Consider the following 226,353-nt stretch of genomic DNA (forward strand, 5'->3'; position numbering starts at 1 on the left):
CCACGATGCGCTCGCCGGTCGCCACGCGCAGATCGACGTTGGCCTGCTGCACGGCGTAAGCGGTGGCGATATCGTCGATAGCGATCTCGCCGCGCACCGGCTCGATCACGTTGCGCGAGGCTTCGGCTTCGTAGAGGCGCGCGGCCAGCGTCGCGACGAGTTTCGAATCTGACATGTTTATTCTCCGGAGTCCATACTGTTCTATCAAGCCGCGTCGGGCGTGGCGTGCATGGTGGCGAAACCCGCAATCCATTCAGGAATTTCGCGGTAGTAGTCGAGCGAAGCGCGATACGGGCCGTAAGCGGCCAGCGCGCCGAATGCCGCAACCCACGTGCGGATCTCGTGCGCCGACTTGCCGCCGTCACGCGTGATGGCCGCGTTCGTCATACCGTCCACGGAAGTCAACTCGCCCGATGCAAGGCGTGCGAGGAACGCGCGGTCCCATTCGGGATTGAGCGGATGCAGATGGCTGTCGCCCGCCGTGAACGACTTCGCCGCGGCCACGGTACGCGCCTGGCGGGCGGCGCGCGAATCCGCCGAGGGGTTGCGGCCCGCGATCAAACGTTCGGCCACTTCCGGCGTCGCGCCGAACAGTTCCGGCACCGGCGGTTCGTGCGAGATGCCGCCCGAACCCACCACGAGCACGCGCTTGTCGCTGCGCGAAAAGAAGCGGCCGATTGCATCGCCGAGCAGACGCGCGCGGCGCAGCGTCGCCATGGGCGGCGCCACGGAGTTGATGAACACCGGAATCACCGGATAACGGTCGAGACCGCCCGTGAGCACTTCCAGCGCCTGTGCACAGCCGTGATCGACCTGCATGCGGTAGGAGAGCGCCACGTCGATATCGGCGTCGAGCACGCTTTCGGCGAGCTTGTGCGCAAGCGCTTCGGGCACCGGCAGCGTACCGGCCATGCTCTTGAAGTCGCCGATCGCCTCGGCGCGCGCGCCGATGCAGAACGGCGGCATCACGTCGTAGAAGAAGCCGTTGAAGTGATCGGGGGCGAACGCGACGATCACGTCCGGCTTAAAAGCCTCCACGCGTTCGCGCGCGGCGCGGCCGACCCGTTCGACTTCCGCCACCACGTCAGGCAGCGGATCGAAATAGCCATGCAACGGCGTATGCGACAGACATTCGAGGTGAATCGGCATGCTCAAGCTCCTGCGGTGCGCGCAACGGCCACGCCGCGCACGGGACGGTTTTGCGGGGCAGCGGCGCTCGCCCCATGCAAGGCGGCTTCGGTCATGCCGAGCTTGCCCGCGAGTTCGACGATCGCGTCCGAGACCTGTTGCGGCGTGCACACGCCCGCGACGAAGCGGTCCGGGCGCAGCAGCACGACCGATTCGGGCAGACGGCTGAACCACTCTTTCAGGCGGCCCTGCACGTCGCCGAGCGCGAGCACGCCCTCGGGCACGTCGTCTGCGTATTCGAGCTGCACGTCGGGCTTCGCGAAGATGAAGCGGGCGCCCAGGCGCTCCCACAACCCGCGGGCTTGCGGCGTGAGGCCGAAGGTCGGGTCCGCGCCCCAGGCGAGCACGGCGAAGCCGTTGCCGATCGCGTCGTCGAGGCGCACCACGCGGCCGTCGGCAAGGCGTACCCGCGGCTGGATGAACATACGGCCCACAGGCGACGCCGCGAGCGGATCGCGGCCATATGCAAGGCGGCCGATCAGCGAGTCGCGCTTCTGGCTCATCAGGCCGAGCAGGCGGCCCGGCGCCGAGTTGCCCGAGCGCTCCAGCAGGCTTGCGAGCCAGCCGCCCGTCTTTTGCGGCGGCGGCAGCAGCACGACGCCCGCTTCATAGCGCGGCATCGGCTTGAAACGCATTTCCACGAAGTAGCGCTTCACCGAGGGGAACACGTTCATGTAGCGCACGAACGTGTCGCGAAAGCGCGCGCCAAAGCGCGTGGTGGGCGCGAAGATATCGCCCGCCACTTCGGAGAGGTGGATCATCGAGCGCGCGTGCGCTCGGCGCTCCACGGTATAGCTGTCGAGCAGGCGGCCATCGGCCAGGCCCTTCGCGACCATCGCGAGTTTCCAGCCCAGGTTGTTCGCGTCGCGAATGCCGCTGTTGTAGCCCTGGCCCTGCCACACGGGCATGATGTGCGCGGCGTCGCCCGCGAGCAGCACGCGGTCCACGCGAAACGTTTCGGCGAGGCGCGCGTTGTGCGTGTACACACGCTTGCGGATGTAGTCGACCTTGTCGGGGTCCGCCACCACCTTGCGGATCAGCGCGGCCATGTTCTCGGGCTTCGAGAGTTCCTCTTCCGTCTCGCCCGGCATCACCATGAATTCGAAGCGGCGAATGCCGTGCGGCAGCGCAGCCGACACGTACGGACGCTGATGATCGCAATGCATGTAGATATGCGGCGAGCCGATGGGGTCGTTGCGCACGTCCACCACGATCCATTGATTCGGCTTCGTGCGGCCTTCGAAGGGCACATTCAACGCGCGGCGCACGAAGCTGTTGCCGCCGTCCGCGCCCACCAGGTACGCCGCGCGGATCGTGCGGCGCTCGCCGTTCGCGTCGCTCACGTCGATCGTCACGCTCTGCGCGTCCTGCTCGAACGCGTTGACCGTGTGGCCGAACAGCACGTCCACATGCTCGAAGCGCGCGAGCCCTTCATAGAGCACGCGGTCGGCGAGCGGCTGAATGAACGCGTTGCGGCGCGGCCAGCCGAATTCATCGGTGCGCGGCTCGATCGAGGCAAAGCAATGGCCGTCTTTCGTGACGAAGCGCATCCAGTGGTCGGGCGTGGTGTGCGGCAGCAGCGCATCGGCCAGACCGATGGACTGGAACACGCGCAATGCTTCGTCGTCCAGACCAATGGCGCGCGGATAGTCGATGATCTGGTCGAGCTTCTCGACGAGCGTGACACGCACGCCTTGCAGGCCGAGAATATTGGCGATCATGAGGCCGACCGGACCCGCGCCGATGATGGCGACGTCGGTGGCGATCTGGCGAGGGCGGACAGTATCCGCCTCGTGGGCGAGGGGGGTGTTCATGTGTCTCCTTCTCGCGCGGCTTATGGAGCCGCTGCGGATGCTGACAGGTGGTGCCTGAAAACGGATCACCCGGTTGGACGTTTTGTCGCGGTCCGGTGAATGGAAGCGAGTCTAGGTTCCACCCGACGCGCGCTCAACATTTTTAGAGAAATGTGCATAGAATGCACACAGTTGATTTTTAAGGCATTTTCGATGACGAAGTATGCAAACGTGCGAGGGCTGGCGCGCGGCCTGCAGGTGCTCCAGGCGCTCAATGCCATGGAGAACGGGCGCGCCACGAGCCAGCAGCTGAGCGAGGCAACGGGTCTGCATCGCACGACGGTGAGGCGCCTGCTGGAAACCCTGGTGGAGGAGCAGTTCGTGCGCCGCAGCGCTTCCGACGACAGCTTTCGTCTGACGATGAACGTGCGCGGCCTGAGCGAAGGCTTCACCGACGACGAACTGATTGCGACCATCGCCCCGCCGATCATGGCGCAAATGCTCCAGCGCACCGTGTGGCCATCGGACCTCACGACGCCCGATGGCGACTCAATGGTGATCCGCGAGACCACGCACCGTTTCAGCCCGCTTTCGTTTCACCGCGCGATGGTGGGCCGCCGCCTGCCGATCCTGCTCACGGCGGCCGGCCGCGTGTACTTTGCGATGTGTCCTGAGGCGGAGCGCGAAGACATCCTGGAATTGTTACGCGCGGGTGCGGGCGGCGAGCAGCAGCAAATACTCGCCAGCGACAAGGCCTATATCCGCAATCTCGTACGCCAGACGCGCGCGGACGGTTTCGGCTCGAACCACGGCGACTGGTCGGACCAGCGCAAGATCGGTGCGCTCGCAACGGCCATCGAGGCGCATGGGCGCGTGCTCGCGAGCCTGAACGTAGTCTACCTGGAACAGGCGATCAATCCGGCGGAGGCCGTGCGCCGCTTCGTGCCCGAGTTGCAGCGCGCCGCCCAGGAAATGGTGACGGCGTTGGAGGCGCAGGAGGAAGGCGGGAAGCGTTAAGCCTGGTTCTCGCGCACGAGTTCGAACAACGCTTCCAGCTCCGCTGCATGCGGCTCTTTGCGCGACACCATCAGCAAGTCGATGGTGGGCGGCTCGCCTTCGAGCGGGCGCGTGCAGATCGCGCTGCTCGTGAGCGACGAGACATACGCGGGCAGGAGCGCATAGCCGAGCCCCATGCCCACGAGATTCAGATTGAGCAGAATATTGGTCGCGACCTGTGCCACCTTGCGCTCGATCCCGTGCGCCTCGCAATACGCCTCGACCACGCTGTGCACCTGCCCCGAGAACTGCGGATGCGTGCTGATGAACGGCTCGCCGCTCAGTTGCACCGGGGCGATGCGCTTTTGCTTCGCGAGCGGATGCGCGCTCGGCAGCACCACCACGAGCGGCTCGGTGAGCACGACTTCGCTGCGCAATTCAGGCGAAACAACGGGGCGGCGCATGAACGCCACGTCGATATCGCCGCGCAGTAGCGCGTCTTCCTGCTCGGCAGTCGGCAGGCTGCGCAACTCGACGTTCACCTCGGGAAAGCGCAATCGCAAGCGCGGCAGAATCACCGGGAAAACCCGGATCTCCGCGGCGGGCACGAAACCGATCGTCACCGTCGCGCGCCCCTGCCCCACCTGGCGCGCTCGCGCCACCGCCCGATCGGCCTGCGCCACCACGAGGCGCGCCTCGGCGAGAAACACCTTGCCCGCGTCGGTCAACTCCACCTTGCGGCGCGTGCGCTCGAAGAGCGGCGTGCCCACTTCGTCTTCGAGATTGCGGATCTGCTGGCTCAGCGAGGGCTGCGCCGTATGCAGGCGCTGCGCCGCGCGCGTAAAGCTCAGCTCGTCGGCAACGGCAATGAAGTAGCGCAGGTGTCTCAGTTCCATGCTCGATTTATCGTTTTGAAGTCTTAGTGGCAACAAACAAAATATTTCACATCGGCAAAGCGAGCAACGATCATCCGTCTGCGTTCTCCGCCAAAAGGAGAATGCTGCCACGGAGGAGACTCGCATGTCCGCAATCATCGACATCGATGCACTCGTCGACGCGCAAAATGGCCGCGTCACGTCGTCGATCTATACCGACCCCGACATTTACGCGCTCGAACTCGAGCGCATTTTCGGCCGCTGTTGGCTCTTTCTCGCCCACGTCAGTCAAATACCGAAAGTCGGCGACTTTTTCAATACCTACATGGGCGAAGACCCCATCGTCGTGGTGCGCCAGAAGGACGGCTCGATCAAGGCCTTCCTCAATCAGTGCCGCCATCGCTCGATGCGCGTGAGCCATGCCGATTGCGGCAACACGCGCGCGTTCACGTGCCCATATCACGGCTGGTCGTACGGCGTGGACGGCGCGCTCATCGACGTGCCGCTCGAATCGCGCGCCTATCCGCAGGGGCTGTGCAAGGAGAAGTGGGGCTTGCAGGAAGTCACGCGCGTGGCCGTGTACAAGGGCCTCGTGTTCGGCAACTGGGACGCGAACGCACCCGACCTCGAAACCTATATGGGCGACATCGCCTGGTATCTGGATGGCGTGCTCGACCGCCGCGAAGGCGGCACCGAGATCGTGGGCGGCGTGCACAAGTGGGTGATCGACTGCAACTGGAAATTCCCGGCGGAACAGTTCGCGAGCGATCAGTATCACGCGCTCTTCACGCACGCCTCCGCCATCGAGGTGCTCGGCGCGAAGGAAGGCGCCGCCGGCAAGGCGCTGGGCGCGGGTCAAACGGCGCGCCCCGTGTGGGAGACCGCGAAAGACGCGCTGCAGTACGGGCAGGCGGGCCACGGCAGCGGCTTCTTCTTCACCGAGCAGCCCGACGCGAACGTGTGGGTGGACGGCGAAGTCTCGCAGTACTTCCGCGACACCTATGCCGAAGCCGAAGCGCGCCTCGGCAAGGTGCGCGCGATGCGCCTCGCGGGCCACAACAACATGTTCCCCACGCTTTCCTGGCTCAACGGCACGGCCACGCTGCGCGTCTGGCACCCGCGCGGGCCGAACCAGGTGGAAGTGTGGGCGTTCTGTATCGCCGACAAGGCAGCGTCCGATGAAGTCAAAGCCGCCTTCGAGCGCAGTGCGACGCGCGCGTTCGGACCCGCAGGCTTTCTCGAACAGGACGACTCGGAAAACTGGGCCGAAGTGCAGAAGGTGCTGCGTGGCAGCCGCGCGCGCAAAACGAAGCTTTGCCTCGAAATGGGCCTGGGAAACGAGCGCGTGCGCGAAGACGGCATACCTGGCATGACGAACTACATTTTCTCGGAGACGGCTGCGCGCGGCATGTACCGGCGCTGGGCGGACCTGCTGATGGCCGAAACGTGGGACGAAGTGAACGAGCGCACCGCGCGCTACGAAGCGGAGGTGCTCAAATGAGCGAAGTCGCCGAACCGGTTTTCACGCCCACGCACGTGGGTCTCGAACTGCATCACGAAATCGAGCAGTTCCTCTTCGAAGAAGCGGCGCTGCTCGACGGTTGGCGCTTTCGTGCATGGCTCGACCTCATGTCGAAGGACATCCGCTACACCATGCGCACAACCGTCAACGCGCAAACGCGCGACCGCCGGCGCGGCGTGCAGCCGCCCACCACGTGGATCTTCAACGACACGCATTTCCAGCTCGAACGCCGCGTGGCACGCCTCGAAACCGGCATGGCGTGGGCGGAAGAACCGCCTTCGCGCACCCGCCATCTCGTGACGAACCTGCGAACGTTCACCACCGAAACGCCCGGCGAATACGAGGCGCAGGTGAACTACGCGCTCTACCGCTCGCAGAAGGAACGCGACGAGACGTTCTACGTGGGCCGCCGCGTCGACCGCGTGCGCCGCGTGGAGGGCGCGCCAGGCTGGCAGGTGTGCAACCGTGAGATCACGCTGGACCAGGCAGTGCTCACTTCCCATAACCTGAGTGTGCTTTTCTGATCATGGCCCGTATTTTTGTCTGCCAGGACGACGCGCTGTCCGATGGCGAAGCGATCAAGGTGGACGGCCCGTCCGCCGCGATCGCCGTATTCAAGGTAAACGGCGAACTGTTCGCGCTGAATGACCGCTGTTCGCACGGCAATGCTTCGATGTCCGAAGGGTATATCGAGGACGATGGCACCGTCGAATGTCCGCTGCATGCCGCGCGTTTCTGTCTGAAGACCGGCAAGGCGTTGTGCCAGCCCGCAACCGAAGCGCTCAAGACGTTCCCTGTCACGCGCGTTGACGGTGCGGTTTTCGTCGACGTTCCGGAGGCCGCGTAATGGGCTGGCTCGATAACGAAGTTGCGTTGATCACCGGCGGCGGATCGGGACTCGGTCTCGCACTCGTCGAACGCTTTCTCGACGAAGGCGCGCGCGTCGCCGTGCTCGAACGTTCCGCGGAGAAAGTCGCGGCGCTGCAGGCGCGCTTCAGCGCGCAAACCGTCGTCGCCGTGCAGGGCGACGTGACCTCGTACGCCGACAACGAGCGCGCCGTGAGTGCCGCCGTCGATGCGTTCGGCAAGCTCGACATCTTCATCGGCAACGCGGCGATCTGGGATCACGCTTCGAGCCTCGTCGATCTCTCGCCTGCGCAACTCGAAAGCGGCTACGAAGAGCTCTTCTCGATCAACGTGAAGGGCTATCTGCTCGGCGCCAAAGCGGCGGCGCGGGCGCTCGTCGCGAGCGAAGGGAGCATGATCTTCACCCTCTCGAATTCTTCGTTCTATCCGGGCGGCGGCGGTCCCCTGTACACGGCGAGCAAGCACGCGGCCGTGGGCATCATCCGCCAGCTGGCCTATGAACTCGCGCCGAAGGTGCGCGTGAACGGCGTCGGCCCTTGCGGCATGGCGAGCGATTTACGCGGCCCCGCTTCGCTCGGCCAGCAGGACCTGCGCATCATGGATTCGCGTTCGCCAGAGGCAATCGCAAGCATTCTGCCGCTGCAATTCTTCCCGCAGCCCGCGGATTTCACCGGGCCTTACGTGATGCTCGCGTCACGCGCGAACAATCGCGTGCTGAGCGGCGTGATGATCAATGCGGATGCCGGCCTCGGCATTCGCGGCATCCGTCACGCGGCGGGCGGCCTGCATCTGTAACGGGAAACGGACCATGAACGCCTCGACTATCGTCATCGTCGGTGCGGGCCAGACGGGCGCGCTCGCCGCCGCCGAATTGCGCCAGCAGGGTTATGCGGGCCGCGTCGTATTGATCGGCGAGGAAGCGCACGCGCCTTATGAACGACCGCCGCTTTCGAAGGACGTGCTGCTGCAACCGCAAACCGCGCGCTGCGCGATTCACGGCGAAGGCTACTACACGGAGCAAAACATCGAGTTGAAGCTCGGTGTGGCCGTGACCGCGCTCGACGCACAGGCGCGTGTCGTCACGCTCTCGAACGGCGAATCGATCGCCTTCGACGAACTGCTGCTCGCCACGGGCGCACGCGTGCGACGCTTGCCGATGCTCGACGCGCTGGGCGAGAACGTCTACACGCTGCGCACGCTAGAGGACGCGCAACGCCTTCTGCCTGTGCTGCAACGAGGCAAACGCGTTTTGCTGGTGGGCGCGGGCGTGATCGGTCTGGAACTCGCTTCGAGCGCGGTCGATCTCGGCGCGGCAGTCACGGTGATCGAACAGGCACCGCGTGCGATGGCACGTTGCGCTCCGCCGCTGCTCACCGGGCATCTGTGCGATGTGCATCGCGCGCGGGGCGTGACGCTGCATCTGGGCTCGCCGCTCGCGTCGGCCATTCGCGACAACGGCGAACTCGTGCTGACGCTCGAAGACGGCACGCGCCTTACCGGCGACGCGGTGATCTACGGCATCGGTGTCGAACCCGAGACCACGCTCGCTCGCGCAGCAGGCCTGCAAATCGATAACGGCATCGTGATCGACGCACGGTGCCGCACCTCGCACGCACACATCTACGCAGCCGGCGATGCCGCGAGCCAGTGGATCGAGGCGAGCGGCCGCTACGAGCGCCGCGAAACGTGGGAGAACGCGAACCGTCAGGCGCAGACCGCCGCACGCGCAATGCTCGGCCTCGAACCCGAAGCCTGGGAAGCGGCATGGTTCTGGACCGATCAATGCGGCCTCAACATCCAGTTCGCGGGCGACATGGCTGCGCCCGAATGGCTCGCACGGGGTTCGCTGGAGGCGCCGCCATGCGTTCTGTTCGGCCTCGACGACGCAGGCGCACTGGTTGGCGCGATCACCGTGAATCAGGGTCGCGACATGCGCAGCGCCAGGGCGCTGATCGGCAAACGGGCGCGTATCGCCCGCGAGATCCTCGCCGATCCCGCGCAAAACCTGCGCAATCTGGCGCGCGAGTTCGCATAGCTGCACAGCCGAAAACCCGGCGTTTCACCCGATTCGAGAAAAGCGCTTGCAAGCGCGGGCGAGTGTCTCTATAATTCGCGCCTCGACAGGCTCGTAGCTCAGTTGGTTAGAGCACCACCTTGACATGGTGGGGGTCGTTGGTTCGAATCCAATCGAGCCTACCAACGAACATGCAGTAAAGAAGCTGTACCTTGCAGCATCTTGTGAATGACGCATTCCCTCGCGGGTCTGCGTCATTTTCTTTTGGTGCGCGCTAATCACACACGCAGCTATCCATAGCGCGCTAGCGCGCGCATAGCTTCGCAGAAATCGTCAGTTCTTCTCGCAGCGCAAGCCTGCTTGAATGGGCGTTCCACGTCCAGCCGAGGAGACTTTCGATGTCCGACGTTCACACGCAGCGCCCCGCCGTTTCCGCTCCGCCTGCGCATCTGCATGCCGGCACCAGGCAACACACCGATACCGCGCTCGACCTCCATCAAGTCGCGGGCCGCATTGGGGCGCGCATCGACGGCGTGCGTCTTCACGCCGATCTCGACAGCGTCACATTCGACGCGATCAACGCCGCCCTGCTGCGTCACAAAGTGCTGTTCTTCCGTGGCCAGCAGCATCTCGACGATGCCGCGCAGGAAGTCTTCGCGCGACGCTTCGGCGAGACGGTCGCGCACCCCACGGTGCCATCGGTGGAAGGCGGCAGCCTGCTGGAACTCGACTCGCTGCATGGCGCGCGCGCCAACTCGTGGCACACCGACGTCACCTTCGTCGACGCCTATCCGAAAATCTCGATCCTGCGCGCCGTGGTGATTCCGCCATTTGGCGGCGACACGGTGTGGGCCAATACGGCCGCTGCGTACGCGCAACTGCCCGAGCCGCTGCGCGCGCTCGCCGATACGCTCTGGGCGCTCCACACCAACGCCTACGACTACGCGTCCACGCACACGAATGCGGACAGCGCGCAGCTCAAGCGTTACCGCGAAGTGTTCACGTCGAAGCTCTACGAAACCGAACATCCCGTGGTGCGCGTGCATCCGGAAACGGGCGAACGCACGCTCGTGCTCGGCCACTTCGTGCAGCGGCTCAAGGGTCTTTCATCGTTCGATTCGGCGCATCTGCTGCAGGTATTCCACGAACATGTCACGCGGCTCGAAAACACGGTGCGCTGGAACTGGCAGGAAGGCGACGTCGCGATCTGGGACAACCGCGCCACGCAGCACTACGCGATCAACGACTACGGCGACGCGCGCCGCGTCGTCCGGCGCGCGACCGTGCGCGGCGAAGTGCCGGTGAGCATCGACGGACGCACGAGCGTGGTCGTGCGCGAGGAAGGCGCGACGCTGCAGTAACGTCGCGTTGGCGAATCAGTGAGCCCGGTCAGCGGACCGGCGCGAAGGCGTCACCGTCGATCGGCAACTCGCGCTCCGCCAGCAGATCGGCGAGCAGTTGCGCGCTGCCGAGCGCGAGCGTAAAGCCGAGCGCGCCGTGCCCCGTGTTGAGCCACAGGTTGCGAAAGTGCGTGGCGCCAATAACAGGCTTGCTGTCCGGCGTGGCGGGACGCATGCCGGTCCATGTCTGCATGGCGTCGTAGTTGCCGGCGTCGGGGAAGGTTTCGCGCGCCTGGCGCGCGAGCAGCGCGATGCGGGCGCCGTCGGCGTGCGGGTTCATGCCCGTGAGATCGACCATGCCCGCAATGCGCAGGCGCTCGCCGAGCGGAGCGTAGACGACCTTGTGATGTGCATCCGTGACCGAGACGCGCGGCGCGCCCTGCGCATTCGCGTTGGGGAGCGTGAGGCTGTAGCCCTTGAGCGGATACACGGGCACGTGCACGCCGAGCGAGGCGAGCATCGGCTGGCTCTGGAAGCCGAGGCACACCACGAACGCGTCGGCTTCGATGTCGCCCTGCGAGGTCTGCGCGGCGAGCACCCGCAGCCCTTTAGTTCGCAGTCCGGAGAACTCAGTGGCCAGTTGCAGGGTCACGCCGTCGCGCTGCGCCGCGCGGGCGAGGCCGCGCGTGAACTGATCGCAGTCGGCGGCCTCTTCGCCCGGTGTGTGAATGCCGCCCACGATCCCTGCGCCGATGTGCGCAAGCGCGGGTTCGAGCGCGACACACGCCGCGCCGTCGAGCGCATGCTGTACGCAGCCCAGCGTCGACTGGTATTGCGCCTGGCGGCGCGCACCCGCAAACCCTTCCTCGTCGCGATACACCACGAGCTTGCCGTTGCGCACGTAGTCGAATGACAGCGCTTCGCGCTCGACCACCTCGTGCATGAGACGCTGGCTCAAAAAACCGAGGCCGAGCAGTTCGGCCGTGGTCGCGCGGCTGCGTGCGTGCGTGCAGGCACGCAGGAACGCGGCGCACCAGCGCCATTGATGCGGATCGAGCCGCGGCACGAAACGCAGCGCGGCGTCGCGCGAGAAGAGCCATTGCGGCAGCTTGGGCAGCACGGAGGGGTCCGCGAGCGGCGCGACGTAGCTGTAGCTGAGCTGGCCGCCATTGGCGTGGCTCGTTTCGCGCGCCACGTCGGCGTGGCGCTCGACGAGCGTGACCTCGTGTCCATCGCGAGCGAGCGCGTACACCGTGCTCACGCCAATCACCCCACCGCCCAAAACGCAAACTCGCATGATCCGTAGTTCTCTTTCGCTGACGGCCAAACCCTAAAGGCCTATGCCGCCAGTCTCGCCGGGAACGATGGGGAACTCAATTGCGAATTGCGCGCGGGGTATAACCTCAGGTTAAAACGGCCGGACGTTGTCCTTGCAACGGCAAGGACAACCCGCAACGGCTGGCTCAGGCCAGCACCGGCGCGCTCCCGCGGGCCGCACGCGGGTCCGCCGCGGCGGCATGCGCCGGGCGCGCACCGGCCTGACCCGCGCCGCCCAGATTGAACACCGCCACGGCCTCGCGCAGCAGATCGGCCTGCGATTCGAGCGACTGCGCGGCCGCCGCCGCTTCCTCCACGAGCGCCGCATTGCGCTGCGTCACCTCGTCGATCTGCGCAATCGCGCGGTTCACCTGCTCGATGCCGTCGCTCTGCTCGTGCGTCGCGGTTTCGATCTCGCTCATGATCCCGCTCACGCGCGCCACCGCACTGCGCGCCTCGTCCATGGTGCGGCGCGCGTCTTCCACGAGGCGCGCGCCCGCACCGACGGTCGCCGCCGAGGCCGCGATCAGCTCCTTGATCTCCTTGGCCGCCGTGCCCGAGCGCTGCGCGAGGCTGCGCACCTCGCTCGCCACGACCGCGAAGCCGCGGCCCTGCTCGCCCGCGCGCGCCGCCTCGACCGCCGCATTGAGCGCGAGGATGTTGGTCTGGAACGCAATGCCCTCGATGATGCCGGTGATCTCCTCCACCTTCTGCGACGAAGCCGTGATGTCGCTCATCGTCGCGTTCACGCGGGCCACCACGTCGGCGCCGCGCGTGACCGTTTCGAGCGCGGTCTGGGCTAGCCCACTTGCTTCCTTCGCGCCGTCCGTGTTCTGGCGTACCGCTGCCGAAAGCTCCTCGATGCTTGCCGCCGTTTCTTCGAGCGCCGCCGCCTGCTGCGCCGTGCGGTCCGAGAGATCGACGTTGCCCGACGCGATCTGCTTCGCGCCCTGGGTGATTTCGTGCGTGCTGCCGCGCACGCGCGAGACGGTGCCCACGAGGCCGTCGCGCATGGTCTGCAGCGCGCCCAGCAGCTGGCCCATTTCGTTCTTCGAGCGCACCCGCACGTCCACCGTGAGGTCGCCTGCGGCGATGCGCTCGAAGTGACGAATCGCATGGTTCACCGGCTTGACCACGGCGGCAGCGAGCCCCACGCGTGCGAATACGCCAATCGCCACGCCCACCACGCCGATCAGGCCGAACACGATGAGCGACAGGCGAAAGCGCTGCGCGGCGGTGTCGGCGTCCTGCTGCTGGCGCGCGGCCTGCCAGGTCTCGAGCGCGTCGATCGCCTTCGCGTAGGCGCCGTAGTAGCGGTCGGCGGTTTCGCCCTGGATCGTGCGGAAGGTGTTGAAGTCGTTGTCGACGAGCGACTTGTATTCGGGTTCGAGCGCCTGCGAGACGAGCGCCTCTCGCGCGCTGCTCACGGCCTGGGCGAGGCGCGCCTCTTCGGGGTCGTCGAACGGGCCGGCGCTGTAGTGCGCGAACTCCTTGTTCGAATTCACGAGCACCTGGTGCGCCTTGTCGAGCAGGCCGTCCGTGGCCTTGCCGACGCTGAAGAGCGTCTCGTAGCCGCCGAGCGCGAGGCGCACCTGGAGCAGGCGTTCCGAACTGGTCTTGAGGGCGTCGAGCGACTGCGCGCCGCGCTGGGCGTCGTGCAGGCTGTCGTTGGTGATCTTGAGCGCGCCATACGACACGCCGATCACCGTCAGCAGAAACGCGACGAAGATACCGATAACGAGCGTTAGCCCACGGCGAATGGTGATGTTTCCCAGCATGAGGTCTCCGTTGCGTTTTTTATCTTCCAGCCAGTGCGAATCCGCGCGGCCCGACGCGCCTTCGCACCTCGTCTCGCGTAACGGCAGACGGCGCGCGGCGCTGCATAGGGGAAATCCATGACGTTTGCAGGGCTACGCGAGGGTTGGCGCTGGCTCGTCCCAATGTTTGGGAAAACCGTGTCTGGACGGGGTTCGCGGCGTTTTTTCATGGCTCGGTGAGGGCCGCCAAAAGCCGGCCTGGGGGCTCGGTCAGACCGATTTGCGATTCGTGCTATCGTTTTGCTTTCGCCGATTGTTTTTCCTGGCGGCTTTTCCACGCAGCCTCGCTCCCATGTCCGACCTCTCCACGCCGCTCGCGCGCGCGCCGCGCCGACTCGACTCCATCAATCCCAAGCCGCTAGGCAGCGCGCTGTTGCTCGTCGCGCTCGGCGCGGCGTATCTCGCGCAGACCGTGAGCGGCCGTCAGGCGGCGCTCTATGTGGTCGGCGCGCTGCTCGGCATGACGCTCTACCACGCGGCGTTCGGCTTCACCTCCGCGTGGCGCGTATTCATCGCCGACGGGCGCGGCGCCGGCCTGCGCGCGCAGATGGTCATGCTCGCCATCGGCGTGCTGCTGTTCTTCCCCGCGCTCGCGGCAGGAACGCTCTTCGGCCATCCGGTCACGGGCCTCGTTTCGCCTGCGGGCACGTCGGTCATCGTCGGCGCGTTCCTGTTCGGCGTGGGCATGCAGCTGGGCGGCGGCTGCGCCTCGGGCACGCTCTATACCGTGGGTGGCGGCAGCACGCGCATGGTCGTGACGCTCATCGCCTTTATCGTGGGCTCCGTGGTCGCCACGGCGCACATGCCGTTCTGGACGTCGATGCCGCAATTGAAGCCGTTCTCGTTCGTGAACGCGCTCGGCGCCGCGCCCGCCATTGCGCTCAACCTCGTGGTGTTCGCGCTCATCGCCGCGCTCACCGTGGTCGTCGAGAAGCGCCGCCACGGCCGCCTCGTCAACGAGCCGCGCGCGCCGCACAGCTCGCCGTGGCTGCATGGCCCGTGGCCGCTGCTCGCTGGCGCGGTCGCGCTCGCGATCCTGAATTTCGCGACACTCGCGCTCTCGGGCCGCCCCTGGGGCGTGACCTCGGCGTTCGCGCTGTGGGGCGCGAAGGGCTTCGCCGCGCTCGGCATCGACGTGGCGAGCTGGAAGTACTGGATGGCCGGCCCGAACGCCGCCGCGCTCACCGCTCCGGCAAGCCACGACGTCACCACGGTCATGGACATCGGCATCGTGCTCGGCGCAATGGCCGCGGCCTCGCTCGCGGGCCGCTACGCGCCCGTGTGGCGTATTCCGCTGCGCTCGCTCGTGGCGGCCGTGATCGGCGGACTGCTGCTCGGCTATGGCGCGCGCCTCGCTTACGGCTGCAATATCGGCGCGTACTTCAGCGGCATCGTTTCGGGCAGCCTGCACGGCTGGCTGTGGCTCGTGTGCGCGTTCGCGGGCAATGTGCTCGGCACGAAGCTGCGCCCGTGGTTCGGCCTCGAAGTCGAGCGCGTGAAGAATACAGGCTGCTGAGGCCGTAAGCGGCACCGGCTGTGCGGGCCGCGCAGAAATGACGAAGGGCAAGGCTTGATCGCCTTGCCCTTTTTACATGATCCGGCGCTTTTTACCGGAGCGCGCCTTATCAGATGTTCAGGCGCGTGACCTTGGTGCCCGCCAGCGAGACGTCGGCCATCAGGCCCGCGTTGGTCAGCACGAAGACTTCGACCGGGTGCGTGGCCGTGTTGGTGTCGACGACGCCGTTCGCGCCCACGGTCACGAGCGCGACCGAGGCGTCGGCCCCCGCCGCCCAGCCGTCCGTCGCGCGGAACTTGTCGAGTGCGTCCTGCGTCATGAAGGCGAAGATGAGCGCCTTCGACTGAGCGCCGGCCTGCAGGCCGAACGAGCCCGACACGGTGCTGTAGTAGCCGACCGTGGCGCCGCCCACGCGCAACGCACCTTCGCCATACTGCGCGCCGACGATGAAGCCGGCCTGCAGCACTTCGGGGAACACCAGCACGCCGCGCGACTTCGCGAGGAGTTCGTGCGAGCCTTTCACGGTCGAATAGAGCCGCGAGAGGGTGCCGTCCACGGACGCGTCGATCGACTGCCGCTTGGACATGTTCTGCGACGCCGTGGAATTCGAATTCGTCGTGGTGGTGCAGCCCGCGAGCGTGAGACCGCCCGAGGCAAGGGTCACCGCCGCCGTTAGCATGAAGTTGCGTCGTTGCATTTGGTTATCTCCACACGAATGAGAGTGCGGGGAAGATTGAGCAAGCCACATGCCCAACCTCTCCGCTTTCCGTTGGCCAAAGCCCGCATCGGGCGACAGCCACGTCGCCGTGGCTTGATTGTGCCCGAATTCCGTGTGAGGCGTCCGTTAGCGAACAACGTCAGAAATCATGCCGTCCGACGGATGGCGGATCGCCGCTCAGGGTGTGGTGGCCTGCCAGGACGAGTCGGGATCGAAGGCCTTGATCGCCGCTGCCGTATGCGCGCCGTTCGGCCCGAGGTTCTTTTGATAAAGCCGGCCGTCCTGATTGATGATGAAGCTCATCACACCGGTCTTGCCGTATTGTGCCGGCCAGGCCACGAGCGCAAAGCCGCCGCTCAGATACCCGTTCTCGAGATAGCTGCGCGCACCGCCGCTGGCGTGTGGCCCCTGCGCCGTGAGAATGCGGAAGTGATAGCCGTGATACCCCTCCCCCGGCGTGATCTTCGCGTTGCCCGGCATGGCTGCCGCGAGCGGTCCGAGCGGACTTTCGGTCTCGCCCGGCTCGACCGGCCAGTACAAACCGTCGTGCGTGCCCGGCGTGCTCACGAGGCGCTGCGCATAGTGCTGCGTGAGCTTGCGATAGTCGTTCTGCGCGTCGACGTAGGCGAGCGAGGTGAGCATGGCAGCACGCTCGTTGCGGCCGAGGCGGCGCGTGAGAATTTCGCTCGAGCCTTCGCGCGGGTCGAAATGCCAGCCCTTGCCCGACTGCACGATGGGGATGGGCAGCGTCCAGCCGCTGTCGCCCACCTCGACGTGAGCGCTCGCCTTGCCGGCGACCGGCGTGGCGTCGGGGACGACGCGATGGCCCTTCGCCCAGGCGCCAAGGTAGTCGTCGATATCGTCCTGACCGATGTTTTGCGTGGGGATGAACGCGGTGAAATCGTTGCCGAGCACGTGCTTCATGGCGCCCTGGTCGTTGGTCGCGAGTGCGTCGGTGAATGCGTTCGCGGCGGCTTCGGGCGTGTCGAATACGGCTTGCGCGTAGACGGCGGCGCCGCCGAACTGGGCCGGCAGCAGCGCGGGGGCGCCGAAGAGCGCGAGTGCCGTCCCGAGCGCGAGCGCGTAGTCGTGCGGCAGGCGGCGTGCGGAAGTGCGGATCATTTTTCGACTCCTCATGAGATTCAACGTTATCGACGGCCGATGTGACGTCCGCCACCGCCGAACCCGCCACCACCACCGCCATGGAAGCCGCCTCCGCCTGCGCCACCGCCGCCGTTGAAGCCGCCGCCGCCATGGCTCTGGAACGCTGCGCGGCTTTGCTGGCCGCGTTGTTGTTCGAGGCGCGCATTGGCGCCGTCGCCCGCGCCGCGTAACGCGTTGTCGCGATTCATGCTCTGCGCCCGGTTGTTGAGATCGTTCGTGCGGTTCGCGTATTGCGCGCGGTTGTTCAACTCGTTGCCACGGTTTGCGTTTTGCGCGCCGTTCTGCGCGCGGTTGTTGAGCGCATTGCCGCCGTTGGCATTCGGCCGGCCGCCCTCCTGGATGCCCTGGAGTCTTTGCTGCGCATTGCCGCTCATGTTCTGGCCAGTGCGGTTCTGCAAGGTCTCCATGGCCTGGGTGCGCGACTGGTCGTAGCCTCGGTACTGGTTGCGCTGGCCGTTCAGGTTCGCGTTGTTGTAGTTCTGGCGGCGCTCGACGTTGGCGTTGCGATTCCAGTTCGCCGTGCCGTTGGCCGAATTGATGCGGTTGTTGACGTTGACGTTGTTGTAGCGATTGACGTTGATGTTCACGTCATGGTTGTTCCAGTTGAAGCCGCCCCACAGCGAGTTAGCGACCGCGATGCCCGCGCCGAACGCGAGCCCGCCGACAAAACCCGACGCAATCGCGTAACCCGGAGGCGGCGGCATATACACGGGCGGATAGGCCGGATACGGCCACGCGCCATACACCACCGTGGGGTTATAGGTCGGCACGTACACCACCTGCGGATTCGCCGGCTCGATCACGATGGTCTGCGTGGTCGAGGTGCTCGAGGCTGGCTGGACCACGACCTTCTGCTGCTCGTTGGACTTGAGGTTGCCCGCCTTCTGCGCCTGCACGCGCAGGCGCTGCACCGAGTCCATCACGTCGTTGGGCTGCGCGAGAAACGCGTTGCCGATCTGCTGGACCCAGTCGGGCTTCGAAGCCATGGTTTCGAGCACCTGCGGGAACGCCACGAGCGACTGCACGCTCGGGTCCCACGGCTGGGAAGCGACGGCCTTCACAGCGTCGTCGCCCTTGAGGTTCGGATTGGACTTGGCCCACGCGGCGGCGGCGGACACGTCTTGCGGGAACGTGGCGGCCATGAGCACCTGCGCGAGCAATGCGTCGGGATAGAGCGCGATCGGCGCGGTGAGCGAATCGAGCTGCTGGTTCGAGAGATGCGCCGCGTTCTGCGCAAGCGCGGCAGTGGGCCCAAGCGGCCCCACGAAGAGCGGCGCGCCCGCGAGTGTGGCACACACGAGCCAGGCGAGACGCTGGCTTGCACCGGATTTTTTCACGTTATGGTCCTCCCGGTTACGAACAATGGTTCTAATACGCGCAGGGATCGAACATTCGCAAACCTCGAGCGAGCCTCACTGTCTCGAAGCCGCGACGGCGTGGCTACAAAAAATAAAGGGACGAGACTCGCAGTGTCAACCGAAGAAGTGTTGCAACACTGCGATTAAGCGATGTGCATCAACGAGTCGAAAAACTACGTTGAGCGTAACAATATCGTGAATACGAATTAGACCGCGCTGGAGTGCGATTGCGACTCGCCGGCATTCAAGTGCATACGCACGAAACCCACGTGTTCGCGCAACACGTAAAACGCATCGGCGAACGCGAGCGGCATACGCAGCGTATTGAGCGAGCGCTCGATCTCGTCGAGTTCTTCGATCAGCGCGCGCCGCTGTTCTTCGTTCGTATGCATGCGTGCGTCGCGCTCGATGGCGATGAGCGCGCCGTAATAGCGATAAATGCGCGAACGCACGCGCCAGCGATACAGCGCCGGTATCGTGCGCAACGCGGGAATCACGAGCACGGCCAGAGGCAGCAGCAGCACGAGCAGACGGTCCGTCACGCTCGCGAGCCAGAACGGCAGCGCACGATAGAGGAAGCTCTTGCCCGACTTGTAGTAGCGCGTGGCGTCCTCGCTTATGCGAAAGTCGTGCACCGCCGGGCTCGGAAACTGGCCCTCGCGCTGCAGAAGCCCGGGCGCGCCGTTCACCTCGCCCGCCGCTTCGATGAGCAGATCGGAGAGCGCGGGATGCAGCGTATCGCGCGCGACGAGTTCGACGGTCGGGCCGATCAGATGCACCGTTTCGCGCGGCTGGCGCCGGCGCAGATCGAGCACGCCGGGCGGCAGGTCGACGTTCTCCAGATACGGAAAGAGCCGCGTATAGGCGGCCGCTTCGCCGAAGCTCATGACCGAGATGCCGGGGATGTCGAGCAAACGCAGCATCAGGGCGCGCGTGGTCGAGTCGCCGCTCAGCATCGCGGCCTCGACGCGGCCGGAGACGAGCGCCGTGGCCGCGTCCATGCCGTCGAGCGGCAGGAGCGTGGAGTCGCCGCCGGGGTCGATGCCGTTCGCGGAGAGCAGCTTGAGCGCCAGCTCGCGCGTGCCGCTGCCCACGCGGCCAATGGCGATGCGCTTGCCGTCGAGTTCGGAGAGCCGCGTGAGGCCCGAGCCGTAGTAGAAAACGACGATCGGCAAATAGGCCACGCTGCCGAGCGACATCAGCGAGCGCGTGTCCACGCCGTCGGCGACGCCGCCCTGCACGAACGCGAGGTCCACGTGCTGCTTCGGATCGAGCAGGCGCTGCAGGTTCTGCACCGAGCCGTCCGATTCGAGGATCTTGAGCGTCACGCCGTTGCGCGCGAGGATCGCGCGGTAGGCTTGCGCCATCTGCATGAAGGAGCTGTCGGCGGGGCCCGCGCTGATCGTGATCGTACGCGGCGGCGCCGGGTCGACGAGCCAGAAGACGAGACCGACGACCACCGCGCAGAACAGGGCCACGGGCAGCGTGGTCAACGCGATATCGCGCCAGGCTGGATGCGCGTGGTCACGCAGGAAATTGGGTGGCGGCGGTCGATATCGTCTCATGAGAACCCGGCGGCAAAGCGTCAGACTCCTGGAATTCTCATGATGCCATTTTCGCGCCAGATCTGATCGCCGGCGTGGCCGCCTGCCCCGGAGAGCTTACGAAACGCGAGTTTGCGTAAGTGTCGTGTCAGCCCGCTGCAGCCTTCGTCAAGGCGAACAGCTCGGTACGCAGCGCCTTCGCGCGGTCGCGCTTCATGTGCTGCTCGAACTCGGCCTGCGCGTCGAGCCATAACGCATGCGCCTTGTCATAGCGGCGCAAGCCCGCGGCCGAGAGCCGGTAGACCAGCGTGCGCGTGTCGTGTTCGGCCGCCGCCGTGAGCACGAGGCCGTCGCGCTGCAACGGCTTGAGCGCCCGCACGAGCGTCGTGCGGTCCATCACGAGGTCGTCGGAGAGTTCGGCGGCCGTGGCGTCGGGCCGACCCGCGAGGCGAGAGAGGATGGTGAACTGCGCGGCGGTCAGGTCGGCCTGCGAGAGGTGCCGCTCGTAAAGCTGCGTGACGAAGCGCGCCGCCTGCCGCAGTGCAAAACAGTTGCATTCCTCGCGTGTGATCCGCTTCGTCATCGTGTTCCCCGCCTGTATCCCAGTCCGTATCTCAGCCCCACGCGTCTCACGTGGCCCGGCCATCATACTTTCTCGAGCGCGAGCGCGATACCCTGGCCGCCGCCGATGCAAAGCGTCACGACGCCGCGGCGCAGCCCGTCGCGCTGCATCGACCATGCGAGGCGCGTGGTGAGAATCGCGCCCGTCGCGCCGATGGGGTGGCCATGGGCGATCGCGCCGCCTTCGACGTTCACGATGTCCTCGGGAATGCCCAGCTGCTTCATGACCGCGAGCGGCACCGCCGCGAATGCCTCGTTGATCTCGAAGCGCTCGACGTCGGCCAGCGACCAGCCGGCGCGCCCCAAGGCGAGTTGCACGGCGGGCACGGGACCGAGGCCGAACAGGCCCGGCTCCACCGCCGCGACGCCCCACGCCACGAGCCTGACCATCGGCGAGAGCCCCTCGGCTTCGGCGAAGCCGCGCTCCGCCACGAGCATGGCGCTCGCCGCGCTGTTCAGGCCAGGCGCATTGCCCGCCGTGATCGTGCCGTCCGGGCGAAACGCGGGACGCAGTTTCGCGAGCCCTTCGAGCGTCGTGTCGGGGCGCGGCGCTTCGTCGGTATCGATGCGCTCCATGCCCTTCTTGCCCTTCACTTCCACCGCGACGATTTCTTCCTTGAAGCGCCCCGCCGCTTGTGCGGCTGCAAAGCGCTGCTGCGAACGCGCGGCCCAGTTGTCCTGCTCCGCGCGCGTGAGCGCGGCCCGCGTCACGAGGTCCTCAGTATGCCAGCCCGAATGCTGGCCCGAAAACGCATCGACGAGGCCGTCGCGCAGCATGCTGTCGTGAATCCCGGCGTTGCCCATGCGATAGCCCCAGCGGCCGCCGTCCAGCAAATACGGCGCGCGGTCCATGTTCTCCATGCCGCCCGCCAGCGCGACGTCGGCAAGACCCAGCATCACCTCTTGCGCGGCGCTCGCAACCGCTTGCGCACCGGAGCCGCACACGCGATTCACGGTGAGCGCGGGCACCTGAACCGGCACGCCGCCGCCAAGCTCGGCCTGCCGCGCGGGATTCATCTTGTTGCCCGCCTGGATCACGTTGCCGAGCACCACGGAGCCGAGCCGCGCCGGGTCGAGCTTCGCGCGCGCGAGCGTTTCGCGCACCGCCGCCGCGCCTAGCTCCGTGGCCGGCACGCCCTTGAACGCACCGTTGAATCCGCCAATTGCCGTACGCACCGGCTGGCACAAAACGATCTCGCGTGTACTCATGGTCGACTCTCCTTTCATGTGCACTGTTCCACTTACATTCTATGTATGCATATGCACACTTTCAAACGTTTTTGTGGAACAAGCGCTCGCGTGCGCTGGCACGATTGATGTCGTGTCCAGCGCACGCGGGGTGGTAAAACCGTTGCCGCTACGTTACGGTGCGGCCGGGAAATCCAGTGTCGTATCGTTGACGCGGTTCACGAGGTTCGTGAACGTAATCGACGTCACGGCAAGCGCGATTTCCACGATCTGGCGCTCGGTATAACCGGCTTCGCGAATCGCGCTCACGTCCGCTTCGGGCACCGTACCGTGCGTCGTCACCAGCAGGCGGACGAAGTGCACCAGTGCGTCGCGCTGCGCGTCGCCGCTCGCTTCGCCGGCGCGGACCGCCTTCATCGTTTCCGGCGCGAGCCCGGCGAACTTGCCCGCCAGCGTGTGCGCCGCGAGACAGTAGTCACAACCCGCCACTTCGCTCACCGCGAGCTTGATCGCTTCGATGTCGGGCTTCGACAGCGTGCCGGCGGAAATCACGGCCTCCATGTTGAGCAGCGCGCCCAGCGCTTCGGGGCTATGCGTGCCGATGGTGGCGTAGGCGTTGGGCACCTTGCCCACGGCCTTGCGGATCTTTGCAAAGATTTCAGCGGCGGCGCCGGTGGCGGCTTCAGGCTTGATGGCGGAAAGACGGGACATGTTTTGCTCCTTTAACGTTGCGTGGTCGCGAGCGGGTGTCTGTGTCGCGCTGCCATCGTCGATGGCATGGATGCAGTCTAGTCGCGCACCGTCGCGCTTTTAATGCCAGAATGGCGCGACTTCATGCTCAATCGTCTCACTCGCCCACCATGGATCTGCTGAGCCGCCTTCTCGCGCTGATGCCCGTTGCCGGCCGCCTCGACGTGCGCTGCCATTTCGGCGCGCCCTGGCGCATCGACGATCCCGCTGCGAAGGAGCGCGAGATCCGCTATCACGTGCTGCTTGCGGGGCGCGCCATCGTCGAGGACGCGCACGGCGCGCCCGTCGCGCTCCATGCAGGCGACATCGTGCTGTTTCCCTCGGGCAGCGCGCACGTGCTGCACGACGGCAGCGGCACGGCGCCCGCCGCGGTTGCCAGGCGGATGGAAAACGGCGTAAGCATCGAAACGAATGTGGGCGATGGCGCCATCGCCGACGTCCTGTGCGGCCGCTTCCTGCTGCCTGCCGTGCCGCAGCGCCTGCTGCGCGAGAATCTGCCGGCGCGCCTCGTCGTGCATAGCGCGCGCGCCGGCACGCAGGCGCCCGAACGTCTCGTGCGCCTGATCGCGCTGTTGCGGGACGAAGCGTATGAGGCGGCGCCGGGCAGCGAGTCGCTTGTGAACCATCTGTCGGGCGCGCTGTTCGGGCTCACACTGCGCTACGCGAGCGCCGGCGACGCCCCGCCGCGCGGCCTGCTCGCGCTCGCGCAACGGCCGCGCCTGCAACCCGCCATCGACGCCATGTTCGAAGCGCCCGGTAAGTCCTGGACGCTGCCCGAGCTTGCCGAGCTTTGCCACATGTCGCGCGCGACGTTCGCGCGGCACTTCGACGAGGCCATCGGCCGCTCGGCCGCCGACGTGCTCACCGATATCCGCATGACCCTCGCGGGCCGCATGCTCGCGCAGAGCAACGACAGCGTGGCTGAAATCGGCGAATTCGTGGGCTACCAGTCGGACGCCGCGTTCCAGCGCGGCTTCAAGCGCCACGTGGGCATGACGCCCGCACAGTGGCGCTCGCTGGCTCGCGAGGCAGCATCCGGCGCTTGATTTCGAGGTCATGGCTCCGTCCGTGCTTTTTAGCCGCCGTGCGCGGGCGTTTCCTGCGCAAGCACCACGTCGCCGCTCTGGCTCCATCCGCCGCCCAGCGACCGGTAGAGCGCCACCGCGGCCTGCGCGCGCTCGCGCTGCGCGTCGTTGAGCAGGTCCTGATCGGCGAGCAGGGTTTGCTGCGCGCTCAGCACATCGAGAAAGTCCGCGGCACCGCCCTTGTAGAGCTGGTTGGCCAGCTTGAGCGATTGCGCCGACGAACCCAGCGCGTCGTTCAACTGCTGGGTCTGGCTTGCCGTGCTCACGAGATCGCTGCGGCTGTCTTCCACTTCGCGCAGAGCCTGCAGCATGGTCTCCTGCAAATTCAATTGCGATTCACGCATGCGGCTCTCGCTCTGGTCGATGTCGGCCGTGATGCGCCCCGCGTTGAAGATCGGGCTCGTCGCGCCGATCGCCGCGCTGAAGAGGTTATCCGTGAGCGTGGGCATGCCGAGATAGGACGCGGCGAGAATGCCATCCGTGAGATTGAGCGTGAACTTCGGATAACGCTCGGCGCGCGCCACGCCCACTTCCGCCGCGCGCTGCTGCACGGTCGCGTACGCGGCCTGCACGTCGGGGCGGCGCAGCAGCGCTTCGGAAGGCAGCATCTGCGGCACGCTCGCGGGCACGCCGGGAATCGGCGCCGCTTGCGCGAGCGCGAGCTGCGCCACGGACTCCGGCGTGCGCCCCGTGTACACGGCGATCAGGTTCAACTGATGATCGATGCTCGCCTGTGCACGCGGAATGCGCGCTTGCAGCTCGCTCAGCTGCGTTTGCGCGCGCGCCACGTCCAGTTGCGTGGAGAGGCCGTATTTCAGGCGGTCCTGCGTGAGCAGCAAGGTACGCTTGCGAATCTCCAGGTTGTCCTGAAGGATCTTCAACTCTGCCTGGGCATAGCGCAGATCGACATACGCCGAGGCCGTGTTCGCCGCCAGCGCGAGACGCACGGCATCGAGCGCATGCTTCTGGCCCACGAGGTTCGCTTGCGCCGCGAGCAGGTCGAGCCGCTCGCCGCCGAACACGTCGGGCGACCAGCTCAGCGCGAGGCCCGCGCCTGCCTGCTTCACATAGCCGAGCGGCGGCGGCGTGTTCTGCCGCGTATAGGCGCCATGCGCGGTGAAGTCGAGTTGCGGCAGCAGCGCCGCGTGCTTTTGCGTCGTGATCGATTGCGCCTGCTTCACGCGTTCGGCGGCGGCCTGCAAGTCGAGGTTGCCTTCGAGCACCGTCGCGAGCAGCGTATCGAGCGTCGGATCGCCGAACTGCGCCCACCAGGCGCGCGCTTCGATGGCGTCCTGCGGCGCGTCGATCCGCCATGCCGCCGGCGCCGTTTCGTGCACCGTGGCAGGCAGGTCGGGATGCTGCGCGGGCTGCACCGCGCACGCGGCGAGCACGGCGGCGGAAAGCAGCGAGAGTACGAGACGCATGGGAGTCGATGAGCGTTCAGGGGTTTTCATGGGGCACCTCAATGGGCGTCGGGCGGCGGGCCACCCAGCGAAATGGGCTTGGAGAACGCCACGCTCGCAATGGCGACCAGGAAGCAAAGCGAAAGCACGAAGAACGTATCGGAGAACGTCATCACGAGCGCTTCGCGCAGAACCAGTGCATGCAGTTGCGCGAGCCCCGCTTCGGCTGCGTCGAGTGCATTGCCCGCCACGGACGACCAATACGCGGTGCGCCCCGCCAGCAGCAACTGCACCTGCGGTGCGCCGCTGGTCACGCTCTCGTTCAGGCGCAGATAGTGGAAGTTGAGCCGGTCGTTGAGCATCGTCGCGCTCACGGCAATGCCGATCGCGCCGCCCAGATTGCGCATGAGGTTGAAGAGCCCGCTTGCCGACTTGAGCCGCGAAGGCGGCAGCGAGCCGAGCGACATCGTGACGATGGGCGGAATGGCGAACTGCTGGCCGATGCCGCGCAGCGCCTGCGGCACGAGGAACTGCTGCCAGCCCCAGTCGTGCGTGAGCGGCACATACAGATAGCAGCCAACCCCGAAGCAGATCAGCCCGAACAGCATCAGCGCACGCATGCTGAAATAGCGTGTGGCAAAGGCGTAGACGCCAAGCGCGAGCAACTGGAACACACCCACCGAAAGCAGCGACAAGCCGATCTGCAGCGAACTGTAGCCGCGCACTTCCGCGAGAAAGAGCGGCGTGAGATAAACGGCCACGAAAATGCCGATGCCCGTGACAAACGAAAGCAGACTGCCAATGCCGAAGTTGCGGACGAGCAGCGCGCGCAGATCGACGATGGGGTCCTTCGCCGTGAGCGCGTGAACGATGAAGAGAAAGCCGCAGATCGCCGAGATCCACGTACAGGCAACGATCACGTCGTCGCCGAACCAGTTCTTGCGCGGGCCTTCTTCGAGCACGTATTCGAGGCAGCCGAGAAAACCGCACATGAGCACGATGCCGACGTAGTCGCCCCGTTTGAGCAGTGAAAGATCGGGCTTGTCGATGTTCACGTACTTCGGCACCAGCGCGGCCACCGCAATACCGGGCACGAGGTTCAGATAGAACAGCCAATGCCACGACCATTGATCGGTGATCCAGCCGCCGATCACGGGCCCGAGCGTGGGCGCGAGCGAGGCGAGCGCGCCAATGGTCGTGGAGGCGACGAGGCGCTGCTTGCCGGGAAAGAGCACGAAGGCCGTGGTGAACACGGTGGGAATCATCGCCGCGCCGAGCGCGCCTTGCAGGCCGCGAAACACGATCATCGAGTTGATGTCCCAGGCGAGGCCGCACAACATGCTCGTAATGGTGAAGCCCACCGCGGAGGCCACGAAGAGCCAGCGCGTGGAGAACACCTTCGAGAGCCAGCCCGACATGGGAATCACCATGATCTCGGCAATCAGATAAGCCGTTTGCACCCATGACAGCTCGTCCTGGCTCGCGGAAAGACCGCCGCCGATGTCGCGCAGCGACGAAGCGACGATCTGGATGTCGAGCGTGGCCATGAAGAAGCCGATGCACATCAGCGCGAACGCGAAGGCGCGTTGCGCCATCGGTTGAAGATGGGGAGCGAGTGTCGGGTCGACGCTGGTCGTGGCGTTCATCGTCGTCGCCTCTTCAATGCGCTTGCGTGAGATGCACTTTCACGGTCGCCGAAAGACCGGGCCGCAGCGCGGCTTGCAGGTCCGCCGGCGCATTCGCGTCGACGCGGATGCGCACCGGCACGCGCTGCACGATCTTCGTGAAGTTGCCCGTGGCGTTCTCGGGCGGCAGCACGCTGAAGGTCGCACCGGTGGCGGGCGCGAGGCTCTCCACGGTGCCGTGCAGCGTGCCGCTGGCCGCGTCGAGTGTCACGTCGGCGCGGTCGCCCGCGTGCATCTTCTTCAACTGGTCTTCCTTGAAGTTCGCGTCCACCCACAGGCCCGTGGCGGGCACCACGGTCAGCAGCGGCGCGCCCACGTTGGCAAGCGTGCCCACCCGCGCCGTGCGATTGCCGATGTAGCCATCCACGGGCGCGGTCAAGGTCGTGTACTCGACGTTCAGTTGCGCGAGGCGCTGGTTGGCCTCGGCCGTTGCGACACGCGCCTGGGCGTCGTTGATCTGCGCGGCCAGCACGTCGAGCTGGCGTTGGGCCGCCAGCACCGCCGCGCCGCTTTGCGCGACCGACGCCTGGGCCTTCGCGTAGTCGGAATCCGCACGCTCGACCAGCTGGTTCGAGACCGCGTCGTCCTTCACCAGCTCGCGGTAGCGCGTCTGGTCCTGACCGCTGCGCGTGAGTTCCGCATTCGAGGCGCGCACTTCGGCCTGGTGCTGGTTGATCACCGCTTCCTGCAGCGTGCGCCGCGCCTGCAATTCGTCAACCGCGGCGCGCGCGCTCGCCAGCTCCGCGTTGGCCTGGGCGAGCTTCGCGTCGTAGTCGCGCGAGTCCAGACGCAGCAGCACCTGGCCCGCGTGCACGCGCTGGTTGTCCTGCACGGGAATCTCGGCGACGAAGCCGCTCACGCGCGGCGCCATCACGGTGACATTACCGCCGACGTAGGCGTCGTCGGTCGTCTCGACGAAGCGCAGCACGAAAAACCAGTAGCCGGCGGCGGCGGCCAGCACGAGAGCGACCGCGCCGAGCGCGAGACGCATGCGCGAGATGCGCGTACGCTCTCTCGCTTGCGTCGGCTCGACCACGACGGAAGTGGAAGGACTCGACATGACGTTTACCTGTGCATATACACTGCTAAAGATGAAAAAAACGCCGCGATGGGAAGAAGCGCGACGCAACCCACAAACCCGACCGAAAACACTAAACCGCCCGGGTGATGCGAAACAACTCGCGCCGCAGCCACGCGGCGCGTCGTGCGCCAAAGCGGCGCTCAAATTCGTCCTGCGCCGCGCGCCAGTGTTCGTGCGCCGCGTCGAGCCGCGTACGGCCCACTTGCGTGAGCGCGAGGCGGCGGCGGCGTCCGCCGCGGTCCGGCGCATCGGCCACGAGCGCACCGCGCAACAGCGGCCGCAAGGCCCGCACGAGCGTGGTACGCTCCATCACCATCGAGCGTCCGAGTTCCGCCATCGTGAGGCTCGACGCGCGACCCAGCGCGCCGAGAATGCTGAACTGCGTGGGCGTGAGCCCCGCCGCGCTCAGATGCCGCTCGTAAAGCTGCGACAGATGCCGCGCGGCCTGGCGTACGGCGAAGCAATCGTCGTGCTCGGGTGACTGGTAGATGTGCATATGCACAGATTAGTCGGCAGTCAGGCCGCGAACAAGGCTTATGCGCCGCATCACATTATGGACGCGGCGACAATAATCGCGGCCAAGCTTTCAATTTGCCTTCACTTCGGAGGGGGTCTCGTGCGTCACGTCGTCGAAAAACGCCGTGGCGTGGTCGATGAACGCGCGTACCTTCGCCGGCAGCAGCGTGCGCGTGGTGTAGGCAAGGCGAATCTCGATCTGCATGTCGATGAGCGGGAAGTCGTCGAGCACCGTCACGAGCTTGCCCGCCTCGAGTTCCTCCCCGACGAGCGCGGTGGGGAGAATGCCGATGCCGAAGCCTTGCAGCACCATCGCGCGGTTGAACTCGGGGTTGTTCGAGGCGATTTCGTGATGCAACGGCACTACGACTTCCTCCTCGCCCACGCGGAACGCGATCACGGGCTTGCGCATGGAAGGCGGCATCGGCACGAACACGTGGTTGGCAAGGTCGGCAGGATGCTTTGGCGTGCCATGCGCTTCGAGATATGCGGGCGTCGTGACGAGCGCGAGCGGAATGCGCTCGAGCAGGCGCGTGACGGTCGAATCGTTGTTGAGCATGAACGGCAGCACGAGGCCGAGATCGTAGCCGTCCGCGATGAGATCGACGGGGCGCTCGGTGAGGATCACGTCGAGCGTCACCTTGGGATGCGCGCGTTTGAAGCTGGCGATGAGCGGCACCAGGCGATTGACCGTGGCCGTGGTGTGTGCGACCAGGCGCAGCACGCCGCTCGCTTCACGCGTTTGCACGGTGGCGTCGGCCTCCAGCGCGTCGAGGTCGTCGAGCACGCGGCAGCAACCTTCGTAGAAGCGCTCAGCCGCCTCGGTGAGCGACACCGCGCGCGTGCTGCGATGAAAGAGCCGGCTGCCGAGGCGCTTTTCGAGGCGCGCGATGGCGCGCGAGACGACGGGCGTGGTAAGGCTGTGCATGTCCGCGGCACGCGTGAAGCTGCGCGCCTCGACGACGGAGCGGAAGATCCGCAGGCTGTCGATGTAGTCCATGGTCGTGAGGGGGATGGTGTTGGCGTAGCTTAACACCGGGCAACGCGGCCCACTCACGCACGACGACGGGGCGATTTGTCAGAACTGTGCGGTGGCCTGCACGCCGACCGTCAGGCGTGAAGTTGGGAAACCACGAGGCTTGTAAATTGGCGTACCCATGAAAAGGTCATAGCTCAAGCCTGCGTATTTCATCGGGATCCCGCCGCGAACGCCGATCACCGCGCCCGCGAGTTGCGTACCCGCGAGGAACGCCGTACCCGGCCCGAACACGTGGCCGTAGTCGATGCCTGCGTAGAGCGTCTGCCCCGTCTGGAACACAGACCATTGCAGCTCGTTGCGCCAGTAGAAGCCGCGCTCGGCGGCCAGCATCGTGTTGCCATCGAAGCCGCGCACGGTGTAACGGCTGCCGATGGTCAGGTCGTCGATATAGAACAGCGTGTCGTTGGTGAACTGGCCATGCACGGTTCCCGTATAAGCGAAGCGCTGCGAGGCGATGGCGAACGGCACCGAGAGGTTGGCGTCGAGCACCGCCATGTGGAAACGATAGGTGTGACCGTTCGTGTACGGATCCGGTGTCGCGCCAAATCCCCCGATGCCCTGGCGATACGCCAGCGTGCCGTCGAACTGTGCCGCGCCGAAGTAATGACGATCGGTCACCCCGAGTTCGAGGAACGTGTTGTTGCGCGCCTGCGTGGGGATGGGTCGTGTCATCGATAAAGCTGTCGCCAAACCGCTTCGAGAGCTGCATATAGCCACCGAGGACATCGTTCTGGCCGCGCGCGATGACACGCGCGAGACGCAGCGCGGCAATCTGCGAATTGCCGCTCGATACGAACGTCTGGTTCACGCCCGCGATGTTCTGGTAGTAGGTGTTCGTATTGCCCGAGAGCGTGGCCGTCCAGTAGCCCCACGGCACCGAATACGAGCCATTGAAGCCGTGCGAGCCCAGTGACTTGTTGCCGAACGAGAGGTCCTGGTTCGCGCCTAGTGTAAAGATGTCGTTCAGGCCGAGCGGGTTGTCGATGCCAAGACTCACGTTGCCCTGCCACTTGCCCGTGGCGTCGGTGCCCGAGTTGTCCACCGAGGCGACGAACGTCCACGGCTTGCTGCGCTTGAGCGTCACGATCACATCGCTTTCGCCGGGTGTGCCGGTTGGCTCGATCTGCATGTCGGCGTCCTGGCTCGCCACGCGCTTCATCTGCTCGAGGCCCTGCTCGAGGTCGCGCAGGTTCAGCAGCTCGCCGCTACCGGTGGGGAATGCCGTTCTCCATGTGCCCCACATCGACGGCTCGGCAAGCCGCACCTGGCGCACGACACCCGGCACGAGCGCAAACCGCATGACGCCCGAGGACAGGTCCTGCTCGGGTATCAGCGCACGCGTGGTGATGTAGCCGCGCGAGAGGATCGCCTGTTGCAGGCCCTTCACGAGCACCTCCATGCCGGCCTTGCCGACGCATTGCCCCTGGTAGTGGCCGAGCCATTCGAGCGCGAAGGCGAACGGGTCCTGCGGCAGCGCGAACGCGCCCTGCTTTCGTACCGCGTCGGACAGCGCGGGCGGCACGTCGAGCGTGAACGTCTCGATACGGAAACAAGGTGTCTCCTGCGGCAGGTCGGGGTACGCCTGCGCCTGCGGCACGGTCGAGCGCACGGCGGGTGCCTGTACGGTGGCCTCACGCTGCTGCGTGTCGAGGCGCTGTTGCTGAATTTGCTCAGTTTCCATTCCGCCCAGGTTTTGTGCCGGCACGTTGGGCGCGAGCGTGGCTAGGGCTGTGAGCGGCAGCGCTGATAACCTCTTTCGGATTTTCATGGTGATGACGGGGTGTGGAAAATCATACGTTGTTATTTTTGGATTCCTGAATTATTGAGATAGCGACTGGAGTGTGGTGGCCGGTTACTACGATTTATGGAAATTCATTAGTCTCTGGTGACTACAGGCAACACCTCGGCCGCGGTCTGGGGTGGTGTTTCAACCGAAGAGCATGCTTTTCAGCACCACGTAATAGATGAACCCCATCATCGTTGTAAAGACGATCAGGCACGCAATTCGAATGCGACGCGATCGATTAGGATACGAGAACGGGAAGCAGGCATCACGTCACCATTTCATCCGGCTTTGTCTGTGGTCAACGGAATATCCCCGCTGACGGTTCCAATATTGACGGTTTCGCCGAGTATCGACCCAGCGCCGACGCCTAGCGCAGTGGCAGCTCCGTTGTAGGCGAATAATCGAAGCGCGGGCCGCGTGGGTGGCAGCTCATACAATCCGCCAACCACCACCAACTCAACACAGGAGTTGATCATGGCTAATGGCAGTCTTAATGTATGCGCCGCTCATCCCCGGGCGGCGCGTCACTATCTAGCAGTGGTGGCGATACCGGCGCGCGAACGCGCACCGAGTCGCCGCTTTATCCGTGGCGCACGTTATCGGGGCGATGACTTGAGCTTGCGGGCTTCGAGGCCGGGCAGCAAGTGAGGATTGAAGTGCACCACGGCAGGCTCGTCATCATGCACGAGTAAGCAGCACTGCAAACAACAACCCCGGCCAGCACCGGGGTTGTTGTTTCAGCTAAAGAAGACCTTCTTGATCAGCAAACCACCAATAAACGCGCATGCAAGAGCGACCCAAATCCAGTATCTAATTTTCTGCTCACGCGTCATTTTCTCCCATTGTTCGGGAGTCGGACCTCCACCCACAGCCATACAAGTCTCCTTACTTCGGTTGCCCGGTAATCTGCGTGGTGTGTCCCCACGGCACCACGCCAAACGTAACAGGACCGAACTGACCAATGCCTACTTCAATAGGCGTTGCGCCGCCATACGAATGCGTTATTGCAGCAACAACGTTGCGGCCAAACGGTGTAGGCACAGAAATAAATGCCTGATTTGCATCGCCAGTCAAGAAGTCGCTGGTCGACTTTGCATCATGTGCACCAAATATATAACCAATCGTTCCACGGTGCAGCGCTGTTCGTCACGTCCTGAACGCTCGCGATGTTCAGATTGCCGCCCACGTCCGCGATCACCTTGCCACCGTTGACCTGAGAGCCGGTGACATTCGTGTCGCTGCCCGAGATCACCGTCACGCTGTTCGTGCCGTTCACGTGCGAAGCATTCTGGATCGCCGCGTCGCTGTTCGCGTCTCCGTGCGCATTTGCCATCGCAGCCGACACACCAAAGCCGCCGGCCAGCGTGTACTGCACGCCAATGCTCGCGCTACTGGAGCTATTCGAGCTGCGCGTCGAATCGGTGTTCGTGGTGTTGACCACGTTCACCTGGTTCTTCGCGGCCAGCAGCACATCGTTCGCGCTCACGTTCGATCCGGCAATCGTGACGTTGCCGCTGCCGGGTGTACCGTCGCCCGTTGCGACGAACGCCGCCGTACCACTAAACACGTTGACACCGGAAAAGCGACAATCCCATGATGGACGCTGCTCCGCCTTGCGTTAATAGATCGAATGGGTACGCGATCAATCGATTCATGAGTTGGATTCGACGTCGCGCTCCAACGCACGAAGTTCCTTGACCAATTGATATGTGATCGCCGCAAAGAACGTTAGATAAGCGGGCAATCCGACCAGTACAGGACGCCAACCCGCACCTTTCACCAAGGAGACTGCCAAAATGAACATTGGTAGCGCACAAGCGGCAACATAGGCAGTAAGCGCCTTTCGCCAGACGATTTTCCGCTTGCTTTTCGCGATCAATTCTTCCCCTCTGATTTCGATGCATTTGAGATTGCACTTTGCGCCGGACCCGCCAGAACCTGATTTATCTGGCTCAAAAAGTTACCGAGTGGTCCAGGCATCATGCCCGTCATCAATGCACCAAGTGCGTTCGACCCGATTCCCACGCCGGCAGCGAGATCAGGGCTTCCAGAGTCTGCGACTGCGGTTGCGCCGAAACTACCGACCCCCGCTACAGCCGCGTTATAACCGCCTACGACAACCTTACCCGCGATCCCCGCCTCTTTGCCTAGCGCTCCGAGCGGAAGAGACAACGCCGAAATGGCAGCAGTAATTCCTCCAACCATAAGTGACTTGCCGACGTTAGGATCATCATTCGAAAGGCCAAGGGCGCGACTAAGTGCGTCGCCCGAATAGTCGTACAACGCACCTAGTCCCCACGCTGTAGCTGCGATGGGAGCAACGGCTCCAAGGGTTGTTATACCAACCGCAGCGCCGACCGCCATACCAACCTGCGGATGCGCCTCGTAACCGGGCAATGCAGTTTGCTCAGGCGTCAACGGTCCACCCAGCCGCCCGGGGTTCGCCCGTTCAGCGGGAGTAGCATTGAACAAGCCACTGGCGTTTTGGCTGATAAACTGTACAGCTAGAGGATCGCCGCCCGGGCCCTTGCTTGCCATGTCATCGACGAGCCGATAGCCGTTCGCCAGCAACATCTGCTGCGCCTGATCGGTCGTGATTGTCTGTCCAGTCTGGCCTTCGTAAAACTGCGCGAACTTGCCTGCATTGTCCTTCGCCCATTGCCGCTCGTCTGGATGCAATTGCCTGTTGTACAGGTCCACGGTCGAACTGCCAAACGCGCCCGCGCCACCTACTGCCGCACCCGCGCCCGTCGCGACCACGTTCGCCACGATGTTGCCAAGCGCGGCGTTCATGTTCGCATCGCCGGTCAGGTTCGACGCCGCAATCGAATCACTGAGCTTGTTCAACTCGCCCCCAATCTTCGAGCCAATACCCGCGCCTGCTGCACCCTCGACAGCACTGCCCACGCCGCCGCCCAGGCCCGATACGACCGCAGCGCCCGCCGCCTGCATCTCCGCACGCTTATTGCCGCCTTCGGCCCATGCGGGGTCACCCGTCGCCCTGGCCTGCGCGTCTGCGTAGTCCCCGTTCACGCTCACGCTCATGATGCGCATCTGGTCCTCGATCTGCGCCTGCGTGTATTTCCCGTCGCTGCCGTCGGCAAGTTTCTTCGCAAGCTGACGTTCGTCCGTGTTAATGCTCGTGCCACTGTGCAACTGCCTGTTGTACAGATCAGCAGTTTTGTGCTGCTACAACATCGCAACAAGGTATGAACGCCCAAAAGTGAATGCGGCTGCCAAGCCGATGCTCACTAGCGCACCAACCACGCCAAAGGCACTCGGTTCGTTATAGGAAAACCATGCAAACAGCAGCGGCGCCATCGTCATCGTTGACTTCAGCCAATATGAAAACTTCGCTCTAAACGAATCCTCCAGCCTTCTACCGAAGAGAAGAAAGGTAACCAGCAGAACCGCAAGAGCAATTACGAACGCACCGATTTCCATGTTCATTTTTTCGTCTCCCCAAGCTGATCCCAAGTGTTTCTAATCCCCCACCACGGATTGGTGAATGGATCAAACATAGGGTCAACCGGTTGAGCCAACCCGGTCGAATTTCCCAGCGGAACACCTATTTGCTTTCCGGCAGCAATCGTCCCCGTTTTCGTCACGAAGAGAACGCTTGATTGCATTAGCGAACTGGTCCCGCCTGCCCATGTGCTCAAGGCTTGACCGTAGATGCCCCCCAGAGCTCCACCATAGAGTCCACCGATGGTTTCGGCCGTGGTCAAGGGCTTCCCAGACAAATAGCTCAACCCAAGCGTTGTCGCCAACCCAGAAGCCGCTGCTTTACAAGCAACCGGCCCTGCAACCAGACAGGCAACTCCCGTGGTGGCGAACTTTCCGGCGCGCTCGTACACCAAATTCTTCTGCCGGAGTTCCGCATCAGTTAGACCACTTCCAAGCTGACTTTGCCCAACGTCAAATGCACCCTGGTTCTGCGTAATGTACTGACTGTTGTAATCGTGGTTCGCGTAGTTCGGATCCTTCTTGTAGCCATCGCAGTTCAAGTTCTGGCAACCCACGATGCTGCGGATTTCCCAGTCGTGCTTGCCGCCCGAAGCTTCCGCCGTCTGCTTATCGGAATTTCGCAGGATTTCCGCTATGATTCGGCCTTCCGCTTCCTGAACACTGATCCCCAGCTTATCGGCAACGAGCTTCGCATTCTTCTTCGCTAGCGCGTATTCATCAGGGTGGAGTTGTCTGTTGTAAAGGTCAGGTGATCGGGTCCGGACTTTCATACCTTCTGATCACTCCGCGCGCGTTCCATATCGATATCGCGCCGGCGACAGAAAGGCCACAAGTCAAGACTGGATAGGGGTTGGGTTGAGCGGCAATCACTAGTGCAGCGACGCCTGTGTTGAGCAGGAATATGCCCAACGCAATACGCCACACCAGTGGTGTACAGCGGTTCAGACACCGCGCCAGCGGACATAACCCACCGCAAAGCAAAGAAGGTTGTCGGCCGTATTTGTCGTCGCCGACAGGCGCTGCATTGTCGAGGTTTGCGCAGCGATGCCGAGCGGAACCGCCCCGGTGGCAGTCATCAACGTGGGTACCACCTGCAGAATCGCAAACAGGTAGAGCGCAATCTGGGCGACGGCAAAGTTATCCTCGATCGCGACCCTGCCAAGTTCTGGTTCATTCATTCTCGCTATTCCTGTTTGTCGTCCTTGGCCTTGTAGCTGTCGCGCGCCTTTTTGTAGCTGTTGTCGAAGGGCTTAATGTGTAGCATTCGGGCCCTACTACATAGGCCACCAACCGCCATAAGAACGAATCCAAATAGCGCCAAGAAAGCGCTCCAGATTGAGGGAGGTGCGCATTTGAACGTTACGTATGAAATCCCAATGCCAACCGCGATTAGCATGGCACATGCCCAACCGGATAAATTACCGTCGTCTATAATTTTCACTTTTTCACCGGCTCAGTAACGAAGCTATTCCACGATGCATTTACGAAATCCTGAATTTTTTGGGAAAAAGTGCTGGTATTGAATGCGTTTGCGGCTTCATTGATTACGGGACTCGCGAGCGGATATCTCGAAGAGAAACGATCGGAAATCATGGCGCTGCCACTATTCGTCCAGTATTGCCCCACATCAGGACGGATGGCTTGACTAACCGCGTCTGCACCAATTCCGACAACTGTACCTACATAGGCAGCCGCCTCAAATATAGGTGAATATGGGGAGGGCACTGCGGCTGCAGCGGCGGTCGCCGCGCTAAACCGTCCCGCATTGGTTGAAACCATCGCAGAGGCATCTGCCGTCGTATTACGCATGAAGTTGACATCTGACTGATCGAACTTCGTTAGCGGCCCCGTGATATTGATCGACCCGGTGGCGGACATTTGCGGATATTGAACCACGCTCGGCACCTCGCCCGGTGAAGCTGAGTTGTAGTTAGCGCGGATATATTCCTGCAATCGCGGATCCGCCTGCGCGGTCATCTGTGTCACGATCGGCTTGCCGTCCGCTGTCGTGCCGCCAGAGATCCATTTTGCACCTGGGTCCGTTGGAATTTGTCCGATCAACGTATCGGGCGCGCCCGACTGGCACTTACCATTCGTGCACATGTCCATGATGCGCAACTGGTCTTCAATCTGCGCCTGCGTATATTCCCCGCCACTCTTGTCGGCCAGTTGCTTCGCAAGCGTGCGCTCGTCCTTGTAGGGGTCGCGGTCTACGTGCAACTGCCGGTTGTACAAGTCCACGGTCGAACTGCCAAACGCGCCCGCGCCACCTACTGCCGCACCCGCGCCCGTCGCGACCACGTTCGCCACGATGTTGCCAAGCGCGGCGTTCATGTTCGCATCGCCGGTCAGGTTCGACGCCGCAATCGAATCACTGAGCTTGTTCAGCTCGCCCCCCATCTTCGAGCCGATACCCGCGCCTGCTGCACCCGCGACAGCACTGCCCACGCCGCCGCCCAAGCCCGCTATGACCGCCGCGCCCGCCGCCTGCATCTCCGCACGCTTGCTGCCGCCTTCGGCCCATGCGGAGTCACCCGTCGCCCTGGCCTGCGCGTCCGCGTAGTCCCCGATGCGCTGCGCCACCGCCTGCCCTGCGGCCTGTGCGGCGTTCATTCTGTCGCCCTGCTCGTTCAGGAGGGCGCTCACGTCAGGCAGCTTCGACACAGTACCGTTCGTGTTCGTCGTGTCCCGGGAGAGATTTGCCACGTCCTGCCTCTGGTTTGCCCCGTCCGTCACAGTGATCGTGCCTGCAGTCACGGCGCTGCGCGTAGTCGCATCCGCCGATCCGCTGTCGCTCTGCGGCAACATCGGTGCTACGCCGCCCCTGTTTGACCCTGAGCCGGGGCCTACCGCCTTACCCGTATTTGCAATCCCCACGCCCGCGCTGATCCCGTTGCTCGTCGCGTCGTAGTGCGAGCGGTTCTGCACATCGCTGTATGTGAGCGTGCCGGTGCTCAAGCTGTTCTTCTCCACATCCGCAGCGCTGGAAATAACCGCACCCGTGAGCGCGGTGTTCCCCCTCACGTTGATATCGAAGCCACCACTATCCGCATTGATCCCCGCCTGCTCCTTCACGCCCGCATAGTTCGAATCTGCATGCCCGTTCTGCGCGCTGAAGCTCGCGCTGCCGCCGCCCTGGCTGATCGTGAAGCCCCCACCCGCGCTGCTCTGGTGCGCGGCGCTGTTCGTCACGTCCTGCACACTCACGATATTCAGGCTGCCGCCCACGTCCGCGATCACCTTCCCACCGTTGACCTGCGAGCCGGTGATGTTCGTGTCGCCGCCCGAGATCACCGTCACGCTGTTCGCGCCGTTCACGTGCGAGGCGCTCTGGATCGCCGCGTCGCTGTTCGCATCGCCGTGCGCATTCGCCATCGCGGCCGACACACCAAAGCCGCCGCCCAGCGTGTACTGCACGCCAATGCTCGCGCTACTGGAACTGTTCGAGCTGCGCGTTGAATCGGTGTTCGTGGTGTTGACCACGTTCACCTGGTTCTTCGCGGCCAGCAGCACGTCGTTCGCGCTCACGTTCGAACCGGCAATCGTGACGTTGCCGCTGCCGGGTGTACCGTCGCCCGTTGCGACGAACGCCGCCGCAGTGCCCGCCGCCACGTTCGAGCCGCGCTGTGTCGTCATGTCCTCCGACGACTGGCTTTGGCTCTTGCTCGAACCGATGCTCACCTTGATGCCGATATCGGGCTTCCCACCATCGGCAAGGGCCTTCACTCCCGCGCCTGCCATTGCCGCATCGCTCCCCGCTGCAATCGCATGCAGCGCCGCCGCACGATCATTGCCGCTGTCCGCAGAATGGCTGACGGCGCGACCTTCCGAATACGCATTGTTGATCGCATCGCCAACCGATCCGGCGAGGCCAATCGTCACGCCGCTACTGCTGGTCTTTTGCGTCTGCGCCTGGTGCGCGGTATCGGTGGCCGAATCGATGATGATGTTCGAGGCCATGCCCGTGACGTTGCCACCCGCCAGCAAGTCACTACCCGTCACATGCAGCGTATTGCCCGCCTGGATCGCCAGATTGCCGTTGATCGATCCCACCGTGCTCGTGTTGTTCGTGACGCTCGACTCCTGATCAGTCGTTGCGAGCTTGCTGGTGCCGACCGTCACCGTCAAGCCGCTCGTGCCCAGGCCCGTGCGCTTCTCCGCATAACTGCCCGAGGACTGCATGGTGTCCTGCGACGTGCCGATGTTCACGTCATGCGCGGCAGCGAGCGCCACATCGTTCGTCCCGACAACCGTGCTGCCGTTCACATTGATATCGTGGCCGCCCGAGATCGACACGCTATCCGCCGAAATCGTGCTGCCCTGCGAGCGTGTGACGGCCGTATCGCGCGAACTCGCCACCTCCTTGCCGCTGACCACGTTGCTGTGGCTGTGCTGCTCCTGCGAGCTATCGATGTGCGTTTCGGTCGCCGCGCCGATATTGACATCGCCCGTTGCTGCAAGTGCCAGCGTACCCTTGTCGAGGTTGACCGAGCTGCCGTTGATGTCGATGTTCTTGCCCGACACCACCGCGAGTGAATCCCCCGCATTGAGCGTGGTCGCCGTCAACGCATCGTGCGATCTGTGCGACGACTCCGAGTAACTGCCGTGACCGTCGCTGCCGGAACTATTGCTGTCGATGGTCGAGGTTGCCTTCGCTGCATCGAGCGTGACGTCGCCCTTCGCCGCGATGGTGCCCCCGCCGCCCAGGTTGAGGTTCGCGCCGCTCGCCGTCAGGTCGCCGCCCACGCCAATCACCGAGACGCCGCCCACGTTCACGGTGCTGCCCGTCACGCTGTTGATGTTCGTGTCCGACACGCCATTCGCGCGCTCGACCACCTTGTGCTCGCCCGTCTGCACCGTGCCGATATCGTAGTTGCCGCCCACGGCCATGCCGAGGTTGCCGCCGATATTGAGGTTGGCCCCGTGCTGCTCGAAGTTGCCTCCTGTGATGATCGCCGCGTCGCCCGCCACGTTCAGGCTCGCCATTGGCCCCATCGTCGTGCTCACGCGCGTGGCGCCTGTGGCGCTCACCTGATTGAGCGTTTTCGTGGCCGTGTCGAGGATCACGTTGCCGCCCGCGTTGAGCACAAGACTCCCGGCGTTCACCTTCGCAGAGGTCAGATCGACGTTGCCTGCTATGGCCAGCGCCATGAGGCCGCCGCTCGTGAGCGCGCCGAACGCGTTGTTGATCGACTGGCCGTCGATCTGCATCGAGTTCGCCGCCTGCACCGTGCCGCTGTTCGTGAAGGTCTGCGCGTTCTTGAGGTCGATATCGGTTGCCGCGATGAGCGGCCCGTCCATGTTCTGCTGGCTCGCCTTCACGAGATAGACCACGGGCACGAGCACCGACTGTCCGTCCACAACCTGCGTCTGCATGATGATGACGTTGCTCGTGAGTTGCGCCACCTGCTCGGGCGACAGACTCATGCCGAGCGGCAGGTCCAGCGACCTCGAAAGCGACGCGCCCGCCGCGAGCATCGCTTCATACATCGACTGGAGATCGGTATAGGGCCCAAGAACGGCCTTGCCGGTGAGCGACGTGATCTGGTTGCGCACGAGTTGCTGCTCGTAGAAGCCATCGCCCAGGCGCTTTTCGGTCGTCTGTGGATTCAGGCCGAGCTGTTGCAGGTAATAGTCGCTCGAGATGAACGCTTTCTGGTTCGTGAACGCTGGGTTCGTCTCGATCAGGTAGCTCATACCGGGCGTGCTCACCGGCCTGAAGAGACCGCCCTGGGGGATCGTGAGGTTTTGCAGCACGTTCTGTGCAGTCGCGCTCGCGATGACCGGATCGACCATGCTCCCGCCGCCCTTGACCGAGGCCGTGCCGCCCTTTGTGCCGCCGGCATTGCCGCTCACCGCGCCGACATCCACGCCGGTCAGCGACTGGCCAGCGGCAAGCCCGAGTGAAGGAATGCCCGCGTTGCCCGCCGTGTTGTCGATGCTGATGCCCGTACCGGAGAGCGTGCCGCCCGCGACGAAGCTGGATTCGTAGCTCGGCAACGCGTAGTTGCGGATATCTGCGGGGGCCTTGCACTTGCTTGCGCAGAACGAGTAGGTCCAGTCGGGGATGCTGCCGTCATAGTTGCTGTAGTGGTAGAACCCCGAGTACGTGACCTCCACGCCAGGTGCTGCCTGTCCCTTCCAGCTATCCTGGTCGAGCGTCACGGGCGCAGCAATGTCGCCAACCGCCGCGACCGCGCTCCAGTCATTCTGGAACGTGCCGACCGATGACGCGTCGAGCCTGCCGCCCGACATGATCTGCGCCTGCGGACTGATGCCCGCGATCAGGTTCGCTACCGCCACGCCCGTATAGGACGTGTACATGTAGTCACTATTCATCTGGCCGCCGTGCGGCGGATCGATGTACACGCCGCCGATGCTGTCCGGGTCCGGCGTGTTGACCTTGCCCGTGCGGCCCGAAAGGCTGATGCCACGGTGCGCCAGCATGTCAGGATCGACAGGCTGGTTAAAGCCAGTTGTGGTCACTTCGCGCCGCGTGTTCGTCACCTGATCGGCGTGCAGCTCCATGTCGCCCGCCGACTCGAGCAGCGCCGACTGGTTGCGAATCAGGGCGGCATTGATGTAGTTCCCGCTCGCATCCTTGCCGCCCGCCAGCACGACCTTGCCAAGCCCGTAGATCGCGGTCGTCGCCTGTGAATCAGTCGCCGTGGTGTCGTCGCGGTTCTCGATATCGTTCGCAAGCAGTTCCAGCGTACCGTTGCTGTCCGTCGCACCGATGAGCGCGGTCGGCCCTACGTTGGTCACGCTGCGGTTCGCATTCAGCGACACGCTGCCGCCCACCATGGCGCCCGTGTTCTGCAGTGTGCCCGAGCGCGTGGTGAGCGTGCCGCCCGCCATCATGGTGCCGCTATTGAAGATATCGCCCGCGTTGACGCCGAGGTTGTTGGCCGCCTCCACCAGCGCGGCATTGCTGAACGTCCCCGGCAGCGTGAAGGCGAGGTCGTGACCGGCGTTGAACTGCATATCGGACGTGGGCGCGAAATCGCCCTGCATGCTGATCGTCACGTCATTGGCTGCGCTGTACGCGCCGCCGCCAGTGAGCGTCGATGCACTCACAGCGAGGTCGTGGGTCGCCCCCATCTGGCCGCGGGTGTTGTTGATCGCGCCCGTGGTCGTGACCGTGACATCACCGGTCAGGCCCGCGACGTTGCCGATTGCGCCGCCGGTGTTGTCCAGGCTATCGCCCGTCACCGCGACGTTCGCGCCGCTCACCTGAGCGCCCTGGGTGTTCAGGATCGACGACGCATTTACGCCGACATGGCCGTTACCTGTGACCTGGCCGCCAGTGTTGACGAGCTGGCTTCCTCCCTGGACAGTCGTGTCGCCCCTGCCGAGGTTGCCGATGACACCGTGCGTGTTGTCAGTGGACGCAGCAGCTTGTACCGCGAGCGTGCTGGCATCGCCAGCCGCCCCGGTACCGGACTGGATCTGACCGTTCACATTCGTCAGAGTGCCGCCGCCGTCGATGGAAGCGGACGAAAGCGAGCGCACCATACCCCGAGTGTTGTTCAGGGCACCCGCGATGGTGACCGAAAGATACCCCTGCGCGGCGAATACGCCCGATGTGTTGTCGAGACTCCCGGCGGTCGCGACTAGCCGGCCCGCCGTCATCACTCGACCGCCGACGCTCGGGAGCGCGCCCGCGCCGTTGCCTGGTGCAATCGTGAACGTGCCCGTTCCGGCGTGGAGGATCGAGCCTCCGTTGTTATCGAGCGCCCAGGGCGCAAGCGAGAAGTCCGTGCTGTTGGTTTGCAGCGTACCGCCCGCCGAGTTGTCGAGTGTGCCGCTTACGTTCAGGCCCATCGAGGCCGTGCCATATTGCGTGATCGTGCCGCCGTGGTTGAGCACGACGGTTGCCGAGAGCGCAAGCTGATCCGCCTCGATATCGCCATCGCTGTTGTCCAGCGTGCTGGTGGTCGAAATCGCGAGGTTCGGCGCGACGAACTTGCCGCCTTTGTTCGTCAACGCTCCGGTGTGGATCGTCCCGTTAGCGCCCGCGCCGATCTGGCCGCCATCGTTCACCAGCGTGCCGCTGGCCACGCTCAGGTCCGTATTCGACAGCACCTTGCCATTCGTATTGTTCAGTGCACCGGCGATCGTTGCCGTAACGCCGCGCTGTCCCCTGACGGAGCCTCCCGCATTGTTGAGCGCACCGCTTTGAGCAATGACTTTCCCATTGCTGGTAATCGCGCCGCCCGCCTTCGATACCGCACCCGCGCCGTTGCCCGCGCTGACCGTCAGCGTGCCCGTACCAGCGTGCGCAATCGCGCCTGCTCCGTTATCAATCGATGCTCCCGTTACGCGCAGGTTCGTGGCGTTCGATGCGATCCGCCCGCCGTTCGAATTGTCCAGCCTGCCGCCCGCGCTCACCGTCTGCGCGCTGCTGCCCGTCTGCGTGATCACGCCGCCTTCGTTGTTGAGGTCTCCAGGCGTCGAGACCGCTACGGTATCCGCATCGATGTTGCCCTTCGCGTTGTCGATGGACGCACCCGTAGCCGTCACTGTCGTACCCGAGAGCGTGCCGCCCGCGTTGGAAAGCAACCCGGTCGCGGTAGCCGTCAACGCATCGCCCGCGCTCGCCGAGCCGCTGTTGCTCAGGTTCCATGCGTTCAGGATGGCGTTATGCAGCGCGCTGACCTGCCCCGCGTTCCTGAAGGTGTAGGCGCTGATCTGCACGTTGCCATTGCCGCCGATCACGCCACCCACGCCGTTCAGCAGCGTGCCAGTCACACCGAGGTTCAGGCCGTCGCCGTTCAGTGAGGTAATGCGGCCTGCCGTGTTGTCCAGAGACGTGCCGGACAGCGAAAAACCCATCGCGCTCTGCATCGTGCCCTGGCCGTTGGCGACGGCCCCACCGCTGCGCACCTGCATCGCGCCCTGCGAAACGAACACGCCGGCCTGGTTCGACACGTCGCCTGCCGCCGTCGCGTTGAGCGGCCCCTGCGCCGAGACATTGCCGCCCTGGTTCGAGAGCCTGCCCGCGTCGAGTGTCACGGCACCGCCCGTCATCGCGCCGTGGTCGTTGACCATCGCGCCCGATGCCTGCGCGTTCACTGCGCCTTGGGCGCTCGTCGTCGCGCCCGAGAGATTCAGGTCGCCTGCGTTCGCCGTGAGCGACAGGTTGCCGTTCGCCGCCGTTTCGCTGCCTGCGAGATTGACCGCCACGCCCGACAGCGTCGCATCGCCGCCCGCGACATTATGGCCCGTGGCTGAAAGCCCGCCCGACGAATCAACGTTCAGATTCGCCATCTGCGTCACCACACCATCGCCGTTCACACCCGCGGCGAGCGAACCGGTCGAATTCACCGACCCCGCGCCCGCATCGAGCGCGCCCTGCGCCGCGAGCGTGCCGCTGTTCGTGAGATCGCCTGCGCTATGCGCTGCAAGCGAGCCTCGCGCGTAAGCGGTGCCGGTGTTCGTAATACCTGTATTCGAGTTCAGGGCGACGTTGCCGCTTGCGGTCGTCCTGCCCGTGAGCAGGACGCGGCCATCCGAACGCAGCGTAAAGTCGCCCGCCTGGGCGGCGATTACGCCCGCGTTCGACACGCCCACGCCGTGCTCGTTGGACGCAAGATAGATCTTGCCCGCGTACATCCCGCCTAGCTGGCTGACGTCGATCGAGACGGGCGCAGGAACGCCATTGCCCGCGATCGGCGTCGCCGCGAGCGTATCGTGATTGACGTTGTTCGCGCCGGCGATGACATTCAGGCTGTTGGCATAGACCGCCGCATTGATTTGCACGGCTCTTGCCAGTAAATCGACCTGATCGACATTCGACGCGTTAAAGCCCGCGCCCTGCACGGCGATATTGCCGCCCGTGACGTTGTAGCCCGTGAGCGCACCGTTTGCGTCGAGTTGCGGGATGCCGGTCGTCAGTACGGCCCGATTCGTATTGATGAAGCTGCCACCGTTGACGGAAATCCCCGACGGGTTTGCCAGCACCACCGTGGCACGCCGACCTGCAACTTCGAGCGCGCCGTTGAACTGCGAAGGGTTGGCACTGGTGACCTGGTTGACGATGATCCGCGCCGACTGGCCCGCAGCATAGTTCGGATTGCCATTGATCTGCCCCGCCAGCTGCGTATTCGCAATCGTCGGCGAATTGTTGAGAATCGCGCCGCGCTGCTGGACGTCGAACTGCGAGTAGCTGTTCATCGACACGCCAGCGCCCGAGGGGCGGTTGACGTTCACCTGCGGCAGGCCATTGGGCGTGTTGATGACGCCGGGCGCATGAGCACCCGAAGGAACGATCTGGGCGTGCGCGAGCAGCGGTGCCCCGCCCAGCAGCAACACGGCCGCCGCCACAGCGGCCTCGCCGCGCCCCCGTTTGCCACATGCCGGCGCGCTCTCTTCGACTGCGACGAGCATGTTGCGCGCACGGCTGAACACCAGCCTGTAAATCTTGTTCATCGTCGCCCGACACTTTCAGTTTGTCAGGCGATTCTGGTCAGGCGACTATCTCAAAACACGTCAAAAATTGTCAAAGCGGCGATTGCGCAGGAATTTCCGATTTGTCCTAGATGGGTTGACCCGTTGCGCATGAACCGTGTCGCAAACCGACAACGGCAACACCGGGTTTTGAACGAGCAAAGCGTCGCGCTACGCTTCGCCCTCGCCGAACACCTCGGCACAAAACGCGCGCCCCTCGTCCGACAGACTCGCCGTGCCGGTCCCGTCTTCGGCCTGCGTCGTCACCACCAGGCCGCTGTCCACGAGCGCAGTGAGTTGTCTGCGCAGTCCGCTCATCGGCACGCCGGCCTGCTTCGAGAGTTTCGCGAGCGACCACGCCCGGCCCTGAGTCTCAGGCCGCTCGTGCTTCTCGCACTCCGCGCGCCACAACTGCTCGAGCACAGCAATCAGCACCGGGTCGACGCCCGACTCGTCTGCGTCGTCATCGTCGCGCTCTTTATCTGCGTTCATCGTCTGTCTCCTCATGCCATCTTCGCGGCCATTTCGCCTAGCGTCTTCAGCGCGGCTTCGGTCTGCGCGTTCCATGGGTAGCTGTAGTTCAGCCGGATGTAGTGGTGATACTCGTTGCGCATCGAGAACATGTAGCCGGGCCCGATGGTAATGCCCTGCGCGAGCGCCGCCTGATAAAGCCGCATCGAATCGACGCGCGGCGGCAGTTCCACCCACAGCACGTAGCCGCCTTGCGGCTCCGAGGTGCGCGTGCCCGCCGGAAAGAAGCGCTCGACCATCGCCCGCATGAGCCGCGCCTGTTGCCGGTAGAAGCGCCGCACGCGGCGCAGGTGCCGGTCGTAGCCATCGTGGCGCAAGTAGTCGGCCAGCGCCACCTGGGGAACCGAGGGTGTCGTGAGCGTATTGAGGAACTTGAGCTTCTCGACCTGCGCGCGGTAGCGCCCCGGCAGCGCCCAGCCGATGCGGTACGAGGCGGAAAGGCTCTTCGAAAACGAGGCGCAATGCAGCACGAGGCCGCGCGTGTCGAACTGCTTGAGCGTGGAAGGCCGCGTCTGTCCGAAGTACAGCTCCTGATAAACGTCGTTCTCGATCACGGGCAAGTCGTGCGCCTCGGCAAGCGCCACGAGCCGCGCCTTGTTTGCGTCGGGCATGCGAAAACCCAGCGGATTCTGGAAGTTCGGCATCACCATGCAGGCCGCGACCTTCTGGCGCGTCAGCACGCGCTCCAGCGCGTCGAGGTCGATGCCGGTATCCGCGTGCGTGCTCACTTCAATGGCGCGCATGCCCAGACGCTCGATGGCGTGCAGCATCGCGTAGTAGGTCGGCGATTCGACGGCCACCGTGTCGCCCGGCTTGGCCACGGCTTGCAGGCTCAGGTTGATCGCCTCGGTGGCGCCCACGGTGATGACGATTTCCTCGGGATCGACGTTCACGCCGTTTTCGGCGTAGCGCCGCGCGATCTGGCGGATCAGTTCGGGGTTGCCGGGCGGCAGGTCGTCGATGAGGTTCCAGCTCGCATGGCGGCGCGCAATCGCGTTGGCGTACTGGTTGATGCGCCGCCAGGGGAACAGTGCCGGGTCCGGGTACGGCGAGCCAAGCGGCACGGCGTCCTGCGCGCCAATGCTGCGCAGCGTGGAAAGCACGAGCCGGCTCACATCCACGTTGGCGGGCATGGGCTGCCGCGGCGCGCTCGCGCGGCGCGGCTTGACCGGGGAGACGGCGTCCTTGCCCTGCGCGCCCTGTACGCCCGCCGCGCCGCGCCCTTGCGGCGCACCCACGCGCGCACGCACGAAATAGCCCGATTGCGGCCGCGACTCGATCACGCTCCGGCTTTCCAGCAGCGCATAAGCGCGCAGCACCGTCTTGATGCTCACGCCGTGCTGCTGGCTCGCGCGCCGAACCGAGAGAATGCGCTCGCCGGGGCCGAACACACCGCGACGCACGGCGGCTTCGATATCGTCGGCGAGTTGCTCGTAGCGGGTCACGTTCGGGATTGCGTTCAATCAGGCTAAGGGGCGAGGCCACGCGCGCGCGGCCGATCCCGGCAAGTCTATGACAAAACGCCGCAACTGTATCCCTTGCTTTTTGGTTTTTCTGTGATCTCCGGGGGCACAGGAACACAGTAGCCTTGAGTCATCGGGCAGACCGCCCTGGAAAACGAAAAGCCAACCGCATCATGAAGAAGCCGCAAGGTCGCATCGAGCCGTATCACCACCCCGCCGCCGGCTGGGGCGCGCTCAAGCAGGTCGCCATCAACCTGATCAAGGAAAAGGTGACGGGCGGCAATTACCGCACGCTGCTCAAGCAGAACCAGCCCGACGGCTTCGACTGCCCCGGCTGCGCATGGCCCGACCGCGAGCACGCTTCCACGTTCGAATTCTGCGAGAACGGCGTGAAAGCCGTGGCGGCGGAGGCGACCAGCAAGCGCGTGACGCCGCAGTTCTTCCAGGAGCACACAGTTAGCGAGCTGATGGCCCAGTCGGACTACGAGCTGGAGCAGCACGGCCGCCTGACCGATCCGCTCGTGTACGACGCGCTGCAGGACCACTACGTGCCGATCGAGTGGAACGACGCGTTCAAGCTGATCGCGAAGCACCTCAATGCACTCGACGACCCGAACCGCGCCGCGTTCTACACCTCGGGGCGCGCGAGCAACGAGGCCGCGTTCCTCTACCAGCTCTTCGTGCGCATGTACGGCACGAACAATTTTCCCGACTGCTCGAACATGTGCCACGAGGCCACGAGCCGCGGCCTGCCGGGCACGGTGGGCATCGGCAAGGGCACGGTAACGCTCGACGACTTCGAGCACGCCGACACGCTGCTCATCTTCGGACAGAACCCGGCGACGAACCATCCGCGCATGCTCGGCGAGTTGCGCGATTGCGCGAAGCGCGGCGCGACCATCGTCTCGATCAATCCGTTGAAGGAGCGTGGGCTGGAGCGTTTCGCGAGCCCGCAGCACACGCTCGATATGCTCTCGCCCAAGGGCGTGCAGATCAGCTCCGTGTTCATCCGCCCGCGCGTAGGCGGCGACTTCGCGCTCATCAAGGGCGTAGCCAAGCGCGTGATCGAACTCGACGACGAAGCGCTCGCGCAAGGCACGGAGCGCGTGCTCGACGTCGACTTCATCGCGGAGCACACCGTGGGCTTCGACACGTTCGCCGCCGACCTGCGTGCCGAGTCGTGGGACACCATCGTCGCCGAAGCGGGCGTGCCGATCGACGAAGTGCTCAAGCTCGCCGACATCTACGTGAAGGGCCGCGCCGTCATCTCGACGTGGGGCATGGGCCTCACGCAGCACAAGAATTCGGTGGCGACGATCCAGTTGCTGTCGAACCTCATGATGATGCGCGGGAATATCGGCCGCCGTGGTGCAGGCCTGTGCCCCGTGCGCGGCCATTCGAACGTGCAGGGCGACCGCACGGTGGGCATCGAGGAAAAGCCCACGCAGGCGTTTCTCGACCGCCTCGGCAAGGCCTACGATTTCGAGCCGCCGCGTGAGCACGGCTATGACGTCGTGGAAACCATCCACGCGATGCTCGAAGGCCACGTGAAGGTGTTCATCGGTCTGGGCGGCAACTTCTCGATCGCCACGCCCGACACGCCGCGCACGTGGGAAGCCATGCGCGCGTGCGCGCTCACGGTGCACGTGACGACGAAGCTCAACCGCAGCCACCTGGTTCACGGCCACGACGCGCTCATCCTGCCCACGCTCGGCCGCACCGAGATCGATCTGCAGAACGGCGTGCCGCAAGGCGTGAGTGTCGAGGACTCGATGAGCATGGTGCACATCTCCTACGGCATGAACCGCCCCGCTTCGACCAACCTGCTTTCGGAAATCGCGATCGTCGCGCGCATGGCGCACGCCACGCTCGGCAGCGACAAGGTGGACTGGCTCGACCTCGCCGCCGACTACGCGAAGATCCGCGACGGCATCGAAAAAGTGTTCGACGGCTTCGAGAACTACAACGAACGCCTGAAGCACCCGGGCGGCTTCCACCTGGGGGTGGCCTCGCGCGACCGCGTGTGGAAGACGCCCAGCAACAAGGCACAGTTCGTGGTGCACGCCATCGCGCTCGATACGCCCATTCACCGCGCGCGCGCCGAGCACGGTCCGCGGCTCATGACGCTCATGACCACGCGCTCGCACGATCAGTACAACACGACGATCTACGGTCTCGACGACCGTTATCGCGGCGTGTACGGCCTGCGCCGCGTGCTGTTCGCGAACCGCGAAGACATGACGATGCTCGGCTTCGAGCCGGGCCAGCATGTGGACATCACGAGCGTGTGGGACGACGGCATGGAGCGCCACGTCGAAGCCTTCATGCTGGTGGAGTACGACATTCCGCGCGGCTGCCTCGGCGCGTACTATCCAGAGACCAATCCGCTCGTGCCGCTGTCGTCCATTGCAGACGGCGCGGGCACGCCGACCTCGAAGTCGATTCCGGTGCTGCTGAGCCCTGCCGCGGCTACCGATCACGCCATCGCGGCGTGATGTCTCGTCTGAAGGCCCCGGCAGTGGCGCCGGGGCCGTTTTGCTTGCGCTGCGCTTAGCTCGCGAGCTTGCGGAACGTTTCGAGCACCGCTTCGCCCTTGAACGGCTTCACGATCCAGCCACGCACGCCGGCCGCCTTGCCGCGCTCCTTCATGGCCGGGCTGCTTTCCGTGGTCAGCATCACCACGTTCACGGCCGCATTCGCGAGTTCGCTGCGGATCTTCTCGACCATCGTGAGGCCGTCCATGTTCGGCATGTTCACGTCGCTCACCACGAGCTTCACGCCAGGGTTCGAGCGCAGCTTCGCGAGGCCGTCCTTGCCGTCCACGGCGGTGTCCACGTCCAGACCGTTCTTGCGCAGAAAGCCTGCCACTTCGTCGCGCACCGTGCTCGAATCGTCCACCACCAGAATCTTTGCCATGTTGTCCCTCTCTGTTGCGCCGCGTCGGGCGCGCATTTGATCAAAATAATTCGAGTTCGCCGCTGGCCTGCTCTTCAACGGCAGCGGCTGCGGCCTGCGCGGCCGTCTCGTCAAAGCGTTCGCGCGACCAGCCGAGGCTGAACACGAAACGCTGGTCGATCACCACTTCGCGGCCCGTATCCGGGCACGTGAGCCGATACTTGATGCATAGCTGCGGGTTATCCGAGCCAAATGACAGATAGCGCCGCCGATGATTGATGAGCAGCGGCACCTGCACCTGCGCGCGGCCCCAACCCGCCTCGCCGGCAGCGTGTGCGTTACCCAGATAGCGGTTGCGGAACGCTCCCCACACGAGATTCGTGAGTTCGGCGAGCACGCCATTCACGTCGCGGAAGTCGCTCGCTTCGTCGCGGCCCGCGCGCGGCGGCAGCAGCTCGATCAGCGGCGCCTCCTCGGTCTGCATGAGAAGCCAGCCGCGGCACCATGCGGTCTCGATCGGGATCAGCGTCAACACCTCGCCGAAGATGATGCGGTCGCGCACGATGCTCGGCGTGTCCCAGTTCACTTCGAGTCCGGCAAATAGGCCGCGCAGGCGTCCGAGCGTCATGTCGGTGATGCCGTCCACGAGCGGATCCGGATAGTCGTGCGAGAACACGTGCGCTTCGAGCGCCGCGACAAGCGTGGCAGGATCGCTGTCGTGCCAGCTGGCGCACGGCAGGCGGCGCAACGGCTCGGGCAATGCATCGTCCTGCTCGTTTGCTGCGCGCCGCAGCACGACGGGCAGTTCGGGGCGCTCCGCTTCCAGCGCGACGGCCACCGCCGCCGCTGCATCGAGCGAGCCGCCAAAGTCCTCGCCGAGCAGCACGCCGCCCAGATCGTAATGCGTCTTCAGCGCCGCCGAGAGCGCGTCCCGTCGCACCGGCACGCACACGCAATCGTGGGTGGCTGCGATTTGCGCGATCGCCTCGGCGCGCGCCGTGTCGCTTTCCAGCAGCAACAGCTTGCTGACTGGCTTGTTCGTGTTCATGTTTCCGTTCTCTGCCTTCAAAACAACTCGAGTTCGCCCGCGCTGTCGTGCACTTCGACCGCTGCGGTGCTCGCCACGAAATCGAGGGGCGCTTGCGTGCAGACGCACAGCGTGGCGCCGAGCCGAACGTCGTGATCGATCGTGAGCGCATACGATTGCACGTAATCCGGCTTTAGTTCGCGCAGATACGGCAGGCACCCACTGCTGAGCGCATAGGGCGTGGACATGCCGAGGTCGGGGAAATGCTCGACCAGCTGCTGGTTCATGGCTCCGCAGCACAGGTTGCCGAACTCCATGAAGCATTCGGTGAGCGCGCGCGCGGCGTCGCCCACGTAGTAGCGCTGCGTGCGCTCGTCATCTTCGAAGTGCAGCAGCAACAGCAGGCGGAACTGCATCGACGAAATCGTCAGCACGACCAGATGCTCGCCCTGGGGCGCGTCGCCCGCACGCGGCTCGATTTCGCAGCTGTGCTGCGCGTCGGTTACGAGACGCATGCGCGCCGCCGCGAAAAAGATCCGCTCGATGCTGTCCTTCGCGTGCGTGCCGATCATGCGTGCGCCCCGGCGCGCGTCGCTTCGAGCTGGTGATGCAGCTGCTGCGTCGACGCTTCCACGCTCGCGAGCGTCGCCGCGATCATCTTGCCGCCCGCCTGAATGTCCTGGAACGTCGCGGCCGTGATGAGGTCGTTGCGGTTCAGGCTGTCTCGGTAGCTCTTCGAGAGTTCCTGCGAACGCGTGGCGAGCGAACGCACCTCTCCCGCCACGATCGAGAAGCCACGGCCGGCTGCGCCCGCGCGTGCCGCTTCGATCGAAGCGTTGAGCGAGACGATCAGCACATGGCTCACGATCGACGACAGCTCCTGGTTCTTCTTGTGCATGTCGTTGTTCTGCGCCATCAGCGAGATCATCTGCTCGTGCCAGCGCTCGAACGTCGACGACATGAGCTTCAGGCGGGAAGCCTCGCTCGCGATGCGCGCCGCGTGCTGCATGGCGTCGTCACGCTGCGCGCGCTCGCCGGCGAGCGCCGCTTCGAGTGCGTCGGCCACGGACCGGCGCTGCGCGAGTTCCGCGCGCAGCGACTCGATCTGCGCAGCCAACCCCTCGTGTTCACGCGCGGCGTCTTCCTGCTGCGCCGCGTGCTGGGCCTGAGCCTGTGCAAGCACGGCCGCATGCGCGGCGTCCTGCGTGCGCGCCGCCTCACGTGCCTGCGTCTGTGCGCGCTTGCCCCACGCGACGGCCAGGCCGGCCGCCAGGGCGACGAGCGCCGCGCCTTCGATCAAATACGGTAAGACCACTTTCACCCCCGCCATGCGCTAGCCTGCCAGCGCTTCCTCTTGCTTTGCCTGCGTTGCATCCGTCATCTTTACGGCCCACTGCTGCGGCAAACGCACGACGGTCTGGAAATGCCGGTAATCGGCGCCCGCACGGTCATCGGTGAAACGCAGTTCGATGGCGCCGCCCTCGCGTTCGAGGAAATCGCGCACCGCGTCCATGCCCACGCCGCGGCCCGAGACTTCGGTCACGCTCACCGCGGTCGAAAAACCGGGGCGGAAAATGAACGCCGCGATCACGTCGTCGCTCACCGCTTCATACGCCTGCAGCCAGCCGCGCTCCACCGCGATGCCGCGAATGCGTGCGAGCGCGAGGCCGCGGCCGTCGTCGGCGAGCGTCAGTTGCAGCGCGCCGTTGTGCACGTTCACGTCGATGTCGATGTGACCCGACTCGTCCTTGCCGATCGCGCGCCGCTGCGCCGGCATTTCAATGCCGTGATCGAGCGAGTTGCGCAGCAGGTGCATGAACACGTTCTTCACCGTGCCGGCGGCCTCGCTGCGCAGGCGATAACCGTTGTCCGCAATCCGCACCACCGGTTCCACCTTGCCGAGTTCCTGGGCGAGCGAGGGCAGCGAGCCGGTCACACCCACGAGCGTATCGGCCACGCGCTCGGTGCCGATGGCGCGCAGCGTAGCGCGCAGTTCGGCGCGCATCGCACGCAGGGCCGGCAGGTCGTTGTCGTCGGTGCGATCGACGATGCGCAGCGTCTCTTCGATCGCTTCGCGTGTGACCGTGAGGCTCGCCGCGCCGTTTTGCGCGCCGGCCGCACGCGGGCCGCGCCCGAGGCTCACTTCGTTGATGCTCGAATAGTGCTCGAGCGCCGTCTTCACGCGCTCCAGATCGTCGATCAGTGCCTGCTGGTCCCACGTGTGGCTCGTGTCTTCGCGGCGCAAGGCGTCGTAGCGCTGCTCGACTTCGTGCACCACGCCCGTGAGATGCTGCAGGCTGTACGTGCGCGCATTGCCCTTGATCGTATGCATGTTGCGGAACAGCGCGGCAATCGCGCTCGTGTCCGCGCAGTCGTGCTGGCGAATGATGTGCTCGTTCTCGTGAATGAAGCTCGTCGAGCTTTCCACGAAGTGATGGAACTTCTCTTCGCTCACCGCGAGAATTTCGCCGATCATTTCGAGGCGACGCTTCTGCTCGCCCGCTTCGGCCGCGAGTTCGCGCAGTTCCGTCACGTCGCGCACGCAAAGCATGAGGCGCACGACCACGTCGTTTTCGTCGGTGATGGCCGACCAGCTCAGGTCGAGCACCTTCGCGCGGCCATCGGGCAGCGTGCGCGTGATCTCATTCACGAGCAGATGCTGATTGAAGGCGAAGTTCACATCGTCTTCGCCAAGGCAGGCGTGCACGGCGGCGTCGATCTGCGCGCGAGTGTCGGCATCGAGATCCGTATGCGAGAACACGAGGTCCATCAGCGAGCGGCCCGCAATCTCGTTCGTTTCGAAGATTGCCTCTAGATATGCCGAATATTCGTTGTGGATCGTCGCGCCTTCCACCACCGTGAGAATGCCCTGCTGCATGTTCTGCAGCATCGCCTGAATGTCGGCGGTCTTGCGCTTGAGCTGCGCGGAGCTCTGCTGGATCTTCTCGATCATGCCGTTGAAGGCGACGATCGAATGACCGATTTCGTCCATGCGGCCCACGGGCACGCGGCGCGTGAAGTCCTGGCTCGACGCGATCTCGCTCATCATGGCCTGCATGCGCGAGAGCGGCCGCGTGATCTGGCGATAGAGCAGCGCGCCGATGAGCGTGAGCAGCAGCACCGCGCCGCCCGTCACGCCCGCGATCGCGCTCGTCGTGGTGTCGAGCGTGCCGTTGAGCGTGCGGATCGCGTCGTCCTTCTGGCGGTTCTTTTCCACGCGCATCGTCGTGACGATGCCTTCGAGTTCATCGCGGTACTGCGCGACGTTCGCGAAGAGATAGGCCTGCGCGAGTTCGTTCTTGCCGCTCGCCTTCATCTTCGCGGTGTCGTCGATCGCGGAGAAGTAGTTCGCGAGGCTTTCCTGCGCCTGCGAAACCAGGCCTTCCTGCGCGTGACTCGCGGCGGCCTTGCGCTGCACGTCGAGCGCGGCGCGCAACGCGGCTTCCTTGTCCTTGAGTTCGTTTTGCGCGAGCGATGCGACCGTGGCGTCGGGTGCGTAGACGAGCGTCATGGTGGCGAGCTGCACGTCTTTCACGAGCGACACGAGGTCGGATGACGCGAGGGCGCTCGGCACGACACCCTGGGTAACCTGGCGGACGTCGGTGGCGCTGCGGCGGGCCTGCAAGGCCGCGTAGCCGCCGATGGCGGACAGCGCGACGAACATCAGGACGATGAGTAGCGTGATGCGGTGACGAATGGTCATGTCGAAATCCCCGGGCCTTCGTCGCGCCGGCTGCGCTATGGTTGCGCAGCTCGGCACACGTTGGCCAATTTATTCGCGGTGGATTATCGACGTTCAGGTATGACGAAATGATGACTACGCATAATTCGCCCGAGTGCACTGTGCGTTACACCACACTTGACGTTCGCTCTGCGTTGCGCATTGTCCGGCCACGCCGTGGCCCTCAGTCGGGCACGGCGGGGTCGTCGAGAAAGAGCACCATGAGTTCGTCGTCGGCGTACTCGCCGTCGATGCACAGGCCGCGCGGCTCGACCCCGTAGCGCACGAAGCCGCACGCGCGGTAGAGCGCCTGGGCACGGGGGTTCAGCACGCTCACCACCAGTTGCACCTGGAGCAGGCCTAGCGCGCGGGCATGAGCGATGGCTCCTTCCAGCAATTGCCTGGCGATGCCGGCGCCTCGCCATGCGGGATCGACAAACACGCCCCAAATCAGCCCCTTGTGCGCGAGCTTGCGGCGCGGCTCGCGCATGAGGCCAGTGATGCCGACGAGCGTGTCGCCCACGAATGCGCCGAATACGACCTGGTTCTCCGTGGCACGCACCCGGGCCCGGCTCTCTTCGGGCGTGCGCTTCGATTCCTCTTCATAGGTCGGGACGATGCCGGCGGGACAATTCTCGGTCGCGTATAAACGCATGGCATGAAACGCCTCGGCGTCCTGCTCGGTCAACGGGCGAATCGTTGCATTCGTTGGCTTCATCGGATTCATTTCGTTCATGTGCAGTGCGTGGCAATGGAAGGGGAATCACCCGCGCGAATCGAACTAGCCTATCACGTCCCCCCTGCCTGCTCGCGTTGCGCTAATATGGACCACCTGCGTCGCTCGATGCACGCAGCATCACTCCGGGGTCTCCTATGCCGCAAGTCACGACGTCCGACGCACAACCCTACTTCTGGCGCGACGCAGACCTGCCGTTCATCGAAGTGCGCGCCATCGCCGACGGCCGCAAGGTCCGCTACGGCCGTCACGCACACAGCACGTTCTCGATCGGCGCGGTCACGGGCGGGCGCAGCACCTACCTGAACGGGAGCACACTCTCGCATATCAGCGCGGGCGCGGTGGTGGTCATCAACCCGGAAGTCGTGCACGCCTGCAACCCGGCCGCGGACGAGCCCTGGGCCTACCGCATGTTCTATCTCGACACCACGTGGCTCGCGAATCTGCAACACGACCTGGGCTTCGGCGCGCACGAGGGCTTTCGCCCGTTCGAACAGACCTTGAGTTGGGAGCGCGATTTGTTCGACGGGCTCAACGCGCTCTATGCGTTGCTCGTCGACACGAATGAGTCGGCATTGCGCAAGGAATGCGCCGTCGTCGCCTATTTCTCGAGGCTCCAGCAGTCCCTGAATCCTGCGCCGGTCAGCGCACGCGAACCGAACGAGCGCCTCGCGCGCGCCGCCGAATTCATCGACGGCAACTACACGCGCACGCTCAAGCTCGAAGAGATCTGCGCCGCCGCCGATCTTTCGCCCTCGTACCTCATTCGCGCGTTTCGCGAGCAATACGGCATGACGCCGCACGCGTATGTCGTGAACCGGCGGATCGAGTTCAGCCGCGCACAACTGCGTCGCGGGCATGCCATTGCCGATGTGGCGGCGCAAGCGGGTTTCGCCGATCAAGCACATCTGCAGCGCGCGTTCCGCCAGTTCGTTGCCGCGACGCCTGGCCAGTATCGCGGCTAACGGAGCTGCCGTGCGTTCAGGCAAGCACTAGCCACACCGCACTGCCCGCCAGCAACAACGCCATCGCGCGGTTCACGAAACGCACCCGCGACGGTTCGCGCAAGGCCTGGCGCAACGACGCGCCCGCCCACGCCCAGCACGCAATCGACACATAGCACACCACGAAATAAATCGCGGCGAACTGCCAGACGAGCGCATTCTCGCCGGAAGCCGCATATAGGCCCATGCCCGCCACCGAGGCGAGCCACGCCTTGGGATTGAGCCATTGCATCGTGGCGCCCACCATCAGCGAGGGGCCGCGCGCCGCGCTCGGGGAGTCGATGCGGCCATCGTCAGCGGCGAGCCGGTAGGCGACGTACAACAGGAAAGCCACGCCCGCCCATTCGAGCGCGCGCGTGAGAAACGGCAGGCGCGCCAGCAATTGCTGCATGCCGAGACCGATCAGCAGCAGCAACAATGTGAAGCCCACAGTCGCACCGGTGACGTGGCGCAGGCTCGCGCGCAGCCCGTAGCGCGCGCCCGCGCTCAGCGCGACGATATTGACGGGTCCGGGGGTGATGGAAGTGGCCAGCGCGAAGGCGGCCATCGACAAGGCAGTGCTCACGGTTTTCCTCGTTACGCCCATGGGCGATCAACAAGCGTCGAGGGTAGACGCGCGCGCCGCCGGCGTATTGAAGAAAATTGCCCTGCCCGCGAGCGCGGCACCGTGCGGAACTCGCGCTATCATTGCGCCGCACCGACGACTCCTATTCCGGAACTGCAACGTGAGAAAGATCCTCATCATCGGCATCGGCGCGGGCGATCCGAAGTACCTGACCGTGCAGGCCATCGAAGCGCTCAACGCCGCCGACGTGTTCTTCGTGATGGACAAGGGCGCGGCCAAGGACAAGCTCGTCGCGCTGCGCAAGGAAATCTGCGCCCGCTTCATCCAGGAACACGACTATCGCATCGTGGAGGCCACGAGCCCCGAGCGGCGCCGCGACGAAGACCTCGATTACAAGGCCGCGGTGGACGAGCTCAACCGCGACAAGCAGCGCGTATTCGAGCGCCTGATCGAACAGGAATTGACCGACGGCCAATGCGGCGCGTTTCTCGTCTGGGGCGACCCGTCGCTCTACGACAGCACGATCCGCATTCTCGATTCGATCCTGGCCGATGGTCGGCTCGCGTTCGACTTCGAGGTGATTCCCGGCATCAGCAGCGTGCAGGCGCTCGCGGCGAAGCATCGCGTGCCGCTCAACTTCATCGGCAAGCCGGTGAGCATCACGACGGGAAGACGGCTCGCGGAGGGCGGATTTCCGCAGGATGTGGACAGCGCGGTGGTCATGCTCGACGCGCAGAACGCGTACGCGCAGCTCGCCGGCGAAGCACTCGATATCTACTGGGGCGCCTATGTCGGCACCCCCGACGAGATCCTGATGGCGGGCCGGCTGGAAGACGTGAAAGACGAGATCGTCCGCGTTCGCGCCGAGGCACGCGAAGCGAACGGATGGATCATGGACACCTATTTGCTGCGCAAGCGCGGCGTGAAAGACTGAAATCGAACGGGCGCGAACCTCGGCGTTCGCGCCCGTTGCCGGGTTCACACGTCGAGGCTTACGCCAGCCCCACGCATACTGCGACGATAATCGAGCCGAACAGCAGCACGGCGCCCACCGTCCTGCGCTTGTTCAGCTCCGTCCACAGCAGCACGCCCGTGAGCGAAAGCAGAATCAGCGCCCCGGCGAAGCTGTCGATGAACAGCACCCAGCCGACGCTCATGCCCGTCCCCTTGTGCAGGTTCGTGATCGTCGAGACGAGCGAGTTGTCGTTGCGCTTGAGCGTGAGCTTGTCGTTGCCCACCCAGTACTCGACCATCACGCTCTCGCCGGGCGACGTGAACATCATTTGCCAATGCTCGGGCTGCACGACCTCGCGATCGCCCCAGGCCACGTTGTGCTCGGCCTCCTTCTGCACGCGGCCCATACGCGCGGGCAGTTTCAGATCCGGTTGCGAGCGCAGCCATTTCACCATCTCACGCGGCGTTTCGGGCGCGGGGTCGGGCACGGCGATCTGCACCGTCGAAACTTGCGGCGCACCCGGCGAAATGCGCAGCGGCTCTGCGCGATGGTTGAGCACGAATCCCGTCGCGCCGAACAGCAGGCCGAGCGCCGCGCCCCACAGGCCTACCCAGCCGTGCACCTTGCGCAGCCACTTGATGAAGGTCGCACGGCGCGAACGCTTCGCGCGTTCGTCGCGCTGTTCGGCGTCGAGGCACGTACGCGGCGTTGCCGGCGCGTCGATCTCGGCGGTATCGGGAAAGCTCATGTTTCACTCCAGAGTCGCAAAAGATTGTGGTAGCAGCCCACGAGGCTGCGCCGCGCCTGGGAATCGGCGTCGCTCGCATTGAGGCGCTGGATGGCGGCGTCCATGTCGAAGAGCAGCGCGCGCTTCGTGTCGTCGCGCACGAGGCTTTGCACCCAGAAAAAGCTCGCCACGCGCGCGCCGCGCGTGACCGGCGTGACCTGGTGCAGGCTCGTGGCCGGATAGACGATCATGTCGCCCGCCGGCAGCTTGATCTCCTGCACGCCGTAGGTGTCTTCGACCACGAGTTCGCCGCCGTCATATTCGTCGGGCGACGAGAGAAAGAGCGTGCAGGAAACGTCGGTGCGCAGCTTCACGCCGTTGGGCAGCACACGCACTGCGCCATCCACGTGGCTGCCGAACGTCATGCCGCCTTCATAGCGGTTGAAGAGCGGCGGATACACCTGGTTGGGCAGCGCCGCGCTGATGAAAAGCGGATTGCGCTCGATGGCCGCGAGCACCATGTCGCCGAGCTCGCGCGCGATGGGCGTGTGCTCGGCTATCTGCACATTGCGCTTCACGGGCGCACCCGACCAGCCGGCCGTTGCGCGGCCGTCCACCCAGGCGTCGCCCGCTTGGTCGAGCCGGATGCGCAGCGCGCACACCTGCTCGGGCGTCAATACGTTGGGCACATGAACCAGCATCGTCAATTCCTTCGTTGTGCCGCATAAGCGGCAAAGCGGCCGCATGCATGCGCATGCGCGCCGCTGCGCAAAAAGCCCGCATTATGCGGGCTTCGCGCGACGGCACGCAAAAGCGCTCGGCCCACGCGTAACACTCGGGTGTCAGAACCGGTAATCGGCCGTCGCGAGGAACGTGCGACCGATACCCGGCACCGACCGCCCACCGTCCGACGGGATGAGGGCGTCGTAGTAGAACTTGTTGGTCAGATTCAGCAGATTGAGCCGTACGTCCCACTTCTTTTCGTGGTACGCGGCCGTTGCATCCCAGCGGGTGTAGCCGCCGGTTTCCACATAATTCGTGTTCGCTGCGTAACGCGCCGACATGTAGGTCGGGCCGCCGCCAATTTCCCAATGCGGCGTGAACGCGTACGTGGTCCACAGCGTGAAGGTATTGCGCGGCGTATTGGCCGGCGTGTTGCCCTGGGTGCCGTCGAGCGCCTTGAGGATCACGCCGTCCATGTAGGTGTAGCCCGCGAACACTTGCCACTTGCTGGTAATGTGGCCCGTCGCGCCCGCCTGGAAGCCGCGCACGCGAATGTCGCCTTCGAGCGTGTACTCGCCCGTCGAAGTCTGCGTGCGCGCGTTGTCCATCTCCTGCTGGAAGAATGCCGACGTCACCGAAAGATTGCCGCCCAGCAGGTCCCACTTCGCGCCGACTTCATACGACTTCGTATGTTCCGGCGAGAGATTCTGCGTGTTGTTCGTGACCGTGAGCGCTTCGAGCGACGGATCGAACGACGTGCCGTACGAGAAGTAATACGACTGCCAGTCGGTCGGCTGATAGATCGCCCCCGCGCGCACGCTCGTGAACGTGTTGGTTTGATCCGCGTAGGCCGGCGCGCTGATCGTGTTGGCGACATGCGCCTGGAAGCGATCCCAACGCACGCCGCCAATGAGCTTCCAGTGCTCGCCGATCGACATGGTTTCGTTGAAGTAGGCTGCGAACGTGTTTGCGCCCGACTCCGCGTGATTGCCGACCGTCGTCGTGACGTTCGAAGGCGTCGAAATATAGACCGGGTTGAGCAGCGAGAGAATCGGCAGGTTGTTGCGCGTGTAGGCCTGATTCGTGTAGCTGTCGTGGCCCACCTCGATGCCCGCGAGCATCTCGTGCCTCAGGAAGCCCGTGGTGAACTTGTACTGCGCCATCGTATCGTTGTAGATCGAGTGGTTCTCGATCACGCGATCGTGGCTCGCGAGCTTGATGTAGAGATCTTCGAGCGGCAGGTTCGTGAAGTTGCCGTTCTTGAGCGCCGTGCTCGAAGCAAGCGGGCCCGTCAGCACCGCGCCGGGCGCGGTCTCGCGCGCGTCGGTGAGCGAGTGCGAGAACTGCGTCTGGTTGGTGAGCTTGAACTGGTCGTTGAAACGGTGCTCCACGCGCGCCTGCACCGTCTGCACGTCCTGGATCGTGCGGTCGTCGGTCAGGCCGTAGAACGTGCTCTTCGAAGGCGCGAACGGACGGCCGTTGATCGCCTGCACGCCATAGTCCGGCATGTCGTAGTTGTGCTGGATCAGCGCCGAGATCGTGACCTCGGTCGGCGTGCCGATGCCGAGGCGCAACTCGGGCGCGAATCCGTAGTCCTTGTTTTTCATCACGTCGCGCGTCGAGCCCATCGACTGGCCGAACGCATTCAGACGAAAGGCAGCGTGATCGCCGAGCGGACGGTTCACGTCGAGCGTCGCGCGATAGCGGTCGTCGGTGCCGATAGTGGTCGATACTTCGGTGAGTGGCTTGAGGTTCGCCTGCTTCCTGACCTGATTGATTACGCCGCCCGTGGAGCCGCGGCCGAACAGCATCGACGAGGGGCCGTAGAGCACCTCGATCGATTCGAGGTCGAAGGTGTCGCGGTAGTACTGGTTGCGGTCGCGAAAGCCGTCGAGGTAGATGTCGTTTTGCGCCGTGAATCCGCGCAGGTTGATGTTGTTGCCGATCTGGCCGCCTTCCGCGCCGCCGATGGTGATGCCGGGCGCGTTGCGCAGCGCGTCCTGGAACGACGTGGCGCCCTGCGACTGCATCACGGCCTTGTTGATCACCGTGACCGACTGTGGAATGTCACGCAGCGCGGTGGGCGTCTTCGCGCCGACGGTCGAGCGATCCGCCTGGAAGTCCTCGGCATCGCTTTGGGCGGATACGGCGATCGTGGGCAGCGTGCTGGTGTTCGTGGCGCTTGCCGCCGTAGCGGCGGCAGGCTCGCTTTGGGCGAGTGCAGACGAAGCGAAAGGCACAGCAAAGGTCAGCGCGAGCGCACTCGCGAGCGGCGTCCGGTTCAACATGAGGTCCCTGTACACGGCGTATGACCCGGCCGTGCGACACGCGGATAGCAGGCGTGGACGACACGGGTCGATTGGCTGGCTGGGCCGCCCCGAAAGGACCGAGGGAAACGACGCTAGGCTGGCTGGTCTTGTTGTTTGGCCGCGGAAATGTCCGCGGTAATGAGAATCGATATCATTCCATATCTTGCATATTCTTTCAAATGGAATTGGCGTTTTAGCGACACCATTGGCGACATCAAGGTAAATGTAATTTTACGAATGGCGAAAGAATTGGCACGCCGATGAATTGTCTGATTAAAACCTGTGCGCGCGGCGCATATCATCTGCATGCCGAAATAAACTCAAAACGTTGCCCCAAGCTAACTGCGCGCAGCGCGTGCTGTATTCGGTGGCGGGGGGTGTGGAAGCGACCGACGAATGGCAGGAAGGGGAAGCGAAACAAGCGTGCGTGACGCGGCGGCCGCCCGCTTGCGGCCGCCGCATTGAAAACCTGTGATCAGTCGAGCGCCCGATCATTCGGATGCGCAAACAGCGCCCGATTCTCGTTGGACAGCGGATAGTTCAGGTTCATCCCCTTGGGCGGCAGGGGCTGCGTAAACCACTTCGTGTACAGCCGCTGCGCTTCACCCGACGTCTGCATGCGAGCGATCACGCCATCGGCCAGTTTCTTGAAGACGGGATCGTCCTTGCGCACCATGCAGCCATAAACCTCCGAGAGCGGCGGCGTGCCGGTGATCACGTAGTCCTGCTGGTCCGCTTCCTTGGCCCGCGCCCCGTACAACAGCGGCTCGTCCATCACGAACGCGACCGCGCGCCCCGTCTTCACGTTGAGAAACGACTCCGCGTGGTCCTTGGCGGCGATGAGTTGCATGCCCATCTTCTTGTCGTTGTTCATCTCGCGCAGCAGCCGGTCCTCCGACGTGCCCGCCGTGGTCACCACCGTCTTGCCTGCGAGATCGGGGAAATCCTTGATACCGGAATCCTTTTTCGCAATCAGGCGCACGCCGTACTGAAAGAAGCTGTTCGTGAACGCGACCTGGTTGTCGCGCTCCTTCGTGTGCGTGGTCGAACCGCACTCGATATCGATCGTGCCGTTCTGCACCAGCGTGATGCGGTTCTGCGAAGTGATCGGAATTTCCTTGACCGTGAGCTTGTCGAGCTTCAGCTCCTTTTTCACCTCGTCGACGATCTTCAGCGCGATGTCCTGCGCATAGCCGATCGTGTGTTGCTCGCTGTCGTAGTAGGAGAACGGCACTGACGATTCCCGCACGCCCAGGGAAATCACGCCTGTATCGCGGATTTTTTTGAGGGTAGCGCTCGTGGCGTCCTGCGCCTGAGCCGGTGCGAGATACGTGCATCCCATGACGACGGCTGCGAGCGTTGTAACTTTTTTCATTGAGTCTCCTCCGGATGGTCCGTCGGCGCCTCGTGCGCCGCACCCGAGTATTCATGCCTTGCAGCGAGGCGGCAATTGAAATCGGTTACGTCGACATAACTCAAGGTTAAGTCGCCGGTGAAGGCGCGCCGTTCGAAGCGCCGCCGTCGAGGCCGGTTTCGTTGGCAACACGAACCGTTCCGCGCGCCACGACTTGTCCACATATTTTGTTGGCAGCCCTGTGCGTAACCGTTGGAAGACCGCATCAAGTCCTTGATGCGTTTCGGTTAACCCATGGCGTTCCCAATCGCGGCAACAGCGTCTCGCAGCGCCTCGAAGCGCACTGGTCTTTTCCACAGATTTTGTTGGCAGCCCTGTGCACAACTTCTGGACAGCGAAGCTAAGTCACTGATCGCAAACGTCAATGCGCCACGCGACAGAGAAGTTGCACGTTTTGGAGGCACTGGACTTGTCCACAGTTAACGGGGAAAAGTCTGTGCATACAGCCCCCAACATCCGCGCCAATCCATTGATAGCACAACGGATTTTCTCGCTGCGCACGGATCGGCCCAGACCTGCCTCGCGCGTGCATACCCCTAAAGTTTGTAAGGGAAATGCCGTTATGCCTCGCTGTGTTGTTGGGTCTCAAGCGGCCCCATCGAAGGAGTCTCATGCGCAACAATCAACCCGTCACGCAACAGGAATTCGACTATCCCGCTTCGCAGATGCTCGTCTCGGCCACGGACCTCAAGGGCCGCATTCAGTACTGCAATCCTGCGTTCGTCGCGGTGTCGGGCTTCACGAAAGAAGAGCTGATCGGCAAGGCACATAACATCATTCGTCATCCCGACATGCCGGCCGAAGCGTTCGCCGACTTGTGGGAGACCGTTCGCGATGGCCGTCCCTGGACCGCGATCGTCAAGAACCGCCGCAAGTCCGGCGACCACTACTGGGTGCGCGCGAACGTAACGCCCGTCTCCGAGCACGGCACGGTGGTCGGCTATCTGAGCGTGCGCGTGAAGCCCACGCGCGAGGAAGTCCGTACGGCCGAAGCCTTCTACGCGCAAATGCGCGAGGGCCGTCTGCAAGGCGTGCGGCTGCGCCACGGCTCGGTGGTGCGCACGGGACTCGTGGGCGCGCTGCAGTCGCTGCTGCGCGTGCCGATCGCCACGCGTATCGCGTTCGGCTATGGCGCCGTGCCCGCCGTGTTCGCCGCGGCCGGCTTCGCCGCCTGGCAGGGCCTGCCGCCGCTGCCGTTCTGGGGTGCCTTCGGCGCGGCCTGCGTGTGTGCGCTCGGCGCCTGGCGTCTGACCACGCGCCACCTCGGCGCGCCGCTCGCGCAAATGACCACGGCCTCCACGCGCATGGCCGCCGGCGACCTCACGGCCACACTCGCGGTCGCCACGAACGACGATCTCGGCGACGTGCTCCAGGCGCTCAACCAGCTGCAGGCCAATCTCACGGCGATCGTGTTCGACGTGCGCTCGCAGATCGACGGCATGCTCGACGCCGCGCACGAAATCTCGAGCGGCAATCTCGATCTCTCGCGCCGCACCGAAATGCAGGCCGCTTCGCTCGAAGAAACCGCCGCCACGATGGATCAGCTCACGACCACCGTGCAGGCCAACGCCGAAGCCAGCGCCCGCGCGCTCGATCTCGCGCGCGACGCGCAATCGGCCGCCGCGGAGGGCGGCTCGATCGCCGCGCAGATGGAACGCACGATGACGGGCATCACCGACGCGTCGCGCCGGATCAGCGACATCACCGGCGTGATCGACGGCATCGCGTTCCAGACCAACATCCTCGCGCTCAACGCCGCCGTCGAAGCCGCGCGCGCCGGCGAGGCCGGCCGCTCGTTCGCCGTGGTGGCGGGCGAGGTGCGCATGCTCGCGCAGCGCTGCGCGGCGTCGGCCAGAGAGATCAAGCAGGTGGTGGACGCCAGCGTCAACGAGATCGCCGAGGGCACGCGGCTCGTCGGCAACACGACCGCGCAGATGCGCTCGATCGACGAAGCCGTGAGCCGCGTCTCGTCGATCATCACCGAGGTCGCGAACGCGAGCGGCGAGCAGGCCGAAGGCATCCGCCAGGTCAATCAGGCTGTTGCGCATCTGGACAGCGCCACGCAGCAGAACGCCGCGCTCGTCGAGCAGGCCGCCGCCACAGCGCAGCGGCTCGCCGAGCAGGCCGACGTGCTCGACGAGGCCGTGCGCCTCTTTACTGTGGCGGGCGCCAAGGCGGCCACGCGCGAGAAGCCCGCCCGCCCCCCGGCGCGCCGCCAGAGCGTCAATCTTGCCGAAGCGGCCGAGGAGATCGCGGCCTAACGACCGGCTCGCACGCCGCGCCGCAAACGCAGCCGGGTCGCTTCGTCTATTGGTCTGAGAGATCGGCGTTAGTCCCATCTCGACAGTGCGGCGCGCGGGCGGCACCATGAAAACCGTCAGCAAGCCGTACCACGGTTTGCTGATCCGAGTAACAACGGCGTTTCAACGGCTCGCCCGGCCTGCCCGGGTGGGCCGTTTTTTCTGCTGTGCACGCGCGCTCCTGGCATCGCTTTGCTTCGCAACCATGACAGCGGTGCAACGCGCAACGCATTTCGCATGGCCCGTTGCAGGGCGCGCAAAAACGGGCGTTGCGGCGGCGAGTCGCGTTACACTGGCTGGCCAGGGTCGCGGCAAAGCGCTCTCGCTGTGTGTGTCTGCGCTCACTTGCATAAACACGCCGTGCAGCCGACCCCGTACAATGGCTCGACCACCCAACGCACGAGGACAACATCAATGCGCACGACCGGGTCTTCCGGAAACATGACCCTGCTCACCGAGCATGACGACGCGACCGGACGCGAACTGCGTTCACTGCGCCTCGAATCGGCGGCCGACGGCAAAAGCCTCTTGCTGGTCGAAGTCGACGAGCGCAAGCCGGGCATCCATCGCGAAGTGCGTTACGAAATCACGCCGGCCGAGCTGATTGCGGCCATTCGCGCACAAGGCGCCGAGCTGCCCGGGGAATCACACACGCGGTAAGCGCACGGAAACCGGCGGCACGAACGCGGCACGCGCAGTCTCGTGTGCCGCGTTCTGTCGCTTTCCACGCATCTCGCGAACCTCGCGTTTCTCTCTTTTCAATCCGGCGCTTTTTTCATCTGCCTGCCCCACTCGGCAGGCACTCTCACGCGCGTGCAGGGGGTCGCTTGCACGCCTTCGAAATGCGTCCATAATCTTTACGTTACCCTCCTATCTTTCCCGTTCCTCGCCTGACGGCGCAACGGAAGTAAACCGATGCTACATGACCTCATCGCGCAGTACGGGCCTGCGCTGGTGTTCATCAATGTGCTCGCCGGATCGCTTGGGCTGCCCGTGCCCGCGATGCCCGCGCTCGTGTTGTTCGGCGCGATGGCGGCCATGCATCCCGGTTCGATCGGCCAGCAGGTCGCGCCGGTGCTCGGGCTCGCCATCTTCGCCATGCTGATTGGCGACAGCGTGTGGTTCATGGCTGGGCGCCTCTACGGCGGCAACACGCTCAAGACGCTCTGCAAGCTCTCGCTCTCGCGCGACACCTGCGTGAAAAAAACCGAGCGCTTTTTCGGCCGCTGGGGTGTGCGCGTGCTCGCCGTCGCCAAGTTCGTGCCGGGGCTGTCGCTCGTGTCCGTGCCGATGGCCGGGGCGATGGGCGTGCCCTACCGCCAGTTCGTCGGCTTCGACGGCGTTGGCGCGGCGCTGTGGTCCGGCACTGGCCTGCTGATCGGCGTGATGTTCGCGCCGCAGATCGACATGCTGATGAGCGGCGCGAGCCGCCTTGGCCGCTTCGCGCTAGTCGTGGTGGTCGTGCTGCTCGTGCTCTATGCGACCTACCGCTGGCAGCGCCGCCGCCAGCTCATCAAAAAGCTCGCGAACGCGCGCATCACGGTGGAAGATCTTTACCGCGCGATGGGTGCCAAGCCGCCGCCGGTCGTGTTCGACATTCGTTCAGAAGAAAAGCGCAAGCTCGATCCGTACATCATCCCGGGTGCGTTGTTCGCCGACGAGCGCAAGCTCGACGAGATCGTCGGCAAGTACCCGAACGACCAGAAGCTCGTGATCTACTGCTCGTGCCCCAATGAAATTTCCGCGGCCTGGATGGCGAAGAAGCTCGCCGAGGCCGGCTTTACCGACGTGGTGCCGCTACTGGGCGGTCTCGATGCGTGGCGCGACGCCGGCCGCACGCTCGAGTCGCTCCAGCTGCACGCCCACGCCGACGTCCCGGTCAACATCACACCTAAAGCTGTCTGATCCGGGCGGCCCGCTCCCGAGCCGCCCGCACGAGGAGAACCGCCAGATGGGCACGATCACCGAAGCCGAGGTTCCGGAATCCGCGGAACTTCCTTCCGCGAGCCGCCACTCCGACACGCAGCCGCAACCCGCCGAAGCGCCGTTCTCGACGCTCTCCACGCGGCGCCACCAGATGTTCCCCGAGCTCAACGACGACGAAATCACGCGCCTCGCGCGCTTCGGCGAAGAGCGCCACTGGTCGGCAGGGGAGTTGCTCTTTCGCACGGGCGAAACCGGCCCCGGCATGTTCGTGCTGCTCTCCGGTTCGGTGAAAGTGTCCCAGCGCGACGGGCTGGGCCGCGAAAGGCTCATCGTCGAGCATGGGCGCGGCCATTTCCTCGCCGAAGTGGGCCAGCTTTCGGGCGGCCCGGCGCTCGTGGACGGCACGGCGCTCGAACCCGTCGACGCGATCCTGATTCCGCCCGAGCGGCTGCGCGCAGCCATCGTCGCCGAAGCCGAACTCGGCGAGCGCATCGTGCGCGCGCTGATCCTGCGCCGCGTCTCGCTGATCGAAAAGGGCGCGGGCGGCCCGATTCTCGTGGGCAAGCACGACGATCCCACGCTCGTTTCGCTGCAAGGCTTCCTCTCGCGCAACGGCCATCCGTATTCCGTGCTCGACGAGCGCGACGAAGGCATGCTTTGCGGCGTGATCGAGCGTTTCGCCGCGCGCTGCGAGGACCTGCCGCTCGTGATCTGCCCCGATGGATCGGTGCTGCGCCGTCCCAGCGCGCCCGAACTGGCTACGTGCCTTGGCATCCTGCCCGAGCTGGACGGCGAGCGCGTCTACGACGTCGCCGTGGTGGGCGCCGGACCGGCCGGTCTCGCCACGGCGGTCTATGCCGCTTCCGAAGGCCTTTCGGTGATCGTGCTCGACTCGCGCGCGCCCGGCGGCCAGGCGGGCGCCAGCTCGCGCATCGAAAACTATCTGGGCTTTCCCACCGGCATCTCCGGCCAGGCGCTCGCGGGCCGCGCGTTCGTGCAGGCGCAGAAGTTCGGCGCGCACGTGGCCATTCCGGTCTCGGTACGCAAGCTGATCTGCGATGAGGAACCGCGGCGGCTCGAAACCTGTAGCGGCGATGTACGCGCGCATACGGTCGTGATCGCGAGCGGCGCCGTGTACCGCAAGCCGGCGATCGAGGGCATCGATCGCTACACGGGGCGCGGCATTTACTACTGGGCCTCGCCGGTCGAGGCGAAGCTTTGCAAGCACGAGAACATCGTGCTCGTGGGCGGCGGCAATTCGGCGGGCCAGGCGATCGTCTATCTCTCCACGCATGCGCGCCAGATCGACGTGCTGATCCGCAAGGCCGGTTTCGAATCGACGATGTCGCGCTATCTGATCGACCGGATCGCCGCGCTCTCGAATGTGCGCGTGCATGGGCACAGCGAGATCGGCGGCCTCGACGAAGACACGAGCGGCCTCGCCGCGGTGCGTCTGAAGATGCCGTGCCCGGAGGGCGTCGACCATTTCGACTCGCGCCACCTGTTCCTCTTCACGGGCGCGGACCCGAACACCGGCTGGCTGCGGGAATGCGGCGTGAAGCTCGACCCGCACGGCTTCGTGCTGACCGGCGACAACGAGTCGTGCAGCCTCGCGACTTCGGTGGAGGGCGTCTACGCGATCGGCGACGCGCGCGCGGGCTCGACCAAGCGCGTGGCCGCGGCCGTGGGCGAAGGTGCGGCCGTGGTCGCGCAGATCCACCAACGGCTCGCGGCGCTGCGGCCGGTGACGGTGGTCGCGGGCGTCCATGCGTGAGCGCGCTGCGGAGGTCGCAGAAGCGCCCACGCTTGCCGAAGCCGGTTCCTCGCTAGTGCTGCCGCTCGCGGCGGCCCGCACGCTGCACCTCGCGGCGCAGGGGCTGCTTGCGCCGCCGCGCCGCAAGGCGACCCAGGACGATGTGCTCGACGCGATCCGCCGCATGGCGCAGTTGCAGATCGACACGATCCACGTGGTCGCGCGCAGTCCCTATTTCGTGCTGTTCAGCCGCATCGGTGCGTTCGAGCCGGCCTGGCTCGACGCGCACCTCGCGCAAGGGCGCCTGTTCGAATACTGGGCGCACGAGGCCTGCTTCCTGCCCATCGAGGACTACGGGCTGCTGCGCCATCGCATGCTCGATCCTTCCGGCATGGGCTGGAAATACGCGGCCGAGTGGCATGACCAATACCGTGACGAGATCGACGCCCTGCTCGAGCGCATTCGCGCCGGGGGCCCCGTGCGTTCCGCCGACTTCGCGCGCGCCGCGGGCGCCAAAGGCAGCGGCTGGTGGGACTGGAAGCCGGAGAAGCGGCATCTGGAAGTGCTGTTCGCAACCGGCGCGCTGATGGTGGCCGAGCGGCACAACTTCCAGCGTGTGTACGACGTGACCGAGCGCGTGCTGCCGCACTGGAACGACGCGCGCGACCTGCCGCCACGCGCCGACGCGGAACGCGAGCTGCTCTTGCGCTCCTGCCGCGCGCTCGGCGTGATCCGCGCGGACTGGGCCGCCGACTACTTCCGCCTGCCGCGCCGCCCGTATGCCGATGCCCTGCACGCACTCGCCGACGCGGGCGAGTTGCTGCCCGTGCGCGTGGAAGGCTGGAAGCACGACGCGTTCGTGCATCGCGAGCACGCGGCGCTCATCGACGAAGCGGCGAGCGGCAAGCTCGCCTCCACGGTCACGACCCTGCTCTCGCCCTTCGATCCGGTGGTGTGGGACCGCAAGCGCGCGCTCGCGCTATTCGATTTCGATTACGCCATGGAATGCTATGTACCGGCTGCGAAGCGCAAGTACGGTTACTTCGTACTGCCGATCTTGAATCGCGGGCGATTGATCGGGCGCATCGACGCGAAGGCACATCGGGGGCAGCAGGTGTTCGAGGTGAAGTCGCTGCATCTGGAGCCCGGCGTGCGTGCGAGCGGCCGTCTGGTGGCGGACTTGCGCCGCGCGCTGCAGCGTTGCGCGGACTGGCACGGCACGCCGGAGCTGCGCATCGGCGCCGCGCCGGACGGCCTCGCGGCCGCCCTGCTGGCTGTGTGAGCGTACGGCTGCTGACCCGGCAGCGCCGCCGCACGCATTGAGAACGATTAGTGCTCCAGCTTGGCGCGCAGCTCGCGTGCGGCTTCGAGCAACCCTTCGTAGCCCGAACGCGCGTGTTGCGGCAGGTCGGGGTCGCCCACCAGCGCGCCCAGCGTTTCGACGAGGCTGAAGACGAGGCCCTTGGCCGCGCCCGCCGCGATCTTGCCGGACTTCACGCCTTCGTCGACGTGACTGAAGGCGGCGTTCAGACTCTCCAGATCCGGTTGCGATGAACCGGCGCCAGGCTTTTGAGCGTCCTGCTTTTGCTTGTCGTCGCTCGTCATGATGAAGTCGATCTCCCTTGGTGAGCAGTAGTCAAAAGAATCCCGCACTTTTCAATGTTATATACCCATCAGGTGCGGGCGTCCATTCGAGGCCCGGCAGCGCGAGGGCCGACGGCAGGCGCACTCCCGAATCTTCTCACCTTTGCCGCGCACGCGCCGAGGCCGCGAGCGCGACGGCTTGTCGCTTCGTCACGCGTGGCGACTAAAAGACCCTTGAAATCAGGGCTAATGTGGGTTTCACACGATGGACCGGCAGGTGTTTCGCCTCGATTCAAAGCCTCGCCGACGGCTCGCTTCGGCCTCTCCCGCAAACGCTCACCTTTGTGCTTCGAAGCGTGGATTCACACCGCTTCGAGTGCGTCCGCCGATCGGTTCGCGCTCACCGCATCACGCGCTGGATTGGCGTTTCGCCCTTGTTTTCAAGATACTTTTGCTCGTGACGGCGCAACCCGCGCGCTCGCGCCGTTCCGTTCAAGGTGCGTGATCAGGTGCCAACCTGCTCACTCCCGAAAAGCCTCACCTCTGGCGCAAACGTCCATGTGGGCCCCCGATGCGAAGCCTGAACGATGCCGCGCGTTGCGGTATCGTACGTGGATGTCTGCAGATGCCAATACGAGGAATCACACGATGAGCTACGCCACGAACGCACCCGCCCGCAAGGAAATCGACTCGCTGGGCGGGGCCGCCGTCGTCGAATTCGGCACCGACTGGTGCGGCTATTGCCAGGGCGCGCAACCGCTGATCGGCGCGGCGTTCGAGCGCAATCCGCAGGTGCGTCGCCTGAAAGTGGAAGATGGACCGGGCCGCGCGCTCGGCCGCTCGTTTCGCGTGAAGCTCTGGCCCACGCTCATTTTCCTGCGCAACGGCGTGGAGGTCGCGCGTGTCGTGCGTCCACAAAGCGCCGCCGAGCTCGACGAAGCGTTCGCTTCGCTCGCGTAGTCACGCGCGGCCCTCTTACGCGGTCCGAACGATCCGCGCGGACCGCTCCCGAAAAGCCTCACCTTTGCCCGCGAGCGCGCCCGAAGGCGCGCGTCGCACTCACGCCTCCAGGCCGGCGAGCAGATCGTCGATCGCGCGATACACACGCTCGACCACCTCCGGCCCCACCTCCGCTTCCAGCGCCTTGTAGCGCGCCTCCAGTTCCTTCGAAATCGCTTTCACGAGTTGATGGCTCTTCTTCGTGAGCGAGACGAGCACGCGCCGCTGGTCGTCGGCGAAACGCTCCTTCGTCACGAGCCCGAGCGACTCCATGCGCGCAAGCACGCCCGCCATGCTCGGGCTGGATATCGTGCAGAGGTCGGAAATCTGCCGCGGCTCGAGCGGTCCGCTTTCGTTGAGCGCGCGGATCACGCGCCACTGCTGCTCGGTGAGACCGTGCGCGGTGATGAGCGGGCGAAAGCGTTCCATCATCTTTTCGCGCGCGCGCAGCAGCAGCATGGGCAGATTGCGGTGCGCAACGCGAGTGGTCGGACGCGAAGTATCGGACATGGCGGTTTCAGCTAAACGAGGAATTCGAGGACAGGCCCTGGGGGAAACCCGAAAAATTCTCATCGACGATTGACGACGGATGATAGCAAGCGCACTATCACTCACATATTAGTGTTTCCGTGAAGCCCATCCAAGCCATGTTTTCCGTTGCCGATCATCTGCTGCACGTCGAAGGCGAGGCCTTGCCGCGCGACGTCGGCGCCGCCGCCGTGCGCGAGCTGCTCGCCACGGGCACGCGTTGCCGGGCGCCGGTGAGCGGCGCTGTCTACGGCACGCTGCTCAACGACCGCCACGCGCTCGAAGCACTGGGCGACGCCGTAAACGCGCCCCCTTACAAGGCGCCGCCACGCGCGCCGGTTCTCTACCTGAAGCCGCGCAACACGCTCGCGGGCCACCGCGCGTGCGTGGCCGTGCCCGGCAGCGAGGGCGTCCAGGTGGGTGCGTCGCTCGGCGTCGTGATCGGGCACACCGCCGCGCGGGTCGCCGCACGCGAAGCGTTCGATTACATCGCGGGGTATACGCTCGTGGCCGATCTGAGCGTGCCGCACGCGAGCGTCTATCGCCCCTCGGTGCGGTTTCGCGCGCGCGACAACTTCTGCGTCATCGGCCCCGCCGTGGTCGCGCGCCGGCATGTGGCCGATCCCGATGAGCTTGCCATTGCGGTGAACGTCGAAGGCGGCGCGGCCTTCCATGCGACGACGGCCACGAACCTTCGCGGCGTCGCCCAGTTGCTCGCCGATGTCACCGACTTCATGACGCTCGCCCCCGGCGACGTCATCACGCTCGGCGTGCCGCATGGCGCACCCGTGGTTCAGGCCGGTGCGCGTGCAGCGATCTCCATTGGAGGCTGGGCGCCACTGGAAATCGAATTCGTCGCGGCAAGCGTGGCGCAGGGAGCACGAGCATGATGCGCGGACGCGTTGCCTATGCAGGCGCCATCCACGAAGCCACGCCCGAGGGAAACCGCGTGCGGCTCGCCGACGGCCGCGTGCGCGAGGAGCACGAAGTCGTCTGGCTCGCGCCGTTCGAGCCCGGCACGATCTTCGCACTCGGGCTCAATTACGCCGAGCACGCCAGAGAACTGCAGTTCTCGAAGCAGGAAGAGCCGCTCGTGTTCCTCAAGGGGCCGGGCAGCGTGATCGGCCATCGCGGCACCACGCGCCGCCCCGCCGACGTCACGTTCATGCATTACGAGTGCGAGCTTGCCGTCGTGATCGGCCGCACCGCGCAGCACGTGAAGCGCGAGGACGCCATGCAGCACGTAGCCGGCTACACGATCGCGAACGACTACGCGATCCGCGACTATCTGGAGAACTACTACCGCCCGAACCTGCGCGTGAAAAACCGCGACGGCGGCACCGTGCTGGGCCCCTGGTTCGTCGACGCCGCCGACGTCGCCGATGTCAACGCGCTCGGCCTGCGCACTTACGTAAACGGCGAACTCAGGCAGCACGGCAACACGCGCGATTTCGTCACCGGCATCGCGGAACTCATCGAGTATTTGAGCGGCTTCATGACACTCGCCCCCGGCGATGTCATTCTGACCGGCACGCCCGAAGGCGTCGTCAACGTGAATGCGGGCGACGAAGTGGTGTGCGAGATCGACGGTCTGGGCCGTCTCGTCAACACCATCGCGAGCGACGCCGACTTCGGCCGCTGATCCGCCAACGAATCGAACACGGACTACGTTAGATATGCGAATCGACCATTTGATCAACGGCCGCGCGCACAGCGGGCGCGACTACTTCGAGACCGTGAATCCGGCCAACCAGGAGGTGCTCGCGGAAGTGGCACGCGGCGGCGCGGAGGAAGTCGATCTCGCGGTGCGCGCCGCGAAAGACGCGTTTCCCGCCTGGGCGGCCATGCCCGCCGCGGAGCGCGCGAAGTCGATTCGCAAGCTCGGCGAGCTGATCGCGAAGCATGTGCCCGAGATCGCGCAGACCGAAACGAAGGACACGGGCCAGACCATTTCGCAAACCGGCAAGCAACTCGTGCCGCGCGCCGCCGACAACTTCAGCTACTTCGCCGAAATCTGCACCGCCGTGGACGGCCACACCTACCCCACGTCCACGCATCTGAACTACACGCTGTTTCATCCTGTGGGCGTGTGCGCGCTCATCTCGCCCTGGAACGTGCCGTTCATGACCGCCACGTGGAAGGTCGCACCCTGCCTCGCGTTCGGCAATACCGCCGTGCTGAAGATGAGCGAGCTGTCGCCGCTCACGGCCTCGATGCTCGGCCAGTTCGCGCTCGACGCGGGTATTCCGGCGGGCGTGCTCAATGTCGTGCACGGCTATGGCAAGGAAGCGGGCGAGCCGCTCGTCGCGCACCCCGACGTGCGCGCGGTTTCGTTCACTGGCTCGACGGCCACGGGCAACCGCATCGTGCAGGCCGCGGGCCTCAAGAAGTTCTCGATGGAGCTGGGCGGCAAATCGCCGTTCGTGATCTTCGACGACGCCGATTTCGAGCGCGCCCTCGACGCCGCCGTGTTCATGATCTTCTCGAACAACGGCGAGCGCTGCACGGCGGGCTCGCGCATTCTCGTGCAGCGTTCGATCTACGCGAAGTTCGCCGAACGCTTCATCGAGCGTGCGAAGCGCATCAGCGTGGGCGATCCGCTCGACGAAACAACCATCGTCGGCCCGATGATCAGCCAGGGCCATCTCGCGAAGGTACGCAGCTATATCGAACTCGGGCCAAAGGAAGGGGCGACGCTCGCGTGCGGCGGCCTCGACGCGCCGGCGCTGCCCGACGCGGTCAAGAAGGGCAACTTCGTGCAGCCGACCGTGTTCGTCGATGTCGATAACCGCATGCGCATTGCGCAGGAAGAAATCTTCGGCCCGGTGGCGTGCCTGATTCCCTTCGACGACGAAGCGCACGCGATCCGCCTGGCCAACGACATCGCCTATGGCCTGTCCAGCTACGTGTGGACCGAGAACACCGGCCGCGCGCTGCGCGTGGCCGCCGCCGTCGAAGCGGGCATGTGCTTCGTGAACAGCCAGAACGTGCGCGACCTGCGCCAGCCGTTCGGCGGCACAAAGGCTTCGGGCGTGGGCCGCGAAGGCGGCACGTGGAGCTACGAAGTGTTCCTCGAGCCGAAGAATGTGTGTGTTTCGCTCGGCTCGCATCACATTCCGCACTGGGGCGTGTAATGGGCAAACTCGCGCTGGCAGCCAAGATCACGCACGTGCCGTCGCTGTACCTCTCGGAACTGGACGGCCCCCACAAGGGCTGCCGCCAGGCGGCCATCGACGGCCATCACGAAATCGGCCGCCGCTGCCGCGAGCTGGGCGTCGATACGATCGTCGTGTTCGATGTGCACTGGCTCGTGAACAGCGAGTATCACATCAACTGCGCGCCGCGCTTCGAAGGCGTCTACACGAGCAACGAGCTGCCGCATTTCATCAAGAACATGCCGTATGCCTATCCGGGCAATCCGCAGCTTGGCCAGCTGATTGCCGATGTCGCGAACGAAATGGGCGTCAAGACGCGCGCCCATAGCGAAACGACGCTCGACCTCGAATACGGCACGCTCGTTCCGATGCGCTACATGAACGACGACGAACATTTCCGCACGGTTTCGGTGGCGGGCTGGTGCATGTGGCACGACCTCGCCACCAGCGCGCGCTTCGGCCTTGCCGTGCGGCGCGCGATCGAAGAGCGCTACGACGGCACGGTGGCGATACTCGCGAGCGGGTCGCTCAGCCACCACTTCGCCAACAACGGCACGGCCGAAGCCTTCATGCACAAGGTGTGGGACCCGTTTCTCGAAGCGACCGATCGCAACGTCGTAGCGATGTGGGAGCACGGCGACTGGAAAACCTTTTGCGCCATGCTGCCGATGTACAACGAAAAGTGCTGGGGTGAAGGCGGCATGCACGACACCGCCATGCTGCTCGGCGCGCTCGGGTGGGACCGCTACGAAGGCCGCGCGGAAGTCGTCACGCCGTATTTCGGCAGTTCCGGCACTGGCCAGATCAACGCCATCCTGCCGGTCACGCCGCTGCCGGTTTAAGCGGCTTGGACACGGGAGAACGCCATGCCCCATCTCACCCTCGAATACAGCGCGAATCTCGCGGACGCGAGCAGCATGGGTCAGCTATGCGAATCGCTTGCCCACGTGCTCGATGCGCAACGCGACGAGAACGGCGCACGCGTCTATCCACGCGGCGGCATTCGCACGCGCGCGCTGCGCTGCGAACAGTACTTCGTGGCCGACGGCGATCCCGGCAACGCCTTCCTGCACGGCTGCCTGAAAATCGGCGCGGGCCGCTCCCAGGCGGTGCGACGGGCGACGGGCGAGGCGCTCTTCGAGGCGATCAAGCAGCACTTCGCCCAAGCCTTCGCGTCGCACGGCCTCGCGCTCTCGCTCGAAATCGTCGAGTTCAGCGAAGAAGGCGCGTGGAAGCACAACAACCTGCACGCCCGGCTCAAAAACGTGAGTTCATGATGCTAGATCAGCAAACCATCTGCGAGCTGGCTGCACGGCTCGACGAAGCGGAACGCACGCGCACGCAGCTGCGGCATTTTTCGCGGTCGCATCCGGAGATGACGATCGACGACGGCTACGCGATCCAGCGCGAGTGGGTCAAGCTCAAGCTCGCCGCGGGCCACACGATCAAGGGCCGCAAGATTGGCCTCACGTCGCGCGCCATGCAGCGCGCGTCGCAGATCGACGAGCCCGACTATGCGCCGCTGCTCGACGGCATGTTCATCCCCGCAGGCAGCGAGATTCGCGCGGACCGCTTCATCGCGCCGCGTGTGGAAGTGGAACTGGCGTTCGTGCTGAACCGGCCGCTGCAAGGGCCCGACGTCACGCTCTTCGACGTGCTCGACGCGACGGCGTACGTTACGCCGGCCATCGAGATCATCGACGCACGCATCGAGCAGTTCGACCGCGAAACCAAAGCGCCGCGCAAGGTGTTCGACACGATTTCCGACTTCGCCGCCAACGCGGGCGTCGTGCTGGGCGGCCGCCCGGTGAAACCGCTCGACGTGGACCTGCGCTGGGTCGGCGCGCTGCTCTACAAGAATGGCGCGGTGGAGGAAAGCGGCCTGGCCGCCGCGGTGCTCAACCATCCGGCGACCGGCGTTGCGTGGCTCGCCAACAAGATCGCGCGCCACGACGAGCGTCTCGAAGCCGGCGACGTGATCCTGAGCGGCTCGTTCACGGCCCCGGTTCCGGCGCGCGCGGGCGATACGTTCCATGCCGACTACGGCCCGCTGGGCGGGATCGGCTTCCAGTTCATCTGATCAGGATGCCGAAATCATGACCGTACCCGCCAACCCGTTCAAGCGCGCGCTCGCGCAAGGCCACCCGCAAATCGGCCTGTGGGCCGCACTCGCCGACGCGTACGTGAGCGAACTGCTTGCCGACACGGGTTTCGCCTGGCTGCTGATCGACGGCGAACACGCGCCCAATGATCTGCGCAGCACGCTCGCGCAACTGCAGGCCGTCGCGCCCTACCCCGCGCACGCGATCGTGCGGCCCGTGCGCAACGACGCCGCCATCATCAAGCAACTGCTCGACATCGGCACGCAAACGCTGCTCGTGCCGATGATCGAGAACGCCGAGGAGGCGCGCGCCGCCGTCGCCGCGACGCGCTATCCGCCGCACGGCGTGCGCGGCGTGGGCAGCGCGCTTGCGCGTGCCTCGCGCTGGAACGCCTCTGCCGATTATCTGCATCACGCGGCGGAGGAACTGTGCGTACTGGTCCAGGTGGAAACGGCAAGCGCGCTCGCCCAACTCGAAGCCATCGCGCAAGTGGAGGGCGTGGACGGCGTGTTCTTCGGGCCCGCGGACCTGAGCGCTTCGATGGGCCTGCTGGGCCAACCGGGCTCGCCACCGGTGCGCGAGGCGATCTGCAACGGGATTCGCACTGTGCGCGCGCAAGGCAAGGCCGCGGGCGTGCTCGCGGCCGATCCGGTCATTGCGAATGAATATCTGGAAGCCGGCGCGACGTTCGTCGCCGTGGGCAGCGACGTGTCCCTGCTCGCACGCAGCGCAAGCGAACTGGCCGCGAAATTCCGCCAGCCTGCGGCGCGCGGCTAACGCGCGTTCATTCTGCGCTCACTCCATCACGCGCGGGCCGTGCTTCATTCGCCCTCTTCCGCGCTCTGCACGAGCTTGGCCAGCACGCTCGCCAGTACTTCGCGCTCGTGCTCGCTCAGCGTGGCGAGAATCGCCTCATTCGTCGCCTTCGAGATCGTCGCGGCGCGCCGGTAGGTGCTGCGCCCCTGCGCCGTGAGCGCCACGAGCACGCCGCGCGCGTCCGCTTCGTTCGAGGTCTTGGCGAGCAGGCCCTTGCGTTCGAGCACGTCGGTGGCGCGGCTCGCCTGGCTGCGGTCGAGATTCGACACGCGCCCGAGATCCGACACCGACAACGATCCGAACGCGCCCACGCTGAGCAGCAGCCGCGCCTCCGTGAGCGACAGAGAAAGCGCTGCCTCGAACGCGTCGCCCATCGTGCGGTCGGTCTGCTTCTTGAGCACATGGAGCCGGTAGGTGAACAGCTCCGCGATGTTGTACTTCCCCGTCATGGATCTTCCCGCCAGGTTTTCACCGGCCGCGAAATGCGGCCACGGCATCAGGATAGCATCGATGAAAGCCCTTTTCTGCAGGCATTTCATGGAAAATTTGATGCTTGCACACGCATTTATTTGCGCGTAGGATCGGCCTGATCAGAGCCCGCCACGAGGAGACTTTCATGAATGAAAACATCCAGCGCACGCGCCCCGAATGGTGCGGCCCTGCGGAATGGGCGGCGCGCGTGCAGCTTGCCGCCGTGTATCGCGTGTTTCAGCTCATGGGCTGGACCGAGCTGATCTTCAATCACATTACGCTGCGCGTGCCCGGCCCGCACAAGCATTTCCTCATCAACCCGTTCGGGCTCACGTATGACGAAATCAAGGCCTCGAATCTCGTCAAGATCGATCTCGAAGGCAATATCCTGAGCCCGAGCGAGTATCCGATCAATCCGGCCGGCTTCGTGATTCACAGCGCGATTCATGCAAACGTGGCAGACGCGCATTGCGTCATGCATACGCACACCACGGCAGGGCTCGCCGTGGCGTGCATGGAAGGCGGCCTCGCGTATACGAACTTCTATTCGGCGCAGTTGCACGACATGGTCGCGTATCACGATTTCGAAGGCATCACCGTGCACGCCGAAGAAAAATTGCGCATCCTGAAGTCGATGGGCGACAAGCGGCTGCTCATCCTGCGCAATCACGGGCTGCTCTCGCATGGTGTGACCCTCGCGCACGCGTTTGCGCTGCTGTGGACGCTCAACCGCGCGTGCGAGGTGCAGGTCGTGACCGATTCGATGCGCGGCCAGACGCTGCCGATCGCGCCCGCCATCACCGAACGCTCGACGCGCGACGCCTTGCAGTTCTCGCCCGAACACGGCGCGGGCCAGAACGTGCTCGACGCGCTGGTCCGCCGTGTCACGCGCATCGACCCGTCCTATCTGGAGTGAAAGTTTGAACACACCGAATCAGAAGATCACCGTCGTCGGCGGCGGTGCGATCGGCGGCCTGATCGCGGCGCGTCTGGCGCGCGCGGGCATCACCGTGAATCTGCTCGCGCGCGGCGCGCATCTGGAAGCGATTCGCCGCGACGGTCTCACAATCGTCGAAGGCGACACGCGCTACACGCAAGCCGTCAACGCCACGAACGACGCCGCCACGCTCGGCGCGCAAGACATCGTCTTCGTTTGCCTGAAGGGTCAGGCGCTCGCCCAGTCGGCCGCTTCGCTCGCGCCGCTGGTAGGCCCGCACACGCATATCGTCTCGGCGATGAACGGCGTGCCCTGGTGGTTCCTCCACGGCTTCGGCGGCACGCACGCGAACGGCCGGCTCGAAGCGGTCGATCCGGGCGGTGTCGTCTCGAAGGCGCTGCCGCCCGCGCAGGCTTCGGGCTGCGTCGTCCATCTGTCGTCGTCGATTGCAGGGCCGGGCGTGATCCGCAAGGGCGGCGGCAATCATCTGATCGTCGGCGAGGGCTCGGCGCAGATGGCCGAACGCGCGCAGGAAGCGCGCGATCTGCTGGCGCGGGCCGGCTTCGAGGTCACGAAGGCCGCGCCGATTCAGGCCGATATCTGGGCGAAGCTCTGGGGCAATATGACGATGAACCCCATCAGCGCGCTCACGCGCTCGACCGCCGACGTAATTCTCGACGACCCGCTCACGACTCAACTCGTGAGCGCAGTCATGGCAGAGGCGCGTGCGATCGGCGAAGCGCTCGGCATTCGCCTCGCGATGACCATCGAGGAGCGCAACGCGATTACGCGCAAGCTAGGGGCGTTCAAGACTTCGATGCTGCAAGACGTGGAGGCGCAGCGCTCGCTCGAAGTCGAGGCCCTGCTAGGCGCGCCCTATGAACTAGCGCAGCGTGTGGGCATCGCGGCGCCCTCGCTCGGCATGCTCTACGGCCTGGCGCACCAGCTCGACGCGAATCTCGAAGCGGCGCGCCAGACACGCTAGCCATCAATCCTCGAGCGGCTTGCCCGTGAGGTCGCGAATGAACGGCAGCGCGAGGCACGAGATCGCCACGCACGCCATCACGTACCACGCGGGCGCGAGCAGATTGCCCGTGCTCTTCACGAGCCAGGTGGCAACGGTCTGCGCGAAGCCGCCAAAAATCGCCACGCCGATGCCGTAGACGATCGCCATGCCCGTCGCGCGCACGGCGCGCGGGAACATCTCGGGCAGCATCGTGATGGAGGGCGCGGCCTGCAGCCCCAACAGCACGCTCAGGCAGCCTACGGTGATCAAAAGACGCGTGGCGTCCGGGCCGCTCGCCAGCCACAGGAACGCCGGGTAGATCAGCAGCAAGACGCCCACACGCGGCCAGAAGATCAGCGCGCGGCGGCTGAACCGGTCGCAGAGCAGGCCCGATACGGGCGCCACCAGGAAGGTCACGACGCCGGAAACGAGCCCCGCCAGCAAGGCCGTGGGCGCGGGCACCTTCAGTTCGTGAATCGCATACGTCGGCATATAAAACGTGACGACATAGGCCGTGACCGTGGAGCCGATCGTCAGCAGGATGCCGAGCGCCGCGCGGCGCCAGTGGTCACGCAGCACGGCGAGCACCGGCATGCGCACCACGCTCGCCCGCTGCGGCAACTGCTCGTCCAGACGCCGGCGAATCCACATGCCGAGCGGCGCGATCGCCACGCCCATGAGGAAAGGCACGCGCCAGCCCCAGGCGAGCAGCGTGTCGGCGGCGAGGAAAGTCGTCAGGAGTCCCGCCGTTAATGCGCCGAGCGAAACGCCCATCCCCTGGCTCGCGAACTGCCAGCTGCCGAGCAGGCCACGATTGACGGGCGTGCCCGCCTCGATCAGCAGCGTGGTGGAAGCGCCCACTTCGCCGCCCGCGGAAAACCCCTGCAGCAGGCGCGCGAATACGATCAACACCGGTGCGGCCACCCCGATCTGCGCGTAGGTGGGCGCGAGGCCGATCAGCATGCAGCCCAGCGCCATCATGAAGATGGTGAGCGTCATGGCGGGCTTGCGTCCGGCGCGATCGGCATACGCGCCGATCACGACGCCGCCCAGCGGTCGCATGACGAAGCCCACGCCGAAGGTCGCCACCGAGGCCAGCAACTGCCCGTAGCTCGACATGGTGGGAAAGAACAGCTTGCCGATGGTGAGCGCGAAGAAGCTGTAGACGGTGAAATCGAAGAATTCGAGCGCATTGCCGATTGTTGCGGCGACGATCAACTGCGTGCGGCTCAGTTTGCCCTTGCGCACTCCGGTCATGCTGACGCTGTTCATGGCTCTCCTCGTCGGCCTCTCGCGGGCCTGAATGTTGACCGTGCAACGGTAGCACTCGCCCGGGCGCACGCGCCACTGATCAAAACCCGCGTAGGCGGCAGACCGCGAACGGCGTTGAAGCGTCCCTTTTATCGGCGCCCCGGCGTGCGCACCTCATCCGCGTTCGTAAGGTAAAAGAGGCATACTCCCGGCATAGTCAGCACTCACGTTTCGCGCGCCGCGTCGTTTTTGGCGGTTCCGCAAACGCCATGCGGGCCACCCACGCACGAAGTGGGCACCAAAATTGCGGCAGCGCGTCGAACGTTCCGACGAATCGGGCGGCGGCAGGCTGTGCGCCGCGCCAACGCGCTTCCAGCCGCGCGTTTCGTCCCGCTGTCTTTTCCTCCGCCGCCACTGAAGGGTCGCCGCAGTCGCGACCCGTAAGCCAATGACAAGGATGTCCCTTTCTTCTGCCTTTCGGTTCCCGCGCGCGTCGCGCCTGCATGCTCTCGTTGCCGTCCTCGCCGTTTCAGCCGGCCTGACGCTCGCGCTCGACGCGTCGAGTGCAGCGGCGGCGACACCGGCCACCGTCGCCGAAGCGCTCAGGCCCGGCGCGAGCCCAGCGCATCCCGCCCAGCCAGCCACACCCGCCACTAACGCCAACGCGGCCAACCCGGCCGCCCCCGTGGCGCTCACGCCCACCCAGGCGCAAGCCGCCCTGCAGGTTCTCGACGATCCCGTGCAGCGCGGCCACATGGAAGACACGCTACGCGCCATCGCCGCCGCCGGCGCGCTGGCCGTGCCCGGCTCGGCGAGCGCGCCGGCCAGTGCGCCCGCCGCGGCCTCCGGCGCGGCGGCGGCCACACCCGCTTCGGCGCCGCTCGCGGGCGCACTGCGCTCCAACGGTCTGGTCGTGCAGATCGCCGATCACGCCGCGCACGGCGCACGCACGATCGGCCAGCATCTGAACCATACGTTCGCGACGCTGCTCGACCTCTGGTCCACGCGCAACTGGTGGCAGGACCATCTGAATACGCCGGAAGGCCACGCGCTGCTGCTCGCGCTGCTGCGCGTGCTGCTGCTCACGCTGGTGCCCGCGCTCGCGCTCGCCACGGTGCTGCGCCGCGTCGTCGCCACGCCGGAGCGCGCCATCGCCGCGCATCAGGCCGCGAAACAGCGCGAGAACGCCGGCCCCGCGCAAGGCGGCACGCCGACGCCGCAGCCACAAACGCCTGAAGCGACGGGCACGAGCCGCGCGCTCGCCGCGCAGGCGAAAGCCGCCGATGCGAAGGCCGACGCCGAACAGGATGCCCTGCGCGAAGCCGCCGGCATGGAACCGGCCGAGGGCAAGGACGGCAAGGACGACAAGGACGGCGACCCGAACGCCGGCCCCAATGCGAACGCGAGAGCCAACGAGGCGGCGCGCGCCACCGTGGTCGCGGCGCAAGCCGAGGACAACGCCGGCGCCTCGCCGAAGACCGCCGCGGACCGCGCGAAAGAGGCCTACCACGCGCTGCGCGGCGCGCATCACTGGCGCCTCTTGCAGCGTCTGCCGGGCGCGTTGCTCGTGATGCTGCTCGAAGTCGTGCCCGTGGTCGCCTTCGGCCTGTGCGCAGCGGGCGTGCTGTCGCTCTTCGGCCCCGACGACGCCGCGCCCGCCGAAGCCGTGGGCCAGATCGTCGATACGTATGTGATCTGCCGCGTCATCGTGATGTTCGGCAAGCTGCTGTTCGCGCCCGACGCCGCCGCGCTGCGCCTCGTGCCGCTGCCCGACGACTGGGCCGCTTACGCGCAGCGCTGGCTCGTGCGCATCGTCGTGATCGGCGGCGTGGGCGGAGCGATCGGCGGCGCGGTGCCGCTCGGCATGACCGAGGACGCGCATCTCGCGCTCGTGAAGGTCGTCACGCTGGTCGGCCACCTCGCGCTCGTCGTGATGATCCTGCAGCTGCGCCGCCCCGTGGCCGACGCCATGCGCGCCGCCGCGGCGCGCCATGGCTCGTATGCCTGGTTCATGCAATGGTTCGCCGACATCTGGGTTGGCGTCGCGCTCTTCGTCGTCCTCGCGCTCTGGTTCGTCTGGGCGCTCGATCTGCGCGGCGGCTACGCGGCGCTGCTGCGCGCGGGCGGACTCTCGCTCGTCGTCCTGCTCGCGGCGCGCGTGAGCGCCATCGTGCTGCTCGGCGCGTTGAGCCGCGCGTTCGGCTTGCGCGAGGATCAGGAGAAGATGAGCTTCGGCCAGCGCCGTGCGTATCGCTATTACCCGGCGCTGCGGCGCATCGTCGTTGTGGCGATCTGGATCGTCACGCTCGACCTGCTGCTGCACGTCTGGGGGCTGCGTCCCGCACGCATTCTCGCGCTCGCGCCGATGGGGCATCTGCTGGGCTCTGCACTCCTCACTATCGTGATTGCCGTCATTGCCGCCGTCGCGATCTGGGAGTTCGCGAACGGCGCGGCCGAGCGGCGCCTGAACGCCTGGACCGACGCGGGCGACTTCGTGCGCGCCGCGCGCCTGCGCACGCTCTTGCCGATGTTCCGCACCACGCTGCTCGTGTCGATCCTCGTCGTGGTCGGGCTCACCGCGCTCTCGCAGCTCGGCGTGAACACCGCGCCGCTCATTGCGGGCGCGAGCATTTTCGGCGTGGCGCTCGGCTTTGGCTCGCAAAAGCTCGTGCAGGACTTCATCACCGGTATCTTCCTGTTGACGGAAAACGCCATGCAGGTGGGCGACTGGGTGACGGTGGCGGGCGTCTCGGGCACGGTCGAGTTTCTCTCGATCCGCACTGTGCGCCTGCGCGGCGGCGACGGTTCGCTCTATACCGTGCCGTTCAGCTCGGTGACGACGGTGAACAACACGAATCGCGGCATCGGCAACGCGGCGGTGAAGGTGCAGATCGCGCATGGCGCGGATCTGCAGCGCGCCATCGATACGCTCAAGGACATCGGCGCCGAGATCCGCAAGGAAGACGCGTTCAAGAACGGCATTCTCAGCGACTTCGCATACTGGGGCGTCGATCAGGTGGATGGCGCAGCCGTCACGCTCGTCGGGCAGATTCAGTGCAAGGACTCGGCGCGCTGGGGCGTGCAGCGCGAGTTCAACAAGCGCGTGTTGCTGCGCTTCACGGAACGCGGCATCGAGCTGGCGAATCCACAGCGCAACTTCCTCATCGGCATGGCGCGCGGTGACGATGTCGAAGGGCATACGTACGGCGATGACGATCACGACGACGACGCCACCGACAACGATCGCGCGCGGGCGCAGGCGCACGGCGCTTCGAAGGCGGCTTCGCAAGGCGGCAAGCCGCGCACTGGCCGCGCCGGTGCGTCGGGCGACGGTAACGGGTCGTCGAGCGGCAAGCCGAATTGATGGGTCGGCACGCTGGCCGGTGCGCGGCTCGCGCGCGCCGGTCTCACCCTACGCTTCGCCCGGTTCATCTCCCGAAAAGTCTCACCGATACGCCGCAAGCCACCTCGCGGCGCAACGCTGGCAGCGTAAAGTTCTCCGTCTAATCAAGGGTCTGCGCGCGGTAGCATGGTGCGCCGCACGCGCCGCGCGGTGGGTCCCGAAGAAGCTCACCTTTGCCTCTGCCTTCGCAAATTGTGGAGTCGTCCATGCCGAAGATCGACATCGCGAGCGTGCCAAAGCGTCAGGGCACCGGCTATCCCGCGCCGTTCGACGCGCCATGCGCCGAGCGTATCCGGCAGCGGCTCGGCGACGCGGGCGGTCTGCGCGACTTTGGCGTCAACTTCATGCACCTGCCGCCGGGGAACTGGTCGAGCCAGCGTCACTGGCATTCGGACGAAGACGAATTCGTCTACGTCCTCGAAGGCGAGTTGACCCTGATCGAGGACGACGGCGAAACCGTGCTGCGCGCGGGGGACTGCGCGGCGTTTGCGAAACACTCCGGCAACGGGCACCACATGATCAACCGGTCGGATCGCGTCGCCGTGTATCTCGAAGTCGGCTCGCGTTCGCCGGCAGACATCATCACCTGCTCCGACGTCGACATGATCAGCCCCAGCAGCGACGGACGGTTTCTGCACAAGGACGGCACGCCGTACGCGAGCGCCTGAACCGTCGTACCGGCAACGAACCGGGACCCAGGCCGCGCGCCCGATATAATCGATTTGCCATTCAACGAGGACCTCTCATGAAATCACTGATTGCCCTGGTCGCCGCTGCCACCGTTGCAACGACCGCGTTCGCCGCCAACCCCATCGACAAGTTGCCGTCGGGCGTCGTCGTCGAACACATCAAGCAAGGCACCGGTCCGCAACCCACCGCCACCGACGTCGTGCGTGTGAACTATCGCGGCACGCTCGCGAACGGCACCGAATTCGACAGCTCCGACAAGCATGGCGGCCCGGCGACCTTCCCGCTCAATCGCGTGATTCCGTGCTGGACGCAGGGCGTGCAGAAGATGAAGGTCGGCGGCAAGGCGAAGCTGACCTGCCCGGCGGCGACCGCTTATGGCGATCGCGCAGTCGGCCCGATCCCGCCGAACAGCGACCTCACGTTCGAAATCGAGCTGATCGGAATCGGCCAGTAAGGCCAGCAGATTCAGAAGACAAAAAAACGGGCGGTTGAGGTGTCACCCTCGCCGCCCGTTCTTGTTTTTGCAAGGATGCAGGCGTTACGCCTCGACGTCCTCGAAACTGAAGATTTCCGACTGGTCGTTGTACGAGAAGACCTCGCCATAACGCGCCCACTCGATCACGGTATCGAGCGTTTCTTCGGCGTCGACATCGGAAAGCACGTCCTCCAGCTCCTGCTCGAAGCGCACGCGCGGCGCGCGATGGCCGGGCCGCTCGTCGAGCACCTTCTTGATCCGCGCCGCGAGCGGCACGTTGCGCAGCAGGTGATCGGCGAACATGAGCTTGCGCGCCTGCGTGCCCATCTCGGCGAACACGCGTGCAGGCGGCGTGAGCAGCACATCGCCTTCGCGCACGTCGGCGAAGCCGAGCTGCTGCAGCATTTCCACGATCGGGAACAGGTCGTCGACTTCCAGATGCAGCGAGCGCGCGATTTCCGGCATGTCGGCGCGGCCGTGATACGGCGCGGCCGCCAGCGTCTCGATCAGACCCGCCATGATGTTGGTCGACACGTCCGGCAGGCGGCTGCCCACTTCGAGACGGCGAGTCGTGGCCTCGGCGGCTTCGCGCGCCGTCATCTTCGCGTAGATGTCGTCGACGAGCTTGCGGAACGCCGGATCGAGACGATTGCGCGGATGCTTGAACGGCACCTTGATCTCGGCCGACACGCGCCCCGGGTTCGACGACAACACGAGAATGCGGTCGCACATGAACACCGCTTCCTCGATGTTGTGCGTGACGATCAGTACGGACTTGATCGGCAGACGCCCTTGCGTCCACAGGTCGAGCAAATCGGTACGCAGCGTTTCGGCGGTCAGCACGTCGAGCGCGGAGAACGGCTCGTCCATGAGCAGGAGCGTCGGGTCGACCACGAGCGCGCGCGCGAAGCCCACGCGCTGGCGCATGCCGCCCGAAAGCTCGCGCGGATAGGCGTTTTCGAAGCCGTCCAGACCGATCAGGTCGATGGCGGCAAGCGCCCGTTCGCGCCGCTCGCGCGCGCCCACGCCCTGCGCTTCGAGGCCCGCTTCCACGTTCTGCAGCACCGTGAGCCACGGGAACAGCGCGAAGGTCTGGAACACCATCGACACGCCTTCGGCCGGCCCTTCGAGCGGTTTGCCGAGCCAGTTCACCTCGCCTTCGGTCGGCTCGATGAGCCCGGAGATGATGCGCAGCAGCGTGGACTTGCCCGAGCCGGAACGGCCCAGCAAGCCGACGATCTCGCCTTCGCGCAGCGTGAGGTTCACGTCGTCGAGCACGAGGCGCTCGTCCTCTTTCTTCGCGAAGCCACGCGAAACATGCTTGACGGCGAGCACTTCCTGGCCGGGAGCGGGCCGCATCGGCAGCAGGTCGGAAGAGACGATTTTCGGATTCAGCATGATGTCACTCCATCTCAATCGAGGCGCAGCCGGGACTCGGCGTACGTGTACAGCGGACGCCAGAGCACGCGATTGAACAACGTAACGAACAGGGACATCATCGCGATGCCCAGAATGATCTTCGGGAAGTCGCCGGCGGCGGTCGTTTGGGCGATGTACGAGCCGAGGCCATGCGCGACGACTTTCGTGTCGCCCCACTGCACGAACTCGGAGACGATGCTCGCGTTCCATGCGCCACCGGAAGCCGTGATCGCGCCCGTGATGTAGTACGGGAAAATGCCCGGCAGCATGGCCTTCTTCCACCATTGCCAGCCGCGAATGCGGAAGTTCGTGGCCGCTTCCTTGTAGTCGTTCGGATACGCGCTGGCGCCCGCGATCACGTTGAAGAGGATGTACCACTGGGTGCCGAGCACGATGAGCGGCGAGAGCCAGATGTCCGGGTTCAGGTGAAAGCGCACGATCACGATCACGAACACCGGGAACAGCAGGTTCGCCGGGAACGCGGCGAGGAACTGCGCGAGCGGCTGGACCTTCTCGGCAATCGACGGACGCAGGCCGATCAGCACGCCGAGCGGCACCCAGATCACCGAAGCGATGGCGATCAGGAGCAGCACGCGAAAGAGCGTGATGAGGCCGAGCACGAACACGTGCCAGACTTCATCGAGCGTGACGCCCGTGCGCACATAGGCCACCACGCGCCACACCACGAACACGGTCAGCGCGATCACGAACGCGGCCCAGACGATGTCGCCGATGCGCGAGCGCTTGCTGATCGTGGTGACGACGGGCAGCGACTTCGGCAGTTGCACGCGCAACGGAATGCGTGCGAGCGTGGCGAGCAGGAAGCCCATCGGTACGAGCAGACGGTGAATGAGGCGCGTGCGCCGAATCAGGTCGAGCAGCCACGATTCGGGCGCGTCGCCCGAGCTCGTGTTCTCCATGCGGAACTTGTCGGCCCAGGCCACGAGCGGGCGGAACAGGAACTGGTCGTAGGCGAGAATCACCACGATCATGGCGAGGATCACCCAGCCCACGGCATGCAGGTTCTTTTCCGCGATCGCCTGCGCCAGATACGCACCGACACCCGGCAGCGTGATCGTGTTGTTGCCCACTGTGATCGCTTCGGAGGCCACCACGAAGAACCAGCCGCCCGACATCGACATCATCATGTTCCAGATGAGACCCGGCATCGAGAACGGCACTTCGAGCTTCCAGAAGCGTTGCCAGCCCGTGAGGTGGAAACCTCGCGAAACTTCATCCAGATCGCGCGGCACCGTGCGCAGCGACTGGTAGAAGCTGAAGGTCATGTTCCACGCCTGGCTCGTAAAGATCGCGAAGATCGCCGCGAGTTCGGCACCGAGCACGCGCGAGGGAAAGAGCGCGAGAAAGAACGTGACCGTGAACGAGATGTAGCCGAGCACCGGCACCGACTGCAGGATGTCGAGAATCGGCACGAGCACCTGGCCCGCGCGACGGCTCTTCGCCGCGAGCGTGCCGTAGACGAGCGTGAAGATGAGCGACGCCACCATCGCCGCGAGCATGCGCAGCGTGGTGCGCATGGCGTACTCGGGCAGGTTCGCGGGATCGAGCGAGATGGGCTGCGCCTTCAAGGTGGCGATGGGCGCCATCGTTTCGTGAAAGCCCACGGCCGCCATCGCAATCAGGCCGATCATCAGCGGGAACGCCACGAAGTCCCAGCGGTTCGGCAGCACGCGCCACGCCGAGGCGTTGGCCGTGCGGTTCAGGTTGAAGCTGAACTCCATTAGCGGCCTCCGTTGGCGAGTACAGGCGTGGGCACGAGCACGCCGGCGCAGGCGCGCGCTGCGCGGCGGGTCGTTCGCAATGTGTGGTTGAACTGGTTCATGTCGAAGCACCGGCGTTTGGTTATTGCGCGAATCCCTCGCGCGGCGCGTAGGGCCGGCCCGGCCGGCTGGACATACGCGCGGGGATCCGTTACTGCTTGTCTGATTCAGACCCGAAACACGCGCGCTCGCAGGTCTCGCCAGCGCGCGGCGAGTTGCGATTCCCGGCAGGGCGGCGGAGCGCTCGCACGCTCACGCGCGCCGAGCACATCGGGATGGAGGGTGTGCTGCATTTGCTGCAGTTGTGACAGATGCGGCAAAAGAAGGCCGAAGTTCATACTGGTTCTCCTGGCGTCGCGGGGGACGCGTTGGGGAGGACAGCCAGCAGACCCGGCAGAGCGCGTCGTTCAGCGCGCGGCGGCTCGCGTCTGCCCGCTTTCCTCAGTGCAATTCAAAAGGAAGCGGCATAACGGATAACTGTCACTGTCAGACATCGGAACTCCTTATCGTCACGGCGGCTGACCCCAGGGCTTGCATCGAGCCGGTGGCTCGAACGCGAAGCGGCTTCAAGGGCTGCAAAGCGCGCATGTGTCGATCCGCGCGTCGCGCGCAGGGCGCAACGAACGAACCGTGCCGCAAGCGCGCATCGATCAGGGCGGGCTTACGGCGCGATGTCGGCCATCCGCGGCGCTCGATACGGTCAAGGCGCTGCGTCGGTCGACGCTATTCAAGAGTGCACGAGGATTTACTGCTGGACGCGCACCATCTGCCTAGCTGGCAAGACGGCGGCTGAAAGAAAGGGAGCGCGGACGTCCTGCCGGTCAGGCAGCGAAACTGTTCGAAGATCGACAACTGCTACTGTCCAAGGCGTCAGCCCCTTTTGTTAAGACCGGCGAATTTTAGGCGCGCCACCTGTCCGAAGTCAACACGATTCGCGTCCCGCGTCAAATCTCGTGCCAATGTCGCCACAGCGCCCGCTGGCGGCCCGCGTCGGGCTCGTCCCTGGTTCGCTCCAGCGCATCCCAGGCTCGACCGGAGCGGTCATGCATTTTTTGGGGAGCATCGCCGGCGGCCTTCCGTCCATCGCCTCGATCCGGCTCGTCTTTCAAAGAGGGATCGTTCACTTCACCATACTGCCTGCTGCCCACTGCGTCTGTGCGGCGACGGTCATTCCGCCTTGCCGCAAGGGGCGTACCCGGCGGCCCCATCCCTCACGTCACGCGCTCTTGCGCAAGGCCTGCTGGCTGGCATCGCCCGCGCCCATGCGCTCGAGCCGCTCGCTTGCCTCGGTCAGCGCCCACAGCGGCGCGCCTTGCAGCTGCCGGTCGTACACACTCACTAGCTGCGCAACCGCCTCGAAGCCCGCTTCGTCCAGCTGCCAGCCGCCGCCCGTGTTACCGCGCTCGAAGCAGGCGATCAGCGCGGCATCGGCCGCTCGCACCTGTTCCGGCTCGAGCACGCCGTATCCGGCCTCCGCAATCGATTGCGCGAGGACGTGAGCATGAAGCAAGGCGCGTGCGTCGTCGCCGGTGCCGCCGCGGCGCAGCGCGGCAAGCGCGAGATGTACCTGCAGCGCGAGCTCGTTGGCGACCGCGCGCGGGATCGGCAGCAGCATCGACTTGCTGCGTCGGGGACGACCGGCTTGCGAGCGCTGCGGAAAAGGGATGGTCCTGGCCATGGAAGGGCAAGTAAGAGTCTGTTCCGTGCAATAACGGCACGGCGCGCCGAAGGTTAAGCGCCGACCCTCAAATCGAATGTAACGATCAGTGACAGACATGCGCCGCGCATCGCCTGATGGGCGGGCAAGCGGCTGGCGGCGGCCGGCTCAGCGCGGTTCGCGCTCGCCCCCGCCCTCGGCGCGCCGCGCGGCCATGAACGCCTCGATGTGGGCGATGGCCTGCTCGCACTGCTCGAGGCTCAGGAGGTGGATCGACGGATTGGGCAGGTCGAAGCCCAGCTCCTCCCCGAGCCAGCGGATGGCCTTGCCGCGCGCTTCGAAGGCGTTGACCTTATCGCGCCGCATTTTCGCGGCCACCAGCGGTTCGAGCGCGTCGTGCAGGCGGCTCTTGGCGTCGCGCAGGGCGGCGTTGGCAAGCCGGCCGAGCGGCACGTTGCGCGTGCTGCGCGCAGGCACGCCGATCCAGGCCTCACAGGGCGTGCAGACCCAGAGCGGGCCGTGATCGTCGCGATACGGGTAGGCCTCGTCGGCAAAGCGCGCGAGCACCGCTTTCGCGCCGCAGTAGTCGCACAGCGGCTGCGGCAGGGCCTTGACGGGGCGGCCTACGCGCATGCGGCGCTCCTCGGGGCGATGGTCGATGGATACATGACTTGATGGGTGGATGAGAAAAACGGCGGTCCGCTACTTCCGCTGTGGCGAGCGGGCCCTGGAGCAAGGATAACGGCAAACCCCGGCGCGCGGCAGCGGCGGGACGGGGCGCCGCAGGCGGCCGCGCGCGATCAGTTTGCGCTGGCGGTGGCGTGCGCCTCTTCGCGCTCGAGCGAGCGCGTGTCGCGCAGGGCCGGAAAGAACCTCATCCACAGCAGCGCGACGCAGATCGTCGCCACGCCGCCCACCAGCACGGCGCGCAGCGCGCCCCACCAGCCGGCGGTGAGCCCCGACTCGAACTCGCCAAGCTGGTTCGACGTGCCAATGAAAAGCGAATTGACCGCGCTCACGCGGCCGAGTTTTTCATCGGGCGTGCGCAGCTGCACGAGCGACGTGCGCACGACCACGCTCACCACGTCCGACGCGCCCAGCACCGCCAGCGCCATCAGCGAGACGACGATGTTGTGCGAGAGCCCGAACGCAATCGTCGCGCAGCCGAACACGACCACGCCGCCGAACATCGCAAGACCCGGCCGGCGCCGCAGCGGAAAGTGCGCGAGCCAGATCGAGCCCGCCAGCGCGCCCGCGGCCGTCGCCGAGCGCAACAGACCGAGCGCGATGGGCCCGGCGTGCAGGATGTCGCGGGCGAATACGGGCAAGAGCGCCGTCGCGCCACCGAACAGTACCGCGAACAGATCGAGCGACAGCGCGCCGAGAATGACGGGCTGCGAACGGATGAACGCGATGCCCGAGAACACCGACTCGAGCGTGACGGGCGCACGCGCGGGCGGTTTCGCGCGCAGCGGGATGGTGCCCGAGAGCGTGGCCGCCGCCGCGAACGCGAGCGAGCAGGCCGCGTAGGCCGGCGTCGCGCCGATGCCGTACAGCAGGCCGCCCAGCGCCGGGCCGACGATGTTCGCGGTCTGGTTCGCCGAGGTCGACCACGCGGTCGCGTTCGGCAGCTGCGAGCGCGGCACGACGCCCGGCAGCAAGGACGAAATGGCGGGCGACTCGAATGCGCGCGCTGCGCCCACGCACGCGGCGAGCGCGTAGATGAGCGGCGCGTTCAGCCAGCCGCCGACCGTGCCGGCCGCGAAGGTCAGCGCGGCGGCACACTCGATGAGCTGGCAGACGGACGCGATGCGTCTGCGGTCGTAGCGGTCCGCCACGTGGCCGACGACGAGCGTGAGGCAGAACATCGGCAGGAACTGCGCGAGGCCGACGAGACCGAGCGCGAACGCGCTATGCGTGAGCGCGTAGATGTGCCAGCCCATGGCGACGGCGAGCATCTGGAACGCGAGCGACGACAGCACTCGCGCGCCATAAAAGCGCTGGAAACTGCGATTGCGCGAAAGGCTGGGCGGGTCGTCGGACGCCGCCTCCGGAGAAGGTGTGGTCATCGAACAGCGGGAAAAAGCGAAAAATCGGGTGCGTGCGCAACGAGGTAGTAAGCGAGGCGCAAAGGAGGAATCTTAATTCATGCGACGATACCGAAGCGCTGCGCCGCACCGTGGCCGAACTGGAGCGGCTCGATGCGGTCGACGCGCACTGTGAAACGCTTTCACGCGAGGCGGCCGCGAGTCGCTCAGTGGCCAAAGCCGTCACCGCCACCGCCGTCGAAGCGACGCTCGTGCGCGAACCCGCCGCCTGATCCGCGTCCCTGGCCGCCATCCGGCCTTCGTTATATTCCATGGTATATTGCGATGTCGGCGCGCGCCCAGCCGGGGCGCCCAGCGCGCGAGCGATCTCGAGATCCACCACGCCGCGGTCGAGCTGGCGATAGAAGGCGGCGCAGGCGGCAATGCGCTGCAAAAGGCCCTCGACACGCGCTATGCCGGCGCGGTGCGCCGTTTCGCCAGTGCGCGCGACACGCGGGTCGCGCTGCACACGAGCCGCCGCGAAATCGCCGAGCAGCGCGCGAATGCCGATGCCGCCGCGCTCCACACGCTGCGCGCGCAGCTCGACGAAGCCCACGCACTGATCGACGCTTGCGCGCCGAAGTCCACGCCAGGGAGCAGACCACGCAAGCGCACGAAGACCCTCAGGCCCAACGCGCGCTACCCGAGGATGTGCTCAAGGGGCGCCGGATCGTCTACGTGGGTGGCAGGCCAGGTTCGAATCACGCGCTCAGGCGCTGGGTGGAGTCGGCGGGAGGCGAGCTGACCGTGCACGACGGCGGCGTGGAGGATAGCAAGGGCCTGCTCGCCGCAGCGCTCGCCAACGCGGATCTCGCGGTGTTTCCCGTCGACTGCATCGACCACGATTCGATGAGCACGCTCAAGCGCGTGTGCGAACGGCACCAGGTCACGTGGCACCCAGTGCGCACGGCGAGCCTTGCCAGCTTCGTCGAGTTGATGATGCGGCTACATGCGAACGCGACGCCCACGCTCGCAGCAGTACCCGTCTCGCGGTTCTGCCTGCGCCACGGCCAGGCGCCTGGCGCATCACATCGCGTCAGGACTTCACGAGTTTGACTAGCGCTTCGATCTCGGCCTCGCAGACCGCCGCGGCGCGCGCCTCGATGCTGCGATACAGGCGAACGATCTCTTCGCCCACGGGCGTGAGCATGCTGCCGCCGCCGCTCTGCCCGCCATGCTCCGAGACCGTAGCCGGCGACTCCAGCGCGCGGTTGAGTTCATCCATCAGCAGCCATGCGCGGCGGTACGACATGTTCATGCTGCGCGCCGCAGCCGAGATCGAGCCATGTTCGCGAACGGCTTCGAGCAGCGACACCTTGCCTGGACCGAGCGCGATCGTGCCGTCCTGAATGATGCGCATGCGAAAACGCACCTCGGGCCGGGCCGGTTGCTGCGCCTGGGCGGGCGCGGGAGCGTCTGCGCGCGGTTGATCGTTGGGGGACTTGGTCATGCGCGCAAGCATACACGATGCTTGCCGCACGCCGCTCCCCTCTGGATGGCTAATGATCAGCAGGAAAACAGAAGCCGAAGTCCTCGCAGCCGGGGCAACCGGGTGCCGGGCCCGGCGTGGCGCCCGATGCATCGGCCATCACGTGCGTGTGCGGCGCTTCACTCGTCACCGCGCACACGAAGTGCCGCGCCCCGAGCGCGTCGATCTGCGTGCGCGTTAAACCAGGCAATGGCAATTCGCCGCGTACCTCGCGCGCCGCAACGAGACGCGCGAAGAGCCAGGCATCGGGCGTGCGCAGCGCGCGGCGGCCAGCGCATCGAAATCGCGCGGCGGCGCGCCGGGGTCGTGACTGCCCTGTGTCATTGCACTCACGTGCGGTCGCAACGCATCAACCGTCTACGCCGACGATCACGCTCGATGCCTTGAAGAGCGCCGCAGCCTGCTTGCCCGCCGCGAGGCCGAGACGATCGACGCTGTCGTTCGTCACGATGGCCGCGATCTGCGCGCCACCCGGGGCCGCGAGCACGACTTCCGCGTTCACCGCGCCCTTCGTGACCGACGACACCGTGCCCGCCACGACGTTGCGCGTGGACACCTTGCTCGCGTCGCCGTCGACCATGAGGATCACCGACGATGCCTTCACGAGCGCGAAGGCCGGCTTGCCAGCGGCGAGACCCAGCGAAGCGGCGCTGCCATGCGTGATGATCGCGACGATCTCGAGGCCGCCGTCGGCGCGCAGTGTGACTTCGTCGTTGACGGCGCCGGCCTTGACCGCGCTGATCTGGCCGGAGAAATGGTTACGGGCGCTGGTACGCATACGGCCTCCACAATTGAACGGAACAATGAAGCGGGAAAAGACTGACCCCCAGTTTCGCCGTGTCAGTGTGACGCGCACGGGCACCGATTGCCGAAATAGCCATTTGAATCAGCACATGAACACAGCACTCCATCGTAATATATGGTCCTTTATAACGCACAGGGTATCGAACATGTTTATCCGCAATCTGGTGGCGTCAGTCGTCGTGATGAGCGGTGTGATGGGTGCCAGCGCCAACGCATTCGCCGACGAATCCGATGTCAACGTGCTCTATGCAGGCTCGCTCGTGAATCTCATGGAAAAGAGCGTGGGCCCCGCGTTCGAAAAGGAAACGGGCCTGCATTTCAAGGGCTACGCAGCCGGCTCGAACAAGATCGCCAATGAGATCAAGGGCAAGCTGCGCCGCGGCGATGTGTTCATCAGCGCGAGCCCGAAGGTCAACGCGAGCCTCATGGGCGAGGCCAACGCCAATCACGTTACGTGGTACGTGAATTTTGCCGAATCGCCGCTCCTGATCGGCTACAACCCGAAGAGCCGTTTCGCCGGCGACTTCAAGACGAAGAAGTGGGATCAGGTGCTGCAGGAACCGGGCATCCGCCTCGGCCGCACCGATCCGAAGCTCGACCCGAAGGGCGCCTTCACCGTCGAACTCATGACGAAGGCCGCGCAGGCGTACAACCAGCCTGACCTCGTGCAGAAAACGCTTGGCACGCCGGAGAATCCCGAGCAGGTGTTGCCGGAGGAAACGCTCGTTGGCCGTCTGCAGTCGGGTCAGCTCGACGCGGGCTTCTTCTACTCGACCGAAACGTCCGACCTGAAGATTCCGGCGATCCATCCCGCGCCCGAACTGAAGATCAAGGCGAACTACACGCTCACGATTCTCAACGACGCACCCAACAGCGCCGGCGCTGCGCGCTTCGTGAACTTCCTGCTCTCGGCGGAAGGCCGCAAGCTGCTCGCCGAGCACGGCGTGGATGTGACCAGGCCTGCCGTCAACGGCCAGACCCAGGCGATCCCGCCGTCGGTGCAAGCCGTGATCGACGCCGCACAGCAATGACACAAGCCGCGCAGCGTGCGGAGCAGGTTGCCGTGAAGCGCTCCCAGCCGCTCTGGTGGCTCGGCGCGCTGCTCGCAGTCTATCTGTGCGCGCCGTTCGTTGCGAGCATTCCGCAGATCGGCCAGGCGGACTGGGCCGGCGTCGACTGGCACGCCACCTGGTCGGCGGTAGGCGTCTCGGTCGCGAGCGCGAGCGTGGCCGCGCTCATCATCCTGCTGGGCGGCGTGCCGCTCGGCTACTGGCTCGCGCGTTCGCGCGCGCGCGGCATTGCCCTGCTCGGCTTCGTCGTGCAGTTGCCGCTCGCGCTGCCGCCGCTCACGAGCGGCGTGCTGCTGCTGTTTCTCATCGGGCCGTATAGCGGCATCGGCCAGCTCTTCGGCGGCTCGCTCACCGACTCCTTCACGGGCATCGTGCTCGCCGAGACCTTCGTGGCGGCGCCCTTCCTGATCGTCGCGGCACGCTCGGCGTTCAGCGCTGTCGATCCCGTGTACGACGACGTCGCCGCCACGCTCGGCCATCACGCCGCCAGCCGTTTCTTTCGCGTTACGCTGCCCATTGCGTGGCCCGCCATCCGCGCGGGGCTCGCGCTCGCCTGGCTGCGCGCGTTCGGCGAATTCGGCGCGACCGTGATGGTCGCGTATCACCCGTATTCGCTGCCTGTGTATACCTACGTCGTGTTCGGTGGCCAGGGCCTGCCCGCGATGATGCCGCTCCTGCTGCCGACGCTCGGCATTGCAATCATCTGCGCGGTGCTCTCCGTCTATAGCCGCAGCGCACGCTCGACGCTGGCGGTGAACGTGGACAACGGCGACGAACTCACCGCTATCACGCCGGCCGCCACTGCGGCCGAAAACGCCGGCCTGCGTCTTGCCTTCGCGGCGCGCCGGCACCTCGGCGCATTCACGCTCGATGTGGCGTGGCAGCCGCAAACGCGCCGGCTCGCGATCATAGGCCCTTCGGGCTCGGGCAAGTCGCTCGCGCTGCGCATCATCGCCGGGCTCGAGCGCAACGACGCGGGCTCCGTCACGCTTGGGGCAACCGACCTCGGCGCGCTGCCGCCGGAGCGCCGCCAGATCGGCTACATGCCGCAGGACTACGGGCTCTTCCCGCACATGACGGTGGCACAGCAGCTCGCGTTTCCCGTCGATGCCGACGCGGCCAGCGCACGCTACTGGCTCGCGCACCTCGGCCTCGACACGCTCACCGAACGCCTGCCTCGCCAGCTCTCGTTCGGCCAGCGCCAGCGCGTGGCGCTCGCGCGCGCGCTCACGCGGCACACGCAACTGCTGCTGTTCGACGAACCGTTCGCCGCGCTCGACACGCCGCGCCGCCGCCGTCTGCAGCAGTCGTTGCGGGCGCTGCAACGCGAGGTCGGCGCGGTGACGGTGATCGTCACGCACGACCCCGACGAAGCGGCACTGCTGGCCGACGAAGTGCTCGTGATCGAACAGGGAAGCGTGCTGCAGGCGGGCGCCGTGGCCGACGTGTTCCAGCGGCCCGCCACGCTGCGCGTGGCCGAACTGCTCGGCCTGCACAACGTCGGCGAGGGGATCGTGCGTGCTGGCGGCACGATCGAAACGCCGACGGGACTGCGCCTGTCCTGCGCCGTTACCTCGCTTGCGGTGGGCACGCGCGTGATGTGGCGGGTCTCGCCGCGCGCGCTCGTCGCGACGCAGGAAGGCGCGTGGCAGGGGCGTGTTGCGGGCACGTCGCTGCGTCACGGCGACCGCTACGTTACCGTCGAGATCGCCGGAGAAACCTTCGATATCGCCGCAGAAGATGTGCCGGCATCGCATACCGGCGAGCTGCGCTTCTCGATCGACGCGAACGGCGTGCTCGCCTGGCCGGCGCCGTAGGGCGCCTGATTCACGGCTCCTGAAAAAGCTCACCTTTCGCGCCGACGGACCTGCACCGGGGTCGCGCCCGTTGACGAAAAAGCCCCTGTAAACAGGGCTGTTTGCATCAATGGTTAGCAATTCGGCGCGCAATTTCTCACCGTTGTTCACGGTTCCCGAAAACGCTCACCTTTTGGCGTCTCGCGCTCACGCGCGCAAGGTTTTGATTGCCAACACCTGGTAGTGGGCAATATTCGCATCCCTTAACCTGGGACTACCAGGAAAATCTTGCGCGCTGGAACCAGGTTCTCCTGTCCATCGGGATCACGAAACTTCCGCAGCCGAACGCGCGCGACGGTGATTAAGGCACGCTTCGCCGACGAACCGTCGCAATGCCACGCACACGGCTCCCGGATCTTCTCACCTATGACTGCGGTGCCGTGCTCAGATCATGAAGCGGCTGTCTTCCACGAGCACGCGCGGCAACGGTTGCAGGTCGGCGCGCGCGAAGCGCACCAGTGAGAAGGCGCGCAAACCTTGCGGGCTCGACGGCAGCCGAGCGAGCGGGAACATGATCGAGGCGCTGTTGCCTGGGCCGCCGTTCGCGAGCAGGACATTCATCGGACTCAGGCAGATCTCGCGCATTTCGACGTTCGTGTTTTGCGCGGGATTCGCGAGCACCCTGCAAATCACCGTGAGCTGATGTTCGAGCGCTTCGCTCTTGAGGCCGAGCGCGGCGATCTCGCTCTCGTTCTGCGCAATCTGCGCCTCGACCTTCGCTACTTCGGCGACGTTTGGCACGGCGTGCTCGCCCAGCATGCGTTGCGTCCCCGCGCCGTGGCGCGTGAGCAGTTGCAGGCGCGTTCTGAGCAGCGCACGCTCCTGTTCCAGCACGTCGCGGCGCGACTCGTCGGCGCCAATCTGCTCGAGGCCTTCCAGTGCGATCTGCTCGACCACGCGCTGCACGATCTGCTCGCGAAGGTCGCTTTCGGTTTCGCCACACACGCGCACCTGATGATCGTCGAAGCTCAACGTCGTCTGCATGACATCGGTGTGCACTTCGTCGCCATGCTGCTCGGCACCGAAGGCGCGCCGCTCGTTCAGGGCCATGCCGAGCACCGCGTAAGTCTCGCGCGCAAGCGGATGACTCTCGAACCAGGCATGCAGTTCAGGCGAGCGGCTCAGCACATGGCCGACCTCGTCGGGCGCGGCGAAAAACGCGTGGATATAGGGGTCGCTCGACCACGTGGCGGCGCTCGCTTCGCGCGCGGGCGGCATGCGGTCCACCACGTCGCGCACATACGCGACCGATTGCGCAAGCGCGGGCGCAAGCCGCTCGCGCCACTCGGGCACGAGCTTGAGCGTAGGGCTGAGCACGAGCAGACGCTCGATCAGCGTCTGGATTTGCGGCGATTCCGGCACCTGCTTCGCGCGGGCGCGCGGCCAAAGCCTGTCCAGTATACCCATGGATAACTCCGTTGCAGACCGCTCGGACACGCCGGCGGTGAAGCGCATGGCGCACAACGAGGCCTCTTGTCGCGAATGACTATACCGCGAATCACGACCCGGCCGCGGCGACACTGCCGCAACGCAGCAACGGCCAGTGTTGCGTTCATGTTCCCGGAAACACTCACCTTTTAGTTGCATGACGTGCGCCACATAGACCTGAACCTGGCCGCGGATATGCGCAACGGTGCAACGAAAAACTGTGCGGCGCACACCGCAGTGAACTTACGCTCCCGCACACGCTCACCTATGGATTTCTTTGCAGAGCCCACCTTGCTACGCAGGTTTGTGCAGTGCTTCACCCCGGCCGTTCCCGTATGTACTCATCGTTGAGCATTGCGGCGCGATGACTGCTCCCGAATATCCTCACCATCAGACAGCACGTGCATATTAATCTGTAATCCGAATCAATTATGCGGCTAACGTGATTCCATCCTCGGCTTTCCCCTGCCTTTCAGCGACCGTCGCGCACGCAACGAATCGCGATGACATGTCAACGAGGCGTTTCAGGCACGCCAATTGCGCATAGGCGCACGGCGCGTGCATTGCGGCCTCGGGAAAAACCCCGGTTGTTGCGTGCGCAAACCGCGAAACAACAAGCAAGAGCGACCTCGTCACGCGTTTTAGACGGTTCGTTCAATTGACAGTGGCCAATGTCATGATCCAATCTTCTGCGCATAAATACGACACAGGGAGGCAGACAAATCATGGAGAGCATTGTCCGCAGCAGCTTGATGCTGGCCGCGGCCGCGACCCCTTTGCTGGTCGCCTGCGGCGGAGGTACCGCCAGTAATCCGGCACCCATCACCCCGGCGCAATGCTCGGGTTCGTCATGCGCGAACCAGGGTCCGCCCAGCAGCGCACCGACCGCCACGGCGTTGTGTCCCGCCGCGGCGGACATCGCGGCGAACACGTATCTGGGCGGTGCAGGCAGTGGCGAGGTCGTGAGCCTGAACATCGACCCGACGAAGATGACGTACAAGCTCACGTTCCTCGCCTCGCCCATTCCCGTGGCGGCGAGTTCGGTGCAAAACACGCGTGCGGGCCTCACCATCACGGGCGCCGTGCAGCATCCGCCCGCGGGCTCGCTGCCAACCGCCGCGCAGATCACGTGTGCGTTCCAGCTTCAGGCGGGCACGGGAACGATCAACGGCAGCACCTACACCACGGCGTACAACACCAACAATCCGCCCACGATCTATGTTGGCTTTGGCGTGGCGGGCGGCGGTATTCCGGGCGCGACCGTGAACATCGACGGCGACAGCACCGCGAATCTGCTCTTCAGCGGCGTCGCGCCGCGCACGTTCGACTTCTATCCGTTCATCGGCTTTTCGTCGGTGAGCACGAGCCTCGCCGATCTCAAGGGCTCGTATAACGCGCTGCTCTATCACATCCTGCCTTCCAGCAGTTTTGCGCCGGCGGCGAAGGTGACGCAGGAGCAGTACGACGCCAGCGGCAATTGCAGCGCGCCCGGCGGCGCGACCAACACGAACTGCGCAACCGCCGCGAATGCATGGACGGCGAGCACGAGCGGCAGCTATTTCGACAGCGCCGACGCACCGCAGATCGAGACGCCCACGCCGTTGCCGTTCCCCTTGAATCTCGGCAACAACGTCATCGTGAGCCGCCAGGGCGGCGCCGGGCACCTGATCCTCGGCAAGCTCAACGGGGCCATCGTGCCCGTGGTCGTACGCACCGGCTACGTGAACGAAACCATCAGCCTGAGCAACCAGATCGCCGTGGACGACGAGTCAGGCATCGCCCTGCTCGCGCCCGCCACGACGCTTGCGTCGGGCGCGTTCGACGGCAGCTACATCGGCGCGGACTCGAACTTCGCCTACACGGCGACGCTCATCAACGGCCAGCAGGCCGGCTTCCTCAAGCCCTCGACGATGACGACGCAGAGCCAGTTCACGCTCGACTACACGCAGACGCACCCCGGCCTGATCGGCGTGACCGATAGCCAGGGCAAGGCGGGCAATCTGATTGCGGTGGGCGGCCTTTACGGCATCTTCATCGACGGCGAGGAAAACGGCGGCGTCACGGCCAGTTCGGCGAACGGCGCCACGCCCAATCAGCCTTACTTCGGTGTCGGTGCACTGATCCAGCCAGAGTAGTCCATCAGGCGGTCGCGACAGTCCGATCTGTTACGACCGCCTTAATTTCGCACTACGAATGACAGGCAAGGCGCTCTCGCCAACAACAAGACTCTGGAGACGCGGTATGAACTGGAAATTTTTCGCGGCGCTCTCGATTGCCGCACCGATGATTGCAGCGCTGAGCGCATGCGGTGGCGGCAACGGCAGCAGCAGTAGCCCTCCGCTCGTGGAAGCAGCGCTTTGCCCCACCTCGCTCGACTACAACACGGTGTACACCGGTGGTGGCGGCGACGGCGAACTCGTCAAGCTGCAGCTCGACACGGCCAAGATGACCTGGCAGATCACTTACGTCGAATCGCCGATCCCGCAGACCACCGGCACGGTGACGCCCACGCGCAAAGGCCAGATCGCCACCGGCACGCTGACGGCGGAAACCGGCCTCCCCACGGCGAAGCTCAACCAGTGCGCGTTCCGCCTCAATGGCGCGAGTCTCGATCCCAACCGCCCGGCGCGCGTCTTCATCGGCGAAGGCGTGGCCGGCGGCACGATTCCGGGTGCCGAGATCGCGTACAAGGGCTCGGGCGGTATTGGCGTCGTGCCGGACACGACGTTCCCGTACTACCCGTTCATCGGCTTCTCCGCGATCGAAACGAATCTCGCGAACGTCGCCGGCACGTACAGCCAGCTCGGCTATCACCAGGTGCCTTCGCAGAATTTCCAGCCCGCTGCGGTTGACGCGAAGATCTCGATCAACGCCGACGGCACCTGGACCGAATGCGACAACACGGGCGTGAACGCCGGCAAATGCCAGCAGCCCGGCACCAACTTCGCGCAGTCGGCCGATGGCAGCGGCGCGTTCGAAACCGATCACTTCCAGGGGCAGGTCAAGCCGACGCTCGTCACTACGGAGCCGGCCGGCAAGGGCTTCATGATCGTCGGCAAGCTGCGCGGCCAGCTCGTGCCCGTGCTCGTGCGCACCGGCGTGGCGTATCCGCAGGTCGGCATCGATCCGCAGAGCGGCGCCACCGGCCCGGTGGCCGACGACGAATCGGGCATCTCCGTGCTCGCGCCGCAAACGGCCATTGCGCAGGGCTCGCAGAACGGCGAATACATCGGCGTGGACAGCCAGTTCGACTATCGCACGCTCGCGCTGGAAGGCACGCAGGCCACGCTGCTCGATCCGTTCAACGCCTCGCAGGCCGCGCTCGCCACCGCCCTCGATCTGAACTTCGCCCAGACCGTACCGGGCACGGTGACGACCACGCACGTGGGCGCCTCCACTGGCGCGACACCCACCGGCAAGATGATCTTCACGGGCGGCGTGTTCGGCTACCTCGACATGACGACGCCATCGGACCCGTACTTCACGGCCGGCGCGTTCGTTCAGTAAGGATCACGAAGCGATTCTTCGAACAATAGCGGCGCGGCGAACCGCGCCACTCACGAGGTGGCCACTCCCGGTCGTCGCGCAACGCGGCGGCGGCCGGACCACAAAGGCGCGCGCAGCAAAAGCGGACGACGCAGGCCGGGCATCCCGAAGCATGCGTCGCGCCGCCGCGCGCGGGTAAGGCACACCCGCACCTGGGAGGGACATCATGAAACGCATGGCAGTGGCGGCGCTGAGCGCCGGGCTGACGGCGAGTGCGTATGCACAGCACGCCGGCGACAACGTCGTCGCACTCGGCTGGTTTCACGTCACGACGCAGAATTCGAGCACGCCGCTCACCACGGACGTCGCACCCGTGCCGATCAACACGCCGCTGCGGCTGCCTAGTTCGTTCACTTCGGCGGGCACGGGGCTTTCGGCATCGAATGCGGATACGGTCGGCCTCGTCATCAGCCACTTCTTCACGGACCATATCGCGATTACCTCGGTGGCGGGCGTGCCGCCCACCTTCAAGCTCTATGGTCATGGCACGATCAAGCCGCCGGGCCCGGCAGGCGCGCTCGGCAGCCAGAATCTCAGCGACCCGGCGACGAACCCCATTGTCGGCAGCGTGCGCCAATGGAGCCCCGCGCTGATCTTCCAGTATTACTTTCGCGACGCCGATGCGAAATTCCGCCCGTTCCTCGGTATCGGCGTGTCGTACAACTGGTTCTCGGATATCCAGCTCAATCCGAACTTCGTGAAGGCCACCCAGGACGATCTCGGCTCCGTGCTCGCGGCGGGCGCGGGCAAGGCTGGGCAAACGCAGATCAGCGCGAAGGCGTCGTCGTCGTGGTCGCCGGTTTTCAATCTCGGGGCGACCTACAACGTCACGAAGCATCTGGGGATCGTTGCGTCGGTCACCTATATTCCACTGAAGACGACGTCCTCGGTGATCGTCAAGGCCGCGGACGGCAGCGAGCTCGGCGTGAGCCGGGCCGACCTCAAGGCCGATCCGATCATCTCGTTCCTTGCGCTCTCTTACCGCTTCTAGGGGCGCACCGGGCCGGCGCAATGGTGAGGCGGCGCCTGCGCGAAAGGGCGAGAAAGGCCACGGCGAGGCACGGACCTGAGCGTGGACCCAGGCGCGCTCGCGTGGGCCGGGCCGCTCGCGCTAAAATCGCTGCATGCCGAAAACGCCCAAAGCCCCCGTGACCGATACCGCGCCGGAGCGCGTCACCGACAGCGAATACACCGTCGACGAACTCGCTCGCGTGGCGGGCACGACGGTGCGCAACGTGCGCGCCTATCAGGACCGCGACCTGCTCATGCCGCCCGAGAAGCGCGGGCGCGTCGGCATTTACAACGACTCGCACGTTGCGCGGCTCAAGCTCATTCACCATCTGCTCGCGCGCGGCTACACGCTCGCCAACATTCAGGATCTCATCCTGGCGATCGACGACGGCGGCGACCTGCGCTCGATCCTCGGCCTCGAGAATGCGATTGGCGGTCCGTGGTCGCACGCGCGGCCGAAAACTTATTCGCTGCCGCAGCTCATCAAGCTGTTCGGACCGCAAGCGCCGAGCAGCCTTGCGCGCCTCGCGGACCTTGGGCTGCTCGAACGCCAGGGGCTGTCGTTCGTCTCGCGCAATCCGGGCATGCTCGACGCCGCGGCCGCAACCGTGCGCGAGGGCATTCCCGCGCGCGAGCTGCTCGACGTGCTCGAAGAAACGCGTCCGCATTTCGACGCCATCGCGCGCGTGCTGGTGGAAATGGTCGTGCGCCATCTGGACCGCTACGATCGGGGCGCGCTGCCGCCCGCCACGGACATGCCCGCGCTCGTCGACGCGATCTGGCGGCTGCGACCGCTTTCCACGGTGTTCGTCGAGCACGAGATCCTGCGCGCGCTCGAAGCGCAGTCGAGCGACTACCTGGGCGGCCGGGTCGCCACGATCCTCGACAAGACGCTCGGCCGCGAGCGCGCAAGCGAAGCCGCGCCGGCAGCTGCCTCCGTTCCTGCCGCTGCGAAGAAGCGCGCGCCCAAAGCCGCGCCTCGCAAGAGCGCTGGGCGCGCGCCGGCGGCAGCAAAACCGGCTCGCCCGGCGAAGAAAACCGCGCTCAAGAAGCGTTAACCGCGCACGCCCTCCCTGCTGGTTTCTGCTTTGCCGAACATGTGAAAGGCCCCGCCAGGTGGCCTTTCGCGCGCTCGCGCCCCGTTACGCCCCTCCGCTTGTTCATGTGCTAGAGCGCTGAGTCTAGCTCCTTGCGCATTGGCGTCGATCGCACTATGTTTACATCCATCAATGTCACAGTCATAAATGGATCGACAACAGGGAGACGCTCCGGATGAACGCACCCGCCCGTAACGGCGACGCGATCGGCATCGCCATCATCGGCACTGGCTTTGCCGGCCTTGGCATGGCGATCCGCCTGCTGCAAAGCGGCAACCAGGACTTCGCGGTGTTCGAGAAGGCCGACTCCGTGGGCGGCACCTGGCGCGACAATCATTACCCCGGTTGCGCCTGCGACGTGCAATCGCACGTGTACTCGTTTTCGTTCGCGCCCAATCCACGCTGGACGCGCATGTTCGCGCCGCAGCCCGAGATTCGCGCCTATTTGAACCGCTGCGTCGATCGCTTCCGGCTTTTTCCGTGGCTCAACTTCGGGCACGCACTCACGAACGCGACATGGGACGAGGCTGCGCACTGCTGGCGCCTCGCGTTCGCCAATGGCCGGCGCGTCACCGCGCGGGTGCTGATCTCGGGCATGGGCGGCCTTTCGCGCCCCGCGTTGCCGGCGATCGAGGGACTCGACACCTTCGAGGGCAAGACCTTCCACTCGCAACACTGGGACCACGGCTATGCGCTCGAAGGCAAGCGCGTCGCGGTCATCGGCACGGGCGCAAGCGCCATCCAGTTCGTGCCGCAGATCGCGCCGCGCGTGGCGCGGCTCTCGCTCTTCCAGCGCACGCCGCCGTGGATCATGCCGAAGCCCGACCGCGCCATTTCGGGCTTCGAACAATGGCTGTTCCGCACGCTGCCCTTCACGCAAGCACTCGCGCGCGCAGGGCTCTACTGGTTGCTCGAGACGCGCGTGCTCGGCTTCGCGGTGCATCCCGCGCTGATGAGGAACGTGCAGAAGCTCGCGTTGCGCCATATCCGCCACCAGGTGCCCGATCCTGAACTGCGCGCGGTCGTGACGCCCGACTACACGATCGGCTGCAAGCGCGTGCTCATTTCGAACGACTACTATCCGGCGCTCTCGCGCAAGAACGTGCAGGTGGTCACGAACGCGATCGAGCGGGTGGACCGCACCGGCGTCGTGACCGCCGACGGCGTGCATCACGAGGTCGATTGCCTGATCTACGGCACCGGCTTCCAGGTGGCCGACCCATTTCCACCGGGCACGATTGTGGGCCGCGGCGGCATCGATATCGTCGAGACCTGGCGCGACGGCGCTCATGCTTACCTCGGCACGAGCCTGCCTGGTTATCCGAACTTTTTCATGCTGGTCGGCCCGAACACCGGCCTCGGCCACAACTCGATGGTGTTCATGATCGAATCGCAGATCGAGTACGTGCTTGGCGCGCTCGCCGCCATGAAGGACGACGGCGCGGATTCGATCGAGGTACGGCCCTATGTGGAAGCGCGCTACAACGAGCGCATCCAGAACAAGCTTGGCCGCGCGATCTGGTCGGTGGGCGGTTGCAGGAGTTGGTATCTCGACCCGCGCAACGGCAGGAACACGACGCTGTGGCCCGGTTTCACCTGGCGCTTTCGCCGTGCCACGGCGCACTTCTCCCTCGCCGATTACCAGGTCTATCGCGCGCCGCATGCCGCGCAGCACGAAGCGCCGCTCACCGTCGCCACGCAACCCACCGAGGCCGCCTGACCAGGCGCAATCGCCCCACCCGGAGCCCGCCCATGAAACGCTTTGACAACAAGGTCGCCGCCGTCACCGGAGCCGGCTCGGGCATGGGCCGCGCGCTCGCGCTCCAGCTTGCCGGCGCCGGCTGCCATCTCGCGCTCGCCGACCGGAACGCCCCGGCGCTCGAGGAGACCGCTCGCATCGTGGGCGCGCTTGCCCCTTCGGTGCGCGTGAGCACGCACGTGCTCGACGTGAGCGAGCGCGACGCCGTATTCGTGTGGGCCGACGAGACGGCGGCCACGCACGGCGGCGTCAATCTCGTCTTCAACAACGCGGGCGTCGCGCTGTCGAGCACCGTTGAAGGTATGGCGTACAGCGACCTCGAGTGGATCTTGAACATCAACTTCTGGGGCGTCGTGCATGGTACGAAGGCATTTCTGCCGCATCTTAAGGCAAGTGGCGACGGACACATCGTCAATACGTCGAGCGTGTTCGGTCTTTTCGCACAACCAGGCATGAGCGGCTACAACGCGACGAAATACGCCGTGCGCGGCTTCACCGAAGCGCTGCGCCAGGAACTCGACATGATGCGCTGCGGCGTGTCCGCGACCTGCGTGCATCCGGGCGGCATCCGCACGAACATCGCGCAATCGAGCCGCATGGCGCCCAACATGGTGGGCTTCATGGTAGCGAGCGAGCAGCAAGGCAAGGACGACTTCGAGAAGTTTTTCATCACCACCGCCGACGACGCGGCCCGCGCCATCCTGAGCGGCGTGAGGCGCAACGCGCGGCGCGTGCTAATCGGCCGCGACGCGCGTGCGGCGGACTGGCTCGCGCGCACGCTGCCCGCCGCTTACCAGGCACTGGTCGTGATGAGCGCGCGGCGCGAAGCCGCGAAGGCACGCCGCCGCGCCGCGCGCGGGTCGGCCGCCACGCCATGAACAACAGCAGGCACACAACAGGGAGCCATAACATGATGCCGATACGTCGCGACATCCGCTTCGCATTGCCGCCCGAGAGGGCGTGTGACTGGCACGTCGAGGGCGTGCCGGTCACTCACTTCTTCAACGCGCTTTCATTGCTCTTTCCCGCAGGCGAGCGCTTCTTCATGGATTCGGTGCGGCATTATCGCGACCGCATCGAGGACCCCGAACTCAAGAAGCAGGTCATGGGTTTCATCGGTCAGGAAGCGATGCACACGCGCGAGCACGTCGAGTACAACGACTTGCTGCAGGCGGCTGGCTTGCCCGCGCACAAGCTCGACAAGCGCCTGTGGGCCATCCTCAATTTCGCGCGCAAAGTGTTGCCGCCTTCGCTGCAACTCGCGCAGACTGTGGCGCTCGAACACTACACGGCCATGCTCGCCGACCTGCTGCTCGCCGACACGGGCACGCGCATCGAAGGCTCGGTGGCGGGGTACAAGCAGATGTGGCTCTGGCACGCGCTGGAGGAAACCGAGCACAAGTCAGTCTCGTTCGATGTCTGGAATCTCGTGATCGAGCCAGGCGTCAAGCGCTATCTCATGCGAACCGGTACGATGCTCGCCACCACGGTTCTCTTCTGGCTCATCGTGTTCGACTATCATCTCGCGCTCCTGCGCGCGCACCGCCGACGCCAGGGCAAGGTGCGCGGCATGTGGAAGCTCGTGAAGTTTCTCTACGGGCCGCGTCACGGCGTGTTTCCCGGCATCGCGCTCGAATGGCTGCGCTTTTTCAAGCCCGGCTTTCATCCGTGGGATCACGACAACCGGCGGCATCTCGCGCGTATCGACGGCCTCGTTGCGCAGATCGACGAGACCAACGCGCAGTACGCCTCGCGCGCCGCCCCGCGCCGCGTGCCGCTGCATCCGGCGGCAACGCCGCGCGCGGTGTGAGGCAGGGCATGCGCGGCGCGCCCGAACCCGTGTTCGTCCAGTCCGACGACGTGCGCCTCGCGGTGTACGTCAGCGGGCCCGCCGATGCGGCGCCCGTCGTGCTCGTGCACGGCTACCCCGACTCGGCGCGCATCTGGCGCGCGTTGCGCAGCGAACTGGAGACGCGCTTTCGCGTGATCGCCTACGACGTGCGCGGCATGGGGGCTTCCGAAGCGCCGCGTGCGCAGTCTGGCTACGCGCTCGCGCAACTCGCGCGCGATCTGCTCGCGGTCGCCAATGCCATTTGCGGCACACGCGCGTTTCATCTGCTGGCGCACGACTGGGGGTCGATCCAGTGCTGGGAGGCCGTGACCGATCCGGCGAACGCCTCGCGCATCGTTTCGTATACCTCGATTTCCGGTCCTTGTCTCGACCATGTATTTCTCAAGCCGCGCGTTCCCGCGCAATTGCTGAAGTCGTGGTACATCGCATTCTTTCATCTGCCGCTCGTGCCCAAACTCGCCTGGCGGCTCGGCGGCGCGGCGTTGTGGCCGTGGTGGCTGCGCAAGACCGAGCGCGTGCGCGTCGAACCCGATCCCCAGCAGTTGCGCAACGCGCTGAACGGGCTGCAACTCTATCGCGCGAATTTTCTCGCGTGTGCGCGGCGCCCGCGCGAGCGCCGCACACGTATTCCGGTGCAGTTCATCGTGCCGCGCTTCGACCGCTACGTGACCCCGGCCGTGTCCGAAGGCGTCGAGCACTGGCTCGACGCACATCAGCGCGAAATCATCGCCGCGCCGCATTGGGCCGTGGTGAGCGAGGCAAGGCAGATCGCGGCGCGCTTCACGCGCTTTGCTACGTGCGCGTCGTCAGGCGTACAAGGCTTCGAACCCAACCTGCACTCTGAGGACCGCCAGTGAACCCACTTGCCCTGCCTGCCGCGGTCGTTGCCGCCGGCGCTGCGCTCGCCGCGCTCGCGGCATTCTCGCGACGCGCCACGCGCCGCATCGAAGCCGCCGTGCCGATGGACGGTCAACTGATCGACATCGACGGCGACCGTATTCACTACGTCGAATACGGCAGCGGGCCGCCCATGGTCTTCATTCACGGTCTGAGCGGACAAATGCGCAACTTCGCGTGGCTGCCCATGCAGGCGCTCGCGCGCGAACATCGCGTGATACTCATCGACCGCCCAGGCTCCGGCTACTCCACACGCGGGCCGCACTCGTCGGCGACCATCCGCGCGCAGGCGCGCACGGTCGCGCGCTTCATCGAAGCGCTGGGCCTCGAATCGCCGGTGCTCGTCGGGCATTCGCTCGGCGGCGCGATCGCGCTGGCCGTAGCGCTCGATCATCCGCACGCCGTTTCGCGGCTCGCGCTGATCGCCCCGCTCACGCACGTGCAGACCGCGGTGCCCAAGGCCTTTCGCGCGCTCGTGCTGCGCTCGAACACCGTGCGCCGCTTCGTGGCGTGCACGTTCGCTACGCCCATCGGCCTCGCGACCAGTTCCGCGGTCCTCAAGCAGGTGTTCGCGCCCGAGGCCGTACCGGCCGATTTCCGGACGCGCGGCGGCGGACTGCTGAGCTTGCGGCCCAGCGGCTTCTACCACGCCTCGGCCGATCTCATCGCGATTGAAGATGCCGACGATCTCGCGCAGATGGAGCAACGCTACGCACAACTGAGTGTTCCTGTCGATGTTTTGTTTGGACGCGACGACGTCGTGCTGAATTGGACCCGACACGGCGAGGCGCTCAGCCGCCTCACGAGCCAGGTGACGCTCAAGGTGGTGAGCGGCGGCCATATGCTGCCCGTCACCGCACCGTCCACGACCTACGACTGGCTGCTTTCCGCACTCTCGGGCACTGTGCACGCGGGCCACGCGCGCGCGATCGAGGCAGATCAGCCGGGCACGGACATCGATACGCCGGCACCGGGCGTGCTGGGCAATCCGTCCGCGACTTAGCCGGCCTCGCCACGCGGCGTGCGCTGCGTGGCGAGGAAATCGCGAAGCCGAAAAATGCGTCGGCCCGCGTGCGAACGCGCGGGCCGCAAGCATTCATCAAGGGAGACAGGCAATGAAAATTCAGAAAGCGCGGACGTTCATCGCGTGGGCGGCGCTTGCGCTCGCCAGCAGCACGGCATTCGCGCAAGGCAACGGCGCGCAAACAAGCGACGCATCGCAAAGCGCGACGCCTGCCGGCGAAGTCGCGAAACTGAGCGTCGATCAACAGGTGCGCTGGTTGCAGCGCGCACAGAAGACCGACGCGCTCACGAAGCTGGACGACGAGCAGCTCACCGGGCTCTTCGAGGCGTTCGATCCGCTCGTCGTGCCCACGCTCATCAAGCTCGGCCCGGCGGGCTATCCCTCATACGAATTCGTGCTGTCGCGCTGGGAGCGCTTGAACGGCAAGTGGCCCGCGAAGCCCGCGCACATGCTCGTGAAGCTGGAGCACGAGCCGCTGCGCATCTACGCGAAATGGCTGCCCGACAGCGACCATTCGGGCGAGGAAGTGATCTACGACGCGTCGAAGCGCCGCGACGAAATGTACGGGCACCTCGGCGGCCTGCTCGGCGTGATGCCGATGTGGACCGCGCTCGACGGCACGCTCGCGCGCTCGCAGTCGAATCACAAGATCACGGATCTCGGCACCGAATTCATCGTGAGCCAGTTCATGACCGACGCGGAGAAGTACGTGGAAGTGGGCGCGTCCTACAAGCCGCAAGTCGAGGTGAAAACGATAGACGGCGTGCGCGTGGTGGCGCTCACCTATGTTTCGCCGAGCGGCAAGCCGCAGTTCTACGCGAAGAAGCAGACGCTCGGGTTGGACCTGCGGCATCCGTATTTCCGCACCGTCGAAGCCTACGGCGACGACGGGCAGATGTTCGAGAAAATCGTCATCGACAGCATCACGCCGAAGTCCTTCGACGATGAAGCATTCGATCCGAAGAATCCCGATTACAGGTTCTGAAACCTGGTCCGCGAGGAAAAAGGTGAGGCTTTTCGGGAGAAGTGCACGCCGTTCGACTCCTGGAACTCCTCACCTATCGTTGTATCGGTGAACTCACGTTGCGGTGAATGACTCACCGCCGCGTGCTCAACGATACTTCTGCAACTCGGCGTCGGTGATCGGTTGCGCCGGCAGATTCAGCATGCCCGGCAAGTCGTTCAGCTTCGGCAAGCCGCTGACATTGGCCCAGCGTCCACCCGAGCCCTGATAAATAAGCGTAGGCGTACCGTCGAAACCGAGGTCCTGAAAGAGCTTGATGTTGTCGTCGAGCTTGTTCTTGTCGGCGGCGGAAATGTGCGCGAGCGGGGCAATGCCGCCCGATTCGTCTTTCTCCGAGTAGTGCGTTTCCAGTTCCTTGAGCAGCGCGGCGCCGTCTTTCGCCTCCAGCAGCGCGGCTGCCTTGCCCGCCGAATCGGGCTTCAGAAAGCCCATAGGAATCCAATGCACCTGCAGGCCGACCGCTTCATACGGTTGCAGCGCTTTCCACACGAGGTGACAGTAAATACAGTTTGGGTCCATAAAGACATAAAGCGTCGACTTCACGTTCGACCCATTCGCGCCTTCGACGATCGCACTCGCGTTCTGCAGGCTTGCAGCCGCCGTTGCAGGCAACCAGGTGGGCTCAGGCGGCGCGGCAGCGATGGCGCTGGCGCTCATGGCCAGTGCGCCTGCGGCGATCAGCATGCGTGTGAACTTCTTCATTCTTTTCCTCTGGCTTGGATAGCGCGTCACGTCGCGCGCCTGTGAAGCGAAGGCTCGTATCTTAGGGTCGGGCCGTGGCACGTCACTGACGCCAATATGGCAGAAGCGTCAGGTGAGCAGCAAGGGTGAGAGTTTGCGGGAGGACGTTGGCCCCTAAAATTTGAACCGCAACTGAAACCCGATGGTAAACGGCAGATCGTCAGACGGTATCGGCGGAATGACGATGAAATTCACGCCCACGCGCTTGTACGCGACCATCACGATCGGCGCGACCACGGGCCCGATCGTATGGTCGTGGCCAAGACCCCAGTTGCCATAGGTTGTAGCCGGAGATGATGCCGCCCATCGCCGCGAGCCGCACGAAGCCCCAGTGCAGAAACTCGGGCGCCCACACTGCGCCGCCATAATAAGAGGGCCGACGCAAGGAGTTGCGAAAGCCGCCAGCCGTGAGCGCCCACGTATCGCCGGGCCAGCATTCGATGCCGAGGCCCGGGTTGAATTGTTCGAAGTCCTTGTCGGGATGGATGTGGTACGAGCCCACCATCGCATCGACCCACAGTCCCGAACTACACCAGTTCGCCGCGTGCGCCGGCTGCGCCGTGCCGAACAGCAGCAGCGGCAGGAGCAGCAGGGCAGCCGCCGCGCCGCGTTTCGTTCTCTTCGATTGCGTGTTCGCTCGCGTTGTCGCGTTCGTTGTCGTTATGGTTGTTGCGCCACCTTGCTTCTGCCAAAACCGCATGGGCTCTCCGTCCGTTCTTGCGCCGATCCACCCGGGGATCGCCTGTTTTCTGATTGCTGGTTCGCGGTGAATGACGAACTGTACCGCAACCCGATGCGTGCGCAATGGAGTCCAGGCTCGGATCGGGCAACTCGCTCGTCGCTGGCATGGTGCCAGCGTAGCGAGTCGTCCCGATGAACGCGAAGCGTCAGAGGCCGAGCTCGGAGAGGCCCGGATGATCGTCGGGACGGCGCCCGAGCGGCCAGTGATAGAGACGATCCGCCTCGCGGATCGGCAGGTCGTTGATCGATGCGTGGCGGTGCGCCATCAGGCCGTTTGCGTCGAATTCCCAGTTTTCGTTGCCATACGAGCGAAACCAGCTGCCCGAATCGTCGTGCCACTCATAGGCGAATCGCACCGCGATGCGATTGTTGGTGTACGCCCACAGCTCCTTGATCAGGCGATAGTCGAGTTCGCGCGCCCACTTGCGCGTGAGAAGTTCGACGATGGCCTCGCGGCCCGTCACGAACTCGGCGCGATTGCGCCACACGCTTTGCGGCGTGTACGCAAGCGAAACGCGTTGCGGGTCGCGCGTGTTCCAGCCGTCTTCCGCGGCGCGCACTTTCTGCATGGCGCTCTCGCGCGTGAACGGCGGCAGCGGCGGACGCACTTCGGGCGAATCACTCATGGTCTTGCTCCTTGCGTTGGATGGCGCGCCGGGACGGTGCGCGCAATGGGGATCGGTTTTGCGATTGGCTTGGGGAATCGGAACCGCTTTTCGGTGCGAGGGTGTCGAGCAACGATCTGCCTGCCGCGCGTGCGTCGAGCGCCGCATCGGCGTCGCCGCTGACGAGCGCCACGCCGATCGCGCCGTCGATCAGGATCAGCCATTGCCGCGCGAGGCGGGAGGCGACCCGGCGATCGACGCCAACGCTCGCGGCCCACGCCTCGCTCTGTTCGCGCACGAAGTCGAGCAGACGCTCCTTGTGTTCGCGCGCGACCACGCGCACGGGGTCGTCGGGCGCCGCGATCTCGCCCGCGGCGTTGAGAAACGCGCAACCGTGAAAGCCTTCGGACGTGAACCACTCGCGCAATACGTCGAACATGCCGACAAGACGTGCCTGCGGCGTGCGTCCGCGCGCGCGCGTGCCGGCGATGAACCAGCGCATCCAGCGCTCGTCGCGCCGCGAAAGCGCAGCCGCGACGAGCGCGTCCTTCGATGCGAAATACGTGTAGAAGCTCTTGCGCGCCGCACCCGCCGCGCGAACGATCGCATCGACGCCCGTTGCGTGAATGCCGCCCGCGTAGATCAGCGCCTCGGCGGCTTCGAGCAGGCGCTCGCGCGCGTCGGCCTGCGGCGCTTCTGCGTTCGCTTCGGGGTTCGTTACAGCGGACGGGCTCATGGCTAGTCTCGTTCAGTGCGATTGCGGCTGGGTGGCGAAGATCAGCGGGAGAATGATCGTTCTCCCAGTCCGCAATGTAGAACGATCATTCTCTGAAGTCAAGACACTTTGCTGTCGCGCGCGCCGCGCTGCGCGCTTAGGCGACACCAAAGCTTGCGTCCAGAAACCGCGAACACGGCCGCCACGACCAGGGTGAGGCCCAGTACGCGCGGGAGCGCAAGCGGCTCGCCGAGCAGCACCGTGGCCAGCGCCACGCTCGAAACGGGCGCCACCGCGGTAAAGACTGCGGCGTCGCCGCCCGGAACGCGCGCCGCACCCGCATACCACAGCCAGAATCCGGCAACGGTCGGCACGAGTGCGTAATACGCCACGCCAAGCAAGGCGTTCAATGGCACGGTGTGAGCCGCACCAAACCAGCCGGGCAGCGCGCACAAGCCCGCTACGACGAAGCCGATTCCCGTCATCGCGCTCGCCTGCGCAAGGGGCGGCCACGGTTGCGAGAGCCGTTTGTTCAGCAGGACGAACAGGCTTTCGCACACGACCGCACCGAGGATCATCGCGTCGCCCGTGAGAGAGCGCGCGCCATCGCGATGCTGGCCGGGCGCGAGTGTGACCAGCGCCACGCCGAGGCTCGCGATCGTCACCGAAACGAGCGTACTTGCGCGCAGCCGCTCGCCGAGCACCAGCGCCGCGGTCAACGCGCAGACGGCCGGTAGCGTGCCGAGGATGATGCCGGCATCGCTCGCCGAAGTACACTGCGTGCCCGCGATCAGCAAGACTGTATAGCCGACGCTGCCGATCGCAGCCTGTGAGACGAGCAACAGCGCGTCGCGCAGGCCGGGACGCGGAAACGCCGTACCGGTGACACGCATGAGCAGCAGAAAGACCGGCAACGCCATCCCGAAGCGCAGCGCGGTGGCAGGCAGCGGATCGAGCCCGGCACCAATGGCCTTGCTCGCGATGACCGTGCTGCCGACGGTGAGCATGGCCGCCGTCAATTGCGCCTGCGCGACGGATCGGGGGGAGAGGGTCAAGCGCCGCGCGTTTTCGCGCGACGGCAATCGGTTCGACATGGAGCGCTCCTCGTGGTGATACGCCTGTATAGGCTCACCACGACGCGCCGTCTTGGATCGTTGTGCGTCAGCGCGTGACGCGCGTGCGACTCATGCCGCGCGCGCGAGCCGGTAACGCCCCGGCGATACGCCGAACTGCCGCGCGAACGCGCGGTTGAGGTGACTCTGGTCGCAGAAACCGGCGGCCAGCGCGGTCTGCGCCGGGGCATGGCCCGCCTTGAGCAGGCGCCGCGCGAGCGCCACGCGGCGATGCAGGATGTAGCCGTGCGGCGCGACACCGAACGCACGCAGGAAGCCGCGATGGAGCTGGAAGCGGCTCAGCCCCGCCGCCTGTGCGAGTTCGGCGAGTGAGAACGGCTGGGCCGGATCGGTGTCGATCATGTCGCGCACGCGCGCAAGCGACGTGGGTGCGCACTGCGCGAGCACTCGCCGGTGGCCGAGCGCCTCGACGAGCCGCGTCATCACCTCGAGCGCAGCGGTGTCGAAGGCCATCTGCGAGAGGTCGCTGCTCTGGTTGGTTACGTGGGTGAACGCCGCATCGAACAGCGCGCGCAAACGCGGTTCGCTGATCACCGGCGCGTGCAGCGCAAACGCTGCATCGTCACCTTGCGTGATGTCGGCTTGCAGCGCGTCGACCCAGCGCGGCTCGAAATAGAGCATGCGCCACGTGCGCCCGGCGGCGTCGAGCGGGCGGCCGTCGTGCACCTCGCCCGGGTTGACGAGGATGAGGTCGCCCGGCACGGCCTCGACCTGGCCCGCATCGCTCAGCGAAACATGGCCACCGCGATCGATCACGCCAATGCCGTACTGGTCGTGCGTGTGACGCCCGAACGCGCGCGCCGTGGCGGCCGTCATCGCGTCGACGTCGCGCACGAGCGTGGCGTGAAAACACACGGCGTGATTCGTGGCTGGCATGCTCGGCTCTCCGCTCGTTCGGGCTCCAATCGGCGTATGAGACCCGAGTTTCGCGCGGCGCGCAATGTGCGCGTGACCTGGACGATGAACTGCGCGGTTCGCCGTGATCCGGCCCCGTCGCGTTATGCTTCGCGAACTGGATGGAAGAAACGCACGTCGCCAAACGTCCTTACGGGTGTCGGCGAGTCAAAGGGAGATGAGATGAAAGACCGGCCGCTGGTAACGCTTGCGCCTCTCGTTCGCGGCTCGCGCCGCGCCTTCTGCGTGGCGCTGTGCGCAGCGAGTCTCGCCGCGTGCACGCCGCTGCGCGTCGTCACGCACAGCGTGAGCCGCACGGAAACCGACGTGCCGGCGGGACATTACGTGATGGACGCGCATCACTGGAGCGTCGTGTTCGACGTCGATCACTTCCACTACACGCGCTTCGTCATGCGCTTCGACCGCGCACAGGCGACGCTCGACTGGCAGGCCGGCGGCCTCGAAGCGGCCACGGTCGACGCGAGCATCGACGCCACGAGCCTCGACACCAACGTCGGCGCACTCGACACCATGGTGAAAGGGCCGCAGATGCTCGATGTAGAGCGCTATGCGCAGATCCGCTTCACGAGTACGCACTTCGAGCGCACGGGTGAGGGGCGCGGCACGCTCACCGGCAATCTCACGATCCGCGGCGTGACGCAACCAGTCACGCTCGACGTCACCTTGAACGGCTACGCGCCGAATCCGCTCACGAAGCAGCCCACGCTCGGCTTCACCGCGTCGGGCCACTTCAAGCGCTCGGCGTTCGGATTGACGAGTTGGTATCCGGCCGTGGGCGACGAGATCGACGTGCGCATCGAGGCCGAATTCGAGCAGCCGGCGCCGGGCGCAGCATCGTAAAAGCCACTCACCAAATCAATGCGCGATCAGGCCGTGGTCCAGTCGAGAATGACCTTGCCGCTCTCGCCCGAGAGCATCGCCGCGAAGCCCTTCTCGTAGTCGTCCACGTTGAAGCGGTGCGTGATGATGGGCGAGAGATCGAGCCCGCTCTGCAGCATTGCGACCATCTTGTACCAGGTCTCGAACATCTCGCGGCCGTAAATGCCCTTGATTTCCAGCCCCTTGAAGATGACCTGGTTCCAGTCGATGGCGGTTTGCGCGGGCGGAATGCCGAGCAGCGCCACCTTGCCGCCGTGGTTCATCGATTCGAGCAGCGCCGTGAACGCGCTCGGCACGCCCGACATTTCGAGGCCCACGTCGAAGCCTTCGGTCATGTGCAGTTCGTTCATCACATCGCGCAGCGACTCGTGCGCCACGTTCACGGCGCGCGTCGCGCCCATCTTGCGCGCAAGCTCGAGCCGGTAGTCGTTGACGTCCGTGATGACGACGTTGCGCGCGCCCACGTGCTTCGCGATCGCCACGGCCATGATGCCGATTGGCCCCGCGCCCGTGATCAGCACGTCCTCGCCCACGAGGTTGAACGACAGCGCTGTGTGCGTGGCATTGCCGAACGGATCGAAGATCGCGGCGAGCTCGTCGGAGATCTCGGGCGGAATCTTGAACGCGTTGAAGGCCGGAATCACGAGGTATTCGGCGAACGCGCCTTCTCGATTCACGCCCACGCCCGTGGTATTGCGGCACAGGTGGCGCCGCCCCGCGCGGCAGTTGCGGCAAAAGCCGCAGGTGATATGCCCTTCGCCCGACACGCGGTCGCCAATCTGGAAGCCGCGCACCTCCTGGCCCATCTCGACGATCTCGCCCACGTATTCGTGGCCCACGTGCATCGGCACCGGAATGGTCTTCTGCGCCCAGTCGTCCCATTTCCAGATGTGGATGTCCGTGCCGCAGATCGCGGTCTTGCGGATCTTGATCATCACGTCGTTGTGGCCGACTTCGGGCTTCTTCACGCGCGTGAGCGTGAGTCCGGGCGCGCGTTCGAGTTTGGCGAGTGCCTTCATTTGATTCGCAATCCTTGTTAAATCACGCCGAGCTGCCTGCCGACGCGTGCAAACGCCTCGACGGCGCGCCCGATCTGCGCGGACGTGTGGGCGGCGCTCATCTGCGTGCGAATGCGCGCGCGGCCCTTGGGCACGACGGGATACGAAAAGCCGATGACGTAGACGCCCTCGTGCAGGAGCGCGTCTGCCATTTTCGAGGCGACCTGGGCGTCGCCGAGCATCACCGGAATGATCGGGTGCTCGCCGGGCACGAGCGTGAAGCCGAGCGCGCTCATTTCGCGGCGGAACTGCGCGCCGTTCTCGCGCACCCGGCGGCGCAGTTGCGCGCCTTCGTCGCTTGCGATCAGTTCGAGCACCGCAAGCGTTGCGGCCGCGATGCTCGGCGTCAGCGTGTTCGAGAAAAGATAGGGGCGCGAGCGCTGGCGCAGCAAGTCGACGACTTCCTGCTTCGCAGCGATATAGCCGCCCGACGCGCCGCCCAGCGCCTTGCCGAGCGTGCCGGTAATGATGTCCACGCGCTGCAGGACGCCGCAGTGCTCGGGCGTGCCGAGCCCGTGCTCGCCGATGAAGCCCACCGCGTGCGAGTCATCGACCATCACGAGCGCGTCGTAGCGGTCCGCGAGATCGCAGATGCCCTTGAGGTCGGCGATGATACCGTCCATCGAGAACACGCCGTCGGTGGCGATCAGCTTGTAACGTGCGCCGGCTTCGTCCGCTTCTTTCAGCTTTGCTTCGAGATCCGAAAGATCGTTGTTCTTGTAGCGATAGCGGCGCGCCTTCGAAAGACGCACGCCGTCGATAATGCTCGCGTGATTGAGTTCGTCGCTGATGATGGCGTCTTCTTCGCCAAGCAGCGTTTCGAAGAGGCCGCCGTTCGCGTCGAAACAGCTGGAATAGAGAATGCAGTCTTCGGTTTGCAAAAACGTGGCGAGCGCGCTTTCGAGCTGCTTGTGCACGGTTTGCGTGCCGCAGATGAACCGCACGGACGCCATGCCGAAACCGTCGCGCGCGAGGCCGTCCTGCGCGGCGGCGATGAGCCGCGCGTCATTGGCGAGGCCGAGGTAGTTGTTCGCGCAGAAGTTGAGCACGTCGCTGCCGTCTGCGAGCCGGATATCGGCCGACTGCGGCGTGGCGATCACGCGCTCGTTCTTGTAGAAACCGTCGGCGCGGATCTGGTCGAGCGTCGCGCGCAAGTGGTCGAGATACGGGGTACGCATGAATCGTGCTCCTCACATCGCGGCGGCCTGCCGCAGTTCTGCTGCGGTGCTATAGTCGCCGTCAGCCGTTGGCGAAAATTTCCTTTATTTCGAACCTAAGTTCGATATGTCGAACGCACTCTAATCGATGAGGCCGTGAATGGCAAGCACCCGCAAACCGCGAACCGCCCCAGCGGGCGCTGTTCCTGACGCACCGGCGTCGGCTGCGTCGGCTCCAACCAACGTACTGCCTGCATCCGCCATACCCGCCACCACGCCGCCGCGCGTGGGCGAACAGATCCAGCGGCTGCGCACCGAGCGCAAGATGACGCTCGACGACCTGTCGCGCGCCGCGGGCGTCTCAAAATCCATGCTATCGGAAATCGAGCGCGACAAGGCGAACCCGACCATTGCCGTGGCCTGGCGGCTCACGAACGCGCTAGGCGTCAAACTCGATTCGCTGTTCGCCGCCCCGAAGGCGCCCGAAGCGATCGCCGTGGCCGGGCCGCACGACATCCCGACGCTGCACGGCCACGACGCGGGTTACCAGCTGCGCGTGTGGGGGCCCATCGAGCTGGCCGGCCACTTCGAATGGTATGAACTGACGCTCAAGCCGGGCGGGGCGCTGGTTTCGGCGGCGCACGAACCGGGCACGCGCGAGCATCTCACAGTGCTGCAGGGAAGCATCGAGGTGGAGGCGGCCGGCGCGGCACAGCGTCTGAAGGCCGCGGAAACGGCGCGCTACATCGCCGATCGGCCGCATGCGATCCGCAACATCGGCAAGGGCGAGGCGCGCGCGCTGCTGGTGGTAATCCACGGCTGAGTGTGCGCTTCACCACTCGTCCTGACCGAACGGATGAGGCTGCGCGATCGGCCTGACTACTGTATATTTATACAGTGAAAGTCCGACTGGAGCCGTCGATGTCCCTCCCAACCGAACTGCCGCGCGAGTCCGCTCTGGCGGCCTTGCGCTTTCAGGCCGCCGCGCGCGACCTCGAACACATCGTCCGCAACATCGCGCAGCGCTATATCGCGCGGCAGGTGCCGCTCACCTGGCGCCTGCTGCATGCCATCGAGGCCGAAGCCCTCGCGGATCTCGGCTTCGCCAGCCGCCACGACGCCCTCATGCTGGGCCTCTTTCAGCGGCCGGGCGACCTCGCGTGGCCGGAAACGGACGAGACCGTCGACTTCGGACAATCCAACGCGCTGCCGGCTGTATTCGCGTTCGCCGTGTCGGCCTACGAACGCGCCGCGCAAGGCGCGGAAGAATCGCGCCGGCAGGCAAGACGCCACGACGCTGTGCGGCGTGCGAGGGCCTGGGGTGGCTGATCGCAGGGCGGCGAGGCATCGCACGGAACAATAGCGGCGGCCATGATCGCTCTATCGCTATAATGGTCCTGTAACGCAACTAACGGAATGATAGAGATGGCGTCCTCCACTTCCTCACGCGACCTCTTCGACCAGCAACGCCAAGACTGGCAGCGCGACCCTGTCGCCGCGTTCGATGCCTGGCTCGCCTCACAGGACTTGCGCCGTTCCTCCGCCGAGGTCTATCGCGTGCAATGGGGACGCTTTCTCGAATGGCTCGCACTCAAGCGCAAGACGATCATGACCGTGGATACCGGCACGGTCGCCGAATTCGTCGCGAGCCTCGACGTGAAGAAGCCGCAACGGCTTCGCTACCTGCGGCTCATCGAGCGCGTGCTCGATCACGTGCGCGAAATCGAACTCGCCTCGACGAATCCGGCGCGCTTCATCGCCCAGGACGGCGAAGCCGCATGGCGCAACGCGCGCGAAAACGAACCGACCGGCTTCCTTGCGCCCGCCGAGCGCGCCGCGATCATCGGCCAGTTGTTCTCGCCGCTCGTCGAGCCATCGGCTGCGAAACGATGGCGCGAACGCCGCGACCGCGCGCTCGTTGCCATCTTTCTAGGCGGCGGATTGAAAACGGGAGACGCAATCGCGCTCACGCTCGATTGCGTGGCGATCGGCTCGGAGTGGGTCACGATCGAAGCCGCCAACCCGGCGTTCACGCGCGTCACGCGACTGACGCCGTTCGCCGTCGACGTGCTCGGCGCCTGGCTCGAAGCGCGCCGCCTGGCTGGACTGCCGGGACAGCTGGTGTTTCCGGGCTCGCCCTCGGGGCGCCCCATGCACAAGGCCACGGTACTGCGCGCCATCGACGCATTGATGGAAGCGGCGGGCGTGGCGGAAACGCGCGCCGAACGCGCGAGTCCACAAACCTTGCGCAACACGTTCGCGGCGGACCTGTTCGAGCGCGGCGTCGATACCGATCAGGTAGGGCAGTGGCTCGGCTTCCTGCAGCCGATCTCCGCAGGGCGGCTCCATCGCGCATGGAAAACGTGGGCGGAACGCGAGGCGTCCCAGCACATCTCTACGCAAGGGGACGAAGCGTGAAACGCCGCTTCGGCCGGCGATTGGGCATTTGAGAGGCGCGTGCGCGCCTCCCGTAAAAGCTCACGTCAAGCCTGTTCGTGCGAATGCTTGCCGGCCATGAAGCGCGCGTACGCCGCGAGCTTCGACGCCCCCGTTCCCGAGGTGTGCTCGCACTCCGGGCACGTGAATTCGAAACCCTCGTCCACTTCGGACAACTCCGGTTCCCCTTCGTGACAGTTAGGACAACGCGCGGGCAAGGCGACGTGACCATCGACCACGGTGCCGAGGTTCGCCAGTTCGGTCGCGCGCAGCCGGCCCGCGGCGGCGAGTGAACACAGCAAGGACGCGACCGAGGTGTCGAGTTCCTGCTGTCCGCGCAATGCCGTGACCTGGCGGGTGAGCACGTCCACTTCGTCGGAGCGTTCGCGCAGCACCGCATCGAGCCGGTCGGCGCGGGCCTTCGCCGTCGCCAGTTGCTGGATGAAATCGAATTCCTTCTTGCTGGCATCGCGCTGGGCCGCCTGCCACGTCGACGACATCGTACGCAACGAATCCAGTTCGACCAGCATCGGCTTGACGCGCCGTTCGGCCTCGGCGAGCGCGTCCTTGATCTGCTGCGCGTAGTGCTCGGTGCTCTTGCGCATTTCCTCGTGCAAGCCGTCGATGCGATCGCGCAACCCCGCATTGGTGGTCTGCTCCGCCTCAACCCGTTTGCGCAGGGCGTCGTTTTCCATCTCCAGACGCTGTACCAGCACTTCGCGGTTGCCATGTGCCGCGACGCCCTGGGCGGATGCCGCGGCGAGCTGGCTTTCGAGTTCGCGCACCCGCTCATAGGCAGCTTCCACGCGCGCTTCGCTGCGTTGCAGCATCTCATCGGCGGCTGACCGACGGGCCTCAGCCTCCCGGGTCGCCTGCTCGGCATTGAGGCGGCTGGCTTCGAATTCCGTGCGTTCCGCCTGCAGGGCTTCGCCCGCGACCGCGAGCGCTTCCTCGAAAAGCGCGCCCAGCAACTCGCCGGCGCGCTCTTCCAGCGCGGGGGGAATGGCTCCCGCGCCGACACGCACTTTGGAAGTCGCGCGAATGCGCTGCCAGAAAAGCTCGATGTCCTTGGGGATGTCGCTGGCGCTTCCGGTTTGGGTCAGCTCACGGACAGCAGCCATCGAAGGCTTGATCTCGAAATCGAAGAACAAGCGTTTGCAGGCGTGTAAGGACAGTTCCTGCCTGCGTGCTCCGTTTTTGCGCAAATGCTCGATTTCTTCGCGGATAGTCTGGCGGTCCTGGTCTCGCATATTCGTCTTCTCGGCAGGGGAGTGGACGAATAATAACAAATTACGTTCTATTTGCTACGTTTTTGAATCTCGAGATTGCCGGGGATGGCAAAATGGCGCTCATAGGGCCTTTATCTCGTCGCGAGAGGCAATCAGCGTGGGACTTCCGTGAAACAAATCGAACTTTATTTCATAAGCCCTTGTAAACGCGCGAATTTCTCGCTTGATTCTACTGCGATCCGTTGTTTCACGCGAGCGGCCTCGAGGATCTGGCGCGGTGTCTGGTTTGGGATGTGGATATCTCGGGTAGCTCGCGGGGGGATTCTTGCTTGAGAGATATAAAAGTAAACACCCTTGATACCGGTTAAAAACGTTAACGCCACGGCAAATCCTTACCTGGCGGGACTTTCCGGCCGATCAGGTGAAGCTTTACGGGACCCTGGGTGAGCGCCTGCGGGACAGATGGGTGGCGGGCTTCGGGAACGCCGGTGAGCCGCTGCAGGAGAGGACGTGAGCGGGTTCAGGAGCGGGGGGATTCTTGACTACCCGGCAAAGGTGAGGCGATACGGGAAGCGACGACCGGGCGGATCACGTATGGCCGGGCCTGGCCTGGATGTTACGGGAAATGCAACGGTGAGCGGATTCGGGAGCGGCGATTGGCGCCATTTTTCGGCTAAATCGAGGGGCTAAAACGCGTGGGGTGAGAAGGATCGGGAAAAAATGCGGATCGAAGGTGAAGTTTTTCGGGAGCCGACGCGCGAAATCGGGCGAAATGGGCGCTTTCGGGGTCCGGAGGTGAGCTTTTTCGGGGGCTTGCACGCGAGCCGCGCGGATCTGCCAGCTGCCCGCAGGACGTTCGCGAAGACTTTTCGCGACATAAGGTGAGGATTTTCGGGAGATTGTCGCAGTGCCGCGAAACCAGAGGCGTCCGTTGGCGCCAGGAGGGATAAGGTGAGGCTTTTCGGGGGCGCTTTTTGGCACATTTCCTGCCGAAGGTGAGTAGATTCGGGAGAAAGTTGGTGTTCACTGCGCTGCAGACGCCGAGATTACGGGTTCGCGGATGATCTCGCTCTCGGTTGTAATCCAGCATGGGTGAGAGTTTTCAGGAGGGTTTTCCCGGCAAATTCTCACGTGGCTGAATTTTGCGTCGCGATCTGCGGTGAGGGAATGCGGGGGCCGGTATCGCCGTCCCGCGCCTGCCACGCATGTGGATAAGTTACGGAATCCATTGATTTTTTCTTTCCGGTGCCATGAATGGTGAGGATTTCCGGGAGGCGCCACGACGGTGCAGCGAAACCGTACCTGGACGCGAAAGGTGAGGGTTTTCAGGGGCGGTTGCGGCATAGCAGCCGCGGCGACGGCCTTTGGGAGCGGATCGGTGTGGTTGGTCCGCGCGACGACAGGTGAGGCTTTTCGGGACGCTTCAGGCACTTTTGGGCGCCGCGCCGATGATTAGGTGCTTCGATCGCAATGTCGGGCCGCTTTTGTCGTCACAATTGGGGCTTTCCGATCGCTTTGTCCCGGCGACACGCCATGTTTTGTTGCAGTGCGATCGCCTCATTGCGTGTGTTTAGGTTGGCAACCGGCCGGTCGCCAGGATTTCGCGACCATCGACGGACTTTTTTCACGTCCGCGCGAAAATATTTAAGGTGAGCGAATACGGGAGCCGATGTCGACCTCTGGCATACCGGCAGAAATGCGGAATCCAGCCGGATCGTGCATGACGCAAAGCGCCCCGCCGGATGGGCGTCTGGCCAAAGGTGAGGCGATACGGGAAGGTGTCGCGGTGAGCGGCGCGCGCGAGATGCGCATCACCGGCAATGGTGAGGGAGGCCCTATAGACGCCTATCACCACAGACGGTATCCTTTCGCGAAATTCTCTCCTCGACCCGACGCATGGCCACGAAGCGCGTGAAAAAGACCGATGTGGTAAGCCCCAGCTCGGCGGAATTGCGCAAGGCCGTCGAGGCGATCGCGATCCAGCCGAAGAGCGGCAAGATCACCCTGCTGACCCGCAAGCTGTTCAACGTCCTGCTGGCCGTCGCCCAGCAGGCCGACGAGTCTGGCGATACCTACCGTGCGCTGCTGTCCGACATCGTCGCCAACTCGGCGTTCGATTCGAACGATACGGCGCTCGTGAAGGAGCACCTGCGTCGCATGGTATCGGTGCAGGTCGAATGGAGCCAGGGCACGTCGAGCCAGAAGCCCGGTCGCAAGTGGGGGATCTCCACGCTGATTGCGGACGCGGAAATTCTCGAGGATCCGCAAACCCGACGCGTCTGGGTAGAGTTCTCGTTCGCGCCGAAGATCAAGAAGAAGCTGCTGGATCCGGTCCAGTACGCCCGCCTGAGCCTGCAGTTCCAGAGTCAGTTGCGCAGCAGCGCGGGGCTGGCGCTCTACGAAATCTGCGTGCGCTATCTGACCAACCCCAGCCATCTGACGATGCGCGAGACCTGGGAGTGGTGGCGCCCGATCCTGTCCGGCACCCCGGACACCGAAGCGGGCGACGAAGCCAAACGCGAGTACAAGTATTTCAAGCGCGATTATCTGCGGCCCGCGATTGCCGAAGTCAACGCGGTGACGAATATCTTCGTCGAGTTGATCGAGCACCGTGAAGGGCGCCGGGTCGCCGAAATCCAGTTTCGCGTAACCGAGCGCAAACAGCCGATGCTTGCGCTCGACGAGCATCCGAATGTGTTCGACAGCACGCTCGTCGACCGCATGGTCAAGATCGGGATTCCGCTCAAGGAAGCGCAGTCGCTTTACGCCGACAGCGAGGAAAACCGCATTCGCGCCGCGTTGCAGCTGACCGAACAGCGCATGCGCAGTACGAGCCTGCCGCCGGTGCGCAGCGCCGCGGCGCTGTTCAAGGACGCGTTGAAGAAGGGCTATGCGCCGCCGGTCGAGACGGCGGCAGGCGCGACACCGGCCGTGGGCCGCAGCGCGGCGGCAGCGGTGACGGCCGACGATCCGAAGGCGCGGCTGCTCGATGAATACGCGGCGTATCGGCGCAAGGAAGCGCGCTCGCTCTACGAGGAGCAGGGCGACATGGAGCGCGAACTGGCGCGTCAGTCGTTTGAGACGGATGAACTGCCGGGACTGGGCTCGCATTTGCGTGACGACTGGCGTCGTCGCGGGCTCGAATCGAAACTGGCCGATACGGCGTTCTTCGACTGGCTCGCGCGCAAGACCTGGGGCGAACCGACCGACGGCGATCTGCTCGCGTTCACGTTGAGCCAGACGCGCGCTGCCTGAGCGTCAGGAGTGGCCGGCCCGTGCAAGGCGGGGCGGTGATGGTGGGGGCCGTTCGGCCGATTGGGAGGTGTGAAACGATCCTGCTTCCATCGTCGACGGTCCGCCCAAAGCATGGCAGCCGTCGACACATTTTCCAAGCTTACTTCGTTTTCAGGATCTGCTCGATCTGCTGAAGAATCGCGTCGCGTCGATCTTTGGTGAGTCCCTTCAGGCGCAACTCGAGCCGGTCGTCGCCATATGACTTCAGGTCGCCGACGGCGACACCATCCAGTTTGATCTCCAACCGTTGTGCGTAGCGTTGCCGCCCAGCCGGCTTCGGGCTTTCCTGCGCGCTCGCCCGGCCTTTCACGATATCCGCCACCTGACGCGTGCTGAGGTCGTCGGCCACGATGCGGTTGATGAGACGCAGCGTGGCGTCGGTGCCGCGCGCGCCGTGATAGCGCCCGACCTGATAGGCCATGTTCGAGCCGAAGCGGTCCGTGCGTGCCACCATTTCCTGCATGACCGGTTCCGGCAACTTGCCGATCGCGAGCGCGACCGCCACCGTCGATTCGTCGAGGCCGAGGTGATCGGCAAGTTCGCGTTGACTCTGAAAATGCTTTTCGTCGATGAATCGCTTCCAGACCACCGCGTTATCGAAAACGGTTTGCGAATCACGCTGGACGTTCAGGTCGTAACCGAGTTTGTAGCTCTGGATGCCGATCGGCAGGTCGACGACGATGGCCTTGACGACTTCCTTGTTCGCTTCTTTCAGGGCCCGCACGCGCCGGCCGCCATCGCTCACGTAGTAGCTGCCCGGCGCCGCGTAGTCGGGGATCACATGGATCGCCTGTTGCTGACCTTGTTTCGCGAGATTGACAGCGAGTTCGGCGATCGAGGCCTTCAGATAAAAGTGGCGCGGGTTGAAGGGGCTCGGCTTGATGTCCTTGAGGGGCAACTCGATGATCTGCCCCGGACGGTAGCCTTGCGCGATGCGCCAGGCGCGGTATTCGACCGACTCGTTTTCGAGGCCGGCTGCGTCCTCGAGAATCGGCTCGACGGCAGGGTCAAGGCCGGTCACAAGCGCAGGCTGACTCGAGCGCCCAGCAGCTTCGCGCGTTTTTGGCTTGTCCTGGACGAGCCCGTCGATGGCGTTGAGGCGGTCGAGCGCAGTGCGCTTCTCGCTGCTCGTCGTATCAGGACGAGCCTGAAAGCCTTTGGCGAATTGGGAGGGTTTCATTCAGGGTCCTTTATGCGCATAAAGTCAGGGGAGCATCGCCGCGATCTCGTCGGCACATGCGCGCACTTCCACTGCGGCGAGGCGAGCGCCGCGGTCGTTCATTTGCAGAACCGTCTGGCCCAAGGCCATCGCTTGCTTGTACGCCTCTCGTGTGGGAATCTGCGTTCTGAGCAGAGGGAAACCAAGCTCTTCGAGGGCGCGCTTCAGCTCGCGGGTGAGCATGCGCTTCTCTTCGGTCTTGTTCAGCAGGAATACCGCCCGCAGATCTTCATTCATGACCTGGGCCTGCTGGATGAGCTTCACGAGACCAACACTCGACCAGTAGTCAGCCGGAGAAGACGAAGTCGGGATGACGGCGACGGTCGCAGCGAGCAACACCACACCGGAGACCTTTTCCGTGATCGACGGCGGGCAGTCCACGACGATCACGTCGTAGTCGTTGACGAACTTCTTGATCTCCCGGTGGATCTGGCCACCGGCTTCCGAAAGATTGACAACCGGAAACGGGATGCCGGTATCACCATCGGCTGACGCACTGGCCCAATGGACCAGTGTGTTTTGGCCGTCGGCATCCACGACGAGAACCCGCTTCCCCTTCTCGTGAAAGGCCGCGCCGAGATGCATCGCGATCGTGCTCTTGCCGACCCCGCCCTTTTGCTGCGTGACTGCGATTATCTCTGCTGCCAATTGGTATTCTCCTTTTTGCTATTAGGTTGGGATTTTACCTGGAATGTTTTTCAGTTCAATGATTTTTGGCGTAATTCGTGGCTGAATTAGTCATTTGGACAAGGTTTATGCGCATAAAGCTCGGGCGAAGGATGGGGATGCCGTGTAGCGGTCGCCTGCAGTACTGACATACGCTTCAGCGATGCCCTCGGTGCGTGGTGTCGATCGGTGGAATAACAGGCGCGCTGGAAGATGACCATGCGCGTACCTCATCGCTTTATGCGCATAAAGTCAGCGTTACCTCGTCGTACTCCCGTCTCGCACAAGCGCGCGACCGGAGGACCTCAGCGCGAATCCCACACGCGCGACCCCTGGCAGCAAGCCTTGAGCACAAGAGTCCGACCTCGTCGACTGAAGCCCCCTACGCGTGCCAACACGCCTCCCGGTAAAATCGCAGCGACGCCCCGGTCTCACCGAGGCTCACCCACTACTCCCCTCTCGCACTTCCGACGCCATGATCACGATCTACCACAACCCCCGCTGCTCCAAGTCCCGCGCGGCTTGCGAACTGGTCTCCACCGCGAAGGCGAACGAGCCAGTCGAGGTGATTGAATACCTGAAGCAGCCGCTCACCGTCGACCAACTGAAAGCGCTGCACGCAATGCTGGGCGGCCCGTTGCTCGACATGATCCGCAGCGGCGAAACCGAGTACACGGAGCTCGGCCTCGACGCACCCGGTGTCACCGATGATCAGCTCTACGAAGCAATTGTGCGGCATCCGATTCTGCTGCAGCGACCCATCGTCGTACGCGATGGCCGCGCCGTGATCGGGCGCCCGACCGAAAACATTGCCGCCCTGTTTGGTTGACATGCATGCGTTGGGTTGCTCGCGCGCCAAACGCGAGCGAATTGCGAGCGCGTGCGCCCGCGTGCATGGACGAGGTGCCATCCCCGCCGTGCACGCATGGAAATTGCATCTTTGCTAACCTGCAGACGAATCCGACGCGAGGCCCCTGTTCATCGGGTTTCCACGCAAGTTGTCCACAAGCTTATGCCCAAAATCTGTGGATAAATTCGCGTTACCCCTGGTTATCCACAACACCGCGCCGATACTGATATCGGGCGGCTCCGGGCGAGCGCGTGCGCATCACCGGAATGCGCACGCGCCTATGATGATGTTTCCTTCCACTGCGCTTCGCGCGCGCTTCCGAGGAAACCGAAATGGCCTACAAGATCGCAGTTGTGGTCGGCAGTCTGCGCAAGGATTCATTCAACCGGCAACTCGCACACGCGGTGACTTCGCTGGCCCCCGCCGATTTTTCTTTCGAATATCTCGACATCGGCGTGCTGCCGCTCTACAGCCAGGAATACGACGCCGACTATCCCGAGGTGGCGCGCCGCTTCAAGCAGCAGATCGAAGCGGCCGACGCCCTGCTGTTCGTCACGCCCGAATACAACCGCTCGATTCCGGGCGGGTTGAAAAATGCACTCGACTGGGGTTCGCGGCCGTGGGGCACGAATTCGTGGCGCGGCAAGCCGGGCGCGGTGCTCGGCACGTCGGTGGGGGCAACGGGCACAGCGCTCTCGCAGCAGCATCTGCGCAACGTGCTCGCCTATCTCGATGTCGCGTTGCTCGGTCAGCCCGAGATGTTCATCAAGCACGACCCGAGCCGCATCAACGAGAAAGGCGAGATCGTCAGCGAGGATACGCGCAAGTTCCTGCAGGGCTTCGTCGACACCTACGTGGCCTGGGTCAAGCGCCAGCTCGGCCGCTGACGCCTGATCGCGACGCACGCCGCATGGGTGCGAGGGGCTTCAGTGCAACGTGCGGCGCTGCCCCGGCATATCCTTGTGATGCTCGGGCGTGTCTTCCTCGTACTCGAGGAATTCGTCCGGAATTTGCGGCGCGACACCTGCTGCGGGTCGCGTCGCTTCGGGCGCGCCAGGGACATCCACGTGATGCGCGCCCATCACCGCACCGGCGCCCGGTGCACTGGCGGATGTGAGCACGGTCGCTTCGGCCTCGCTCGTCGGCCGCATCGGTTCGACAGTGGGTTCGACGGTCGGGTCAACGGAGCGTTGTTCGCGCGCCGCTTCGGTCTGCGCGGCACGGCGGCGCATCGCATCGGCGAATTCGGAGAGACCCAGTTCGTCGAGCGCCGAGTGCTCGCGCGCAACCGGACGGTCCGTCGCAGGCCATGCCCACGGCGTGCCGCGTAGCGCGACTTCCGTCGCGTGCTCTTCGCGCAGCGTTTCGTACGCGAGATTGGCGTGCGCCTCGTCGCTCACGTGCACGCCGATGCGCACCGCTTCACCCGGCGGCGGCGGCATGCCGGTCTGCGCCTCGGTGGTGCGACGCATGTCGCCCGTCGACGAGAAAAAACTTCCCACGAGCCGCTCGATGCCGGCCAGCACGCCCTCGGTGCGCGCCGGCAGGTCGATGTCGCCCGCCGCGAAGCCGCGTTGCAGCAGCGCGTCCTGCGCGTGGCGTGCTTCGTCGTAGGTTTGGAAAACGCCGGTCACGGTCTGTTTCATGGCAGCCTCCTTCGCCAGATGGCGACGCCCGCTTACATCATGCGCCGATTGTGCGTGGCTCGCGCATCGGCTGGCGCATGCTGCGCGCGACGTCTAACCGCCTGTTTCTGCGGGTCGTGCTGCCCGCCGCAAGCCTCGTGCCGCGCGGCGTGTCACCCGCGTCCTGTCATGCACGCGGGCTCGGGAGCGTCGCATCGTGCTCGCGCTTCGCACGCGCCTGGCGGTCCTCGCGAATCGCCTCGAGCATCTTCTCCAGCAGCGCGATGTCGAACGGCTTCGACAGCACGCGCACATCGGCATTGCGCGTGCGCTCGAGTTCCTCCGCGTAGCCTGTCACGAGGATCACGGGCAGGTCCGGCTCGAGCCCCTGCAGGGCCTCGGCCAGATCGATGCCGTTCATCGTCCCCGGCATGTGGATGTCGGAAAGCACGAGGTCGAAGCGCGGCGTGTGCTCGCCCTCGGCAGGCGGCGCTTCGACCCGTTCGAGCGCACTCGCCGCGTCGCTCGCGCAGGTCACGCGGTGGCCCATCATCTGCAGGAGCGCCTCGGTGCCGGCCGCGACTTCGTCGTTGTCCTCCACGAGCAGCACGTTCAGCCCGTGCTGCACCTGGGCGCTCTCCTCGCGCGGCTCGCTCGGGCGCGGCGCGGGCGGCTCGGCGAGCGAGCGCGGCAGATACAGATGCACCGTCGTGCCCGCGCCGATTGCACTGTCGATCGCGGCGAGTCCGCCGGTGCGCTCGCAGAACGCGAACACCTGCGGCAACCCGAGTCCGGTGCCCGTGCCCTTCGACTTGGTCGTATAGAGCGGCTCGAACGCGCGCGCGAGCACGTCCGGCGGCATGCCCGTGCCGGTGTCTTCGAGGGTGACGTGCACGAAGTCGCCGTCGAGCGGGAAGCCTTCGTCGGGCCGGAAGCTGATGTTGCGCGCGCGCACGGTGAAGCGGCCGCCGTTGGGCATCGCGTCGCGCGCGTTCACGGCGAGATTGATGAGCGCGAGCTCGAATTCGGCCACGTCGACGAGCACGGACCACACGTCGTCGTCGACTTCGACGATGAGCGACACCTTTGCACCGAGCGACGCGCGCAGCAGTTCGCGGGCCGCCGGCAGCCAGCGCCCGACGTGGATCGTCTCGTTGCGCAGCGGCTGCTTGCGCGCCACGCCGAGCAGCTGGCGCGTGAGCGACTGGCCGCTCTTGAGCGCGCGCTCAACCGCCGAGAGTTCGCGCTCGAAGCCCGCCGCGCCGCGCCGCCGCGCGATCTGCACGTTGGCCGAGACGATCATCAGCAGGTTGTTGAAGTCGTGCGCGACGCTGCCCACGAGGTTGCCGAGCGCTTCCATCTTGCGCGACTGCCGGTAGGCGGATTCGATCGAGCGGCGCATCGAAGCCTCGGCCTGCCAGCGCTCCCACGCCTCCTCTTCGGCGGCGAGGCGCCGCAGCGACAGCCAGATCACGCACCAGAGGGCAATCGACGGCGTGAACATCGAGATGATGAGCACGCTCAGGTGACGGTACCAGGCCGCCCAGATCGCCGGCGTGCGATACGCGCAGGTCACGTAGACGGGGTACGCGCCCACGCGCCGGAATGCGAGGATCACGTTGCTGCCGAGCAGTGCGGAATGCATGCGCACGACGCCGGACTCGGCGCCGCGCTGGAGCGCGGCGCCCAGCGGCGAGTGCGGCGTGATCGCGGGGCCGTCCACGCGCGGCGGCGGATCGAAGGCGAGGATCGTGCCGTCGCTGCGCACGAGGCCGAGCGACATCGGCGAGTCGGGGCCGAGCAGGTCGCGGTAGAACGAGCTGAAATAGCCGGGGCGCAAGGCGACCGAAACGAGACCCGCGAATCCTCCGGCGTTGTCGAGGCGCGCCACGCCCATGTTGAACACGGTCTCGCCGCTCACCTGGCCCTGCATCACGCGCGAGACGTGGTCGAGCACGTGGCCGTCGCGGATGCCGGTGAAGTCGTCGCGCGCGGCGATCGACATGGGCGGCGGCGGCGAATAGCGGCTGCTCGCGAGCAGGGCGCCGTCAGTCCCGAAAATCGACACCGCCGCCACCTGCGGATAACCGCCGCCGATCGCATCGAGTTTCTCGTGGATCTGCGGCTCGCTGGCGCGGATGCCGTCGTCGTTCAGGTCGCGCACGAGGTCGACGACGCGCGCGTCGAGCGCCTCGTTCATGTCGAACACCTTGAGCGCGTGCTCTTCGGCCACGCGCACGGTGCGCAGCGTGGTGTCGGTGGCGTCGGCTTCGCGCGCGCGCAGGTCGTTGTACGCCATGGCGGCGACGTAGAGGCACGGCAGCACGATCGCCGCGACGAGCAGCGCGAGCAGCGTGCGCCGGCGTACCGTGAAGTCGTGGCCCGGCGCGGCCGGAAACGGCGCGTCGTCGGCAGGGGGCGGCTGGGGTATGCGTTCGTCTGGCCGCTCGGGCCGGTCAGCAATCATCGTACGGAAAAGCAGGGAAAAGGCGGCGGGGCAGTCGACATGATAAACGACCGCGATGACGCCCCGACGCCAGCGCATCCCCGGCGCGCCGCAAGCATCGTGCGGCAGGCAGACCGCCCAGGGGGTTTTCCTCTCGCCGGATGCCAAATTCGCGAAAATCGGCGAAGCGCAAACGTACCACAAAGGGATAATCGACGTTCTTTATTTAGGGGATGAATCATTTATTTCCATAAATTAGCCGGAATGAGTCGATTTTGTTCGTGGATTGATTAACGGCGAGTTGCATCTGATTCAATTTGATTCGAAAATCCCGGACACGATAAATAACGCATTCGCATGAACGCCATGCTCGCCATTGCGGCGCATGGCCATGCTACGGGGTGGCTGCAGGCATGCAGACGAGGGCCTTCACGACCGGCATACGGGTTGCCGGTAGCCATTGGGCAACGGCGCGGCCATGCGCCTTGCGTCGGCCGCCCGCGCGCGGGTCCGTTTATGCGTTACGAATTATTCGGCCCGGTTCGCGATTTTCTTTGAAGTCTCCCCTAAAGTAATTGCCCGCGCCGCCGTTAATCCGTCGAAACGCACTCCGTCCAACGCACACTCATTCAGCATATCCATGTCCTTGCCCATCGTGATCGCCGATGACTCGCTGTTAGCCCGCAAGGTGCTCACGAAGGCGCTGCCCGAGGACTGGGACGTGGCGATTTCGTACGCGTCGAACGGACACGAAGCGCTCGCCCATTACCGCGCCGGTCGCGCGGCTGTGATGTTCCTCGACCTCACGATGCCCGACCTGACGGGCTTCCAGGTCCTCGAAGCGTTGCAGCACGAAGACCTGAATACGTTCGTGATCGTCGTTTCCGCGGACGTCCAGCCACGTGCCCGCGAGCGCGTGCAGGCGCTCGGCGCGGCGGCGTTCGTCGCAAAGCCGGTAACCCAGGAGGCGCTGCTGCCCATCCTGAAGGAGTACGGGTTGTATGCCTGATCGAGTGTTCACGGAACTCCAGCGCGACGCGCTGCAGGAGATCGCCAATCTCGGCATGGGGCAGGCTGCGACGCGATTGTCGGGGCTGCTCAACGCCTTCATCGAGCTGTCGGTGCCGCGCGTGCGCGTGGTTGCCGTCTCCGAGGCCGCGGCGGCGCTGCGCGAGATGACCGGTATCGACGGCCCGGTTGCGGCCGTGCGCCAGGGCTTTCGCTCGGAGATCAAGGGCGAGGCGCTGGTGATCTGCCGCAGCGGCGAGATCGCCGAACTTGGCAGCCTGGTCGGCGGACCTTACGCGACGATCGGCGACGATGCCCTTACCGAGGAAGAGCTGATGTTCGACGTCGCCAACGCGCTCACGGGCGCGTGCGTGTCGTCGATGCTCGACCAGCTCGGGCGCATGCCGGTGTTTTCGCAGCCGGGCCTGCTCGGCGAGGCGATCATGCTCGACGAGGTGTTCCAGCCGGGCTTGCTCGCCTGGGACGTCGCGCTGCTCGTCGAAGTCAACTTCGCGCTGGAAGACCAGCGCTTTCGCGCCCACCTCGTCATGCTGATGGCCGAGGAGTCGATCCATGTCGTGAGCCGGGCCATCGACGCGTTGTTACATAGCCTATGAACGAGCCAGCCGGGTTGCCAACACTAGCGGACCTCGTGGTCGAACGGGTGGGCTTCGGCATATTCGTGGTCGATCGCGACATGAACGTGCTGAGCTGGAACCGCTTCATGCAGGATCACAGCGGCGTGACCGCCGAGGAGGTGATCGGCCGCTCCATTTTCGAACGCTTCCCCGACCTGCCGCGCGCGTGGCTCACGCGCAAGGTGGAAAGCGTGTTCCAGCTGGGCAGCTTTGCGTTCAGCTCGTGGGAGCAACGCCCGTATCTGTTCCAGTTCGACCATGACCGGCCGATCACGGGCGGCGTGGACTACATGCAGCAGGACTGCACCTTCATGCCGCTCATGCGCGGGCGCGACGTGATCGCCGTGTGCGTGACCATCTCGGATGTCACGCACGTGAGCGTCATGCAGCGCGAGCGCGAGGACGCCGTGGCGAGGCTGCGCGAATACGCCGACCGCGACGGCCTCACCGGCATCGCGAACCGGCGCTTTTTCGAAACGCGCCTCGCCGACGAATTCCTGCGCTGGCAGCGCTACGGCGGCGAGCTGTCGATGCTGCTGTTCGACCTCGACCACTTCAAGCGCATCAACGACGAATTCGGCCACGTGGCCGGCGACACGGTGCTGCGCTCGATGGCGCAGCGCGTCTCGGGCGTGGTGCGCAAGCAGGACGTGTTCGGCCGCTTCGGCGGCGAGGAATTCGCGCTGCTCCTGCCGTGCACGCCGCTCGACGACGCGCTCTACGTCGCCGAGAAGATCCGCCGCACGATCGGCGACGAACCGATCGAGGTGCAGGGCGTGATCGTGCCCGTGACGGCCAGCGTCGGCGCCGCCACGGCGCGCACGGGCGCACCCGACTACGAAGGCATGATCAACGAGGCGGACGCCGCCCTCTACACGGCCAAGCGCCAGGGGCGCAACCGCTCGGTCGCGCTCGCCTGATCCCCGCCGGGGCGCCGACGGGCCCCGCCTCAATCCGGCTCATCGCCCCATGCTCCGGGGCTACGCGGTCGTGTCTCCACTGCGGCCCTCATGCGCCGACCGCCCTACGCGGGTCGCCCCAAAGGTTGATATACTTTTGCCCGTTTCCGGCCTTGCGCGCCTCCTGGCGAGCAATTTAAGGGTCTGGTGCCTCGCGCGTGTCCGCGCGCGCGGGCGACCCGCGGCAATGCGGGCCCGAATAGAGTCGAACGCCCGTGAGGGCGCCCCCAGCGGAGATCGTCTTGGCTGTTTCCAATCTCGTCGTGGACGATACACAACAAACCGACGCTGCCGCCGCTTCGTCGGGCAGTTCGTTTTATCTGGCGATGCGGATCCTGCCCCCTGCGCAGCGCGACGCCATGTATCAGGTCTACGCCTTCTGCCGCGCTGTCGACGACATCGCGGACAGCGACCTGCCGCGCGCCGAGCGCGCGGCGGGGCTCGACCAATGGCGCGCCGACATCGACGCGTGCTATGCCGGCACGCCGCGCGCCTCGCTCGCGGCGCTCACGCGCCACATCCATACGTTCGGGCTGCAGCGCGAAGATTTTCACGCGATGATCGACGGCATGGCCATGGACGCCGCCGAGGACATCTGCGCCCCCGATGAGGACACGCTCGACCTGTACTGCGACCGCGTGGCGAGCGCCGCAGGCCGGCTGTCGGTGAGGATTTTCGGGATGCAGGAGGAGCCGGGCCGCTTGCTGTCGCACCATCTGGGGCGCGCGCTGCAGCTCACCAACATCCTGCGCGACATCGACGAAGACGCGGACATCAACCGCTGCTATCTGCCGCGCGAACTGCTCGCGCGCGAAGGGATCGCGGCGGGTAATCCGCACACGATCGCCGCCGACCCGTCACTGCCGCGTGTGTGCGAGACGCTCGTGCAGCGCGCCCGCGCGCACTTCGCGCAGGCCGACGCGATCATGGACGCAGCGCCCCGCGCGCAGGTGAAAGCGCCGCGCATCATGTCGGGCGTCTACCGCGTGCTGCTCGAGCGCACCGTGGATCGCGGCTTCGACCTGCCGCGCACGAAAGTCAGCAAGCCGCGCGCACGGCTCATGTGGATCGTCGCGCGTTACGCGCTGTTCTGATGCCTCGGCTAGTCCACGTCATCGGCGCTGGGCTTGCGGGCCTCGCGACGGCCGTGCGGCTTCAGCGGCGCGGCGTGCAGGTGGCGCTCTACGAGGCCGCCAGCCAGGCAGGTGGACGCTGCCGCTCGTACTACGACCGCACGCTTTCGGCGACGCTCGACACGGGCAATCATCTGGTGCTGGCGGGACATGCGCGCACGCTCGAGTATGTGCGCACGATCGGCGCCGGCGACGCGCTCTCGGGCCCCGCCGAGCCGGGCTTCGCGTTCATGGATATCGCCGCGCGCTCGCGCTGGACGGTGCGCTTCTCGCGTTCGCGCATGCCGTTCTGGATCGGCGACTCGCGCTCGCGCGTACCGGGTACGCGCGCCGCGGACTATCTGGGGCTGCTGCCGCTCCTGTTCGCCAAGCCGGGCCGCACGATGGCGCAGACCATGCGCTGCGAAGGTGTGCTGTGGGACCGGCTGCTGCACCCGTTCTTTCTCACGGCGCTCAATGTCGAGCCGCGCGTGGGCAGCGCGGAGCTGGCGGGCGCGATGCTGCGCGAGTCGCTCGCGGCGGGTGGCGAGTCGTTCCGGCCGCTGGCGGCGCGCGGGGGCCTTTCCAGCGCATTCGTCGATCCGGCTTTGCGCATGCTTCAGCACGGCGGCGCGGCGATTCGCCTCGACTCGCCGCTCAGGGAGATTGAGTACGACGACGCGGCGGGCCGCGTCTCCGCACTCGATTTTCCAGGCGGGCGCATCGCGCTCGCTCCCGACGAAGCGGTGGTGCTGGCCGTGCCCGGCGTGGCCGCCGCGGCGCTCGTGCCGTCGCTGCAGGCACCGCAGCGCCACAATGCGATCGTCACCGTGCACTACTCGGTGTCAGCGCCGCCGGGCCTCGTGACGCCGATGGCGCTCGTCAATGGCACGGCCCACTGGCTGTGCACGGCCGAAGGGCGCCTGTCGGCGACGATCCACGACGCGCACGGCGTGCTCGACCTCGATCCCGAGGAGATCGCGCGCCGCGTGTGGGCCGACGTGGCCGAGGCGGCCTCGCTGCCGCTCGAGCCGCTGCCCACCTGGCGCGTGTGCGGCGATGCGCGCGCGACCTTCGCCGCGGTGCCCGACGAGGAATGGCGCCGCCCCGCGACGCGCACGCGCTGGAACAATCTGATGCTTGCTGGCGACTGGACGGCTACCGGTCTGCCCGCGACGATCGAAGGAGCGATCCGCTCAGGCCGTAAGGCCGCCGAGCTGCTCCTGACCGAAAATTTGGAACGTAGATGAACGATTTATCCCAGGACATGCTCGGCGTCGCCACGCCAGGCGTGGCGATGCCCACCCCCACGTTTGCCGAAGAGACGGCCGCACCGCTCGCCACGCTCGACGCCGCCGTCGTGCGCGCGACCGATGCGATCCTCGCCGACCAGCGCGCCGATGGCCATTGGGTCTACGAACTCGAAGCGGACGCCACGATCCCGGCCGAATATGTGCTGCTCGTGCATTACCTGGGCGAAACCGCGAACCTCGAGCTCGAACAGAAGATCGCGCGCTACCTGCGCCGCATCCAGCTGCCCGAAGGCGGCTGGCCGCTCTTCACCGACGGCGCGATGGACGTGAGCGCAAGCGTGAAGGCTTACTTCGCACTCAAGATGATCGGCGATGCTGAAGACGCCGAGCACATGGTGCGTGCGCGCGAGGCGATTCTCGTGGCGGGCGGCGCGGAGCAGGTCAACGTGTTCACGCGTATCCTGCTCGCGCTCTTCGGCGTGATCACGTGGTACGCAGTCCCGATGATGCCCGTCGAGATCACGTTGCTGCCGCAGTGGTTCCCGTTCCATCTGTCGAAGGTGTCGTACTGGGCGCGCACCGTGATCGTGCCGCTGCTCGTGCTGGGCGCGAAGCGTCCGGTGGCGCGTAACCCGCGTGGCGTGCGCATCGACGAGCTGTTCCGCGGCGCGCCGGTGAGCGTGGGCCTGAACGCCCGCTCGCCGCATCAGAGCAAGGGCTGGTTCGGTTTCTTCCGCGCCGTGGACGGCGTGCTGCGGGTGACCGATCCGCTCTTTCCGAACTACTTGCGCCAGCGCGCGATCGACGCCGCGGTGGCGTTCGTCGACGAGCGCCTGAACGGCGAGGACGGTCTGGGCGCGATCTTCCCGGCCATGGCCAACGCCGTGATGATGTACGACGTGCTCGGCTATCCCGCCGATCATCCGCACCGCGCGATCGCGCGCCAGTCGCTCGAAAAGCTGGTGACGGTCCACACGGAGGAGGCGTACGTCCAGCCCTGCCTCTCGCCGGTGTGGGACACGTCGCTGGCGGCGCATGCCCTGCTGGAGACCGGCGACGCCCGCGCCGAGGAAGCCGCGCGCCGCGGCCTCGAATGGCTGCGTCCGCTGCAGATTCTCGACGTGCGCGGCGACTGGATCTCGCGCCGTGAGGCGGTGCGCCCGGGCGGCTGGGCGTTCCAGTACGCGAACCCGCACTACCCCGACGTCGACGACACGGCCGTGGTCGTGGCCGCGATGGACCGCGTGGACAAGCTCGACAACACGAATGCCTACGACGCCCCGATCGCCCGCGCGCGCGAATGGGTGGTCGGTATGCAAAGCAGCAACGGCGGCTGGGGCGCGTTCGAGCCGGAGAACACGCAGTACTACCTGAACAACATCCCGTTCTCGGACCACGGCGCACTGCTCGATCCGCCGACCGCCGACGTCTCGGGCCGCTGCCTGTCGATGCTCGCGCAGCTCGGCGAACTGCCGGCCGCGAGCGAGCACGCGCGCCGCGCGTACAACTATCTGCTCGAAGAGCAGGAAGCCGATGGCAGCTGGTACGGCCGTTGGGGCATGAACTACATCTACGGCACGTGGACGGCGCTGTGCGCCCTCAACGCGGCCGGCCTCGGCCACGACGACCCGCGCATGAAGCGCGCGGTGCAATGGCTCGTGCAGATCCAGAACGACGACGGCGGCTGGGGCGAAGACGGCACGAGCTACAAGCTCGAATACCGCGGCTACGAGCGCGCCTCGAGCACGGCTTCGCAAACGGCCTGGGCGCTGCTCGGCCTGATGGCCGCGGGCGCGGTCGATCATCCGGCGGTGGCACGCGGCATCGAGTATCTGCAGACAACGCAGCAGGAACACGGGCTCTGGGACGAAACGCGCTTCACGGCCACGGGCTTTCCGCGCGTGTTCTATCTGCGCTACCACGGCTATCGCAAGTTCTTCCCGCTGTGGGCGCTGGCGCGCTACCGCAACCTCAAGCGCGCGGGCGTGACGCGCGTCACGGTCGGTCTGTGAGCGTGGCGGCGGGTATCAAGGCGCGTGCCTTGCCTGTGATCGCAGTGACGGGTATGGCCTTCGAGGCGGGCATTGCCGCGGGCAAGGGCCAGGACGGCGTGCGCGCCGTCTACGCCGCGCGCGCGGATCTACTGCAGAGCGCACTTGCGGCGGCGCTCAAGGACGGCGCGGCGGGCATCGTCAGCTTCGGCACGGCGGGCGGTCTGGCGCCCGATCTCGAGCCGGGCACCCTCGTGATCGCGCAGGCGATCGAAGGGCCGTTCGGCCGCGTCGCGACCGATGCCGCCTGGAGCGCACGCATGGCCGACGCGCTGATGGCCTCGCCGCTCGCCGCGAAAACCCGGCGCGGCGTGGAGGCGGCCGTTGCCGCGCCGCTTACCGGCGCGGCGGACAAGGCCGCGCTGTTCAGCGCGTGCGGGGCGCTCGCCGTCGACATGGAATCACATCTGGCCGCCGTTGCGGCGGCCGCGCATGGCGTGCCGTTCGCGGTGTGCCGCGCGATCGTCGATCCGGCGTGGCGCAGTCTGCCGAACGCGGCCATGGCCGGCTTGCGCGACGACGGCACGACAGCGGTGCTCCCGGTCCTGCGCGAGCTGGCGCGCGACCCGGCGCAACTGGGCGGCCTGCTGCGCGTGGCCGCGGACGCGAAAGCGGCACGCCAGTCGCTGAGCGCCGCTCGGCAGGTGTTGACGGCGACCGGCGCTTTTTTCCCCAAATGATCCTGGCGGGTTATTGAAATACCTAGGGTAAACCCCTATCTCTGGTAACATCTCAGCGTTAACCCTAGGTTCGTTCCTGCGAGCTGGGGACGAATCACATTTCGGGGAGTTACCAGCTATGAATTTTCATACTCGCAAGTGGGTCAAGCCTGAAGACCTGAATCCGAACGGCACGCTGTTCGGCGGCAGCCTGCTGCGCTGGATCGACGAAGAAGCGGCGATCTACGCGATCTGCCAGCTCGACAACCAGCGCGTGGTGACCAAGTTCATGTCGGAGATCAACTTCGTGAGTTCGGCGCGTCAGGGCGACATCATCGAGCTCGGCATCACGGCCACGGAATTCGGCCGCACGTCGATCACGCTGCGCGCCGAGGTGCGCAACAAGATCACGCGCAAGAGCATCCTGACGATCGAAAAGATGGTGTTCGTCAACCTGGGCGCCGACGGCGTGCCGGCCCCGCACGGCCGCGAGCGCATCCGCTACGCCGACGAAGCCTACGAGCGCTATCGGCAGACCGTGCAGACGACCGCGGACGCCACGGCGCTGGCGGCGGCGAATGAAGCGGAGCGCCAGGCCGAGAGCGAGGACGCTTCGGTGCATTGAGCGGCGCGCACGATGCAATAAAAAACCCGGCAACCTGGAAAGGTTGCCGGGTTTTTTTGCGTTTGTACGCCGCCGGCCCGCAAACGGGCGGCCGCTATGTTGCGTTCAGGGCGCCGATGCCGGCTTCGCAGGAACTGCCGTTGCGCCCGAAGCCGCGACAGGCGCCGATGCGCCCGCCGGTGCGGAAGCGGCCGCCGCTGCCGCTACACCCGCCGTACCGGCCGCGGCAGCAGCACCTGGACCTGCACCCGCCGCGGCAGCACCCGTCGCAGCAGCGCCCGTCGCAGCAGCGCCCGTCGCAGCAGCGCCCGTCGCGCTCCCCTCGCCCGGATCGTCGTAATTCGGCAGACCATTGTTCGACGCGCCGGGGGCCGCCGCGCCACCCGCACCGCCCGACTCGCCCGGATCCTCGTAATTGGGTGCCCCGTTCTCGTTCGGGGCGGCCTCGCCGCCCGGTTCGCCGTAATTGGGCAGCGGCGCATTGTTGCCCCGCGAGCCGCGGATCAGCGATTCGCGCTGCTGGCGGTAGGCGTCGCGCACGAACGAATACGGGTCGAGCGCCGCCTGCTTGAGCAGGTCGGTTGCGCCGAGCAGGTCCGCACGCGCGCTGATGAACTGCGCGAGATACATCGGGTTGCGCACCGCCGGCTCGAAGTAGTTGATGACGTTGAACTTCACGTCCACGGCCATGCCGATGCCGTCGCGCACCGAACTGGGCCCGAACAGCGGCAGCACGAGATACGGACCGGCCGGCATGCCGTAATGGCCCATCGTGAGGCCGAAGTCCTGATGATGCTTGGGCAGCCCCGCCAACGTCGCGAAGTCGATCAGGCCGCCCAGACCAAAGGTCGTGTTCATCGCGATGCGCATCAGATCCTGGACGGCGTCGGTGATCTTCAACTGCAGTACGTTGTTTGCGAAGTTGTCGACGTCCCCGATGTTCGAGAAGAAGTTCGTGATCGCCTGACGCAGCGGCTGCGGCGTCACCTTCTGGTAGCCCTTGGCAACCGGCTGCGCGACGTAGGTATCGAGTTTGTCGTTGAACGTGAAAATTGCGCGATTCGCGGGCTCGAACGGATCGCCCGGTTTGCGGTCGGGGCCCGTGGCGCAACCCGACGTCACGAGGAGCGCCAGGCTCGCCGCCGCCATGGTGAGCGCGGCTTGATTCTTCTTCATTGGTCGATCCCCTGAGTTTCCGATCTCGCGCGTTTTGCGCGCGGCTTGCCCATCAGCACCGGCTGGAACACCACGGCGCCTATTAGCGTACAGAACAAGGACAGTGCGAGCAGCTTGCCCATGCTCGACGTGCCCGGATGATGCGATAGCCACAGGCTCCCGAACGCGGTGGCCGTGGTTGCGGCGGAAAAAAGCACCGCGTGTGTGAGGCTCGAATGCAGGAGGCCGGTCTGCCCCGCGCGCCAGGCCATCACGAAGTAGATTTTGAACGCGACGCCGACACCGAGCATCAGGGGAAGCGCGATGATGTTGGCGAAATTTAGCTGAATTCCAAATACGACGCACAGTTCGAGCGTCACGAGCGCCGATACCAGCAGAGGAATGAGCGTGCGCAGCACGTCGCCGAAATTGCGCAGCGTGATCCAGAGCAGCGCGGTGATGAGCAGCACCGACCACCCCGCTGCCTGGAAGAACGCGAGGATGATCACGTTCGCCGAGTGCAGGATCGAGATCGGCCCGCCGATCGCGTTCGGCTCCGCCGCCTTTACCGCGTGCGCGAAGCGCGCGAGCATCACGTCGTCGTTGGGATCGACGCCCGGCGGCACGCGCGGCGCGACGTCCACGATCGCCTGGCCGGTCGGCGCCACCCAGTCGCGCGCCATCTCGGGCGGCAGGTTCTCACGCGTGATCTCCGAGGGTTGCAACAGGCGCGCGAGCTGCGCGAAGGCCAGCTTGAGCGTGAGGCTGAAGGCGGTCTCCGCGCGGTCGCGCGTGGCCGGGCTCGCGTTCGCGAGCTTCGTGAGCGCGTCGGACAGATGCTTCGCCTCCGCCGCGCCCGGCCCCGGATGGTCGCCCGCGGCGAGCGACAACTGGTTGGCTGCGCGCTTGAGCGTCTGCACGCGCACTTCGTCGGTCACGGGCGAAGACGGCTGCTGCGTGAGCGCGGGCAGAAGCTGCTGCGCGGCGCTCGAGATCAGCATGAGCTTTTGCTGCTGATCGTCGGGAATCAGCGAGCTGAGCGTGGTGGCGCGCGCCACTTCCGGCAGCTTCGAGAGCCGCGCGGCGATCTTGTCGGCTTCTTCGAGCGACGGCGCGAGCACGCTCACGTCGTTGATCGAGATGACCGGCGAGTTCTTGAGCGCGAGCAGCGTCGCCATCGACTCGGTATGCGGATCCTTAAGATGCAGCGGATTGAAGTCGAAGCGCAGATGCAGCAGCAAGGGCGTCGCGCCCACCACGATGATGAGCGTGGTGATCAGCACGGGCTTGCGATGCTCGGCGAGCCATCTGTCGACGGGCGCGAGGAACGCGAAGCCCGGCGAGGCGCGCTCGCCTCCCGGATTGAACACGCGGATGAGCGCCGGCAGCACCGTCATGTTGCAGACGTACGCGACGAACATGCCCACGCCCGCGATCTGCCCGAGTTCCGAGAGGCCCTTGTAGGCGGTCGGGAGGAAGGAAAAGAAACTTTCGGCCACGGCGATGGCCGCGAGCGTGAGCGGCACGCCGATGGTGCGCGCGGTCTTGAGGAGCGCGGCGTCGAGCCGCTCGTCCTGAAAGCGCTCCTCGCGGTACTTCACGCCGAACTGCACGCCGAAATCGACGCCTAGCCCCACGAACAGCACCATGAACGCGACCGAGAGCATGTTGAACGAGCCGATCATCATGAGGCCGAGCGCGGCCGTGATGACGAGACCGATCACGAGCGTGATGAGCGTCGCGCCGATCAGCTTGCCCGAGCGCAGCGCGAGCCACAGGATGGCGAGCACGACGATGATCGTGATCACGCCGTTGAGCGCGGCGCCGTCCTGCACCGAGGCGAACTCGTCGTCGGCGAGCGGCTGTTCGCCCGTGAGGCGTACGCGCGCGCCGAATTCGCTGTCGAGATGAAGCGAGGCGGCGGTCGCGCGGATCGCCTCCGACGCGTTTGCGCCTGCCTTGAGCGCGGCGAAGTTGAGCACCGGCTGCACGGTGATGAATGCGAACGCGGGCTTCGTGGCCGCGTCCTTGTCGACGAGCGCGCGCCACGAGAACGCCGCGGGCTTGCCGGCGAGCACATCGTCGACGACGTTGGCGGCGCTGCCGAGCAGATTCGCCATTTGCGGCAACTTGATCTGGCCGATCGTGAGCGGCAGTTGCAGCGTGGTCGTGAGCGTGCCGGCCAGACCCGCGAGACTCGGATCCTTCGCGAGCTGGTTCACCAGCGGGCGCGCCTGCACGAGTTGGCCCGTGGTCGAGAGCACCGTGGCCGTGGACGGGAACAGCAGGCCGTTGTGCTGGAAGAACGGGCCGCCCGCGGGCTGCGAGACGGCGCTGAATTCGCGCGAGTCGGCCTTGAGCGCTTGCGCGAGCTTGTCGGCGGCGGCGTCGGCGAGTTCGGGCGCGTCGGCTTCGACGACCACGAGCAGCGAGCTCGCGCGCTGCGGGAACGCCTTGTCCTTGGCTTCGCTCAACGCGGCCCACTCGGCCGTGTTCTCGACGAGACCGCTGACGTCGGTATTGATCTTGAAATGCCTCGCAACGTACACGCCGGAGAGCACGGCAAGCACGATTGCAAGTGTGATCACCCACGCCGCGCGGCGCACCGACCAGGCGACGAGGCTAATGATGAATGGCTTCAGCATACAGGCGAGGGGGCCCTGTCAATTAGGTTCTTTGACGCGAAACGCACAAGTATACCGGCCCCGCCCGTCCCGGCGCGGGTCTTGCACACCTGGGCTCGAGGCAGCGCCCCGGCAGCGCATCTGCCAAAGCCGTTATACTGGCTCAGCCGGCGGCGTGAAGGTTACGTGATTGCACTTGCACTTAACCGCACGCACTGAGTCGCACTGTACCGGCGCCTGAATTTCACTGTTCCAGAAGAGCGTATGAAACGTTACCTGACCGCATTTTTCGTCGCCGCCTGTTTCACGGGCATTTCGGGCGCCGCGTTCGCGCAAACCACGCCGGACGCCGTCGTCAAGGCCGCCGTGGAAGGCACCGTGAAGGCGATGCAGGCCGACCCGCAGGCACGCGGCGGCGACATGAACAAGATCACCCAGGTGGTCGAGACCCATTTCGTTCCCGCCACCGACTTCAAACGCACCACGCGGATCGCCGTTGGCAAACCCTGGGCGACGGCCACGCCCGAACAACAGCAGAAGCTGTATGAGCAATTTCAACTCCTGCTCGTGAAGACGTATGCCTCGTCGCTCTCGCAACTTCGCGATACCCAGGTGAACTTCAAGTTCGCACCGTCGAACACGGGTGCGGGCGCGAAAGACACCGTGGTGCAGTCGCACGTGATCAGCAACGGCGGCGATGACGCCATCGACTACCGTCTCACGCAAACACCCAACGGCTGGAAGATTTACGACATCAACATGATGGGCGCCTGGCTGATCCAGGTCTACCAGACGCAATTTGCCGACCAGATCGCCAAGGGCGGCATCGACGGCCTCATCAAGTTCCTCGTCGACCACAACGCGCGCAGCTGATCGTCGATCGGTGGTTGTACACGCATTGCGCATTAACGGGCGCTCCGGGTAAGCCGGAGCGCCCGTTTCACTTTCTGCGGTGCTCCACCGCGAACTTGATCAACTCCGCCTGGCCTTCGATCTCCAGCTTGCGCTTGAGGTTGAGCCGGTGCGTTTCCACCGTGCGCACCGAAAGTCCCTCGCGCTGTGCGATCTGCTTGCTCGAGAGTCCTTGCGCGAGCGCGTCGAGAATGTCCCGCTCGCGCGGCGTGAGACGCTCGACGGGTGTGCTGCGCGCCGACGCCTGGATCATGCGCGCACTCAGGCCCGCGCTGAAATACGTGCGCCCGGCCAGCACTGCCTCGATCGCGCGGATGATCTCGGTGGCCGGCGAATCCTTGAGCACGTAGCCGCTCGCACCCGCACGCACCGCCTCGGTCACGTATTCGACGTTGTCGTGCATCGACAGCATCAACACGCGGATGGCCGGAAAGCGCTCGTGGAAAATACCCGCGAGCGCGATGCCGTTCACGCCGGCCATGCCCACGTCCATCAGCACGAGATCGGGTTCGAGCGACGCGGCGAGCGCGATGGCTTCGTCGGCGTTGCCGGCTTCGCCCGCCACCTCGAAACCCGGCACGGCTTCGAGCCGTGCGCGCAGGCCGTCGCGCACGAGAGGATGGTCGTCCACGAGGACGAGCCGCGCGGGTTTGGCGCCCGCGCTGGTCGAATCGTTCACGTTTGCATTCGTCATCGTCATTTCGGTGTTCCTGAAACAGCGGCTTTGGATGCTGCATTGGGCGCCGCATTGGACGCTGCATTCGACGTAATAGGCACCCACGCGGTGACGAGCGTATGGCCGGGCTGCGAGGTGATGTCGAGGCGCCCGCCGAGCGACTCGAGGCGCTCGCGCATGTTGCGCAGGCCCAGACCCGCGCGCGGGTCGGCCAGCGCGTGCGCCACGTCGAAGCCGCGGCCGTTGTCGGCAATGGCGAGTGTCACGCCGCTCGCGGCGACCTCGAGCGTGAGCGCGGCGCGCGCCGCTTGTGCGTGCCGCACGATATTGGTGAGCGCTTCCTGAGCAATGCGAAAGAGCACGGTGTTGACGGCGTCCGGCAGTGCGGGGACTTGCGCCTTTTTGCTCGCCGGTTTCGGCGCGGTTTGCGTGAAGGCGATCTCGATGCCCGTTTGCTCGGCCATCTCGCGCGTGAGTTGCTCCAACGCGGCGGCGAGGCCCAGGTCGTCGAGCATCGAGGGGCGCAGCGCGTGCGAGATGCTGCGCACTTCGCGCAGCGTGTCGGAAAGCCGTGAGAGGCCGGTGGCGAGCGACGCTTCGGCGGCAGGCACACGCGTTTCGCCGCGCTCGAAGCGCGCCAGCGCCGACTCGAGCAGCAGCTTCACCGAAACGAGCATCTGGCTGATGCCGTCGTGCAGTTCGCGCGAGAGCCGCGCCCGCTCCTGCTCCTGCGACTCGACCACCTGCTGCGCGAGGCGCTTGAGTTTGGCGTCGGTGCTGCGGTGCTCGCTCACGTTGAGCACGAGCGCACCGAGCGCGATCACGAGCACGCCCGCGAGTGCGATTACGCCGAGCCATTGAATGGTGTGCTCGATATTCGCGGAGGCGCGCTCGTCGATGTGCGCGAGCGTCGAATCGACGTCGTCGAGATAGATGCCGGTGCCGATCATCCAGCCCCAGCGCGGCAGCGGCACGACATAGCCGAGCTTGGGCGCGAGCTTGCCCGTGGACGGCCGGTGCCACATATAGCGCACGTAGCCGCCGCCGCGCTGGGCCGCGGCAATCAGTTGCTGGATCGTGAGCGCCCCCTGCGGGTCGCGCAGGTTCCAGAGATCCTGGCCGACCAGCGCGGGCTCGCGCGGATGCATGAGCGAGCGCCCGTGCATGTCGTAGACGAAAAAATAGCCGTCGGGGCCGAAGTCCATCTTCTGCAGCACGGCTAGCGCGGCCAGCTGGCGGTCCGCTTCGCTCTCGGGCGCGGGCAACGCGTCGCTGGTGTTTTCCTCGGGCGCATAGAGTGGCGCGATGGCGCTCGTGGCCAGCTCCACGTAGTGGCGCAGCTCGATTTCCTTGCTCGACATATACGCGCTCTGCATCGTCGCGTGCTGCGTTTGCGCGAGCTGTGTGGCCTGCTGGCGCACGCCGATCCCGATGCCGGCAATGGCCGCGAGGAACGGTACGACCGCGAGCAGGAAGATTTTCGTCTTCAGGCGGCGGTCGGCGAAGAAAAATGGGGCGGGCATGACGGTGTTCGGAAGCTGAGTCTGCAAGCATAACCGGGCGCGCGCGGCGCAGGCGCCAAATTCACGCCCCGTGGGAGATGGTGTCCTCGCCCGACGCGTTGTGCGGTGGATGCGATTGTCGTTGCGTGCGCAACGAATTGTTGCCTCGCCTACGTAGTTCTACGTAGCGCACTTACGTAGTTGTCCGGTTGTGGCTAACGGTCTGAAAGCGAATACTACCGCCCACGACATGGCGTAATGCGTCATGCATGCGCCGCCATCGCCACGATGCTGTGGACGGCGCGCCAGGGTCCGGTTCCGATGCCGGACACAAAGCTAAAAACACAATGGAGACACCGCATGAGTCGGACATCCAGTTTTGTCGTCTGGACGCTGGTCGCGCTGCTTGGCGCGTTCGCGTTCGGCACCATCGCGCTCGCGCACGGCGAGCGAATCAGCGCACTGTGGATCGTGATCTGCGCCGTGTGCGTCTATCTGATCGCGTATCGCTTCTATAGCCGCTTCATCGCCACGCAGGTGCTGCAGCTCGACGGCCTGCGCATGACGCCGGCCGTGCGCCACAACGACGGGCTCGACTACGTGCCTACCAACAAGTTCGTGCTGTTCGGCCATCACTTCGCGGCGATCGCGGGCGCGGGTCCGCTCGTCGGTCCGGTGCTGGCCGCGCAGATGGGCTACATGCCCGGCATGCTGTGGATTCTCGCGGGCGTGGTGTTCGCGGGCGCCGTGCAGGACTTCGTGGTGCTGTTCCTTTCCACGCGCCGCGACGGCCGCTCGCTCGGTGACCTCGTGAAGATGGAGCTCGGCCCGGTGCCGGGCGTGATCGCGCTGTTCGGCACCTTCCTCATCATGATCATCATCCTCGCGGTGCTCGCGCTGATCGTGGTGAAGGCGCTCACGAACTCGCCGTGGGGCACGTTCACGGTGGCCGCGACGATTCCCATCGCGATCTTCATGGGCCTCTACGTGCGCTACATCCGCCCGGGCAAGATCGGCGAGATCTCGATCATCGGTTTCGTACTGCTGATGGCTTCCATCGCCTTCGGCCAGCACGTGCACGATTCGCCCACGCTCGCAGCGATGTTCACGTTCACGGGCACGCAGCTCACCTGGATCCTGATTGGCTACGGCTTCGTCGCTTCGGTGCTGCCGGTGTGGCTGCTGCTCGCGCCGCGCGACTACCTCTCGACGTTCCTCAAGATCGGCACGATTCTCGCGCTCGCGATCGGCATTTTGATCGTCGCGCCGGAACTGAAGATGCCGGCCTTCACGAAGTTCATCGACGGCACGGGTCCGGTCTGGTCGGGCAACCTGTTCCCGTTCCTCTTCATTACGATTGCGTGCGGCTCGGTATCGGGTTTCCATGCGCTGATCTCCTCGGGCACGACGCCCAAGCTGCTCGATAACGAAACCAACGCACGCTTCATCGGTTACGGCGCGATGCTGATGGAATCGTTCGTCGCGATCATGGCACTCGTGGCCGCCTCGGTGATCGAGCCGGGCGTGTACTTCGCGATGAACGCACCGCTCGCCGTGCTCGGCACGACGCCGGACGCCGTCGCGGCAACCGTGGGTCACTGGGGCTTCGTGCTCACGCCGGACATGCTTACGCACACCGCGCAGGCCGTGGGCGAAACGACCATCGTCGCGCGCGCCGGCGGCGCCCCGACGCTGGCCGTAGGCATGGCGCAGATCCTGCACCAGGTGGTGGGCGGCGAGGCGATGATGGCGTTCTGGTATCACTTCGCCATCCTCTTCGAGGCGCTCTTCATCCTGACCGCCGTTGACGCGGGCACGCGTGCGGGCCGCTTCATGCTGCAAGACCTGCTCGGCACGTTCCACCCGTCGCTCAAGCGCACGGAGTCGCTGCCGGCCAACCTGATCGCCACGGGCTTGTGCGTGACGGCGTGGGGCTACTTCCTCTACCAGGGCGTGGTCGATCCGCTGGGCGGCATCAATACGCTGTGGCCGCTGTTCGGCATCTCGAACCAGATGCTCGCCGGTATCGCGCTGATGCTCGCCACCGTCGTGCTCTTCAAGATGAAGCGCGAGAAGTTCGCATGGGTCACGGCACTGCCCACGGTGTGGCTCCTCATCTGCACGCTCACGGCGGGCTGGCAGAAGATTTTCGACAGCAACCCGAAGGTCAGCTTCGTCGCGCACGCACAGAAGCTCTCGGCGGCGATCGCGGATGGCAAGATCGTCGCGCCCGCCAAGTCGCTCGAGCAGATGCAGCGCATGGTCTTCAACGACTACGTTGACGCCGCGCTCTCCGGCCTGTTCATCTTCGTGGTGGTCAGCATCGTCGTGTATGGCCTGATCGCGATTGCGCGTGCGCGCCGCATCGACCGTCCGACCGTGCAGGAAACGCCGTATCAGGCGATGCCGGCCGGCGGCGCGGCGGCCGTGACGAATCGCGTGCATTGATCGACGTTACTGAACGGAGCACATCATGTTCTCGGGACTTCGCGACAACGTACAGACGGCCGGGCGCTATCTCGGCCAGGCCATGCGTTTGATGGTCGGTTTGCCGGACTACGAGGGCTACGTCGCGCATGCGCGCGAGACGCATCCCGGCCGCCCGGTCATGACCTACGAGGAGTTTTTCCGCGAGCGGCAAAACGCCCGCTATGGGTCGGGAGCGGGGAAGTGCTGCTGACTCCCGACTGAGCGGATACGTTCAGCACGAGGCGCGACGGCGAAGGCCGTCGCGCCTTTTTTTACGCCTGTAATCTTCGCGGCTCGGCGTTCGATCAAAAAGCACTCAATTCCCGCAGGGCGGCTGCCGTTAACTCTGACGAAGCTCCACACCAATTCGACGCATGACGCCGCATGCGGCGGTGCGCACGGATGCGAATCGTCGGGAATCGGCCTGCGCATTTGCCGCGTGGGCAGCACGGCATCTTCAACTGTTGCACCGTAAGGTGTACGAATCAAAGAATCTCTCATGATCTTGCATCGAATCGGCGCAGCCTGGCTGGCGGCCGCTCTCACCGCAACGGCTGCGCCCGTTTGCGAAGCGCAATACTCCACCGACTGGATTGCGAACACCTACGGCACCAACGCGACGCACGTGGGCAACGTGGCCCGCTCGATGTGGGTCGCGCCCGAAGGCGTCATCTACACGTCGTCGATGTGGGATGAAAACGAAGGCGGCGTGGCGATTTACCAGAACGGCCAGAGCCTCGGCTCGATCGGCGGGCACGGCGACTTCCAGGGCGGCGCGATCACGGGCAACGCGACTTCGCTGTTCGTCGCGATGCAGTACAACACCACGTATGGCAGCGGCAACGTCGGGCGCTACAACCGCACGAGCGGCGCGCGCGACCTGCTGATCCCCGTGAGCGCCGATACGACCGAAAAGCTCGCCGATGTCGTCACCGGACTCGCGACCTCGGGCTCGCTGCTCTACGTGAGCGATTGCCCCGGCAACCGCGTGCGTGTGTACACCACGGACGGAGCCTGGCAACGCGATATCAGCGTGGCGGGCCCGGGCGCGCTGACGCTCGACGCGAGCGGCAACCTCTGGGTCGCGCAGAAGAGCGCGGGCGCCGTGCTCGAGTTCGGCGCCGGCGGTCAGCTCCTGAACACCATCCAGCTGGCGTCCACGGCGCGGCCGTCGTCGCTGTATTTCGATGCGCAGACCTCGCAGTTGATGATCGGCGAGTCGGGTCCCGACATGAACATCAAGACCTTCAGCGTCGCGGGCACGCCGTCTCAAACCGGCACGTTCGGCGTGCTGGGCGGCTATCTCGACACGACCACGGGCATCAAGGGCCAGGTGGGCGACAAGCGCTTTACGCGCGTGGTCGGCATCGGCAAGGATTCCGCGGGCACGCTGTACGTGCTGAACAATCCGTGGGGCGGCTCGTGGGACCTCGGCCGCAACGGCGGCACCGATCTGCAGGCTTACGACGGCACCAGCACGCTGCGCTGGAAGCTCCAGTCGCTCAACTTCGAAGGCAATGCGGCGCCGGATCCGGGCACCGATGGCGCGCTGTTCTACGGCGGCATGAATATCTATTCGGGCACGGCTGGCGGCACCTTTGTGGCCAACACCATCGACCCGATCACGTATCCGTCCGATCCGCGCATCAATCTCGCCGACGCCGGTCGCGGCAACCATTTCGCGCAGGTGGCGAGCGTGAGCGGCAAGCGCATTCTCGTGGCGGCCGGCCAGAACCCCGATACGTTCTACTTCTTCCACTTCAACGCGGCGAGCGGCTATATCGCCATTCCGGATTACACGCTGCCGGGGGCGGCGTTCAGTACGACGGCCCCGGTGCGCAACGGCTTTTGTCTCGATAGCAAGGGCGACCTGTGGGTCGGCCTCGACAAGACCAACGTCATTTCCCACTACCCGCTGACCGGCTTCGACTCGACCGGCAAGCCGACCTGGGGCGCCGCGATCACCACGCCGATTCCCGCCACGATCTCGCGGCTCACCCGCATCGTCTATCTGCCCGAAAGCGACACGATGATCCTCACGGGCGAGGACGCCAGCATCACCGACTGGACGGCGGTCGGCACGCGCGTCGAGGTGTATCACGGCTGGCTCGCCGGCAATACGAGCGCGCCGAATCCGGTGATCACGCTCACGAGTGCGAATCCCAAATCGATTGCGGCCGCCGGAAACTATCTGTTCGTGGGCTACGTGCACACCGTGCCGAACATCGATGCGTTCAACCTCACCACGGGCGCGCTCGACACGACGCTCATCAACAGCAACCCGAACGCGGTGTACGTGGGCAACGACGTGGATTCGATGTATGGCCTGCGTGCGTATTTGCGCTCGACGGGCGAGTATGTCGTGACGAAGGATAACTACAACGCTTCGAGCGCGGTGGTGTACCGGTGGACGCCGGCGGCGGCGAGTACGACCACAGCGAATGCGACGGTGTCGCCGTTCAGTGCGAAGTGACGAAAAAGACAAAGGGCGCAACGGCTAAAACCGTTGCGCCCTTTTTGCGTTTCATCCGCCTGTGGCGGAAACCGCTTTAGCTAGCCGCCACCGTAACCGGCTTCTTCGTCTTGGCCGAGTTCTTGATCTCTTCGAGCTTGATCTCGACGTGACGCGAGAACACGTATTCAGCCGGACGTGCGCCTTCGAGCGGGATGTCCTTCGCAAACGCGCCAGTCGTGCGCGGGCCCGAGAGGGCGATGCGCGCGGCCTTGAGCGGATGTGCAACCGTGTCCATCACGGCGGTGGCCTCGAAGCCGCAGTGGACCATGCAGTCCGCGCACTTCTCGTACTTGCCCGTGCCGTACTTGTCCCAGTCGGTCGTTTCCATCAGTTCCTTGAAGGTCTTCACGTAACCTTCGCCGACCAGATAGCACGGCTTTTGCCAGCCGAACACCGTACGCGCCGGGTTGCCCCACGGCGTGCACTGGTAGCTCTGGTTGCCGGCCAGGAAGTCGAGGAACAGGCTCGACTGGCTGAACGACCACTTCTTGCCGTTGTTGCCGCGCTTGAAGATTTCGCGGAACAGGTTCTTGGTCTTGTCGCGGTTCAGGAAGTGCTGCTGGTCCGGGGCGCGCTCATACGCATAGCCCGGCGACACCGTGATGCCGTCCACGCCGATCTCGCCGACCGTGTCGAAGAACTTCGCCACGCGCTCGGGCACGGCGTCGTTGAACAGCGTGCAGTTGATGTTCACGCGGAAGCCGCGGCGCTTGGCTTCCTTGATCGCCGCGACGGCCTTGTCGTACACGCCTTCCTGCGAGACCGAGTGGTCGTGCGCTTCGCGGTCGCCGTCAAGGTGCACCGACCAGACGAAGTACGGATTCGGCTGGTAGTCGTCCATCTTCTTTTCCATGAGCAGCGCGTTCGTGCAGAGATACACGAACTTCTTGCGCGCCATGATGCCCTTCACGATCTGCGGCATTTCCTTGTGCAGGAGCGGCTCGCCGCCTGCGATGGAAACGACCGGCGCGCCGCACTCATCGACGGCTTCGAGGCATTCTTCCAGCGACAGGCGCTGGTTCAGAATGGGATCCGGATAGTCGATCTTGCCGCAGCCATTGCAGGCGAGATTGCAGCGGAACAACGGCTCGAGCATGAGCGCGAGCGGGTAGCGCTTGTTGCCGCTGAAATGCTGGCGGAAGATGTACGAGCCAACGCGGACTTTTTGTAGCAGCGGAATAGACAAAGCGTGTCCTCCTTAAACTTCGCGCGCGACGAGCGGTTGCAAGAGCTTCGACGGCAGCTTGAATTCGACTTTTTCTTCGCGGCCCGCCATCGTCGACACCTCGACAGGCCCCAACGCGCGCAGCGCGTCAATGACGTTCTCAACCATTTCTTCGGGCGCCGACGCGCCGGCCGTGATGCCGACCGTCTGCACATTGGCGAACCATTCGGCTTTCACTTCCGAGCCATCGGCGACGAGGTAGCTCGGCACCCCCGTTTCGCTGCCGATCTCGCGCAGACGATTCGAGTTCGAGCTGTTCGTCGCGCCAACGACGAGCAGAACGTCCACCTGATCAGACAGTTCGCGCACCGCTGCCTGGCGGTTCTGCGTCGCGTAGCAGATGTCGCGCGTGTCCGGGCCGACGATGTCGGAGAACCGAGCGAGCAGCGCGTCGATGATGCCGCGCGTGTCGTCCACCGAAAGGGTGGTTTGCGTCACGTACGCGAGCGGCGCATCGAGCGGCAGATCGAGCTTCGAAACATCGGCTTCGCTCTGCACGAGCAGCACGGTGCCGGGAATCTGGCCGATCGTGCCTTCCACTTCAGGGTGGCCGGCGTGCCCGATCAGGATCAGCGTGCGGCCCGCCGCGACGTACTGGCGGCCCTGCACATGAACCTTCGTGACGAGCGGGCAGGTGGCGTCGAGCACGTCGAGGTCGCGTTCCTCGGCGGCGCGTTCCACGGTCTTGGCCACGCCGTGGGCGCTGAAAATCGCCACGGCGCCTTCCGGCACTTCATCGAGCTCTTCCACGAAACGCGCGCCCTTGTTGCGCAGGTTTTCGACCACGTGACGGTTGTGGACGATTTCATGGCGCACGTAGACCGGCGCGCCGTGTTTCTGCAGTGCGCGATCGACGATTTCGATAGCGCGGACAACCCCCGCGCAAAAGCCGCGGGGTTGGGCAAGGATCACTCGCATAGGGTGGCGAACTCCGACTGCCGCAAAAGGCGAGCAAGTCGGTAAAAATGACCTGATCGCCGACGGCTGTCTATTATTAAAGATGCAAAAATCCGCCAAAGGGGTGACGGAGTAAAAACCAGACGCGCATTTTAACCCCTTCGCCTTTCGTTTGCTGTGTGGAACACGCGCAGGTGCGGCGTGCACGCGACGCCGGACCCCGGTCAGCCACTCATTTTTCTCAAAAAGCCCGCCGCGTGGCGCTCCCACGGCCTGTGAAAAACGCGTCGCGCACGCGGCGCAGGAGGGCGTCTGGAACCACCGCTCCGTCGTTGCGCGGTGCAACATACCCCGGGAACCCTTAAAATATCGCGTCCCGCGGGTCGCCTGGATGGCGTCCGGGGATACGACCCCATTCTGGACGCCTTGATGGAACCCGACCACTACGACGATTTTCCGGTAGCGCGCGTACTGCTGCCGAAGGCGCTGCGCGCGCCTGTCGGCGTGATCTACCACGTCGCGCGCACGCTCGACGACATCGCGGACGAAGGCGACTGGAGCCCCGGGCAACGCCACACGCGCCTCGCCGACTTTCGCGAAGGCCTGAACGCCGTGGCCGAAGGCCGGCCCGCGCGCGTGCACCCCATGCTGTTCGCGCAGCTCGCGGACGTGGTGCGCGAGTGCCGCCTGCCGCTCGCGCCGTTTTACGACCTCGTCGCGGCGTTCGATCAGGATATCGACACGACGCGCTATGCCGACCGCTTCGAGCTGCTGGACTTTTGCCGGCGCTCGGCGAACCCGGTCGGCCATCTGATGCTGCATCTGATCCACGCGGCGACGCCCGAGAATCTGGCCGATTCCGACGCGATCTGCACCGCTTTGCAGCTCGTCAGCTTCTTGCAGGACGTGAGCGCCGACTGGGCGCGCGGCCGCATTTACCTGCCGCTCGCCGACCGCGAACGCTTTGGCGTGACCGAAGCGCAGATCGCCGCGGGCAGGGTGGACGACGCCTGGCGCGCGCTGATGGCGCACGAGGTGGCGCGTGCGCGGGCGCTCATGGTGAGTGGTGCGCCGCTCGCGCTGCGCGTGCCGGGGCGCTTCGGCCTCGAGCTCTGCAGCGTCGTGCATGGCGGACTGCGCGTGCTCGAAATCATCGAGCGCGGCGGCTACGATGTGTTCCGCGCGCGGCCTGCGCTGCGCGCACCCGACTGGGCCGTGGTGCTCCTGCGCACGGCGGCCATGTGGCTGTCGCGCCGCGTGGGTGTGCGCGCCTCTTCGATCGAGAGTAACAACGCATGACTACGACCATTCTGTTTGCCGTCTCCTGTCTCTCGCTGCTGATCTGGCTCGTGCTGCTGTTCGGGCGCGGCGGTTTCTGGCGCGCGCGTCCGGCCGAGCCGCTGCCGATCGTCGAACCCGCGGCCGGCTGGCCTGCCGCGTGCGCCGTGGTGCCGGCGCGCAACGAGGCCGACGCGATCGGCGAGGCCGTGACCTCGCTGCTCCAGCAGGACTACGGCGGCGAGTTTCACGTGATCGTGATCGACGACCACAGCACCGACGGCACTGCGGAAGCCGCGCGCGCCGCCGCGCTCGCGCTGCAGTGCCCGGAAAAGCTCAGTGTGATTACAGCCAAGCCGCTGCCGGCGGGCTGGTCGGGCAAGGTGTGGGCGCAGTCGCAGGGCATCGAGGCGGTGCGCACGCTCAAGCTGGCCGCCGACTATCTGCTCCTCACCGACGCCGACATCGGCCATCCGCCCGAAGCGCTCGCGCAGCTCGTCGTGCGCGCCCAGGCCGAAGGCCGCGACCTCGTGTCGCTGATGGTGCGGTTGCGCTGCGATTCCTTCTGGGAAAAGGCGCTGATCCCGGCGTTCGTGTTCTTCTTCGCGAAGCTCTATCCGTTCTCGTGGGTCAACAACCCGAAGAACCGCACGGCGGCCGCGGCCGGCGGCTGCATGCTGGTGCGCCGCCAGGCGCTCGAAGAGGCGGGCGGCATCGAGTCGATCCGCGCCGAGCTGATCGACGACTGCAGCCTGGCCGCGCGCATCAAGCATCGCGGCGAAGGGCATCATCCGATCCGGCTCGACGTCGCCGCGAAGAGCGTGTCGCTGCGCCCGTACGATTCGTGGAAGGACATCTGGAACATGATCGCGCGCACGGCGTTCACACAGCTGCACTACTCGGCGTGGCAGCTCGCGGGCACGCTGCTCGGCATGACGATCATCTATCTCGCGCCGCCCGTGGTCGCGCTCGTGCTCGGGCCGCACGGCTGGCCCGCGTGGCTCGCCTGGGCGCTGATGTGCTGCGCCTACTCGCCCATGCTCGCCTACTACCGGCGTTCGCCGCTGTGGGCGCCGTTCCTGCCGCTCGTCGCGCTGTTCTACGTGGGCGCGACGTTCGCTTCGGCATGGCGCTTCTGGCGCGGCAAGGGCGGTCAGTGGAAGGCGCGCGTGCAGGCGCCGGTGCAGGGGCGTTGAAGCGCTTCGTGCGAGAAGCAGCCAATGAAAAAAGCCGTCGGTTTCGACGGCTTTTTTGTTTTGACGGTGTCCGCTCGCGCGTCAGCGTTGCGTGAGCAGCATGTACATCTGCACGACGATGTCGGGCGAGAACGTGAACGGCACCCAGCCGTGGCCCGTGTGGCGCAGCACCAGCAGGCGGTCGCCGTTCGACTGTTTCTGCACGGCCATCATCGGATTCTTCGTCGACGCGAAACGCCAGCCTTGCGGAATGCCGGGCGGCGGTTCGGGCTGCATCGAGGCGCGCGCGTTCGACAGCTCCTCGATCATCTGGCCGACTTGCAGCGCGTTGAGCGTCACCGTCTGGCCGCCGATCGTCAGCGTGATTTCGTTTTGCGAGGGGCGCGCCACGTGCAGTTCGGGCTGCGCAGGCGCAGCGTGGGTCGCCTCGGCAGCGGGTTCGATGGCTTCGGCAGTGTCGGTCACGGTTGCATTGGCGGCTTCAACGGGTTCTGCGGCGGCATCGACAGCTTCCGCGGCCGTCTCGACGGCAACGGTTTGCGGCTGCTCAGCGACGGCTTGCTCCGCTTCGCTGCTTGCAACGGGAGTGTCCTGCTGGGGAACTGCGGCGGCGCGTTCATCGGCGCGCGGTGTGTGCGCGGCGGCGGCGGCCTGAAGGAGCTGATCGACGCCCGCTTCGAGCACGCCAATCTGGTCTTGAAGATTCATGCGAGCTTCTCAGGTAAGACCGGGGATTTTACCCGCAGCCCGCGTGCATTGCCCTTCAGGCGTTGTACGCATGTTGCAAGAAAAGTTGTAACAGTTTCCTCAGCTTGCCTCATCGGGCGTTCAGATAGCCGGCCTCGCGGAACCACGCGAGCGCGTCTTTCAGGCCCTCGCGATACGGCCGCGCGCGATAACCCAGCTCGCGTTCCGCCTTCGCCGACGTGAAATACATCTTGTTTTTCGACATCTTGAGCGCATCGACGGTCACGAACGGCTCGCGCTTCGTGAAGCGCGCCACGGCTTCCGCGCCCATCGCAAGCGGATAGAGCGGCCAGCGCGGCAACGCGATCGTGGGCGGCTTGCGGCCCACCATGCCAGCGATGTCGGTGAGCATCTGCTGCAGCGGCAGATTCTCGCCGCCGAGGATGTAGCGCTCGCCGATGCGTCCGCGTTCCAGTGCGAGGAAGTGGCCGTTCGCCACGTCGTCCACGTGCGCGAGGTTCAGGCCGGTGTCGACGAACGCGGGAATCTTGCCGGTGGCCGCTTCCACGATGATGCGGCCCGTGGGCGTGGGCTTCACGTCGCGCGGCCCGATCGGAGTGGACGGATTGACGATCACGGCGGGCAGGCCGTCGCGCTCGATCATGCGTTCCACGGCGCGCTCGGAAAGCACCTTGCTGCGCTTGTACACGCCGATGGCCTGCTCGGGCGTGAGCGGCGAGGTTTCGTCGGCGGACTTGCCCGAACTCGTGACCTTGAGCGTGGCCACGCTGCTCGTGTAGACGATGCGCTCCACGCCCGCGTCGAGTGCCGCGCGCATGGTGGCTTCGGCGCCTTCGAGATTGGCGCGCTCGATCTCGTGCGGATCGGGCGCCCACAGGCGGTAGTCGGCGGCCACGTGGAACAGGTAGCGCACGCCGTCGAGCGCACGGCGCATCGAGGCGGCGTCGCGCATGTCGCCAGTGACGATCTCGGCGTCGAGCGCTTCGAGGTTCTTGCGCGGGCTCGTCGCGCGCACCAGCAGGCGCACGGCATAGCCCTTTTCCTGCGCGATGCGGGCGACGGCGGAGCCGACGAAGCCGGACGCGCCGGTGATCAGCACGAGATCGCGGTTGGCTCGGGAGGTGTCGGTCATTGCAGGGTCGTTTCCATGTTCGGTATTGGCGCGGCGGCGTGGCACGGATTGTACGTGGCGCGGGCCCGGCGCGTGCGCGCGTTGGCGTCTACAATGCCGACCGTAAAGCCTGCATGGAGAAACGAACAATGAGCGAACCGGATCTGGATACGCGCCTCGAAACGTACTACGTGCGCGTGCACGGGACGGTGCAGGGCGTGGGTTTTCGTCACGCGACGGTGCGCCAGGCGCACGCGCTGCGCATTCGCGGCTACGTCGCGAACATGGAGGACGGCTCGGTCGAAGCCGTGATCCAGGGCACGGCGAACCAGGTGGACCGCATGCTGTCGTGGCTGCGTCACGGGCCGCCCGCCGCGCGCGTCAGTTCGGTGGAAAGCGAGGAACGTCTGACCGAAAAGCGTTACGAGCGCTTCGAGCAGCATTGAGCATCGCCCGATAAAAAAAGCGGTGCGCCAGGCATGTGGCGCACCGCTTTTTCGTTTCGGACGCCGCTTACTTCACGGCCAGCAGGCTCTCCGCGAATCCCCAGTCCTTTTCGACCCACTGACGCGTGCATTCGAAGCCCGCGTCGGCGGCGATCGCCGGGATTTCGTCGGCGTGGTACTTGTGGCTGCTCTCGGTCCAGATCGTCTCGCCTGTGCCGATCTCGACCGTGAGATTCGCCGAGCGCACCTCGGCGTGCACGTCGCGCTTCGCGCGCAGATGCATCTCGATGCTGCGCACGTCCGGATTGAAGCGCGCGACGTGCTCGAAGTCGTGCAGGTCGAAGTCGGCGTCCAGCTCGCGGTTGATGCGCGACAACAGGTTCAGGTTGAACGCGGCCGTGGCGCCGATGGCGTCATCGTAGGCGGCGATCAGCGTGTCCACGGGTTTCACGAGGTCGGTGCCGAGCAGCAGCGTGTCGCCGGGGCGCAGCATCGCGCGGATGTCACGCAGGAAGCGCGTGGCCGCGAGGCGCGCGAAGTTGCCGATCGTGCTGCCGAGAAAGAGCACGAGCAGTTGCTCGCCCTCTTTGCGCTGGCGGCTCACTTCGGAAAGTCCGGCGAGATAGTCGCGCTCGTAGCCGACGATCGAAATGCGCTCGATGTCGGCCAGCTCGCGCCGGCACAGCTGCAGCGCGGTGCGCGAGATCTCGATCGGGCAGTACGACGTGGGGCGCTTGCGGCAGAGCGCTTCGAGAATGCGGCGCGTCTTGCGGCCGCTGCCGCTGCCGAGTTCGGCGACTTTCACGTCGGAGGGCAGCGCCTCGACGATTTCGGACGCGTAGCGCGTGAGCAGACGCTCCTCGCTGCGCGTGACGCCATATTCGGGCAGCACGGTGATGACCTCGAAGAGGGCCGAGCCGACTTCGTCATACAAATATTTCGACGGCAGTTCCTTTTGCGGCGAGCGCGTCAACCCGGCGCGCACTTCAGCGGCGAATGTGCTGGCGGCGGGCGAAAGGGCGAATGCACCGGCGGGGTCGGCAACGGCGGGGCGGGGCGCAGAAGATGGCATGCGGGCTCCAGGGGGCGTTGGACGTTGGGGACGGCGTCGTGAATCGCGGCGGCGGGCGTTGGCGTGGCGCTCCGGGATAAGGCGGGCGCGGCTTCAGCGGCCCCGGTGAAATCTCGCTCGTCGAAGCGAATTCCAGCCGCGAATTCCAGCCGCGAATTGCAGCCGGCTAAGGCGACGGCGGGCTGGCGTGGCGAGACTTACGTTCTAGTCCATCGTGGCGTGATCTGCCGGACAAAATCGCTGGGCCTCCACCAGGGCGCAAGGCGCGCACGGCGTGTGCCCGCCTTGTCCGGCATGGGTTTGCGCCGCCTGCGGCCGCCCAAACGCGACTAGAATGCGGTCTCGCCGACGCTTTCGCCGGCCCGCGCCTTATTCAATAGCCAATTCAAATGACAACCTTTTTACCCGCGCGTGCGAAATCTACGCACCGCGCCGTTCGCGATCCCGCTTTTAGCGCTTTCTGTCACCGCGGCTCCCGATGAACCAGTACGAACCCGGGCGCGGCATTGCGCTTTCCGTGGGCGCTTCGGCGCTGTTCGCGCTGATGTCGGCCTATACGCTCCTGCTCGCGCCGCTCGGCGGCCTCGATATTTTTGCCTGGCGCGTGATCTGGACCGCGCCTGGTGCGCTGGCCCTGCTGGTGCTGCGCAAGCGCGCGCCGCAATTGCGCGCGCTCGTCGCGCGCATGGTGAAGGAGCCGCGCACCGCGCTCGCCCTGGTGGCCAGCGCCGCGCTGCTGGGCTCGCAGTTGTGGGTGTTTCTGTGGGCGCCGCTGCACGGGCGCATGCTGGAGGTGTCGCTCGGCTATTTCCTGCTGCCGCTCATCATGGTGCTGGTGGGGCGCTTTTACTATCACGAGCGCCTCGAGCCGCTGCAATGGCTCGCCGTGGCGTGCGCCGCCGTCGGCGTGGCGCATGAGTTGTGGGCGACGCACGCGTTCTCGTGGCCCACGCTGCTCGTCGCGTTCGGCTATCCGCCGTACTTCGTGCTGCGCCGCAAGATTCACGCGGATTCGCTCGTCACCTTCGCCGTGGAGATGCTGCTGCTCGTGCCGGTGGCGGTGATCGAAGTGCGCGCGGGCGGCTCGCTCGCGCTGCTCGACGCGCACAAGTACCTCGCCTTCGTGCTGCTGCCCGGACTCGGCGTGCTCAGCACCGTCGCGCTCGCGTCGTACCTGAAGGCGAGCCGGCTGCTGCCGATGGCGCTTTTCGGCATCCTGGGTTATGTCGAGCCGGTGCTGCTCGTGATCGTTTCGGTCACGCTGCTCGGCGAGCACCTCGGCATGCGCCAGCTCGGGACTTATGTGCCAATCTGGCTCGCCGTCGCGCTCACGGCCGTGCACGCGGCACGGCTCATCCGGTTCGAACGCTGAGGACCTTGCAACGGCCGCTTACTGCCGCGCTTCCTGAGCGCGCGGCGGATTGATACGCGTCGGTCCCACCTTCGCCTCGATTGCCGCACGCAGCGCAGGGCGCCAGCCGAGGCTGAACAGCGCTTCGGCGAGCACGAAGAGCGGGCCGATCATGAGGCCGATGAGATCGTCGACGAAGGCCGGCTTGCGATGCTCCCAGGCGATGTGCCCGACGAACTGAAAGATCCAGCCGACCACGAACAGTCCCACGCCGCCACCCAGCCACGCGGCGGTGCCTTGCTGCGCGAGCCAGGCGCCGAAGGCCACGCACGCGACGGAGACGACCGCCAGCATGAGGCCGAGCGGCACGTCCAGCACGAGGTAATAGAGCGTCGCGGCGCCGAACAGGAGCCACGCGGGCGAGACGGGAACCGGCAGCCCGAGCGCGATCATCGGGCGCGAAAGCAGCGCCGCAAGCGCGAGCACGATGAGCGGAATGCCGACGATATGGGTGCCGATGTTGCGCGCGTCGCGGTGATAGGCCGCGTACTGGGTGAGTTGCTCGGTCAGGTTTCTCATGGGTGTCTCTCTGTCTCCAAAATCATTATGATCGTCGGGCTGACGAGCGCAAACCTTCGGCTAGCCGACAATTGCGCCGCTTTGTGACTCGCCTGGCCCCGCTCACCCTGTCCCGATGCCTTCACGTTCCGTCCCGCCAGTCACCGCCAGTTCGCCGTCCGCCGCCGCGCTCGAGCGCAGCGCATGGTTTCGCGGCGCGCCCGAACCGTTGCGCGACGCGCTGCGCGCGGCGGGGCGCGTGCGCACGCTGCAGGCGGGCGAGCGCATTTTCATGCGCGGCGACGCCGACGACGGTCTCTACTGCGTGCTGGAGGGCGCGGTGCGCGTAGGGGCGGCGAGCGTCGCGGGCCGCGAGGCGCTGCTCGCCGTGGTCGGGCCGGCGCACTGGTTCGGCGAGATCACGCTTTTCGACGGCGGCGCGCGCACGCACGACGCCTACGCCGAGCGCGACTCCACGCTTTTTCACGTGCCGCGCGCGGCGCTCGTGGCGCTGCTCGAGGCAACGCCGGCGTACTGGCACGCGTTTGGACTGCTGCTCGCGCAAAAACTGCGTCTCGCGTTCGATGCGATCGAGGAAACCGCGCTGCTGGGCGCTTCCGCGCGCGTGGCGCGCCGGTTGCTGCTGCTCTCGAACGAGTACGGCGAGGCGGCCGGCACGCAAGGCGGGCAGCGCGCGCGCCGCGTGATCAACGTGCCGCAGGAGGATCGCGCGCTGATGCTCGCGCTCTCGCGCCAAACGGTGAACCAGATCCTGCGCCAGTTCGAGCGCGAGGGGTGGCTCGCGTTGCGCTACGGCGAAATCGAGATCGTCGATGCCGCGGGTCTGCCGTCGAACGCGCAATGACGCTAATGCTTCGGCATCCATGCACGTCCATATCGATACATGTTGACGAATTACGTCAACATCACAGAGCGCGCCCGGGCCGCGTTGCAGCATGATCGCGTTTACGCCGACAATGACGCCTGTTCGGCGCGCCCAGCCGCGCCGCTTTTCCCTTCCACGCCAGGCCCATACCGCTTCATGAACGACCGCGTCGTCGCCGCATTCGACTTTGATGGCACCATCACCACGTCCGACAGCTTTCGCGCGTTCATGCTCGACGCCGCCGGCCCCGCCCGCTTCACCGCTGCCGCGCTGCGCTGCCTGCCCTGGCTCATCGGCGTGCCGCTCGGCTGGTCGCCGCGCGGGCCGACCAAGGCGCGTTTCCTGTACGCCGCGATGGGCGGCGTGCGGCGCGAAGCGCTCGAAGCCGCTGCGCAGCGCTTCGTCGAGCGCCGTCTCCCCGCGCTGCTGCGCCCCGAGATGCTCGCGCGCGTGGCCGAACACCAGGCGCTCGGGCATGAGGTCGTGCTCGTGAGCGCGTCGCCGTCGATCTATCTGCGCATATGGGCCAGGACGGTCGGCATCGGCACCGTGCTTGCGAGCGAGCTCGAATGGCGCGATGGCCTATACGCGGGCCATCTGGCGGGCAACAACTGCTGGGGGCCGGAGAAGGTCGCGCGGCTGCGCGCGTGGTGGGGGGCGAACGCGCCCGCCACCCTCTACGCGTACGGCGACAGCCGCGGCGACAAGGAAATGGCCGAGCTGGCGCAGTACGCATGGATACGCGGCGAGTCGGCGCTGCCGCCGCTCGCGGCGGCGGGCGGCTTCGGCGCGGCGTGAATGATGCGACGCGCTGCAGCGGCGCAAGATCGACGCTAACCTACGGCAACTAACCAGACCCAAGAGAGGAGACAGCCCCGATGAACGGACAATGGACCCAGGTGAAGTCGCACGACGGCGGTGAATTCCGCGCCTACACGGCGCTGCCGCCCGAGGGCAGCGGCCCTGGCCTCGTGCTGCTGCAGGAGATCTTCGGCGTGAACGGCTACATGCGCGCGCTCGCCGACCGCTATGCCGAGGAAGGCTACGTCGTGATGGTGCCGGACCTGTTCTGGCGTCTGGAGCCGAACGTCGATCTCGGCTACGAAGGCGCCGACGCGCAGAAGGCGTTCTCGCTCTACGAGCGCTTCGACGTCGACCTCGCGATGCAGGACGTGGCGCAAACGCTCGGCGCGCTGCGCGCGCATGCGCAGCACCGCGGCAAGGTCGGCGTGGTGGGATTCTGCCTGGGCGGCAAGCTCGCGTACCTGAGCGCGACGCGCACCGATGTCGATTGCGCAATCGGCTATTACGCCGTGGGCCTCGAAAACGATCTGGACGAAGCCTCGCGCATCACGTACCCCCTGATGCTGCACTTCGGCGCCGACGACGCCCACTGCGACGCCGCCACACGCGAGCGCATCTGTCAGGCGCTGGCTGGCAAGCCCGGCGTCGAGCTATATACGTACCCGGGCTGTGGCCACGCGTTCGCTTCGTCTTCGCGCTCGACGTACGACAAGCCCGCCACGATGATGGCCTACTCGCGCACGCTCGCCATGCTGCGCCGGGTGCTCGGCCCGATCTACGACTTCAACGCGCTGTGGGAAGAGCACTGCTACCACGAGTTCGTCGCGCGCAACCCGAGCGACGTGATGCCGACCATGGTCGCGCAGCCCTACGTCAACCACATTCCGACGATGACGGGCGGCGTGGGCCACGACGAGCTCAAGCGCTTCTACACGCACCACTTCGTGCATTCGAACCCGGAGGACACGCGCCTGATCCCGATCTCGCGCACGATCGGCTCGGACCGCGTGGTGGACGAGTTCATCTTCTGCTGCACGCACGACCGCGAGATCGACTGGCTGCTGCCGGGCCTCGCGCCCACGGGCAAATATTTCGAAGTGCCGATGCTCGCCGTGATCTGCTTTCGCGGCAACAAGCTCTATAACGAGCACATCTACTGGGATCAGGCTTCGGTGCTCGCGCAGATCGGCGCGATCGATCCCACCGGCCTGCCGATCGCGGGCGCGCAGAGCGCGAAGAAGCTGCTCGACGAAACGCTGCCCTCGAACACGCTCATGGCGCGCGCCTGGAGCGAGAGCGAAGGCAAGCCGTTCTGACGCGTACCTTTCGCGCGCGCCCGATCAGTTGAACGGATTGTCGACGACGCCGGGCTTCTGGTCCGGCTCGTCGGCGACCTTCGCGGGCAGGTGCGGGTCTGCCTGCAGTGTCTTCACGACGTCGTCGAGCGCCGCCTTCAGCGCCAGCGCGGCGGCGAGCCCGCGCTTGTCGCGCGTGAGTTCGAGCGTGCCGGCGAGCGTCACGCGCGTCGTGCCGTTCGTGAGCGTGAGCGCGTCGCCTTGCACGTTGAGCACGTCGTTGTCGTTTGCGTATGCGTCGAACACTTGGTGATCCTCCTGATGCGTAACGGGGGCGCGCCTACCAGCCCCATTTTCTCACGGCAAAGCCGCGGCCATTGAACGAGACCTTTTCCTTCGCCGCGACATTCGCCGGAATGCCCGGAAACGCAATGCCGCTCTGCGCTTCGAGATCGCGCACCGAGCGCACGTCGTAACGATCGACAGCCGTATTGTCCGCGACGATCGCGAACGCGAGCTGCTGCGAAGGCACGTACACGACCTTGAAGATCTGCGTCGGCACGAGCACGCGCGTCGCGCCGATCGTCTGGAGCTGTGCGCCCGTGAAGAGCGGGCCGGTCACGACATAGGCTTCGCCATATTTCGACGCGAGCTTGCGCACGGCGGATTCGATATGGGCCCAGAGGCGTTGGTTGTTGTCGCGATTCTGCGGAACGATATTGGCGAGTGAAAACGATTCCGCCATGGCCTGTGCGTTCCAGCGGTTGCCCGCAGGGCTCATGTGGCCGCGGTCGAAGCCGCTGCGCTTGTAGTCGGCGAGCGTCGCGCCTTCGCCTTCGGGCAGGCGGTCGTCTTCGAAGAAGCGGTTGGTGCGCGTCATGTCCTTCGCGGCTTCGAGGTGGTCGCGCGTGAGATGCTCGGCCGACCACAGCGGCCCGTGCGTGACGCCCGAATGCAGCACGACGAAATCCGAATAGCAGAGCATGCGCGTTTTCGGCGCCATGCGCTGATTCGTGAGCGTCGGGAACTGGCCGTCGGGCACGAATTGCGAGCAGGCCGGTGCGGCGATTGCATGGCTCGCGGCGGCGAGCAGCAGGGAGGCAACAAGCGAGGCAAACAGCTTCTTCATCGAAAGGACAGGCTGGACTGGGGTGGGATCAAGCGGGCTGAAAGTATAGCGGGCGCATGACGCGCGTGGAGGCGGGAGAAAAAATGCAGGCGCAAAAAAACGCGCGCCCGCTCAAGGGCGGGCGCAAGCGAGAGGTGACGCACAAACAGATGCAATGAGCGCGGCAGCCTTGCGTTGCTGCGCGAGGAGCGAGGCGGCAAACGATGCCGCCTGCATTCAATCGATCAGATCATCAACAACGACTCAGCCTGCAAAAAGCGAATGCTCGGCGCGGACCATCTGGCGGTCCACCGCCTGGAGGCGCCATTGGCCCTCCATCGGCGAGTGCGAGGTTTCGCACGACCATGTCGCGTCGCCGTGTGCTGAACTGATTTCCTGGCGGCGGTTCACATGCAGGCCGCGCAGCGTGCACAGCGGCTCGTTTTCGAGCGGTGCGCACAGCGACGTGACACCATTCACGTCGCGCAATTCACCCCATTCTGGCAGGTCGATCCCTTCGTGAGACTCGCGGGACCAGCGTTGCTGGTCGGTGTCGAGCCAGAGCACTGCATAGTCGTGATTGACGGTCGGATCGGAACCGTTGATCAGGATCGTAAGTCGCATGGCATCTCCGCAAAATTGATCGGGCGCGTCGGCAATTTCAAAGTCTAGGACGACTCCGCTCGCGCGCAAAGTGAAGAGTGCAGGACAGATCGTCGCGCGCAGGGCGCGTGCCTGCACCCGCCCCGTTTATGCGCATTTCGGCCCGCGTAAACCCGGCTACGCTATCGCCGGGATTGAAATTCACAATTGGGAACGCAAACGCCACAACCTAGATTGATAGTGCGGCGGAGTCGCCCACGCATGCTGCATTGCACGAAGCGAATTGCGTCGCGTCCCCACATTTCAGGTCGAACGATGGAGGCACAGATGGCACAGCTAAAGGGCTCGAAGACGGAACAGAACCTCAAGGATGCATTTGCCGGCGAATCACAGGCCAACCGCCGTTATCTGTATTTCGCAGCCAAGGCCGACGTAGAAGGACAAAACGATGTCGCGGCGCTGTTTCGCTCGACCGCCGAAGGCGAAACCGGCCACGCGCACGGCCACCTCGAATATCTGGAAGCGGTAGGCGACCCGGCAACCGGGCTGCCGTTCGGCACCTCGCGTCTGAATCTGCAGGCGGCCATTGCGGGCGAAACGCACGAATACACCGACATGTACCCCGGCATGGCCAAGGTCGCGCGCGACGAAGGCTTCGACGAAATCGCGAACTGGTTCGAGACGCTCGCCAAGGCGGAGCGCAGCCACGCCAACCGCTATACGAAGGCGCTGGACGTGCTGGCGGACTGAGGCGGATCGGGCATCGCCGCGTGCCTGACGGCACGCACCCATGACGCGCGCGCTTGTTGTTTCGCGTGCCGGGCAAGGACCGGCGCGCGTTCGCGCGCGCCCACCTGGCCGCGTATTTGGCTGATAAATAAAAGAAGGAGACGTCATGCCCCACAAGGAAGGCAGTCTCGAAGCGCCGACCCGCCATCCGCTCGACTGGCGCTCCGACGCTTTTTACGACCAGGCCCAGCTCGATACGGAACTCGCGCGCGTGTTCGATATCTGTGCGGGCTGCCGTCGCTGCGTGTCGCTCTGCGGTGCGTTTCCCACGCTGTTCGATCTCGTCGATGAAACCGATAGCGGCGAAGCGCACGACGTCGACAAGGCGTCGTTCGACAAGGTCGTCGACCAGTGTTACTTGTGCGATCTCTGCTACATGACGAAGTGCCCCTACGTTCCGCCGCATCCGTGGAATGTGGACTTTCCGCATCTCATGCTGCGCGCCAAGGCCGTTCACTATCGCAAGGGCGAAGTGAAGCTGCGCGACCGCGTGCTCTCGAATACCGACGCGCTCGGCCAGATCGCCGGTATTCCCGTCGTGACGCAAACGGTCAACGCCATCAACCACACGAAGGCGATGCGCGGCGCGATGGAAGAGATGCTGGGCGTCGATCGCAAGGCGTGGCTGCCCGACTTCGCTACACACAAGTTTCGTAACGTTGCTAAACGCGCGGGCTCGAGCGACGTGCGCGACGGCGAGCGCACGCCGGGCAAGGTCGCCATTTACGCGACGTGTTACGTGAACTTCAACGAGCCCGGCATCGGCCACGATCTGCTCGCGGTGCTCGACCACAACGAGATTCCCTACGAGCTAGTGAAGAGCGAATGGTGCTGCGGCATGCCGCTGCTGGAGCAGGGCAATCTGGAGGGCGTGGCGCACAAGCAGGCGCAGAACATGCCGATGCTCGCGCGTTACGCGCGCGAAGGTTATGCGCTGATCGGCGCGGTGCCGAGTTGCGTCCTCATGTACAAGCATGAGCTGCCGCTGATGTTTCCCGACGATGCCAACACGAAAGCCGTGAGCGACGCGTTCTGGGACCCGTTCGAGTATCTCGTGGCGCGTCATCGCGACGGCCTGCTCAAGACCGATTTCCGTGCGCCGCTTGGCAACGTGTCGTATCACGTGCCGTGTCATGCGCGCGTGCAGAACATCGGCCGCAAGACGTTCGATCTGCTTTCGCTCGTGCCCGAAACAAAAGTGACCGTGGTCGAGCGCTGTTCGGGCCACGCGGGCACGTTCGGCGTGAAGAAGGAATTCCACGCCATGTCGATGAAGATCGGCACGCCCGTGTTCAAGCAGATGGGGCAGGCCGAACCGAATTTCATCTCATCCGATTGCCAGCTTGCGGGGCATCACATTGCGCAGGGCATCGAAGAGAACCAGCTAGGCGAGCCGCCGCTCGCTCACCCCATTACCTTGCTGCGCCGCGCCTACGGCATCTAGGCCCCGACGCCAACCCGCAACATTCACGAGGCACGACTCATGACGATCGCGAGAAATTCGCTGTTGACGCTGGAAGCCTACGCCAGGGTGCGGGGCGACATGCGCAAACGCATCATCGAGCACAAAAAGCAGCGCGTGGTATCGCTCGGCAATCACCTCACGTTCCTGTTCGAGGACGAGACGACGATCCGCTACCAGATTCAGGAGATGCTGCACATCGAAAAGATCTTCGACGAAGACGGCATTCAGGGCGAACTCGCAGCCTATCTGCCGCTCGTGCCCGACGGCGGCAACCTGAAGGCGACCATGCAGCTCGAATACGAGAATGAAGTCGAGCGGCGCGCGGCGCTGGCGCGGCTGATCGGCATCGAAGACAAGGTGTTCGTCCAGGTGGATGGCGAGCCGCCCGTCTACGCGATTGCCGACGAGGACCTTGAACGCGAGAACGCCGAAAAGACTTCGGCGGTGCATTTCGTTCGCTTCGAACTCACGCCGCAGATGAAAACGCGCTTGCGCGAAGGCGCCGCGCTCACGATAGGCTGCGATCATCCGAATTACCGCGTGCCGACCCAGACCATCGACGGCGAGGTGCGTGCCTCGTTGCTCAAGGATCTCGCCTGAGGCGCTTCAGACGCCCCATCAAACGTCCTTGCGGTACATGACGAAGCCAGGCTTCACGGCCACGCCGTCGTAAAGCCGCATGGCCGTGTGATTCGTCTCGTGCGTGTGCCAGTACACGCGCGCCGAATTCGACGCCTTCGCGTGCGCATACACGGCCTCGATCAGCGCGCGGCCCACGCCCTGGCCGCGCGCGTCTTCCACGGTGAAGAGATCCTGCAAATAGCAGATCGGCCCTTCCAGAATCGTGTTGCGGTGATAGATGAAGTGCACGAGGCCGAGCACGCGTTCGCCGCGCACGGCGATGAACGCGTGCATGGGCTCGTAGCCGTCGAAGAAGCGCGACCAGGTCGTGCGCGTGATGCGCTCCGGCAGCGCGGTGGCGTCGAAGCGGCCGTAAAAGCGGTTGTAGCCGTCCCAGAGCGGCAGCCATGCAGCGAAATCGTCGGGTGCGACGGCGCGGACTTGAAGCGTCGTGTCGGTCATATCTTCTCCTTGTTGGCAGGGCTTCCCAGACTCCCAAGCGTAAGCGACTTGTGGCACCATTGTTAGTCCCACCGAAACCAAAAACAATGGAGCCACGAGTTTGGACTACGCGTTGATGATGACGGTCTATGCGAAGCGCGCCGTGCGCAAGCTCACGCAGCAGGACCTGCTTTACGAGAGCCTGCGCCGCGCGATTCTCGACGGCGACATTGGCCGCGGCACGCGCCTCGCGTCGAGTCGCGCGCTCGCGGAGCAACTCGGCATCGCGCGCAATTCGGTGCTCTATGCCTACGAGCGGCTCGTGGAAGAGGGCTTCGTCAGCGCGACGCGCCACGGGTCGATCGTCAACGCGGTCAGCGCCGGTGCCGCGGCCACGCCGGCCCAGACCGCGCAGCGCGAAGATCCCATGCCTGCGCTTGCGCGCCGCGTGCGCGAGCTGCCGCAGCGCCGCGCGGGCCGTGACGGTGCGAAGGCGCTGCGCCCGGGCGTGCCCGCGCTCGACGCGTTTCCCTACGCGCAATGGCGCACGGCGGTCGAACGCGCACTGCGCGAGCTGCGCGCGCACGATCTCGGCTATGGCGACAGCGCAGGCATGCCCGCGCTGCGTCAGGCCATTGCGCAATACGTGCGCGTGTCGCGCGGCGTGCGCTGCCAGCCCGACCAGGTGTTCGTCACGGACGGCACGCAGTCGAGCCTCGACCTGTGCGCGCGTCTCTTCGCGGACGAGGGCGAGCGAGCGTGGATCGAAAATCCGGGCTACCTCGGCGCGCGCGTGGCGTTCACGGCCGCAGGACTGCAACTCGTGCCGATGAGCGTGGATGCGGCGGGCATGGCGGCGCGCCCCGAGGACTGGCGCGAGCGGCCGCCGCGACTCGTTTATCTCACGCCGTCGCACCAGTATCCGCTGGGCTGTGTGCTGAGCCTCGAGCGGCGGCTCGCGCTGATCGAGCAGGCGCGCGCGTGCGGCGCGTGGATCGTCGAGGACGACTACGACAGCGAGCTGCGCCACGACGGGCCGCCGCTGCCGTCGATCCAGGGCCTCGCCGACGACGCGCCCGTGATCTATCTCGGCACCTTCAGCAAGACGCTGTTTCCGGCGCTGCGCATCGGCTTCATGATCGTGCCGCAGCGTGTGGCGGCGCCGTTCGCGCAGGCGCATCACACGCTCGTGCGCCAGGGGCGCGTGGCGGAACAGGTGGCGCTGGCGGAATTCATCGAAAGCGGGCGCTACGCGCGCCATTTGCGGCGCATGCGCAAGCTCTACGAGGAGCGCCGCGACGGCCTGGTCGCCGCCATCGACAAACATCTGGCCGGCATGATGACGGTGTCGGCAGATGCGGGCGGCATGCATTTGAGCGTACGCCTCGACGCGCCGCTCTCCGACGCCGAGGTGAGCGAAGCCGCGCGTGCACACGGCTTGCATCTGTCGCCATTGAGCGCGTATTGCGTCGATGCACCCGACGCCACGCGCTACAACGGCTTCCTGCTCGGCTATGCGGAAACGCCGCCGCAGCTTGCCGACACGCTCATGCAGACGCTCGCGCGCATCATGCGCGAACGTCTGCCGGCGGCTGCATCGCTTACTGATGGCCCGCAATCACATGCGGCAGATAGGGCGCTTCGAGCGTCTTGATCTCTTCTTCGGAAAGCTCGAGCGAGAGCGCCGCGACGGCGTCTTCGAGATGCTGCGGTTTCGACGCGCCGATGATCGGCGACGTGATGGCGGGCTTGTGCAGCAGCCACGCGAGCGCGACCTGCGCACGCGAGACGTCGTGCGCCCGCGCGATGGTGGCGACCGCATCGATGATGGCTTTATCTGCATCGGCGCCGTAGAGCGTCTTGCCGAACTTGTCGGTGGCCTCGCGCTCGCTCGATTCGTTCCAGTCGCGCGTGAGGCGTCCACGCGCGAGCGGGCTCCACGGCATCACGGCAATGCCCTGATCGGTGCACAGCGGCAGCATTTCGCGCTCTTCCTCGCGATAGAGCAAGTTCACGTGGTCCTGCATGCTGATGAACTCGGTCCAGCCGTTCAGGCGCGAGGTGTAGAGCGCCTTGCTGAACTGCCACGCGTGCATGGACGAAGCGCCGATATAGCGCGCCTTGCCGGCCTTCACGACATCGTGCAGCGCTTCGAGCGTTTCTTCGATGGGCGTGTTGTAGTCCCAGCGATGGATCTGATAGAGATCGACGTAATCGGTGCCAAGGCGCTTGAGGCTATGGTCGATTTCCGTGAGGATGGCCTTGCGCGACAGACCCTGGCCGTTCGGGCCGGGCCGCATGCGGTTGTAGACCTTCGTGGCGAGTACGATGTCGTCGCGCTTGACGAAGTCGCGCAGCGCGCGCCCGACGATTTCTTCCGAGGTGCCGTCCGAGTAGGTGTTCGCGGTGTCGAAGAAGTTGATGCCGGCGTCGAGCGCCTGGCGGATGAGCGGGCGGCTGGCGTCCTCGCCGAGCGTCCACGGGTGCGTGCCGCGCTCGGCCACGCCGTAGGTCATGCAACCGAGACAAAGACGCGAAACCTGCAGCCCTGTCGAGCCGAACCTGACGTAATCCATTGCTGTTGCTCCTGGCGAAAAGGCGATTCAAGCAGAGGAAGTGCGTGCGCCGCGCGACGGCGGCGGACTTTCGCAAGGGTATAACAGGCCGGCAGAACGTGCAGGACGTGCCGCGTCAGAACATTTCCATCACACGGTGGTAGAGCATGCCGATTTCGAGCGCGGCTTGCCGCCACGCGGGGCCACCGGGGAAACGCGCGTGCCGCAGCCGCGCGAACAGATCGAACGAAGCGCGCTCGCCGACGATGGCCTGCGCAACGAGCCGCCCCGCGATGCCCGTGAGCGCGACACCGTGCCCCGAAAAGCCTTGCACATAGTAATAATTCGGGTCGATTGCGCCGAAGTCGGGCGCGCGGTTGCGCGTGACATCGACGAAGCCGCCCCACGCGTATTCCACGCGCGCGCCGGTAAGCTGCGGGAAGGTATCGCTCATGCGCGTCTGCATGGCTGCTGTCAGGCGCTCGGGCGCGGCGCCAGTCGAATCGGCGCGGCCGCCGAACAGCATGCGGTGGTCGGCCGAGACGCGGAAGTAGTCGAGAAAGAAGTTGTTGTCGCACACAGCGGAACGTTGCGCGATCAACGAGTCGGCCAGTTCGCGGCCTAGCGGCTCGGTCGCGATGATGTACGAGGCGATGGGCGCGATGCGCGCGGCCACGCTGCCGGGCAGCACGCCGCCCGGCGCGGCGTTGCAGCACGACACCACGAAGCGGCAGCGTACTTCGCCGTGCGCCGTTCTGACCACGGGCCGGGCGCCGCGTACGACTTCGAGCGCACGCGTATGCGCGAAGAGTTGCGCGCCTTCGCGGCGCGCGGCGGCGGCGAGGCCAAGACAGTACTTGAGCGGATGCAGATGTCCCGAGACCGGATCGTAGACGCCCGCGATATAACGCAGCGACGCTACCCGTGCGCGCGTGGCGTCGGTGTCGAGCCATTCGAGGCGATCGTAGCCCCAGCGCGTGCGCGCCGCGTCCATCCATGCGCGTAGATCGGGCACACGCTTCGTTTTCGTAGCGACGGTCAGATAGCCCGGCGTGAAATCGCAATCGATGCCATAGCGCGCAATGCGCTCGCGCACGAGGTTCACGCCCTCGATGGAGAGCGCCCACGCCGCGCGGATGCCCTGCGCGCCGAGCTGCTTTTCGAGCACTTCGTCTTTCGCGAAGCCCACGAGCGTCTGCCCGCCATTGCGGCCCGAGGCGCCCCAGCCGGGACGATGGGCGTCGAGCACCACGACCGAAAGGCCGCGTGCGCGGCACTCGAGCGCAACCGAGAGCCCGGCGAAGCCCGCGCCGATCACGCAGACGTCGGCGTCGAGCGTGCCTTCGAGCACGGGGTCGTCGGCGGCGGGGCGCGTCGCGGTGGCTTCGTAGTACGAGTGGCGGGCGAGGGCGTCCGCCTGGGCGTCGAGGTCGAGTGTCATCAAAGCAGGTCCTTCATTCGATACCACGCCATCGCGAGCACGAGGGCAGGGGTTCGCAGTGTAGCGCCGCCGGGGAAATCGCGGTGACGGATCTTGCCGAACAGGTCGAAGCGCGCGGCCTGGCCGTGGATCGCCTCGGCGATCAGCGTGCCCGCGAGTCCCGTGACGTTCACGCCGTGGCCCGAGAAGCCCTGCGCGAAATACACCGTGGGTGAGAGGCGGCCGAAGTGCGGCGCGCGATTCATCGTGATGTCCACGTAGCCGCCCCACGCGTAATCCACCTTCACGTCGGCGAGTTGCGGAAACGTCTTCAGCATGTCGCGGCGCATGGCTTCGCCCAGATTGGGCGGCGCGAAGGTGGAATAGCTCACCTTGCCGCCCCAGAGGAGGCGCGTGTCCGCGGCGGGACGGAAGTAGTCGAGCACGAAGCGGCTGTCGCATACGGCAGCCTGCGCGGGCATCAGCGCGTTCATGCGTTCGGCGCCGAGCTTTTCGGTGGCGATCACATAGGTGCCCACGGGCATGATCTTGCGCGTGAGCGCAGGTGCAAGATTGCCCAGATACGTATTGCAGGCGAGCACGACGAATTTCGCACGCACGTTGCCGCGCGCGGTTTCGACCACATGCGCGCCGTTCTCTTCGCGCAGTCGCGTGACGGGGCTGTTTTCGTACACGCGCACGCCCGCAACGACTGCCGCGCGCGCCAACCCGAGTGTGTAGTTGAGCGGATGCAGATGCCCGCTATCGGGATCGTAGAGGCCGCCCGGATAGCGCGACGAGGCTACGTAGCGGCTCACCCCGTCGCCGTCCACGTACTGGAAGCGGTCGTAGCCGAAGCGCTGCGCCGCCTCGTCGCGCCAGCGTTTGAGCGCATCGACGTCGCGTGGCTTGTTCGCGGCGGTGAAATAACCTGCCGTGAGCGCGCAGTCGATGTTGTGCTGCTTGACGCGCCGCTTCACGATGTCGAGTGTTTCCAGGCCCATGTCCCAGATCTGCCGGACCTCGGCTTCGGGCATGAACTGCGCGAACGTGTCGATATCGCAGGCGAAACCGCCAATCAACTGCCCGCCGTTGCGCCCGCTTGCGGCCCACCCCACGCGCGAGGCTTCCACGAGCGCGACGCGGTGGCCGCGTTCGGCGAGATTCAGCGCTGCCGAAACGCCTGTGAGGCCGGCGCCGACCACGCAGACATCGGCATCGAGCGCCCCTTCGAGCACGGGGTGCGCGGTGGTGTCGTTGGCGGTGGCCGCGTACCAGGACGGGGCATGAGGCTGGTTGGCGAATTTGAGCATAGGGAAAGCGAATCGGGAAACGGCGGGCGGCAGCACGAGGCCGCCGCCCGCCGCGACTTCATCAGAACGAGTAGATGAACTGCGCGCCGAGCAAGTCGTTGCTCTTGCTGTACGAGCCGTCGCTGTTCAGGAACACGCGCTGCGTGGCCCAGTCGTGGCGATATTCCACCTTCACCTGGATCTGCTGCGTCGGGAAGAACAGCAGGTCGAGCGCCACGTCCTGGCGTGTCGCGCCCTTGCACTCGAAGCCGAAGCCGCCGCCGGCCTTCGAGTTCGCCAGGCAGTCCGCACCAATGCCGAAGCCGTTGGCCGTATCCATGCCGTTCGAGTTGAGCACGATACCGCCGCCGCCGCCGCCGTTCTTGCTGTTCGCGAGCAGGTCGTAGCGTGCGGTCACGCCCATGCGGCCCACCACCGGCGCGAAGAACTTGCGGTGCGCGAGCAGCGAGAAGCCGTACCACTGCGCATTGCCGCCGTTGAATGCCGCGCGCTGCTGCTGGCCGTAATCGACTTCGGCGTTGTACTGGATGTCCGCGAGCGTGTAGCTTGCGTCCACTTCGCCGAAGAAGAAGTAGCCGCCCGAGCTCGATGCCTGGCCACCCACGCCGTACACGGCCTGACCCGTCGTCGAATCGAACGCGCTCGGCAGCGTCTGGCGGCCGATGTTGAACGAGCCGCCAATATCGAGTGCGCTGGACCACGTGTAGTCCGCACGTGCCGTAAACGTCGGGATCTTGTTGCTCGTGGTGATCGGGTCTCCCAGCGCGTTCTGGCCCGTCTGCACGACCGCGCCGTTGGTGCGGTACTGCTCGTTGGCGATCATGAACTTGAACGCCCACTGGCTGCCGCTCGGTGTGTAGTTCCAGCCGATACCCACGTAGCTGCCCGGATCGGAGAAGTCGTAGAGCAGGTTATGCGTGAGCGTGAGCATCTGGTTGGACTGCTGCACCTCGTAGCCGCCGAAACTCGGCATGAGACCGGCGACGAACGTGCCCGTGGCAGTCACCGGCACGGTAACGACTGCCGTGTTCAGGATGTTGTTGCCGATCTCGCCGTGCTCGTTCTGCAGCAGCGTGATGCCATTGCCGCGGTTCGGCATGAGCGTGATTTCGGCCGAAGGCGCCATCGGGCCCACGCCGAAGGTCTTCTTGATGTCGAGATAGACATCGCCAAACGTGCTGTTGAAGTAGTTATACGAACCCGTATGGTTCGCGAACAGGAACGACGAGGTGCCCGGTGCACGGTTGTAGATGTACGTCGGGTCGATGTAGCCGGTGATCGAAAGGCCCGCGAGCGGACCGGTGTTGGCGGCGTCGGTGAGCGAATCGACCTTGAGCTGCTGGTTCGCGATCTGCTGCTTCATCGCATCGACCTGGTCGTTGGTCAGATTTGCCTGCGCCTTGCCGTAATCGGGCGAGCTGATGTCCACGACCGGCGCGGCTGCGGTGGCCGGTACGACCGGCGCTGCGGCTGCTGTCTTCGCCGTGGTCTTCGATTGCGCCAGTTCGGTCTTGAGTGATTTCACCTCTTTTTGCAGGGCATTCAGCTGTGCCTGCAGGGCCTTGATCTGTTCGCTGGTCGAGTCCGCTAGCGCGAGCCCTGGCAGCGCCCCGGCCACCAGCAGACAGATTAACTTCTTCTTCATTGAAATTCTCCTTGTTGGTCGTTATTGCAGTCAGTTCGAATTTGGCGCGGGGCGGCGTACGCCGCCCCTTCCTGCCTGGTAACCCTCATCAGGCGGCGCGGCGACCGATCGGCGCACCGACCGCGCCAGCGGGCACGGCTGGCGTGATGGCTTCGGCGGCATCGGGCTGGACGAAGGCGAGTTGCATGTCGCGCATGCGCTTCTTCTCGCGTGCGCTCATCAGCTGGTTCACGGCGATCACGCCGATCGTCACCGCGCTGATGAAGAGCGTGGCGAGCGCGTTCATCTCCGGGTTCAGGCCGAGGCGTACGCGCGAGAACACGACGAGCGGCAGCGTGGTCGAGCCCGGTCCGGAAAGGAACGCGGACAGCACGAGATCGTCGATCGAAAGCGTGAACGAGAGGAGCCAGCCCGAGAGCAGGGCCTGCGAGATGAGCGGCAGCGTGATGACGAAGAACACCTTGAGCGGCGTGGCGCCGAGATCGAGCGCGGCTTCCTCGAGCGACTTGTTCATCTCCTTCACACGCGACTGCACGATGATCGCGACATAGGACACGCACAGCATCACGTGGCCGATCCAGATCGTCACGATGCCGCGGCCTTTCGGCCAGCCGAGCATTTGTTCGAGCGCGACGAAAAGCAACAGCAGCGAGATGCCCTGAATGACCTCGGGAATCACGAGCGGCGCGTTGATCATGCCCGTGTAGAGCGTGAAGCCGCGAAACCGCCCCATGCGCGCGAGCACGAAGCCGGCCCACGTGCCGATCACGACCGAGGCGAACGCGGTCATGAGGCCGATCTTCAGCGAAAGCCATGCGGCGCTCAGCAACTCTTCGTCCTGCAGGAGCGCCGCATACCACTTGAGCGAGAAGCCGGACCATACCGTGACCAGCTTCGACTCGTTGAACGAGTAGACGACGAGGCTGATGATCGGGATATAGAGGAACAGGAAACCGAGCGTGAGCACGCCGGTGGAGAGCGTACGGTTGGGCTTGATCATTTGCCTTCCTCCAGTTCCTTGACCTGGTAGTACTGAAAGATCGCCATCGGCACGAGCAGCAGCAGCACCATCGCCACGGTGACGGCGGACGCCATCGGCCAGTCCATGTTGTTGAAGAACTCGTCCCACATCACGCGGCCGATCATGAGCGTGTCGGCGCCGCCGAGCAGTTCGGGAATCACGTACTCGCCCACCGCCGGAATGAACACGAGCAGGCTGCCCGCGATGATTCCGTTCTTCGACAGCGGCAGGGTGATCTGCGTGAACGCCACCCAGGGCTTCGCGCCCAGGTCGTAGGCGGCTTCGAGCAGCGTGAGATCCATCTTCACGAGGTGCGCGTAGAGCGGCATCACCATGAACGGCAGGTACGAATAGACCATGCCGATATAGACGCCCGCGTCGCTGTGATAGAGCCGCAGCGGCGAATGGATCAGGCCGATGCCGATGAGCGCGTGATTGAGCAGGCCGTCGTCCTTGAGAATGCCGATCCACGCGTAGACGCGGATCAGGAACGAGGTCCAGAACGGCAGCATCACGCCCATCATGAGCAGGTTGCGTGTGGCCGGATTCGAGCGCGCGATGTAATAGGCGACCGGGTAGCCGATCAGCAGGCAAAAGATCGTCGAGACCGCCGCCATCTTCAGCGAGCTGATGTAGGTGGCGATGTAGAGGCTGTCCTGCAGCAGGAACGCGTAGTGCCCGAGCTGCAGCGCGAAGTGCACCATGCCGTCCTTCATCTCGACCAAATTCGAGTAGGGCGGAATGCCCATCACCTGGTCGGCGAAGCTGATCTTCAGCACGAGTACGAAGGGCAGCGCGAAGAACAGCGTGAGCCAGATGAACGGCACGCCGATCACGGCGGTGCGGCCCGAGGGCACGAAGCGCGAGAAGAAGCGCGCGAGCGCGCCCCGGCGAGCATCTGCGGCTGCCCGGCCTGAGCCGGGCGTGGCGGGAATAGTGGTACTCATGATTCAGGCCTCCTTACTGCGTGAGCACGACGCCGCTGGCCGGCGACCAGGACACGTAGACATCGTCGTTCCAGGCGGGCGCACCCTCGTTCATGAGGTGCGAGCTGGAGAGGTTCGAGACGACCACCTTGCCGCCCGGCAGGCGCACGTGATAAAGCGAATAGCTACCCATGTAGGCGACATCCGTGACCACGCCGCGCGCCCAGTTGTGGGGCGTGCCTGGCTTCTCGCGCGTCACGCGCACGCGCTCCGGCCGCACCGAGATGCCCACGGGCATGCCGAGCGGTCCGCTGACGCCGTGGCTCACGTACATGCGCGTTTCGAGGTCTTCGCTTTCCACGAAGATGTGATCGGGCTCGTCCTCGACGACCTTGCCTTCGAACAGGTTGGTCGAGCCGATGAACTCGGCCGAGAAGCGGCTGTTGGGGAACTCATAGACTTCGCCGGGTGAGCCGATCTGCACGATGCGGCCTTCGCTCATCACGGCGAGGCGGTTGGCCATCGTCATCGCCTCTTCCTGATCGTGCGTGACCATCACACAGGTGACATCGACTTTCTCGATGATGTTCACGAGTTCGAGCTGGGTCTTCTGGCGGATCTTCTTGTCGAGCGCCGACATCGGCTCGTCGAGCAGCAGGAGCTTGGGGCGCTTCACGAGCGAGCGCGCAAGCGCCACGCGCTGCTGCTGCCCGCCGGAAAGCTGATGGGGTTTGCGCTTCGCGTAACGGCCCATCTGCACGAGATTGAGGGCGTCGGCCACACGCTCGCGAATTTCGTTCTTCGGCACCCCTTCCTGTTTGAGGCCAAACGCGACGTTCGACTCCACGCTCATGTGCGGGAAGAGCGCATACGACTGGAACATCATGTTGACGGGGCGGCGGTACGGCGGCAGCGACGCGAGGTCTTCGCCATCGACGAAGATGCGGCCCGAGGTGGCCGTTTCGAGGCCCGCGAGCATGCGCAGCAGGGTGGATTTGCCGCAGCCCGAGCTGCCGAGCAGCGCAAAAAGCTCGTTCTTGGCGATGTTCAGGTTCACGTTGTCCACGGCGGTGCTGTCGCCGAACTTCTTGACGACGTTTTCGATACGCACGAACGCATCGTTCCTTGCCGGGGTCGCGTTGGCGCGCGAAGCTTCTGGGGCGTTGACTTTGGACGTCGAATTCATGATGTGACCTTGGTTCCTTTCTGATCGCAGTACACGTTTTTCAGGCGCGAGCCGGCCCGCACGGGGCGCTGACGCGACTCGGGATTAGTACTGCGAACGGAGCTCGGGAAAGGCTCGCGCGCGTCGTCAATAACGGGGGGCGGCGCTGCGCGGCCTGACTTCGGAATTGCGCACTTCAGGCGGAGAGGGGTCGAGCGATCCCTCTTCCGCGTCGTCTCCTTCTTGTTTCCTTCAGGGGGAATCAGCGTGTCAGTGGCCGGTCTTCAACTGGGCCCACAGACGGTTCTCGAGGCGCAGGATGTCGGCCGGCATCGGCTTCATCAGCGTCATCTTCCTGAGCACGTCTTCCGACGGGTACACCGTCGCGTCCTGAGCGACTGCGGGCGTGACGAACTGGCGCGCGGCCTTGTTCGCCGTCGGGTAGAACACTTCGTTGGTGATCTGCGCGTTGACCTTCGGATCGGAGATGTAGTTGATCCACTTCATCGCGTTTTCGGGGTGCGGTGCGTCCTTGGGTATGACCATCACGTCGAACCACAGCAGACCGCCTTCCTTCACGTTCGAGAACTTGACGTCGTACGAGCGCTTGGCTTCCTCGGCGCGGCGGTGCGCGATGCCGACGTCGCCCGACCAAGCCACGGCAACGCAGATATCGTTGTTCACGAGATCGTTGATATAGCCTGATGAATTGAACTGCGTGATGTACGGGCGGACTTTCTTCAGCACTTCGAATGCGGCCTGATAATCCGCGGGGTTCGTGCTGTTGGGGTCCTTGTGCATGTATTGCAGCGTCGCGGCGAACACGTCCACGGCCTGGTCGAGGAACGACACGCCGCAGCCCTTGAGCTTCGAGAGATTTTGCGGATCGAACACGAGTGCCCAGCTGTCGACCGGCGCGTTCGGCCCGAGCGCCTTTTCCACGGCCTGCCTGTTGTAGCCGATGCCGTCGGTGCCGAACGCCCAGGGCACGCCGTACTGATTGCCCGGGTCGGCGTCGGCGATCATGTGCATGAGCACGGGATCGAGGTTCGCGAGGTTGGGGATCTTCGACTTGTCGAGCTTCTGGTAGACGCCGGCCTGAATCTGCTTGGCCATGTAATTCGACGTGGGCACGACGATGTCGTAGCCCGAGCTGCCGGCCAGCAGCTTGGCCTGGAGCGTGTCGTCGCTATCATAGTTATCGTACTTGACCTTGATGCCCGCTTCTTTTTCGAAGTTCGGGATCGTGTCTTTCGCAATGTAGTCGGACCAGTTGTAGACGTTCAGATCGCCGTCGGCCGCGTGCGCTGGCTCGCTGGGAATGGCCGTGAGGCCGGCACACGCTGCGAGGGCCGCGATCGCGACCGCATGACGAAGATGACTAACACTCATGTTGCTTTCCCCTGAAGATGAAGATCGGCGGGAGGCCCAGCACCCCGTTGCGCCGCCCGCCGTGGACAAGCCGCGTTAAGAGAGACCCAGTTGTTGCGCAGTTGCGTCGATGGCCTTCTTCGCCTTCGACACGATTTCATCGATCTCGCCGCGCGTGACGACGAGCGGCGGCGAGAGCAGCATGCGGTCGCCCGTGGCGCGCATGATGAGATTGCCGTTGAAGCAGAAGTCGCGGCACAGCGTGCCCACCTCGCCGCCATTCGCGAAGCGCTTGCGCGCCTTCGGATCTTCGGCGAGCTGCAGGCCCGCCACGAGACCCGCGCCCGAGATGTCGCCGATGATCGGATGATTGGCGAACGTTTCGCGCAGGCGTTGCTGGAAGTACGGGCCGGTATCGTTCTTCACGCGCGTGACGATGCCTTCGTCGCGCAGCAGCTTGAGGTTCGCCACGGCCACGGCGGCGGCGACCGGATGCCCCGAGTACGTAAGGCCATGATTGAACTCGCCGTTCTCGATGAGCGCCTTCGCAATGCGGTCGTGAATGCCCACTGCGCCCATCGGCACATAGCCGCTCGTGAGGCCCTTGGCCATCGTGATGAGGTCGGGCTCGAAGCCGAAGTGCTGATGCGCGAACCATTCGCCGGTGCGGCCGAAGCCGCCGATCACTTCGTCGGCGCAGAGCAGGATGTCGTACTTGCGGCAGATGCGCTGGATTTCCGGCCAGTAGGTCGAGGGCGGGAAGATCACGCCGCCCGCGCCCTGGAACGGCTCGCCGATGAAGGCGGCCACGTTCTCCGCGCCCACTTCGAGAATCTTCGCTTCGAGCTGCTGCGCACGCGCGAGGCCGAATTCCTCGGGCGACAGGTTGCCTTGCGCTTCGCCATAGAAGTACGGCTGGTCGATGTGCACGACATTCTCGACCTTCGAGGGCATCTGCTCGTGCATGTAGCCCATGCCGCCCAGCGTACCGCCCGCAATCGTCGAGCCGTGATACGCATTCCGGCGCGAGATGACGACCTTCTTCGAGGGCTTGCCTTGCGTGAGCCAGTACTGATGCACGATGCGCAGCACCGTGTCGTTGCCTTCGGAGCCGCTGTTGCAATAGAAGAAGTGGTTGAACGGCTCGGGCGAAAGCTGCGCGAGCAGCGCCGACAATTCGATGACGGGCGGGTGCGTGGTCTTGAAGAACGTGTTGTAGAACGGCAGTTCCTGCATCTGCTCATAGGCGGCGTCGGCCAGTTCCTTGCGGCCATAGCCCACGTTCACGCACCAGAGCCCGGCCATGCCGTCGATGATCTGGTTGCCTTCCGAGTCCCACAGGTACACGCCTTTCGCTTTCACGATCACGCGGCTGCCCGTCTGGTTGAGCGAGCCCATGTCCGAAAACGGATGAATGTGATGCGCGGCGTCGAGCGCGCGGTACTCGCTCGTCGAGCGCGCCGTCCGGCTGGATTGCGCGCGTAGCGTCGTCGGCACTTCCTGCAGCGCGCTGGCGGGGGCGTCGATTCGATAGCTCATTGCTGTGTCTCCTTTCGCTTACACGTGCAGCAGCAGGTGCTTGCGTTCCCATGAACTGATCACGCGGAAATAGGCTTCGTATTCGGTTTCCTTGAGCGCGAGGTAGGCGCGCACGAACTTCTCGCCGAGGATGCCCATGAGCGGTTCGCTTGCGCTCATCAACGTGAGGCCTTCTTCCAGGTTGCGGGGCAACTGGTAGGGCAGCGAATAGCCGTCACTCACGAGCGGTTCCGTGGGCTTGAGGTGCTGCGTCATGCCGAGGTAGCCGGCGGCGAGAGTCGCGGCGATCGCGAGGTACGGATTGGTGTCCACGCCGGGAATGCGGTTTTCCACACGGCGCGCGGCCGGCGACGAGTACGGCACGCGGAAGCCCACCGTGCGGTTGTCGTAGCCCCATGCCACGTTGATCGGCGCTGCCATGAAGCGCGAAAGGCGACGATACGAGTTGATGTACGGCGCGAAGATCGGCATCAGCGCGGGTGTGTACTTCTGCTGTCCCGCGATATACGCGTAGAACATGTCCGTCGGCTTGCCGTCGGAGCCCGTGAAGAGGTTCTGGCCACTTTCCGCCGAGACGAGGCTCTGATGGATGTGCATGGCCGAGCCCGGCTCGTTCTCCATGGGCTTCGCCATGAAGGTGGCGTACATGTGGTGGCGCAGCGCCGCCTCGCGCACCGTGCGCTTGAAGAGAAACACGCGGTCGGCGAGATTGAGCGGATCGCCGTGCAGGAAGTTGATTTCCATCTGCGCCGCGCCCACTTCGTGAATCAGCGTATCGACTTCGAGGTCCTGAATATCGCAGTACTCGTAGATGTCTTCGAACAGCGGATCGAACTCGTTCACCGCTTCGATCGAATACGCCTGGCGGCCCGTTTCCGGACGGCCCGTACGGCCGATGGGCGGCGCGAGCGGAATATCCGGATCCTTGTTCATATCGACGAGATAGAACTCGAGTTCCGGCGCGATCACCGGCTTCCAGCCCTTCGCGGCATACAGGTCGAGGACGCGGCGCAGCACGCGGCGCGGCGAGATTTCGACAGGCGTGCCGTCGAAATGCACGCAGTCGTGAATCACCTGTGCGGTGGGATCGACGGCCCATGGAATGATGCGGATCGTCGAGGGATCGGGCACGCACACCATGTCGGGGTCGGTCACGCCGGTGAGGCTGCCGTCTTCGGGGTAGTCGCCCGTCACGGTCTGGATCATCACGGCTTGCGGCAGGCGCATCGCCTCGCCCGATTCGAACTTGCTGCGCGGAATGATCTTGCCGCGCGCAATGCCCGCCATGTCGGGGATGATGGCTTCGATTTCGGTGATGTGATGCTTTTTCAGGAATTCGTCGATTTCATGCATGATCTTTCTCTCTGTTCTGTAAGGGCCGGCATCAGGCGTGGGCGGCGTGCGGGGCATGCGCCACGTCGTGTCCGGCCCCGCCCGGTATTCGGGCCAGCATGTGGTTGCGGCAGGCTTCGCCGAACGTGCGGAAGATGGCGGTGGACAATGCATCCTCCGCATACCTCCATTCGGGGTGCCACTGCACGCCGAGTGCGAAGCCCGGTGCGTTCGCGACGCTCACGGCTTCGATGAGGCCGTCGGGTGCGAAGCCTTCAGCTACGAGGCCCGCGCCCAGCCGTTCGATGCCCTGACCGTGCAGCGAATTCACGCGGGCTTCGCGTGCGCCGCCCGCAAGCTGTTGCAGCACACCGCCTTCCACGAGCTTCAACGCGTGCGCCGGACCGTATTGCGTGTCGAGCGGATCGTCCTTGTTCTCGCGATGGTCGTCGTAGCGTGCAACGTTGTGCACCTGCTGATGCAGCGTGCCGCCGAACACCACGTTCATCTCCTGGAAGCCGCGGCAAATGGCGAGCACCGGCACGCCCGCCTCGATCGCGGCGCGCATGAGCGGCAGCGTGGTGGCGTCGCGAGCGGGGTCGTGCAGCGTGCCGCTCTCGCTCGCCGCGCCGCCATAACGATGCGGCTCGACGTTCGAATAGCTGCCCGTGAAAAGCAGTCCGTCCACGGCTTCGAGAATGTCGGCCGCAGCCTGCCGCTCGCCCAGGGCGGGCAGCACGAATGCGAGCGCGCCTGCTCCATCCACAGCCGCGGCGATGTACTTCTCACCGGCAACATGTGACGCGTGCGGTCCCATCATCGTGCGGTCGGCCGTAACGCCAACTACTGGTCTGGTTCGCATGACTAATGATTCGCTTGCTTGCCCGTGTGCGATGTATCAACGCGACGGGCGTGACATGACCTTGCAGCCTTGCTGGAGGCAAAACTACAAACCCTGTGTGCTCCGTGCAGCGGCGCTAACGGATGGCGCTGCGCGTGGAGATCATGTAGGCGGTTCGTTTCTTGCCGTTGTGAGGCGCGACGGTGTTCAGGCGTGCGCAGCCATATCGCGAAGGCGCAACAGGACACTTCGCGAACCAACGACGGCGAAGAAAACGAACGGCGCGGGAGGGAGAGGCGCTAGGGCAGAAGCGACGCGACTTCGTCCGTGTGGACGGCAATGAAGGCGCGTGCGGAGACCGAGTTGTGACGCCGCACAGAGCGGCGGGAAAGGATCGTGAAGACGGACAGGAACAGGCGAGAGGCAAGCCTGCCGCTACTGCCGTCGGCGATGGCGGTGCAGTCACTGCGAAGACACCTCGCATGACTACGATCCCACCTCACCAGAGGGCCACGGACTCTCACAATAACACTCGACTGGTTGCGTTGAAAAAGACGTCTGGTTCAAGCATTCAAGGTCGCCAATTTGAGTAATGCATTAAACATTGAACGACATCGATGTATTGCTTTCCAAACTCAGTCGACTCGCTATGTTTCTCGCATAAAACGCGCTTTTTGCGTTGCAATGCGGCAGAAACGATGTTGTGCTCGACCTGTAGTTCAGCATATACGAGTCAAAAAGGGCGTCAATTATTTTTTCAAGTTTTTGATGTCAGCACTTTCCCCGAGAGCCCTTTGAAATAGCACGCTATGCGAAATATCGGCTCCTGCACTTATATTTCGAATAACTTACAGGGGTTTGTACTGACGCAAAATAAAGCAAACTGATTAGAATATTCAACACGTCCACCGCGTCCTGTCCACGCGCGTTCACTGCCAACGGTCCTTCATCGTGTCCGAGTCCGCCTCTGTGTCATCCGAAGTCGCCACGCGTCTACGTTATGTCCGCAAACGCTACGGTTTGTCGCAGCGCGAGCTCGCCAAGCGCGCAGGCGTGACCAATGGCGCGATCTCGCTGATCGAGCAAAGTCGCGTCAGTCCCTCTGTGGGATCGCTCAAGAAGCTGCTCGAATGCATTCCGATGAGCCTCGCCGAATTCTTCACCTTCGACCTGACCGAAGGGACAGAAGTCGTGTCGCGGCGCGGCGAAATGCCGAATCTCGGCAACGCGTCGATCGAGTTCTATCTGGCCGGCGCGAATGTGAAAGATCGCAACATGGGCATCATGCGCGAGGTCTATCAGCCGCTTGCCGATACCGGCCCTGAAATGCTGGTGCACGCGGGGCACGAAGGCGGCGTGGTGGTCGCCGGACAACTCGAGCTGACCGTAGACGGCACGACCTGGCTGCTCGACCCCGGAGACAGCTACTATTTCGAAAGCCGCTTCCCGCACCGGTTTCGCAATCCCAGCGCGAACGAAGTCTGCGAAGTGGTGTCGGCCAATTCGCCGCCCACCTTCTGACTCCCTGATCGCGCGAACCCGTTTCACCTGTGACGCTGCACTGCGGCGTGCAAGGTGGATCGCAAATCATTGAGGCATCCTGATGGAAAAGAAAACTTTCACTTACTGGCAGGACAAGGCCGCGACGCTTTCGATCGAAGGCCGCGCATTCATCGACGGCGCGTATCGCGACGCGTATTCGGGCCGCACGTTCGATTGCGTGAGCCCGATCGACGGCCGCGTGCTCGCCAGCGTGGCCGATTGCGGCGCAGCCGATGTCGATGCCGCGGTGGGCGCCGCTCGCCGCGTGTTCGACGAAGGGGTTTGGGCCGGCCTGAATCCGCGTGCGCGCAAGGCCGTTCTGCTGCGCTGGGCCGCGCTCATGCGCGAGCATCTCGACGAACTCGCGCTGCTCGAAACGCTCGACGCAGGCAAGCCCATTGGCGACACGACGACCGTGGACGTGCCGGGCGCAGCTTATTGCGTGGAATGGTTCGCGGAAGCCATCGACAAGGTGGGCGGCGAAGTCGTGCCCGCCGATCATCATCTCGTGGGCCTCGTCACGCGAGAGCCCATTGGCGTCGTAGCCGCCGTCGTGCCGTGGAATTTCCCGATCCTGATGGCCTCGTGGAAGTTCGGGCCCGCACTCGCGGCGGGCAACAGCGTTGTGCTCAAGCCTTCGGAGAAGTCGCCGCTTACGGCCATTCGCATGGCGCAACTCGCCCACGAGGCCGGCATTCCGGCGGGCGTATTCAACGTGTTGCCCGGTGGCGGGGAACCCGGCAAGCTGCTCGGCTTGCATCGCGACGTGGACTGCATTGCGTTCACGGGCTCGACGAACGTGGGCAAGCAGATCATGCAGTACGCGGGCCAGTCGAACCTCAAACGCGTGTGGCTCGAGCTGGGCGGCAAGTCGCCCAACATCGTGCTGCACGACTGCCCGGATCTCGACCGCGCGGCGCATGCTGCGGCGGGTGCGATCTTCTACAACATGGGTGAAATGTGTACGGCGGGCTCGCGTCTGCTCGTGCATCACGAGATCAAGGACGTATTCCTTGCGAAGCTCGTCGAGGCCGCGAAGGCTTATAAGCCTGGCAATCCTCTCGATCCGGAGGTGTCGATGGGCGCGATCATCGACAAGATTCAGCTGGAGCGGGTGCTGAGCTATATCGAGGCCGGCCGCAAGGATTCGAAGCTGCTGACCGGCGGCGAACGCGTGAATGCCGAGGGTGGCGGCTTCTACGTGGAGCCCACGGTGTTCGATACGCATCACGACACGAAGATCGCGCGCGAGGAAATCTTCGGGCCGGTACTGTCGGTCATCACGTTCAGCACGATCGACGAAGCGGTGCGCATTGCCAACGACAGTGACTATGGGCTCGCGGCGGCCGTCTGGACCGCGAACCTCACGCACGCGCATGAAATTTCGCGCAGGCTGCGCGCGGGCACTGTCTGGGTGAACTGCTACGACGAAGGCGGGGACATGAACTTCCCGTTCGGCGGCTTCAAGGAATCCGGCAACGGCCGCGACAAGTCTTTGCACGCGCTCGAGAAGTACACGGAACTCAAGTCCACGCTCGTGCGGCTGCGCTGACGCCAGTTAGCGCTGCGGGCTACCGTTCCACCAGCGCGCCGAGATTGGCGCGCACGCGCTGAAGCATCGTGCCGAACTGCTCGGCTTCTTCAGGCGTGAAGCCCGCCAGGGCTTCCGCCTGGACTTCGTCGCCCACGCGGCGTGCGCCCGTGAGCACGCCTGCCGCCCTGGGCGTCAGGCTCACCAGCAATTCGCGGCGGTCGTCAGGGTTGGGCGTGCGCACGACCCAGCCGCCTTCTTCCATGCGCTCGAGCAGCCGCCCCGCGGAAATGGGCGCCACTTCCAGCAGTTCGGCGAGGCGCGCCTGGTTCATGTCGCCGTAGTGCGCGAGGTACGCGATCATGCGGCACTGCGCACGCGTGAGTTCGAGCGACGACTTCGCAAGCTCGTCGTAACGTTTGCCATAGAGCCGGCCCACGTCGACGACCAGGAAGCCAAAGCGCTTTTCGAGGTCGGTAGTCATCGCGCGATTATACGGGCGTGCGGCTTGCGCCTTCTCACGAGCGTCCTCTTCCCGGCGATACCGATTGCGTCGGCACGCGCGAGTCGTATAATAAGCAGGCTTATTAATTTGAAGCGCTCCGCCCCCCAATCAAGATAGCCGCAAGTCAACCGCACGATGACCGCAGTCATGCAGGACGGCTCCGCCGCGCAGCATCGGGCGGAGCCGGTCAAGGAAGCCCCGCTCAATCGCGGCATGATCACGCTCTCGATCATGCTCGCCACGCTGATGCAGACGCTGGACAGCACGATCGCCAATGTCGCGCTGCCGCACATGCAGGGCACGCTGTCTGCCTCCCAGGACGAGATCACCTGGGTGCTCACCTCGTATATCGTCGCAGCCGCCATTGCCACGCCGCTCACGGGCTGGCTCGCCGACCGCTACGGCGTCAAGCGGCTGCTTGGCGTGGCGATTGCGGGCTTCACCGTGGCCTCGGCGCTGTGCGGGCTTTCCGAAACGCTCGGCGAGATCGTCGCTTCCCGGTTGCTGCAGGGCGTGTTCGGCGCGTCGCTCGTGCCGCTCTCGCAGTCCATTCTTCTCGACATCAATCCGCGCGAGCGCCAGGGGCAGGCCATGGCCGTGTGGGGCATGGGCGTGATGGTCGGCCCCGTGCTCGGGCCGACGCTGGGCGGCTGGCTCACGGACAGCTACAACTGGCGCTGGGTGTTCTTCATCAACGTGCCGGTCGGCCTGTTTGCGTTCTTCGGCGTCTCGACCTTCATGCCCGCCCGCGTGCCCGGCCGCACGCAGCGCTTCGACGTGTTCGGCTTCGCCACGCTCGCGCTCGCCATCGGCGCGCTGCAGGCCTTGCTCGACCGCGGCGAGCAGCTCGACTGGTTCGGCTCGCTGGAGATCCGCATCGAAGCGCTGGTGGCGATCATTGCCTTTGCGTTCTTCGTCGTGCATACGGCCACGTCGGGGCCCGGCACGTTCTTTCGCTATCAGTTGCTCAAGGACCGCAACTTCGCCACGGGCACGCTCTTCATCTTCGTGATCGGCGCGGTGCTCTACGCCACGCGCGCGCTGCTGCCGCCCATGCTGCAGAACCTCATGGGCTATCCGGTCGCCACCACCGGGCTCGTGACTGCGCCGAGCGGCGCGGGCACCATGATCGCCATGCTGATAGCGGGACGCATATTGAAACGCGTGGACGCGCGCATCATGCTGCTGTTCGGTTTCGTGGTCTCCGCGTACGCGCTCTGGCAGATGATGCAGTACACGCTCGTGCTGTCGCCCTCGGATATCGTGTGGCCGGGCGTGGTGCAGGGCTTTGGCCTCGGCTTCGTGTTCGTGCCGCTTTCCGCGCTGACGTTCTCGACGCTGACACCGCAACTGCGCGCGGATGGCACGGCCACCTATAGCCTCATGCGCAACATCGGCAGCAGTATCGGCATTTCGATCGTGCAGACTTTCGTCACGCGCGGCGCGCAGGTCGCGCACTCGGACCTCGCCGCGAACATCACCCCGTTCAATCCTGCGGTTCAGCAGATGCTCGAAAGCGGTTCGCGGTACGATCTCGCCTTGCTCAACCAGTCGATCACGCAGCAAGCCCAGATGATCGCGTATCTGAACGACTTCAAGATGATGTTCGTGGCGACGCTGCTCGTGATTCCGCTGCTCTTTCTGATCCGCACCGGCCCGAGCGCCGCCACCGTCGACACGAGTCACGCGGCGATGGATTAGCGAAACGGTTCGTCTTCCGTTTCACCCTGGCGCGCGGCACTCCCGCGCGCTTTGCATTCACGAATCCCGATGCTTTCTGCCGTTTCCATTCTCCTGCCGGTTTTCGGCCTCATTTTCGCGGGCTTCGCCTGCCGTCGCACGAATGTCCTCGGCCCCGCCGCGGCTTCCGAGCTGAACCGCTTCGTCGTGTGGCTCGCGCTTCCCGCGCTGCTCTTCGATATCCTTGCGCACGCAACGTGGCACGAGCTATATCAGCCGGCGTTCGTTGCGGCATTCGGACTTGCGGGACTTGCCGTATTCGTCGCCGTCGTGGGGGCGCGCGTATTCCTCGGCCGCCCGCTTGCGGATGCGAGCATCGACGGGCTTGCTGCCGCATATCCGAATACCGGCTACGTGGGCTTCCCGCTGGGCATGATCGCCTTCGGGCCGCCGAGCCTCACGCCCACGACCATCGCGACGATCCTCGTGGTCTGTGTGCTGTTCGCCATCGCCATCGTGCTGATCGAAACGGGACTGCAAAGCGAGCGGCGTCCGCACCGGCTCGCCATCAAGGTCGTGCGCTCGCTTCTGCGCAATCCGCTGCTGGTTGCGCCGGCGCTGGGGGCGGTCGTTTCGGCCACGCATGTCACGCTGCCTGCCAGCGAGGAAACGTTCCTCAAGCTGCTGGGCGGCGCGGCGAGCCCGTGCGCGCTCGTGAGCCTCGGGCTCTTTCTCGCCGAACGCCGCGCGAGCGGCGAAGCGTCGCGCGAGTCGTCGTGGTGGCTCACGCTCTGCAAGCTCGTCGCGCAGCCGCTGCTCACGTGGTGGCTGGCCGATCGCGTATTCGGGCTGCCTGACCCGCTCGTGGAAATCGCGGTGTTGCTCGCGGCGCTGCCCACGGGCACCGGCCCGTTCATGCTCGCCGAGTACTACCGGCGCGAGGCGCACGTGACTTCGCGCACCATTTTGCATTCCACGCTCGGTTCGCTCGTCACGCTCACGCTGATCCTGCTGCATCTGCATCACGGCTGAAGGCCGGCGCGGCACGATGCTTGCTGGCATGAAAGCCAGGACCATCGATCAGGAGAATCGGCGATGAACTGGCTACGACGCTTAAGCGCCGCGCGCGCCTCACTCGTCATCACCGTCGTGCTCACCGCAGCGGGCACGGGAGCCTGCACGCTGGGCGGCGCCGCCGCGGGTGGCTATATCGGCAACCGGGCCACCAACGGCAGCGCGGTCGGCACCGTGGGCGGTGCCGTGGCCGGCGGCGTGATCGGCCATGAACTGGGCAAGTAGGCGCGAGACTCCCTGTTACTTCACGGCGCCTAGCGCGAGCCCCTTCACCATGTAGCGCTGCAGCCAGGCGAACACCACGGACACGGGCAGCGTGGCCGCGAGCGTTGCCGCCATGACGAGTTGCCACTCGACGGTGTACTTGCCGGCCACCATGTCGGTGACCTGCACCGTGAGCGTCTTGTTCTCGGGCGAGCGGATCAGCGTGTAGACCACGGCGAACTCATTCCACGCGCTGATGAACGTGAAGATCGCCGTGACCACCACGGCCGGCACCGCGAGCGGCAGGAACACGCGGAACACGGCGCCCGTGCGGCTGCAGCCTTCGAGCCACGCCGATTCTTCGAGATCGCGCGGCACGGTCTGGAAATACGACGACAGCATCCACACGGCGAACGCGATATTGAACGCCGCATAAGAGACGATCACGCCGATCTTCGAATCGACGAGATTGCCGTCGCCGTACGGAATCAACGCGGCGAGCCGGAACAGGCCGACCACGAGCAGGATGGGCGAGAGCATCTGCGTGACGAGCAGGAACTGGCGGTACAGGCCGCGCCCGCGGAACGGAAAGCGCGCGAGCGCATAAGCGGCCGGCAGGCTCACGGCGAGCGCGAGCGCGGTAGAAAGACAGCTCACCACGATGCTGTTGCGCAGCGCGACGCCGAAGTTGGCGGCCTGCCACATGTCGACGTAGTTTTGCCAGCGCCACTGCATGGGCAGCCAGCGCGCCGGGAACACGAACACTTCCGAAGCCGGCTTGAACGAGGTGAAGAACATCACCGCGAACGGGAACAGCACGGCCACGACGAGCGGCGAGAGCGCGAGCCAGCACCAGATCGAGCGTTTGAGCTTGCGGTTCATGCCAGGTCTCCTTCGGCGCTGCCGCGTTTTGCCTGCAGGCGCAGGTAGACCACCGAGAAGGCGAACAGGATGACGAGCATGATGAGCGAGACGGCGGCAGCTTCGCCAGGTCGTCCTAACCGGAAGCCGAGTTCGTAAAGGTACGTGACGAGAATATGTGTGCTGTCGTCGGGGCCGCCTTGGGTCATCACCCAGATGATCGGGAACGAGTTGAACACGTAGATTACGTTCAGCAGGACCGCCATGTTGATGAACGGCTTGAGCAGCGGAAGCGTGAGCTGGCGGAACTGCTGCCAGGCGCTTGCGCCGTCGATGCGCGCGGCTTCGTAGATATCGCCCGGCACCGAGGAAAGGCCGCCCAGCAGGATCGTGGTCGTGAAGGGGATCGAGACGAGTATGCCCACGCAGATCTCGACAGGGAACGCATACTCGGGCGTCGCGAGCCAGTGGATCGGCCCGGAAACGAGGCCGAGGCGCTGCAGCGTGACGTTGACCATGCCGTAGTCGTCGTTGAACGCCCAGCGCCAGACCACGGCCGTCATCGTGAGCGAGACGGACCACGGCAGCATGACGATCGTGCGCGCAATGCCGCGGCCGTAAAAGTCCTGATTGAGCACGAGCGCGACCGGCACGGAAATCCCGACCGTCCCCACCACGACGAAGAATGTCCAGATCAGCGTGTTCCTCAGGGCGCTCATGAACACCGGGTCGCCGAACACGTTATAGAAGTTCTGCAGGCCGCTGAAGTCGCGAATCTGCCCGAAGCGCGACACATCGTGCAGCGACTGATACACGATGTTGAAGATCGGATAGCTGATGATGAAGAGCGCGAGCACGAGACTCGGCACGATCAGGAGCCAGGGCGCGCGGGGCGCGGAAACGGCGCGGGGAAGTCGGCTCATGCGGGTTCGTGCGCGTGATCGGTCGGGGGCATCGCCGGCCGGTGCTGTGGCGGGCGAGGGCTTCAGGGGACCCGTAGTCATGTCGAATCGTCAGTGCTTCGAAACGTCGGTTCTGAGGCGCTCCGGCGCGCGCCGGAAAGTTCGGGCGCGCGCCGGGGTTGCCGTTAAGGCCTGGTTGCCAGACTTACTTGCCGAGCGACTTGTTCGCTTCGGTGGCCGCCTGGTTCAGCGCATCGGCGGGCTTGGCCTTGCCGAGGTAGACCGACTGCATCGCGTTGGTCACGGCCTTGGCAGTGTCTTCCCAGCCCGTCACGGTCGGCGCGAACTTCGCATGCGGCAGCAGCGCGATGAAGGCTTGCGTGTCCGGATTCTGGAAAGCCGGGTCGCTCGCTTCAGCCTTGGTGGTCGGAAGGAAGCCTTCGGTGCTCGTGAACTGCACGCGTGGTTCCTTCGTGAACAGGAAGTCCAGGAACTTCCAGGCGCTCTTCTTCACCTTGGAGTTCTTGAACATCATGATCGAGTCGGTCACCGCGTAGGTGGCGGGCGTCGTGGCGACCGGGATCGGGTCGATGCCGTACTTGATGTTCGGTGCTTCCTTCTGCAACTGCTTGGCGAGGAACGGCGCCGAGATCATCATTGCCACGCGGCCCTGCTTGAAGAGGTTCTGCACGTCTTCACGGCTGTAGCCCGTCACGCCCGGCTGCGTGAGACCTTCGTCGATCATGCTCTTGTAGAGCGTCGCGGCCTTCACGCCAGCCGGCGAGTTGAATGCCGCCTTGCCGTCCTTGCCCACCACTTCGCCGCCGTGGGTCCACAACGCATAGTAGAAGTACACGTCGGTTTCGATTTCCTTGCCTTGCAGACCGAAGCCCGCAATGCCCTTCGCCTTCAGTTTCTTCGAAGCGTCGATCACGTCGTTCCAGGTCTTCGGGCCTTGCGGATAGCCAACCGAAGCGAGCATGTCCTTGTTGTAGTACAGCGCGCGCGCCGAAGCGGCGATCGGCAGGCCGTACGTCTTGCCGTTGATTTGACCCGGAGCCAGGAACGGACCGATGAAGCGGCCCTTGAAGTTCGCGTCCATGTACGGGTCGAGCGGCTCGGCAATGTCGTCCTTCACGAAGTCGAGCAGCCACCGCGTGCCGATGATCGCGAGGTCGGCGTTCGCGCCGCCGGAGATGTCCGTTTGCAGCTTCTGTTGCAGCGAGTCCCAGTTCACGTCTTCGATCTTGATCGTGATGCCGGGATTGGCGGCCTCGAACTGCTTGGCCATTTTCTCGAAGTACGGGGCGGTGGCGTCGCTGTAGTGGGCGACGGTCACGCGGACCGTGTCGGCGTGCGCCGCGGCGGTGATGCCGGCGAATGCTAGCGCGACGGCGAGCTTGCCGAGCATGGTGGTTGCACGTGCCTGAAACGACATTCTCTTTCTCCTTGGTGGTTGTTCCTGCGCTTTTTCCACTAGTGCCGCCGCCTTGACCCGGCTGCTGGGTTGCGTTGTTTGAAAAAATCCTACAGGATGAAAAAAGCGTTGTCACCTGGTAAACTCGATATTGTTTTGCGCGCCGAAATTTGCATAACATGCTGTAAAACAGGGCAAATTCATGCGCTGCAGCAGCGCGGCGCGCTCGGTATAAACCCGCATACGGACCACTGTCCGTCATTCGTATGTAGGAAATTTTCAGGCTCTCCGGCACGGCTGGCGGGCCGCACGGAGAGTCGACATGAGCCGGGTGGTGCTGGTGACGGGCGCGAGCGGCGGTATAGGCCGCGCGCTGTGCAAGCGATTTCTGGAAGCGGGCGACACGGTGCTCGCGCTCGACCGAGACGCGGCGGGCGTGCAACAGCTCGCGGCCGAATTCGGCGAAGCGGGCGCGGCGCGCCTCGAGACGCTCGCCGCCGACGTGAGCGATCAGGCCGCCGTGACCGCAGCCGTGGCGCGCGGCGTGGCGGCGCGCGGCCCGGTGGACGTGGCCGTGGCGAACGCGGGCGGCGCGCTCGGCACGACGCTCGCACATACCGACGCCGCGAGCTGGCGGCGCGACATCGACCTGAACCTGAACGGGACCTACTACACGGTCGAAGCCGTGCGCGCCTCGATGATCGAGCGCCGGCGCGGCGCGCTCGTGCTGATCGGCTCGGTGAACGGTCTTTCGGCGCTCGGCCACCCCGCGTACAGCGCGGCGAAGGCGGGCCTCGTGAGCTACACGAAGGCGCTCGCCATGGAGCTGGGTCCGCACGGCATACGCGCGAACATCGTTTGCCCCGGCACGGTGAAGACGCCTGCGTGGCGCGCGCGCGTCGAGCAGCATCCGAAGATCTTCGAAGAACTAAGCAAGTGGTATCCGCTCGGCGACGTGGCCACACCCGAAGATATCGCCGACGCCGTGCAGTTTCTCGCCTCGCCGCAGGCGCGCGTGATCACGGGCGTGGCGCTGCCCGTGGACGCGGGCCTCATGGCGGGCAACCGGATGATGGCGAACGAGCTGACGCTCGATCCGTTCTGACGCGAGCACGCGGCGAATTGACCTGAGCGACCTGAAAAGACTTCACGCAAACGAGGACAGCATGGCAGCGGTACAACTGAACGGCATCTACAAGCGCTATGGCGACACCCAGGTCGTGCACGGCGTCGACCTCGACATCGAAGACGGCGAATTCGTCGTGCTCGTCGGCCCCTCGGGTTGCGGCAAGACGACGGTGATGCGCATGATCGCCGGCCTCGAAGACATCTCCGGCGGCGACCTCACCATCGGCGGCACGCGGGCGAACGCGCTGCCGCCGCAGCAGCGCAACATCTCGATGGTGTTCCAGAGCTACGCGCTCTACCCGCACCTCTCGGTGTACGACAACATCGCGTTCGGTCCGCGCATTCGCAAGGAGCGCGAGGACGGCTTCAAGCCGCGCATCGAAGCCGCCGCGAAAATGCTCAACCTGTCGAGCTACCTGGAGCGCCTGCCGCGCGCACTCTCGGGCGGCCAGCGCCAGCGCGTCGCCATGGGCCGCGCCGTGGTGCGTGAGCCCGCGCTGTTCCTGTTCGACGAGCCGCTTTCGAACCTCGACGCCAAGCTGCGCGTGCAGATGCGCACCGAGATCAAGGCGCTGCACCAGCGTCTGCGCAACACGGTGGTGTACGTCACGCACGACCAGATCGAGGCGATGACGATGGCCGACCGCATCGTCGTGATGAACGCGGGGCGCATCGAACAGATCGGCCGCCCGCTCGACCTCTACGACAAACCGGGCAACCTGTTCGTGGCGAGCTTCCTCGGCTCGCCTTCGATGAACTTCGCCGAGGGCACGGTGATGAGCGACGCGCGCGGCACGGCGCTCGTGCTCGAAGACGGCGTGCGTATCGCGTTGCCGGAAGGCAAGGCCCAGGCGGGTGCGCGCGTGACGCTCGGCGTGCGGCCCGAGCACATCGAGGCGGGCGGCGACGTGCCGTTCAACGTCGACGTGATCGAGCCGACTGGCGCGGAGACCCACTTGTACGGGAAAATAGGCGAGACGACATGGTGCGTCACCACGCGCGCGCGCCCGGACGTTTCGCCGGGCCAGCGTATGACGCTAGGTTTGCCTTTCGCGCACCTGCATCTGTTCGATACTGAAAGCGGCAAGCGGCTCGATTGAAGCGGAAGCACGCATCGAAACTGGATAGCGGGCCCCCTCATGTGAGCAGACCCTAGTATCTTCCACGGGAAAAACAGCTTGCCGGTCTCCAACCTGATCCATCACATCCGCAATGTCGCGGAGTCGCTGCGTCCCGCCGAGCGCAAGGTCGCGGAGATGGTGCTTGCCGACATCGATTTCGCCATGCGCGCGAGCATCACCGAGCTCGCATTGCGCGCGGACGTGTCCGAGCCCTCTGTCACCCGCTTTTGCCGCGCGGTGGGTGCGCACGGCCTGCGCGACTTCAAGATGCGGCTCGCGCAGAGCGCGGCGGGCAACGTGCCCTTCGCGCTCGCCACGGAGATGACGGGCGGCGAGGCAGGCGGCGCCGGGTGGGCCGGCGAGGTCGGCACCCTGCTCGACAAGGTGACGGAGTCGGTCGTGCAGGGCGTGACCCACGCGCGCGCTTCGCTCGATACGGCCGTGTTCGAGGCTGCCGTCGCGGCGCTTTCCAGCGCGCGTCGCGTGTACTTTTTCGGCGTGGGCGCGGGTTCTGGGCTCGTTGCGCAAGACGCGGCGCTGCGCCTGCTGCGGCTCGACATCGCCGCGAGCGCGTTCACCGATGCACATCTGCAGCGCCTTTACGCGGCGCTGCTCGAACCGGGCGACGTGGCGTTCGCGATCTCGCAGTCGGGACGTAGCGTGGAAGTGAACGAGAGCATACAGATCGCCAAGGAGCGCGGCGCGACGACCATCGCGCTCACGAGTGCGGGCTCTCGTCTCGCGTGGGTGGTGGATATTCCGCTTTTGCTGCGCGTGCCCGCCGCGAGCGATGCGCACGCGCCCGCCGTGGTGCGCATCGCGCATCTCGCGGTGCTCGATGCGCTCGCGCTGGGCGTGTCGCTCGGCCTCGGGCCCAAGGCGCTTGCCAAGATGCGCGATGCACAGGCGCGCAGCGATGGCGCGCCCGACGATGCTTCCACGGTGGGCACGCCCGAAGACGGGCGTTGACGCTTAGGCAGCCGCAGCGCGTTCGCGCGGCTTGAGTTTCACCGGCATCGTATCCGGCACCATCGTAAACGCCTGCACTTCCTGAATCTTTTCGGGATCGATCGCCAGTTCGATCGTGAACGACTGCATCAGCATCGAGAGTGCGAGGCGCATTTCCACCGTCGCGAGATGGCGGCCAGGACACACGCGCGGCCCGGCGCCGAACTGCAGATACGCGCGCACGTCATGGGCTTTTCCGTCATCGGCTTCGCGTTCGCCGCGCTTCATCCAGCGCCTCGGATCGTAACGCTGCGGATCGGCGAAATGCTTCGCGTCGAGCATGGCGGGACGCGCGACGAAGAACATGCGCGTGCCCTTGGGCAACGCCACGTTGTCCACCACCACGTCTTCCAGCGGCTCGAACGAATGCACGGACGCTACCGGGCGCAGACGCGTGGCTTCGATGCAGATCGCCTCGAAAACATCGAGGTCCTTCAATGTGGCGTAGTCGGCGCAGACCGTCGAATTGCCGAGTACGCGTGAGGCTTCGTCGCCGAGATGCTGCTGCAAGGCCGGATCCGCGGCGAGGTAGGGCAGCGTCCACGCGATGGAGTCAGCGGTCGTGTCTTCGCCCGCGATCAGGAGCGTGAGCACGTTTGCGCGGATCTGCGCGTCGCTGATGGTCGTCTCGCCCCCTGGCGCCTGCTGCTGCACGAGCATCGCTTCGAGCAGATTGCGCGGCGCATCCGAGGGCTCGTCGCGCATGCGCTCGCGGGCGCGCGCCATCATCGCGTTGACGTAGCGGTGCACTTCCTCGAGCGAGCGCTCGAGCTTGCGGTCCGCGGGCAGCTTGACATATCGCCAGTACGGAAAGAGCGCATTGGTGCGCCTCATCACGCCCGGCAGGATGCGCTCCAGGTGCTCCTGAATCACGCCGTGATCGCGCTCGAGCGTGCGCGGATCTTCGCCGAACGCGAGCGCGCTCGTCACGTCCACGGTGTAGCGCTTGAGGTCGTCGGTCATCTCGACGGTTTCGCCGCGCTCGGCCGCGCGTTGCCAGCGGGTGTGAAGACGCTGCGTGATATCGGCGAGCGTGGGGTAGAACGCCCTGATGTTCGGTATCGAGAGCGCCTGCATCACGAGCTTGCGCTGCGGTTCCCACGCAACGCCTTCTGCCGAGAAAAGGCCGTTGAAGCCCATCTCCTCGAATACCGCTTCGATCGGCTGATAGCGGCGGAAGCGATGCGGGCGCTCGCGCATGATCTGCTGGATCAGTTCGGTATCGGTCCAGATCGTGATGGGGATGCCGCCGACCTGGAAGCGGTAGGGCGCGCCGAGTTCGGCTGCCCATTGCTCGAGAATCAGATGCAGACGCGGCGGCGAAAGCTGCAGCAGATTGCCCAGCAGCGGCAGGCCGCGCGGGCAGGGCAAATCGGCGATCTGGCGCAATGCTTGTCCGGTGGATGCCGTGCTCATGGGGTGGTTCTCATCACGTGGTCGTTTTTATATCGCGTGCGAAAGGCGCTCATAGCGGCGCGGCCGCCGCCCCTTCCATGTAGCCGAAGCGCCGCGAGAGGCGTTCCGCGGCGGCGATCAGCAGTTGCGCAGCCGTGCCTTCGCGCGCGATGTCGAGGCTGCCCGAAGGCCCCATCACCGCGAGCACGAGGCACACACTGCCGGTGTGGTCGAACACGGGCGCGGTCACGGTGCTGATGCCGGGAATGGGTTTGTCGAGTGCCGTGTCCACGCCTTCGGCGCGAATCGCGGCGAGCCGCGCGAGGTAGGCGGGCGTGGCGCCCTCGCGCGGCTTCGCGCCCGCGAGCCGCAACTCGTCCTGGGCGAGCAGGGCCGCGCGCACATCGTCGTCGACCCATGCGGCGAATACGCGTCCGATCGACGTGTTCACGAGCGACATCACCGTGCCGGGGCGCAGGCTCACGTGCAGTGGCAGCGGCGATTCTTCGAGACGCACGACGGTCGGGCCGAGCGGCCCCGGCACCGCGAGCGCGACGCTCATCGCGGTAGCGGCGGCGAGGCCCACGAGCTCGGCGTCGGCTTCGCGAACCGGCGAAAGACGCGCGAGGCCGATCAGGCCGAGTTCGAGACTGAGCGGTCCCGCTTCGTAGCGGCCCGCCGCGTTGCGCGCCAGCAGGCCGATTTTCTGCAGGCTCACGAGGTGCGGGAAGGCCTTGGCGGGCGCCATCCCCGCGGCGGCGGCGAGGTCGCGCAACGGCAAGGGCGTGCCCGCGGCGACGAGCGCAGCGAGCAGCTCGCCCGTGACATCGAGGGACTGGATGCCGCGTTGCGGTTTGTCGGCGGCTTCGGCTGCCATGCTGACCACGGCGTCTTCGCCGGCGGCTTGCGTTGCGTCGTCGCGCGGAGGCCTGGAGCTCAATCGGGGCATGTCGGTGTCGATGAAAAAGCGGCGGCGGTGATTTCGGCAGCAGCGTCGCGCAGCGCGCGCACGACCGCGCCGTTTGCGCGCACGTCGAGCACCCCGCTCGCGCCAATGGCGGTGAGCGTGACGCTCGGTGCGCGTGCGGGGCCGAGCACGGGCACGCAGACGCTGCTCACGCCGGGGCTGGGCGCGTCGATAGCGAGTTCGTAGCCGCGCGCGCGGATGGCGTCGAGCGAGGCGAGGAAGGCGGCATCGGGCGTGCTCTCCTGAGGCGCGCTCGCGGCGCTGGCCACGTGGCTGGTGCCGCGCCACACCGGCTGCGCGGTTTGCGTGGCCCATGCGGCTTCGAGCGCCTCGGGCCCGAGGAACGCGCAGAACACGCGGCCCGTGGCCGTGGCCCGCAGCGACATCACCGTGCCGACATGCAGGTTCACGTGCAGCGGCAGGCTCGCGTGCTCGTAGCGCACGATCGTCGGCCCCTGCGGCCCGGCAATGCACAGCGCGACGCTGCAGTTGAGCGCCTGCGCGAGCGCGGCGGCGCGCGGCGCGGCCTCGCGCAGCGCGGGTTGCTGCGCGAGATGCAGCAGGCCGAGGCGCAGCGCGAGCGGGCCGGGCTCATAGCGCCCCGAAAGCGCGTCGCGTTTGATGAGCCCGAGGCGCGTCAGGCTCACGAGATAGGCGTGCGCCTGGCTCGACGGAATATCGCCGCTCGCCGCGAGATCGGTGGCGCCAAGCGGCGCGCGCGCGTCGGCGAGGGCGCGCAGCAGGCGTCCGCCGACCTCCACGCTCTGGATGCCGCGCTGCGTGCGGGCTGCCGTCGCGTTGCTTTCCGGCGCGGACGCGGCGCTGTCGTTGCGACGTCTCATGGCGCTTTTCTCTGGCTGAAAAAGGGTCCATGTTAACTGAACGGCGGCAACCGTACGGACTGCAGCACGCTTTGGTCAGAAATTAACGTATAGCAATACAATTTGCTATTGACAAATAAAAACGGAAAGACCATGATGGCCTCACCCCGGCACAACAGCGGTCCATTTCAACTTCAAACGGGGCGAGACAACCAGGGCTGGCGCCCAGCGCGCCCGGCCCGTGCGCGCTTCGCCCCGCCCCGGCTTCAAGAGCCCCTCGATACGGAGACTCAACATGGCAAAGGCGTTCGCATCCCAGGCCGACCTCGAAGAAAAGAAGGTCACCTTTACGCAGCTCTCGGAAAACGCATACGCGTACACCACGGAAGGCGACCCCAACTCGGGCGTCATCATCGGCGACGACGGCGTGCTGATCGTCGACACCACGGCCACGCCCGCCATGGCACAGGACCTCATCGCGAAGATCCGCACCGTCACCGACAAACCCATCAAATACGTCGTGCTCTCGCACTATCACGCGGTGCGCGTGCTGGGCGCTTCGGCGTACTTCAAGGAAGGCGCGCAGCAGATCATCGCGAGTCGCGGCACCTATGAAATGATCGTCGAGCGCGGCGAAGCCGACATGAAGTCGGAAATCGAGCGCTTCCCGCGTCTGTTCGCGGGCGTCGAAACGGTGCCGGGCCTCACGTGGCCCACGCTCGTGTTCGAGAAGGAAATCACGCTGTTCCTCGGCAAGCTCGAAGTGAAGATCGCGCACCTCGGTTCGGGTCACACGAAGGGCGACACGGTGGTGTGGCTGCCGCAGCAGAAGGTGCTGTTCTCGGGCGACCTCGTCGAATACGACGCTGCGTGCTATTGCGGCGACGCCCAGCTCGCCGACTGGCCCGCCACGCTCGAAGCGCTGCGCTCGCTGGGCGCCGAAAAGCTCGTGCCGGGCCGCGGCCCCGCGCTGCTCGACCCCGCGGAAGTCAACAAGGGTCTCGACTACACGAAGGACTTCGTGACCACGCTGCTCGCGCAAGGCCGCGCCGCCGTGGCGCAGAAGCTCGACCTGAAGGGTGCGATGTCGCTCACGCGCGAGGCGATGGACCCGAAGTTCGGCCACGTGTTCATCTACGAGCACTGCCTGCCGTTCGACGTGACGCGCGCGTATGACGAGGCGAGCGGCATTACGCATCCGCGCATCTGGACGGCGCAGCGCGACAAGGAGATGTGGGACGCGCTGCAGGATTGAAGTGCCAGCTGAGTGCCAACTGCGAGACAGGCACGAGATGACACGGTGGAGACAAGAATGATCGACTATCAGACGCTGACCTTCGACTACGCGCGATGCAGCGAACAAACTCCCGATGCCGCCGCGTGCGTGCGTCCGGTCGTGGTGGTCGGCGCGGGGCCGGTGGGCCTCGCGACGGCCATCGACCTCGCGCGACAAGGCGTGCCGGTGGTGCTCGTGGACGACGACTGCACGCTTTCCACGGGCTCGCGCGCCATCTGCTTTTCCAAGCGCTCGCTCGATATCTTCGACCGCCTCGGCTGCGGCGATCGCATGGTCGAAAAGGGCGTGAGCTGGAACGTGGGCAAGGTGTTCCGCAAGGACGAACTCGTCTACACGTTCAACCTGCTGCCCGAAAGCGGCCATCATCGGCCCGCCTTCGTGAATCTTCAGCAGTACTACGTGGAAGGCTACCTGCTCGAGTGTGCGCAGGCATTGCCGAACCTCGAAATCCGCTGGAAAAACAAGGTGACGGGCGTCGCGCAGCACGGCACGCCGGGCGCTGCCGACGCGCACGTCGCGCTCGAAATCGAAACGCCCGACGGCCCGTACACGCTGCTCGCGCGCTACGTGGTGGCCGCCGACGGCTCGCGCAGCCCGCTGCGCAAGCTGCTCGGTCTCGACAGCCACGGCCGCACCTTCAAGGACCGCTTCCTCATCGCCGACGTGAAGATGGAAGCCGACTTTCCTACCGAACGCTGGTTCTGGTTCGATCCGCCGTTCCATCCGAACCAGTCGGTGCTGCTGCATCGCCAGCCCGACAACGTCTGGCGCATCGACTTCCAGCTCGGCTGGGACGCCGACCCGGTGCTCGAAAAAACGCCCGAGCGCGTGATTCCGCGCGTGCGCGCACTGCTCGGGCCCGACGTGAAGTTCGAGCTGGAGTGGGTGAGCATCTACACGTTCTCGTGCCTGCGCATGGACAGCTTCCGCCAGGGCAACGTGCTGTTCGCGGGCGACTCGGCGCATCTGGTCTCGCCGTTCGGCGCGCGCGGCGCGAATAGCGGCTTCCAGGACGGCGAGAACCTCGCATGGAAGCTCGCGATGGTGCTGGAGAACCATGCGCCCGACGCGCTGCTCGACACCTACGCGAGCGAGCGCGAATACGCCGCCGACGAAAACATCCGCAACTCCACGCGCTCGACCGACTTCATCACGCCCAAGAGCGCGGTGAGCCGCGTGTTCCGAGACGCCGTGCTCACGCTTGCCCGCGAGCATGCCTTTGCGCGGCAACTGGTGAACAGCGGCCGGCTTTCCGTGCCCGCGGTGCTGCGCGAATCGACCTTGAACACACCCGACGAAGAGACGTTCGACGGCCAGATGGAGCCGGGCGCTTCGTGTGCAGACGCGCCGGTGCAAAACGCAGCGGGTGACGCGAGCTGGCTGCTCGCGCATCTGGGCGACCAGTTCGCGGGCCTCGTGTTCAGCCGCGCGGGCCCGGCGTTCGATACCGAGACGCTCGACACGCTGCAGGCGCTCTCGCGTTCTGCGGTGCCGCTCAAGTTCGTCGTGGTGCTCGAAGGCGATGCGGCTGTGCCGGCGGGTCTGCCCGCATCGACGGTGGTGCTGCGCGACGTGCAAGGGCTGGCGGCGCAGCGCTACGGCGCGCAGGACGGCGCGTTCTATCTGATTCGTCCGGACCAGCACGTGAGCGCGCGCTGGCGGCGCGCCGATGCGGCGCGCGTGGAGAGCGCGCTCAAGCGGGCGCTGTGCGTGCAAGGCACGGCATAGAGGAACGAGGAGACGACCATGCTGAACACCCAACCGAACCTGGCAAGACCGGACGACTTTTACGAAGCGCTGATCGACATGCATCGCGATCTCGACGAGGCGCAGAGTCAGTCGGCCAATGCGCAACTGATCCTGCTGCTCGCGAACCACATCGGAGAGCATGAAACGCTGATGCAAGCGCTTCGCTTCGCGCGCGCAGGCGTGAGTGCGCTGGCGAGCAACGGCGCGACGGGAAAACTTGCGGCGTGAAAGACTGAAAGAGACTGATAGCGTTGACACATGCGGCCAGTGCAAACTGGCCGCATTCATTTTCCCCACGCAATTCATCGCCATTTGCAGCACTTCTCGCGCAAGCAATCGTTTGCGTTTGCAAAGCGCGCGTGACACCTCGGCGCACAGACTCGCGCAAAGGGCTTTCGGCATGCTTTCCACGCGCGCCAACTCTGCAAGCTGATTCAAGAACGTCCTGGAAAACGCCGTAAACGCGGCTCATGGCACTCACTTCGCAAACGCATAAGATAGTCAGACAAATGCGGGCGATGGAATCGTTTTCCGGGGATAGAACTTGAATCGCAGTCAAACATGGTCGCGTACGGCGGCGCCGGGCGAGATCATTTATTCGGAAGGCTTTGCAGGCGAACGATTGATCTTCGTGATCGCCGACGGCAAAGTCGAAATCTCCACCCGCTGCGACGACAAGAAAGTCGTGATGGCCACGCTCGGACGCGGCGAATTTTTTGGCGAGACCGCGTTGCTCGGCGCGGAACCGCGACCGAACACGGCGAAGGCGCTCAGCTTTTGCCAACTGACCGTCGTGCCCGCGAGCCTCATCGAAGAGGAACTCGAACGCGTCACGCCGATGCTGCGCCATGTGGTGCGCACGCTCACGCGGCGCGTCAAGGCGAAGGACGATCTGCTCGCCACCTACACCCATGCCGACTTCATGCCGGGCGTACTGTCGTACGCGCACGTGCTCGCGCTGATCGCAGGCGCGAGCGATCGCGGCGAAGGCGGCGATACCTGGTCGCGACACGGCGCGAGCGGCGCCGAAGTGAGCGTGCCGCTCGCCGACGTCGTGCAGAAATGCCGTGCGGTGGCCGGTCATTCGCGCCCGCATGTGATGGCCATGCTCCGGCGCATGGAAAAGCTCAATCTCGTCGCGATGCAAAGCGGGCAGGCCACGCACCTCGCCAACAACGGTGCAGCGGCAGAAGGCGCGTTGGGCCGCCAGGTGGTGACGTTCGACCCCGTGCGCATCGTGGAGCGCGCGACGCAGGTCGCGGACAGCGATCTCGATGTGTCGATCAACAGCGAACTCGAACTGATCGAGCTGGGCGATCTCGAAGCGCTGATCGGCGTGGAGCGCAAGGTCATTCTCAACAAGCTCTCGCACGCTGAAATCGCCGACGAGGTCTTCGCGTTCCGCAAGTCGAAGGTGCTGAACTTCGTCGAGCAAAAGGGCGTGGCGTATTTCTCGAAGCGCACGAACCGCGGCTCGGGTGAACTCAAGTCGCTCGACGATCTGTTGTTCGTCGATCAGCGTACGCTGTTCGAAGCCGTGAGCGCGCTCGATACCTACGATCTCGCGAAACTGCTCGCTTCGATCGAAGATCAGACCGTATCCGAGCGCCTGCTCTCCGTGATGGCGGACGCACGCAAGAACGAAGTGTCGTGGGTCATGCGCCGCGACATCAAGATCGATCCTGTGGAAGTCGAAGATATCGAGCAGCGCCTGCTTGAAGCGGTGCGTGCACTCAAGTCGCCTGGCGCGCGCCAGGCGGATCGCTGAGTGGGGATGGGGAGACACGTATGGATCTGCTTACCTTGATCGGTATTGCCGTTGGCGCGCTCGCTGTGGTCGCGGGCTTCTCGCTCGAAGGCGGCCATTTCGTCACGCTGCTTCAGCCTGAGGCGCTGGCCATCGTGCTGGGCGGCACGCTCGGTGCCGTGATGATCCAGAACACGTGGGCGCGCTTCTTCGATGCCATCAAGCAATTGCGGATGGCCTTTGTGAAGGCGCCGCGCGTCGATGAAGCGAGCCTCGCCGCCGTGCTGGAGTGGGGCGATCAGGCCAAGCTCAACGGACTGCTCGCCTTCGAGTCGATGGATCTGCAGGGCATTCATCCGTTCGCGCGGCGCGGGCTCGAACTGCTTGCGAGCGGCGTTTCGACCGCCGTGCTGGAGGATGCGCTCCAGCGCGAACTCGAAGCCTCCGGGCGCAAGCACATGGCGGCGGCGCGTGTGTGGCAGCAGGCGGGCGGCTATGCGCCCACGTTCGGTATTCTCGGCTCGGTGCTCGGCCTCATTCAGGTCACGGGGCATCTGATCGAGCCTGCGGAACTCGGGCCCGGCATTGCAGTGGCCTTCATCGCCACGCTTTACGGCCTTGCATTCGCGAACCTCGTTTTTCTGCCGCTGTATGGCAAGACGCGCGCGCATATCGAAAGCGAACTGCGCCTGCGCAAGCTCTATCTCGACGGCCTGCTCGCCATTTCGCGCAAGGAGTCGCCCCACACGATCGCCACGCGTCTTGCTGGCGAAGTGGGCGGCAAGAGCGGTGGTTTGCAGGGCGAAGCGAACGTATGGGCGCTGGACACGACGCACGCGAGCTGACCGCCCATGCTTTCCGATAAAGACTTGCCGCTCACTGCACAGTTCGATCACGACGAGGACGAGGGCGGCGAATCGAGTTCCGGCCGCTGGCTCATTTCCTACGCGGACCTGATCACGACGCTGATGGTGCTGTTCCTCGCGCTCTACGCGATGCAGCTGGCGAAGCATAAGGAATCCGAAATACGCTCGGCGGCGCAGCGCACGAGCACGGCGGCAACAGTCGAGAAAGTGCCCGCCGTCGATCAGGCATTGCTCGCCGCGCTCGAAACGTTGCGCCAGCGCGGCGAGATCACGATTGTGCCGGCAGCGCGCGGCGTGGAGATCGGCATCAACGCGAAGATCCTGTTCAACGCGGGCGATGCCACGCTGCTGCCCGAATCGCTCGACGTGCTGGGCCGTATCGCCGAGGTGCTGCGCTCGGCGCCGGCGGGAAATATTCTCGTGGAAGGGCACACGGACAGCTCGCCGATCGCGAACGCGAAATTCGCGTCGAACTGGGAACTCTCTTCGGCGCGTGCGGGCGCGGTGGTGCGCTATCTGGTCGAGCGCGGCATCGAGCCTCACCGGCTCGCTGCGATTGGCCGCGCCGACAACTTCCCGCTCGTGGCAGGCAACGACCCCGCGAGCCGCGCGCTGAACCGGCGCGTGACGCTGATCGTCCAGCGCTGACTCTCACGCCGTTCGCGCGATTGCCGAAGCAAACGCGCGTCACACCTGCATGGACGGCACATCCTTCATGCAGCGCAAGGCGAACATCGACCGGCTGTGGCGAATGCTCGAGATGCGATAGAGCTTCTCGCGCAGGAAGCGCTCGTAGCCGGCGGTGCCATCCACCGCCACCTTGATCCAGTAGTCGTACTCGCCGGAGACGAGATAGGCCTCCAGCACTTCGGGCAGCGCCGCGAGTTCGGCGCCGAAGCGCGCGAGCGCGTCGTCTTCGTGGCGGTCGAGCGTCACTTCCAGAATCACGATGTCGGCGTAGCCCAGCTTTTGCTGGTTCACGAGCGCGACATAGCCGTCGATATAGCCATCGGCTTCGAGTTGGCGCGTGCGATTCCAGCACGCGGTGGTGGACATGCCCACCTGCTCGGCCAGTTCGGCGTTCGAAAGTCGGGCGTTCTTTTGCAGGGCGCTGAGGATCTTGCGGTCCTGGTTGTCGAGCGCTTTGGGCGGGCGTTCACGAGGGCTCATGGAGAACAAGGAATTTTGTACAGGTATCTGCAATTATAGCGGAATAATATTCTGCATATTGGCCGTTTTCGCCTGAAAACCGGAAGCCTATACACGCAATTCCCCGGTATATTTTCCACATGCCTTCTTGCCTGGCACGACCCACGCGGCCACCTCCCCGCTGTGGGGAGCGCCGCCGCAGCCACGAGCCGCGGTGGTCCGTCAGGGCCGTTTCCGTTGCACCCTGCGGCGGCTACCGGGCGTTGCGCGCGTTCACCGCGCTGCCAGCAGTGTCCGGTCAGGCAGATGGCATTTGAAAACCGCGCTTTCGCGCGGTTTTTTGTTGCCCATTTTCGGTACCCGTTTTTAATAACCCCGCGACCCCGAGCGTCGTTCGTCACCCCGTCTTCGCCAGCACGCCCCGCAATGTCGATCCAGCTGTATCTATCCTTTCTCGCCGCCGCGCTCGTCCTCGTCTACACGCCCGGTCCCGTCAACGTGCTCACCATGAGCCAGGCGCTGCACGCCGGCTGGCGCCGCGCGCTGCCCTGCGTCTGGGGCGGCACGCTCGCGGTGCTGCTCCAGCTCGCGCTGACGGCGCTGTGCCTCAATTCGCTGCTGCTCATTAGTGAGCATTCACTTATGTTGTTGCGTTGGCTGGGTGCGGCCTATCTGGTCTGGCTGGGGTGCAAGCAGTGGCGCAGCCGCTCTTTGACGGGCACGGATGCGCCTGCCGAAGCCGACGATGCCTGCCGTCGCGATTTGTTCTGGCGCGGATTCGCGACCTCCGGGCTCAATCCGAAGACCTTGCTGTTCTTCCCGTCGTTTTTCCCGCAGTTCATGAGCGCCGATGCGCCCTGGAGCGCCAACCGTCAGTATTGGCTGCTGGCGGCGACGTTCGCGCTGCTGTTTGCGGGCGGCGTGGCTTCGATGGCGCTGTTTTCGCACCGGCTGCGCCACGTGCTGCAGCGGCCGAGGCGCATGCGCGCCGTGAACCGCCTGATGGGCAGCCTGCTCGTGGGGATGGGCGCGATGATGGCCGGCTTGCGCTGATCGCGCAGACGGCGGATGGCTCGCGCGGGTGTGCGCGAGCCGGTTGGCTTGACGCCGGTCTGGCGCGCGGCGGCGCTTACGGCGAGGTGGTCGATGCGGCCGGCGCTGCGGTCGGCATGGCCGCTGAGGGTGTTGCCGATTCCGCTGCCACGCTCTGGGTGCCAGAGGTCGTCGAGGCCGAGGCGAGCGTTTGCGCCGTCGCTACGCTAGCCGACGCCACCACGGGCGTCGCGGCATTGTGAGTGGTCACACTCGTCGCGAGCGCCGCAGATTGCGCGTTGGAAGCAACCGGCGCCGGCACACCCATGATCGCCGCTGCAGCCGCAGCGCCGTGGTCGACCGGTGCGGACGCGCCCGGCGCAGAAGCGGCAGGCGCGGGTGCCGCCGTGGCAGGCGCAGGTGCCGGCGCTGCCGGTGGCGCCGTCACGACCGGCGCCGCCGGCAGCGTGCTGCCATGCAACACCGCCGCACCCGTCGCCGCAGCCGCCGCAGCGGCAGCCGGTGCGGCCGACCCCACCGTGGTCGCGGCGGGCGCGGCGCTTGCCGTGACCGGCTCGATCGGCGGCGGCAACGGCGAAATCTTGATCGCGCCGGCACCCGGCACAGGCTCGCTGCGCGCCGAAGCGCTCAAGTACCGCCCGACCAGATCGAAGAAGCGCGAATAAAACGGGCCGGACTGGATCGTCTCGCTCGAAATCTTCACCATTTCGTCGCTGTTCGAGCGGATCGGCAGCGAAACCGACCCCAGAATCGAGAGCCCGACGCTCGCCGAGGTATCGCTCTTCTTGAGCGCGTAGCCGTTCTGCACGGCGTTCACGTACACCATGCTGGTATTGCTCGCGTCGCCCGGCGTGCAGACCACGTGCACCTCCACGACGATGTGCTGATCCATCGTCGGCTGGAAGTTCTTCGTGGCGTCGACGGTGTCGTTGCGCGTCATCGTCGTCATGTAGCCCTGGCTCAGCAGCGCGCGGCGCGACGATTCGCAGGCGTCGGTGCTCGCGTAGTTGAAGCTGCGCGAGAACTGGCTGGGCGCCGTGCTCAGCAGCTGATCTTCCTGGAACTTGGGCTTGGGCGAGGAGCACGCGCCGAGCGCAGCGGCCAGCGTCACCGCGGTTACGGCGAGGGCGGCGCTGCGAAGCGGGACGGGCAAACGAGGGACAACTTTCGAAAAACGGGACATGTTCGGGGCAAACAGGGCAGCAATGCGGCATTGCATCGGACGGCATGCATTGTAGTTCGGTTCCGCTGCGCACGACCGAACGCTCGTTTTTTCGAGGCATTTCGAAAGCCCGACGAAGGCATCTCGAAGCTTACATCCCACATGACGAAAAAAACGGGCTTCCGCCCAACGCGAAAGCCTGTGTCAACCCGGCGTCCCGGGCAGCGAGCGGAGAAGAGCACTCGCTGTCGTGCGCCGCAGCCGGGTACCGCCCGGCTGTTCCTGTGCGCGATGCGCTGCATCATGGGGGCCACACTCGCCGCCGCGCCCGCAACGCGGCGTCAGTGTGGGCTCACTTCATCGGTTCACTTCGTCGACTTACTTCGTGCCGACCGTCGTGAGCGGCTGCCACTTGCCGTTCACGACCTTGTAGACCGTCACGCCGCCGAATTTGAGGTCGCCATACTGGTCGAAGGCCAGCTCGTTCGTGGTCACGCCCTTCATGTTCGTCGCCTTGAGCGAGGCTAGATAGAGGTGCGGATCGGTCGAATTCGCCCTCTTCATGGCGGCAAACACGGCGCGCGTGCCGTCGTACGCGTACGGCGAGTACAGTTCGACCGGCTTGTTGAAGCGCTTGGTGTAGCGCTCGACGTAGCTCTTGCCGCCAGGCATCTGATCGAGCGGGCTGCCGCCCGACGAAGCGAGCGCGCCTTCGGCCGCCGGACCTGCGATCTTGATGAGCTCGTCCGAATGCATCATGTCGGGGCCAGATGGCGGTTTGCCGGGCGAAACCGTTGCGCACGCAACAGCCCCGGGACGGCCCGGTGGATACGCTAAAATTGCTTGGTTTTCAGATGCTTACAGAAACCTATACAGTCTCCACACAAGGACACCGCACAGTGGGGATGGCTGGCGGATCCATATTGCCAGTTTAAATATCCAGAAGCGATTGGATTGTATCCAATTCTGGCAGGCAAAAATATTGACGACAATACTTTTTCGTCGGACGGCGTTCGTCCGCCCGACGCCCACGAGCTCATGACGACAGTGCAGGCCAAGGAAGACCAGCGATCGCTGCCTTAAACGATCCGCGACCAGCTGCGCGACGAGATCCTGCGCGGCGTGCTGCCGCCGGGTGCGCAGCTGCGCCAGGAGAGCCTGGCGGAGCGCTTCGGCGCGAGCCGCATTCCGGTGCGCGAGGCGCTGCGCCAGCTCGAGGCCGAAGGGCTCGTGAGCTACCAGCTCAATCGCGGTGCGGTGGTGATCGCCATGTCCACGCAGGAGATCTGCGAGCTGCTGGACATTCGTGCGGCGCTGGAGACCTACGCGGCGAAGCTCGCGGTGCCGAACATGGTGGCCGGCGACATCGACGTGATGAAGCGCATTCTCGCGGCGTACGACGCCGCTTCGTCGCCCGCGGAGTGGGCCGAATGCAACCGCCAGTTCCATCTGGCGCTGTGCGCGCCCGCGAATAACTCGCGTCTGCGCAAGATGATCGAGGAGTACTGCCTGAGCACGACGAATCGATATCCGCATCTGCGCATGTCGCTCGATACGGAGAAGAACGAGGTGCAAAGCGATCACTACGCGATCGTCGATGCCTGCAAGCGGCGCGATGTGGATGAAGTGGTGGCGCTGATCGAGCGGCATATTCTCGATACCAGGCGCGAAGTGATGGCCGCGGCGCGGCTGGCTGGTCTGGACAGCTAAGCGTTTCTTTTCGCTGCACGGCATGGAAAAACGGCGAGCGCCCCTAAGGGACACTCGCCGTTTCGTTTGAAGCAGACTTGAATGTGCAGCGTTGCGCTTACACCGCCATCTCCGGCGGCGCCTGGCGGAAGCACCGCGTGATCCAGCCGAGGTACACGAGGCCGAGCACGAACCAGATCACGCCGAGCACGATGGCGGTCTTTTCGAGGCTGCACAGCAGCCAGATGTCGGTCACGGCGCCGATCAGCGGGAACACCAGACCGCCGAGCAACCCGAAGCCACGCGTGCCCGCAGCGCCGCTGAAGTACTGGCGGATCACGCACAGGTTCACCGAAGTGAACGCGAGGAACGCGCCGAAGTTGATGAACGAGGTGGAGGTGGCCACGTCGAGTTTCAGCGCGATCAGACCGACGACACCGGCAATCGCAATGTTGATCGCCGGCGTGCGAAAGCGCGGGTGGATGTAGCCGAAGATCGACTTCGGCAGCACTTCATCGCGGCCCATCGCATAGAGCAGACGCCCCACGCTGGCCTGCGCCGAGATGCCCGAGGCGAACTGCGCGAGGATCAGACCCGCGAGGAAAATCGTCACGAAGACATCGCCGCCCACCTTGCGCGCGATTTCGAACGCGGCCGAATCGGGGTCCTTGAACACGGCGCCCGGATGCGCGAGCTGCAGCGTGTACGCGGCGATCACGAAGATCGCGCCGCCCACCAGCGCGATCAGCACGATGGCGCGCGGAATGGTCTTTTCAGGCTCGATGGTTTCCTCGGTGAGCGTGGAAACGGCGTCGAAGCCGAGGTACGAATACGCGGCGATCGCAGCGCCCGCCATCGTGGCCGAGAGCGGCACGTGCGGCTGGAAGAACGGCTGCGCCGTGATCAGGCCGCCCGGGCCCGCGGCCGCGGAGGCGTAGTGCAAGCACAGGACTACGAACATGGCCGCGATGCCGAGCTGCACGATCATCAGCACGATGTTGAAACGCGCGGCGAGTTCGATGCCGATCACGTTCAGCGCGCTCGTGAGCACGATGAACGCGACGATCCAGATCCACGTGGGCACGCTCGGGAACGCCGCGCCAAGATACGCCGCGCCGATCAGCCAGATCACCATCGGCAGGAAGAAGTAATCGAGCAGCGTGGCCCAGCCGATCATGAAGCCCAGGTGCGAATTGAAGCTCTTGCGCGTGTAGGTGTAGGCCGAACCCGCGACCGGGAAAAGGCGTGCGAGCTTGCCGTAGCTGAGCGCCGTGAACACGATTGCGACGAGCGCGATGAGATACGCGAGGGCGGCGGTGTCCTGGCTCGCGCCGGCGAGCACGCCGTAGGTGCCGTAGACGATCAGCGGCGCCATATAGGCGAGGCCGAACAGGAGCACGGACGGCAGGCCGAGCGTGCGCTTCAGGTGAGGTTCTTGAGTGCCGCGTTCATGCGACGGCGAGGCAGGCTTCATGATGCAGTTGTCTCCTGGGTGCTGCGGTTCTGGCAGGCATGGGCGAGCCTGGCGAGCCGCGCATGGCGGCTTGCCGGATCGCCGGTTGCCGGGCTTGTTACCGGGTTTTGCTGCTTGACGCTTCTAAGGCCATTAGCGCGTGCGCGGCCGGATATTGAGCGAGCGACGGCCTTGCGCGTCGTTCTCGTCCGCGAGATTGAGCGCAATGCGTGCGTCGTGCAGATAGCTGTAGTGTTCGCGGCTTTGCGCGAGCAGCGCGCGATCCACCTCCGCGTGCAGCACCGCGTCTTCGTTCTTCAACTCGCAGAGCACGTCGCCGAACGGGCTCACGAACGCCGTTTCGCCGGGGTACGTGAGGTTGTCGTCGCCGTCACCGATGCGGTTCACGAGCGCGGCGAACATCTGGTTCTCCATTGCGCGCGCAACGATCGCGCGGCGATGGACGGGGCCGAACGGATCCATATTGCCGTTCGTGACGACGAGCATTTCCGCGCCGAGCGAGGCCACGGCGCGCGCCGTTTCGGGAAACTCGATGTCGTAGCAGATCAGCAGACCTACGGTCGTGCCCTTGAATTCGCACACCTCGAAGCGCTCGCCGGGCGTGAACACGCCCACGTCCGTGGCCCACAGATGCGTCTTGCGGTAACGCAGCGCGATGTCGCCGTGTTCGTCGATCAGGACGGTCGTGTTGTAGAAGCGGTCGCCGTCGCGCTCGGCGAGGCCGACCGCCACGCCGATATTTGCAGCGCGCGCGGCGTCACGCACTTTGCTCAAAGACGGACCTTCGAGCGATTCGGCCACGTCGCGCACGTTTTCGCGGGTGGGAAAGCCCGTGAGCGTGGCTTCGGGGAAGACGATGAGATCGCTGCCTTCGCGGCGCTTGCCAAGCGCGTCGAGTACGCGGTCGAGGTTGGGAGCGACTGCGCCGTCCACGACCGGGATCTGCGCGAGTTCGAGTTGCATGCCTGTCTCCTTCCTTATGTATTACGTAAAGCACCGCGTGGGCGTCTGGAGCGGCTATTATCTCCACGATATTTTTGTCGAGAAATTACCCTGCAGGGGTACCCTGATCGGAGGACCCATGGAGCCCCTCATGGAACTGGACTGGCAGGACCGCGCGTTCCATCACCATATCGCGACGCTGATCGACGCCCTCGACGGCTCCGACTTCTGGACCCGCATGACGCGTGTGATCGAGCGCTTCGTTGCGTTCGACAACTGGGTTGCGCTCGTCTTCCGGCGCGATCGCGCGCCGCTCGTATGCGCCGAGTCGCCCATGCCCGACGGCACCGTGGATCTCTTGTTCCGCGCGTATCTGGAGGGGATGTACCTGCTCGATCCGTTCTATCTGAACGCGAGCGAAAAGCCGCGCGCAGGACTCGTCACGCTCGCCGAGGTCGCGCCCGACAATTTCAGCATGACGGACTACTACCAACGCTACTTCAAGAGCAACATCATCGGCGACGAAGTGCAGTTCAACGTGCCGCTCGACGAAGCGCGCACGCTGATTTTCTCGCTAGGCGCAAAGCACCATTACACGGAGCGCGATATTGCGTTGTTCGCGATGTTCGCGCCGTGGGTGGTCGCGCTCATGAAGCAGCGGCTCGCGTATGAGACGTTTGCCGAGGGTGTCGCCGAGGCGGTCGTGTCGGACGCGGCTGAAGCCGACAGCGCGGCGCAGCAGGGGCAGTTGAGCGAGGCGGGCTTCGCGAGCCGCATCGAGGCGGTCACGCAGCAAAGCGGACGCGTGCCGCTCACCGCGCGTGAGATCGAAGTGGTGCGCTTGAGCCTGAGCGGCTTTTCCACGCGCGCGATTGCGGAGCGGCTCGAAATCTCGTTCGAGACCGTTCGCGCGCACAAGAAGCACATTTACGCGAAGCTCGGCGTGAGTTCGCAGTCGGAGTTGTTTGCGCTCTTCTACGAGCCGCTCGGGCGCGTGGGCGCATGAGCGCTGCGCGTCAGAACTCGACGAGCGCGAAGTCTTCCTTGCCCACGTCGCAGAGCGGGCAGCGCCAGTCGTCGGGCACGTCGGCCCAGCGGGTGCCGGGAGCGAGGCCGTCGTCGGGGGCGCCTGCCGCTTCGTCGTACACCCAGCCGCAGATCACGCAGACCCACTGCTTGAGGCCGTCGTCGGCGCTGGCCGCAGCCGTCGAGGCGCTTGCGGGTGCCTCGGGCGCGGCGCCTTCGGGCGGGCTGTCGAGCGCGACGACGATCGGCGCTGCGGTGCCATCGCGTTCAGCGAGCTTGCTTTGCAGCGTGGCGAGCAGTGCGGTAGCTTCGTCGGCGGTGAGGTCGATCCAGTACGGGTCGCCTGCGCCGTCATTCAGGCGAACGGGCGAGAACTGGATTTCGAGGGCGACGCCTTTCTTGTACATAAGCGAAAACGGTTGGCTTGATGCCCCGGACGCGCTGCGCTCACAGGAAGTAGCGGAACAGCAGCGAGGCCGCGATGCCGACAGCGCCGATCAGCGCGAGCATTTGCAGGAGCGAGATGGACTTGCTGGACTTGGCGTTCGAAGCGGCGGGACGGGTGGTGGTGTTCATAGGGTGATCTTGCGGCGGCGTGGGTTGCAGTCTCGATTGCGCCCCGAAAAACTGCCATCATCGGCATGACGGCGGCAGAGCGCGGCGGGGGAGTTTCGCACGATTTCGCGTCGACGGGGGCATTTGCGCGGCGACTGTGCGCACGCGCCGCAGATTTCGCCCCCGGCAACCTGCGCCGCGCAGCGGGACTGATTATCGCCGCTAATGTGGGCCGGATTCCTGAGCGCGCGGAGATGGTTTATTTCGCAGGCGTTGAGAGAAGCGGCTCACAACTGCAGCCAGCGCCGTTCGACATACGAAAACAGCCAGCTGACCGGCACCGCGCAGGCCATGCCGATGGCGACCTGCGCCACGCGAAAGAGCGCGACGTCCCACACCGGCCCGTTCATGGGCACGAGCAGCACGATGGTGGTGGTGATCGCACCCAGTCGCGCGGCGGTGCTCACGCTCAGGCACCAGCAGCCGATGATCACCACGCTCACGGCGACGAGGTAGGCGGCGAGATTTTCCGGGCCGAACGCGGCCGTCGCGAGCCCCACCGCGCCGCCCGCAATCGCGCCGATGAACTGGTCGCGCGACTGCGCGAGCGTATCGGCGTAATCGTGCTGGGTCACCGCAATCGCCGTGATCGCGGCCCAGAACGCCTGTTCGGTGTGGAGCGCGCGGCCGATGCTGTACGCGAGGCCTGCTGCGCAGACGGCGCGCAGCGCCATCAGTGTGCCTTGCGCGGCGCGGCTCCTGAGCGGCAGGCGCTTGAGCGCGCCCAGCGCCGATTGCTGGAGCGAAGTGAGATAGGCGTAGAGGTTGTCTTGTGGGTCGTGCATTGCGCGTGATCGGTCGTAAGGAAAACGTGGGGCCAGGCGGGCGCGCTGCCAAGCATATCAAGCCCTGTTTGCCGTGTGCGGATCGTCGGGCAGGCAATGCATGCGCAACGGCTTCGCCGCGCGGCGCAGGTCGCGCTCCACGGCGCGCCGCGCGCCTTGAGCGTCGCGGCGCTTGAGCCGCCGCATGAGGCCTTCGTGTGCATCGTTGAGCGTGCGCGTGAAGTCGGCGTCGTCGAACAGCAGGTTCGAGATCGGGCCCACCTGGAGCCACACCGTTTCGATCAGATCCACGAGCAGCGCCGATCCGCTCGCGCGATAGAGCACGAGGTGGAAGGCTTCGTTGGCGTCGAGATAGCGCGCGCGCTTGTTCTGCGTAAGCGCCTCGGCCATCTGCGCGCACAGCGCGTCGAGCTGCGCGATTTCGCTGGCGGTGAGGCGCGTGGCGGCGAGAAACGCCGCTTCGCCTTCGAGCATCACGCGCACGTTGAGCACGTCGACGAACTGCGCGCGCGTGAGCTGCGGCACGACCACGCCGCGGTTGGGCAGGTTCACGAGTGCGGACTCGCCTGCGAGGCGCACGAGCGCCGCGCGCACCGGCATCTCGCCCACGCCCAGTTGTTCCGCGAGCGCGTGGATGCGCAGACGCTCGCCCGGCACGAAGCGCCCGAGGCTCAGCCAGCGGCGCAGCGTGGCGTAGGTCTCGTCCTGCAGCGATTGATGCGCGCGGGTCTTCATCGTTCGCCCGCTTCGCTCAGTTCATTCACGCAGGCATCGAAGGCGGCGAGCAGGCGGTCGACGTCGGCCCCGGTCGTTTCCGGGCATACGAGCATCATGTTGTGGAACGGCGTGATGAGCACGCCGCGATTGAGCAGATACAGATGCAGCACGTGTTCGAGTTCGTCGTCCATGGCGGCGCGAGCCTCGCTGCCGTTGCGCGGCGGCGTGGCGCAGAACTGAAACTCCGTGCGGGCGCCCACGCGCGTCACGCACCACGGCAACGCATGGCGCGCGATCGTCGCCGCAAGGCCGTTGGCCAGGCGCTCGGCCAGCGCGAACATGTGCGCGTAGGCGGCATCGGTCATCGCTTCGCCGAGCGTCGCGCGCATGGCGCTCATGGACAGTGCATTCGCCGTGAGTGTCGTGCCGATGCCTGAATGGCCCGGCGGCGCATCGAGCTTCGCCTGTTGCGCGCGTGTGGCGAATTCGGCCGAAAAGCCATAGACCGCGCACGGTACGCCGCCGCCCACCGGCTTGCCGAGCACGAAGAGATCGGGCTCGATGCCGTGCTCGCGCGCGTAGCCGCGCGGCCCGCTGCTGATCGTATGCGTTTCGTCGATCAACAGCAGTGTGCCGTGCCGCTTCATGAGCGCTTGCGCCTCGCGCCAGAAGCCGGGTTCGGGCAGCACCATGCCCACGTTCGTCATGGCGGGCTCGGCGAGCACGCAGGCCACGTCGTTGCCGGCGAGTGCGCGCGCGAGCGCTTCGAGATCGTTGAACTCGACCACGCGCGTCGTGGGCAGCAGGTCGTGCACCTGGCCCAGCAGGCTCGCGCGCTGTGTGGGCTGGCCGTCGACGAGATCGACGAACACGTCGTCCACGGTGCCGTGATAGCAGCCGTTGAACACGAGTATCGTGCGCCGCCCGGTGGTCGCGCGCGCCCAGCGTACGGCGAAGCGGTTGGCGTCGCTCGCGGTCATGGCGAATTGCCAGAAGGGCAGGCCGAAGCGCTGCGCGAGCGCCTCGCCCACCGCCACGGCGTCTTCGCCCGGCAGCATGGTCGTGAAGCCGCGCTGCGTCTGGGCCGCGAGCGCACGTGCCACGGGCTGTGGCGCATGGCCGAACATCGCACCCGTGTCGCCGAGGCAGAAGTCGGCGTAGCGGTGGCCGTCCACGTCGGTGAAGCTTGCGCCGCGCGCGGCATCCACGTACAGCGAGAAGGGCGTGGACCAGTCGTTCATCCAGTGCAGCGGCACGCCGAACAGCAGATGCTGCGCAGCCTGCGCGGACAAGGCCTGCGACTTCGGACGCGCGGCGACGAAGGCTGCGCGCTCGCGGGCGAGGACGCGCTGCGCGCGTTCCCAGTTCACGCCTTGACGAAGTTGCATGCGTGTCTCCTTGAGATTTGATCAAATCCTCGCACGGCCGAATGCGAAAGTAAATTTGATCAAATTCCCGGACACAAAAAAAGGCGCGATGCCAACCGGCATCGCGCCTTTCTACAGCCAAAAAACCGTGCGTTACTTCCTGTCGATCGAGATCGCTCCCGGACCCGTTACTGCGAGTGCGAGCAGCCCGCCGGCGATGCTGATGTTCTTGTAGAAGTTGATCATGTTGGCCATTTGATCGGCGCCCGTCATGGTCCAGAAGTGATGGCCGATGAAGGCGGTCGCAACGGTATAGATCGCGAGCAGCACGGCGAGCGGCCGCGTGTAGAAGCCCACGAGCAGCAGGATGCCGACCGCGAACTCCATGATCACGGCGATGACGGCCGACAGCATCGGCACGGGCGCGCCCACGTGCGCCATGTAGTCGACCGTGCCCGAAAAGCCGGTGATCTTGGACCAGCCGAACAGGATGAACAGGGAAGTCAGCAGAATGCGCGAGACCAGCAGCACGACGTCGTTGCCCGGCCCGAACAGGTTGTATCGCATGTTTTTCTCCGAAGAAGTATTAAGTGGTTCACTACGTATCAGTTCGCGCTTTGCCGGGCGGCGGGCCACTCTCAGTGAGCGGACCGCCGCGCGCCGCTCTGCGCAAGCATAACCTCAGGCGCAACGCCGAAGTCAGGACCACAGCTCCGACACTTCGATATTACGCAGATCGAACACCAGGACCTCTGCATCGTGTCCGTCGCTGAAGCTCAACTCGCGCTCGGAGCGGATGCGCGCGCCGTCGCCTTCGCCCAGTTCCACGCCGTTCAGCTTCACGCTGCCGCGCGCCACGTGAACGTAGGCGTAGCGGTCGGCGCCCACTTCGACCTTCGCCGTTTCCGCGCCGTCGAGGCGGCCGGCATACACGCGTGTGTCCTGGCGCAGCAGCAGCGAGTCTTCGGCGCCGTCCGGCGAGAGGATCAGGCGAAACTTGCCGCGCTTCTCCTCATCGGCGATGTTCTTCTGCTGGTAGCGCGGCTGCGCGCCCTTCACGTTCGGTGCAATCCAGATCTGCAGGAAGTGCACCCCTTCGTCGGCAGAGTGGTTGAACTCGCTGTGCGCCACGCCGGTGCCGGCGCTCATCAGCTGCACGTCGCCGGGGACGATCACCGAGCCCGTGCCCATCGAGTCCTTGTGCTCCAGCGCGCCTTCCAGCACGTACGAGAAGATTTCCATGTCGCGGTGCGGATGCTTGCCGAAGCCGCGCGCCGGGGCCACGCGGTCGTCGTTGATCACGAGCAGGTCCGAGAAGCCCACTTGCTTCGGATCGTAGTAGTTGGCAAACGAAAACGTGTGACGCGAGCTGAGCCAGCCATGTTCACCGCGGCCGCGTTGGTCTGCCTTGCGAAGTTCGATCATTTTCGTCTCTCCTGTAGGGCAGAGTTGGCGCTTTAGCGCCTTGCTCTGGCCCCATTTTGGTTAATGGGATTCGATTGATTGGTTGCGATGGAAAGAAGTTTAGGTCAATCAAATCGAACTGAATCGCCGTAGAATACGATTCACTGTCACATTGAAGTGGACAATCGGAATGCAACTCGACGACATGCGGATCTTCGTGAATACCGTGGATGCAGGCAATTTCACGGCGGCGGCCCATCGGCTGCGGCTTTCCAAGCAGTTCGTGAGTCGGCGCGTGGCGGCGCTGGAGGCCGATCTGGGCGCGCGCCTGCTCGTGCGCAACACGCGCAAGCTGGCGGTCACGGACCTCGGCCAGGACTTCTACGAGCGCGCCAAGCGCATCCTTTCGGACGTCTCGGAGGCCGAGCAGGCCATGTCGGACCGGCGCAGCGAGCCCCGCGGCCTCCTGAAAGTGAGCGCGCCGATGTCGTTCGGCATGGCGCACCTTTCGCCGCTCGTCGCTGAATTTCTGCGCGAGCATCCGGACGTGCGCTTCGACATGGATCTGAGCGACCGCACCGTCGATGTGATCGGCGAGGGTTTCGACATGGCGCTGCGGATCGGCCGGCTGGCCGATTCCACGCTGGTGGCGCAAAAACTCATCGACGTACGCATGATCGCCTGCTGCAGCCCGGGCTACCGGCGCCGGCGGCGCGCGCCGCAAACGCCCGCCGAGCTCGCGCAGCACGCCTGCCTGCCGTACGGGCAGCAGGGCCGCGCGCCGTGGGAATTCATCGTCGACGGCGTGCGCACGTCTTTCGACGTGCACGGGCCGCTGCGCGCGAACAATGGCGAAGTGATCCGCGACGCGGCCATTGCCGGGCTCGGCATCTGCTATCTCCCGGACTTCATCGTGGCGGGATCGGTTGATGCCGGCTTGCTGGTGGAGGTGCTGGAGCCGTTCATGCCGCCACCCAACGCGCTCCATGCGCTGTACCCGCAGCATCGTGAAGCTTCCGTGACGATCCGCGCATTCACGCAATACCTGCGCGAGCGGCTCGCGGCGCGTGCGGCAACCGCGCGTGGCGGGGTGCTTTGACGCAGAAAGCCTGCGGCCCTTGCAGAGCGGCCGTTGCGTCTGCATCTAACATCCGGAGCTTCATGAACGCAGCATGACAGCGCGGCCGTGTGAGGCGCATTGTCGCAGTTTCGTTGTATGCTCACCGCCCCGAGGGTTGCTCGGGCCGCGCGATGCGGGCGCGGAACCCCCCATGCTGGCGGGCTTTGACGGACGCTATGGGGTCCGATAGGCAGGGTTAATACCCGCGATCAAAGCAACCAATTTTTCAAACGGACGTGGTTCCCGTAATCTTCGTCCATACCTTTTCCCAACCCAGAGCGAGGAAACAACGCATGTCTCTCATCAACACGCAAGTCAAGCCGTTCAAGGCAACCGCATACCACAACGGTAAGTTCGTTCCGGTCTCTGAGGAAAACCTCAAGGGCAAGTGGTCGGTTGTCGTGTTCTACCCGGCCGACTTCACTTTCGTGTGCCCGACGGAACTCGGCGACCTGGCTGACCAGTACGCAGAATTCCAGAAGCTGGGCGTTGAAGTCTACGGTGTGTCGACCGACACGCACTTCACGCACAAGGCATGGCACGACACGTCGGACACGATCGCCAAGATCAAGTACCCGCTGGTCGGCGACCCGACGGGCGCAATCACGCGCAACTTCGACGTCATGATCGAAGAAGAAGGTCTGGCACTGCGCGGCACGTTTGTGATCAACCCGGAAGGCGAGATCAAGCTGTGCGAAATCCACGACAACGGCATCGGCCGTGACGCCAAGGAACTGCTGCGCAAGGTGCAAGCTGCTCAGTACGTCGCAGCACACCCGGGTGAAGTCTGCCCCGCCAAGTGGACGCCGGGCGCTGAAACGCTCAAGCCGTCGCTCGACCTCGTCGGCAAGATCTAAGCGTCGCTGTTCAAATGCGATCGCCTTGATCGCATGACGCCGAAGTCTGACTAGCTGTATCCCCGGGCCGCGCCCACGCGGCCGCGGCCCGGGTGCCCTGTTCGCCTCTCGACGCCATAAGCGGAACGGCGAAATTGCCAGGCAATACTTAGAATTCCCCCGCTTCTTCTCTAGCCGGAAAAAAAGCCATGCTCGACGCCAACCTCAAAGATCAACTCAAAAGCTACCTCGAAAAAGTCACGCAGTCGATCGAGATCGTTGCGTACCTGGACGATGGCGAGAAGTCGCAAGAACTGCAGCAACTGCTGCAGGACATCGCATCGCTCTCGAATCGCATCTCCTACGAAGAACGCCGTGGCGCCGCAGCCGGCGACGCGCGTACCCCTTCGTTCGACATCAAGCGCGCGAACTCCGACGTGAAGGTCACGTTCGCGGGCATTCCGATGGGCCACGAATTCACGTCGCTCGTGCTGGCGCTCCTCCAGGTGGGCGGCCACCCGGTCAAGCTCGAGAACGAAACCATCGAACAGGTGAAGACGCTCGACGGCGTGTTCTCGTTCGAAGTCTATATGTCGCTGTCGTGCCAGAACTGCCCGGAAGTCGTGCAGTCGATCAACGCGATGGCTACGCTCAACCCGAACGTGCAGATCGTCACCATCGACGGCGCGCTGTATCAGGACGAAGTCGAGAAACGCCAGATCATGGCCGTGCCGACCATCTACCTGAACGGCGAAGTGTTCGGCCAGGGCCGCATGGGCGTGGAAGAGATTCTCGCGAAGCTCGACACCGGCGCCTCGTCGCGCGCCGCCGAGAAGCTGAACCAGAAGGATGTTTTCGACATGCTCATCGTCGGCGGCGGCCCCGCTGGCGCCGCGGCTGCGATCTACGCGGCGCGCAAGGGCATCAAGACCGGCGTGCTCGCCGAGCGCTTCGGCGGCCAGGTGCTCGACACGATGGCCATCGAGAACTTCGTCTCGGTCACGGAAACGGAAGGGCCGAAGTTCGCCACGGCGCTGGAGCAGCACGTTCGCGCCTACGACGTCGACATCATGAACCTGCAGCGCGCCGAAGCGCTGGTGCCCTCGGGCAACGGCTTCGAAGTGCGCACGCAAAGCGGCGCGACGCTGCGCGCGAAGAGTGTGGTGCTCGCCACCGGTGCGCGCTGGCGCAATGTCGACGTGCCCGGCGAGCAGCAGTACAAGAACAAGGGCGTGGCCTACTGCCCGCACTGCGACGGCCCGCTCTTCAAGGGCAAGCGCGTGGCGGTGATCGGTGGCGGTAACTCGGGCGTGGAAGCGGCAATCGACCTGGCCGGTATCGTGAGCCATGTCACGTTGCTCGAATTCGGCGCGCAACTGCGTGCGGATGAAGTGCTGCAACGCAAGCTGCGCAGCCTGCCGAACGTCACGGTGCATGTGAACGCGCAAACCACGGAGATTTCCGGCGACGGCCAGAAGGTCACGGGTCTCGCTTTTCTCGAACGCACGTCGGGCGAGAAGCGTCATCTCGAACTCGAAGGCGTGTTCGTGCAGATCGGCCTCGTGCCGAACACCGAGTTCCTCAAGGGCACGGTGGCGCTGTCGAAGCACGGCGAGATCGAAGTGGACGCGAAGGGCCAGACGTCGGTGCCGGGCGTGTTCGCCGCGGGCGACGTGACGACCGTGCCGTTCAAGCAGATCGTGATCGCCGTGGGCGAAGGCGCGAAGGCATCGCTGGGCGCATTCGACTACCTGATCCGCTCTTCGGTGGAACAGGAAGAGGACGCGAAGGCGGCGCCCGTGGTCGCCTAAGCAAAGGTCTGTAGCAGTCTCTCTTTACGCCGGCTCACGCCGGCGTTTTTTTAGTGTGCCGGGCATGCACAACAGCTTGGGGGTGGAAGTCCCCTGCCCAACCTGATGGTGGTGAAGGGCTAGCGAAACGCAAGGGCGTCGTTGTGAGGCGGGGTCTGAAGGAAGCGTGTAG

General features: G+C 65.3%; 199 protein-coding genes, 1 tRNA gene and 6 pseudogenes. 96 read left to right on the forward strand and 110 right to left on the reverse strand.

Going from position 1 to position 226,353, the window contains the following annotated elements:
• From AB4Y44_RS05720 to AB4Y44_RS05730, 3 genes and pseudogenes are all read right to left on the reverse strand, one after another.
• Positions 1 to 175 (reverse strand): annotated as a pseudogene (locus AB4Y44_RS05720) (2-keto-4-pentenoate hydratase); the annotation flags it as partial.
• Positions 176 to 204: 29 nt separating this feature from the next.
• A complete protein-coding gene (locus tag AB4Y44_RS05725) occupies positions 205 to 1,149 on the reverse strand; it encodes a 3-carboxyethylcatechol 2,3-dioxygenase (RefSeq protein WP_342919227.1) in 945 nt (314 codons plus the stop codon).
• 2 nt (positions 1,150 to 1,151) lie between these two features.
• Entirely contained in the window at positions 1,152 to 3,002 is a 1,851-nt protein-coding gene (locus tag AB4Y44_RS05730) for a bifunctional 3-(3-hydroxy-phenyl)propionate/3-hydroxycinnamic acid hydroxylase (RefSeq protein WP_368698944.1), read from the reverse strand.
• A 192-nt stretch (positions 3,003 to 3,194) separates the two neighbouring features.
• On the opposite strand from AB4Y44_RS05730, the gene AB4Y44_RS05735 reads away from it, so the two are divergent.
• The gene (locus tag AB4Y44_RS05735; RefSeq protein ID WP_342919225.1) at positions 3,195 to 3,998 is read left to right on the forward strand and encodes a DNA-binding transcriptional regulator; all 804 of its coding nucleotides are present in this window, start codon (positions 3,195 to 3,197) and stop codon (positions 3,996 to 3,998) included.
• On the opposite strand, the gene hcaR is transcribed toward AB4Y44_RS05735, so the two are convergent.
• On the reverse strand, positions 3,995 to 4,873 hold the full coding sequence (gene hcaR / locus AB4Y44_RS05740) for a DNA-binding transcriptional regulator HcaR (RefSeq protein ID WP_342919224.1): 879 nt from the start codon (positions 4,871 to 4,873) through the stop codon (positions 3,995 to 3,997). The genes AB4Y44_RS05735 and hcaR overlap by 4 nt on opposite strands.
• Before the next feature lie 124 nt (positions 4,874 to 4,997).
• On the opposite strand from hcaR, the gene hcaE reads away from it, so the two are divergent.
• The 7 genes from hcaE (at position 4,998) to AB4Y44_RS05775 (ending at position 10,616) form a co-directional block, all read left to right on the forward strand.
• The gene (hcaE, locus tag AB4Y44_RS05745) at positions 4,998 to 6,353 is read left to right on the forward strand and encodes a 3-phenylpropionate/cinnamic acid dioxygenase subunit alpha (RefSeq protein ID WP_368698945.1); all 1,356 of its coding nucleotides are present in this window, start codon (positions 4,998 to 5,000) and stop codon (positions 6,351 to 6,353) included.
• Positions 6,350 to 6,898, forward strand: coding sequence for a 3-phenylpropionate/cinnamic acid dioxygenase subunit beta (hcaF, locus tag AB4Y44_RS05750; RefSeq protein ID WP_368698946.1), 549 nt, complete (start codon positions 6,350 to 6,352; stop codon positions 6,896 to 6,898). Before hcaE ends, hcaF begins: the two co-directional genes overlap by 4 nt.
• Before the next feature lie 2 nt (positions 6,899 to 6,900).
• Positions 6,901 to 7,221, forward strand: coding sequence for a 3-phenylpropionate/cinnamic acid dioxygenase ferredoxin subunit (gene hcaC / locus AB4Y44_RS05755; RefSeq protein ID WP_342919221.1), 321 nt, complete (start codon positions 6,901 to 6,903; stop codon positions 7,219 to 7,221).
• Positions 7,221 to 8,036, forward strand: coding sequence for a 3-phenylpropionate-dihydrodiol/cinnamic acid-dihydrodiol dehydrogenase (gene hcaB, locus AB4Y44_RS05760; RefSeq protein WP_342919220.1), 816 nt, complete (start codon positions 7,221 to 7,223; stop codon positions 8,034 to 8,036). The genes hcaC and hcaB overlap by 1 nt, the downstream gene beginning before the upstream one ends.
• 13 nt (positions 8,037 to 8,049) lie before the next feature.
• Positions 8,050 to 9,276 (forward strand): 3-phenylpropionate/cinnamic acid dioxygenase ferredoxin--NAD(+) reductase subunit, encoded by a 1,227-nt coding sequence (gene hcaD / locus AB4Y44_RS05765; protein WP_342919219.1) that lies wholly within the window; start codon positions 8,050 to 8,052, stop codon positions 9,274 to 9,276.
• 87 nt (positions 9,277 to 9,363) lie between these two features.
• A tRNA-Val gene (locus AB4Y44_RS05770) sits at positions 9,364 to 9,440 on the forward strand.
• 213 nt (positions 9,441 to 9,653) lie between these two features.
• On the forward strand, positions 9,654 to 10,616 hold the full coding sequence (locus AB4Y44_RS05775; protein ID WP_368698947.1) for a TauD/TfdA dioxygenase family protein: 963 nt from the start codon (positions 9,654 to 9,656) through the stop codon (positions 10,614 to 10,616).
• A 28-nt stretch (positions 10,617 to 10,644) separates the two neighbouring features.
• On the opposite strand, the gene AB4Y44_RS05780 is transcribed toward AB4Y44_RS05775, so the two are convergent.
• On the reverse strand, positions 10,645 to 11,892 hold the full coding sequence (locus AB4Y44_RS05780; protein ID WP_368698948.1) for a D-amino acid dehydrogenase: 1,248 nt from the start codon (positions 11,890 to 11,892) through the stop codon (positions 10,645 to 10,647).
• 166 nt (positions 11,893 to 12,058) lie between these two features.
• On the reverse strand, positions 12,059 to 13,690 hold the full coding sequence (locus AB4Y44_RS05785; RefSeq protein ID WP_368698949.1) for a methyl-accepting chemotaxis protein: 1,632 nt from the start codon (positions 13,688 to 13,690) through the stop codon (positions 12,059 to 12,061).
• A gap of 331 nt (positions 13,691 to 14,021) precedes the next feature.
• On the opposite strand from AB4Y44_RS05785, the gene AB4Y44_RS05790 reads away from it, so the two are divergent.
• Positions 14,022 to 15,245, forward strand: coding sequence for a YeeE/YedE family protein (locus AB4Y44_RS05790; protein WP_368698950.1), 1,224 nt, complete (start codon positions 14,022 to 14,024; stop codon positions 15,243 to 15,245).
• 109 nt (positions 15,246 to 15,354) lie between these two features.
• On the opposite strand, the gene AB4Y44_RS05795 is transcribed toward AB4Y44_RS05790, so the two are convergent.
• The 7 genes from AB4Y44_RS05795 to AB4Y44_RS05825 all read right to left on the reverse strand — a co-directional run bounded on the left by AB4Y44_RS05795 (position 15,355) and on the right by AB4Y44_RS05825 (position 22,549).
• The gene (locus AB4Y44_RS05795) at positions 15,355 to 15,942 is read right to left on the reverse strand and encodes a YSC84-related protein (protein ID WP_042268112.1); all 588 of its coding nucleotides are present in this window, start codon (positions 15,940 to 15,942) and stop codon (positions 15,355 to 15,357) included.
• 198 nt (positions 15,943 to 16,140) lie between these two features.
• Positions 16,141 to 17,085 carry a DUF2950 domain-containing protein gene (locus tag AB4Y44_RS05800; protein ID WP_342919214.1) on the reverse strand — a complete coding sequence of 315 codons (945 nt, stop codon included), beginning with the start codon at positions 17,083 to 17,085 and terminating at the stop codon, positions 16,141 to 16,143.
• Between the two features lie 26 nt (positions 17,086 to 17,111).
• Entirely contained in the window at positions 17,112 to 18,464 is a 1,353-nt protein-coding gene (locus AB4Y44_RS05805; RefSeq protein WP_342919213.1) for a DUF3300 domain-containing protein, read from the reverse strand.
• A gap of 227 nt (positions 18,465 to 18,691) precedes the next feature.
• Positions 18,692 to 20,050, reverse strand: a complete 1,359-nt coding sequence (locus AB4Y44_RS05810; protein WP_342919212.1) for a TAXI family TRAP transporter solute-binding subunit — start codon at positions 20,048 to 20,050, stop codon at positions 18,692 to 18,694.
• A gap of 127 nt (positions 20,051 to 20,177) precedes the next feature.
• Positions 20,178 to 20,612: a MarR family winged helix-turn-helix transcriptional regulator gene (locus AB4Y44_RS05815; RefSeq protein ID WP_233886448.1), complete on the reverse strand. Its 435-nt coding sequence runs from the start codon at positions 20,610 to 20,612 to the stop codon at positions 20,178 to 20,180.
• Positions 20,613 to 20,674: 62 nt separating this feature from the next.
• Positions 20,675 to 21,859 carry an acetyl-CoA C-acyltransferase gene (locus AB4Y44_RS05820; RefSeq protein WP_368698951.1) on the reverse strand — a complete coding sequence of 395 codons (1,185 nt, stop codon included), beginning with the start codon at positions 21,857 to 21,859 and terminating at the stop codon, positions 20,675 to 20,677.
• A gap of 153 nt (positions 21,860 to 22,012) precedes the next feature.
• Entirely contained in the window at positions 22,013 to 22,549 is a 537-nt protein-coding gene (locus AB4Y44_RS05825; protein ID WP_342919210.1) for a carboxymuconolactone decarboxylase family protein, read from the reverse strand.
• Positions 22,550 to 22,698: 149 nt separating this feature from the next.
• Here AB4Y44_RS05825 and AB4Y44_RS05830 point away from each other — a divergent pair, with 149 nt between their 5' ends.
• On the forward strand, positions 22,699 to 23,634 hold the full coding sequence (locus AB4Y44_RS05830; RefSeq protein ID WP_342919209.1) for an AraC family transcriptional regulator: 936 nt from the start codon (positions 22,699 to 22,701) through the stop codon (positions 23,632 to 23,634).
• Positions 23,635 to 23,663: 29 nt separating this feature from the next.
• On the opposite strand, the gene AB4Y44_RS05835 is transcribed toward AB4Y44_RS05830, so the two are convergent.
• The 6 genes and pseudogenes from AB4Y44_RS05835 to AB4Y44_RS05860 all read right to left on the reverse strand — a co-directional run bounded on the left by AB4Y44_RS05835 (position 23,664) and on the right by AB4Y44_RS05860 (position 31,165).
• A complete protein-coding gene (locus AB4Y44_RS05835) occupies positions 23,664 to 25,127 on the reverse strand; it encodes an efflux transporter outer membrane subunit (protein WP_368698952.1) in 1,464 nt (487 codons plus the stop codon).
• 8 nt (positions 25,128 to 25,135) lie between these two features.
• Complete coding sequence (locus tag AB4Y44_RS05840) at positions 25,136 to 26,671, reverse strand: DHA2 family efflux MFS transporter permease subunit (RefSeq protein ID WP_342919256.1); 1,536 nt, start codon at positions 26,669 to 26,671, stop codon at positions 25,136 to 25,138.
• 64 nt (positions 26,672 to 26,735) lie between these two features.
• Positions 26,736 to 27,752 (reverse strand): HlyD family secretion protein, encoded by a 1,017-nt coding sequence (locus AB4Y44_RS05845; RefSeq protein WP_342919255.1) that lies wholly within the window; start codon positions 27,750 to 27,752, stop codon positions 26,736 to 26,738.
• A 160-nt stretch (positions 27,753 to 27,912) separates the two neighbouring features.
• The gene (locus tag AB4Y44_RS05850; RefSeq protein WP_342919254.1) at positions 27,913 to 28,338 is read right to left on the reverse strand and encodes a MarR family transcriptional regulator; all 426 of its coding nucleotides are present in this window, start codon (positions 28,336 to 28,338) and stop codon (positions 27,913 to 27,915) included.
• A gap of 90 nt (positions 28,339 to 28,428) precedes the next feature.
• Positions 28,429 to 29,358, reverse strand: a complete 930-nt coding sequence (locus AB4Y44_RS05855) for a LysR family transcriptional regulator (protein ID WP_342919253.1) — start codon at positions 29,356 to 29,358, stop codon at positions 28,429 to 28,431.
• Between the two features lie 78 nt (positions 29,359 to 29,436).
• A pseudogene (locus AB4Y44_RS05860) lies at positions 29,437 to 31,165 on the reverse strand (ShlB/FhaC/HecB family hemolysin secretion/activation protein).
• A gap of 635 nt (positions 31,166 to 31,800) precedes the next feature.
• On the opposite strand from AB4Y44_RS05860, the pseudogene AB4Y44_RS05865 reads away from it, so the two are divergent.
• Positions 31,801 to 31,875: pseudogene (locus tag AB4Y44_RS05865) on the forward strand (hypothetical protein); the annotation flags it as partial.
• Positions 31,876 to 32,068: 193 nt separating this feature from the next.
• Here AB4Y44_RS05865 and AB4Y44_RS05870 read toward each other — a convergent pair.
• The 9 genes from AB4Y44_RS05870 to AB4Y44_RS05910 all read right to left on the reverse strand — a co-directional run bounded on the left by AB4Y44_RS05870 (position 32,069) and on the right by AB4Y44_RS05910 (position 47,076).
• On the reverse strand, positions 32,069 to 32,257 hold the full coding sequence (locus AB4Y44_RS05870) for a polymorphic toxin type 22 domain-containing protein (RefSeq protein ID WP_368698953.1): 189 nt from the start codon (positions 32,255 to 32,257) through the stop codon (positions 32,069 to 32,071).
• Positions 32,258 to 32,279: 22 nt separating this feature from the next.
• On the reverse strand, positions 32,280 to 32,750 hold the full coding sequence (locus AB4Y44_RS05875; RefSeq protein ID WP_368698954.1) for a hemagglutinin repeat-containing protein: 471 nt from the start codon (positions 32,748 to 32,750) through the stop codon (positions 32,280 to 32,282).
• 308 nt (positions 32,751 to 33,058) lie between these two features.
• Positions 33,059 to 34,339 carry a hypothetical protein gene (locus AB4Y44_RS05880; RefSeq protein WP_368698955.1) on the reverse strand — a complete coding sequence of 427 codons (1,281 nt, stop codon included), beginning with the start codon at positions 34,337 to 34,339 and terminating at the stop codon, positions 33,059 to 33,061.
• Positions 34,340 to 34,372: 33 nt separating this feature from the next.
• On the reverse strand, positions 34,373 to 34,633 hold the full coding sequence (locus tag AB4Y44_RS05885; protein WP_324141184.1) for a hypothetical protein: 261 nt from the start codon (positions 34,631 to 34,633) through the stop codon (positions 34,373 to 34,375).
• Entirely contained in the window at positions 34,630 to 35,421 is a 792-nt protein-coding gene (locus AB4Y44_RS05890; RefSeq protein ID WP_368698956.1) for a hypothetical protein, read from the reverse strand. The genes AB4Y44_RS05885 and AB4Y44_RS05890 overlap by 4 nt, the downstream gene beginning before the upstream one ends.
• A 171-nt stretch (positions 35,422 to 35,592) precedes the next feature.
• Complete coding sequence (locus AB4Y44_RS05895) at positions 35,593 to 35,829, reverse strand: hypothetical protein (RefSeq protein WP_368698957.1); 237 nt, start codon at positions 35,827 to 35,829, stop codon at positions 35,593 to 35,595.
• A 259-nt stretch (positions 35,830 to 36,088) separates the two neighbouring features.
• The gene (locus tag AB4Y44_RS05900) at positions 36,089 to 45,082 is read right to left on the reverse strand and encodes a hemagglutinin repeat-containing protein (RefSeq protein ID WP_368698958.1); all 8,994 of its coding nucleotides are present in this window, start codon (positions 45,080 to 45,082) and stop codon (positions 36,089 to 36,091) included.
• Between the two features lie 189 nt (positions 45,083 to 45,271).
• Positions 45,272 to 45,592 (reverse strand): ArsR family transcriptional regulator, encoded by a 321-nt coding sequence (locus AB4Y44_RS05905; RefSeq protein WP_324160490.1) that lies wholly within the window; start codon positions 45,590 to 45,592, stop codon positions 45,272 to 45,274.
• Between the two features lie 11 nt (positions 45,593 to 45,603).
• Positions 45,604 to 47,076 carry a PLP-dependent aminotransferase family protein gene (locus AB4Y44_RS05910; protein ID WP_368698959.1) on the reverse strand — a complete coding sequence of 491 codons (1,473 nt, stop codon included), beginning with the start codon at positions 47,074 to 47,076 and terminating at the stop codon, positions 45,604 to 45,606.
• A gap of 191 nt (positions 47,077 to 47,267) precedes the next feature.
• Between AB4Y44_RS05910 and AB4Y44_RS05915 the strand changes: the two genes are divergently transcribed.
• Positions 47,268 to 49,589 carry an FdhF/YdeP family oxidoreductase gene (locus tag AB4Y44_RS05915; RefSeq protein WP_368698960.1) on the forward strand — a complete coding sequence of 774 codons (2,322 nt, stop codon included), beginning with the start codon at positions 47,268 to 47,270 and terminating at the stop codon, positions 49,587 to 49,589.
• A 55-nt stretch (positions 49,590 to 49,644) separates the two neighbouring features.
• On the opposite strand, the gene AB4Y44_RS05920 is transcribed toward AB4Y44_RS05915, so the two are convergent.
• The 6 genes from AB4Y44_RS05920 to AB4Y44_RS05945 all read right to left on the reverse strand — a co-directional run bounded on the left by AB4Y44_RS05920 (position 49,645) and on the right by AB4Y44_RS05945 (position 55,455).
• Positions 49,645 to 50,010 (reverse strand): response regulator, encoded by a 366-nt coding sequence (locus AB4Y44_RS05920; RefSeq protein WP_342919197.1) that lies wholly within the window; start codon positions 50,008 to 50,010, stop codon positions 49,645 to 49,647.
• Positions 50,011 to 50,050: 40 nt separating this feature from the next.
• Positions 50,051 to 51,037 carry a chemotaxis protein CheX gene (locus AB4Y44_RS05925; protein ID WP_342919196.1) on the reverse strand — a complete coding sequence of 329 codons (987 nt, stop codon included), beginning with the start codon at positions 51,035 to 51,037 and terminating at the stop codon, positions 50,051 to 50,053.
• Positions 51,038 to 51,054: 17 nt separating this feature from the next.
• Positions 51,055 to 51,588, reverse strand: a complete 534-nt coding sequence (locus tag AB4Y44_RS05930; protein ID WP_368698961.1) for a hypothetical protein — start codon at positions 51,586 to 51,588, stop codon at positions 51,055 to 51,057.
• Complete coding sequence (locus AB4Y44_RS05935) at positions 51,585 to 52,331, reverse strand: methyl-accepting chemotaxis protein (protein WP_368699034.1); 747 nt, start codon at positions 52,329 to 52,331, stop codon at positions 51,585 to 51,587. The genes AB4Y44_RS05930 and AB4Y44_RS05935 overlap by 4 nt, the downstream gene beginning before the upstream one ends.
• 18 nt (positions 52,332 to 52,349) lie before the next feature.
• On the reverse strand, positions 52,350 to 54,719 hold the full coding sequence (locus tag AB4Y44_RS05940) for a HAMP domain-containing protein (protein WP_368698962.1): 2,370 nt from the start codon (positions 54,717 to 54,719) through the stop codon (positions 52,350 to 52,352).
• A 202-nt stretch (positions 54,720 to 54,921) separates the two neighbouring features.
• Positions 54,922 to 55,455, reverse strand: a complete 534-nt coding sequence (locus tag AB4Y44_RS05945) for an N-acetyltransferase family protein (RefSeq protein ID WP_368698963.1) — start codon at positions 55,453 to 55,455, stop codon at positions 54,922 to 54,924.
• A 155-nt stretch (positions 55,456 to 55,610) separates the two neighbouring features.
• Between AB4Y44_RS05945 and AB4Y44_RS05950 the strand changes: the two genes are divergently transcribed.
• Positions 55,611 to 56,438: an AraC family transcriptional regulator gene (locus AB4Y44_RS05950; protein ID WP_368698964.1), complete on the forward strand. Its 828-nt coding sequence runs from the start codon at positions 55,611 to 55,613 to the stop codon at positions 56,436 to 56,438.
• 16 nt (positions 56,439 to 56,454) lie between these two features.
• Here the strand turns inward: AB4Y44_RS05950 and AB4Y44_RS05955 are convergent, their stop codons facing one another.
• Positions 56,455 to 57,042, reverse strand: coding sequence for a LysE family translocator (locus tag AB4Y44_RS05955; RefSeq protein ID WP_368698965.1), 588 nt, complete (start codon positions 57,040 to 57,042; stop codon positions 56,455 to 56,457).
• A gap of 160 nt (positions 57,043 to 57,202) precedes the next feature.
• On the opposite strand from AB4Y44_RS05955, the gene cobF reads away from it, so the two are divergent.
• Positions 57,203 to 57,976: a precorrin-6A synthase (deacetylating) gene (gene cobF / locus AB4Y44_RS05960; protein WP_368698966.1), complete on the forward strand. Its 774-nt coding sequence runs from the start codon at positions 57,203 to 57,205 to the stop codon at positions 57,974 to 57,976.
• Positions 57,977 to 58,034: 58 nt separating this feature from the next.
• On the opposite strand, the gene AB4Y44_RS05965 is transcribed toward cobF, so the two are convergent.
• The 4 genes from AB4Y44_RS05965 to AB4Y44_RS05980 form a co-directional block, all read right to left on the reverse strand.
• Complete coding sequence (locus tag AB4Y44_RS05965; RefSeq protein ID WP_342919188.1) at positions 58,035 to 58,745, reverse strand: PepSY-associated TM helix domain-containing protein; 711 nt, start codon at positions 58,743 to 58,745, stop codon at positions 58,035 to 58,037.
• Positions 58,742 to 59,425 carry a Fe2+-dependent dioxygenase gene (locus tag AB4Y44_RS05970; RefSeq protein WP_368698967.1) on the reverse strand — a complete coding sequence of 228 codons (684 nt, stop codon included), beginning with the start codon at positions 59,423 to 59,425 and terminating at the stop codon, positions 58,742 to 58,744. The genes AB4Y44_RS05965 and AB4Y44_RS05970 overlap by 4 nt, the downstream gene beginning before the upstream one ends.
• A 141-nt stretch (positions 59,426 to 59,566) precedes the next feature.
• Positions 59,567 to 61,735 carry a TonB-dependent receptor gene (locus tag AB4Y44_RS05975; RefSeq protein WP_368698968.1) on the reverse strand — a complete coding sequence of 723 codons (2,169 nt, stop codon included), beginning with the start codon at positions 61,733 to 61,735 and terminating at the stop codon, positions 59,567 to 59,569.
• Between the two features lie 496 nt (positions 61,736 to 62,231).
• Positions 62,232 to 63,131 (reverse strand): glutamate/aspartate ABC transporter substrate-binding protein, encoded by a 900-nt coding sequence (locus AB4Y44_RS05980; RefSeq protein WP_368698969.1) that lies wholly within the window; start codon positions 63,129 to 63,131, stop codon positions 62,232 to 62,234.
• A 650-nt stretch (positions 63,132 to 63,781) separates the two neighbouring features.
• On the opposite strand from AB4Y44_RS05980, the gene AB4Y44_RS05985 reads away from it, so the two are divergent.
• From AB4Y44_RS05985 to AB4Y44_RS06005, 5 genes are all read left to right on the forward strand, one after another.
• Positions 63,782 to 65,431: a methyl-accepting chemotaxis protein gene (locus AB4Y44_RS05985; protein WP_342919184.1), complete on the forward strand. Its 1,650-nt coding sequence runs from the start codon at positions 63,782 to 63,784 to the stop codon at positions 65,429 to 65,431.
• Positions 65,432 to 65,884: 453 nt separating this feature from the next.
• Complete coding sequence (locus tag AB4Y44_RS05990; protein ID WP_028207914.1) at positions 65,885 to 66,130, forward strand: hypothetical protein; 246 nt, start codon at positions 65,885 to 65,887, stop codon at positions 66,128 to 66,130.
• 255 nt (positions 66,131 to 66,385) lie between these two features.
• Positions 66,386 to 67,375, forward strand: a complete 990-nt coding sequence (locus AB4Y44_RS05995; RefSeq protein WP_342919183.1) for a DedA family protein/thiosulfate sulfurtransferase GlpE — start codon at positions 66,386 to 66,388, stop codon at positions 67,373 to 67,375.
• A gap of 46 nt (positions 67,376 to 67,421) precedes the next feature.
• On the forward strand, positions 67,422 to 69,170 hold the full coding sequence (locus AB4Y44_RS06000) for an FAD-dependent oxidoreductase (RefSeq protein ID WP_368698970.1): 1,749 nt from the start codon (positions 67,422 to 67,424) through the stop codon (positions 69,168 to 69,170).
• On the forward strand, positions 69,163 to 70,431 hold the full coding sequence (locus AB4Y44_RS06005) for a winged helix-turn-helix domain-containing protein (protein ID WP_368698971.1): 1,269 nt from the start codon (positions 69,163 to 69,165) through the stop codon (positions 70,429 to 70,431). Before AB4Y44_RS06000 ends, AB4Y44_RS06005 begins: the two co-directional genes overlap by 8 nt.
• A gap of 47 nt (positions 70,432 to 70,478) precedes the next feature.
• Here AB4Y44_RS06005 and AB4Y44_RS06010 read toward each other — a convergent pair whose 3' ends face one another.
• Entirely contained in the window at positions 70,479 to 70,754 is a 276-nt protein-coding gene (locus AB4Y44_RS06010) for a hypothetical protein (RefSeq protein ID WP_028207911.1), read from the reverse strand.
• Between the two features lie 627 nt (positions 70,755 to 71,381).
• Here AB4Y44_RS06010 and AB4Y44_RS06015 point away from each other — a divergent pair.
• Complete coding sequence (locus AB4Y44_RS06015; protein ID WP_368698972.1) at positions 71,382 to 71,693, forward strand: thioredoxin family protein; 312 nt, start codon at positions 71,382 to 71,384, stop codon at positions 71,691 to 71,693.
• Between the two features lie 99 nt (positions 71,694 to 71,792).
• Here the strand turns inward: AB4Y44_RS06015 and hpaR are convergent, their stop codons facing one another.
• On the reverse strand, positions 71,793 to 72,191 hold the full coding sequence (hpaR, locus tag AB4Y44_RS06020) for a homoprotocatechuate degradation operon regulator HpaR (protein ID WP_342919250.1): 399 nt from the start codon (positions 72,189 to 72,191) through the stop codon (positions 71,793 to 71,795).
• Positions 72,192 to 72,379: 188 nt separating this feature from the next.
• Between hpaR and AB4Y44_RS06025 the strand changes: the two genes are divergently transcribed.
• From AB4Y44_RS06025 to hpaI, 7 genes are read left to right on the forward strand one after another with little or no spacing between them, the layout of a single operon-like run.
• Positions 72,380 to 73,150 (forward strand): fumarylacetoacetate hydrolase family protein, encoded by a 771-nt coding sequence (locus AB4Y44_RS06025; RefSeq protein WP_368699035.1) that lies wholly within the window; start codon positions 72,380 to 72,382, stop codon positions 73,148 to 73,150.
• Entirely contained in the window at positions 73,147 to 73,902 is a 756-nt protein-coding gene (locus tag AB4Y44_RS06030) for a fumarylacetoacetate hydrolase family protein (RefSeq protein WP_368698973.1), read from the forward strand. Before AB4Y44_RS06025 ends, AB4Y44_RS06030 begins: the two co-directional genes overlap by 4 nt.
• 34 nt (positions 73,903 to 73,936) lie before the next feature.
• Positions 73,937 to 75,394 (forward strand): 5-carboxymethyl-2-hydroxymuconate semialdehyde dehydrogenase, encoded by a 1,458-nt coding sequence (hpaE, locus tag AB4Y44_RS06035; protein WP_368698974.1) that lies wholly within the window; start codon positions 73,937 to 73,939, stop codon positions 75,392 to 75,394.
• A complete protein-coding gene (hpaD, locus tag AB4Y44_RS06040) occupies positions 75,394 to 76,257 on the forward strand; it encodes a 3,4-dihydroxyphenylacetate 2,3-dioxygenase (protein WP_368698975.1) in 864 nt (287 codons plus the stop codon). The genes hpaE and hpaD overlap by 1 nt, the downstream gene beginning before the upstream one ends.
• Positions 76,258 to 76,281: 24 nt before the next feature.
• Positions 76,282 to 76,692 (forward strand): 5-carboxymethyl-2-hydroxymuconate Delta-isomerase, encoded by a 411-nt coding sequence (locus AB4Y44_RS06045; RefSeq protein ID WP_368698976.1) that lies wholly within the window; start codon positions 76,282 to 76,284, stop codon positions 76,690 to 76,692.
• Positions 76,692 to 77,495 carry a 2-oxo-hept-4-ene-1,7-dioate hydratase gene (hpaH, locus tag AB4Y44_RS06050; RefSeq protein WP_342919248.1) on the forward strand — a complete coding sequence of 268 codons (804 nt, stop codon included), beginning with the start codon at positions 76,692 to 76,694 and terminating at the stop codon, positions 77,493 to 77,495. The genes AB4Y44_RS06045 and hpaH overlap by 1 nt, the downstream gene beginning before the upstream one ends.
• Before the next feature lie 16 nt (positions 77,496 to 77,511).
• Positions 77,512 to 78,294, forward strand: coding sequence for a 4-hydroxy-2-oxoheptanedioate aldolase (gene hpaI / locus AB4Y44_RS06055; protein WP_368698977.1), 783 nt, complete (start codon positions 77,512 to 77,514; stop codon positions 78,292 to 78,294).
• 44 nt (positions 78,295 to 78,338) lie between these two features.
• On the opposite strand, the gene AB4Y44_RS06060 is transcribed toward hpaI, so the two are convergent.
• Positions 78,339 to 78,782 (reverse strand): MarR family winged helix-turn-helix transcriptional regulator, encoded by a 444-nt coding sequence (locus AB4Y44_RS06060; RefSeq protein WP_368698978.1) that lies wholly within the window; start codon positions 78,780 to 78,782, stop codon positions 78,339 to 78,341.
• A 167-nt stretch (positions 78,783 to 78,949) separates the two neighbouring features.
• Here AB4Y44_RS06060 and AB4Y44_RS06065 point away from each other — a divergent pair, with 167 nt between their 5' ends.
• Positions 78,950 to 79,720 carry a class II aldolase/adducin family protein gene (locus AB4Y44_RS06065; protein ID WP_368698979.1) on the forward strand — a complete coding sequence of 257 codons (771 nt, stop codon included), beginning with the start codon at positions 78,950 to 78,952 and terminating at the stop codon, positions 79,718 to 79,720.
• A 4-nt stretch (positions 79,721 to 79,724) separates the two neighbouring features.
• Positions 79,725 to 80,726 carry a 2-dehydropantoate 2-reductase gene (locus AB4Y44_RS06070; protein ID WP_342919172.1) on the forward strand — a complete coding sequence of 334 codons (1,002 nt, stop codon included), beginning with the start codon at positions 79,725 to 79,727 and terminating at the stop codon, positions 80,724 to 80,726.
• Positions 80,727 to 80,729: 3 nt separating this feature from the next.
• Here AB4Y44_RS06070 and AB4Y44_RS06075 read toward each other — a convergent pair whose 3' ends face one another.
• Positions 80,730 to 82,019, reverse strand: coding sequence for an MFS transporter (locus tag AB4Y44_RS06075; RefSeq protein ID WP_342919171.1), 1,290 nt, complete (start codon positions 82,017 to 82,019; stop codon positions 80,730 to 80,732).
• 436 nt (positions 82,020 to 82,455) lie between these two features.
• Here AB4Y44_RS06075 and AB4Y44_RS06080 point away from each other — a divergent pair, with 436 nt between their 5' ends.
• The 3 genes from AB4Y44_RS06080 (at position 82,456) to AB4Y44_RS06090 (ending at position 86,545) form a co-directional block, all read left to right on the forward strand.
• Positions 82,456 to 85,362, forward strand: coding sequence for a mechanosensitive ion channel family protein (locus tag AB4Y44_RS06080; protein WP_368698980.1), 2,907 nt, complete (start codon positions 82,456 to 82,458; stop codon positions 85,360 to 85,362).
• 245 nt (positions 85,363 to 85,607) lie between these two features.
• The gene (locus AB4Y44_RS06085) at positions 85,608 to 86,069 is read left to right on the forward strand and encodes a cupin domain-containing protein (RefSeq protein ID WP_368698981.1); all 462 of its coding nucleotides are present in this window, start codon (positions 85,608 to 85,610) and stop codon (positions 86,067 to 86,069) included.
• Between the two features lie 77 nt (positions 86,070 to 86,146).
• Positions 86,147 to 86,545: an FKBP-type peptidyl-prolyl cis-trans isomerase gene (locus AB4Y44_RS06090; protein WP_069261520.1), complete on the forward strand. Its 399-nt coding sequence runs from the start codon at positions 86,147 to 86,149 to the stop codon at positions 86,543 to 86,545.
• A gap of 84 nt (positions 86,546 to 86,629) precedes the next feature.
• Here the strand turns inward: AB4Y44_RS06090 and AB4Y44_RS06095 are convergent, their stop codons facing one another.
• From AB4Y44_RS06095 to AB4Y44_RS06120, 6 genes are all read right to left on the reverse strand, one after another.
• Positions 86,630 to 87,964: an AAA-associated domain-containing protein gene (locus AB4Y44_RS06095; RefSeq protein WP_069261521.1), complete on the reverse strand. Its 1,335-nt coding sequence runs from the start codon at positions 87,962 to 87,964 to the stop codon at positions 86,630 to 86,632.
• Positions 87,965 to 87,978: 14 nt separating this feature from the next.
• A complete protein-coding gene (locus AB4Y44_RS06100) occupies positions 87,979 to 89,727 on the reverse strand; it encodes an ABC transporter permease subunit (RefSeq protein WP_342919169.1) in 1,749 nt (582 codons plus the stop codon).
• A gap of 206 nt (positions 89,728 to 89,933) precedes the next feature.
• A complete protein-coding gene (locus tag AB4Y44_RS06105; RefSeq protein ID WP_342919168.1) occupies positions 89,934 to 90,104 on the reverse strand; it encodes a hypothetical protein in 171 nt (56 codons plus the stop codon).
• 878 nt (positions 90,105 to 90,982) lie between these two features.
• On the reverse strand, positions 90,983 to 91,381 hold the full coding sequence (locus AB4Y44_RS06110) for a hypothetical protein (protein ID WP_342919167.1): 399 nt from the start codon (positions 91,379 to 91,381) through the stop codon (positions 90,983 to 90,985).
• Between the two features lie 210 nt (positions 91,382 to 91,591).
• The gene (locus AB4Y44_RS06115; RefSeq protein ID WP_266227787.1) at positions 91,592 to 92,056 is read right to left on the reverse strand and encodes a zinc-finger-containing protein; all 465 of its coding nucleotides are present in this window, start codon (positions 92,054 to 92,056) and stop codon (positions 91,592 to 91,594) included.
• 167 nt (positions 92,057 to 92,223) lie between these two features.
• On the reverse strand, positions 92,224 to 93,492 hold the full coding sequence (locus tag AB4Y44_RS06120; RefSeq protein WP_368698982.1) for an MFS transporter: 1,269 nt from the start codon (positions 93,490 to 93,492) through the stop codon (positions 92,224 to 92,226).
• Between the two features lie 110 nt (positions 93,493 to 93,602).
• On the opposite strand from AB4Y44_RS06120, the gene AB4Y44_RS06125 reads away from it, so the two are divergent.
• Positions 93,603 to 93,743: a hypothetical protein gene (locus AB4Y44_RS06125; RefSeq protein WP_368698983.1), complete on the forward strand. Its 141-nt coding sequence runs from the start codon at positions 93,603 to 93,605 to the stop codon at positions 93,741 to 93,743.
• An 80-nt stretch (positions 93,744 to 93,823) separates the two neighbouring features.
• Positions 93,824 to 94,566: pseudogene (locus tag AB4Y44_RS06130) on the forward strand (DUF2325 domain-containing protein); the annotation flags it as partial.
• Here the strand turns inward: AB4Y44_RS06130 and AB4Y44_RS06135 are convergent.
• Together AB4Y44_RS06135 and AB4Y44_RS06140 are read right to left on the reverse strand one after the other, a co-directional pair.
• Positions 94,547 to 94,870, reverse strand: coding sequence for a winged helix-turn-helix domain-containing protein (locus tag AB4Y44_RS06135; protein ID WP_133183914.1), 324 nt, complete (start codon positions 94,868 to 94,870; stop codon positions 94,547 to 94,549). The pseudogene AB4Y44_RS06130 and the gene AB4Y44_RS06135 sit on opposite strands and share 20 nt — an antisense overlap.
• 478 nt (positions 94,871 to 95,348) lie before the next feature.
• Positions 95,349 to 95,777 (reverse strand): molybdopterin-binding protein, encoded by a 429-nt coding sequence (locus tag AB4Y44_RS06140; protein ID WP_069261529.1) that lies wholly within the window; start codon positions 95,775 to 95,777, stop codon positions 95,349 to 95,351.
• A gap of 172 nt (positions 95,778 to 95,949) precedes the next feature.
• Between AB4Y44_RS06140 and AB4Y44_RS06145 the strand changes: the two genes are divergently transcribed.
• Positions 95,950 to 96,834 carry an extracellular solute-binding protein gene (locus AB4Y44_RS06145; RefSeq protein WP_342919163.1) on the forward strand — a complete coding sequence of 295 codons (885 nt, stop codon included), beginning with the start codon at positions 95,950 to 95,952 and terminating at the stop codon, positions 96,832 to 96,834.
• A complete protein-coding gene (locus AB4Y44_RS06150) occupies positions 96,831 to 98,690 on the forward strand; it encodes an ATP-binding cassette domain-containing protein (RefSeq protein WP_368698984.1) in 1,860 nt (619 codons plus the stop codon). Before AB4Y44_RS06145 ends, AB4Y44_RS06150 begins: the two co-directional genes overlap by 4 nt.
• Positions 98,691 to 99,113: 423 nt before the next feature.
• Here the strand turns inward: AB4Y44_RS06150 and AB4Y44_RS06155 are convergent, their stop codons facing one another.
• The gene (locus tag AB4Y44_RS06155; RefSeq protein ID WP_368698985.1) at positions 99,114 to 100,136 is read right to left on the reverse strand and encodes a hypothetical protein; all 1,023 of its coding nucleotides are present in this window, start codon (positions 100,134 to 100,136) and stop codon (positions 99,114 to 99,116) included.
• Between the two features lie 746 nt (positions 100,137 to 100,882).
• Here AB4Y44_RS06155 and AB4Y44_RS06160 point away from each other — a divergent pair.
• The 10 genes from AB4Y44_RS06160 to AB4Y44_RS06205 all read left to right on the forward strand — a co-directional run bounded on the left by AB4Y44_RS06160 (position 100,883) and on the right by AB4Y44_RS06205 (position 112,328).
• Complete coding sequence (locus AB4Y44_RS06160; protein ID WP_342919160.1) at positions 100,883 to 102,292, forward strand: DUF2957 domain-containing protein; 1,410 nt, start codon at positions 100,883 to 100,885, stop codon at positions 102,290 to 102,292.
• A 106-nt stretch (positions 102,293 to 102,398) separates the two neighbouring features.
• Positions 102,399 to 103,664, forward strand: a complete 1,266-nt coding sequence (locus tag AB4Y44_RS06165) for a DUF2957 domain-containing protein (RefSeq protein WP_342919159.1) — start codon at positions 102,399 to 102,401, stop codon at positions 103,662 to 103,664.
• A gap of 205 nt (positions 103,665 to 103,869) precedes the next feature.
• Entirely contained in the window at positions 103,870 to 104,694 is an 825-nt protein-coding gene (locus AB4Y44_RS06170; RefSeq protein WP_342919158.1) for an OmpW family outer membrane protein, read from the forward strand.
• 133 nt (positions 104,695 to 104,827) lie between these two features.
• Complete coding sequence (locus AB4Y44_RS06175; protein WP_342919157.1) at positions 104,828 to 105,772, forward strand: MerR family transcriptional regulator; 945 nt, start codon at positions 104,828 to 104,830, stop codon at positions 105,770 to 105,772.
• A 214-nt stretch (positions 105,773 to 105,986) separates the two neighbouring features.
• Positions 105,987 to 107,531, forward strand: coding sequence for a flavin-containing monooxygenase (locus AB4Y44_RS06180; protein ID WP_368698986.1), 1,545 nt, complete (start codon positions 105,987 to 105,989; stop codon positions 107,529 to 107,531).
• 32 nt (positions 107,532 to 107,563) lie between these two features.
• Positions 107,564 to 108,448, forward strand: a complete 885-nt coding sequence (locus tag AB4Y44_RS06185; RefSeq protein WP_368698987.1) for an SDR family NAD(P)-dependent oxidoreductase — start codon at positions 107,564 to 107,566, stop codon at positions 108,446 to 108,448.
• A gap of 32 nt (positions 108,449 to 108,480) precedes the next feature.
• Positions 108,481 to 109,380, forward strand: a complete 900-nt coding sequence (locus tag AB4Y44_RS06190) for a metal-dependent hydrolase (RefSeq protein WP_368698988.1) — start codon at positions 108,481 to 108,483, stop codon at positions 109,378 to 109,380.
• Between the two features lie 8 nt (positions 109,381 to 109,388).
• Complete coding sequence (locus tag AB4Y44_RS06195; protein WP_368698989.1) at positions 109,389 to 110,279, forward strand: alpha/beta fold hydrolase; 891 nt, start codon at positions 109,389 to 109,391, stop codon at positions 110,277 to 110,279.
• A complete protein-coding gene (locus AB4Y44_RS06200) occupies positions 110,276 to 111,322 on the forward strand; it encodes an alpha/beta fold hydrolase (RefSeq protein ID WP_368698990.1) in 1,047 nt (348 codons plus the stop codon). Before AB4Y44_RS06195 ends, AB4Y44_RS06200 begins: the two co-directional genes overlap by 4 nt.
• Before the next feature lie 112 nt (positions 111,323 to 111,434).
• Entirely contained in the window at positions 111,435 to 112,328 is an 894-nt protein-coding gene (locus AB4Y44_RS06205; RefSeq protein WP_368698991.1) for a DUF1571 domain-containing protein, read from the forward strand.
• A gap of 126 nt (positions 112,329 to 112,454) precedes the next feature.
• Here the strand turns inward: AB4Y44_RS06205 and AB4Y44_RS06210 are convergent, their stop codons facing one another.
• The 6 genes and pseudogenes from AB4Y44_RS06210 to AB4Y44_RS06235 form a co-directional block, all read right to left on the reverse strand.
• Positions 112,455 to 113,069 (reverse strand): thioredoxin fold domain-containing protein, encoded by a 615-nt coding sequence (locus tag AB4Y44_RS06210; protein ID WP_342919150.1) that lies wholly within the window; start codon positions 113,067 to 113,069, stop codon positions 112,455 to 112,457.
• A gap of 153 nt (positions 113,070 to 113,222) precedes the next feature.
• Positions 113,223 to 113,700, reverse strand: a pseudogene (locus tag AB4Y44_RS06215) (hypothetical protein).
• 295 nt (positions 113,701 to 113,995) lie between these two features.
• A complete protein-coding gene (locus tag AB4Y44_RS06220; protein ID WP_342919148.1) occupies positions 113,996 to 114,475 on the reverse strand; it encodes a nuclear transport factor 2 family protein in 480 nt (159 codons plus the stop codon).
• A complete protein-coding gene (locus AB4Y44_RS06225; RefSeq protein WP_368698992.1) occupies positions 114,468 to 115,190 on the reverse strand; it encodes a TetR/AcrR family transcriptional regulator in 723 nt (240 codons plus the stop codon). The genes AB4Y44_RS06220 and AB4Y44_RS06225 overlap by 8 nt, the downstream gene beginning before the upstream one ends.
• Positions 115,191 to 115,288: 98 nt before the next feature.
• On the reverse strand, positions 115,289 to 116,263 hold the full coding sequence (locus AB4Y44_RS06230; RefSeq protein ID WP_368698993.1) for a DMT family transporter: 975 nt from the start codon (positions 116,261 to 116,263) through the stop codon (positions 115,289 to 115,291).
• 90 nt (positions 116,264 to 116,353) lie between these two features.
• Positions 116,354 to 117,178: an AraC family transcriptional regulator gene (locus AB4Y44_RS06235; protein WP_368698994.1), complete on the reverse strand. Its 825-nt coding sequence runs from the start codon at positions 117,176 to 117,178 to the stop codon at positions 116,354 to 116,356.
• Positions 117,179 to 117,379: 201 nt separating this feature from the next.
• Here AB4Y44_RS06235 and AB4Y44_RS06240 point away from each other — a divergent pair, with 201 nt between their 5' ends.
• On the forward strand, positions 117,380 to 118,057 hold the full coding sequence (locus tag AB4Y44_RS06240; protein ID WP_342919144.1) for a YceI family protein: 678 nt from the start codon (positions 117,380 to 117,382) through the stop codon (positions 118,055 to 118,057).
• Between the two features lie 26 nt (positions 118,058 to 118,083).
• On the opposite strand, the gene tdh is transcribed toward AB4Y44_RS06240, so the two are convergent.
• Both tdh and AB4Y44_RS06250 read right to left on the reverse strand, forming a co-directional pair.
• Positions 118,084 to 119,115: an L-threonine 3-dehydrogenase gene (gene tdh / locus AB4Y44_RS06245; RefSeq protein ID WP_368698995.1), complete on the reverse strand. Its 1,032-nt coding sequence runs from the start codon at positions 119,113 to 119,115 to the stop codon at positions 118,084 to 118,086.
• Between the two features lie 17 nt (positions 119,116 to 119,132).
• Positions 119,133 to 120,332, reverse strand: a complete 1,200-nt coding sequence (locus tag AB4Y44_RS06250) for a glycine C-acetyltransferase (RefSeq protein WP_368698996.1) — start codon at positions 120,330 to 120,332, stop codon at positions 119,133 to 119,135.
• A 139-nt stretch (positions 120,333 to 120,471) separates the two neighbouring features.
• On the opposite strand from AB4Y44_RS06250, the gene AB4Y44_RS06255 reads away from it, so the two are divergent.
• The 3 genes from AB4Y44_RS06255 to AB4Y44_RS06265 all read left to right on the forward strand — a co-directional run bounded on the left by AB4Y44_RS06255 (position 120,472) and on the right by AB4Y44_RS06265 (position 122,729).
• The gene (locus AB4Y44_RS06255) at positions 120,472 to 121,134 is read left to right on the forward strand and encodes a helix-turn-helix domain-containing protein (protein ID WP_368698997.1); all 663 of its coding nucleotides are present in this window, start codon (positions 120,472 to 120,474) and stop codon (positions 121,132 to 121,134) included.
• A gap of 98 nt (positions 121,135 to 121,232) precedes the next feature.
• Positions 121,233 to 121,640: a DUF2471 family protein gene (locus AB4Y44_RS06260; RefSeq protein ID WP_342919140.1), complete on the forward strand. Its 408-nt coding sequence runs from the start codon at positions 121,233 to 121,235 to the stop codon at positions 121,638 to 121,640.
• A 96-nt stretch (positions 121,641 to 121,736) separates the two neighbouring features.
• Positions 121,737 to 122,729, forward strand: coding sequence for a tyrosine-type recombinase/integrase (locus AB4Y44_RS06265; RefSeq protein WP_368698998.1), 993 nt, complete (start codon positions 121,737 to 121,739; stop codon positions 122,727 to 122,729).
• Positions 122,730 to 122,794: 65 nt separating this feature from the next.
• On the opposite strand, the gene AB4Y44_RS06270 is transcribed toward AB4Y44_RS06265, so the two are convergent.
• A complete protein-coding gene (locus AB4Y44_RS06270) occupies positions 122,795 to 123,997 on the reverse strand; it encodes a DNA-binding protein (protein ID WP_368698999.1) in 1,203 nt (400 codons plus the stop codon).
• 1,875 nt (positions 123,998 to 125,872) lie between these two features.
• Between AB4Y44_RS06270 and AB4Y44_RS06275 the strand changes: the two genes are divergently transcribed.
• Complete coding sequence (locus tag AB4Y44_RS06275) at positions 125,873 to 127,231, forward strand: replication initiation protein (protein WP_342919137.1); 1,359 nt, start codon at positions 125,873 to 125,875, stop codon at positions 127,229 to 127,231.
• Positions 127,232 to 127,370: 139 nt separating this feature from the next.
• Here the strand turns inward: AB4Y44_RS06275 and AB4Y44_RS06280 are convergent, their stop codons facing one another.
• Together AB4Y44_RS06280 and parA are read right to left on the reverse strand one after the other, a co-directional pair.
• Complete coding sequence (locus AB4Y44_RS06280) at positions 127,371 to 128,450, reverse strand: ParB/RepB/Spo0J family partition protein (protein ID WP_368699000.1); 1,080 nt, start codon at positions 128,448 to 128,450, stop codon at positions 127,371 to 127,373.
• 24 nt (positions 128,451 to 128,474) lie between these two features.
• Positions 128,475 to 129,137, reverse strand: a complete 663-nt coding sequence (gene parA, locus AB4Y44_RS06285) for a ParA family partition ATPase (RefSeq protein ID WP_042271984.1) — start codon at positions 129,135 to 129,137, stop codon at positions 128,475 to 128,477.
• A 493-nt stretch (positions 129,138 to 129,630) separates the two neighbouring features.
• Between parA and arsC the strand changes: the two genes are divergently transcribed.
• Entirely contained in the window at positions 129,631 to 129,984 is a 354-nt protein-coding gene (gene arsC, locus AB4Y44_RS06290; RefSeq protein WP_342919134.1) for an arsenate reductase (glutaredoxin), read from the forward strand.
• A 353-nt stretch (positions 129,985 to 130,337) separates the two neighbouring features.
• Complete coding sequence (locus AB4Y44_RS06295; RefSeq protein ID WP_368699001.1) at positions 130,338 to 130,892, forward strand: NADPH-dependent FMN reductase; 555 nt, start codon at positions 130,338 to 130,340, stop codon at positions 130,890 to 130,892.
• A gap of 39 nt (positions 130,893 to 130,931) precedes the next feature.
• On the opposite strand, the gene AB4Y44_RS06300 is transcribed toward AB4Y44_RS06295, so the two are convergent.
• Positions 130,932 to 131,651 carry a hypothetical protein gene (locus AB4Y44_RS06300; protein ID WP_342919132.1) on the reverse strand — a complete coding sequence of 240 codons (720 nt, stop codon included), beginning with the start codon at positions 131,649 to 131,651 and terminating at the stop codon, positions 130,932 to 130,934.
• Positions 131,652 to 131,817: 166 nt separating this feature from the next.
• Positions 131,818 to 134,097 (reverse strand): ATP-binding protein, encoded by a 2,280-nt coding sequence (locus AB4Y44_RS06305; RefSeq protein WP_342919131.1) that lies wholly within the window; start codon positions 134,095 to 134,097, stop codon positions 131,818 to 131,820.
• Between the two features lie 619 nt (positions 134,098 to 134,716).
• Between AB4Y44_RS06305 and AB4Y44_RS06310 the strand changes: the two genes are divergently transcribed.
• The 8 genes from AB4Y44_RS06310 (at position 134,717) to AB4Y44_RS06345 (ending at position 142,381) form a co-directional block, all read left to right on the forward strand.
• Complete coding sequence (locus AB4Y44_RS06310) at positions 134,717 to 135,085, forward strand: response regulator (RefSeq protein ID WP_028202798.1); 369 nt, start codon at positions 134,717 to 134,719, stop codon at positions 135,083 to 135,085.
• Positions 135,078 to 135,701, forward strand: coding sequence for a chemotaxis protein CheC (locus AB4Y44_RS06315; protein WP_110383369.1), 624 nt, complete (start codon positions 135,078 to 135,080; stop codon positions 135,699 to 135,701). The genes AB4Y44_RS06310 and AB4Y44_RS06315 overlap by 8 nt, the downstream gene beginning before the upstream one ends.
• Entirely contained in the window at positions 135,698 to 136,642 is a 945-nt protein-coding gene (locus tag AB4Y44_RS06320) for a diguanylate cyclase (RefSeq protein WP_342919130.1), read from the forward strand. Before AB4Y44_RS06315 ends, AB4Y44_RS06320 begins: the two co-directional genes overlap by 4 nt.
• A 281-nt stretch (positions 136,643 to 136,923) precedes the next feature.
• Positions 136,924 to 137,775 (forward strand): presqualene diphosphate synthase HpnD, encoded by an 852-nt coding sequence (hpnD, locus tag AB4Y44_RS06325; RefSeq protein ID WP_321925901.1) that lies wholly within the window; start codon positions 136,924 to 136,926, stop codon positions 137,773 to 137,775.
• On the forward strand, positions 137,775 to 139,043 hold the full coding sequence (gene hpnE, locus AB4Y44_RS06330) for a hydroxysqualene dehydroxylase HpnE (protein WP_368699002.1): 1,269 nt from the start codon (positions 137,775 to 137,777) through the stop codon (positions 139,041 to 139,043). Before hpnD ends, hpnE begins: the two co-directional genes overlap by 1 nt.
• A gap of 47 nt (positions 139,044 to 139,090) precedes the next feature.
• Positions 139,091 to 141,058 (forward strand): squalene--hopene cyclase, encoded by a 1,968-nt coding sequence (shc, locus tag AB4Y44_RS06335; RefSeq protein WP_342919247.1) that lies wholly within the window; start codon positions 139,091 to 139,093, stop codon positions 141,056 to 141,058.
• A 53-nt stretch (positions 141,059 to 141,111) separates the two neighbouring features.
• Positions 141,112 to 141,777 carry a phosphorylase gene (locus AB4Y44_RS06340; RefSeq protein WP_368699036.1) on the forward strand — a complete coding sequence of 222 codons (666 nt, stop codon included), beginning with the start codon at positions 141,112 to 141,114 and terminating at the stop codon, positions 141,775 to 141,777.
• 118 nt (positions 141,778 to 141,895) lie between these two features.
• Positions 141,896 to 142,381 (forward strand): hotdog domain-containing protein, encoded by a 486-nt coding sequence (locus AB4Y44_RS06345; RefSeq protein ID WP_342919128.1) that lies wholly within the window; start codon positions 141,896 to 141,898, stop codon positions 142,379 to 142,381.
• A gap of 105 nt (positions 142,382 to 142,486) precedes the next feature.
• On the opposite strand, the gene AB4Y44_RS06350 is transcribed toward AB4Y44_RS06345, so the two are convergent.
• Together AB4Y44_RS06350 and AB4Y44_RS06355 are read right to left on the reverse strand one after the other, a co-directional pair.
• Positions 142,487 to 143,557 carry a VacJ family lipoprotein gene (locus tag AB4Y44_RS06350; RefSeq protein WP_368699003.1) on the reverse strand — a complete coding sequence of 357 codons (1,071 nt, stop codon included), beginning with the start codon at positions 143,555 to 143,557 and terminating at the stop codon, positions 142,487 to 142,489.
• Complete coding sequence (locus AB4Y44_RS06355; protein WP_342919126.1) at positions 143,554 to 146,181, reverse strand: MMPL family transporter; 2,628 nt, start codon at positions 146,179 to 146,181, stop codon at positions 143,554 to 143,556. The genes AB4Y44_RS06350 and AB4Y44_RS06355 overlap by 4 nt, the downstream gene beginning before the upstream one ends.
• Positions 146,182 to 146,424: 243 nt before the next feature.
• Here AB4Y44_RS06355 and AB4Y44_RS06360 point away from each other — a divergent pair, with 243 nt between their 5' ends.
• Positions 146,425 to 147,033, forward strand: coding sequence for an ABC transporter substrate-binding protein (locus AB4Y44_RS06360; RefSeq protein WP_342919125.1), 609 nt, complete (start codon positions 146,425 to 146,427; stop codon positions 147,031 to 147,033).
• A 67-nt stretch (positions 147,034 to 147,100) separates the two neighbouring features.
• On the opposite strand, the gene AB4Y44_RS06365 is transcribed toward AB4Y44_RS06360, so the two are convergent.
• Both AB4Y44_RS06365 and AB4Y44_RS06370 read right to left on the reverse strand, forming a co-directional pair.
• A complete protein-coding gene (locus tag AB4Y44_RS06365) occupies positions 147,101 to 147,766 on the reverse strand; it encodes a response regulator (RefSeq protein ID WP_368699037.1) in 666 nt (221 codons plus the stop codon).
• Between the two features lie 2 nt (positions 147,767 to 147,768).
• Complete coding sequence (locus tag AB4Y44_RS06370; protein WP_368699004.1) at positions 147,769 to 149,271, reverse strand: cache domain-containing protein; 1,503 nt, start codon at positions 149,269 to 149,271, stop codon at positions 147,769 to 147,771.
• A gap of 339 nt (positions 149,272 to 149,610) precedes the next feature.
• Between AB4Y44_RS06370 and AB4Y44_RS06375 the strand changes: the two genes are divergently transcribed.
• The 3 genes from AB4Y44_RS06375 (at position 149,611) to AB4Y44_RS06385 (ending at position 154,192) form a co-directional block, all read left to right on the forward strand.
• On the forward strand, positions 149,611 to 151,698 hold the full coding sequence (locus tag AB4Y44_RS06375; protein WP_368699005.1) for a carbon starvation CstA family protein: 2,088 nt from the start codon (positions 149,611 to 149,613) through the stop codon (positions 151,696 to 151,698).
• A gap of 25 nt (positions 151,699 to 151,723) precedes the next feature.
• Positions 151,724 to 151,930 (forward strand): YbdD/YjiX family protein, encoded by a 207-nt coding sequence (locus tag AB4Y44_RS06380; protein WP_342919122.1) that lies wholly within the window; start codon positions 151,724 to 151,726, stop codon positions 151,928 to 151,930.
• A gap of 288 nt (positions 151,931 to 152,218) precedes the next feature.
• Complete coding sequence (locus tag AB4Y44_RS06385; protein ID WP_368699006.1) at positions 152,219 to 154,192, forward strand: SMP-30/gluconolactonase/LRE family protein; 1,974 nt, start codon at positions 152,219 to 152,221, stop codon at positions 154,190 to 154,192.
• 76 nt (positions 154,193 to 154,268) lie between these two features.
• Here the strand turns inward: AB4Y44_RS06385 and hpnH are convergent, their stop codons facing one another.
• Positions 154,269 to 155,420 (reverse strand): adenosyl-hopene transferase HpnH, encoded by a 1,152-nt coding sequence (gene hpnH, locus AB4Y44_RS06390; RefSeq protein ID WP_028202781.1) that lies wholly within the window; start codon positions 155,418 to 155,420, stop codon positions 154,269 to 154,271.
• 12 nt (positions 155,421 to 155,432) lie between these two features.
• Positions 155,433 to 156,377, reverse strand: coding sequence for a 4-hydroxy-3-methylbut-2-enyl diphosphate reductase (ispH, locus tag AB4Y44_RS06395; RefSeq protein ID WP_028202780.1), 945 nt, complete (start codon positions 156,375 to 156,377; stop codon positions 155,433 to 155,435).
• A 408-nt stretch (positions 156,378 to 156,785) separates the two neighbouring features.
• Between ispH and hpnC the strand changes: the two genes are divergently transcribed.
• A complete protein-coding gene (hpnC, locus tag AB4Y44_RS06400) occupies positions 156,786 to 157,655 on the forward strand; it encodes a squalene synthase HpnC (RefSeq protein ID WP_342919120.1) in 870 nt (289 codons plus the stop codon).
• Positions 157,652 to 158,830, forward strand: a complete 1,179-nt coding sequence (locus AB4Y44_RS06405) for a glycosyltransferase (RefSeq protein WP_342919119.1) — start codon at positions 157,652 to 157,654, stop codon at positions 158,828 to 158,830. The genes hpnC and AB4Y44_RS06405 overlap by 4 nt, the downstream gene beginning before the upstream one ends.
• Positions 158,831 to 158,911: 81 nt before the next feature.
• Here AB4Y44_RS06405 and AB4Y44_RS06410 read toward each other — a convergent pair whose 3' ends face one another.
• Both AB4Y44_RS06410 and hpnA read right to left on the reverse strand, forming a co-directional pair.
• Complete coding sequence (locus AB4Y44_RS06410) at positions 158,912 to 159,538, reverse strand: hypothetical protein (protein ID WP_342919118.1); 627 nt, start codon at positions 159,536 to 159,538, stop codon at positions 158,912 to 158,914.
• 109 nt (positions 159,539 to 159,647) lie between these two features.
• Complete coding sequence (hpnA, locus tag AB4Y44_RS06415; RefSeq protein ID WP_368699007.1) at positions 159,648 to 160,670, reverse strand: hopanoid-associated sugar epimerase; 1,023 nt, start codon at positions 160,668 to 160,670, stop codon at positions 159,648 to 159,650.
• A gap of 128 nt (positions 160,671 to 160,798) precedes the next feature.
• Between hpnA and AB4Y44_RS06420 the strand changes: the two genes are divergently transcribed.
• On the forward strand, positions 160,799 to 161,095 hold the full coding sequence (locus tag AB4Y44_RS06420; protein ID WP_069261571.1) for an acylphosphatase: 297 nt from the start codon (positions 160,799 to 160,801) through the stop codon (positions 161,093 to 161,095).
• A 67-nt stretch (positions 161,096 to 161,162) separates the two neighbouring features.
• Here AB4Y44_RS06420 and egtD read toward each other — a convergent pair whose 3' ends face one another.
• Positions 161,163 to 162,167, reverse strand: a complete 1,005-nt coding sequence (egtD, locus tag AB4Y44_RS06425; protein ID WP_342919116.1) for an L-histidine N(alpha)-methyltransferase — start codon at positions 162,165 to 162,167, stop codon at positions 161,163 to 161,165.
• A 478-nt stretch (positions 162,168 to 162,645) separates the two neighbouring features.
• On the opposite strand from egtD, the gene rarD reads away from it, so the two are divergent.
• Positions 162,646 to 163,539, forward strand: a complete 894-nt coding sequence (rarD, locus tag AB4Y44_RS06430) for an EamA family transporter RarD (protein ID WP_368699008.1) — start codon at positions 162,646 to 162,648, stop codon at positions 163,537 to 163,539.
• Between the two features lie 18 nt (positions 163,540 to 163,557).
• On the opposite strand, the gene AB4Y44_RS06435 is transcribed toward rarD, so the two are convergent.
• Complete coding sequence (locus tag AB4Y44_RS06435; protein ID WP_342919114.1) at positions 163,558 to 164,097, reverse strand: Mpo1-like protein; 540 nt, start codon at positions 164,095 to 164,097, stop codon at positions 163,558 to 163,560.
• Between the two features lie 115 nt (positions 164,098 to 164,212).
• Here AB4Y44_RS06435 and AB4Y44_RS06440 point away from each other — a divergent pair, with 115 nt between their 5' ends.
• From AB4Y44_RS06440 to AB4Y44_RS06450, 3 genes are all read left to right on the forward strand, one after another.
• The gene (locus AB4Y44_RS06440; RefSeq protein WP_368699009.1) at positions 164,213 to 164,941 is read left to right on the forward strand and encodes a Crp/Fnr family transcriptional regulator; all 729 of its coding nucleotides are present in this window, start codon (positions 164,213 to 164,215) and stop codon (positions 164,939 to 164,941) included.
• A 177-nt stretch (positions 164,942 to 165,118) separates the two neighbouring features.
• The gene (locus AB4Y44_RS06445; RefSeq protein ID WP_342919112.1) at positions 165,119 to 165,760 is read left to right on the forward strand and encodes an HAD family hydrolase; all 642 of its coding nucleotides are present in this window, start codon (positions 165,119 to 165,121) and stop codon (positions 165,758 to 165,760) included.
• Positions 165,761 to 165,840: 80 nt separating this feature from the next.
• Positions 165,841 to 167,082: a dienelactone hydrolase family protein gene (locus AB4Y44_RS06450; protein ID WP_368699010.1), complete on the forward strand. Its 1,242-nt coding sequence runs from the start codon at positions 165,841 to 165,843 to the stop codon at positions 167,080 to 167,082.
• 24 nt (positions 167,083 to 167,106) lie between these two features.
• Here the strand turns inward: AB4Y44_RS06450 and AB4Y44_RS06455 are convergent, their stop codons facing one another.
• The 3 genes from AB4Y44_RS06455 to AB4Y44_RS06465 all read right to left on the reverse strand — a co-directional run bounded on the left by AB4Y44_RS06455 (position 167,107) and on the right by AB4Y44_RS06465 (position 168,793).
• Positions 167,107 to 167,367: a hypothetical protein gene (locus tag AB4Y44_RS06455; RefSeq protein ID WP_254320152.1), complete on the reverse strand. Its 261-nt coding sequence runs from the start codon at positions 167,365 to 167,367 to the stop codon at positions 167,107 to 167,109.
• A 34-nt stretch (positions 167,368 to 167,401) separates the two neighbouring features.
• The gene (locus AB4Y44_RS06460) at positions 167,402 to 168,190 is read right to left on the reverse strand and encodes a DNA/RNA non-specific endonuclease (RefSeq protein ID WP_342919110.1); all 789 of its coding nucleotides are present in this window, start codon (positions 168,188 to 168,190) and stop codon (positions 167,402 to 167,404) included.
• Positions 168,191 to 168,433: 243 nt separating this feature from the next.
• The gene (locus AB4Y44_RS06465; protein WP_042268533.1) at positions 168,434 to 168,793 is read right to left on the reverse strand and encodes a DUF3564 domain-containing protein; all 360 of its coding nucleotides are present in this window, start codon (positions 168,791 to 168,793) and stop codon (positions 168,434 to 168,436) included.
• Between the two features lie 306 nt (positions 168,794 to 169,099).
• Between AB4Y44_RS06465 and AB4Y44_RS06470 the strand changes: the two genes are divergently transcribed.
• The 3 genes from AB4Y44_RS06470 (at position 169,100) to AB4Y44_RS06480 (ending at position 171,626) form a co-directional block, all read left to right on the forward strand.
• Positions 169,100 to 169,522, forward strand: a complete 423-nt coding sequence (locus AB4Y44_RS06470; protein WP_069261580.1) for a rubrerythrin family protein — start codon at positions 169,100 to 169,102, stop codon at positions 169,520 to 169,522.
• A 145-nt stretch (positions 169,523 to 169,667) separates the two neighbouring features.
• On the forward strand, positions 169,668 to 171,005 hold the full coding sequence (locus tag AB4Y44_RS06475) for a heterodisulfide reductase-related iron-sulfur binding cluster (RefSeq protein WP_368699011.1): 1,338 nt from the start codon (positions 169,668 to 169,670) through the stop codon (positions 171,003 to 171,005).
• Positions 171,006 to 171,044: 39 nt separating this feature from the next.
• Positions 171,045 to 171,626, forward strand: a complete 582-nt coding sequence (locus AB4Y44_RS06480; protein ID WP_368699012.1) for a DUF3501 family protein — start codon at positions 171,045 to 171,047, stop codon at positions 171,624 to 171,626.
• Positions 171,627 to 171,644: 18 nt separating this feature from the next.
• Here AB4Y44_RS06480 and AB4Y44_RS06485 read toward each other — a convergent pair whose 3' ends face one another.
• Positions 171,645 to 172,109: an N-acetyltransferase family protein gene (locus AB4Y44_RS06485; protein WP_368699013.1), complete on the reverse strand. Its 465-nt coding sequence runs from the start codon at positions 172,107 to 172,109 to the stop codon at positions 171,645 to 171,647.
• 100 nt (positions 172,110 to 172,209) lie between these two features.
• Between AB4Y44_RS06485 and AB4Y44_RS06490 the strand changes: the two genes are divergently transcribed.
• Complete coding sequence (locus tag AB4Y44_RS06490) at positions 172,210 to 173,742, forward strand: PLP-dependent aminotransferase family protein (RefSeq protein ID WP_368699014.1); 1,533 nt, start codon at positions 172,210 to 172,212, stop codon at positions 173,740 to 173,742.
• Here the strand turns inward: AB4Y44_RS06490 and AB4Y44_RS06495 are convergent.
• The 12 genes and pseudogenes from AB4Y44_RS06495 to AB4Y44_RS06550 form a co-directional block, all read right to left on the reverse strand.
• Entirely contained in the window at positions 173,690 to 174,664 is a 975-nt protein-coding gene (locus AB4Y44_RS06495; protein ID WP_368699015.1) for an aldo/keto reductase, read from the reverse strand. The genes AB4Y44_RS06490 and AB4Y44_RS06495 overlap by 53 nt on opposite strands.
• Before the next feature lie 115 nt (positions 174,665 to 174,779).
• Complete coding sequence (locus AB4Y44_RS06500) at positions 174,780 to 176,084, reverse strand: NAD(P)/FAD-dependent oxidoreductase (RefSeq protein ID WP_368699016.1); 1,305 nt, start codon at positions 176,082 to 176,084, stop codon at positions 174,780 to 174,782.
• Positions 176,084 to 177,376, reverse strand: a complete 1,293-nt coding sequence (locus AB4Y44_RS06505) for an FAD-binding oxidoreductase (RefSeq protein ID WP_342919104.1) — start codon at positions 177,374 to 177,376, stop codon at positions 176,084 to 176,086. Before AB4Y44_RS06505 ends, AB4Y44_RS06500 begins: the two co-directional genes overlap by 1 nt.
• Positions 177,377 to 177,437: 61 nt before the next feature.
• Positions 177,438 to 179,021, reverse strand: a complete 1,584-nt coding sequence (locus tag AB4Y44_RS06510) for a DUF3138 family protein (RefSeq protein WP_342919103.1) — start codon at positions 179,019 to 179,021, stop codon at positions 177,438 to 177,440.
• Positions 179,022 to 179,109: 88 nt separating this feature from the next.
• Positions 179,110 to 180,021 carry an ABC transporter permease subunit gene (locus tag AB4Y44_RS06515; RefSeq protein WP_342919102.1) on the reverse strand — a complete coding sequence of 304 codons (912 nt, stop codon included), beginning with the start codon at positions 180,019 to 180,021 and terminating at the stop codon, positions 179,110 to 179,112.
• Positions 180,018 to 180,989: an ABC transporter permease subunit gene (locus tag AB4Y44_RS06520; RefSeq protein ID WP_368699017.1), complete on the reverse strand. Its 972-nt coding sequence runs from the start codon at positions 180,987 to 180,989 to the stop codon at positions 180,018 to 180,020. The genes AB4Y44_RS06515 and AB4Y44_RS06520 overlap by 4 nt, the downstream gene beginning before the upstream one ends.
• Positions 180,990 to 181,002: 13 nt before the next feature.
• Positions 181,003 to 182,094 (reverse strand): annotated as a pseudogene (locus tag AB4Y44_RS06525) (ABC transporter ATP-binding protein); the annotation flags it as partial.
• Positions 182,095 to 182,403: 309 nt separating this feature from the next.
• Entirely contained in the window at positions 182,404 to 183,525 is a 1,122-nt protein-coding gene (locus AB4Y44_RS06530) for a polyamine ABC transporter substrate-binding protein (RefSeq protein WP_342919100.1), read from the reverse strand.
• Positions 183,526 to 183,600: 75 nt separating this feature from the next.
• A complete protein-coding gene (locus tag AB4Y44_RS06535; RefSeq protein WP_342919099.1) occupies positions 183,601 to 185,043 on the reverse strand; it encodes an aspartate aminotransferase family protein in 1,443 nt (480 codons plus the stop codon).
• A gap of 18 nt (positions 185,044 to 185,061) precedes the next feature.
• Entirely contained in the window at positions 185,062 to 186,396 is a 1,335-nt protein-coding gene (locus AB4Y44_RS06540; RefSeq protein ID WP_342919098.1) for a glutamine synthetase family protein, read from the reverse strand.
• A 31-nt stretch (positions 186,397 to 186,427) separates the two neighbouring features.
• Positions 186,428 to 187,237, reverse strand: coding sequence for a gamma-glutamyl-gamma-aminobutyrate hydrolase family protein (locus AB4Y44_RS06545; protein ID WP_342919097.1), 810 nt, complete (start codon positions 187,235 to 187,237; stop codon positions 186,428 to 186,430).
• Between the two features lie 278 nt (positions 187,238 to 187,515).
• Positions 187,516 to 187,740 carry a hypothetical protein gene (locus AB4Y44_RS06550; protein ID WP_236596917.1) on the reverse strand — a complete coding sequence of 75 codons (225 nt, stop codon included), beginning with the start codon at positions 187,738 to 187,740 and terminating at the stop codon, positions 187,516 to 187,518.
• A 445-nt stretch (positions 187,741 to 188,185) separates the two neighbouring features.
• On the opposite strand from AB4Y44_RS06550, the gene AB4Y44_RS06555 reads away from it, so the two are divergent.
• On the forward strand, positions 188,186 to 188,737 hold the full coding sequence (locus AB4Y44_RS06555; RefSeq protein ID WP_342919096.1) for a cupin domain-containing protein: 552 nt from the start codon (positions 188,186 to 188,188) through the stop codon (positions 188,735 to 188,737).
• An 82-nt stretch (positions 188,738 to 188,819) separates the two neighbouring features.
• Complete coding sequence (locus tag AB4Y44_RS06560) at positions 188,820 to 190,310, forward strand: aldehyde dehydrogenase (protein ID WP_342919095.1); 1,491 nt, start codon at positions 188,820 to 188,822, stop codon at positions 190,308 to 190,310.
• Between the two features lie 19 nt (positions 190,311 to 190,329).
• Here AB4Y44_RS06560 and AB4Y44_RS06565 read toward each other — a convergent pair whose 3' ends face one another.
• Complete coding sequence (locus AB4Y44_RS06565; RefSeq protein ID WP_342919094.1) at positions 190,330 to 190,773, reverse strand: MarR family transcriptional regulator; 444 nt, start codon at positions 190,771 to 190,773, stop codon at positions 190,330 to 190,332.
• Positions 190,774 to 191,007: 234 nt separating this feature from the next.
• Between AB4Y44_RS06565 and AB4Y44_RS06570 the strand changes: the two genes are divergently transcribed.
• The 3 genes from AB4Y44_RS06570 (at position 191,008) to AB4Y44_RS06580 (ending at position 193,773) form a co-directional block, all read left to right on the forward strand.
• On the forward strand, positions 191,008 to 192,495 hold the full coding sequence (locus AB4Y44_RS06570) for a DHA2 family efflux MFS transporter permease subunit (RefSeq protein ID WP_342919244.1): 1,488 nt from the start codon (positions 191,008 to 191,010) through the stop codon (positions 192,493 to 192,495).
• Between the two features lie 69 nt (positions 192,496 to 192,564).
• A complete protein-coding gene (locus AB4Y44_RS06575) occupies positions 192,565 to 193,506 on the forward strand; it encodes an AEC family transporter (RefSeq protein WP_368699018.1) in 942 nt (313 codons plus the stop codon).
• A gap of 63 nt (positions 193,507 to 193,569) precedes the next feature.
• Positions 193,570 to 193,773 carry a glycine zipper 2TM domain-containing protein gene (locus AB4Y44_RS06580; RefSeq protein ID WP_368699019.1) on the forward strand — a complete coding sequence of 68 codons (204 nt, stop codon included), beginning with the start codon at positions 193,570 to 193,572 and terminating at the stop codon, positions 193,771 to 193,773.
• Positions 193,774 to 193,788: 15 nt separating this feature from the next.
• On the opposite strand, the gene AB4Y44_RS06585 is transcribed toward AB4Y44_RS06580, so the two are convergent.
• The 3 genes from AB4Y44_RS06585 to AB4Y44_RS06595 all read right to left on the reverse strand — a co-directional run bounded on the left by AB4Y44_RS06585 (position 193,789) and on the right by AB4Y44_RS06595 (position 196,953).
• Positions 193,789 to 194,634: a carbohydrate ABC transporter permease gene (locus AB4Y44_RS06585; protein WP_368699020.1), complete on the reverse strand. Its 846-nt coding sequence runs from the start codon at positions 194,632 to 194,634 to the stop codon at positions 193,789 to 193,791.
• A complete protein-coding gene (locus tag AB4Y44_RS06590) occupies positions 194,631 to 195,536 on the reverse strand; it encodes a sugar ABC transporter permease (RefSeq protein WP_342919091.1) in 906 nt (301 codons plus the stop codon). Before AB4Y44_RS06590 ends, AB4Y44_RS06585 begins: the two co-directional genes overlap by 4 nt.
• Before the next feature lie 184 nt (positions 195,537 to 195,720).
• Complete coding sequence (locus AB4Y44_RS06595) at positions 195,721 to 196,953, reverse strand: sugar ABC transporter substrate-binding protein (RefSeq protein WP_324140994.1); 1,233 nt, start codon at positions 196,951 to 196,953, stop codon at positions 195,721 to 195,723.
• A 301-nt stretch (positions 196,954 to 197,254) separates the two neighbouring features.
• Between AB4Y44_RS06595 and AB4Y44_RS06600 the strand changes: the two genes are divergently transcribed.
• The 3 genes from AB4Y44_RS06600 to AB4Y44_RS06610 all read left to right on the forward strand — a co-directional run bounded on the left by AB4Y44_RS06600 (position 197,255) and on the right by AB4Y44_RS06610 (position 200,150).
• Complete coding sequence (locus tag AB4Y44_RS06600) at positions 197,255 to 198,037, forward strand: SDR family oxidoreductase (RefSeq protein ID WP_342919090.1); 783 nt, start codon at positions 197,255 to 197,257, stop codon at positions 198,035 to 198,037.
• Between the two features lie 61 nt (positions 198,038 to 198,098).
• On the forward strand, positions 198,099 to 199,160 hold the full coding sequence (locus tag AB4Y44_RS06605; RefSeq protein ID WP_342919089.1) for a sn-glycerol-3-phosphate ABC transporter ATP-binding protein UgpC: 1,062 nt from the start codon (positions 198,099 to 198,101) through the stop codon (positions 199,158 to 199,160).
• 78 nt (positions 199,161 to 199,238) lie between these two features.
• Positions 199,239 to 200,150, forward strand: coding sequence for a MurR/RpiR family transcriptional regulator (locus AB4Y44_RS06610; protein ID WP_342919088.1), 912 nt, complete (start codon positions 199,239 to 199,241; stop codon positions 200,148 to 200,150).
• A gap of 3 nt (positions 200,151 to 200,153) precedes the next feature.
• Here AB4Y44_RS06610 and AB4Y44_RS06615 read toward each other — a convergent pair whose 3' ends face one another.
• From AB4Y44_RS06615 to AB4Y44_RS06625, 3 genes are read right to left on the reverse strand one after another with little or no spacing between them, the layout of a single operon-like run.
• Positions 200,154 to 201,605 carry a cytochrome P450 gene (locus AB4Y44_RS06615; RefSeq protein WP_368699021.1) on the reverse strand — a complete coding sequence of 484 codons (1,452 nt, stop codon included), beginning with the start codon at positions 201,603 to 201,605 and terminating at the stop codon, positions 200,154 to 200,156.
• Between the two features lie 49 nt (positions 201,606 to 201,654).
• Positions 201,655 to 202,461, reverse strand: a complete 807-nt coding sequence (locus AB4Y44_RS06620) for an IclR family transcriptional regulator (protein ID WP_368699038.1) — start codon at positions 202,459 to 202,461, stop codon at positions 201,655 to 201,657.
• Between the two features lie 59 nt (positions 202,462 to 202,520).
• Positions 202,521 to 203,393 carry an IclR family transcriptional regulator gene (locus tag AB4Y44_RS06625; RefSeq protein WP_368699022.1) on the reverse strand — a complete coding sequence of 291 codons (873 nt, stop codon included), beginning with the start codon at positions 203,391 to 203,393 and terminating at the stop codon, positions 202,521 to 202,523.
• A gap of 274 nt (positions 203,394 to 203,667) precedes the next feature.
• Here AB4Y44_RS06625 and AB4Y44_RS06630 point away from each other — a divergent pair, with 274 nt between their 5' ends.
• From AB4Y44_RS06630 to AB4Y44_RS06655, 6 genes are all read left to right on the forward strand, one after another.
• The gene (locus tag AB4Y44_RS06630) at positions 203,668 to 204,627 is read left to right on the forward strand and encodes an MBL fold metallo-hydrolase (RefSeq protein ID WP_342919085.1); all 960 of its coding nucleotides are present in this window, start codon (positions 203,668 to 203,670) and stop codon (positions 204,625 to 204,627) included.
• Between the two features lie 57 nt (positions 204,628 to 204,684).
• Entirely contained in the window at positions 204,685 to 206,397 is a 1,713-nt protein-coding gene (locus AB4Y44_RS06635; protein ID WP_368699023.1) for an FAD-dependent oxidoreductase, read from the forward strand.
• An 18-nt stretch (positions 206,398 to 206,415) separates the two neighbouring features.
• Positions 206,416 to 206,646 carry a DUF2783 domain-containing protein gene (locus AB4Y44_RS06640; protein ID WP_342919083.1) on the forward strand — a complete coding sequence of 77 codons (231 nt, stop codon included), beginning with the start codon at positions 206,416 to 206,418 and terminating at the stop codon, positions 206,644 to 206,646.
• A 316-nt stretch (positions 206,647 to 206,962) separates the two neighbouring features.
• Positions 206,963 to 208,186 carry a Crp/Fnr family transcriptional regulator gene (locus tag AB4Y44_RS06645; protein ID WP_342919082.1) on the forward strand — a complete coding sequence of 408 codons (1,224 nt, stop codon included), beginning with the start codon at positions 206,963 to 206,965 and terminating at the stop codon, positions 208,184 to 208,186.
• A gap of 20 nt (positions 208,187 to 208,206) precedes the next feature.
• Complete coding sequence (locus AB4Y44_RS06650; protein WP_368699024.1) at positions 208,207 to 209,010, forward strand: flagellar motor protein; 804 nt, start codon at positions 208,207 to 208,209, stop codon at positions 209,008 to 209,010.
• Positions 209,011 to 209,016: 6 nt separating this feature from the next.
• Positions 209,017 to 209,679, forward strand: coding sequence for an OmpA family protein (locus tag AB4Y44_RS06655; protein WP_342919080.1), 663 nt, complete (start codon positions 209,017 to 209,019; stop codon positions 209,677 to 209,679).
• 39 nt (positions 209,680 to 209,718) lie between these two features.
• Here the strand turns inward: AB4Y44_RS06655 and AB4Y44_RS06660 are convergent, their stop codons facing one another.
• A complete protein-coding gene (locus AB4Y44_RS06660; protein ID WP_028202732.1) occupies positions 209,719 to 210,201 on the reverse strand; it encodes an Lrp/AsnC family transcriptional regulator in 483 nt (160 codons plus the stop codon).
• Positions 210,202 to 210,606: 405 nt separating this feature from the next.
• Between AB4Y44_RS06660 and AB4Y44_RS06665 the strand changes: the two genes are divergently transcribed.
• Positions 210,607 to 211,233 carry a LysE family translocator gene (locus AB4Y44_RS06665; protein ID WP_368699025.1) on the forward strand — a complete coding sequence of 209 codons (627 nt, stop codon included), beginning with the start codon at positions 210,607 to 210,609 and terminating at the stop codon, positions 211,231 to 211,233.
• A gap of 76 nt (positions 211,234 to 211,309) precedes the next feature.
• On the opposite strand, the gene AB4Y44_RS06670 is transcribed toward AB4Y44_RS06665, so the two are convergent.
• The gene (locus tag AB4Y44_RS06670) at positions 211,310 to 212,386 is read right to left on the reverse strand and encodes a DUF2242 domain-containing protein (RefSeq protein ID WP_368699026.1); all 1,077 of its coding nucleotides are present in this window, start codon (positions 212,384 to 212,386) and stop codon (positions 211,310 to 211,312) included.
• 387 nt (positions 212,387 to 212,773) lie between these two features.
• Positions 212,774 to 213,154: an ABC transporter substrate-binding protein gene (locus AB4Y44_RS06675; protein ID WP_368699027.1), complete on the reverse strand. Its 381-nt coding sequence runs from the start codon at positions 213,152 to 213,154 to the stop codon at positions 212,774 to 212,776.
• Between the two features lie 339 nt (positions 213,155 to 213,493).
• On the opposite strand from AB4Y44_RS06675, the gene AB4Y44_RS06680 reads away from it, so the two are divergent.
• A complete protein-coding gene (locus AB4Y44_RS06680; protein WP_368699039.1) occupies positions 213,494 to 214,105 on the forward strand; it encodes a GntR family transcriptional regulator in 612 nt (203 codons plus the stop codon).
• A 97-nt stretch (positions 214,106 to 214,202) separates the two neighbouring features.
• Here the strand turns inward: AB4Y44_RS06680 and AB4Y44_RS06685 are convergent, their stop codons facing one another.
• Both AB4Y44_RS06685 and AB4Y44_RS06690 read right to left on the reverse strand, forming a co-directional pair.
• Positions 214,203 to 215,558: an APC family permease gene (locus AB4Y44_RS06685; protein ID WP_368699028.1), complete on the reverse strand. Its 1,356-nt coding sequence runs from the start codon at positions 215,556 to 215,558 to the stop codon at positions 214,203 to 214,205.
• Positions 215,559 to 215,690: 132 nt separating this feature from the next.
• A complete protein-coding gene (locus AB4Y44_RS06690) occupies positions 215,691 to 216,521 on the reverse strand; it encodes a carbon-nitrogen hydrolase family protein (RefSeq protein WP_368699029.1) in 831 nt (276 codons plus the stop codon).
• A 130-nt stretch (positions 216,522 to 216,651) separates the two neighbouring features.
• Between AB4Y44_RS06690 and AB4Y44_RS06695 the strand changes: the two genes are divergently transcribed.
• Positions 216,652 to 217,506 carry a helix-turn-helix transcriptional regulator gene (locus tag AB4Y44_RS06695; RefSeq protein ID WP_342919074.1) on the forward strand — a complete coding sequence of 285 codons (855 nt, stop codon included), beginning with the start codon at positions 216,652 to 216,654 and terminating at the stop codon, positions 217,504 to 217,506.
• Between the two features lie 10 nt (positions 217,507 to 217,516).
• Here AB4Y44_RS06695 and AB4Y44_RS06700 read toward each other — a convergent pair whose 3' ends face one another.
• The 7 genes from AB4Y44_RS06700 to AB4Y44_RS06730 form a co-directional block, all read right to left on the reverse strand.
• Positions 217,517 to 217,933 carry a rubredoxin gene (locus AB4Y44_RS06700; RefSeq protein ID WP_368699030.1) on the reverse strand — a complete coding sequence of 139 codons (417 nt, stop codon included), beginning with the start codon at positions 217,931 to 217,933 and terminating at the stop codon, positions 217,517 to 217,519.
• A gap of 40 nt (positions 217,934 to 217,973) precedes the next feature.
• Complete coding sequence (locus AB4Y44_RS06705; RefSeq protein ID WP_281282727.1) at positions 217,974 to 218,102, reverse strand: hypothetical protein; 129 nt, start codon at positions 218,100 to 218,102, stop codon at positions 217,974 to 217,976.
• A gap of 266 nt (positions 218,103 to 218,368) precedes the next feature.
• On the reverse strand, positions 218,369 to 218,926 hold the full coding sequence (locus AB4Y44_RS06710) for an FUSC family protein (RefSeq protein ID WP_342919072.1): 558 nt from the start codon (positions 218,924 to 218,926) through the stop codon (positions 218,369 to 218,371).
• A 57-nt stretch (positions 218,927 to 218,983) separates the two neighbouring features.
• On the reverse strand, positions 218,984 to 219,661 hold the full coding sequence (locus tag AB4Y44_RS06715; RefSeq protein WP_342919071.1) for a GntR family transcriptional regulator: 678 nt from the start codon (positions 219,659 to 219,661) through the stop codon (positions 218,984 to 218,986).
• The gene (locus AB4Y44_RS06720; protein ID WP_368699031.1) at positions 219,658 to 221,031 is read right to left on the reverse strand and encodes an aspartate aminotransferase family protein; all 1,374 of its coding nucleotides are present in this window, start codon (positions 221,029 to 221,031) and stop codon (positions 219,658 to 219,660) included. The genes AB4Y44_RS06715 and AB4Y44_RS06720 overlap by 4 nt, the downstream gene beginning before the upstream one ends.
• 132 nt (positions 221,032 to 221,163) lie before the next feature.
• Positions 221,164 to 221,577, reverse strand: coding sequence for a DoxX family protein (locus tag AB4Y44_RS06725; RefSeq protein ID WP_042268447.1), 414 nt, complete (start codon positions 221,575 to 221,577; stop codon positions 221,164 to 221,166).
• 132 nt (positions 221,578 to 221,709) lie between these two features.
• Positions 221,710 to 222,435, reverse strand: coding sequence for a pirin family protein (locus tag AB4Y44_RS06730; protein ID WP_342919069.1), 726 nt, complete (start codon positions 222,433 to 222,435; stop codon positions 221,710 to 221,712).
• 169 nt (positions 222,436 to 222,604) lie between these two features.
• On the opposite strand from AB4Y44_RS06730, the gene AB4Y44_RS06735 reads away from it, so the two are divergent.
• The 3 genes from AB4Y44_RS06735 (at position 222,605) to ahpF (ending at position 226,181) form a co-directional block, all read left to right on the forward strand.
• A complete protein-coding gene (locus tag AB4Y44_RS06735; protein WP_368699032.1) occupies positions 222,605 to 223,513 on the forward strand; it encodes a LysR family transcriptional regulator in 909 nt (302 codons plus the stop codon).
• A 314-nt stretch (positions 223,514 to 223,827) separates the two neighbouring features.
• On the forward strand, positions 223,828 to 224,391 hold the full coding sequence (ahpC, locus tag AB4Y44_RS06740) for an alkyl hydroperoxide reductase subunit C (RefSeq protein ID WP_321926040.1): 564 nt from the start codon (positions 223,828 to 223,830) through the stop codon (positions 224,389 to 224,391).
• 188 nt (positions 224,392 to 224,579) lie between these two features.
• Positions 224,580 to 226,181 carry an alkyl hydroperoxide reductase subunit F gene (ahpF, locus tag AB4Y44_RS06745; protein WP_368699033.1) on the forward strand — a complete coding sequence of 534 codons (1,602 nt, stop codon included), beginning with the start codon at positions 224,580 to 224,582 and terminating at the stop codon, positions 226,179 to 226,181.
• Positions 226,182 to 226,353: the final 172 nt, after the last annotated feature.

Source organism: Paraburkholderia sp. BR10937, assembly GCF_040965695.1.
In the GTDB taxonomy this organism is placed as follows: Bacteria; Pseudomonadota; Gammaproteobacteria; order Burkholderiales; family Burkholderiaceae; genus Paraburkholderia.

Bases quoted from the DNA above. Each gene is read 5' to 3' on its own strand.
- AB4Y44_RS06580 (WP_368699019.1), top strand. From the start codon at position 193,570: ATGAACTGGCTACGACGCTTAAGCGCCGCGCGCGCCTCACTCGTCATC.
- AB4Y44_RS05725 (WP_342919227.1), bottom strand. From the start codon at position 1,149: ATGCCGATTCACCTCGAATGTCTGTCGCATACGCCGTTGCATGGCTAT.
- AB4Y44_RS06105 (WP_342919168.1), bottom strand. From the start codon at position 90,104: ATGAACTTCGGCCTTCTTTTGCCGCATCTGTCACAACTGCAGCAAATG.
- AB4Y44_RS06510 (WP_342919103.1), bottom strand. From the start codon at position 179,021: ATGAAGAAGAAGTTAATCTGTCTGCTGGTGGCCGGGGCGCTGCCAGGG.
- AB4Y44_RS06000 (WP_368698970.1), top strand. From the start codon at position 67,422: ATGGGCACGATCACCGAAGCCGAGGTTCCGGAATCCGCGGAACTTCCT.
- AB4Y44_RS06445 (WP_342919112.1), top strand. From the start codon at position 165,119: ATGAACGACCGCGTCGTCGCCGCATTCGACTTTGATGGCACCATCACC.
- hpnA (WP_368699007.1), bottom strand. From the start codon at position 160,670: ATGACCGACACCTCCCGAGCCAACCGCGATCTCGTGCTGATCACCGGC.
- AB4Y44_RS06260 (WP_342919140.1), top strand. From the start codon at position 121,233: ATGTCCCTCCCAACCGAACTGCCGCGCGAGTCCGCTCTGGCGGCCTTG.
- AB4Y44_RS06300 (WP_342919132.1), bottom strand. From the start codon at position 131,651: ATGAAACAGACCGTGACCGGCGTTTTCCAAACCTACGACGAAGCACGC.
- hcaR (WP_342919224.1), bottom strand. From the start codon at position 4,873: ATGGAACTGAGACACCTGCGCTACTTCATTGCCGTTGCCGACGAGCTG.
- AB4Y44_RS06315 (WP_110383369.1), top strand. From the start codon at position 135,078: ATGCCTGATCGAGTGTTCACGGAACTCCAGCGCGACGCGCTGCAGGAG.
- AB4Y44_RS06080 (WP_368698980.1), top strand. From the start codon at position 82,456: ATGTCCCTTTCTTCTGCCTTTCGGTTCCCGCGCGCGTCGCGCCTGCAT.
- AB4Y44_RS05900 (WP_368698958.1), bottom strand. From the start codon at position 45,082: ATGAACAAGATTTACAGGCTGGTGTTCAGCCGTGCGCGCAACATGCTC.
- AB4Y44_RS06495 (WP_368699015.1), bottom strand. From the start codon at position 174,664: ATGGATTACGTCAGGTTCGGCTCGACAGGGCTGCAGGTTTCGCGTCTT.
- hcaE (WP_368698945.1), top strand. From the start codon at position 4,998: ATGTCCGCAATCATCGACATCGATGCACTCGTCGACGCGCAAAATGGC.
- hcaF (WP_368698946.1), top strand. From the start codon at position 6,350: ATGAGCGAAGTCGCCGAACCGGTTTTCACGCCCACGCACGTGGGTCTC.
- AB4Y44_RS06695 (WP_342919074.1), top strand. From the start codon at position 216,652: ATGGAACTGGACTGGCAGGACCGCGCGTTCCATCACCATATCGCGACG.
- AB4Y44_RS06435 (WP_342919114.1), bottom strand. From the start codon at position 164,097: ATGAGAAACCTGACCGAGCAACTCACCCAGTACGCGGCCTATCACCGC.
- AB4Y44_RS05780 (WP_368698948.1), bottom strand. From the start codon at position 11,892: ATGCGAGTTTGCGTTTTGGGCGGTGGGGTGATTGGCGTGAGCACGGTG.
- AB4Y44_RS05885 (WP_324141184.1), bottom strand. From the start codon at position 34,633: ATGAACATGGAAATCGGTGCGTTCGTAATTGCTCTTGCGGTTCTGCTG.
- AB4Y44_RS06275 (WP_342919137.1), top strand. From the start codon at position 125,873: ATGGCCACGAAGCGCGTGAAAAAGACCGATGTGGTAAGCCCCAGCTCG.
- AB4Y44_RS06605 (WP_342919089.1), top strand. From the start codon at position 198,099: ATGGCAGCGGTACAACTGAACGGCATCTACAAGCGCTATGGCGACACC.
- AB4Y44_RS06090 (WP_069261520.1), top strand. From the start codon at position 86,147: ATGAAATCACTGATTGCCCTGGTCGCCGCTGCCACCGTTGCAACGACC.
- AB4Y44_RS06585 (WP_368699020.1), bottom strand. From the start codon at position 194,634: ATGAACCGCAAGCTCAAACGCTCGATCTGGTGCTGGCTCGCGCTCTCG.
- AB4Y44_RS06450 (WP_368699010.1), top strand. From the start codon at position 165,841: ATGAACGGACAATGGACCCAGGTGAAGTCGCACGACGGCGGTGAATTC.
- AB4Y44_RS06140 (WP_069261529.1), bottom strand. From the start codon at position 95,777: ATGCGTACCAGCGCCCGTAACCATTTCTCCGGCCAGATCAGCGCGGTC.
- AB4Y44_RS06075 (WP_342919171.1), bottom strand. From the start codon at position 82,019: ATGAACAGCGTCAGCATGACCGGAGTGCGCAAGGGCAAACTGAGCCGC.
- AB4Y44_RS05970 (WP_368698967.1), bottom strand. From the start codon at position 59,425: ATGCTGGTTCATGTGCCCAACGTATTGACGCCCGAGCAGGTGTGCGCG.
- AB4Y44_RS05775 (WP_368698947.1), top strand. From the start codon at position 9,654: ATGTCCGACGTTCACACGCAGCGCCCCGCCGTTTCCGCTCCGCCTGCG.
- AB4Y44_RS05980 (WP_368698969.1), bottom strand. From the start codon at position 63,131: ATGAAAAAAGTTACAACGCTCGCAGCCGTCGTCATGGGATGCACGTAT.
- AB4Y44_RS05990 (WP_028207914.1), top strand. From the start codon at position 65,885: ATGCGCACGACCGGGTCTTCCGGAAACATGACCCTGCTCACCGAGCAT.
- AB4Y44_RS05925 (WP_342919196.1), bottom strand. From the start codon at position 51,037: ATGAACACGAACAAGCCAGTCAGCAAGCTGTTGCTGCTGGAAAGCGAC.
- AB4Y44_RS06615 (WP_368699021.1), bottom strand. From the start codon at position 201,605: ATGAGCACGGCATCCACCGGACAAGCATTGCGCCAGATCGCCGATTTG.
- AB4Y44_RS06620 (WP_368699038.1), bottom strand. From the start codon at position 202,461: ATGGCAGCCGAAGCCGCCGACAAACCGCAACGCGGCATCCAGTCCCTC.
- hpaI (WP_368698977.1), top strand. From the start codon at position 77,512: ATGACCGTACCCGCCAACCCGTTCAAGCGCGCGCTCGCGCAAGGCCAC.
- AB4Y44_RS05850 (WP_342919254.1), bottom strand. From the start codon at position 28,338: ATGCACATCTACCAGTCACCCGAGCACGACGATTGCTTCGCCGTACGC.
- AB4Y44_RS06725 (WP_042268447.1), bottom strand. From the start codon at position 221,577: ATGCGATACAACCTGTTCGGGCCGGGCAACGACGTCGTGCTGCTGGTC.
- AB4Y44_RS06735 (WP_368699032.1), top strand. From the start codon at position 222,605: ATGCAACTCGACGACATGCGGATCTTCGTGAATACCGTGGATGCAGGC.
- shc (WP_342919247.1), top strand. From the start codon at position 139,091: ATGCCCACCCCCACGTTTGCCGAAGAGACGGCCGCACCGCTCGCCACG.
- AB4Y44_RS06060 (WP_368698978.1), bottom strand. From the start codon at position 78,782: ATGACGGGGAAGTACAACATCGCGGAGCTGTTCACCTACCGGCTCCAT.
- AB4Y44_RS05915 (WP_368698960.1), top strand. From the start codon at position 47,268: ATGAAGAAGCCGCAAGGTCGCATCGAGCCGTATCACCACCCCGCCGCC.
- AB4Y44_RS06480 (WP_368699012.1), top strand. From the start codon at position 171,045: ATGACGATCGCGAGAAATTCGCTGTTGACGCTGGAAGCCTACGCCAGG.
- AB4Y44_RS05790 (WP_368698950.1), top strand. From the start codon at position 14,022: ATGTCCGACCTCTCCACGCCGCTCGCGCGCGCGCCGCGCCGACTCGAC.
- AB4Y44_RS05930 (WP_368698961.1), bottom strand. From the start codon at position 51,588: ATGATCGGCACGCACGCGAAGGACAGCATCGAGCGGATCTTTTTCGCG.
- AB4Y44_RS06515 (WP_342919102.1), bottom strand. From the start codon at position 180,021: ATGATCAAGCCCAACCGTACGCTCTCCACCGGCGTGCTCACGCTCGGT.
- AB4Y44_RS06240 (WP_342919144.1), top strand. From the start codon at position 117,380: ATGAAAGACCGGCCGCTGGTAACGCTTGCGCCTCTCGTTCGCGGCTCG.
- AB4Y44_RS06660 (WP_028202732.1), bottom strand. From the start codon at position 210,201: ATGAGCCCTCGTGAACGCCCGCCCAAAGCGCTCGACAACCAGGACCGC.
- AB4Y44_RS06440 (WP_368699009.1), top strand. From the start codon at position 164,213: ATGCCTTCACGTTCCGTCCCGCCAGTCACCGCCAGTTCGCCGTCCGCC.
- AB4Y44_RS05835 (WP_368698952.1), bottom strand. From the start codon at position 25,127: ATGAAAACCCCTGAACGCTCATCGACTCCCATGCGTCTCGTACTCTCG.
- AB4Y44_RS06095 (WP_069261521.1), bottom strand. From the start codon at position 87,964: ATGCTGAATCCGAAAATCGTCTCTTCCGACCTGCTGCCGATGCGGCCC.
- AB4Y44_RS05920 (WP_342919197.1), bottom strand. From the start codon at position 50,010: ATGGCAAAGATTCTGGTGGTGGACGATTCGAGCACGGTGCGCGACGAA.
- AB4Y44_RS06690 (WP_368699029.1), bottom strand. From the start codon at position 216,521: ATGCAACTCGAACTCGCGCAGATCCCGGTCGTGGACGGCGCAGTCGCT.
- AB4Y44_RS06375 (WP_368699005.1), top strand. From the start codon at position 149,611: ATGAGTCGGACATCCAGTTTTGTCGTCTGGACGCTGGTCGCGCTGCTT.
- AB4Y44_RS06190 (WP_368698988.1), top strand. From the start codon at position 108,481: ATGATGCCGATACGTCGCGACATCCGCTTCGCATTGCCGCCCGAGAGG.
- AB4Y44_RS06150 (WP_368698984.1), top strand. From the start codon at position 96,831: ATGACACAAGCCGCGCAGCGTGCGGAGCAGGTTGCCGTGAAGCGCTCC.
- AB4Y44_RS06355 (WP_342919126.1), bottom strand. From the start codon at position 146,181: ATGCTGAAGCCATTCATCATTAGCCTCGTCGCCTGGTCGGTGCGCCGC.
- AB4Y44_RS06010 (WP_028207911.1), bottom strand. From the start codon at position 70,754: ATGACGAGCGACGACAAGCAAAAGCAGGACGCTCAAAAGCCTGGCGCC.
- AB4Y44_RS06220 (WP_342919148.1), bottom strand. From the start codon at position 114,475: ATGAGTGATTCGCCCGAAGTGCGTCCGCCGCTGCCGCCGTTCACGCGC.
- AB4Y44_RS06630 (WP_342919085.1), top strand. From the start codon at position 203,668: ATGGCAAAGGCGTTCGCATCCCAGGCCGACCTCGAAGAAAAGAAGGTC.
- AB4Y44_RS06005 (WP_368698971.1), top strand. From the start codon at position 69,163: ATGCGTGAGCGCGCTGCGGAGGTCGCAGAAGCGCCCACGCTTGCCGAA.
- AB4Y44_RS06370 (WP_368699004.1), bottom strand. From the start codon at position 149,271: ATGCCCGCCCCATTTTTCTTCGCCGACCGCCGCCTGAAGACGAAAATC.
- AB4Y44_RS06560 (WP_342919095.1), top strand. From the start codon at position 188,820: ATGGAAAAGAAAACTTTCACTTACTGGCAGGACAAGGCCGCGACGCTT.
- AB4Y44_RS06320 (WP_342919130.1), top strand. From the start codon at position 135,698: ATGAACGAGCCAGCCGGGTTGCCAACACTAGCGGACCTCGTGGTCGAA.
- AB4Y44_RS06470 (WP_069261580.1), top strand. From the start codon at position 169,100: ATGGCACAGCTAAAGGGCTCGAAGACGGAACAGAACCTCAAGGATGCA.
- AB4Y44_RS06270 (WP_368698999.1), bottom strand. From the start codon at position 123,997: ATGCGAGACCAGGACCGCCAGACTATCCGCGAAGAAATCGAGCATTTG.
- AB4Y44_RS05830 (WP_342919209.1), top strand. From the start codon at position 22,699: ATGGATCTGCTGAGCCGCCTTCTCGCGCTGATGCCCGTTGCCGGCCGC.
- hpaE (WP_368698974.1), top strand. From the start codon at position 73,937: ATGCGAATCGACCATTTGATCAACGGCCGCGCGCACAGCGGGCGCGAC.
- AB4Y44_RS06600 (WP_342919090.1), top strand. From the start codon at position 197,255: ATGAGCCGGGTGGTGCTGGTGACGGGCGCGAGCGGCGGTATAGGCCGC.
- AB4Y44_RS06485 (WP_368699013.1), bottom strand. From the start codon at position 172,109: ATGACCGACACGACGCTTCAAGTCCGCGCCGTCGCACCCGACGATTTC.
- hcaC (WP_342919221.1), top strand. From the start codon at position 6,901: ATGGCCCGTATTTTTGTCTGCCAGGACGACGCGCTGTCCGATGGCGAA.
- AB4Y44_RS06675 (WP_368699027.1), bottom strand. From the start codon at position 213,154: ATGATGCATTCGGACGAGCTCATCAAGATCGCAGGTCCGGCGGCCGAA.
- AB4Y44_RS06265 (WP_368698998.1), top strand. From the start codon at position 121,737: ATGGCGTCCTCCACTTCCTCACGCGACCTCTTCGACCAGCAACGCCAA.
- AB4Y44_RS06205 (WP_368698991.1), top strand. From the start codon at position 111,435: ATGAAAATTCAGAAAGCGCGGACGTTCATCGCGTGGGCGGCGCTTGCG.
- ispH (WP_028202780.1), bottom strand. From the start codon at position 156,377: ATGCGAGTGATCCTTGCCCAACCCCGCGGCTTTTGCGCGGGGGTTGTC.
- AB4Y44_RS06465 (WP_042268533.1), bottom strand. From the start codon at position 168,793: ATGCGACTTACGATCCTGATCAACGGTTCCGATCCGACCGTCAATCAC.
- AB4Y44_RS05945 (WP_368698963.1), bottom strand. From the start codon at position 55,455: ATGAAGCCAACGAATGCAACGATTCGCCCGTTGACCGAGCAGGACGCC.
- AB4Y44_RS06255 (WP_368698997.1), top strand. From the start codon at position 120,472: ATGGCAAGCACCCGCAAACCGCGAACCGCCCCAGCGGGCGCTGTTCCT.
- AB4Y44_RS06225 (WP_368698992.1), bottom strand. From the start codon at position 115,190: ATGAGCCCGTCCGCTGTAACGAACCCCGAAGCGAACGCAGAAGCGCCG.
- AB4Y44_RS06065 (WP_368698979.1), top strand. From the start codon at position 78,950: ATGAATGAAAACATCCAGCGCACGCGCCCCGAATGGTGCGGCCCTGCG.
- AB4Y44_RS05845 (WP_342919255.1), bottom strand. From the start codon at position 27,752: ATGCGTCTCGCGCTCGGCGCGGTCGCTCTCGTGCTGGCCGCCGCCGCC.
- AB4Y44_RS06230 (WP_368698993.1), bottom strand. From the start codon at position 116,263: ATGTCGAACCGATTGCCGTCGCGCGAAAACGCGCGGCGCTTGACCCTC.
- AB4Y44_RS06295 (WP_368699001.1), top strand. From the start codon at position 130,338: ATGGCCTACAAGATCGCAGTTGTGGTCGGCAGTCTGCGCAAGGATTCA.
- AB4Y44_RS06310 (WP_028202798.1), top strand. From the start codon at position 134,717: ATGTCCTTGCCCATCGTGATCGCCGATGACTCGCTGTTAGCCCGCAAG.
- AB4Y44_RS05975 (WP_368698968.1), bottom strand. From the start codon at position 61,735: ATGTTGAACCGGACGCCGCTCGCGAGTGCGCTCGCGCTGACCTTTGCT.
- AB4Y44_RS06405 (WP_342919119.1), top strand. From the start codon at position 157,652: ATGACTACGACCATTCTGTTTGCCGTCTCCTGTCTCTCGCTGCTGATC.
- AB4Y44_RS06500 (WP_368699016.1), bottom strand. From the start codon at position 176,084: ATGACACTCGACCTCGACGCCCAGGCGGACGCCCTCGCCCGCCACTCG.
- AB4Y44_RS05890 (WP_368698956.1), bottom strand. From the start codon at position 35,421: ATGAAAGTCCGGACCCGATCACCTGACCTTTACAACAGACAACTCCAC.
- AB4Y44_RS05995 (WP_342919183.1), top strand. From the start codon at position 66,386: ATGCTACATGACCTCATCGCGCAGTACGGGCCTGCGCTGGTGTTCATC.
- AB4Y44_RS05940 (WP_368698962.1), bottom strand. From the start codon at position 54,719: ATGACCATTCGTCACCGCATCACGCTACTCATCGTCCTGATGTTCGTC.
- AB4Y44_RS06110 (WP_342919167.1), bottom strand. From the start codon at position 91,381: ATGCTGCTGCCGATCCCGCGCGCGGTCGCCAACGAGCTCGCGCTGCAG.
- AB4Y44_RS06710 (WP_342919072.1), bottom strand. From the start codon at position 218,926: ATGCACGACCCACAAGACAACCTCTACGCCTATCTCACTTCGCTCCAG.
- AB4Y44_RS05840 (WP_342919256.1), bottom strand. From the start codon at position 26,671: ATGGCGCAACGCGCCTTCGCGTTCGCGCTGATGTGCATCGGCTTCTTC.
- AB4Y44_RS06505 (WP_342919104.1), bottom strand. From the start codon at position 177,376: ATGCTCAAATTCGCCAACCAGCCTCATGCCCCGTCCTGGTACGCGGCC.
- AB4Y44_RS06385 (WP_368699006.1), top strand. From the start codon at position 152,219: ATGATCTTGCATCGAATCGGCGCAGCCTGGCTGGCGGCCGCTCTCACC.
- AB4Y44_RS05905 (WP_324160490.1), bottom strand. From the start codon at position 45,592: ATGAACGCAGATAAAGAGCGCGACGATGACGACGCAGACGAGTCGGGC.
- AB4Y44_RS06175 (WP_342919157.1), top strand. From the start codon at position 104,828: ATGCCGAAAACGCCCAAAGCCCCCGTGACCGATACCGCGCCGGAGCGC.
- AB4Y44_RS06120 (WP_368698982.1), bottom strand. From the start codon at position 93,492: ATGACCACACCTTCTCCGGAGGCGGCGTCCGACGACCCGCCCAGCCTT.
- AB4Y44_RS06590 (WP_342919091.1), bottom strand. From the start codon at position 195,536: ATGAGCCGACTTCCCCGCGCCGTTTCCGCGCCCCGCGCGCCCTGGCTC.
- AB4Y44_RS06340 (WP_368699036.1), top strand. From the start codon at position 141,112: ATGGCCTTCGAGGCGGGCATTGCCGCGGGCAAGGGCCAGGACGGCGTG.
- AB4Y44_RS06030 (WP_368698973.1), top strand. From the start codon at position 73,147: ATGATGCGCGGACGCGTTGCCTATGCAGGCGCCATCCACGAAGCCACG.
- AB4Y44_RS06570 (WP_342919244.1), top strand. From the start codon at position 191,008: ATGATCACGCTCTCGATCATGCTCGCCACGCTGATGCAGACGCTGGAC.
- AB4Y44_RS06535 (WP_342919099.1), bottom strand. From the start codon at position 185,043: ATGAGCTATCGAATCGACGCCCCCGCCAGCGCGCTGCAGGAAGTGCCG.
- AB4Y44_RS05820 (WP_368698951.1), bottom strand. From the start codon at position 21,859: ATGAGTACACGCGAGATCGTTTTGTGCCAGCCGGTGCGTACGGCAATT.
- AB4Y44_RS06720 (WP_368699031.1), bottom strand. From the start codon at position 221,031: ATGCAACTTCGTCAAGGCGTGAACTGGGAACGCGCGCAGCGCGTCCTC.
- AB4Y44_RS06235 (WP_368698994.1), bottom strand. From the start codon at position 117,178: ATGCCAGCCACGAATCACGCCGTGTGTTTTCACGCCACGCTCGTGCGC.
- AB4Y44_RS06545 (WP_342919097.1), bottom strand. From the start codon at position 187,237: ATGCGAACCAGACCAGTAGTTGGCGTTACGGCCGACCGCACGATGATG.
- AB4Y44_RS06655 (WP_342919080.1), top strand. From the start codon at position 209,017: ATGCTTTCCGATAAAGACTTGCCGCTCACTGCACAGTTCGATCACGAC.
- AB4Y44_RS05795 (WP_042268112.1), bottom strand. From the start codon at position 15,942: ATGCAACGACGCAACTTCATGCTAACGGCGGCGGTGACCCTTGCCTCG.
- hpnE (WP_368699002.1), top strand. From the start codon at position 137,775: ATGCCTCGGCTAGTCCACGTCATCGGCGCTGGGCTTGCGGGCCTCGCG.
- AB4Y44_RS05825 (WP_342919210.1), bottom strand. From the start codon at position 22,549: ATGTCCCGTCTTTCCGCCATCAAGCCTGAAGCCGCCACCGGCGCCGCC.
- AB4Y44_RS06280 (WP_368699000.1), bottom strand. From the start codon at position 128,450: ATGAAACCCTCCCAATTCGCCAAAGGCTTTCAGGCTCGTCCTGATACG.
- AB4Y44_RS06595 (WP_324140994.1), bottom strand. From the start codon at position 196,953: ATGTCGTTTCAGGCACGTGCAACCACCATGCTCGGCAAGCTCGCCGTC.
- AB4Y44_RS06410 (WP_342919118.1), bottom strand. From the start codon at position 159,538: ATGAATCTTCAAGACCAGATTGGCGTGCTCGAAGCGGGCGTCGATCAG.
- AB4Y44_RS06685 (WP_368699028.1), bottom strand. From the start codon at position 215,558: ATGAAGCCTGCCTCGCCGTCGCATGAACGCGGCACTCAAGAACCTCAC.
- AB4Y44_RS06160 (WP_342919160.1), top strand. From the start codon at position 100,883: ATGGAGAGCATTGTCCGCAGCAGCTTGATGCTGGCCGCGGCCGCGACC.
- ahpF (WP_368699033.1), top strand. From the start codon at position 224,580: ATGCTCGACGCCAACCTCAAAGATCAACTCAAAAGCTACCTCGAAAAA.
- AB4Y44_RS06305 (WP_342919131.1), bottom strand. From the start codon at position 134,097: ATGATTGCTGACCGGCCCGAGCGGCCAGACGAACGCATACCCCAGCCG.
- AB4Y44_RS06705 (WP_281282727.1), bottom strand. From the start codon at position 218,102: ATGAACACCACCACCCGTCCCGCCGCTTCGAACGCCAAGTCCAGCAAG.
- AB4Y44_RS05785 (WP_368698949.1), bottom strand. From the start codon at position 13,690: ATGCTGGGAAACATCACCATTCGCCGTGGGCTAACGCTCGTTATCGGT.
- AB4Y44_RS05950 (WP_368698964.1), top strand. From the start codon at position 55,611: ATGCCGCAAGTCACGACGTCCGACGCACAACCCTACTTCTGGCGCGAC.
- AB4Y44_RS06155 (WP_368698985.1), bottom strand. From the start codon at position 100,136: ATGGGTATACTGGACAGGCTTTGGCCGCGCGCCCGCGCGAAGCAGGTG.
- AB4Y44_RS06635 (WP_368699023.1), top strand. From the start codon at position 204,685: ATGATCGACTATCAGACGCTGACCTTCGACTACGCGCGATGCAGCGAA.
- AB4Y44_RS06025 (WP_368699035.1), top strand. From the start codon at position 72,380: ATGTTTTCCGTTGCCGATCATCTGCTGCACGTCGAAGGCGAGGCCTTG.
- AB4Y44_RS06180 (WP_368698986.1), top strand. From the start codon at position 105,987: ATGAACGCACCCGCCCGTAACGGCGACGCGATCGGCATCGCCATCATC.
- AB4Y44_RS06475 (WP_368699011.1), top strand. From the start codon at position 169,668: ATGCCCCACAAGGAAGGCAGTCTCGAAGCGCCGACCCGCCATCCGCTC.
- AB4Y44_RS06640 (WP_342919083.1), top strand. From the start codon at position 206,416: ATGCTGAACACCCAACCGAACCTGGCAAGACCGGACGACTTTTACGAA.
- AB4Y44_RS06730 (WP_342919069.1), bottom strand. From the start codon at position 222,435: ATGATCGAACTTCGCAAGGCAGACCAACGCGGCCGCGGTGAACATGGC.
- egtD (WP_342919116.1), bottom strand. From the start codon at position 162,167: ATGCCATCTTCTGCGCCCCGCCCCGCCGTTGCCGACCCCGCCGGTGCA.
- AB4Y44_RS06045 (WP_368698976.1), top strand. From the start codon at position 76,282: ATGCCCCATCTCACCCTCGAATACAGCGCGAATCTCGCGGACGCGAGC.
- AB4Y44_RS06100 (WP_342919169.1), bottom strand. From the start codon at position 89,727: ATGGAGTTCAGCTTCAACCTGAACCGCACGGCCAACGCCTCGGCGTGG.
- AB4Y44_RS06085 (WP_368698981.1), top strand. From the start codon at position 85,608: ATGCCGAAGATCGACATCGCGAGCGTGCCAAAGCGTCAGGGCACCGGC.
- AB4Y44_RS06350 (WP_368699003.1), bottom strand. From the start codon at position 143,557: ATGAAGAAGAATCAAGCCGCGCTCACCATGGCGGCGGCGAGCCTGGCG.
- AB4Y44_RS06195 (WP_368698989.1), top strand. From the start codon at position 109,389: ATGCGCGGCGCGCCCGAACCCGTGTTCGTCCAGTCCGACGACGTGCGC.
- AB4Y44_RS06380 (WP_342919122.1), top strand. From the start codon at position 151,724: ATGTTCTCGGGACTTCGCGACAACGTACAGACGGCCGGGCGCTATCTC.
- hcaB (WP_342919220.1), top strand. From the start codon at position 7,221: ATGGGCTGGCTCGATAACGAAGTTGCGTTGATCACCGGCGGCGGATCG.
- AB4Y44_RS06530 (WP_342919100.1), bottom strand. From the start codon at position 183,525: ATGAGTGTTAGTCATCTTCGTCATGCGGTCGCGATCGCGGCCCTCGCA.
- AB4Y44_RS06520 (WP_368699017.1), bottom strand. From the start codon at position 180,989: ATGAGTACCACTATTCCCGCCACGCCCGGCTCAGGCCGGGCAGCCGCA.
- AB4Y44_RS06365 (WP_368699037.1), bottom strand. From the start codon at position 147,766: ATGACGAATGCAAACGTGAACGATTCGACCAGCGCGGGCGCCAAACCC.
- AB4Y44_RS05800 (WP_342919214.1), bottom strand. From the start codon at position 17,085: ATGATCCGCACTTCCGCACGCCGCCTGCCGCACGACTACGCGCTCGCG.
- hpaD (WP_368698975.1), top strand. From the start codon at position 75,394: ATGGGCAAACTCGCGCTGGCAGCCAAGATCACGCACGTGCCGTCGCTG.
- ahpC (WP_321926040.1), top strand. From the start codon at position 223,828: ATGTCTCTCATCAACACGCAAGTCAAGCCGTTCAAGGCAACCGCATAC.
- AB4Y44_RS05855 (WP_342919253.1), bottom strand. From the start codon at position 29,358: ATGGACTACATCGACAGCCTGCGGATCTTCCGCTCCGTCGTCGAGGCG.
- AB4Y44_RS05735 (WP_342919225.1), top strand. From the start codon at position 3,195: ATGACGAAGTATGCAAACGTGCGAGGGCTGGCGCGCGGCCTGCAGGTG.
- AB4Y44_RS06345 (WP_342919128.1), top strand. From the start codon at position 141,896: ATGAATTTTCATACTCGCAAGTGGGTCAAGCCTGAAGACCTGAATCCG.
- AB4Y44_RS06420 (WP_069261571.1), top strand. From the start codon at position 160,799: ATGAGCGAACCGGATCTGGATACGCGCCTCGAAACGTACTACGTGCGC.
- AB4Y44_RS06250 (WP_368698996.1), bottom strand. From the start codon at position 120,332: ATGCGTACCCCGTATCTCGACCACTTGCGCGCGACGCTCGACCAGATC.
- AB4Y44_RS06665 (WP_368699025.1), top strand. From the start codon at position 210,607: ATGTCGATCCAGCTGTATCTATCCTTTCTCGCCGCCGCGCTCGTCCTC.
- arsC (WP_342919134.1), top strand. From the start codon at position 129,631: ATGATCACGATCTACCACAACCCCCGCTGCTCCAAGTCCCGCGCGGCT.
- AB4Y44_RS06185 (WP_368698987.1), top strand. From the start codon at position 107,564: ATGAAACGCTTTGACAACAAGGTCGCCGCCGTCACCGGAGCCGGCTCG.
- AB4Y44_RS06165 (WP_342919159.1), top strand. From the start codon at position 102,399: ATGAACTGGAAATTTTTCGCGGCGCTCTCGATTGCCGCACCGATGATT.
- AB4Y44_RS06360 (WP_342919125.1), top strand. From the start codon at position 146,425: ATGAAACGTTACCTGACCGCATTTTTCGTCGCCGCCTGTTTCACGGGC.
- AB4Y44_RS06625 (WP_368699022.1), bottom strand. From the start codon at position 203,393: ATGAGACGTCGCAACGACAGCGCCGCGTCCGCGCCGGAAAGCAACGCG.
- AB4Y44_RS05895 (WP_368698957.1), bottom strand. From the start codon at position 35,829: ATGAATGAACCAGAACTTGGCAGGGTCGCGATCGAGGATAACTTTGCC.
- AB4Y44_RS06170 (WP_342919158.1), top strand. From the start codon at position 103,870: ATGAAACGCATGGCAGTGGCGGCGCTGAGCGCCGGGCTGACGGCGAGT.
- AB4Y44_RS06135 (WP_133183914.1), bottom strand. From the start codon at position 94,870: ATGCGCATCATTCAGGACGGCACGATCGCGCTCGGTCCAGGCAAGGTG.
- tdh (WP_368698995.1), bottom strand. From the start codon at position 119,115: ATGAAGGCACTCGCCAAACTCGAACGCGCGCCCGGACTCACGCTCACG.
- AB4Y44_RS06575 (WP_368699018.1), top strand. From the start codon at position 192,565: ATGCTTTCTGCCGTTTCCATTCTCCTGCCGGTTTTCGGCCTCATTTTC.
- AB4Y44_RS06460 (WP_342919110.1), bottom strand. From the start codon at position 168,190: ATGAAGAAGCTGTTTGCCTCGCTTGTTGCCTCCCTGCTGCTCGCCGCC.
- hpnC (WP_342919120.1), top strand. From the start codon at position 156,786: ATGGAACCCGACCACTACGACGATTTTCCGGTAGCGCGCGTACTGCTG.
- AB4Y44_RS06715 (WP_342919071.1), bottom strand. From the start codon at position 219,661: ATGAAGACCCGCGCGCATCAATCGCTGCAGGACGAGACCTACGCCACG.
- AB4Y44_RS06210 (WP_342919150.1), bottom strand. From the start codon at position 113,069: ATGAAGAAGTTCACACGCATGCTGATCGCCGCAGGCGCACTGGCCATG.
- AB4Y44_RS05730 (WP_368698944.1), bottom strand. From the start codon at position 3,002: ATGAACACCCCCCTCGCCCACGAGGCGGATACTGTCCGCCCTCGCCAG.
- rarD (WP_368699008.1), top strand. From the start codon at position 162,646: ATGAACCAGTACGAACCCGGGCGCGGCATTGCGCTTTCCGTGGGCGCT.
- AB4Y44_RS06650 (WP_368699024.1), top strand. From the start codon at position 208,207: ATGGATCTGCTTACCTTGATCGGTATTGCCGTTGGCGCGCTCGCTGTG.
- AB4Y44_RS06565 (WP_342919094.1), bottom strand. From the start codon at position 190,773: ATGACTACCGACCTCGAAAAGCGCTTTGGCTTCCTGGTCGTCGACGTG.
- hpaR (WP_342919250.1), bottom strand. From the start codon at position 72,191: ATGCTGCTGCTGCGCGCGCGCGAAAAGATGATGGAACGCTTTCGCCCG.
- AB4Y44_RS05815 (WP_233886448.1), bottom strand. From the start codon at position 20,612: ATGACGAAGCGGATCACACGCGAGGAATGCAACTGTTTTGCACTGCGG.
- hpaH (WP_342919248.1), top strand. From the start codon at position 76,692: ATGCTAGATCAGCAAACCATCTGCGAGCTGGCTGCACGGCTCGACGAA.
- AB4Y44_RS06700 (WP_368699030.1), bottom strand. From the start codon at position 217,933: ATGTACAAGAAAGGCGTCGCCCTCGAAATCCAGTTCTCGCCCGTTCGC.
- AB4Y44_RS06115 (WP_266227787.1), bottom strand. From the start codon at position 92,056: ATGCGCGTAGGCCGCCCCGTCAAGGCCCTGCCGCAGCCGCTGTGCGAC.
- AB4Y44_RS06015 (WP_368698972.1), top strand. From the start codon at position 71,382: ATGAGCTACGCCACGAACGCACCCGCCCGCAAGGAAATCGACTCGCTG.
- AB4Y44_RS05810 (WP_342919212.1), bottom strand. From the start codon at position 20,050: ATGAGACGATATCGACCGCCGCCACCCAATTTCCTGCGTGACCACGCG.
- AB4Y44_RS05965 (WP_342919188.1), bottom strand. From the start codon at position 58,745: ATGAGCTTTCCCGATACCGCCGAGATCGACGCGCCGGCAACGCCGCGT.
- AB4Y44_RS06145 (WP_342919163.1), top strand. From the start codon at position 95,950: ATGTTTATCCGCAATCTGGTGGCGTCAGTCGTCGTGATGAGCGGTGTG.
- AB4Y44_RS05985 (WP_342919184.1), top strand. From the start codon at position 63,782: ATGCGCAACAATCAACCCGTCACGCAACAGGAATTCGACTATCCCGCT.
- AB4Y44_RS06540 (WP_342919098.1), bottom strand. From the start codon at position 186,396: ATGCATGAAATCGACGAATTCCTGAAAAAGCATCACATCACCGAAATC.
- hcaD (WP_342919219.1), top strand. From the start codon at position 8,050: ATGAACGCCTCGACTATCGTCATCGTCGGTGCGGGCCAGACGGGCGCG.